234 protein-coding genes, 5 tRNA genes, 1 pseudogene and 1 CRISPR repeat array (1 of these 241 running past the window's edge) are annotated in these 220,204 nt (G+C 67.2%); of the genes and pseudogenes, 104 read left to right on the top strand and 136 right to left on the bottom strand.

The features are described 5' to 3' along the window. Positions 1-86 precede the first annotated feature (86 nt). From rpsB to NDI86_RS13435, 13 genes are all read right to left on the bottom strand, one after another. Entirely contained in the window at positions 87-878 is a 792-nt protein-coding gene (gene rpsB / locus NDI86_RS13495) for a 30S ribosomal protein S2 (protein WP_310900960.1), read from the bottom strand. Further along, positions 875-2,080, bottom strand: a complete 1,206-nt coding sequence (eno, locus tag NDI86_RS13490) for a phosphopyruvate hydratase (protein WP_310900959.1) — start codon at positions 2,078-2,080, stop codon at positions 875-877. The genes rpsB and eno overlap by 4 nt, the downstream gene beginning before the upstream one ends. After that, on the bottom strand, positions 2,077-2,256 hold the full coding sequence (locus tag NDI86_RS13485; RefSeq protein ID WP_135303168.1) for a DNA-directed RNA polymerase subunit K: 180 nt from the start codon (positions 2,254-2,256) through the stop codon (positions 2,077-2,079). The genes eno and NDI86_RS13485 overlap by 4 nt, the downstream gene beginning before the upstream one ends. Continuing rightward, positions 2,253-2,453, bottom strand: a complete 201-nt coding sequence (locus tag NDI86_RS13480) for a DNA-directed RNA polymerase subunit N (RefSeq protein ID WP_166970841.1) — start codon at positions 2,451-2,453, stop codon at positions 2,253-2,255. The genes NDI86_RS13485 and NDI86_RS13480 overlap by 4 nt, the downstream gene beginning before the upstream one ends. A gap of 12 nt (positions 2,454-2,465) precedes the next feature. Then, the gene (locus NDI86_RS13475; RefSeq protein ID WP_188995549.1) at positions 2,466-2,864 is read right to left on the bottom strand and encodes a 30S ribosomal protein S9; all 399 of its coding nucleotides are present in this window, start codon (positions 2,862-2,864) and stop codon (positions 2,466-2,468) included. Next, a complete protein-coding gene (locus NDI86_RS13470; protein WP_310900958.1) occupies positions 2,858-3,295 on the bottom strand; it encodes a 50S ribosomal protein L13 in 438 nt (145 codons plus the stop codon). Before NDI86_RS13470 ends, NDI86_RS13475 begins: the two co-directional genes overlap by 7 nt. Continuing rightward, positions 3,292-3,642, bottom strand: coding sequence for a 50S ribosomal protein L18e (locus NDI86_RS13465; protein WP_310900957.1), 351 nt, complete (start codon positions 3,640-3,642; stop codon positions 3,292-3,294). Before NDI86_RS13465 ends, NDI86_RS13470 begins: the two co-directional genes overlap by 4 nt. Positions 3,643-3,666: 24 nt before the next feature. Beyond that, a tRNA-Leu gene (locus tag NDI86_RS13460) sits at positions 3,667-3,751 on the bottom strand. A gap of 102 nt (positions 3,752-3,853) precedes the next feature. Next, positions 3,854-4,636, bottom strand: a complete 783-nt coding sequence (locus NDI86_RS13455) for a DNA-directed RNA polymerase subunit D (protein ID WP_310900956.1) — start codon at positions 4,634-4,636, stop codon at positions 3,854-3,856. Between the two features lie 3 nt (positions 4,637-4,639). Next, positions 4,640-5,029, bottom strand: a complete 390-nt coding sequence (locus NDI86_RS13450; protein WP_310900955.1) for a 30S ribosomal protein S11 — start codon at positions 5,027-5,029, stop codon at positions 4,640-4,642. Continuing rightward, positions 5,026-5,541 carry a 30S ribosomal protein S4 gene (locus NDI86_RS13445; RefSeq protein WP_310900954.1) on the bottom strand — a complete coding sequence of 172 codons (516 nt, stop codon included), beginning with the start codon at positions 5,539-5,541 and terminating at the stop codon, positions 5,026-5,028. Before NDI86_RS13445 ends, NDI86_RS13450 begins: the two co-directional genes overlap by 4 nt. Then, positions 5,541-6,065, bottom strand: coding sequence for a 30S ribosomal protein S13 (locus tag NDI86_RS13440; RefSeq protein WP_310900953.1), 525 nt, complete (start codon positions 6,063-6,065; stop codon positions 5,541-5,543). The genes NDI86_RS13445 and NDI86_RS13440 overlap by 1 nt, the downstream gene beginning before the upstream one ends. A gap of 19 nt (positions 6,066-6,084) precedes the next feature. Then, positions 6,085-6,169, bottom strand: a tRNA-Ser gene (locus NDI86_RS13435). A gap of 179 nt (positions 6,170-6,348) precedes the next feature. Between NDI86_RS13435 and NDI86_RS13430 the strand changes: the two genes are divergently transcribed. Next, complete coding sequence (locus tag NDI86_RS13430) at positions 6,349-6,660, top strand: hypothetical protein (RefSeq protein WP_310900952.1); 312 nt, start codon at positions 6,349-6,351, stop codon at positions 6,658-6,660. 21 nt (positions 6,661-6,681) lie between these two features. Here NDI86_RS13430 and moaA read toward each other — a convergent pair whose 3' ends face one another. Then, positions 6,682-7,683 carry a GTP 3',8-cyclase MoaA gene (moaA, locus tag NDI86_RS13425; RefSeq protein ID WP_310900951.1) on the bottom strand — a complete coding sequence of 334 codons (1,002 nt, stop codon included), beginning with the start codon at positions 7,681-7,683 and terminating at the stop codon, positions 6,682-6,684. 364 nt (positions 7,684-8,047) lie between these two features. Between moaA and NDI86_RS13420 the strand changes: the two genes are divergently transcribed. Next, complete coding sequence (locus NDI86_RS13420; RefSeq protein ID WP_310900950.1) at positions 8,048-9,151, top strand: Mrp/NBP35 family ATP-binding protein; 1,104 nt, start codon at positions 8,048-8,050, stop codon at positions 9,149-9,151. A 43-nt stretch (positions 9,152-9,194) separates the two neighbouring features. Here NDI86_RS13420 and NDI86_RS13415 read toward each other — a convergent pair whose 3' ends face one another. The 5 genes from NDI86_RS13415 to cofD form a co-directional block, all read right to left on the bottom strand. After that, positions 9,195-9,386, bottom strand: coding sequence for a 30S ribosomal protein S17e (locus NDI86_RS13415; RefSeq protein ID WP_310900949.1), 192 nt, complete (start codon positions 9,384-9,386; stop codon positions 9,195-9,197). A gap of 198 nt (positions 9,387-9,584) precedes the next feature. Next, positions 9,585-10,178 carry a DUF447 domain-containing protein gene (locus tag NDI86_RS13410; protein ID WP_310900948.1) on the bottom strand — a complete coding sequence of 198 codons (594 nt, stop codon included), beginning with the start codon at positions 10,176-10,178 and terminating at the stop codon, positions 9,585-9,587. Further along, a complete protein-coding gene (locus NDI86_RS13405; protein ID WP_310900947.1) occupies positions 10,175-11,014 on the bottom strand; it encodes a triphosphoribosyl-dephospho-CoA synthase in 840 nt (279 codons plus the stop codon). Before NDI86_RS13405 ends, NDI86_RS13410 begins: the two co-directional genes overlap by 4 nt. After that, the gene (locus NDI86_RS13400) at positions 11,011-11,757 is read right to left on the bottom strand and encodes a tRNA-dihydrouridine synthase (protein WP_310900946.1); all 747 of its coding nucleotides are present in this window, start codon (positions 11,755-11,757) and stop codon (positions 11,011-11,013) included. The genes NDI86_RS13405 and NDI86_RS13400 overlap by 4 nt, the downstream gene beginning before the upstream one ends. Then, positions 11,757-12,749: a 2-phospho-L-lactate transferase gene (gene cofD / locus NDI86_RS13395; RefSeq protein ID WP_310900945.1), complete on the bottom strand. Its 993-nt coding sequence runs from the start codon at positions 12,747-12,749 to the stop codon at positions 11,757-11,759. The genes NDI86_RS13400 and cofD overlap by 1 nt, the downstream gene beginning before the upstream one ends. 145 nt (positions 12,750-12,894) lie before the next feature. Here cofD and NDI86_RS13390 point away from each other — a divergent pair, with 145 nt between their 5' ends. The 4 genes from NDI86_RS13390 to NDI86_RS13375 are packed head-to-tail and all read left to right on the top strand — an operon-like array spanning position 12,895 to position 16,253. Further along, positions 12,895-13,425, top strand: a complete 531-nt coding sequence (locus tag NDI86_RS13390) for a protein-tyrosine phosphatase family protein (RefSeq protein ID WP_310900944.1) — start codon at positions 12,895-12,897, stop codon at positions 13,423-13,425. 45 nt (positions 13,426-13,470) lie between these two features. Continuing rightward, positions 13,471-14,694, top strand: a complete 1,224-nt coding sequence (locus NDI86_RS13385; protein WP_310900943.1) for an HD domain-containing protein — start codon at positions 13,471-13,473, stop codon at positions 14,692-14,694. Positions 14,695-14,696: 2 nt separating this feature from the next. Further along, positions 14,697-15,734, top strand: coding sequence for an amidohydrolase family protein (locus NDI86_RS13380; protein ID WP_310900942.1), 1,038 nt, complete (start codon positions 14,697-14,699; stop codon positions 15,732-15,734). 60 nt (positions 15,735-15,794) lie between these two features. Then, on the top strand, positions 15,795-16,253 hold the full coding sequence (locus tag NDI86_RS13375; protein ID WP_310900941.1) for a universal stress protein: 459 nt from the start codon (positions 15,795-15,797) through the stop codon (positions 16,251-16,253). On the opposite strand, the gene NDI86_RS13370 is transcribed toward NDI86_RS13375, so the two are convergent. From NDI86_RS13370 to NDI86_RS13350, 5 genes are all read right to left on the bottom strand, one after another. After that, complete coding sequence (locus NDI86_RS13370) at positions 16,248-17,189, bottom strand: biotin--[acetyl-CoA-carboxylase] ligase (RefSeq protein WP_310900940.1); 942 nt, start codon at positions 17,187-17,189, stop codon at positions 16,248-16,250. The two genes, NDI86_RS13375 and NDI86_RS13370, sit on opposite strands and share 6 nt — an antisense overlap. 65 nt (positions 17,190-17,254) lie before the next feature. Further along, on the bottom strand, positions 17,255-17,893 hold the full coding sequence (locus NDI86_RS13365; RefSeq protein ID WP_310900939.1) for a DUF6517 family protein: 639 nt from the start codon (positions 17,891-17,893) through the stop codon (positions 17,255-17,257). A 131-nt stretch (positions 17,894-18,024) separates the two neighbouring features. Further along, the gene (locus tag NDI86_RS13360) at positions 18,025-18,657 is read right to left on the bottom strand and encodes a DUF6517 family protein (RefSeq protein ID WP_310900938.1); all 633 of its coding nucleotides are present in this window, start codon (positions 18,655-18,657) and stop codon (positions 18,025-18,027) included. A gap of 57 nt (positions 18,658-18,714) precedes the next feature. After that, positions 18,715-20,571: an acetyl/propionyl/methylcrotonyl-CoA carboxylase subunit alpha gene (locus tag NDI86_RS13355; protein ID WP_310900937.1), complete on the bottom strand. Its 1,857-nt coding sequence runs from the start codon at positions 20,569-20,571 to the stop codon at positions 18,715-18,717. Positions 20,572-20,666: 95 nt separating this feature from the next. Continuing rightward, entirely contained in the window at positions 20,667-22,217 is a 1,551-nt protein-coding gene (locus NDI86_RS13350; protein ID WP_310900936.1) for an acyl-CoA carboxylase subunit beta, read from the bottom strand. Positions 22,218-22,422: 205 nt separating this feature from the next. Here NDI86_RS13350 and NDI86_RS13345 point away from each other — a divergent pair, with 205 nt between their 5' ends. Then, a complete protein-coding gene (locus NDI86_RS13345; protein ID WP_310900935.1) occupies positions 22,423-23,046 on the top strand; it encodes a uracil-DNA glycosylase family protein in 624 nt (207 codons plus the stop codon). 18 nt (positions 23,047-23,064) lie between these two features. Here the strand turns inward: NDI86_RS13345 and NDI86_RS13340 are convergent, their stop codons facing one another. Further along, on the bottom strand, positions 23,065-23,853 hold the full coding sequence (locus NDI86_RS13340) for a helix-turn-helix transcriptional regulator (protein WP_310900934.1): 789 nt from the start codon (positions 23,851-23,853) through the stop codon (positions 23,065-23,067). A 226-nt stretch (positions 23,854-24,079) separates the two neighbouring features. Here NDI86_RS13340 and NDI86_RS13335 point away from each other — a divergent pair, with 226 nt between their 5' ends. Both NDI86_RS13335 and NDI86_RS13330 read left to right on the top strand, forming a co-directional pair. Further along, positions 24,080-25,021, top strand: a complete 942-nt coding sequence (locus tag NDI86_RS13335) for a DMT family transporter (RefSeq protein WP_310900933.1) — start codon at positions 24,080-24,082, stop codon at positions 25,019-25,021. A gap of 45 nt (positions 25,022-25,066) precedes the next feature. Further along, on the top strand, positions 25,067-25,501 hold the full coding sequence (locus NDI86_RS13330; protein WP_310900932.1) for a DUF555 domain-containing protein: 435 nt from the start codon (positions 25,067-25,069) through the stop codon (positions 25,499-25,501). Positions 25,502-25,626: 125 nt separating this feature from the next. On the opposite strand, the gene NDI86_RS13325 is transcribed toward NDI86_RS13330, so the two are convergent. Further along, positions 25,627-25,863 carry a UPF0058 family protein gene (locus NDI86_RS13325; RefSeq protein WP_310900931.1) on the bottom strand — a complete coding sequence of 79 codons (237 nt, stop codon included), beginning with the start codon at positions 25,861-25,863 and terminating at the stop codon, positions 25,627-25,629. Between the two features lie 175 nt (positions 25,864-26,038). On the opposite strand from NDI86_RS13325, the gene NDI86_RS13320 reads away from it, so the two are divergent. Next, complete coding sequence (locus NDI86_RS13320) at positions 26,039-26,449, top strand: translation initiation factor IF-2 subunit beta (protein ID WP_310900930.1); 411 nt, start codon at positions 26,039-26,041, stop codon at positions 26,447-26,449. Here the strand turns inward: NDI86_RS13320 and NDI86_RS13315 are convergent, their stop codons facing one another. The 7 genes from NDI86_RS13315 to NDI86_RS13285 form a co-directional block, all read right to left on the bottom strand. Then, complete coding sequence (locus NDI86_RS13315) at positions 26,450-26,629, bottom strand: DUF7836 family putative zinc-binding protein (protein ID WP_310900929.1); 180 nt, start codon at positions 26,627-26,629, stop codon at positions 26,450-26,452. It abuts the gene before it with no gap. 76 nt (positions 26,630-26,705) lie between these two features. Next, the gene (locus NDI86_RS13310) at positions 26,706-27,677 is read right to left on the bottom strand and encodes a transcription initiation factor IIB (protein WP_310900928.1); all 972 of its coding nucleotides are present in this window, start codon (positions 27,675-27,677) and stop codon (positions 26,706-26,708) included. A 146-nt stretch (positions 27,678-27,823) separates the two neighbouring features. Beyond that, positions 27,824-29,851 (bottom strand): DUF7282 domain-containing protein, encoded by a 2,028-nt coding sequence (locus NDI86_RS13305; RefSeq protein ID WP_310900927.1) that lies wholly within the window; start codon positions 29,849-29,851, stop codon positions 27,824-27,826. A gap of 178 nt (positions 29,852-30,029) precedes the next feature. After that, positions 30,030-30,335, bottom strand: coding sequence for a DUF8036 family membrane protein (locus NDI86_RS13300; protein WP_310900926.1), 306 nt, complete (start codon positions 30,333-30,335; stop codon positions 30,030-30,032). Positions 30,336-30,389: 54 nt separating this feature from the next. After that, the gene (locus tag NDI86_RS13295) at positions 30,390-30,665 is read right to left on the bottom strand and encodes an ArsR/SmtB family transcription factor (protein WP_310900925.1); all 276 of its coding nucleotides are present in this window, start codon (positions 30,663-30,665) and stop codon (positions 30,390-30,392) included. Between the two features lie 81 nt (positions 30,666-30,746). Then, entirely contained in the window at positions 30,747-31,526 is a 780-nt protein-coding gene (locus tag NDI86_RS13290) for a DUF4397 domain-containing protein (RefSeq protein ID WP_310900924.1), read from the bottom strand. Between the two features lie 79 nt (positions 31,527-31,605). Then, positions 31,606-31,890: a DUF357 domain-containing protein gene (locus tag NDI86_RS13285; RefSeq protein WP_310900923.1), complete on the bottom strand. Its 285-nt coding sequence runs from the start codon at positions 31,888-31,890 to the stop codon at positions 31,606-31,608. Between the two features lie 140 nt (positions 31,891-32,030). Here NDI86_RS13285 and NDI86_RS13280 point away from each other — a divergent pair, with 140 nt between their 5' ends. Continuing rightward, complete coding sequence (locus NDI86_RS13280) at positions 32,031-33,077, top strand: NAD(P)/FAD-dependent oxidoreductase (RefSeq protein WP_310900922.1); 1,047 nt, start codon at positions 32,031-32,033, stop codon at positions 33,075-33,077. A gap of 88 nt (positions 33,078-33,165) precedes the next feature. Next, positions 33,166-33,636 carry an SRPBCC family protein gene (locus NDI86_RS13275; RefSeq protein WP_310900921.1) on the top strand — a complete coding sequence of 157 codons (471 nt, stop codon included), beginning with the start codon at positions 33,166-33,168 and terminating at the stop codon, positions 33,634-33,636. Positions 33,637-33,761: 125 nt separating this feature from the next. Here NDI86_RS13275 and NDI86_RS13270 read toward each other — a convergent pair whose 3' ends face one another. Then, positions 33,762-35,285 carry an aldehyde dehydrogenase family protein gene (locus NDI86_RS13270; protein WP_310900920.1) on the bottom strand — a complete coding sequence of 508 codons (1,524 nt, stop codon included), beginning with the start codon at positions 35,283-35,285 and terminating at the stop codon, positions 33,762-33,764. 171 nt (positions 35,286-35,456) lie between these two features. On the opposite strand from NDI86_RS13270, the gene NDI86_RS13265 reads away from it, so the two are divergent. After that, on the top strand, positions 35,457-36,179 hold the full coding sequence (locus tag NDI86_RS13265; RefSeq protein ID WP_310900919.1) for a helix-turn-helix domain-containing protein: 723 nt from the start codon (positions 35,457-35,459) through the stop codon (positions 36,177-36,179). On the opposite strand, the gene NDI86_RS13260 is transcribed toward NDI86_RS13265, so the two are convergent. After that, complete coding sequence (locus NDI86_RS13260) at positions 36,176-37,003, bottom strand: proline dehydrogenase family protein (RefSeq protein ID WP_310900918.1); 828 nt, start codon at positions 37,001-37,003, stop codon at positions 36,176-36,178. The two genes, NDI86_RS13265 and NDI86_RS13260, sit on opposite strands and share 4 nt — an antisense overlap. 173 nt (positions 37,004-37,176) lie before the next feature. On the opposite strand from NDI86_RS13260, the gene NDI86_RS13255 reads away from it, so the two are divergent. The 7 genes from NDI86_RS13255 to NDI86_RS13225 all read left to right on the top strand — a co-directional run bounded on the left by NDI86_RS13255 (position 37,177) and on the right by NDI86_RS13225 (position 43,400). Further along, positions 37,177-38,403: an ABC transporter substrate-binding protein gene (locus tag NDI86_RS13255; RefSeq protein WP_417936271.1), complete on the top strand. Its 1,227-nt coding sequence runs from the start codon at positions 37,177-37,179 to the stop codon at positions 38,401-38,403. Between the two features lie 9 nt (positions 38,404-38,412). After that, positions 38,413-39,354, top strand: coding sequence for a branched-chain amino acid ABC transporter permease (locus NDI86_RS13250; RefSeq protein WP_310900916.1), 942 nt, complete (start codon positions 38,413-38,415; stop codon positions 39,352-39,354). Further along, positions 39,355-40,506, top strand: coding sequence for a branched-chain amino acid ABC transporter permease (locus tag NDI86_RS13245; protein WP_310900915.1), 1,152 nt, complete (start codon positions 39,355-39,357; stop codon positions 40,504-40,506). Continuing rightward, entirely contained in the window at positions 40,503-41,303 is an 801-nt protein-coding gene (locus NDI86_RS13240; protein WP_310900914.1) for an ABC transporter ATP-binding protein, read from the top strand. The genes NDI86_RS13245 and NDI86_RS13240 overlap by 4 nt, the downstream gene beginning before the upstream one ends. Positions 41,304-41,305: 2 nt before the next feature. Next, the gene (locus NDI86_RS13235; RefSeq protein WP_310900913.1) at positions 41,306-42,049 is read left to right on the top strand and encodes an ABC transporter ATP-binding protein; all 744 of its coding nucleotides are present in this window, start codon (positions 41,306-41,308) and stop codon (positions 42,047-42,049) included. Between the two features lie 57 nt (positions 42,050-42,106). Then, a complete protein-coding gene (locus NDI86_RS13230) occupies positions 42,107-43,003 on the top strand; it encodes a DMT family transporter (protein ID WP_310900912.1) in 897 nt (298 codons plus the stop codon). A gap of 112 nt (positions 43,004-43,115) precedes the next feature. Then, complete coding sequence (locus tag NDI86_RS13225) at positions 43,116-43,400, top strand: DUF7545 family protein (protein ID WP_310900911.1); 285 nt, start codon at positions 43,116-43,118, stop codon at positions 43,398-43,400. A gap of 14 nt (positions 43,401-43,414) precedes the next feature. Here NDI86_RS13225 and NDI86_RS13220 read toward each other — a convergent pair whose 3' ends face one another. Beyond that, complete coding sequence (locus tag NDI86_RS13220) at positions 43,415-44,080, bottom strand: 2,5-diamino-6-(ribosylamino)-4(3H)-pyrimidinone 5'-phosphate reductase (RefSeq protein WP_310900910.1); 666 nt, start codon at positions 44,078-44,080, stop codon at positions 43,415-43,417. 215 nt (positions 44,081-44,295) lie between these two features. On the opposite strand from NDI86_RS13220, the gene NDI86_RS13215 reads away from it, so the two are divergent. Beyond that, positions 44,296-45,408, top strand: coding sequence for a glutamate-cysteine ligase family protein (locus NDI86_RS13215; RefSeq protein WP_310900909.1), 1,113 nt, complete (start codon positions 44,296-44,298; stop codon positions 45,406-45,408). A 67-nt stretch (positions 45,409-45,475) separates the two neighbouring features. Here the strand turns inward: NDI86_RS13215 and NDI86_RS13210 are convergent, their stop codons facing one another. The 5 genes from NDI86_RS13210 to ilvD form a co-directional block, all read right to left on the bottom strand. Next, the gene (locus tag NDI86_RS13210) at positions 45,476-45,919 is read right to left on the bottom strand and encodes a hypothetical protein (RefSeq protein WP_310900908.1); all 444 of its coding nucleotides are present in this window, start codon (positions 45,917-45,919) and stop codon (positions 45,476-45,478) included. Further along, positions 45,916-46,038, bottom strand: a complete 123-nt coding sequence (locus tag NDI86_RS13205) for a hypothetical protein (protein ID WP_310900907.1) — start codon at positions 46,036-46,038, stop codon at positions 45,916-45,918. The genes NDI86_RS13210 and NDI86_RS13205 overlap by 4 nt, the downstream gene beginning before the upstream one ends. A gap of 73 nt (positions 46,039-46,111) precedes the next feature. Then, entirely contained in the window at positions 46,112-46,354 is a 243-nt protein-coding gene (locus NDI86_RS13200; RefSeq protein WP_310900906.1) for a hypothetical protein, read from the bottom strand. A gap of 175 nt (positions 46,355-46,529) precedes the next feature. After that, positions 46,530-47,321 carry a 2-oxo acid dehydrogenase subunit E2 gene (locus NDI86_RS13195; RefSeq protein WP_310900905.1) on the bottom strand — a complete coding sequence of 264 codons (792 nt, stop codon included), beginning with the start codon at positions 47,319-47,321 and terminating at the stop codon, positions 46,530-46,532. Between the two features lie 119 nt (positions 47,322-47,440). Then, positions 47,441-49,189, bottom strand: a complete 1,749-nt coding sequence (ilvD, locus tag NDI86_RS13190) for a dihydroxy-acid dehydratase (RefSeq protein ID WP_310900904.1) — start codon at positions 49,187-49,189, stop codon at positions 47,441-47,443. Positions 49,190-49,310: 121 nt separating this feature from the next. Between ilvD and NDI86_RS13185 the strand changes: the two genes are divergently transcribed. The 6 genes from NDI86_RS13185 to NDI86_RS13160 all read left to right on the top strand — a co-directional run bounded on the left by NDI86_RS13185 (position 49,311) and on the right by NDI86_RS13160 (position 54,045). After that, on the top strand, positions 49,311-50,279 hold the full coding sequence (locus NDI86_RS13185; protein WP_310900903.1) for a beta-ribofuranosylaminobenzene 5'-phosphate synthase family protein: 969 nt from the start codon (positions 49,311-49,313) through the stop codon (positions 50,277-50,279). 86 nt (positions 50,280-50,365) lie between these two features. Continuing rightward, positions 50,366-51,202 (top strand): RAD55 family ATPase, encoded by an 837-nt coding sequence (locus NDI86_RS13180; protein ID WP_310900902.1) that lies wholly within the window; start codon positions 50,366-50,368, stop codon positions 51,200-51,202. A 70-nt stretch (positions 51,203-51,272) separates the two neighbouring features. Continuing rightward, positions 51,273-52,172: a hypothetical protein gene (locus NDI86_RS13175; RefSeq protein ID WP_310900901.1), complete on the top strand. Its 900-nt coding sequence runs from the start codon at positions 51,273-51,275 to the stop codon at positions 52,170-52,172. Further along, positions 52,165-52,818 (top strand): DUF8135 domain-containing protein, encoded by a 654-nt coding sequence (locus NDI86_RS13170; protein ID WP_310900900.1) that lies wholly within the window; start codon positions 52,165-52,167, stop codon positions 52,816-52,818. Before NDI86_RS13175 ends, NDI86_RS13170 begins: the two co-directional genes overlap by 8 nt. 32 nt (positions 52,819-52,850) lie before the next feature. Next, the gene (locus NDI86_RS13165; protein ID WP_310900899.1) at positions 52,851-53,174 is read left to right on the top strand and encodes a transcription factor S; all 324 of its coding nucleotides are present in this window, start codon (positions 52,851-52,853) and stop codon (positions 53,172-53,174) included. Positions 53,175-53,229: 55 nt separating this feature from the next. Beyond that, on the top strand, positions 53,230-54,045 hold the full coding sequence (locus NDI86_RS13160; RefSeq protein ID WP_310900898.1) for a hypothetical protein: 816 nt from the start codon (positions 53,230-53,232) through the stop codon (positions 54,043-54,045). A 9-nt stretch (positions 54,046-54,054) separates the two neighbouring features. Here NDI86_RS13160 and NDI86_RS13155 read toward each other — a convergent pair whose 3' ends face one another. Together NDI86_RS13155 and NDI86_RS13150 are read right to left on the bottom strand one after the other, a co-directional pair. After that, a complete protein-coding gene (locus NDI86_RS13155) occupies positions 54,055-54,927 on the bottom strand; it encodes a ZIP family metal transporter (protein ID WP_310900897.1) in 873 nt (290 codons plus the stop codon). Positions 54,928-54,968: 41 nt separating this feature from the next. Then, a complete protein-coding gene (locus tag NDI86_RS13150; RefSeq protein WP_310900896.1) occupies positions 54,969-55,661 on the bottom strand; it encodes an SDR family NAD(P)-dependent oxidoreductase in 693 nt (230 codons plus the stop codon). A 139-nt stretch (positions 55,662-55,800) separates the two neighbouring features. Between NDI86_RS13150 and crtD the strand changes: the two genes are divergently transcribed. From crtD to NDI86_RS13130, 4 genes are read left to right on the top strand one after another with little or no spacing between them, the layout of a single operon-like run. Then, positions 55,801-57,288 carry a carotenoid 3,4-desaturase gene (gene crtD / locus NDI86_RS13145; protein WP_310900895.1) on the top strand — a complete coding sequence of 496 codons (1,488 nt, stop codon included), beginning with the start codon at positions 55,801-55,803 and terminating at the stop codon, positions 57,286-57,288. Then, positions 57,285-58,166, top strand: coding sequence for a prenyltransferase (locus tag NDI86_RS13140; RefSeq protein ID WP_310900894.1), 882 nt, complete (start codon positions 57,285-57,287; stop codon positions 58,164-58,166). Before crtD ends, NDI86_RS13140 begins: the two co-directional genes overlap by 4 nt. Beyond that, entirely contained in the window at positions 58,159-59,028 is an 870-nt protein-coding gene (gene cruF / locus NDI86_RS13135; RefSeq protein ID WP_310900893.1) for a bisanhydrobacterioruberin hydratase, read from the top strand. The genes NDI86_RS13140 and cruF overlap by 8 nt, the downstream gene beginning before the upstream one ends. Before the next feature lie 52 nt (positions 59,029-59,080). Continuing rightward, entirely contained in the window at positions 59,081-60,181 is a 1,101-nt protein-coding gene (locus NDI86_RS13130; RefSeq protein ID WP_310900892.1) for an NADH:flavin oxidoreductase/NADH oxidase, read from the top strand. A gap of 71 nt (positions 60,182-60,252) precedes the next feature. On the opposite strand, the gene NDI86_RS13125 is transcribed toward NDI86_RS13130, so the two are convergent. From NDI86_RS13125 to NDI86_RS13110, 4 genes are all read right to left on the bottom strand, one after another. Next, entirely contained in the window at positions 60,253-60,579 is a 327-nt protein-coding gene (locus NDI86_RS13125) for a DUF7979 domain-containing protein (protein ID WP_310900891.1), read from the bottom strand. 55 nt (positions 60,580-60,634) lie between these two features. Beyond that, positions 60,635-61,630, bottom strand: a complete 996-nt coding sequence (locus NDI86_RS13120; protein WP_310900890.1) for a DUF368 domain-containing protein — start codon at positions 61,628-61,630, stop codon at positions 60,635-60,637. A gap of 86 nt (positions 61,631-61,716) precedes the next feature. Continuing rightward, the gene (locus NDI86_RS13115; RefSeq protein ID WP_310900889.1) at positions 61,717-61,962 is read right to left on the bottom strand and encodes an Hsp20/alpha crystallin family protein; all 246 of its coding nucleotides are present in this window, start codon (positions 61,960-61,962) and stop codon (positions 61,717-61,719) included. Positions 61,963-62,062: 100 nt separating this feature from the next. Next, entirely contained in the window at positions 62,063-62,611 is a 549-nt protein-coding gene (locus NDI86_RS13110; RefSeq protein WP_310900888.1) for a metal-dependent hydrolase, read from the bottom strand. 445 nt (positions 62,612-63,056) lie between these two features. Here NDI86_RS13110 and NDI86_RS13105 point away from each other — a divergent pair, with 445 nt between their 5' ends. Beyond that, the gene (locus NDI86_RS13105; protein ID WP_310900887.1) at positions 63,057-63,329 is read left to right on the top strand and encodes a DUF7553 family protein; all 273 of its coding nucleotides are present in this window, start codon (positions 63,057-63,059) and stop codon (positions 63,327-63,329) included. Positions 63,330-63,331: 2 nt separating this feature from the next. Here the strand turns inward: NDI86_RS13105 and NDI86_RS13100 are convergent, their stop codons facing one another. The 4 genes from NDI86_RS13100 to NDI86_RS13085 form a co-directional block, all read right to left on the bottom strand. Continuing rightward, positions 63,332-64,465, bottom strand: a complete 1,134-nt coding sequence (locus tag NDI86_RS13100) for a YihY/virulence factor BrkB family protein (protein ID WP_310900886.1) — start codon at positions 64,463-64,465, stop codon at positions 63,332-63,334. Positions 64,466-64,595: 130 nt separating this feature from the next. Then, positions 64,596-65,855, bottom strand: coding sequence for an ornithine cyclodeaminase, nickel-pincer nucleotide-dependent (locus NDI86_RS13095; RefSeq protein ID WP_310900885.1), 1,260 nt, complete (start codon positions 65,853-65,855; stop codon positions 64,596-64,598). Positions 65,856-66,413: 558 nt separating this feature from the next. Beyond that, positions 66,414-68,207, bottom strand: coding sequence for a cytochrome c oxidase subunit I (locus NDI86_RS13090; RefSeq protein WP_310900884.1), 1,794 nt, complete (start codon positions 68,205-68,207; stop codon positions 66,414-66,416). Positions 68,208-68,597: 390 nt separating this feature from the next. Then, the gene (locus tag NDI86_RS13085) at positions 68,598-69,047 is read right to left on the bottom strand and encodes a pyridoxamine 5'-phosphate oxidase family protein (protein ID WP_310900883.1); all 450 of its coding nucleotides are present in this window, start codon (positions 69,045-69,047) and stop codon (positions 68,598-68,600) included. Between the two features lie 213 nt (positions 69,048-69,260). On the opposite strand from NDI86_RS13085, the gene NDI86_RS13080 reads away from it, so the two are divergent. The 5 genes from NDI86_RS13080 to NDI86_RS13060 all read left to right on the top strand — a co-directional run bounded on the left by NDI86_RS13080 (position 69,261) and on the right by NDI86_RS13060 (position 74,641). After that, positions 69,261-70,178, top strand: coding sequence for an LLM class oxidoreductase (locus NDI86_RS13080; RefSeq protein WP_310900882.1), 918 nt, complete (start codon positions 69,261-69,263; stop codon positions 70,176-70,178). Positions 70,179-70,297: 119 nt separating this feature from the next. Then, positions 70,298-70,516 (top strand): hypothetical protein, encoded by a 219-nt coding sequence (locus NDI86_RS13075; RefSeq protein WP_310900881.1) that lies wholly within the window; start codon positions 70,298-70,300, stop codon positions 70,514-70,516. Further along, entirely contained in the window at positions 70,516-71,757 is a 1,242-nt protein-coding gene (locus NDI86_RS13070) for a CDP-glycerol glycerophosphotransferase family protein (protein ID WP_310900880.1), read from the top strand. The genes NDI86_RS13075 and NDI86_RS13070 overlap by 1 nt, the downstream gene beginning before the upstream one ends. A 205-nt stretch (positions 71,758-71,962) precedes the next feature. Further along, entirely contained in the window at positions 71,963-72,877 is a 915-nt protein-coding gene (locus NDI86_RS13065) for a glycerophosphodiester phosphodiesterase (protein WP_310900879.1), read from the top strand. Between the two features lie 264 nt (positions 72,878-73,141). After that, positions 73,142-74,641: an HAD-IIA family hydrolase gene (locus NDI86_RS13060; RefSeq protein WP_310900878.1), complete on the top strand. Its 1,500-nt coding sequence runs from the start codon at positions 73,142-73,144 to the stop codon at positions 74,639-74,641. Positions 74,642-74,702: 61 nt separating this feature from the next. Here the strand turns inward: NDI86_RS13060 and NDI86_RS13055 are convergent, their stop codons facing one another. Then, complete coding sequence (locus tag NDI86_RS13055; protein WP_310900877.1) at positions 74,703-75,092, bottom strand: hypothetical protein; 390 nt, start codon at positions 75,090-75,092, stop codon at positions 74,703-74,705. Between the two features lie 82 nt (positions 75,093-75,174). Here NDI86_RS13055 and NDI86_RS13050 point away from each other — a divergent pair, with 82 nt between their 5' ends. Next, the gene (locus NDI86_RS13050) at positions 75,175-75,876 is read left to right on the top strand and encodes an SOS response-associated peptidase (RefSeq protein WP_310900876.1); all 702 of its coding nucleotides are present in this window, start codon (positions 75,175-75,177) and stop codon (positions 75,874-75,876) included. A 12-nt stretch (positions 75,877-75,888) separates the two neighbouring features. On the opposite strand, the gene NDI86_RS13045 is transcribed toward NDI86_RS13050, so the two are convergent. Together NDI86_RS13045 and NDI86_RS13040 are read right to left on the bottom strand one after the other, a co-directional pair. Beyond that, the gene (locus tag NDI86_RS13045) at positions 75,889-76,296 is read right to left on the bottom strand and encodes a hypothetical protein (RefSeq protein ID WP_310900875.1); all 408 of its coding nucleotides are present in this window, start codon (positions 76,294-76,296) and stop codon (positions 75,889-75,891) included. Positions 76,297-76,374: 78 nt separating this feature from the next. After that, positions 76,375-76,986: a translation initiation factor IF-2 subunit beta gene (locus NDI86_RS13040; protein ID WP_310900874.1), complete on the bottom strand. Its 612-nt coding sequence runs from the start codon at positions 76,984-76,986 to the stop codon at positions 76,375-76,377. 189 nt (positions 76,987-77,175) lie between these two features. On the opposite strand from NDI86_RS13040, the gene NDI86_RS13035 reads away from it, so the two are divergent. Continuing rightward, a complete protein-coding gene (locus tag NDI86_RS13035) occupies positions 77,176-78,162 on the top strand; it encodes a hypothetical protein (RefSeq protein WP_310900873.1) in 987 nt (328 codons plus the stop codon). Positions 78,163-78,173: 11 nt separating this feature from the next. On the opposite strand, the gene NDI86_RS13030 is transcribed toward NDI86_RS13035, so the two are convergent. Both NDI86_RS13030 and NDI86_RS22115 read right to left on the bottom strand, forming a co-directional pair. Then, positions 78,174-79,970, bottom strand: coding sequence for an L-aspartate oxidase (locus tag NDI86_RS13030; protein WP_310900872.1), 1,797 nt, complete (start codon positions 79,968-79,970; stop codon positions 78,174-78,176). Positions 79,971-80,080: 110 nt separating this feature from the next. Next, positions 80,081-80,325 (bottom strand): annotated as a pseudogene (locus NDI86_RS22115) (hypothetical protein); the annotation flags it as partial. Positions 80,326-80,479: 154 nt separating this feature from the next. Here NDI86_RS22115 and NDI86_RS13025 point away from each other — a divergent pair. Further along, complete coding sequence (locus NDI86_RS13025; RefSeq protein ID WP_310900871.1) at positions 80,480-81,007, top strand: HTH domain-containing protein; 528 nt, start codon at positions 80,480-80,482, stop codon at positions 81,005-81,007. A 1-nt stretch (position 81,008) separates the two neighbouring features. Here NDI86_RS13025 and NDI86_RS13020 read toward each other — a convergent pair whose 3' ends face one another. The 6 genes from NDI86_RS13020 to NDI86_RS12995 form a co-directional block, all read right to left on the bottom strand. After that, positions 81,009-81,254 carry a DUF7861 family protein gene (locus NDI86_RS13020; RefSeq protein ID WP_310901162.1) on the bottom strand — a complete coding sequence of 82 codons (246 nt, stop codon included), beginning with the start codon at positions 81,252-81,254 and terminating at the stop codon, positions 81,009-81,011. Beyond that, a complete protein-coding gene (locus NDI86_RS13015) occupies positions 81,254-81,409 on the bottom strand; it encodes a hypothetical protein (RefSeq protein WP_310900870.1) in 156 nt (51 codons plus the stop codon). The genes NDI86_RS13020 and NDI86_RS13015 overlap by 1 nt, the downstream gene beginning before the upstream one ends. Before the next feature lie 39 nt (positions 81,410-81,448). Further along, on the bottom strand, positions 81,449-82,714 hold the full coding sequence (locus tag NDI86_RS13010; RefSeq protein ID WP_310900869.1) for a cytochrome P450: 1,266 nt from the start codon (positions 82,712-82,714) through the stop codon (positions 81,449-81,451). Positions 82,715-82,790: 76 nt separating this feature from the next. Then, complete coding sequence (locus tag NDI86_RS13005; protein WP_310900868.1) at positions 82,791-83,627, bottom strand: ion transporter; 837 nt, start codon at positions 83,625-83,627, stop codon at positions 82,791-82,793. 86 nt (positions 83,628-83,713) lie between these two features. Then, the gene (locus NDI86_RS13000) at positions 83,714-84,850 is read right to left on the bottom strand and encodes a chemotaxis protein CheW (protein WP_310900867.1); all 1,137 of its coding nucleotides are present in this window, start codon (positions 84,848-84,850) and stop codon (positions 83,714-83,716) included. Then, a complete protein-coding gene (locus NDI86_RS12995; protein ID WP_310900866.1) occupies positions 84,847-85,740 on the bottom strand; it encodes a ParA family protein in 894 nt (297 codons plus the stop codon). The genes NDI86_RS13000 and NDI86_RS12995 overlap by 4 nt, the downstream gene beginning before the upstream one ends. A 172-nt stretch (positions 85,741-85,912) precedes the next feature. On the opposite strand from NDI86_RS12995, the gene NDI86_RS12990 reads away from it, so the two are divergent. Then, positions 85,913-86,404 carry a FlaD/FlaE family flagellar protein gene (locus NDI86_RS12990; protein ID WP_310900865.1) on the top strand — a complete coding sequence of 164 codons (492 nt, stop codon included), beginning with the start codon at positions 85,913-85,915 and terminating at the stop codon, positions 86,402-86,404. A gap of 81 nt (positions 86,405-86,485) precedes the next feature. Further along, positions 86,486-87,592: a hypothetical protein gene (locus tag NDI86_RS12985; protein WP_310900864.1), complete on the top strand. Its 1,107-nt coding sequence runs from the start codon at positions 86,486-86,488 to the stop codon at positions 87,590-87,592. Between the two features lie 61 nt (positions 87,593-87,653). On the opposite strand, the gene NDI86_RS12980 is transcribed toward NDI86_RS12985, so the two are convergent. Continuing rightward, positions 87,654-87,827: a hypothetical protein gene (locus NDI86_RS12980; RefSeq protein WP_310900863.1), complete on the bottom strand. Its 174-nt coding sequence runs from the start codon at positions 87,825-87,827 to the stop codon at positions 87,654-87,656. Positions 87,828-88,039: 212 nt separating this feature from the next. Between NDI86_RS12980 and NDI86_RS12975 the strand changes: the two genes are divergently transcribed. The 3 genes from NDI86_RS12975 to NDI86_RS12965 all read left to right on the top strand — a co-directional run bounded on the left by NDI86_RS12975 (position 88,040) and on the right by NDI86_RS12965 (position 92,285). Continuing rightward, positions 88,040-89,866: a coiled-coil domain-containing protein gene (locus NDI86_RS12975; RefSeq protein ID WP_310900862.1), complete on the top strand. Its 1,827-nt coding sequence runs from the start codon at positions 88,040-88,042 to the stop codon at positions 89,864-89,866. A gap of 54 nt (positions 89,867-89,920) precedes the next feature. Next, positions 89,921-90,055 (top strand): hypothetical protein, encoded by a 135-nt coding sequence (locus NDI86_RS12970; RefSeq protein WP_310900861.1) that lies wholly within the window; start codon positions 89,921-89,923, stop codon positions 90,053-90,055. A gap of 112 nt (positions 90,056-90,167) precedes the next feature. Then, positions 90,168-92,285, top strand: a complete 2,118-nt coding sequence (locus NDI86_RS12965; protein ID WP_310900860.1) for a GH32 C-terminal domain-containing protein — start codon at positions 90,168-90,170, stop codon at positions 92,283-92,285. Between the two features lie 17 nt (positions 92,286-92,302). Here NDI86_RS12965 and NDI86_RS12960 read toward each other — a convergent pair whose 3' ends face one another. From NDI86_RS12960 to NDI86_RS12950, 3 genes are all read right to left on the bottom strand, one after another. Further along, a complete protein-coding gene (locus NDI86_RS12960) occupies positions 92,303-93,208 on the bottom strand; it encodes a hypothetical protein (protein WP_310900859.1) in 906 nt (301 codons plus the stop codon). A 108-nt stretch (positions 93,209-93,316) separates the two neighbouring features. Continuing rightward, positions 93,317-94,627 carry a glycoside hydrolase family 68 protein gene (locus NDI86_RS12955; protein WP_310900858.1) on the bottom strand — a complete coding sequence of 437 codons (1,311 nt, stop codon included), beginning with the start codon at positions 94,625-94,627 and terminating at the stop codon, positions 93,317-93,319. A gap of 91 nt (positions 94,628-94,718) precedes the next feature. Next, entirely contained in the window at positions 94,719-94,952 is a 234-nt protein-coding gene (locus NDI86_RS12950; RefSeq protein ID WP_310900857.1) for a DUF7996 family protein, read from the bottom strand. A 183-nt stretch (positions 94,953-95,135) separates the two neighbouring features. Here NDI86_RS12950 and NDI86_RS12945 point away from each other — a divergent pair, with 183 nt between their 5' ends. From NDI86_RS12945 to NDI86_RS12925, 5 genes are all read left to right on the top strand, one after another. Beyond that, the gene (locus NDI86_RS12945; RefSeq protein ID WP_310900856.1) at positions 95,136-96,182 is read left to right on the top strand and encodes a phytoene/squalene synthase family protein; all 1,047 of its coding nucleotides are present in this window, start codon (positions 95,136-95,138) and stop codon (positions 96,180-96,182) included. An 80-nt stretch (positions 96,183-96,262) separates the two neighbouring features. Beyond that, positions 96,263-96,637, top strand: coding sequence for a hypothetical protein (locus tag NDI86_RS12940; protein WP_310900855.1), 375 nt, complete (start codon positions 96,263-96,265; stop codon positions 96,635-96,637). Between the two features lie 49 nt (positions 96,638-96,686). Further along, positions 96,687-97,037 (top strand): TRAM domain-containing protein, encoded by a 351-nt coding sequence (locus tag NDI86_RS12935; RefSeq protein WP_310900854.1) that lies wholly within the window; start codon positions 96,687-96,689, stop codon positions 97,035-97,037. A 114-nt stretch (positions 97,038-97,151) separates the two neighbouring features. After that, complete coding sequence (locus NDI86_RS12930; RefSeq protein ID WP_310900853.1) at positions 97,152-98,828, top strand: histidine kinase N-terminal 7TM domain-containing protein; 1,677 nt, start codon at positions 97,152-97,154, stop codon at positions 98,826-98,828. Between the two features lie 234 nt (positions 98,829-99,062). Beyond that, positions 99,063-100,730, top strand: coding sequence for an MFS transporter (locus tag NDI86_RS12925; protein ID WP_310900852.1), 1,668 nt, complete (start codon positions 99,063-99,065; stop codon positions 100,728-100,730). A gap of 179 nt (positions 100,731-100,909) precedes the next feature. Here NDI86_RS12925 and NDI86_RS12920 read toward each other — a convergent pair. Both NDI86_RS12920 and NDI86_RS12915 read right to left on the bottom strand, forming a co-directional pair. After that, a tRNA-Val gene (locus NDI86_RS12920) sits at positions 100,910-100,984 on the bottom strand. A 46-nt stretch (positions 100,985-101,030) separates the two neighbouring features. Next, a complete protein-coding gene (locus tag NDI86_RS12915; RefSeq protein WP_310900851.1) occupies positions 101,031-101,300 on the bottom strand; it encodes a DUF7553 family protein in 270 nt (89 codons plus the stop codon). A gap of 289 nt (positions 101,301-101,589) precedes the next feature. Between NDI86_RS12915 and NDI86_RS12910 the strand changes: the two genes are divergently transcribed. Then, positions 101,590-102,543, top strand: coding sequence for an MBL fold metallo-hydrolase (locus NDI86_RS12910; protein WP_310900850.1), 954 nt, complete (start codon positions 101,590-101,592; stop codon positions 102,541-102,543). Here NDI86_RS12910 and NDI86_RS12905 read toward each other — a convergent pair. The 12 genes from NDI86_RS12905 to NDI86_RS12850 all read right to left on the bottom strand — a co-directional run bounded on the left by NDI86_RS12905 (position 102,535) and on the right by NDI86_RS12850 (position 114,113). After that, the gene (locus NDI86_RS12905) at positions 102,535-104,094 is read right to left on the bottom strand and encodes an NADH-quinone oxidoreductase subunit N (RefSeq protein ID WP_310900849.1); all 1,560 of its coding nucleotides are present in this window, start codon (positions 104,092-104,094) and stop codon (positions 102,535-102,537) included. The two genes, NDI86_RS12910 and NDI86_RS12905, sit on opposite strands and share 9 nt — an antisense overlap. Further along, positions 104,095-105,624, bottom strand: a complete 1,530-nt coding sequence (locus NDI86_RS12900) for a complex I subunit 4 family protein (protein WP_310900848.1) — start codon at positions 105,622-105,624, stop codon at positions 104,095-104,097. Then, positions 105,625-107,730 carry an NADH-quinone oxidoreductase subunit L gene (nuoL, locus tag NDI86_RS12895; protein ID WP_310900847.1) on the bottom strand — a complete coding sequence of 702 codons (2,106 nt, stop codon included), beginning with the start codon at positions 107,728-107,730 and terminating at the stop codon, positions 105,625-105,627. It abuts the gene before it with no gap. 3 nt (positions 107,731-107,733) lie between these two features. Then, positions 107,734-108,039 (bottom strand): NADH-quinone oxidoreductase subunit NuoK, encoded by a 306-nt coding sequence (nuoK, locus tag NDI86_RS12890; RefSeq protein WP_310900846.1) that lies wholly within the window; start codon positions 108,037-108,039, stop codon positions 107,734-107,736. Next, positions 108,039-108,437 (bottom strand): proton-conducting membrane transporter, encoded by a 399-nt coding sequence (locus NDI86_RS12885; RefSeq protein WP_310900845.1) that lies wholly within the window; start codon positions 108,435-108,437, stop codon positions 108,039-108,041. Before NDI86_RS12885 ends, nuoK begins: the two co-directional genes overlap by 1 nt. After that, the gene (locus NDI86_RS12880; protein ID WP_310900844.1) at positions 108,434-108,703 is read right to left on the bottom strand and encodes an NADH-quinone oxidoreductase subunit J; all 270 of its coding nucleotides are present in this window, start codon (positions 108,701-108,703) and stop codon (positions 108,434-108,436) included. Before NDI86_RS12880 ends, NDI86_RS12885 begins: the two co-directional genes overlap by 4 nt. A gap of 276 nt (positions 108,704-108,979) precedes the next feature. Beyond that, positions 108,980-109,441, bottom strand: coding sequence for a NuoI/complex I 23 kDa subunit family protein (locus NDI86_RS12875; RefSeq protein WP_220587819.1), 462 nt, complete (start codon positions 109,439-109,441; stop codon positions 108,980-108,982). A gap of 37 nt (positions 109,442-109,478) precedes the next feature. Then, positions 109,479-110,474: a complex I subunit 1/NuoH family protein gene (locus tag NDI86_RS12870; RefSeq protein ID WP_417936275.1), complete on the bottom strand. Its 996-nt coding sequence runs from the start codon at positions 110,472-110,474 to the stop codon at positions 109,479-109,481. A gap of 50 nt (positions 110,475-110,524) precedes the next feature. Then, positions 110,525-112,201 (bottom strand): NADH-quinone oxidoreductase subunit D, encoded by a 1,677-nt coding sequence (locus tag NDI86_RS12865; RefSeq protein WP_310900842.1) that lies wholly within the window; start codon positions 112,199-112,201, stop codon positions 110,525-110,527. Further along, positions 112,198-112,890: an NADH-quinone oxidoreductase subunit B gene (locus NDI86_RS12860; RefSeq protein WP_310900841.1), complete on the bottom strand. Its 693-nt coding sequence runs from the start codon at positions 112,888-112,890 to the stop codon at positions 112,198-112,200. Before NDI86_RS12860 ends, NDI86_RS12865 begins: the two co-directional genes overlap by 4 nt. Next, complete coding sequence (locus NDI86_RS12855) at positions 112,883-113,296, bottom strand: NADH-quinone oxidoreductase subunit A (protein ID WP_310900840.1); 414 nt, start codon at positions 113,294-113,296, stop codon at positions 112,883-112,885. Before NDI86_RS12855 ends, NDI86_RS12860 begins: the two co-directional genes overlap by 8 nt. A 169-nt stretch (positions 113,297-113,465) precedes the next feature. Then, the gene (locus NDI86_RS12850; protein ID WP_310900839.1) at positions 113,466-114,113 is read right to left on the bottom strand and encodes an AIR carboxylase family protein; all 648 of its coding nucleotides are present in this window, start codon (positions 114,111-114,113) and stop codon (positions 113,466-113,468) included. A 100-nt stretch (positions 114,114-114,213) separates the two neighbouring features. Here NDI86_RS12850 and NDI86_RS12845 point away from each other — a divergent pair, with 100 nt between their 5' ends. After that, positions 114,214-115,500 carry a HEAT repeat domain-containing protein gene (locus NDI86_RS12845; protein WP_310900838.1) on the top strand — a complete coding sequence of 429 codons (1,287 nt, stop codon included), beginning with the start codon at positions 114,214-114,216 and terminating at the stop codon, positions 115,498-115,500. A gap of 39 nt (positions 115,501-115,539) precedes the next feature. Beyond that, entirely contained in the window at positions 115,540-117,234 is a 1,695-nt protein-coding gene (locus NDI86_RS12840; RefSeq protein ID WP_310900837.1) for a phospholipase D-like domain-containing protein, read from the top strand. A 24-nt stretch (positions 117,235-117,258) separates the two neighbouring features. Here the strand turns inward: NDI86_RS12840 and NDI86_RS12835 are convergent, their stop codons facing one another. Continuing rightward, a complete protein-coding gene (locus NDI86_RS12835; protein ID WP_310900836.1) occupies positions 117,259-119,172 on the bottom strand; it encodes a Hef-associated nuclease in 1,914 nt (637 codons plus the stop codon). Between the two features lie 454 nt (positions 119,173-119,626). On the opposite strand from NDI86_RS12835, the gene NDI86_RS12830 reads away from it, so the two are divergent. Continuing rightward, positions 119,627-120,124, top strand: a complete 498-nt coding sequence (locus NDI86_RS12830) for a Mov34/MPN/PAD-1 family protein (protein ID WP_310900835.1) — start codon at positions 119,627-119,629, stop codon at positions 120,122-120,124. Next, the gene (locus NDI86_RS12825; RefSeq protein ID WP_310900834.1) at positions 120,121-120,552 is read left to right on the top strand and encodes an FAD synthase family protein; all 432 of its coding nucleotides are present in this window, start codon (positions 120,121-120,123) and stop codon (positions 120,550-120,552) included. The genes NDI86_RS12830 and NDI86_RS12825 overlap by 4 nt, the downstream gene beginning before the upstream one ends. Here the strand turns inward: NDI86_RS12825 and NDI86_RS12820 are convergent. Genes NDI86_RS12820 through ribH form a run of 3 tightly spaced genes read right to left on the bottom strand, consistent with a single transcriptional unit; the run spans position 120,549 to position 122,694 of the window. After that, positions 120,549-121,091, bottom strand: a complete 543-nt coding sequence (locus NDI86_RS12820) for a hypothetical protein (protein ID WP_310900833.1) — start codon at positions 121,089-121,091, stop codon at positions 120,549-120,551. The genes NDI86_RS12825 and NDI86_RS12820 overlap by 4 nt on opposite strands. 41 nt (positions 121,092-121,132) lie before the next feature. Beyond that, positions 121,133-122,293 (bottom strand): pyridoxal phosphate-dependent aminotransferase, encoded by a 1,161-nt coding sequence (locus NDI86_RS12815; RefSeq protein ID WP_310900832.1) that lies wholly within the window; start codon positions 122,291-122,293, stop codon positions 121,133-121,135. After that, positions 122,290-122,694 carry a 6,7-dimethyl-8-ribityllumazine synthase gene (ribH, locus tag NDI86_RS12810; RefSeq protein ID WP_310900831.1) on the bottom strand — a complete coding sequence of 135 codons (405 nt, stop codon included), beginning with the start codon at positions 122,692-122,694 and terminating at the stop codon, positions 122,290-122,292. Before ribH ends, NDI86_RS12815 begins: the two co-directional genes overlap by 4 nt. A 90-nt stretch (positions 122,695-122,784) precedes the next feature. On the opposite strand from ribH, the gene NDI86_RS12805 reads away from it, so the two are divergent. The 4 genes from NDI86_RS12805 to NDI86_RS12790 all read left to right on the top strand — a co-directional run bounded on the left by NDI86_RS12805 (position 122,785) and on the right by NDI86_RS12790 (position 130,761). After that, on the top strand, positions 122,785-124,797 hold the full coding sequence (locus NDI86_RS12805; RefSeq protein ID WP_310900830.1) for a flippase activity-associated protein Agl23: 2,013 nt from the start codon (positions 122,785-122,787) through the stop codon (positions 124,795-124,797). 46 nt (positions 124,798-124,843) lie between these two features. Then, positions 124,844-126,001, top strand: coding sequence for a 5-(carboxyamino)imidazole ribonucleotide synthase (locus tag NDI86_RS12800; protein WP_310900829.1), 1,158 nt, complete (start codon positions 124,844-124,846; stop codon positions 125,999-126,001). Positions 126,002-126,019: 18 nt separating this feature from the next. After that, positions 126,020-127,490: direct repeats of the CRISPR family, unit length 30 nt; unit sequence GCTTCAACCCCACAAGGGTCCGTCTGAAAC. Positions 127,491-127,638: 148 nt separating this feature from the next. Beyond that, a complete protein-coding gene (locus NDI86_RS12795) occupies positions 127,639-128,073 on the top strand; it encodes a plastocyanin/azurin family copper-binding protein (protein WP_310900828.1) in 435 nt (144 codons plus the stop codon). A 213-nt stretch (positions 128,074-128,286) separates the two neighbouring features. Beyond that, a complete protein-coding gene (locus NDI86_RS12790) occupies positions 128,287-130,761 on the top strand; it encodes a methyl-accepting chemotaxis protein (RefSeq protein ID WP_310900827.1) in 2,475 nt (824 codons plus the stop codon). Between the two features lie 97 nt (positions 130,762-130,858). Here the strand turns inward: NDI86_RS12790 and NDI86_RS12785 are convergent, their stop codons facing one another. Genes NDI86_RS12785 through NDI86_RS12770 form a run of 4 tightly spaced genes read right to left on the bottom strand, consistent with a single transcriptional unit; the run spans position 130,859 to position 133,314 of the window. Beyond that, positions 130,859-131,500: a 30S ribosomal protein S3ae gene (locus NDI86_RS12785; protein ID WP_310900826.1), complete on the bottom strand. Its 642-nt coding sequence runs from the start codon at positions 131,498-131,500 to the stop codon at positions 130,859-130,861. Then, a complete protein-coding gene (locus NDI86_RS12780; RefSeq protein WP_310900825.1) occupies positions 131,493-131,732 on the bottom strand; it encodes a KEOPS complex subunit Pcc1 in 240 nt (79 codons plus the stop codon). The genes NDI86_RS12785 and NDI86_RS12780 overlap by 8 nt, the downstream gene beginning before the upstream one ends. Next, on the bottom strand, positions 131,729-132,853 hold the full coding sequence (locus tag NDI86_RS12775; protein ID WP_310900824.1) for a hypothetical protein: 1,125 nt from the start codon (positions 132,851-132,853) through the stop codon (positions 131,729-131,731). Before NDI86_RS12775 ends, NDI86_RS12780 begins: the two co-directional genes overlap by 4 nt. Next, positions 132,853-133,314: a 30S ribosomal protein S15 gene (locus NDI86_RS12770; RefSeq protein ID WP_310900823.1), complete on the bottom strand. Its 462-nt coding sequence runs from the start codon at positions 133,312-133,314 to the stop codon at positions 132,853-132,855. The genes NDI86_RS12775 and NDI86_RS12770 overlap by 1 nt, the downstream gene beginning before the upstream one ends. A 276-nt stretch (positions 133,315-133,590) precedes the next feature. On the opposite strand from NDI86_RS12770, the gene NDI86_RS12765 reads away from it, so the two are divergent. Continuing rightward, positions 133,591-135,402: a DUF7289 family protein gene (locus NDI86_RS12765; RefSeq protein WP_310900822.1), complete on the top strand. Its 1,812-nt coding sequence runs from the start codon at positions 133,591-133,593 to the stop codon at positions 135,400-135,402. Between the two features lie 25 nt (positions 135,403-135,427). On the opposite strand, the gene NDI86_RS12760 is transcribed toward NDI86_RS12765, so the two are convergent. Genes NDI86_RS12760 through NDI86_RS12740 form a run of 5 tightly spaced genes read right to left on the bottom strand, consistent with a single transcriptional unit; the run spans position 135,428 to position 138,777 of the window. Beyond that, positions 135,428-136,180, bottom strand: a complete 753-nt coding sequence (locus NDI86_RS12760) for a DUF7289 family protein (RefSeq protein WP_310900821.1) — start codon at positions 136,178-136,180, stop codon at positions 135,428-135,430. After that, positions 136,173-136,622: a DUF7266 family protein gene (locus NDI86_RS12755; RefSeq protein ID WP_310900820.1), complete on the bottom strand. Its 450-nt coding sequence runs from the start codon at positions 136,620-136,622 to the stop codon at positions 136,173-136,175. Before NDI86_RS12755 ends, NDI86_RS12760 begins: the two co-directional genes overlap by 8 nt. Then, positions 136,615-137,622: a DUF7261 family protein gene (locus NDI86_RS12750; protein WP_310900819.1), complete on the bottom strand. Its 1,008-nt coding sequence runs from the start codon at positions 137,620-137,622 to the stop codon at positions 136,615-136,617. Before NDI86_RS12750 ends, NDI86_RS12755 begins: the two co-directional genes overlap by 8 nt. Continuing rightward, complete coding sequence (locus NDI86_RS12745) at positions 137,610-138,194, bottom strand: DUF7288 family protein (RefSeq protein ID WP_310900818.1); 585 nt, start codon at positions 138,192-138,194, stop codon at positions 137,610-137,612. Before NDI86_RS12745 ends, NDI86_RS12750 begins: the two co-directional genes overlap by 13 nt. Position 138,195: 1 nt before the next feature. Then, positions 138,196-138,777: a DUF7287 family protein gene (locus tag NDI86_RS12740; RefSeq protein WP_310900817.1), complete on the bottom strand. Its 582-nt coding sequence runs from the start codon at positions 138,775-138,777 to the stop codon at positions 138,196-138,198. Positions 138,778-138,928: 151 nt separating this feature from the next. Between NDI86_RS12740 and NDI86_RS12735 the strand changes: the two genes are divergently transcribed. Together NDI86_RS12735 and NDI86_RS12730 are read left to right on the top strand one after the other, a co-directional pair. Beyond that, a tRNA-Ala gene (locus NDI86_RS12735) sits at positions 138,929-139,000 on the top strand. A 335-nt stretch (positions 139,001-139,335) separates the two neighbouring features. After that, entirely contained in the window at positions 139,336-143,196 is a 3,861-nt protein-coding gene (locus NDI86_RS12730) for a DUF7289 family protein (protein ID WP_310900816.1), read from the top strand. 154 nt (positions 143,197-143,350) lie between these two features. On the opposite strand, the gene NDI86_RS12725 is transcribed toward NDI86_RS12730, so the two are convergent. The 9 genes from NDI86_RS12725 to NDI86_RS12685 form a co-directional block, all read right to left on the bottom strand. Continuing rightward, positions 143,351-144,115, bottom strand: a complete 765-nt coding sequence (locus NDI86_RS12725; protein ID WP_310900815.1) for a DUF7289 family protein — start codon at positions 144,113-144,115, stop codon at positions 143,351-143,353. Continuing rightward, the gene (locus NDI86_RS12720; protein ID WP_310900814.1) at positions 144,112-144,561 is read right to left on the bottom strand and encodes a DUF7266 family protein; all 450 of its coding nucleotides are present in this window, start codon (positions 144,559-144,561) and stop codon (positions 144,112-144,114) included. The genes NDI86_RS12725 and NDI86_RS12720 overlap by 4 nt, the downstream gene beginning before the upstream one ends. Further along, positions 144,558-145,451 carry a hypothetical protein gene (locus NDI86_RS12715; protein ID WP_310900813.1) on the bottom strand — a complete coding sequence of 298 codons (894 nt, stop codon included), beginning with the start codon at positions 145,449-145,451 and terminating at the stop codon, positions 144,558-144,560. The genes NDI86_RS12720 and NDI86_RS12715 overlap by 4 nt, the downstream gene beginning before the upstream one ends. Then, the gene (locus NDI86_RS12710) at positions 145,445-146,017 is read right to left on the bottom strand and encodes a DUF7288 family protein (protein WP_310900812.1); all 573 of its coding nucleotides are present in this window, start codon (positions 146,015-146,017) and stop codon (positions 145,445-145,447) included. Before NDI86_RS12710 ends, NDI86_RS12715 begins: the two co-directional genes overlap by 7 nt. Then, positions 146,011-146,538 (bottom strand): DUF7287 family protein, encoded by a 528-nt coding sequence (locus tag NDI86_RS12705; RefSeq protein ID WP_310900811.1) that lies wholly within the window; start codon positions 146,536-146,538, stop codon positions 146,011-146,013. The genes NDI86_RS12710 and NDI86_RS12705 overlap by 7 nt, the downstream gene beginning before the upstream one ends. A gap of 6 nt (positions 146,539-146,544) precedes the next feature. Then, entirely contained in the window at positions 146,545-148,593 is a 2,049-nt protein-coding gene (locus NDI86_RS12700) for a type II secretion system F family protein (RefSeq protein ID WP_310900810.1), read from the bottom strand. Continuing rightward, positions 148,590-151,124, bottom strand: a complete 2,535-nt coding sequence (locus NDI86_RS12695) for a type II/IV secretion system ATPase subunit (protein ID WP_310900809.1) — start codon at positions 151,122-151,124, stop codon at positions 148,590-148,592. Before NDI86_RS12695 ends, NDI86_RS12700 begins: the two co-directional genes overlap by 4 nt. 200 nt (positions 151,125-151,324) lie before the next feature. After that, complete coding sequence (locus NDI86_RS12690; protein ID WP_310900808.1) at positions 151,325-152,470, bottom strand: pyridoxal phosphate-dependent aminotransferase; 1,146 nt, start codon at positions 152,468-152,470, stop codon at positions 151,325-151,327. Continuing rightward, a complete protein-coding gene (locus NDI86_RS12685) occupies positions 152,467-152,961 on the bottom strand; it encodes an Lrp/AsnC family transcriptional regulator (protein ID WP_310900807.1) in 495 nt (164 codons plus the stop codon). Before NDI86_RS12685 ends, NDI86_RS12690 begins: the two co-directional genes overlap by 4 nt. A 114-nt stretch (positions 152,962-153,075) precedes the next feature. Between NDI86_RS12685 and NDI86_RS12680 the strand changes: the two genes are divergently transcribed. The 6 genes from NDI86_RS12680 (at position 153,076) to dhaM (ending at position 157,554) form a co-directional block, all read left to right on the top strand. Beyond that, a complete protein-coding gene (locus NDI86_RS12680; protein WP_310900806.1) occupies positions 153,076-153,396 on the top strand; it encodes a hypothetical protein in 321 nt (106 codons plus the stop codon). Positions 153,397-153,442: 46 nt separating this feature from the next. Continuing rightward, positions 153,443-154,711, top strand: a complete 1,269-nt coding sequence (locus tag NDI86_RS12675; RefSeq protein ID WP_310900805.1) for an MFS transporter — start codon at positions 153,443-153,445, stop codon at positions 154,709-154,711. A gap of 65 nt (positions 154,712-154,776) precedes the next feature. Continuing rightward, the gene (locus NDI86_RS12670) at positions 154,777-155,367 is read left to right on the top strand and encodes a thioredoxin family protein (RefSeq protein WP_310900804.1); all 591 of its coding nucleotides are present in this window, start codon (positions 154,777-154,779) and stop codon (positions 155,365-155,367) included. Between the two features lie 107 nt (positions 155,368-155,474). Continuing rightward, positions 155,475-156,473: a dihydroxyacetone kinase subunit DhaK gene (gene dhaK, locus NDI86_RS12665; protein WP_310900803.1), complete on the top strand. Its 999-nt coding sequence runs from the start codon at positions 155,475-155,477 to the stop codon at positions 156,471-156,473. Beyond that, the gene (dhaL, locus tag NDI86_RS12660; protein ID WP_310900802.1) at positions 156,470-157,174 is read left to right on the top strand and encodes a dihydroxyacetone kinase subunit DhaL; all 705 of its coding nucleotides are present in this window, start codon (positions 156,470-156,472) and stop codon (positions 157,172-157,174) included. The genes dhaK and dhaL overlap by 4 nt, the downstream gene beginning before the upstream one ends. Then, positions 157,174-157,554: a dihydroxyacetone kinase phosphoryl donor subunit DhaM gene (dhaM, locus tag NDI86_RS12655; RefSeq protein ID WP_310900801.1), complete on the top strand. Its 381-nt coding sequence runs from the start codon at positions 157,174-157,176 to the stop codon at positions 157,552-157,554. The genes dhaL and dhaM overlap by 1 nt, the downstream gene beginning before the upstream one ends. A gap of 28 nt (positions 157,555-157,582) precedes the next feature. On the opposite strand, the gene ptsH1 is transcribed toward dhaM, so the two are convergent. Next, positions 157,583-157,852: a phosphocarrier protein HPr gene (ptsH1, locus tag NDI86_RS12650; protein ID WP_310900800.1), complete on the bottom strand. Its 270-nt coding sequence runs from the start codon at positions 157,850-157,852 to the stop codon at positions 157,583-157,585. 79 nt (positions 157,853-157,931) lie between these two features. On the opposite strand from ptsH1, the gene NDI86_RS12645 reads away from it, so the two are divergent. From NDI86_RS12645 to NDI86_RS12625, 5 genes are all read left to right on the top strand, one after another. Further along, positions 157,932-158,882: a mechanosensitive ion channel family protein gene (locus NDI86_RS12645; RefSeq protein WP_310900799.1), complete on the top strand. Its 951-nt coding sequence runs from the start codon at positions 157,932-157,934 to the stop codon at positions 158,880-158,882. Positions 158,883-158,916: 34 nt separating this feature from the next. Then, complete coding sequence (locus NDI86_RS12640; protein ID WP_310900798.1) at positions 158,917-159,579, top strand: O-methyltransferase; 663 nt, start codon at positions 158,917-158,919, stop codon at positions 159,577-159,579. A gap of 72 nt (positions 159,580-159,651) precedes the next feature. Beyond that, positions 159,652-160,251 (top strand): chemotaxis protein CheC, encoded by a 600-nt coding sequence (locus NDI86_RS12635; RefSeq protein ID WP_276250276.1) that lies wholly within the window; start codon positions 159,652-159,654, stop codon positions 160,249-160,251. 71 nt (positions 160,252-160,322) lie between these two features. Next, positions 160,323-162,020, top strand: a complete 1,698-nt coding sequence (locus NDI86_RS12630) for a long-chain fatty acid--CoA ligase (RefSeq protein WP_310900797.1) — start codon at positions 160,323-160,325, stop codon at positions 162,018-162,020. Between the two features lie 128 nt (positions 162,021-162,148). Continuing rightward, a complete protein-coding gene (locus NDI86_RS12625; protein WP_310900796.1) occupies positions 162,149-163,306 on the top strand; it encodes an acyl-CoA dehydrogenase family protein in 1,158 nt (385 codons plus the stop codon). Here NDI86_RS12625 and NDI86_RS12620 read toward each other — a convergent pair. Together NDI86_RS12620 and NDI86_RS12615 are read right to left on the bottom strand one after the other, a co-directional pair. Then, entirely contained in the window at positions 163,303-164,328 is a 1,026-nt protein-coding gene (locus NDI86_RS12620) for a sensor histidine kinase (RefSeq protein WP_310900795.1), read from the bottom strand. The genes NDI86_RS12625 and NDI86_RS12620 overlap by 4 nt on opposite strands. 324 nt (positions 164,329-164,652) lie before the next feature. Continuing rightward, positions 164,653-164,913 (bottom strand): hypothetical protein, encoded by a 261-nt coding sequence (locus NDI86_RS12615; RefSeq protein ID WP_310900794.1) that lies wholly within the window; start codon positions 164,911-164,913, stop codon positions 164,653-164,655. A gap of 126 nt (positions 164,914-165,039) precedes the next feature. On the opposite strand from NDI86_RS12615, the gene NDI86_RS12610 reads away from it, so the two are divergent. Next, positions 165,040-165,825 (top strand): N-acyl homoserine lactonase family protein, encoded by a 786-nt coding sequence (locus tag NDI86_RS12610; protein WP_310900793.1) that lies wholly within the window; start codon positions 165,040-165,042, stop codon positions 165,823-165,825. Positions 165,826-165,841: 16 nt separating this feature from the next. Here NDI86_RS12610 and NDI86_RS12605 read toward each other — a convergent pair whose 3' ends face one another. Together NDI86_RS12605 and NDI86_RS12600 are read right to left on the bottom strand one after the other, a co-directional pair. Further along, the gene (locus tag NDI86_RS12605) at positions 165,842-166,015 is read right to left on the bottom strand and encodes a hypothetical protein (protein WP_310900792.1); all 174 of its coding nucleotides are present in this window, start codon (positions 166,013-166,015) and stop codon (positions 165,842-165,844) included. Then, positions 166,012-166,734, bottom strand: coding sequence for a DICT sensory domain-containing protein (locus tag NDI86_RS12600; RefSeq protein WP_310900791.1), 723 nt, complete (start codon positions 166,732-166,734; stop codon positions 166,012-166,014). Before NDI86_RS12600 ends, NDI86_RS12605 begins: the two co-directional genes overlap by 4 nt. Positions 166,735-167,062: 328 nt before the next feature. On the opposite strand from NDI86_RS12600, the gene NDI86_RS12595 reads away from it, so the two are divergent. The 7 genes from NDI86_RS12595 to NDI86_RS12565 all read left to right on the top strand — a co-directional run bounded on the left by NDI86_RS12595 (position 167,063) and on the right by NDI86_RS12565 (position 175,735). Next, entirely contained in the window at positions 167,063-168,961 is a 1,899-nt protein-coding gene (locus NDI86_RS12595; RefSeq protein WP_310900790.1) for a 2-oxoacid:acceptor oxidoreductase subunit alpha, read from the top strand. Between the two features lie 3 nt (positions 168,962-168,964). Further along, the gene (locus tag NDI86_RS12590) at positions 168,965-169,903 is read left to right on the top strand and encodes a thiamine pyrophosphate-dependent enzyme (protein WP_310900789.1); all 939 of its coding nucleotides are present in this window, start codon (positions 168,965-168,967) and stop codon (positions 169,901-169,903) included. Between the two features lie 103 nt (positions 169,904-170,006). Then, a complete protein-coding gene (gene lrpA1 / locus NDI86_RS12585) occupies positions 170,007-170,435 on the top strand; it encodes an HTH-type transcriptional regulator LrpA1 (protein WP_310900788.1) in 429 nt (142 codons plus the stop codon). Between the two features lie 34 nt (positions 170,436-170,469). Further along, positions 170,470-171,978, top strand: a complete 1,509-nt coding sequence (locus NDI86_RS12580) for a DHH family phosphoesterase (RefSeq protein WP_310900787.1) — start codon at positions 170,470-170,472, stop codon at positions 171,976-171,978. Between the two features lie 37 nt (positions 171,979-172,015). Then, on the top strand, positions 172,016-172,807 hold the full coding sequence (locus tag NDI86_RS12575; RefSeq protein WP_310900786.1) for a CBS domain-containing protein: 792 nt from the start codon (positions 172,016-172,018) through the stop codon (positions 172,805-172,807). A 315-nt stretch (positions 172,808-173,122) separates the two neighbouring features. Further along, positions 173,123-174,817, top strand: coding sequence for a methylmalonyl-CoA mutase family protein (locus tag NDI86_RS12570; protein ID WP_310900785.1), 1,695 nt, complete (start codon positions 173,123-173,125; stop codon positions 174,815-174,817). A 60-nt stretch (positions 174,818-174,877) separates the two neighbouring features. Then, on the top strand, positions 174,878-175,735 hold the full coding sequence (locus NDI86_RS12565; RefSeq protein ID WP_310900784.1) for a hypothetical protein: 858 nt from the start codon (positions 174,878-174,880) through the stop codon (positions 175,733-175,735). Here the strand turns inward: NDI86_RS12565 and NDI86_RS12560 are convergent, their stop codons facing one another. From NDI86_RS12560 to NDI86_RS12545, 4 genes are all read right to left on the bottom strand, one after another. Then, entirely contained in the window at positions 175,736-176,014 is a 279-nt protein-coding gene (locus tag NDI86_RS12560; protein WP_310900783.1) for a DUF7520 family protein, read from the bottom strand. 252 nt (positions 176,015-176,266) lie between these two features. Continuing rightward, a complete protein-coding gene (gene ctaD, locus NDI86_RS12555) occupies positions 176,267-178,072 on the bottom strand; it encodes a cytochrome c oxidase subunit I (RefSeq protein ID WP_310900782.1) in 1,806 nt (601 codons plus the stop codon). Positions 178,073-178,133: 61 nt separating this feature from the next. Then, positions 178,134-178,475: a DUF6684 family protein gene (locus tag NDI86_RS22110; RefSeq protein ID WP_417936270.1), complete on the bottom strand. Its 342-nt coding sequence runs from the start codon at positions 178,473-178,475 to the stop codon at positions 178,134-178,136. Positions 178,476-178,522: 47 nt separating this feature from the next. Further along, complete coding sequence (locus tag NDI86_RS12545) at positions 178,523-178,918, bottom strand: DUF7541 family protein (RefSeq protein ID WP_310900781.1); 396 nt, start codon at positions 178,916-178,918, stop codon at positions 178,523-178,525. Between the two features lie 109 nt (positions 178,919-179,027). On the opposite strand from NDI86_RS12545, the gene NDI86_RS12540 reads away from it, so the two are divergent. After that, positions 179,028-181,460 (top strand): DUF7527 domain-containing protein, encoded by a 2,433-nt coding sequence (locus tag NDI86_RS12540; protein ID WP_310900780.1) that lies wholly within the window; start codon positions 179,028-179,030, stop codon positions 181,458-181,460. Positions 181,461-181,470: 10 nt separating this feature from the next. Here NDI86_RS12540 and NDI86_RS12535 read toward each other — a convergent pair whose 3' ends face one another. Continuing rightward, positions 181,471-181,776: a hypothetical protein gene (locus NDI86_RS12535; RefSeq protein WP_220587891.1), complete on the bottom strand. Its 306-nt coding sequence runs from the start codon at positions 181,774-181,776 to the stop codon at positions 181,471-181,473. A 249-nt stretch (positions 181,777-182,025) separates the two neighbouring features. Between NDI86_RS12535 and NDI86_RS12530 the strand changes: the two genes are divergently transcribed. The 3 genes from NDI86_RS12530 (at position 182,026) to NDI86_RS12520 (ending at position 184,265) form a co-directional block, all read left to right on the top strand. After that, positions 182,026-183,402: an adenylosuccinate synthase gene (locus tag NDI86_RS12530; RefSeq protein WP_310900779.1), complete on the top strand. Its 1,377-nt coding sequence runs from the start codon at positions 182,026-182,028 to the stop codon at positions 183,400-183,402. 63 nt (positions 183,403-183,465) lie between these two features. Beyond that, the gene (locus tag NDI86_RS12525; RefSeq protein ID WP_310900778.1) at positions 183,466-183,660 is read left to right on the top strand and encodes a methytransferase partner Trm112; all 195 of its coding nucleotides are present in this window, start codon (positions 183,466-183,468) and stop codon (positions 183,658-183,660) included. A 41-nt stretch (positions 183,661-183,701) separates the two neighbouring features. After that, positions 183,702-184,265, top strand: coding sequence for a DUF7524 family protein (locus tag NDI86_RS12520; protein ID WP_310900777.1), 564 nt, complete (start codon positions 183,702-183,704; stop codon positions 184,263-184,265). On the opposite strand, the gene NDI86_RS12515 is transcribed toward NDI86_RS12520, so the two are convergent. The 3 genes from NDI86_RS12515 to NDI86_RS12505 all read right to left on the bottom strand — a co-directional run bounded on the left by NDI86_RS12515 (position 184,262) and on the right by NDI86_RS12505 (position 187,683). Further along, a complete protein-coding gene (locus NDI86_RS12515) occupies positions 184,262-185,341 on the bottom strand; it encodes a DR2241 family protein (protein ID WP_310900776.1) in 1,080 nt (359 codons plus the stop codon). The genes NDI86_RS12520 and NDI86_RS12515 overlap by 4 nt on opposite strands. A gap of 76 nt (positions 185,342-185,417) precedes the next feature. Beyond that, a complete protein-coding gene (locus NDI86_RS12510; RefSeq protein ID WP_310900775.1) occupies positions 185,418-186,293 on the bottom strand; it encodes a CbiX/SirB N-terminal domain-containing protein in 876 nt (291 codons plus the stop codon). A 64-nt stretch (positions 186,294-186,357) separates the two neighbouring features. Next, positions 186,358-187,683 carry a hypothetical protein gene (locus tag NDI86_RS12505; protein WP_310900774.1) on the bottom strand — a complete coding sequence of 442 codons (1,326 nt, stop codon included), beginning with the start codon at positions 187,681-187,683 and terminating at the stop codon, positions 186,358-186,360. A 198-nt stretch (positions 187,684-187,881) separates the two neighbouring features. Between NDI86_RS12505 and NDI86_RS12500 the strand changes: the two genes are divergently transcribed. The 3 genes from NDI86_RS12500 to NDI86_RS12490 all read left to right on the top strand — a co-directional run bounded on the left by NDI86_RS12500 (position 187,882) and on the right by NDI86_RS12490 (position 190,911). Further along, on the top strand, positions 187,882-188,355 hold the full coding sequence (locus NDI86_RS12500; protein WP_310900773.1) for a DUF7523 family protein: 474 nt from the start codon (positions 187,882-187,884) through the stop codon (positions 188,353-188,355). 287 nt (positions 188,356-188,642) lie between these two features. Beyond that, complete coding sequence (cysS, locus tag NDI86_RS12495) at positions 188,643-190,133, top strand: cysteine--tRNA ligase (RefSeq protein ID WP_310900772.1); 1,491 nt, start codon at positions 188,643-188,645, stop codon at positions 190,131-190,133. 88 nt (positions 190,134-190,221) lie between these two features. Further along, positions 190,222-190,911: a DUF6517 family protein gene (locus NDI86_RS12490; RefSeq protein WP_310900771.1), complete on the top strand. Its 690-nt coding sequence runs from the start codon at positions 190,222-190,224 to the stop codon at positions 190,909-190,911. Between the two features lie 18 nt (positions 190,912-190,929). Here NDI86_RS12490 and NDI86_RS12485 read toward each other — a convergent pair whose 3' ends face one another. Beyond that, positions 190,930-191,187, bottom strand: coding sequence for a DUF7410 domain-containing protein (locus tag NDI86_RS12485; RefSeq protein ID WP_310900770.1), 258 nt, complete (start codon positions 191,185-191,187; stop codon positions 190,930-190,932). Continuing rightward, complete coding sequence (locus NDI86_RS12480) at positions 191,184-192,563, bottom strand: hypothetical protein (RefSeq protein ID WP_310900769.1); 1,380 nt, start codon at positions 192,561-192,563, stop codon at positions 191,184-191,186. Before NDI86_RS12480 ends, NDI86_RS12485 begins: the two co-directional genes overlap by 4 nt. 332 nt (positions 192,564-192,895) lie before the next feature. Between NDI86_RS12480 and NDI86_RS12475 the strand changes: the two genes are divergently transcribed. Together NDI86_RS12475 and NDI86_RS12470 are read left to right on the top strand one after the other, a co-directional pair. Next, positions 192,896-193,753, top strand: a complete 858-nt coding sequence (locus NDI86_RS12475) for a cytochrome c oxidase subunit 3 (RefSeq protein WP_310900768.1) — start codon at positions 192,896-192,898, stop codon at positions 193,751-193,753. A 40-nt stretch (positions 193,754-193,793) separates the two neighbouring features. Then, positions 193,794-194,036 (top strand): DUF7385 family protein, encoded by a 243-nt coding sequence (locus tag NDI86_RS12470; protein ID WP_310900767.1) that lies wholly within the window; start codon positions 193,794-193,796, stop codon positions 194,034-194,036. A 6-nt stretch (positions 194,037-194,042) separates the two neighbouring features. Here the strand turns inward: NDI86_RS12470 and NDI86_RS12465 are convergent, their stop codons facing one another. Next, the gene (locus NDI86_RS12465; RefSeq protein ID WP_310900766.1) at positions 194,043-194,342 is read right to left on the bottom strand and encodes a DUF7562 family protein; all 300 of its coding nucleotides are present in this window, start codon (positions 194,340-194,342) and stop codon (positions 194,043-194,045) included. Between the two features lie 251 nt (positions 194,343-194,593). Here NDI86_RS12465 and NDI86_RS12460 point away from each other — a divergent pair, with 251 nt between their 5' ends. Together NDI86_RS12460 and NDI86_RS12455 are read left to right on the top strand one after the other, a co-directional pair. Continuing rightward, positions 194,594-195,634: an NAD(P)-dependent alcohol dehydrogenase gene (locus tag NDI86_RS12460; protein WP_310900765.1), complete on the top strand. Its 1,041-nt coding sequence runs from the start codon at positions 194,594-194,596 to the stop codon at positions 195,632-195,634. A gap of 72 nt (positions 195,635-195,706) precedes the next feature. Then, positions 195,707-196,231, top strand: coding sequence for a DUF8173 domain-containing protein (locus NDI86_RS12455; RefSeq protein WP_310900764.1), 525 nt, complete (start codon positions 195,707-195,709; stop codon positions 196,229-196,231). Positions 196,232-196,271: 40 nt separating this feature from the next. Here NDI86_RS12455 and NDI86_RS12450 read toward each other — a convergent pair whose 3' ends face one another. The 5 genes from NDI86_RS12450 to NDI86_RS12430 form a co-directional block, all read right to left on the bottom strand. Next, positions 196,272-196,895, bottom strand: a complete 624-nt coding sequence (locus NDI86_RS12450) for a DUF2238 domain-containing protein (RefSeq protein WP_310900763.1) — start codon at positions 196,893-196,895, stop codon at positions 196,272-196,274. Beyond that, a complete protein-coding gene (locus NDI86_RS12445; RefSeq protein ID WP_310900762.1) occupies positions 196,882-197,475 on the bottom strand; it encodes a hypothetical protein in 594 nt (197 codons plus the stop codon). The genes NDI86_RS12450 and NDI86_RS12445 overlap by 14 nt, the downstream gene beginning before the upstream one ends. A gap of 187 nt (positions 197,476-197,662) precedes the next feature. After that, positions 197,663-197,737, bottom strand: a tRNA-Thr gene (locus NDI86_RS12440). Positions 197,738-197,849: 112 nt separating this feature from the next. After that, a complete protein-coding gene (locus tag NDI86_RS12435) occupies positions 197,850-198,263 on the bottom strand; it encodes a universal stress protein (RefSeq protein WP_310900761.1) in 414 nt (137 codons plus the stop codon). Positions 198,264-198,340: 77 nt separating this feature from the next. Further along, entirely contained in the window at positions 198,341-199,321 is a 981-nt protein-coding gene (locus NDI86_RS12430; RefSeq protein ID WP_310900760.1) for a class I SAM-dependent methyltransferase, read from the bottom strand. A gap of 75 nt (positions 199,322-199,396) precedes the next feature. Here NDI86_RS12430 and dph5 point away from each other — a divergent pair, with 75 nt between their 5' ends. Beyond that, positions 199,397-200,167, top strand: a complete 771-nt coding sequence (gene dph5, locus NDI86_RS12425; protein ID WP_310900759.1) for a diphthine synthase — start codon at positions 199,397-199,399, stop codon at positions 200,165-200,167. Here dph5 and artA read toward each other — a convergent pair. The 5 genes from artA to NDI86_RS12400 form a co-directional block, all read right to left on the bottom strand. Beyond that, on the bottom strand, positions 200,164-201,165 hold the full coding sequence (artA, locus tag NDI86_RS12420; protein ID WP_310900758.1) for an archaeosortase A: 1,002 nt from the start codon (positions 201,163-201,165) through the stop codon (positions 200,164-200,166). The two genes, dph5 and artA, sit on opposite strands and share 4 nt — an antisense overlap. Before the next feature lie 118 nt (positions 201,166-201,283). After that, positions 201,284-203,707 (bottom strand): DUF7827 domain-containing protein, encoded by a 2,424-nt coding sequence (locus NDI86_RS12415; protein ID WP_310900757.1) that lies wholly within the window; start codon positions 203,705-203,707, stop codon positions 201,284-201,286. Between the two features lie 589 nt (positions 203,708-204,296). Next, complete coding sequence (locus NDI86_RS12410; protein ID WP_310900756.1) at positions 204,297-205,049, bottom strand: VOC family protein; 753 nt, start codon at positions 205,047-205,049, stop codon at positions 204,297-204,299. Positions 205,050-205,093: 44 nt separating this feature from the next. Continuing rightward, positions 205,094-205,543, bottom strand: coding sequence for a TIGR04206 family protein (locus tag NDI86_RS12405; protein WP_310900755.1), 450 nt, complete (start codon positions 205,541-205,543; stop codon positions 205,094-205,096). Positions 205,544-205,613: 70 nt separating this feature from the next. Continuing rightward, positions 205,614-206,723, bottom strand: coding sequence for an OBG GTPase family GTP-binding protein (locus NDI86_RS12400; protein WP_310900754.1), 1,110 nt, complete (start codon positions 206,721-206,723; stop codon positions 205,614-205,616). A 145-nt stretch (positions 206,724-206,868) separates the two neighbouring features. Between NDI86_RS12400 and NDI86_RS12395 the strand changes: the two genes are divergently transcribed. After that, positions 206,869-207,069 (top strand): VNG_1110C family protein, encoded by a 201-nt coding sequence (locus NDI86_RS12395; RefSeq protein ID WP_310900753.1) that lies wholly within the window; start codon positions 206,869-206,871, stop codon positions 207,067-207,069. 283 nt (positions 207,070-207,352) lie between these two features. Here the strand turns inward: NDI86_RS12395 and NDI86_RS12390 are convergent, their stop codons facing one another. Beyond that, positions 207,353-207,571: a hypothetical protein gene (locus NDI86_RS12390; RefSeq protein WP_310900752.1), complete on the bottom strand. Its 219-nt coding sequence runs from the start codon at positions 207,569-207,571 to the stop codon at positions 207,353-207,355. Positions 207,572-207,737: 166 nt separating this feature from the next. Here NDI86_RS12390 and NDI86_RS12385 point away from each other — a divergent pair, with 166 nt between their 5' ends. The 5 genes from NDI86_RS12385 to NDI86_RS12365 all read left to right on the top strand — a co-directional run bounded on the left by NDI86_RS12385 (position 207,738) and on the right by NDI86_RS12365 (position 211,814). Beyond that, positions 207,738-208,220 (top strand): 50S ribosomal protein L11, encoded by a 483-nt coding sequence (locus tag NDI86_RS12385; protein WP_310900751.1) that lies wholly within the window; start codon positions 207,738-207,740, stop codon positions 208,218-208,220. A gap of 199 nt (positions 208,221-208,419) precedes the next feature. Beyond that, positions 208,420-209,058, top strand: a complete 639-nt coding sequence (locus tag NDI86_RS12380; protein WP_310900750.1) for a 50S ribosomal protein L1 — start codon at positions 208,420-208,422, stop codon at positions 209,056-209,058. A gap of 1 nt (position 209,059) precedes the next feature. Beyond that, positions 209,060-210,109, top strand: coding sequence for a 50S ribosomal protein L10 (locus NDI86_RS12375; protein ID WP_310900749.1), 1,050 nt, complete (start codon positions 209,060-209,062; stop codon positions 210,107-210,109). Positions 210,110-210,127: 18 nt separating this feature from the next. Beyond that, positions 210,128-210,469 (top strand): 50S ribosomal protein P1, encoded by a 342-nt coding sequence (gene rpl12p / locus NDI86_RS12370; RefSeq protein ID WP_310900748.1) that lies wholly within the window; start codon positions 210,128-210,130, stop codon positions 210,467-210,469. Between the two features lie 118 nt (positions 210,470-210,587). After that, positions 210,588-211,814 carry a tripartite tricarboxylate transporter permease gene (locus NDI86_RS12365; protein ID WP_310900747.1) on the top strand — a complete coding sequence of 409 codons (1,227 nt, stop codon included), beginning with the start codon at positions 210,588-210,590 and terminating at the stop codon, positions 211,812-211,814. On the opposite strand, the gene corA is transcribed toward NDI86_RS12365, so the two are convergent. Further along, a complete protein-coding gene (gene corA, locus NDI86_RS12360) occupies positions 211,809-212,786 on the bottom strand; it encodes a magnesium/cobalt transporter CorA (protein ID WP_310900746.1) in 978 nt (325 codons plus the stop codon). The genes NDI86_RS12365 and corA overlap by 6 nt on opposite strands. Continuing rightward, positions 212,783-212,953 (bottom strand): hypothetical protein, encoded by a 171-nt coding sequence (locus NDI86_RS12355; RefSeq protein WP_310900745.1) that lies wholly within the window; start codon positions 212,951-212,953, stop codon positions 212,783-212,785. Before NDI86_RS12355 ends, corA begins: the two co-directional genes overlap by 4 nt. 123 nt (positions 212,954-213,076) lie before the next feature. Between NDI86_RS12355 and NDI86_RS12350 the strand changes: the two genes are divergently transcribed. Then, positions 213,077-213,361 carry a DNA-directed RNA polymerase subunit L gene (locus NDI86_RS12350; RefSeq protein ID WP_310900744.1) on the top strand — a complete coding sequence of 95 codons (285 nt, stop codon included), beginning with the start codon at positions 213,077-213,079 and terminating at the stop codon, positions 213,359-213,361. A 2-nt stretch (positions 213,362-213,363) separates the two neighbouring features. Here the strand turns inward: NDI86_RS12350 and NDI86_RS12345 are convergent, their stop codons facing one another. Next, the gene (locus NDI86_RS12345) at positions 213,364-214,200 is read right to left on the bottom strand and encodes a hypothetical protein (protein WP_310900743.1); all 837 of its coding nucleotides are present in this window, start codon (positions 214,198-214,200) and stop codon (positions 213,364-213,366) included. Between the two features lie 167 nt (positions 214,201-214,367). On the opposite strand from NDI86_RS12345, the gene NDI86_RS12340 reads away from it, so the two are divergent. Next, positions 214,368-214,601 (top strand): HalOD1 output domain-containing protein, encoded by a 234-nt coding sequence (locus NDI86_RS12340; RefSeq protein WP_310900742.1) that lies wholly within the window; start codon positions 214,368-214,370, stop codon positions 214,599-214,601. On the opposite strand, the gene hisF is transcribed toward NDI86_RS12340, so the two are convergent. Next, positions 214,602-215,417 carry an imidazole glycerol phosphate synthase subunit HisF gene (hisF, locus tag NDI86_RS12335; RefSeq protein WP_310900741.1) on the bottom strand — a complete coding sequence of 272 codons (816 nt, stop codon included), beginning with the start codon at positions 215,415-215,417 and terminating at the stop codon, positions 214,602-214,604. It lies immediately after the preceding gene. Between the two features lie 227 nt (positions 215,418-215,644). Between hisF and NDI86_RS12330 the strand changes: the two genes are divergently transcribed. Then, positions 215,645-215,836 (top strand): DUF7550 family protein, encoded by a 192-nt coding sequence (locus NDI86_RS12330; protein ID WP_310900740.1) that lies wholly within the window; start codon positions 215,645-215,647, stop codon positions 215,834-215,836. An 87-nt stretch (positions 215,837-215,923) separates the two neighbouring features. Next, a complete protein-coding gene (locus tag NDI86_RS12325) occupies positions 215,924-216,988 on the top strand; it encodes a sodium:phosphate symporter (RefSeq protein WP_310900739.1) in 1,065 nt (354 codons plus the stop codon). Between the two features lie 9 nt (positions 216,989-216,997). Here the strand turns inward: NDI86_RS12325 and NDI86_RS12320 are convergent, their stop codons facing one another. Together NDI86_RS12320 and NDI86_RS12315 are read right to left on the bottom strand one after the other, a co-directional pair. Next, the gene (locus NDI86_RS12320; RefSeq protein ID WP_310900738.1) at positions 216,998-218,098 is read right to left on the bottom strand and encodes a sodium:calcium antiporter; all 1,101 of its coding nucleotides are present in this window, start codon (positions 218,096-218,098) and stop codon (positions 216,998-217,000) included. 135 nt (positions 218,099-218,233) lie between these two features. After that, complete coding sequence (locus tag NDI86_RS12315) at positions 218,234-219,325, bottom strand: hypothetical protein (RefSeq protein ID WP_310900737.1); 1,092 nt, start codon at positions 219,323-219,325, stop codon at positions 218,234-218,236. 202 nt (positions 219,326-219,527) lie between these two features. On the opposite strand from NDI86_RS12315, the gene NDI86_RS12310 reads away from it, so the two are divergent. Further along, positions 219,528-219,992, top strand: a complete 465-nt coding sequence (locus NDI86_RS12310; RefSeq protein WP_310900736.1) for a pyridoxamine 5'-phosphate oxidase family protein — start codon at positions 219,528-219,530, stop codon at positions 219,990-219,992. On the opposite strand, the gene purL is transcribed toward NDI86_RS12310, so the two are convergent. Beyond that, positions 219,993-220,204, bottom strand: partial view of a phosphoribosylformylglycinamidine synthase subunit PurL gene (gene purL / locus NDI86_RS12305; protein ID WP_310900735.1) — the 3' portion only. Its footprint extends 1,951 nt past the window's final position; only the last 212 of its 2,163 coding nucleotides appear in the window; its start codon lies off the right edge, out of view; its stop codon occupies positions 219,993-219,995.

Raw genomic sequence — 220,204 nt, 5'->3', positions numbered from 1 at the left:
GGACGCGGCGTCGACGGGCCAGCGGCGACGCTGGAGCGACAGCGCGCCCGCTCTCCCGGCGAGAAAACAGCGAAAACTGGGCGCGTTCAGATCTCGGACTCGAAGTCGTCGAGCCCGTAGGCGGGCTCTGCGCCCCGGCGGTCGAGCGTCTCGTTGGCCAGCAGCCAGTAGACGACCGACAGCGCCTTGCGCCCCTTGTTGTTGGTGGGGACGACCAGGTCCACGTTCGACGTGGTGTTGTTGGAGTCACACATCGCGATGACCGGGATGCCGACCGTGATGGCCTCCTTGACGGCCTGGGCGTCGCCGATGGGGTCGGTGACGACCACGACGTCGGGCTCGATGTAGCCGTCGTAGTCCGGGTTCGTCAGCGTCCCCGGGATGAACCGGCCCGTGCGGGCGCGGGCGCCGACGGCGTCGGCGAACTTCTCGGCCGGGAACCGACCGTACTGGCGCGAGGAAGCCACGAGAATCTGCTCGGGCTCGTAATTGGCCAGGAAGTCCGCGGCGGTGCGGATGCGGGTGTCCGTCATCGAGACGTCCAGCACGTAGAGTCCGTCGGTCCTCACACGGTGGATGAACCGCTCCATGTCCTGGGTCTTCTGCTGGGTCCCGATGTGGACACCGGCGCCCAGGTAGTCCTCGACGGGGATGAGGAGGTCGGCCTCGCTCTGCTCGTCGGGCATGACGTCCTCGTCGAGCTGGGGAGCTTCTTCCTCGGCCTCGTCGTCGGCTGTTGCTGCCTCGGCCTCTTCGGCGTCGGCGGGCTGTTCGGCGTCTGCGGTCTCTGCGTCGGCGTCGTCGACGACCTCGTCCTCCTCGGACGGGTCGAAGTCGGACTCCTCTGCGTCGAGACCTTCTTTCTCGTTGCCGCTCATGCTGCGTTGTCCTCGATACGGATGAGTTCGTTCAGCTTGGCAGTGCGCTCGCCGCCGACCGCGCCCGTCTTGATGAACTGGGCGCCGGTCGCGACGGCGAGGTGTGCGATGGTGGTGTCCTCGGTCTCGCCGCTACGATGTGAGACGACGGAGGCGTAGCCGTTCTCGGTCGCCAGTTCGATGGCGTCGACGGCGTCGCTAAGGGTGCCGATCTGGTTGGGCTTGATGAGGATGGAGTTGCCCGCGTCCTGCTCGATGCCCTCCCCCAGTCGGGAGACGTTGGTGACGAACAGGTCGTCACCGCAGACCAGCGTCCGGTCGCCGACTCGCTCGGTCAGCTCCGCGTGGCCCTCGTAGTCGTTCTCGTCGAGGGGGTCTTCCACGTAGACGAGGTCGTACTCCTGGGCCTTCTCGGCGATGTAGTCTATCTGCTCGTCGGTGGACTTGACGCCGTCGTCGTAGACGTAGCCGCCCTCGCTCTCGTCGTAGAGCTCGGCGCCGGCGACGTCCAGGCCGAAGCGAATCTCGAAGCCGACGTCGTCCTCGACGGCCGAGACGGCCTCGTCCATCAGTTCGAAGGCCTCGTCGTCCGAGACCGACGGCGCCCAGGCGCCCTCGTCGCCCTTGCCGGCGGGGATACCGCGGTCGGCGAGCATATCGTGGACTTCCTGGTGGACCGCCGCGTTGGCGAAGACGGCCTCCTCGACGCTCGGGGCGCCGACGGGGGCCGACAGGAACTCCTGGATGTTGGTGGCGTCCGCGGCGTGTTCGCCGCCGCCGACGATGTTACCCAGCGGCGTCGGGAACTCGTTGCCCCGGAAGGTTCCGCCGAGGTGCTGGAAAAGCGGTGCGCCCAGCACGTCGGCACCGGCCTTGGCCGCGGCCATCGAGATGGCGACGGCGCTGTTGGCCCCGATACCGGAGAAGTCGTCCGTGCCGTCGGCGGCGTGCAGCGCCGCGTCGACGTCGCGCTGGTTCCCGGCGTGGACCTCGCCGATGAGCCGTGGGAAGGCGTCCTCGCGAGCGTTCGCGATGGCCTCCTGAGCCGGCAGTTCGATGGCCTCGTATTCGCCGGTACTTGCGCCGCTCGGTGCCTTGCCGCGGCCAAAGCCCCCACTCTCTGTGTGGACGTCGGCCTCGACGGTCGCGTTGCCACGCGAGTCGAGGACGCGGCGGAGTCGGATATCTGTGATTAGCGTCATTTGTGGTCACCTCGTTTGACGGTGAACGGAAGGACGCCAGCGTCGTACTCCTCGGCCGCGATGAGGATTGGCTGGGTGTGTTCCGTCTCGATGAGCACGGGTGCGCCGTGGGCCAGCTGGAGCGCTCGCGCGCCGAGTTTGCGGGCCTTCTCGTATCGGCTTTCCTGTGCGTTCATTGGTAGGGAGCGACGATGTCGACCAGGTCTTTGTGCGAGACGAGCATGCGGCGACAGCAGTGCCGTTCGACGCCGAGCTCGTCGAGGACCATCTCGGGGTCCTCGGGCTCTTCGGCCTCGCGGGTGCGGGCCTTGAACTCCTCCCAGTGCTCGCCGACGACGTTACCGCACGTGAAACACCGGACCGGTACCATCATACTTGAATCACCTCAGCGGTAGGATTTCTGGTACCGGGCCCGTGCGCCGGGGCCGCCCCACTTCTTGGGTTCGGACTGGCGGACGTCGTTGACCAGCAGCGAGCGGTCGAACTCCATGAACGCGTCGCGGAGTTCGGCGTCGTTGGTGAAGTCGACGAGGCCGCGGGCGATGGCGGTGCGGGCCGCGTCGGCCTGCCCCATCACGCCGCCGCCTTCCACGGAGACGTCGACGTCGACGTCGTCGCGGAGGTCGTCCTCGGCGATGCGGAACGGCTCCAGCATCTTCAGCTGGGCCAGCTCCGGGTCGACCAGTTCGACCGGCTGGGAGTCGATGCGCACGCGTCCCTCGCCCTCGCGGATGGTGGCGCGGGCGACGGCGGTCTTCTTTTTGCCAGACGTGTTCGTTACCATGTCTTGTTCGCTCCGAGTGTCTCGCTCACTTCCGCGAGCGTGACGAATTTGATGTTCGAGAGTCGGTCCAGCGACGTCCCTTCGAGCACCTCGGCGTCCTCGTCGTGGGGGTTGCCCACGTAGACGCGGACGTTCTCGAACGCCTCGCGGCCCCGTGTCTTCTTGTGGGGCAGCATGCCGCGAATCGACCGCTTGAGGATGCCGTCCGGTCGCTTGGGGTAGAAGTACGCGTTGTCGGCACCGATGTCGACGCGTTTCTTGTACTTCTCCTTGATCTGCTCTTCGCGGCCGGTGATGACGGCTCGCTCGGCGTTGACCACGGCGACGGTCTGGCCGTCGAGCGCTTTCTCGGCCACCTGCGAGGCGACCCGGCCCATGATACAGTCGCGGGCGTCGACGACGACGTCGGCGTCGAACTCGGCGACGCTCATCGAATCACCCGGACGTGGGAGCCTTCTGGGTTGTTCTCGATTGCCTGTTCTAGCGATACAGCCTCTCCGACCTTGTCGATCTTCGTCTCGGCGGTTCCGGAGAAGTCGACGGCGGCGACGGTGACGTCCTTCTGCAGGACGCCGGAGCCGAGCACCTTGCCCGGAACGACCACGGTCTCGTCTTCCTGTGCGTACCGCTCGATGCGGCCCAGGTTGACTTCGGCGTGTGTGCGCCGCGGCTTCTGTAGCCGGTCGGCGACGTCGCCCCAGACTGCGCCGCCCGAGTTGCGGGCGGCCGACTTCAGGTCGGCGATGAGACTACTGAGTCTCGGATTCGTCTTGCTCATAGGGTTCCTCCTTGGGAGTAAAAGTGCAGGGAGCAGGATTTGAACCTGCGGACCCCTACGGGACAGCGCCCTGAACGCTGCGCCGTTGGCCAAACTTGGCTATCCCTGCTCGCAGTTAGTGGTTCTTGATGCCCCGTAAAACCCCTTTCGGTCCTCGCGCTCGGGGAGCGGGCGGTCATCGGCGCCGGAAGGGATGTTCGGGACATTGGCGTTACAGTTGGACCGCGTCTTTCAGCTCTGTCGCCCGGTCGCGTAGCGTCTCGACCGCGCGAAGCAGGAGTTCGTCAGTCGTGAACGAGCCGTCCGTCTCGACGTGGAACACGAAGGCGTTCTCGATGTCGGTGACCTCGACCTCCTTGCCGGGATACCGCTGGCTGAGGTCGTTGTCGAAGTCGCTCGTCGGGACGAGGTCGCCGTCCGCGGCGTTCGGGTCGGCAGCGTCGGCTGCCGCGCCCTCTTCGATGACACCGCGCAGAATCTGTGGCTCGTCGTCCTCGAACTCGCCCTTGTCGCCGACGACCTCCACGCGCTGGAGGTGTCGGTAGCCGACGGCCACGCCGCCCTGGTGTTTGGCGTGTTCCTTCCCCGTATCGAGGACGGCGTCGGCCTCGAATTCGAGGCGCTGGCCGTCTTTCAGGTCGATGATAGGGATGTTGTCGTCGGCGGGTTCCACCAGCGCGTCGCTGGAGACGAGGTCGCTGGAGTAGGCCGTGCTCGGCCCGTCGACCGACAGCGACAGCGTCACTTCGTCACCGACTTCGAAGTCGTCGAGGTCGGTGGTCAGCGGGACCAGCCCCAGTCGGAGGCCGATCTGCTCGTTGAACATGACGCTGGTGTTCTCGATGACGCGGACGGTGTCGATGCTGAACGTGGGCACGTCGGCTATCATCGCCCGGCGGATGCCGTTGGCGAAGGCCGGCGTGATGCCCCGAACCAGCACGAGCGACTCCCGCTCGCCGCGTTCGACGAACTCAACCTCGTAGTCCTGTGTCATAGGTTAGAAGCCGGAGTTCTTGGGTGCGCGAGTGCCGTCGTGGGGCGTCGGCGTGACGTCCTCGATGCGGCCGATTTCGAGGCCGGCGCGCGCCAGCGCTCGGATGGTGGCCTGAGCGCCCGGGCCAGGGGAGGTCTGCTGGTTCCCACCGGGCCCACGGACGCGGACGTCGACGCCTTCGACGCCGCGGTCCAGCGCCTTCTCGGCGACGACCTCGGCCATCTGCATCGCGGCGTAGGGCGACGCTTCGTCGCGATTCTGCTTGACGACCGTCCCGCCGGAGCTCTTCGCGAGCGTCTCCGCGCCGGTCTGGTCGGTGATGGTGATGATGGTGTTGTTGAACGATGCGTGGACGTGGGCGATACCCCAGATGTCTTCGGTTTCCTCGCTCATTCTTGGGCCTCCGCGCGCTCAGGGTGCAGTTCGTCCGACAGCGAGCTGTTCTCGTCGAACCCGACCGAGCTCTCGACGGCCACGTCGACCTTCATCGAGGGCCGGGTCGCGCGGGCGCCGTCGAGTTCGATGTGGCCGTGGACGATGAACTGTCGCGCCTGCTCGGGCGTGTTCGCGTAGCCCTTGCGGTAGACGACCGTCTGGAGCCGGCGTTCCAGCACGTCGGTGACGTCGAGCGACAGGACGTCGTCGAGCTGGTCCTGTTCGTTGAGGATGCCGTAGCGTTTGAGGCGGGCGAGGAACTCCTCGCCCTCCGTGACGTGAGCGTCCTCGCTGCCCAGGAGCTTCCGGGCCTCGCGGCGGTAGCCACGCAGCTCGGACTGGGCTCGCCAGAGCTCCTCCTTGTTCTTCAGGCCGTAGCGGCCAAGCAGGTTGCTCTCGTCGGCGATTCGCTCGCCCTGGTAGGGGTGGTTCGGCGTCTCGTAGAACTTCGTGTTGCTACCGAGCGCCATTATTCGTCATCCTCCGCGGCTTCCTCGGCCTGCTCCTCTTTGATAGCCTCGACGTTGACGCCGATGGTCCCCTCGGTACGACCGGTGGACTTCGTGCGCTGGCCCCGTACTTTCTGGCCGCGCTTGTGGCGGACGCCGCGGTAGGAGTCGATCATCTTCATGCGGTTGATGTCCTGCCGACGGGTGAGCTGGAGGTCGTTACCCGTCTCGTGGGTGGTCTCACCGGTGAAGTAGTCCTTCTGGTGGTTGGTCATCCACTCGGGGACGTTGTCGGCGAAACTCTCGACCTGGGCGACGACCTCGTCGATGACGTCGTCGTCCAGCTTGCCAAAGACCGCGCGACGGTCCACGTCAGCGCGCTGGGCGATGATGCGGGCGGCGCGGTGGCCGATACCGTTCAGTTCTGTCAGTGCTCGCTCGACGGACTTGGTGCCGTCGAGGTCTGTCTGTCCGATGCGAACGAAGTAGCGGATGTCCTCCTCCTCATCCACGTCTTCGCCCGCGTCTGGGTCTTCTGCACTCATATGTTGGTGGTGGAGTGAGCGTCGTGGCTGGGATTCGAACCCAGGAGGCTGTACGCCACAGAGTTAGCAACCCTGCGCCTTGGGCCAGGCTTGGCTACCACGACACGCCTGCTTGATACTCGCGCCCGCGACACGCGGACTCGGGAGCCGGTCCCCCTACACGAGTCTGTCAGAACGTATTCCGGGGTTGTATTTAAACGCAACGAAGGGGCGCTGGCGCGTGAGGGCGGGCCATGCGGTCCCGTGACACAAGGGAGTAAGGGGCGGCGTTCCAAGGGCATCTATGGCCGACGAGCCTCCCACTGACGGTGCCGCGGCGGTCGACCCGATGGCCCGTGAAGACCTCCGTGGCCACCTCGAACAGTTCGCCGGCGCGGACCGCGTGACCGAGTCGGGTAACGGCACCCTCGCCGTCGAGTTCAGCGGGTCGACGTACTTCCTGGTCGACCCGGACGGCCGCGTCGAGGGCGGGATGCCCCTGCACGGCTTCGACGGGCCGGCCGACGAGCTACAATTCGACCACGAACACGGCGAGATACACGTCTCGGCCGGTGATGGCGCGGTCAGCTACACCTTCCGGCGGCCGTCGCGGTAGCTCGGTGCGGCCGAGGATGACTCAGTCGTCGTTCTTCGCCGCGACCGGCCCCCGTTCGACGTACTCCTCGTTGACCACCCACTCGCCGTCTTCCTTGACCATGTACTCGCCGTAGTAGGGGACCCGGTTGGCGACGGTCTCGCGGAACGTCTCTCGAATCTCGGCTTTCGTCATCTCGCCCATCGACCGCAAATCGTCGGTCCGGTTGAGACAGCCCTTTAGCTTCCCGTCGTGGGTCACGCGCACGCGGTGGCAGTTCTGACAGAAGTCAGTGTTCTCCACGGGGTCGACGATTTCGACCATCCCCTCGCCGGACCCGTCCTCGGCCGCTATCCAGTAGCGCTTGCGGTCGTGCATCTCGCGGGTCTCGATTCGGTCGGCCTGCTCGGCCAGCCAGTCGTGGACCCGCCCGATGTCGATGGCCCACTCCGGGCGGCCGACGAGTTCGGGCATGTACTCGATGAGTTGCAGGCGCAGGCCGTCGTTGCGCGCGACGTGGTCGACCATCTCCGGGACGTACCCCGCTGTCGGCTCGAAGACGACCATGTTCAGCTTCACCGGGTCGAGCCCGGCGTCGAGGGCCGCCTCGACGCCCTCGATGACCCGCTCGTAGGCGCCGCTCTTGGTTATCTCGGCGAAGGCCTCCCGGTCGATGGCGTCCTGGGAGACGTTCACGCGGTCCAGCCCCGCCTCGACGAGGTCGAGCGCGCGCCCGGGGAGGAAGGTCCCGTTCGTCGTCATCGACACCTCCATCCCGTCCGGAGTCCGGCGGATTATCTCCTCTAGGTCACCGCGCAGCATCGGCTCTCCGCCGGTGAACTTGACTGCCTCGACGTCGAACTCCCGGGCGACCTCCAGGAATCGGACCACGTCGTCGGCGTCCATCTCGTGGTCCCGGGCGTCCATCGGTCCGCGCGTGTCGCCCAGTCCCTCGTTGTGACAGTAGACACAGTCGAAGTTACACCGGTCTGTCAGGGAGACGCGGACCTGTGATACCTCCCGCCCGTGGTCGTCTGCTAGCACACTCGACCGTACGACATCCAGCGTCATAAAACGACAAGACGATACCAAATCTGCCCCGACTTGTCGGGGCGACCGCGTGTCGTCACATCACCGCGCTCGCTCGTTCGGAGCCGTCGAACGAAGTGAGACGGCTTCCTGCTCGCGTGTCGCTTCCTCGCGGTTTCGCCGGTCGGTGTCGAGGCCGCGACGAAGGAGCGGCCTCGCTCTTCCCGCTCGCTCGCTCGGAGACGCCTCGCTGCGCTCGATTGCACGCTGCTCGCGTGTCGCTTCGCTCCCGCTCGCTCGTTCGGAGACGCCTCGCTGCGCTCGGCGTCTCTCTCTCTACGTCACAATCCTTATCGCACCTCCACGGCCTACCCGACGTATGAACGAAGCCGATGTGCGCGACCGGCTCCGGGCCGTCGAGGACCCGGACCTGGGCGACGACATCGTGTCGCTGGGGCTGGTAAACAGCGTCGAGCTGTCAGACGACGAGATACGCATCGACCTCGCGCTCGGGGCGCCCTACTCCCCGACCGAGACGGGGATGGCCAACGCGGTCCGCGAGGCCCTGAGCGACCTCGACCGCGAGGTCGACCTCTCGGCGAGCGTCGACCGCGCCGTCAGCGAGGCGGACGACCCCCTGCCGAAGGTCAAGAACGTCATCGCCGTCGCCTCGGGCAAGGGCGGCGTCGGCAAGTCGACTATCGCCGTGAACCTCGCCGCGGGACTCGCCCGACTGGGCGCCCGCGTCGGCCTGTTCGACGCCGACGTCTACGGGCCCAACGTCCCGCGGATGCTCGACGCCGACGAGTCCCCCCAGGCCACCGAGGACGACGAAATCGTCCCCGTCGAGAAGTACGGCATGAAGCTGATGAGCATGGACTTCCTCGTGGGCAAGGACGACCCCGTCATCTTCCGCGGGCCGATGGTCGATAACGTCCTCACGCAACTGTGGAACGACGTGCTCTGGGGGACGCTCGATTACATGATAGTGGACCTGCCGCCGGGCACCGGGGACACCCAGTTGACGATGCTGCAGCGGGTGCCCGTCTCCGGGGCCGTCATCGTCACCACGCCACAGGAGGTGGCACTCGACGACGCCCGCAAGGGACTGCGGATGTTCGGCCGCCACGAGACCCCGGTCCTCGGCATCGTCGAGAACATGTCGACGTTCGTCTGCCCCGACTGCGGCGGCAGCCACGACATCTTCGGCAGCGGCGGCGGCCACGACTTCGCCGAGGAGACCGACATGCCGTTCCTCGGTGAAGTGCCCCTCGACCCCGGCGTCCGCGAGGGGGGCGACAGCGGCGAACCGCTCGTGTTGGACGACGAGAGCGCGACGGGCGACGCGTTCCGGGAGATAGCCGCCAACACGGCCAACATGCAGGGCATCATCCACCGCAAGCGCCAGTCCGACAGCCGGACGGCACCGAACCAGGCAGGGCAGCCGGCCCAGACTGAAGAAGAGAGCCAGCCCGAGCGGTAGCCGTCGCTCCGGGCCGTTCGAGCACGGCAGAATAGAGACGGGATTACGCTTCGACCGGGCGGTTGTACTTGCGGGTGACGTAGCCGGCGATGCGGTTACGGACGCCCTTGGACTCGATGTTCGTGACCTCGGTGACGACCTCCTTGTTGTGCTCGAAGTCGGCGCCGAAGGCGTCGGGATAGCGCTCCATCAGCAGTCGCCCTGTCTTCTTGACGTAGGCGGGTTTGATTGCCATACCTCCGTGTTCCGCTGTCGCGTTCAAAAAGGGTTCGACTTCCCGTCCCGACCGCGAAGGTTTATCATCCAGGACCGGACCAGCGGGCCTGTGACCTGACCAGCGCGGTGGCGTGACAGCGGTTGTGCGACATCGCACGCCACCGCAGGCCGGCGTCTCGTCCCGCCGTCGGCCACCGACGACGGTGTCGCCTGCTCGCTACCACTCCGCGTCGACCAGTTCGCAGAGTCGGTCGAAGGCGGCCCGCTCGCGCTCGCTCCCGGCCGTCTCGACCACCGACTCGAAGTACGCGAGCCGGTCCAGCATGGCCTCGCGGTCGTAGGCCGGCACGTCCAGCCGCGAGGCCGCGACGGTCGCCTCGACCACGGCGGCGTGGCCGCGGTTCGTCGTCGGGACCACGCGCCGTTCGATACGAGACGCCTCGGGAACGAGCGCCCACTCGACCCACTGGGTGTCGCCGTCCTCGCCCTCGTCCAGTCGCTCGACACTGACCCGGACCCACGCGTCGGCGCTGTCGAGCACCGGGGCGGACTCCTCGCGGACCGACAGCGCTGCCTCCGCGAAATCGACCGGGTCGCGGGTGAACTGGACGTACCCCTCGCCGCGCTCGCCGAAGTTCCGCCACGTCCGCGTTCGCCCCCACGTCGTCGCCGTCACGGGGCCGCCGGCCTCGGGCGCAGACAGGCCGAGTGCGGCGAGGTTCCACAATCCGTTCGGGCCGAAGGTCGTCACGACGGACTCCGTGACCCCGCGTAGCTCGACGGGCCAGGCCGCGTCGGCCTCCTCGGTCACACCACTAGCCCCCGTTCGAGCGCGACGAACAGCGCGCCCGCGACGATATCGGCGGTCGTTCCCGGGTTGATGTCCCGGTCGACGAGTTCCTCGGCCAACGCCGCGGCGCCCTCCTCGCCGTCCAGCACCGCCCGCGCTCGACGCTGAACCTCCGTCGCGGCCTCGGGACCGTTGCGCGTGAGGACGAAGCTGTCCATCTCCTCGGCCAGCAACTCGACGAATACCCGCGAGGCGCGGTCGGGGACCGGGCCGTCGTCAGCCAGCAGCGCGTCCGCCGCGTCGAACGTCCGCCGGAACCCTCCGGCCCACTCCGCCGCGACACCGTCGGCGTCGACGCTCTGTTCCATCACGTCGAACAGTGTGAGGCCGCGTTCCTCCAGGGTCGGAATCGCCTCGCTCCCGCGGCGCACGTCCAGCGGCTCCATGCCCGCGGGCGGGTCGGCGACGGCCACGTCGACGTGTTCGAAGGCCCGATAGAAGTCGGCGGCGTCCGCCACCGTGGTCCGACGGGCCACCTCGTCCGCACCAGCGGGCGTCAGGTCACCTTCGCTCGCCGCGGCCACCAGCGGCGCGAGCAGTAGCAACGCGCCGAACTGCGTGTTACCGGCCGACTGGTCGGCCATCCCGGCGACGGCCCGCTCGAGGGCGTGACCGACCGGTTCGCCCTCCGACGCGAGCGCCAGACCGGGTCGAGCGCCCACCGCACCGGCCATGAAGTGCTCGAAGCGGAGGTCCGCGAAGTCGCGTTCTCGGTCGACGTTGCCCGGTTTCGGCGTCCCAGTGACCTCCAGTAACAGCGCCAGTTCGGCGTTCTGAACCGGCGTCCGGTCGCTCATCCCGTGACCTCCCGTCTGAACCAGGCCTCGGCGGCTCCGCGGACCGCCGCCAGCACGTCGGGGTCGTCACTGGGACGGCCGACGCTCACGGCATCGGCGCCGTACGCGAAGTATTCGCGGGCCGTCTCGCGCCCGCGGACGCCGTTGTTCGCGACGACGAACAGGTCGGTCGCGTCGGCGACGTCGGCGACGACCGACTCCGAATCCATCGCGTCGACGTGGACGGCGTCCGCGCCGGCGACCTCGATACGCCGGGCCAGGGCGGGGAGGTCAACGCCGGGAACCTCGGCCCGGACTTTGACGGAGACGTCTGCGCCAACGTCGGCGGCCGTCCGGACCTGGGCGGCGAGTCTCTCGGGGTTCCACAGCAACGTCTCCCCGGCACCGGCGGCACACATCTCGTCCTGCCGGCAGTGCGCGTTGAGTTCGAGGACGGCGTCGTGGTCCCGACAGACCGCGGCGGCGTCTTCGATTGGTCCGAGCGTCGTGCTTCTGACGTTGAACGCCCCCCGGAGCGGCGCGTCGGCGAGGTCGGTAAGCTGGGCGTCGACGAACGCGACCGGGTCCGCGGGCAGGAACTCCGAGCGCTCCCGGTCGGTCATCGCTCGGGCGGCAGCACGGGTCGGCGCGTCGAGCGCGACGGCGCCGAGGAACGCACAGCCGACGTGGTCGGCGACGGCCCGCGCCCAGTCGGCGTCGGCCTCGCCGCTGAGACTGGCCAGGGCGACTCGGGGACCGAACATCAGGCCACCTCCGCGAGGGCGTCGGCGACTGCGCGGGCCACCCGCGCCGAGTCGGCCTCGTCGTCCATCGTCGTGTCCGTCCGCACGACCGGGCGGTCGAGGTCGGTGCCGTCGTCCGAATCGAGGACGAACGCGTCGGCGAAGGGGTACGCCTCGGCGACACCGGCGGTGCTCGGGTCGCGACCGACGCCGGCCATCAGGTCGGCGGCTGGCCCGGAGAACACCTCGCGCTCGACGAACGGGGAGACGGCGACGACGGGCGTCTCGCTCAGCGCCGCTTCGATGCCGTCGACGGCGAGCATCGGCCCCAGCGAGGTGACCGGGTTCGACGGACCGACGACGACGGGCTCTTCCAGGGCGTCGAGGACGGCGTCGGTCGCTCCGGCGTCGTCGCCCCCACGGAACTCGACGTCATCGACTATCGGGGCGCCGTTCCGGCCGACCCACCACTCCTGAAAGTGCATCGGCCCCTGGGGCGTGTGAACCAGCGTCGCGACGGGGTCGTCGCTCATCGGCAGGAGTTCTCTGTCCAGTCCGAACGCGTCGGCCAGCCGGCGGGTGACCTCGGTCAGTGAGTGACCGGCGTCGAGAAGCGACGTGCGCGTGACGTGGACCGCGCGGTCCCGGTCGCCGATGTGCATGAACTCCGCGACACCGGAGAAGCGCCGCCAGCGGGCGATGTCGCGCCCGGCGGTCTGTTCGCCCTCGGGGAGGTACTGCGGACCGGTCGGGAGGTCGGCCGCCGACGCCAGCCGGTGGAGTTCGTCGTGGGTGGCGGCGGAGTCCCCGGCGATACCCCACCACGTCTCCCGGTCGAGTTCGCCGCCGTCCAGAAACAGGACGGTGTCGAGGTCGGGACAGACGAGGTGGCCGCCAAGCTCCACGTCGTCGCCGGTGTTGCCGACGACAGTCGTCCGCTCGGGCGCGAACACGTCGCCGGCGCCGGCGAGGAGCTTCGGCGTGCCGGTCCCCCCGGCGAGGAACGTAACCATACGCCGACGTAGGGTGGACGGGCGGTATAAACGTGGCCCTGCGGCGCCGGGTTCGTATCACTCGGCTGAGAATCACTGCTGAGAACTGCGCGGGTAGACTCAAGAACGTCCGTCCTGAGGGTTACGCTGTTGGGGTCAATCTACCGTGAACGCACACCGATTCGCGCCGGCGGCCCCGGACGAGGCGTTCGTCTACGGGGCCTGCACGCCGGGCTGGCACTCGGCGGCCAGCCACGCCGCCGCCATCGACGACTGGGTCGAGTTTATGCGAGCCGAGGGCATCGAGCGGGTCTGCTGTCTGCTGACCGGCTGTCAACTGGACGACGGTGGCGCTGTCCTCGACCAGTACGCGGCGGCGTTCGGCGAGTCGAACGTTCTGCACGCGCCGGTCCGGGACCACCGTCTGGTGCCGGAGGACGTGCTCGTCGAGGAGATACTCCCGTTCCTGGCCGAGAGCCGGGCGTCTGAGGAGCCGGTCGTCGTCCACTGTCTGGCCGGTATCGGTCGGACCGGGCAGGTGCTGGCCGCCTGGCTCGTCTACAACCGGGATTACGGCCCGGAGCGAGCCGTCGAGACGGTTTCAGAGAACGGCCGAGACCCGCTGGACGCCGTTCGGATGGGCAACGCCACCGAGGACGACCTGCTGGCGCTGCTGGGTGCGGTCGCCCGACTGTAGTCGTCGTCCGTACTGTTTTGCCCGATGACGGCGAACGAGGACGTAATGACCACTATCAAGGACAGCGTCCACGACCACATCGCGGTCGAGGGCGTCGCTGCCGACCTGCTGGAGACCCCGCCCGTCCAGCGGCTCCGCCGGGTCAAGCAACTCGGGACGGTGACGATGGTCTACCCGTCGGCCAACCACACCCGCTTCGAGCACTCGCTGGGCGTCTACCACCTGGCCGACCGGGCGCTCTCTCATCTCGGTATCGAGGGTCAGCAGGCAGAGCGGGTGCGGGCCGCGGCCCTGCTGCACGACGTGGGCCACTCGCCCTACAGCCACAACATCGAGGAGATAGTGTACCGGAAGACCGGGAAGTACCACGACGACGTGGACGAACTGCTGGACCGCGGCGAGGTGGCCCGCGTGCTGGCGGCCCACGACCTCTCGCCGTCGAAGGTGGCGGGGCTGGTCGGCGGCGACGGCGAACTCGGCCAACTCGTGTCGGGCGAACTCGACGTCGACCGGATGGACTACCTCGTGCGGGACGCCCACCACACCGGGGTCCCCTACGGCACCATCGACCACGAGCGGCTGGTCCGGGAACTCCGGTTCGTCGACGGCGACCTGGTGCTCGACGAGGGGAACGTCCAGACGGCCGAGTCCCTGCTGCTCGCGCGGGCGCTGATGAACCCGACCGTCTACGCCCACCACGTCGCCCGCATCGCGAAGTCGATGCTGCGCCGCGGGACCGAGCGGCTGCTACGGGAGACCGACGTGACCGCCGAACGGCTCCGGCGGTGGGACGACTGTGACCTGCTGGTCGGGCTACGCCGGAGTGACGCCACCAGCGCGTACGCCCGGCGGTTGAGCGAGCGCGACCTGTTCAAGCGGGCGGTGTGGGCCGAGCGGCAAGCCGTGCCCGACGACCTGCTGGCGGCCGACCACGACGCCGTCCGCGAACTCGAAGCGGAGATAGCCGACGCCGCGAACGTCTCGGCGCCCGCCGTCATCCTGGACATCCCCGCGGCCCCGTCGATGACGGAGTCGTCCAGTCGCGTACTCGTAAACGGGGAGGTGCGCCGACTCGGCGAGCAGTCGACGCTGGTCAACGCCATCCGGGCCGCGGGGACCGACCAGTGGCGCCTCGGCGTCTACGCGCCGGCCGAGGACAGCGAACGGGTCGGCGAGGCGGCCGTTCGCGAACTCGGCCTGGACCTCGGCGGGACCCGCATCCGGGACGTGCGACGGGGCATCCACGCCACCCTCGACGAGTTCAACTGACGATGACCGGAGAGACCGACGAGATTATCGAAGGGACCGTCCTCCGCGGGCGCGAGTTCGAGCCTGTCGAGGGTCGCGTCGTCGTCGAGGACGGCGAGATAGTGGCCGTCGAGGAGGCCAGCGTCGAGGGTGACGCCATCGTCTTCCCGGCCTTCGTCAACGCGCACACCCACATCGGGGACTCCGTCGCCAAGGAGGCCGGCGAGGGGCTCACGCTCGACGAACTGGTCGCCCCGCCCGACGGGCTGAAACACCGCCTCCTCCGCGAGGCCGACCGCTCGTCGCTCGTGGCCGCGATGGCCCGGTCGCTGTCGTACATGGAGCGGTCCGGAACCGGCGCGTTCGTGGAGTTCCGCGAGGGCGGCGTCGACGGGGTGGCGGCCATCAGGGACGCCCTCTCGGGGTCGAACCTGGACGGTGTCGTCCTCGGTCGGGAGACCGTCGCAGCGATGGAACTGGCCGACGGTTTCGGTGCCAGCGGCGCCAGCGACGCCGAGTTCGGGGCCGAACGGCGGGCGACCCGGGAGGCCGGGAAGCTCTTTGGCATCCACGCCGGCGAAGTCGACAGCTCCGACATCAACCCCGCGCTGGACCTCGACCCGGACTTTCTGGTCCACATGGTCCACGCGGAGCGGCTCCACCTGGAACGGCTGGCCGACAGCGAGACACCCGTCGTCGTCTGCCCGCGGTCGAACCTCGTCACCGACGTGGGACTGCCGCCGGTCGAGGCGCTGGCCGAACGGACGACGGTCGCGCTGGGTACCGACAACGTCTTTCTCAACAGCCCGTCGATGTTCCGCGAGATGGCCTACACGTCCAAGCTGTTCGACCTGTCGGCCCGCGAGGTGCTGCGCATGGCGACGGTCAACGGCGCCGAAATCGCCGGGCTGGACTGCGGCGTCGTCGAACCGGGCCGACCGGCCCGCCTCTGCGTGCTGGACGGCGATTCGGACAACCTCAGCGGCGTCCGCGACCCGGTCCGGGCCGTCGTCCGGCGGGCCGGGACCGCCGACGTGGAGCGTGTCGTCCTGGCCGGGTAGGGCCGCTGGTGGTGTGATACCACACCAACAACTATGATGTCTGCTCGCCTACAGTAGCACATGTACGACCGGATACTGGTGCCGACGGACGGGTCCCCCAGCATGCGGGCAGTCGTCGACCACGCCGCGGCGCTCGCCGGGGTCCACGACGCCACGCTCCACGGGCTCTACGTCGTCGATACGGGCAACTTCGCCACGCTCCCGGTCGAGACGACGTGGGACGGCGTGACTGAGATGTTGCGTGAGGAGGGGGAGCTGGCGGTCTCGGAGTTCGCCGAGATGGCGGGCGAGGCGCCCGTCGAGACGGCAATCAGGGACGGCAATCCCAGCGACGAAATCGTCGGATACTCCCGGGAGAACGACTGTGACGCCGTCGTCATGGGCACGCACGGCCGCGCCGGCATCGACAGGTTACTGCTCGGGAGCGTCGCTGAGCGCGTCGTTCGTGCCGCCCCGGTGCCCGTCGTGGCGGTGCCGATACGCGACGAAGTGCCCGAGGCCGGACCGGCGGAGTCATAGCGGCCGGAGGTGGTCGCAGTCGCCGGCGGCGACAGTGACCCGCTCCTCGCCGGTGTCGACCACCAGCGACCCCGGATACTCGATATCGACGGCCTCGCCCGTGATGTCCCCGCCCGGCGTGTCGATGCGGACCCGACGGCCAAGCGTCGACGCGTACTCGCGCCACTCGTCCAGGACGGCCTCGGGGTCCGCGCCGACGGTGTCGAACGTTTCGAGCACGCGCTGGGTGAACCGCCGGCGGTCCACCGGCGCTCCCTTCACCGCCGACAGGCTTGTCGCGCCGGCGTCGCTGGGTAGCGCCGCGGGGTCGACGTTGGCGTTGATGCCGATGCCGACCACCACCCAGGAGACGCGGTCGGCCTCCCCCTCCATCTCGGTGAGGATGCCGACGAGTTTGCGCTCCTCGCCGTCGACTTCGACGAGCACGTCGTTGGGCCACTTGATGACCGCCTCGACACCGGCCTCCCGGGCCGCGCGCGCGACCGCGACGGCGGCCGCGAGCGTGAACACCGGCGTCGCCGCCATCGGCACGTCGGGGCGAAAGAGGACCGACAGCCAGATGCCGCCACTCGGGGAGTGCCAGGTCCGGTCCAGCCGGCCGCGGCCGCCGGTCTGTTCGTCCGCCAGCACGACGACGTCGCTCGCGCCCTCGTCGGCGAGTTCGCGGGCGCGAGCGTTCGTGCTCGGGACCGCGTCGTGGTACTCTATCTCGAAGGGGGCGTCGAGCCCGTACGCGACGGCCGAACCGCCAAATTCCGGAACGCCGTCGAGCGCGTAGCCCTCGTCGCCGCTCGTGATGGTAAAGCCCCGCTCGCGAAGCGCCTCGACGTGTTTCCAGACCGCCGCGCGGGAGACGCCGAGTTGGGCCGCCAGGTCCGGCCCGGAGACCGGCCCGTCGGCGATGGCGGAGAGAACCCGCTCGCGTGTCTCGTGCATAGGCCCCGCTTGTCCCGGTGGCGTAAAAAGGCGCGCGTCATCGGCGCCACGGGAGACCGCCCCACTCAGTGCTCGATTCTGCGGACGAGGGCCTCGCTGTCGTCGCCCGCCGCCGACGGGTCCGTGCCGCCGATACCGCGGAGTCCGATAGCGACGACGTAGTCCCCCTCGTGTTTGACGCGCGCGACGGTGACTATCACGTCGTGGCTGGTCTCGTTGTCGTGCTCGAGGGTCGCGTTGAAGACGCGCATGTTCGCCTCCTCGCCCAGCATCGTCACCTGCCGCGTCTCCCGCTCCTCGACGTCAGTGACGGTGCCGTACTGGTCGAACTGCCCCGCGAACTGGTCGAGGAGGTCCCGCTGGGACCACTCGGCGACCGGGCTCAACTCCTGGCCGGCGACCGTTATCCCGGGCGAACTGACGACGGTGAAGGCGGCCGCGGGCGAGCCGTCCGCGGACCGATTGACGAACAGTTCGGCCCGGTTCGAGACGGTCACCTCCCGTTCCTGCCCGGCGGCCGCCACCGAACGGGTGACGTTCTGCCACTCGGTCGTGTTATGGGTGTAGGACAGTTCGCCGGCCTCGCTGACGGTCGCCTCGCCCGCGACGAACTGCGTCTCCTCCTCCACGAGCACGCCGGAACAGCCGGCGACCGACAGGGCCAGCGCGACGGCGAGGACCACCCCGGTCCGTCTGCGTGTCATTCCTCGGAGTTCGAGTAGTGACCGTTATAGGGTTTTTGAGAAGCGCTCGGAATCACCGGACGGCAGCGTGAAATTAGCGACGGAGTCGGCGGAGTGTACCCCTGCGATCAAAGTGTGTCCCGCCGGCTCTCTCAGTGTTCGATGCGCTCGAACAGTTCGTCGATATCGGCCGCGTTGGCCTCGTCACCGGTGTCGTAGACCGCGAAGGCCATGACGTAGTCGCCGTCGTGTTCGACTTTCGCCGCGCGGATGAGTATCTGCTTGCTCACGTTCCCCTCTCGCTCGATGGTGGCATCGAAGGTGCTCACCGTCGTCTCGCTCCCGAGAACCGTCTTGTTCTCGCTGCTGCGCTCCGAGACGTTCGAAATCTCGCCGTAATCGTCGAGTTCGCCGCTGAACTCCGTGACGACTCGCTCGTTGTCCCAGTCACCGACCGGGTTCATCGCCTGTCCGGCGACGCTGACCGTCGGGGAGCTAACGGTGACGAACGCCCCCTCGGGGATGTCGTCGCCCTCGGTCCGGTTGAGATAGACGTTCGCTACGCTGGAGACGGTTATCTCTCGCTCCTGACCGCCGCCCTCCACGGTCCGGGTCTCGTTTATCCACTTCGTCTCGTTGTGTTCGTAGCCGACCCCCTCGGAGTCTTCGACGGTGGCTTCGCTCGCGACGAAGGTCGCTCCCCCGCCGAGTACGAGTCCGAGACAGCCGGACACGGAAACCACGAGCGTCAGCGCCAGAATCGCACCTGTCCGTTTAGTACGCATGACAACACAACGCGGTTACCGTGACATAATCTTTCCGGCACCCCGGAAAAACTAAGCTCAGTCCGAGCCGATCACAAAGAGCAGGTCGCCCATGTCGACGGAATCGCCCTCGCCGATGGCGACGTCGTTGACGACGCCGCCGCGCTCTGCGACGATGTCGTTTTCCATCTTCATCGCTTCGAGCACGCAGAGCACGTCTCCGGCCTCTATCTCGTCGCCCTCGTCGACGCTCACTTCGAGGATGGTCCCCTGCATCTCCGCGGTGACCTCCTGGCCCTCCGCGCTGGAACCCCCGCCGCCACCGCCGCCGGAGCCGCCGCCCGCCGCGTTCGGTCGCTGCGGGCCGTCCCCGCCGCTCGTGTCCACGTCGCCGACGCTGATGGGCGGGGCGCCGTGTTCCTCCAGGTCGACGTCGAAGCGTTTGCCGTTGACCTCGACGGTGAACTCCCGTTCGACGACCTCGCCGTCCTCCTCGCCCTCGGTTGGCTCCGTCTCGGAGCCCCACTTCTCCTGGGCGGCCTCGATGCGGTCCGGGTCGAGCGTCTCGTCCAGGTACTTCGTCGTGTGCGTGGAGTTGACGAACTCCTCGTCGGTGAGCATCAGGCGGTGGAACGGGATGACCGTGGGGAACCCCTCGACGTCGAACTCCGCCAGCGCCCGTTTCCCGCGGGCGATGGCCTCGTCGCGGTCGGCGCCGTAGACGATGAGCTTCGCTATCATCGAGTCGTAGTCGGTGACGAGGTCGTCGCCCTGGCGCAGGGCGTCGTCCATCCGGACGCCGATGCCGCCCGGCGGGTCGTACACCTCCAGTTCGCCGCTCTGTGCCGGCGCGAAGTCCTTCGCGGCGTTCTCGGCGTTGATGCGGAACTCCATCGCGTGGCCCTCTATCTCGACGTCGTCCTGTGCGAAGGCGAGGTTCTCGTCCTGGGCGACCCGAATCTGCCACTTCACGATGTCGATGCCCGTTATCTCCTCGGTGACGCAGTGTTCGACCTGGATACGGGTGTTCACTTCGAGGAAGTAGAAGTTCGCGTCCGGGCCCAGCACCTCTTCGGGACCGCGTTCGGGGTCTTCCTCGACGAGGAACTCGACGGTCCCGGCGTTGTAGTAATCGGCCGCGCGCACGCCCCGGCGGGCGGCCTCGCCGATCTTCTCCCGGAGTTCGTCCGAGAGGGCCGCGGAGGGGCCCTCCTCGATGACCTTCTGGTGACGGCGCTGGAGCGAGCAGTCGCGCTCGCCCAGGTGGCGGACGTTGCCGTCGTGGTCGGCGATAATCTGGACCTCGATGTGGCGGGGGTTCTCCAGGTAGCGTTCGAGATAGACCGAGTCGTTCGAGAAGTACGCCTCCCCCTCGCGTTTGGCCGATTCGAGTTGCTCCTCGGCCTCCTCGGGGCTGTGGACGATTTTCATCCCGCGGCCGCCGCCGCCGCCCTCCGCCTTGATGGCGACCGGGAAGCCGTTCTCCTCGCCGAACTCGACGACCTCCTCGGGCTCCTCGACGGGGTCGGTCGTCCCGGGAACGATGGGCACGTCGGCGTCCTGCATGATGTTGCGGGCCTTCGTCTTCTCGCCGAGTTTCTCCATGGCGTCGCCGGCGGGACCGATCCATTTGACGCCGTCGGCGTCTTCGACCTTGCGGGCGAAGTCCGCGTTCTCGGCGAGGAAGCCGTAGCCGGGGTGGATGGCGTCCGCGTCGGCCTGTTGGGCCGTCTCGATTATCTCCTCCTGGTCCAGATAGGAGTCGGCGGCGCGGGCCGGGCCGACGTTGTACGCCTCGTCGGCGTAGCGAACGTGGCCCGAGTGCTTGTCCGCCTCGGAGTAGACCGCGACTGTCCCGATGCCCAACTCGTCGCAGGCGCGCATGACTCGCACCGCGATTTCCCCGCGGTTGGCGACGAGCACCTTATCAAACATACACGCTCATACCGAGACTCGCCTCATAAAACTAGGCGGAAGCCCAGCTATCGGTCCGACCCACGAGGGTAGCGTCGGCCGGGACCGCCTCGTCGCTACAGCGGGATGTTCCCGTGTTTCCGGTCGGGGTTGTCCTTGCGTTTGCCCCGCAGGAGTTCCAGGTCCGAGATGAGCCGGGGTCGCGTGTCCGCGGGTTCGATGACGTCGTCGACGAAACCCCGCTGTGCGGCGGTGTAGGGGTTGGCGAAGGCGTCGCGGTACTCGTCGATGAGTTCCTGTCGCCGGGCCTCGACGTCCTCGGCGCTCTCCAGTTCGTCGCTGTAGAGGACGTTCACGGCGCCCTGTGGCCCCATCACCGCAATCTCGGCCATCGGCCAGGCGTAGTTCACGTCCGCGCCGATATGCTTCGAGGCCATCACGTCGTAGGCACCGCCGTAGGCCTTCCGGGTGATGACCGTCAGCAACGGGACGGTCGCCTCGCTGTAGGCGTAGAGCAGCTTCGCGCCGTGAGTGATGATGCCGTTGCGCTCCTGGTCCTTGCCGGGCATGAAGCCGGGCACGTCGACGAACGTGACGATGGGGATGTTGAACGCGTCACAGAAGCGGACGAACCGGGCGCCTTTCTTCGAGGCGTCGATGTCGAGCGTCCCGGCGTTGACGCGTGGCTGGTTGCCGACGACACCGACCGAGTGGCCGTCAAGTCGGGCGAAGCCGGTGACGATGTTGCGCGCGAAGCCTTCGCCCACCTCGAAAAAGGAGTCCTCGTCGAGGACGCTCCCGACGACCTCTGTCATGTCGTAGGGCTTCTGGGGAGCGTTTGGCACCGTGTCGACCAAGCTCTCGTCGCGGCGGTCCGGGTCGTCCCAGGGGTTCACCCGGGGCGGGTCGGCGACGTTGTTCGGCGGGAGGAAAGAGAGCAGGTAGCGGATGTCGTCCAGGGCCGCTTTCTCGTCTGTGGCGGTGAAGTCCGCGACGCCAGATTCGGTGGCGTGGGTCGTCGCCCCGCCGAGTTCGTCGAAGCCGACCTCCTCGCCGGTGACCGTCTCGATGACGTCCGGCCCGGTGATGAACATGTGGCTGGTCTCCTCGACCATGTAGACGAAGTCCGTAATCGCCGGCGAGTACACCGCGCCGCCCGCACAGGGACCCATGATGGCCGAAATCTGTGGGACCACGCCGCTGGCTTTCTGATTCCGATGGAAGATGTCGGCGTAGCCCGCCAGCGAGTCGATGCCCTCCTGGATGCGTGCGCCGGCGGAGTCGTTGAGCCCGACGATGGGCGACCCGTTCTCGATGGCCTTGTCCATCACCTTACAGACCTTCTGGGCGAACGCCTCCCCGAGCGAGCCGCCGAAGACGGTGAAGTCGTGCGCGAAGACGTACACCCGCTCGCCGTTTACCGTCCCGTAGCCGACGACGACGCCGTCGCCGGGGACCCCCTTCTCGTCCATGTCGAAGTTCGTCGAGCGGTGTTCGCGCAGCGCGTCGATCTCCACGAACGTGTCGTCGTCGAGGAAGTAGTCGATGCGCTCGCGCGCGGTGAGTTTCCCCTTTTCGTGCTGGGCCTCGATGCGCTCCTCGCCGCCGCCGCGCTCGGCGGCCGCCTTGCGCTCTCTGAGGTCGTCGGTGCGGTCCTCGTGGCTCACTGGTTATCACGGTGCTGGGACCAGGACATACCCGGTGCGTGGTCGGGGGGCGAGAAAAGCGTTGCCCGGCGGGCGGGTATCTGACCCCGACGACGGGTCGGTGTACGGACACACCGGCGAGACCATGCTGGTGGTAGCTGGCGACCAGTGGCGGACGATCGCGCAAACCGTCGGAGTTTTGGCCGCCTCGCTCCTCACACCGTCCGTGAAGAACATCACGGCAACGCTGCACAATCCCTTCGGCTTCGAGGCGCCGTGTGAGCCGTTCGTTCCGGGCTACGGCGACGCCAACGCCGACTTTCACGTCATCGGCGACAACCCGCGCGTCCACGGCGGGAGCGAGTCGGGCATCCCCTTTACGGGCACGGCCGCTGGCGAACGCCTCCAGCGGGCGCTCGTGGCGGGCGGCCTGCTCAGCGAGGCCGGCACGCCCCCGACCGTCGAGAAGACGTACCTCTCGTACCTGTTCATGTGCGGGGACCGCGACCCCACGGCGGAGGACTACGCGGACCACGAGCCGCTGCTGGACACGGAGATACGTGCTATCACCTCCCACGTCCTGTTCCCGGTCGGCGAGCGGGCCACGAGACACGTCTTCGCGAACATGACGCCCGAGCGCGCCGACGCGGTCGATATGGAGGCCCTCCACGCGACCGAAGTGCGGGGCAGCGGCTGGCTGGTCTATCCCATCAAGGAGCCCGCCGACTGGACCGACGGGGACGAGGACGCGCTGGTGGCCGCGCTGACGGCGCTGCTGGCGACCGACTACCGTCAGGAGGCCGAACTCGGACGATTCCTCCCGAACGACGACGTGTGGCGCGTCCGGTGAGGACTCACCGAAGGCGCTCTAGTCGGCGAGTTCGTCGGCTGTCAGCGGCACCGAGTTGACGCGGTAGTGTTCGTAGCGTCGCTCCGCCCACTCCCTGACCGCGGGGTGGGTCGTATCGACCGCCGCCTGGACCACCCCGCGGTCGTCGCGCACGAGGAAGTTGACCACGTCGTCGGCGATGGTGACGGCCACGGGGATGTCGCCGTCCGCGACCCGGACGCCGGCCGACGGCGCCGCGACGACCCGGCGGAGCCTGTCTCGGAGCGCGTCGTCCGCGGTCAAGGAGTCGACGGCGCTTCGGGTGAGCACCGCCTCGAACTCTTGGTCCCCGAGTCGGTCCGCGACGACCGCGAGGCTCTGGTCGTTGAGCGCGTGGGAGAAGGCGGTCACCGACTCCGCCTCGCGTATCCGTTCGAGCAGCCGCTGCAGCGGCGCGTTCGGTCGCGTCTCCGACGGCGTGACGATACTCGCGTCGGCCAGGTGACGGAGGTCGAAATCCATCGCCTCGGTCGGCAGGTACGCCACCACGTCGCGCAGCTCCCGCTCGGCCGCCATCACGTCGAGCAGGTCGCGAAACCCCTCGGCGACGAGCCGCCCGGTCGCCGTCGCGGCGTACTTGCCGCCGGACCTGACCACCCAGTCGCGGTCCTCGAAGTCGGACAGAATCCGACCGAGAGTGGCCTGTGAGGCCCCCGTCACGTCCGCCAGCTCCGAGCGGCCGTGGGGGCCCGCCGCGAGGGACTCGAGCACCTGCACCCGGTTGGGCGACAGGGCCAGGAACTCTATCTCCGCAAGCGTCTCCTCCATACCGGTCGGTAGGTCGGCCCACACAAACCGCTTTCGTGTCGTGCAATCTTTTCACACCGTGAAAACCGGCCGGGGGCCGTGGATTCCCGCTCGACGTGTAAGAATTTCTGAACGGACCTATACCGGTCGGCACCGTACGAGAGAATACAATGGAACAGTCGCCCTCACTCGGTTTCCTGGTGCAGTATCCCTGCCTTTCCCTCTCACACTCGGAGGTAGTATCGCATTGATATCACGAAAGACCGTCCTACTCGGCGCGCTCGTCAGCGTGCTCTTTGGCGGGACCTTCGTCGCGACCAAGGCCGGACTGGCACACTTCCCACCGCTGCTGTTCGTGGCGCTTCGCTACGACGTGGCCGCGGTCGTGCTGGGAGCGTACGTCCTGTACACGCGCTCGGGCGCCGCACTGGCGCCCCGGACGCGTGGCGATATCGCCGGTATCCTCGCGACCGGGCTGGTCGTGATGGGGCTGACCAACGCCCTGCTGTTCGCGGGGCAGGCGGACGCGACGAGCGCCGTCGGCGCCATCCTCTTCAGCCTCAACCCCATCCTGACGCCGGTCTTCGCCGCCGTCCTGCTGGTCGACGAGCGTCTCTCGCTGCGCGGCGGGGCCGGCCTCGCCGTCGGCCTCATAGGCGTCGCGCTCGTGGTGGACCCCGACCCGGCGATGTTCGCCGACGGCGGCGTCGGCAAACTGCTGCTCTTTGGCGGCGCCGTCACCGGCGCGCTGGGGAGCGTCCTCGTCCGGTGGAGCGACGGCGACCTCGACAGCACCGTCCGGACCGCCTGGGGGCTCCCGCTGGGGGCGGCGCTGTGTCACGCGCTGAGCCTCGGCGCCGGCGAGTCCGTCGGCGCGGTCCAGTGGGGCCTCCCGGCGCTGCTCGCGCTGGGCTACGTCGGCGTCTTCGCGGGCGCCCTCGCCTACGTGGCTTACTTCGGACTGCTGGACCGCGCCGGCGCGACCCACGCGAACCTCGTGTTCTACGTGGTTCCCGTGGTCTCGACGCTTGGCGGCTGGGCGCTGCTGGACGAGACTATCGCGCCGATGGCCGGCGTCGGCTTTCTGGTCGTCTTCGCCGGGTTCGCGATTCTGGGGAGCGAGTCGGTCTCCCTGCCGTTCTCGGGCGGTCCGCCCCAGCACGGCTCGGGCCACCCCGAGGCGGACTAGTCAGCCGGGCGAAGCTTCATTATATTGGCTAGCAAACATACCGGCATGGACTGTAGAGTTGTCGTCGAGGCCGCCGTCCCGGTCTACGACGTGGGGACGGCCGACGAGGCCGTTCGCATCGCCATCTCCAAGACTGGCGAGATGCTCAACCCGGACCTGAACTACGTCGAGATAAACATGGGTGAGCGCGTCTGTCCCCACTGCCACGAGGACCTAGAACCCGCCTTCATCGCAGCCGACGAGAGCCTCGTCGCGCTCGAACTGGAGATGACCGTGTTCAACGTCGAGCGCGACGAACACGCCTCCCGAATCGCGCGCAAGGAAATCGGACAACGCCTCACGAACATCCCCCTCGATATCGTCGAGATAGAACAGCTCCCGGACGAGGAGCCCGAGAGCGAGGAGACCGAAGAGGCGGAGTCGGAGACGGCGGACGAGGGCGATATCCTCCCCGAGTTCGAGGACCTCATCGACGAGTGAGACGGACCGTCGTCGCGAGCGGTCGGGAGCGCCCGACCCCGAGTAGACGCGAGCAGGAGCTATCGTGGAACAGTCGGTCCGACCCGTGACTATCGGGTGACTAACGGAAGCGAAGAAATCGAGTCTCAGTCCGCGGCGGCAGAAACCGGCTCTTTCTCCTCGGCGGTCATCTCCGAGGTGATACCGTTCGCGATTGCGAAGACGGCGGCCTTGTGGTCCGTCTTCGACTTGTGAATAGATGTCGGCTTGACGCCGAGTTCCTCGTATTCGTCGTGTTCCACTTCGGAACCCGATTCTGCTTCGTAGTGGTTCTGTACTTGTGCAAGCAGGCCGTGAAGGTGAATAAGCTCCTGCTTCTTCATGGTCACCCCAAGCTAGAAACCGAGGGGTTATAGTACTACTCTGAGGGGGGTTAACACACGACCCCGACATGATAGAACGTGAAGAACAGGCCCGGAGACAGCCGAAATCGCAGTCGGGCGACGAAACCTCTCGATGGCTGAAAGGTTTTTCAGGGCTGCCCGACGACCACCGTGTATGGACTACGACGACATGCTCGACAGAGCGGCGAGCGAGACGGCCGACGTCACCGGCACGGACGAACGCCTCTCCGTCCCCGACCCGGAGGTCCGCCAGGAGGGGTCTGTCACCGTCGTCGAGAACTTTCAGACGCTGTGTAACCGCCTCGACCGGGAGCCCGACCACCTCCTCCAGTACCTCCAGCGGGAGGTCGGGACCAGCGGACACATCGACGAGAGCGGCCGAGCCCGGATAACCGGAGCTTTCGACGCGGACCGCATCGGCGGGGCCGTCGAGGCCTACATCGAGGGGTTCGTCCGCTGCTCGGAGTGTGGACTCCCCGATACGCGGCTCGAGACGGAAGGTGACGTGACGGTGCTGCGGTGTGAGGCCTGCGGTGCGCGCTCGGCCACGCCGAGCGAGGACTAGTTACTGTAGCCCCTTCAGCGTCCGCAGGTCGTGGTCGGTTCGGGTGAACTCGGCGAGCCGTCGGCTCGCGTGGCAGTTCGGACAGTGATAGACAGCGTCGTGAGAGGGGAGCTGTGACGGGGTCGACTCCCAGTCCTTGGCACACTCCGGACAGAGCAACCGCACATAGGCTTCTTCCATGTGTAACAATGACACCCACGGGAACTCACAAAAAGATTCCGTCGCTCCCGCCGCCCGGCGTCGGTGTACCGCCGAATCAGGCCGGGACGTCTTCGGCTTCGAGCAGTTCCTTGTACCGGTTCCGGATGGTGACCTCGGAGATGTTGGCCACGTCGCTGACCTCGCTCTGGGTGACCTTGTCGTTGGTGAGCAGGGCGGCAGCGTAGACGGCGGCCGCGGCCAGCCCGACCGGCGACTTGCCCGACAGCAGACCGGCCCGGCGGGCACGCTCGATGAGTTCGCGGGCCCGGCGCTCGGTCTCGTCGGTCAGTTCCAGGTCCGAGACGAACCGGGGGAGGTACTGCTCGGGGTCGGCCGGCTGGACCTCCAGGTTCAGCTCCCGGACGATGTAGCGGTAGGTCCGGGTAAGCTCCATCTTATCGACCCGCGAGACGACGGCCATCTCGTCGAGCGACCGGGGGCTGCCCGCCATCCGCGCCGAGGCGTACAGCGCCGCCGTGGCGACGCCCTCGATGGAGCGGCCCGGCAGCAGGTCGTCGCCCAGCGCGCGGCGGTAGATGACGCTCGCGGTCTCGCGGACGTTCTGGGGCAGCCCCAGCGCCGAGGCCATGCGGTCTATCTCGCCCAGCGCCTGCTTGAGGTTGCGCTCTTTCGAATCGCGCGTTCGGAACCGCTCGTTCCACGTGCGCAGGCGCTGCATCTTCTGGCGCTGCTCGCTGGAGAGCGAACGCCCGTAGGCGTCTTTGTTCTGCCAGCCGATGTTGGTCGAGAGGCCCTTGTCGTGCATCATGTTCGTCGTCGGCGCGCCGACGCGGGACTTCCGGTCGCGCTCGGCCGAGTCGAACGCGCGCCACTCGGGGCCGCGGTCGATGCTGTCTTCCTCGATGACGAGCCCGCAGTCCTTACAGACCGTCTCGCCGTGTTCGGTGTCCGTCGCGACGTTCCCGCCGCATTCCGGACAGACGTCCTGTCGCTCCGACTGCTCCGCTTCGACCTCTTCGTTCTGTGTTCGTTCCCTCGTGTTGCTGCGTACTGGTGATTCGCTCATGATGGTGGGGACCGGTCTTGCCTTATCCGTAATGTTCAAACGTCGACTACCGACACTCTCTTACATTTAGTTAGTCCGAAAACTATATAAATGTGTCGTTATCCGTGGTACCGAGACGCACGCCGACGGACGGGCGTCTCGGAGGATTATCGCTGGCTGCGAACGGCCAGCAGCGCCGCGGCCACGACCGCCAGTAGCGCGACGATACCGGTGAAGCCAGGGCCGGAGCCGCCGGTTGTCCGAACCGCCGTGCCCTCGGTCATCCCGGTCATCTCCTCGGTCGCCGTTTCGGTCATCTGGTCGCCGTCCGTGTCACCGTCGTCCACCGTCTGGACGGTCACCGGAGCGGCGGCCACCACCGCGCCCGGCGGGAAGCTGGTCGCGTACGGGCCGTCCGCGCTCCCGCCGCTCTGTTCGAAGGTGTAGGCCTCGTCACCGTCGGTGTCGCGGTGGGCCATGGGGACGAGCGTCGTGTTCTCGGCGAGGGGGTCATCGAGTGTCACCGTGACGTTCTCGTGGGTGCCCGGGCCGAGGTACGTCGACGTGCCGCGGATGCTGTCGAAGGTCGCCCCCGCCAGCAGCGTCGCGTCGTGAATCGTCACGAAGCCGCCGTCCTGCAGCGTGGCCGACTCGACGGTGACGGTCTCGCCGTCGCTGGACTGGGGCTCGAAGCCGACGCTGGCCTCGATGGTGACCTCGGCCGAGTCGGTGACAGGCCCACCGCCGGCGACGTAGGGACCGTCGGCGTCGCCGCCGCTCTCGACGAAGGTGTAGTTCTCGTCGCCGTCACTGTCGTAGTGGGGCATCGCGACGAGCGTCTGGCCGCTGGTGAGTCGCTCGTCGAGCGTCACCACGACGTCCTCGTGGACGCCCGCCGGGAGATAGTCGGAGGCTCCGACGACGGCGCCGGTCGGTCCGTGGATGGCGACGAAACCGCCCTCGCTCAGGTCGACGCGGTCGATGACCACGGCGTTACCGCCGCTCTGCTGGTCGGCCATCGAGACGGTCGCCGAGACCGTGACGTTGGCCGCGTCGGTCACGATACCGTCGGCGTCGGTGTAGGGGCCGTCGGCCCCGCCGTCGCTCTCGACGAACGTGTAGTTCCCGTCACCGTCGCTGTCCGTGTGAGGCATCGCGACGAGCGTCGTGTCGTTCGACACCGCGCTGTCGAGCGTGACGGTCACGTCGGTGTGGTAGCCGGGTTCGAGGTACATCGAGGTGCCGCGGACGCTGTCGAAGGTCGCGCCCTCCAGCAGCGTCGCGTCGTGAATCGTCACGAAGCCGCCCTCGGGGACGAACACCGAGTCGACCGTCACGGCGCTGCCGCCGGTGACCTGGTCGCTCATGTTCGCCATCGAGGTGCCGGAGACGGTCACGGCCGCCGTGTCCACGACGGGGCCGTCGTCGCCGACGTAGGGGCCGTCAGCACCGCCATCGCTGGTGTCGAAGGTGTAGCTCTCGTCACCGTCGGTGTCCATGTGCGCCATCGGGACGAGCGTGGTGTTCCCGGTGACGGGCTCGTCCAGTTCGACGCGGACGTCCTCGTGGACGCCAGCGTCCAGGTACGTGGAGGTGCCGCGGATGCTGTCGAGGACCGCTCCCTCGGTGACCGTCGCGTCGTGAACCGTCACGAAGCCGCCCGCCGAGAGGACCACGCGGTCGACGACGACGCTGTCGCCGGTGGTCGGCTGGTCGGCCATCGAGACGGTCGCCGAGGGAGTCACCGTCGCGCTGTCAACGACGACGTTCCCGTCGGCGGTGTAGGGCCCGTCGACGCTGCCGTTCGAGGCGACGAACTCGTAGGTCCGGTCACCGTCGCTCTCCTGGTGGGCCATCGCCGTGTAGCTCCCCTCGCTCACCGGGTCGGTGAGCGTCACGGTGACGTTCTCGTGCGTGCCCGGTTCGAGGTACGCCGAGGTGCCCGCGACGCTACCGAGCGTGTCGCCGTCGGCGAGCGACGGGCCGTGGATGGTGACGTACCCGCCGTTCGGGAGCGTCACGGAGTCGACGACCACGGTGTCGCCGCCGGTAGTCTGGTTCGCGAACGTGACACTGGCGCCGGTTGCCTGCTGTGCCTGTTCGGTCGCGGTTCCGGTCTCGGCCGCCGTCACGCCGGCGAAGCCGGCGGTGACGACGGTGAGGGCAATCAGTACCGTCTGGATGCGTTTCCGCATACAACTGCATTCCGAGGAGTCGTAAAAAGGGATTTACCTAACTAGGACCGGACTATCACCCAAATTGCGCCATATTTCGGCCCACGTGTGGTGGTTAGGCTTCGGAAGAGACGCGGCGGAACAGGCTCCGATTACCGTATCGAGGTATAAAACCAGCGCCGGGACGGGAGCCGCGAACTCAGTCCCAGGTAATCCAGGCCAACACGGCCAGGGCCACGACCTCGAAGACGTGCAGGGAGACCATCGCCTGCCAGGCGGGGTCGGGCACCTTCGTACTGAACCACGCCGACAGCAGCGGGTTCAGCGAGTAGAAGTAGAGCGCGAAGACGTTCTCGCCCAGCAACAGCACCGCGAACAGTAGCAGGCCGAGCGTGTGTTTCGACCGAATCTGGAGGTAGTTCCGGCCCCACACGTAGATGAGCGCCGCCAGAAGGAGGACGTTGAGACCGACGGCGGCCCGTGCGAGGTCAATCCAGCCGACCATTACCTGACCTTTTCCCGCTTTCGGGGATATACTCTTTCCCAAATTCAGCCATAGTCACTCTGCGCTCTCCATTATCTGCTCGACGGTGTCCCAGTAGTTGTGCACACGGTCTGTCGGGAGGTACACCGCGCCGTAGTCGTCGCCGCTGTCGGTGAGGATGTCGTTCTCCTCCAGAACGTCGAGGTGGTGACGCACCGTCTTGTAGTCGAGGTCCAGTTCCTCGGCCAGTTTGTTCGCGTTTCGCGGCCGTTCGTCCAGCGCCCTCAGGATGCGGATGCGGTTGGTCCCGCCCCGCGTGCTCGTCAGGACGTACCAGAGGACGGCCTCCATCGTCGTTGGCAACTCAGGGCGGCTACGTAAGCCCACCGACCCGCCACCTCGGTGAAGAAATCGGTTGCCGAGGCTCGACCCTCAGTCGTCGCAGTCGTCGTCTCGCTCGGCGTCTTCGTACGCCGTGACCAGTTCGAACTCGGGTTCGGCGTCCTCGGTGACAAAGCCCATTGCAAACACCGTCAGTACCTCCCCGTCGCGCACCTCGGCGTCCACGGGGCCGAAGACGGCCTCGTCGAGGTCCTCGTCGGCGCCGGCCGGGAACACCGCGACGGAGTAGGTCCCCGCCGCCGCCTCGACGTTCTCGCTGGCCTCGCCGAACTCGATGCCGTCGGCGAGCGTCAGCACCGTCGACCCGTCGTCGACCACCCGCACGTCGACGGCGGGGGCGTCGGGCGACGCGTGGACGACCCGGACCCGACCGGTGTCCTCGTCGAGTCTGTCGAGGGAATCCTCGTAGACGGCCACGCGGAACGCCTCGTCGCTCACGTCCGGGTCGAGTTCGCCGATGGCCGCGACGGTGTAGGCCTCGTCCTCGAAGGTGACGTCCTCCTGGTAGACCACCGTATCGGCCTCGTCCGCCTCTTCGGCGTCGCTTGCGGCCGCGACGGTCACCTGGTAGGTTCCCGCTGGCAGTTCGAGGTAGCCGCTCACGGCGGTGTAGGGCACGTCGGCGAGGACCTTCGCGTCGTCTACGAACACGTCCACGTTCGGGGCGTCCGGTGACGCGTGGGCGACCCGCACCCTCGCGTCGCCGTCCCCGTCGTCGTGGTCCTCGGCCGCCGCGACCCCGGAACCGAGTGTGAGTACGGCCGTTCCCGCACCGATACTCCGCAAGACGCGCCTTCTTGTTGGCATCATGATAAGACTCCGCACGGGAGATAGGACTACCGGGACATAAATCATTCCTAGATTCTAACTAGAATTCGGTTGCGCCCGCTCACTGCGTGAACAGATGCCCCTCGGTCGGCACGTCGAACAGCCCGATTCGCGCACCGGCGTCCAGCCACGCGTGGCCGTACGAGAACGAGGCGAGCGCGTTGACGAGGTCGTCCGCCTCCCGGAAGTGGCGGCCGTCGTCGAGATACGCCGCCGCCATCTCCTCGCAGTCGAGCGCGGCGTCGTGCATCGGCGTCCCCTCCGGCGGCGCCACCTCGGCGGCGTCGAGCGCCTCCGCGAGCAGTCCCTCGTAGCGGTCGGTCTTCTCCTCGATGTCGGCGGCCATGTCCGGAGAACGCTCCGGGGCGGCCTAAGGTCTGTCGCCCGCGGCCGGGAGCGGTGGGCAAGGGCCCGCTCGAATCGGTCTCGTCCCGTCTGTCACACGACAGCGCAAGCTACAAAGCCCGGTATCCAGTAGTCGTGGCCATGACCGAGGACGCCATCGAACACCGCCGACTCATCGTGGCCGGGACCGGCATCGCGGGGCTCACCGCCGCCATCTACGCGGCCCGCTCCAACAACGACCCGCTCGTCCTGGAGGGCGACGAGCCGGGCGGTCAGCTCACGCTGACCAGCGAGGTCGAGAACTACCCCGGCTTCCCGGAGGGCCTGTCGGGACCGGAGCTCATCAACAAGATGAAAGCGCAGGCCGAGCAGTTCGGCTCCGAACTCCAGCACGGCATCGTCACCGACGTGGCGGACGACGAGCGGCCGTTCCGCGTCGAACTCCGCGACGGCACCGTCTACACCTGCGACGCCTTCGTCGCCGCCTCGGGCGCCAGCGCCCGGACGCTGGGCGTCCCCGGCGAGGACGAACTGATGGGCTACGGCGTCTCGACGTGTGCCACCTGCGACGGCGCCTTCTTCCGCGGCGAGGACATGCTCGTCGTCGGCGGCGGCGACGCGGCCATGGAGGAAGCGCACTTCCTCACGAAGTTCGCCGACACGGTGTACATCGCCCACCGCCGCGAGGAGTTCCGCGCCGAGGACTACTGGATAGAGAAGGTCGGGAAGAAGGTCGAGGCCGGCGAAATCGAGATTATGCGCAACACCGAGTTGCTGGAGATGCACGGGTCGGCCGAGGAGGGTGTCGACCACGTGACGCTGGCGCAAAACGAGTCGGGCCACCCCAGCGAGAAGCTCGACGACGCGGAGACGGAGACGTTCGACTTCGACGTCGGCGCGGTGTTCATCGCCATCGGTCACACGCCGAACACGGACTACCTGGAGGAGACCGGCGTGGAACTGGACGACACCGGCTACATCGTCGCGAAGGGCGGCAAGGGTGGGGGCCAGACCGCCACCGACGTAGAGGGTATCTTCGGCGCCGGCGACGTGGTCGACTACCACTACCAGCAGGCCGTGACCGCGGCGGGGATGGGCTGTAAGGCCGCCATCGACGCCGACGAGTACCTCGAGGACCTGCCGGACGTCGAGGCGGAGTCCGAGGCGGCCGCGGAAGCCGACGACTGATTCTGTCGCCGCACCGGCGTTTGAAGCGCCTCAGAGCGCCTCTCGTGGCAGTATGACTGTAAGCTCGTGGCCGACCACATATGTACGCATGTCAACTATCTATACGTCCATCGACATCGCCGCGACGCCGAAGCGTATCTGGGAGACGCTGATTGATTTTGGCGCCTACACCGAGTGGAATCCGTTCATCCTCACGGCGTCGGGGGCCGCGGCGGAGGGCGAACGCCTGCACTTCAACATTCGACCCCCGAACGGCCGGGAGCTGTCGTTCAGACCCCGCGTGACCGCCGTCGTGCCCGGGCAGCGACTGGAGTGGGTCGGCCGACTGGGCGTCCGGGGGGTGTTCGACGGCCGTCACGAGTTCCGCATCGAACCGCTGGAGGACGGTCTGACACGGCTCCACCACAGCGAGACGTTCCCGGGCGTCCTCGTGGGCGTGCTGTTACACGAGGGCAGCATCCGCAGCGGCTTCAGGGCGATGAACACCGCGCTCAAGGAGCGCGTCGAACGGAAGCCGGCCGCCCCGAACAGTGTAAACGGCAGTACAGCCGGGGCCTGAGCGGCGCTTCTCAGTCGGCGCCCCGCCGGGGCACCCAACCACACGACGGGCACACTGCGACACCGCCCCGAGAGCGGACCCGCCCCGCACACTTCGAACAGGCGACCGCGCCGTGGGTCGTTCGCTCAGTCATCGTCCTCGGTGATGATGTCCGCCGAGAGCCCCTGAGCCATCCGAATCTCTTTGGAGTTGTTCAGCGTCCACGCCGTGCGGTCGGTGACGGCCTCGATTATCTCGCGGGCCGACGGGTAGCCGTTGCCGGACTTCTTGACGCCGCCGAAGGGCAACTGGACCTCCGCGCCGATACACGGGAGGTTGCCGTAGGCCAGCCCGAGTTCGGCGTGGTCGCGGTAGTAGTTTATCTGACGGTAGTCCTCCGAGACGATGGCCCCGGCCAGCCCGTAGTCGGTGTCGTTCTGTATCTCGACGGCGCGCTCGATGTCGCCGTCGTACTCCAGTAAGGCGACGTGGGGACCGAACACCTCCTCGTGGGTACAGCGCAGGTCGGCGTCGGGGTCGGCCTCGTAGACGAACGGGCCCACCCAGACGCCGTCCTCGTGGCCCTCGGGAATCTCGTCGGCGTCGAGTTCTGTGCGGTCCACGAGGACGTTCACGCCCTCCTCGCGGGCGAGGTCGTTGTACTCGGTCACCTTCTCCCTGTGTTCGGGCTCGATGAGCGGACCCATGAACGTGTCCTCCTGCAGCGGGTCACCCACGGCGACCTTGCTGGCCACCTCGACGAACCGTTCCTTGAACTCCTCGTAGACATCCGTGTGGACGATGAGTCGCTCGGCGGAGACACAGCGCTGGCCGGTCGTCTTGAACGCCGACATCACCGCGGAGTGGACCGCGATATCCATGTCCGCCTGGTCGGTGATGACGACGGCGTTCTTCCCGCCCATCTCGCAGGCCGCGCGTTTGCCCGACTCCCCGCCCACGGCGTCGGCTATCTCGTGGCCCACCTCGGCGCTCCCGGTAAAGAGCACCGTCGGGACCCGGTCGTCGTCGACGATGGCGGCGCCGGCGTCGCCGTAGCCCTGCACCATGTTGAACACGCCTTCGGGGATACCCGCGTCCTCGAACATCTCCGCGACAATCTGGGCACACCAGGGGGTCTGTTCGGCGGGCTTCCAGACGACGGTGTTGCCCTCGACGAGCGCGACGGCCATGTGCCAGTACGGGATGGCGATGGGGAAGTTCCAGGGCGTGATACAGCCGGTGACGCCGCGGGGCTTGCGGCGCATGTAGGCGTCCTTGGCCGCGATTTCGGAGGGGACGATGTCACCGCTCGGGTGGCGGGCGTCGCCGGCGGCCCACTCGACCATGTGTGCGGCCTCGACCACGTCGGCCCGCCCCTCGCTTATCTCCTTGCCACACTCCTTCGTGACGATTTCCCCGAGTTCGTCCGTCCGGGCGCGGAGTTCGCGGTAGACGTCCCAGAGGTACTCGGCGCGGTCGATGCGGGAGAGCTCGCGCCACTCCTCGTATGCCGCGTCCGCGGCCGCAACGGCCTCGTCGACGTCGGCCGGGGTGCCCCGGTGGAACGCCGCCAGTTGCTCGCCCGTGGCCGGGTTCTCGCTGTCGAACGTCTCGGAGCCGTGCCCGTCGGTCCACTCGCCGTCGATGTAGTGCTGGTACGTCTCTGCCATTGGTCGGTGTACCGCCGACACGCTCCAAAGTACCCATCCGACCATGGACGGGGCCGCCAGAAACTGCCTCTCGGAGTTTGTACCGTGCATTTTCGGGGCCGTCCCGACCATGGTCGGCAGGGGTTTGGCAAACCGACACACGGATAACTCTACCGAGTCCATATCGTAACAATGGCAGTTGTCAATCAGAGCGAAACGACGTGGCTGACACTCGACCTCTGGCATCCGAACTGCTGGGCCATCAAGGCAACAGGAGAGACAAGCGGCGGGGTACTGGCACACTCGATTTACACCTCACCGACGACCGACGGGAACCACCGGGGCAAAGTCAAGGGGCTGTTCACGGCCTTTGCCGACGACGAACCGGCCGTGAACGACCTGCTCGAGGCCATTCGCGACTCCGAGCACTCCGGCGAACTCTCGGAACTCCAGGAGCGGTTCGGCCGCGAGCGCAACGCGCCGGGCAACGTCGTCCGGGAGTTCTTCCTCGAATACGACCCCGAAGACATGGTATGTCCGACACTGCTTGAACACGGGTTCGTCCACAACGCCCCGGTCCGCATCGAGAACGGCCGCGAGGAGTGGCAGGTCTGTTTCGTGGACGACCGTTCCGGGATAGAGGACGCCCTGGACCGGGTCCGCGAGGACGCCGGCGCGGAGGTCAGTATCGACTCCATCACGACGAGCGAGGCCGCGGCCACGACGGTCCGGGACCACCGACTCGACACGCTCACCGCGAAACAGCGTGACGTGTTCGAGCACGCGCGCGAAGCGGGCTACTACGAGTGGCCCCGGGAGTGTGACACACGCGAACTGGCGGCCGACCTCGACGTCTCGAAGACCACCCTGCTGGAACACCTCAGAAAGGCCGAGGCGAAGCTGCTGGACCCCTAGGCACCGACGACGGCACGCAGCGCGAACAGCGCGTTCTCCTTGCGCTCGCGGACGCGGCGATAGAAGTACGAGAACCACTTGCTCCCGTAGGGAATGTACTGGTACACCTCGTACTCCTCGGCCAGTTCGAACTGGGCGTCCTCGCGGACGCCCGTGAGCATCTGAATCTCGAACGGCGTCCCGTGTTCGTCGTGCAGGTCCCGTGCGAACTCTATCATCGCCGGGTCGTGGCTACCGACGGCGATGCCGTCCTCGAAGTGTTCGAACATGTAGGTCAGGTACTCCCGATACATCTCGTCGACCTTCGACTTCTCCTTGTAGGCGATACTGGCCGGCGGGTCGTAGGCCCCCTTCACCAGGCGGACCTTCCCCGGGCAGTCGGCCAGCCGTTCGAGCGTCTCGCCGGTCCGCTTGAGGTTGGCCTGCACACAGACGCCGACGTTCCCGTCCGTCTCGCGGGCGTGGCGCTCGAAGGCGTCGAGGGTCACGTCCACCGTGTCGTGGTCCTCCATGTCTATCCAGACGAAGCAGTCGGCGGCGTCGACGATGCGAGCGAGGTTCTCCTCGAAGGCGCGGTCGCCGACCTCCAGACCTATCTGACTCGGTTTGACCGAGAGACACGCGTCGACGTCTCGCCGGGCGATACGCTCGGCCAGGTCGATGTACGCATCGGCGTCCGCGTCCGCGTCCGCGCGGTCGTCGTAGTGTTCGCCGAGCAGGTTGCAGATGCCTTTCACTCCCCGGGCGTTCAGGTCCGCCACGTGGTCCAGCGCCTCCGACGGGGTCTCACCGGCCACGAAGTTGCTCGCAATTGGGGGTATCATACAACGTCACAGGCACCAGATTCCCCTATAGCAGGACCCTACCAAATATTTCTGACACGAGCGGAGGGAAAGCAACGCACAGGGACGCCCGCAGTCGTGAAAACGGACCATCGCCCGACCATGGTAGGGGCACAATTCAGGCACATCTATGAAAAAAGACCGTTGAAGAACCCATGCGAGAATTTACCACAAATTCGGTCGACCGACGGACGATGCTGAAACTCACCGGCGGTGTCGGTATCGCCGGCCTGGCCGGCTGTAGCTCGCCGGGTGGCTCGTCCGGGAGTGAGGCCTACAACATCGGGATGGTCGACGCACAGACGGGGTCGCTATCGGCCTTCGGGGAGCGAAACCAGCGCGGGAAGGACCTCGCCCTGTCGGCGGTCAACGAGGTCGGTATCGGCGACAGCGAGTTGCAGATCACCGTCGAGGACTCGGGCAGCGAGAACCAGGGCGGGATTTCGGCCGCCCAGAAGCTCGTCAACCAGGACGGCGTCCCGTTCCTCATCGGGGCCGTCGGCTCCGGCGTCTCGCTGGCCATCTACGAGAGCGTTGTCCAGGGGACCGACGTCGTCCAACTGAGTCAGAACTCGACGGGGCTGGGACTGACTGACTTCCCCGGGCTCCTCCGGATGTCGCCGCCCGGGAGCACGCAGGCGACCGCGCTCGCGGACATCATCGCCGAGGACGGCTACGACGAGGTCGCGCTCACCTACGTCAACAACAACTACGGGCAGAGCCTGGCCGAGGCCTTCACGAACGCCTGGGACGGGTCGGTCGCCTACAACAACTCCCACGACCAGGAACAGCAGTCCTACGCCTCGCTCATCTCGGAGATGAACAGCTCGGGCGCCGACGCCTGGCTGTTCGTCACCTATCAGGCCGAGTTCTCGACGATGGTCAACGAGATATACTCCAGTGGCTACGAGGCGATGCTCTACGGCGCTGACTCGGTGTCGGGCGAGAACGTCCTCACTAACACCCCCGAGGGGAGCATGGAGGACATGAAGATAGTCGTCCCCTCCGCGCCCGTAGAGGAGCAAAACTACAAGGACTTCGCCTCGGCGTTCGAGAGCGAGTACGGGCAAGCCCCGACCTCGTGGGCGGCCTACGCCTACGACTGTGTCATCAACGCGGCGCTCGCTATCCAGGCCGCGGACTCCTTTACCGGCGCGGCGCTGGGCGAGGTCGTCCGGGAGGTCAGCCGACCGGAGGGTGAGCAGGTCACCTCCTTCGAGGCCGCGAGCGAGATTCTCTCGGACGGCAGCCCCAGTGACGTGGACTACCAGGGCGTCAGCGGTCCCATCGACTTCGACGAGAACGGTGACCCGGTCGGGTTCCTGCAGGTGCTCCAGGTGCAGGACCACAGCTACGAAGGCATCGACTTCATCAGTTCCTGATCACGAGCGATGGTACTCGACCAACTCGCCAGCGGGCTGGTGTACAGCAGCATCATCGTGCTCGGCAGTATCGGCCTGTCGCTGGTGTACTCCATCGCGAACTTCGCGAACTTCGCCCACGGCGACACGATGACCATCGGCGCCTACACGTCGCTGGTCACCTTCGGCGCCATCGGCGGCCTCGGCGCGACGGTGCTCGGGTTGCCCCTGGGCTTTTTCGTCGCGCTGGTCGCCGGGATAGCGATGGCCGCGTTCGTCGCTGTCGCCACGGAGAAACTCGTCTACGACGGGATGGACTTAGACTCCATCGGGCTGCTCATCGTCTCTATCGGGCTGGCCTTTATCTACCGAGCGGTCATCCAACTCGGCTTCGGGGCCCAGCCCACGCGGTACGGTATCCAGTCGCTCCGGCCCATCGATGCACTGGTGCCCTACGGGGTGCGGGTCACCCAGCACGACGTGGCGATAGTCGTCTCGGCTGTCGTGCTGGTCACCGGCCTGCACGTCCTCTTGCAGTACAGCGACCTCGGCCGGAAGATGCGCGCGATGGCCGACAACCCGGACCTGGCCCGCGTCAGCGGTATCCGGACCGACCGCATCAAACTGTGGACCTGGGTCATCGGCGCCGGACTCGCCGGCGCCGGCGGCGCGTTCCTGGGTCTCTACAGCCAGTTCGTCCCGCGGATGGGCTTTAACCTCCTCCTGCTCATCTTCGCCGCCGTCATCCTCGGCGGCATCGGCTCCGTCTACGGCGCGATGCTCGGGGGCTTCCTCATCGGGATGATAAACCAGCTGACGCCGCTGCTGTCGGAACTGGGCGCACTGTTGCCGCTGGTCCCCGACGCCTGGGGCATCCCCATCGGCATCGAGTACGCCGACGCGATAGCCTTCGTCATCATGGTCGTCGTGTTGCTGTTCCGACCGAACGGTATCGCCGGGGAGGCGAGCTAGATGTCGCTCGTCGACGACCCGAAAGGGAACTGGAACGGCCTCACGTTCGCCGAGAAGGGTGTCAGCGTCTTCGTCGTGCTCGCCGCGCTCGCGCTCCTGCTCAGCCTGCTCACCGGCCGGCTCGGACCGACGTACTTCCTCTATCTCGTCGGTCTGGCGGGGATGTACGCCTTGCTCTCGCTGGGACTCAACTCCCAGTGGGGTTTCACCGGGCTCATCAACTTCAGCGTCGCCGCCTTCTTCGGCATCGGCGCCTACGGCACGGCACTGGCGAGCGCGAGCAGTTCGCCGATAGCGGGCGGCTACGTCCCGCTGGTCGGGCTCCTGGCCGCGCTGGCGCTCGCGGCGGTCCTGGCGCTTTTCATCGGCATCCCGACGCTCCGGCTCCGGGCCGACTACCTGGCTATCGCCTCTATCGGGCTGGCGGAGGTCGTCCGCCTCATCGTCAAGAACCAGGACTCCTGGACGAACGGCAGCGCCGGGGTCCGGGGCATCCCGAGTTTCTTCGAGGGGTGGCCAGTTCTGGGGACCCTTCCCGAGACGATGCCCACGCTCGTCTTTGGCTCCGGCCCCGGCGCCATGGTGCTCAACACGCCGTTCTGGCAGGCGCTGCTGAACGTCGGGCTGGTGCTCGCGTTCGTCGTCGTGAGCTACCTGGTCCTGCGACGCGCCCACCGGTCGCCGTGGGGACGGGTCCTGCGGACGATTCGCTCCGACGAGGACCTCGCCCGCGCGCTCGGGAAGAACACCTACAGCTTCAAGATGCAGTCGTTCGTCCTCGGGAGCCTCATCATGGCGCTCGCGGGCGTCTTCTACGCCCACCTGAACCTCTATGTCGGCCCGGGCGACCTGAACCCCATCACGACGTTCTACGTCTGGGTCGCGGTCATCCTGGGCGGCAGCGGCTCCAACCGCGGCGCCCTCTTTGGCGGCGTCGTCATCGTCGCTATCCGCGAGGGGACGCGGGGCCTCCCGTTCGAGGCCGCCCCGCTGCGACTGCTGTTCATCGGGCTCATCATCGTCCTGCTGATGCGCTTTCGGCCACAGGGCGTGTTACCCCCACAGCGAGAGCTCATCTGGCCTGGTACCGTCGACGAAGCGCCCGAACAGCCCGACTCCGGCGTCCGAGAGACCAAAGCAGGTGAACAATGAGCGAACAGACACAGCAGACGGCGGCGACGATGTCGAAAGACGACGTGGTGTTGCGCGTCGACGGCCTCGTGAAGGCCTTCGGCGCGCTGGTCGCGACCGACCACGCTTCCTTCGAGGTCGAACGCGGAACTATCACCGGGCTCATCGGGCCCAACGGGGCCGGGAAGTCGACCCTGTTCAACCTCATCTCGGGCTTTTACGAGGCCGACGAGGGTAGCGTCTCGGTCAACGGCACCGAGGTCACCGGGCTGGAACCGTACGAAATCGCCGACCAGGGCCTGATTCGGACCTTCCAGACCCCCCGAAAACTGGAGGGGATGACCGTCAGAGAGGCGATGCTCGTCGGCCCGCGCGAACAGCCCGGCGAGTCGTTCCTGAATCTGTTCACCTCGCCTGGCTCGGTCGGCGAGGCGGAATCGAAGAACATGGCGGACGTCAACCGAATCCTCGAGGACTTCGAGATAGACCACCTCGCGACCCAGCCCGCGACGAAGATATCGGGCGGCCAGATGAAACTGGTCGAACTGGCACGGGCGATGCTGTCCGAGCCCGACATCCTGCTGCTCGACGAACCGGCAGCCGGGGTGAACCCGACGCTGCGCAAGAAACTGGCCGAGCAGATTCGCCGGCTCAACGAGCAGGGAACGACGTTCCTGCTCATCGAACACGACATGGAGTTCGTGATGAGTCTGGCCGACCCGGTCATCGTCCTCGACCAGGGGAGCGTGCTCATGGAGGGGCGACCCGACGAAGTCCAGAGCGACGACCGTGTCATCGACGCGTACCTCGGAGGCTAACAGTGAGTACAGACACCACTACGACGGAGCACGGCGCGGCCGACCACATCGTCGAACTCTCACACGTCGACAGCGGCTACGGCGAGGTGCAGGTGCTGGACGACTGCTCCTTGCATCTCGACGAGGAGGAGATCGTCTGCCTCATCGGCCCGAACGGGGCCGGGAAGTCGACCGTCCTCAAGACCGTCTTTGGCATGCTCACGCCGTGGGAAGGGACAGTCACCTACCACGGCGAGGACATCGGCGGAATGGCGCCCGAAGAGATCGTCCGCGAGGGCATCGGGTACGTCCCACAGACCGACAACGTCTTTGGCTCGCTCAGCATCGACGAGAACCTGCGCATGGGCGGGGTCGCCCGCGACGGCGGCCTCGAAGCGGTCATGGACGACCTCTACGACCGCTTCCCGCTGCTCGACCAGAAGCGCACGGCGAAAGCGAAGACCCTCTCGGGCGGCCAGCGCCAGGTGCTCGCGTTCGCCCGCGCGCTCGTGATGGAGCCCGACGTGCTGCTCATCGACGAACCGTCGGCGGGGCTGGCCCCAAACACCGCACAGGACGTCTTCGGCCACGTCGAAGCGGTCAACGACCTCGACACGGCCATCCTGATGGTCGAACAGAACGCCACGGAGGGGCTGGGCATCTCCGACCGGGGCTACGTCCTCGACCAGGGGACCGTCCGCTTTGGCGGCGAGGCCGACTCGCTGCTGGACAACGACGAAGTGTCGAAGCTGTACCTGGGCGGCTAATCCAACCGTTTTCGTGTTCCGGTCGACCAGCGACGCCACGGCGAAGTCACGTTTCACATGAGAGGTGTGCTCACAGACACCGAGGAGGCAATCCACCCCGGCGTCGGCCTCGCCGTCGCCGTCCTCGCCGTCAGCACCGGCGCGATTCTCGTCCGCCTGAGCGACGCGCCGGCGACAGTCGCCGCGTTCTATCGGGTCCTGTTCACGACGCTCCCGCTCGTCCCGGTCGCACTCTGGCGCTACCGGTCCGACTTCGACCGCATCGGCCGCCGCGACCTGCTGTTCGCGACGCTGTCGGGCGTCGCGCTCGCGGTTCACTTCGCCGCGTGGTTCGAGAGCCTGACCTGGACCAGCGTGGCCGCCAGCGTCACCATCGTCCAGTCACAGCCGCTGTTCGTCGCGCTGGGCGCGTGGCTCCTGCTCGAGGAGCGCCTGAGCGTGCGCATCGTCGCCGGTATCCTCCTCGCCGTCGCCGGCATGTTCGCGATGGCGCTTGGCGACCTGCTCACCGGCGTGCTCGTCGGACCGAACCCGCTGTACGGCAACGCCCTCGCGCTGCTTGGCGCGGTGATGGCCGCCGGCTACGTCCTCGCCGGCCGGTCGCTGCGCCAGCGCGTCTCGCTCGTCCCGTACGTGGTCGTCGTCTACAGCGTCTGCTGTGTCGTGTTGCTGGCTATCGCGCTCGCGCAGGGAGCGCCACTGACGGGCTACCCAGCCCGCGAGTGGGTGCTGTTTGCCGGCCTCGCGCTCGGGCCCGGTCTCTTCGGCCACACGGTCATCAACTGGGCCCTCGCGCATCTCCGGTCGAGCGTCGTCTCCGTCTCCCTGCTCGGCGAGCCCGTCGGCTCGACGCTACTCGCCTTCCTCTTGCTGTCGGAGGCACCGACGCTGTTTACCGTCGGTGGCGGGGCCGTCGTTCTCGCGGGCATCGCGGTGACCGCGGCGGACCAGTGAGCGGCCGCTGCCGGGCGGTCCTACCGCCCGAGAGAGCGGGCCGAGAGCCACCCTGGCAGCGGCCGGGCACGAACCCGACAGACCCTTCTGTGCGGTCGGCGAATCGGGGACCATGGCAAACGAGACTGTCACGCTGACTATCGAAGGCGAGGACTCCGAGGACGAACTGACCGTACCGAGCGAACTGCTCGACCTGCTGCGCGAGAACGACGAGACGGACCCCGCCGTCGTCGGCGACATCGCGATGTTCGGGCTCGCTCAGCGTATCCACGGTGCCGTCCACCACGGCCAGGGCGAGGCCGACCAGGGGATTCAGGACCTCGAAGAACTCACCCTCGACCTCTTCGAGGAGCGTTTCGGTGCCTCCTTCGCCGAACTGACCGGCCACGACCACTAGCTGTTCTCGCGGCGCTACTGTTCGACGGTCCAGGTCAGCAGGACGCCGTCGTCGACCTGTTCGACCGACTCAAGTGCGAGTTCCGGGAACGACTCGACGAAACCATCGCCGTCGGCCAGCGTCGGCGCGTCCCGGCCGCCCAGCACCTTCGAACCGACGTACACGCGTAGCTCGTCGACCAGCCCCGCCTCGAAGAGGCCGAAGATGAGTTCGCCGCCGCCCTCGACCATCAGCCGTTCGATGCCCTCGCCCTCCAGTTTGGCGAGCGCCGTCGTGAGGTCGACGCGGTCCTCGCCGGCCGCCAGCACGTACGCGCCGGCCTCTTCCATCTGCTCGATGAAGTCCGTGGGCGCGGCCTCGCTGGTGAGGAGGTACGTCTCCGCGGCGTCGTCGAGCACGGTGGCCTCGGGCGGCGTCCGGATGCGCGAGTCCGCGACGACGCGGGCCGGATTCCGCGACTCGCCGCGGTCCAACCGGTCGGCGTGGCGCGACTCGTCTTTGACCGTCAGCGACGGGTCGTCGGCCAGCACGGTCCCGACCCCGACCATGACGGCGTCGCTGTCGGCCCGGAGCTGGTCGACGCGGTCGAAGTCGTCGCGCCCGGAGATGGCGAGCTGTTCGCGCCGGCGCGAGGCGAGTTTCCCGTCCGCGCTCATCGCGGCGTTGACGACGACGTGCATACTGCGGTCACAGGCCCCTGAACGGAAAACGGGTTTCGGTTCCGCGCGCCACGGTCGCCGACGGATACTAGCAATATAGTCCCTCCAAGGAGATACAGATATGGTAACACACAGCACTTTTGCTCCCCCACTGGCGACTCGAAGCCGAACAGCTCCCGGTCGGACGGCCACACGGAACGGGCGACGCCGCAGAGACTACGGAGACCGAGCGCACTGTGTCCGCAAACCAATCCCAACCGATACGACGGAGCATCGAGGTCGAATACTGGGTCGTCGACGAGGAGGGACGGCTCGTCGAGCCCGACCCGCTCGTAGCGGCCTCCGCGGGCGTCGAGCGCGAGTTCGTCGAGCCCCTGCTTGAGATAAAGACGACACCATGCGAGACCACGGCGGCCCTGCGGGCGGAACTGCTCGGCAGAATCGAGCGCGTGCTCGACGTGGCCGACGACCACGGTATGGGGCTGGTCCCGCTCGCGACGCCGCTGCACGCCGACGAGATAGCCGACGTACCCAGCGAGCGGACGCGGATACAGCGAGAAGTCATCGGCGAGGAGTTCGAGTGCGTCCGCCGCTGCGCCGGCACGCACGTCCACGTCGAGCAGATTCCGGGCCGCGAGTGCGAGCAGGTGAACACGCTGGTCGCGCTGGACCCCGCACTCGCGCTGGTCAACTCCAGCCGCCGGTACCGCGGCCGGGTGCTCTCGGCCGGTGCGCGCTCGAAACTCTACCGCTGGATGGCCTACGACGACCTCCCACACCAGGGCCGGCTCTGGCGCTACATCGACTCCACCGAGGAGTGGCGACGGCGGCTGGAACGCCGCTACGAGGAGTTCGAGACGGCGGCGCTCTCCGCGGGCGTCGACAGACGGGCCGTCGTCTCGTCGTTCGACCCCGAGAGCGCCGTCTGGACGCCGGTCCAGATACGGGAGCGGTTCGGGACCGTCGAGTGGCGGTCCCCCGACACTGCACTGCCGAGCGAGGTCCTCCGACTCGCCGACACCGTCGCCGGCACCGTCGAACACATCCGCGACGCCGAAGTCCGCATCGAGGGCGATACCGGACGCGTCACGCAGGACCAGGTCGTCCTCCCCGAGTTCGACGCGGTCATCCAGTACGTCAACGCCGCGATACGTGACGGCCTGAAGTCGGACGCACTCCGAGGGTATCTCGAACGGATGGGCTTCGACGTGGCCGCCTTCGACCCCATCTCCGGACGTCACGAGGGGCGGGCGAGCCTATCAGTCACCGAAGCGCAGAACCGCCGGCTCGCGGCCGCGGCGGAACTGGCACGGGACGTGCGACAGACCCGGTCGGTCAGCACGCGCTGAGTTCCGTCGGACGACAGAACCGGCTGTGGCGCGCTGTCGAGGCCGGTCACAGCGGCCCCTGTCCCTTCTACTCCCGGCGCGACAGCTTCCGCGTGTCGACTGACTTCGTCTCGCCGCCGGCCGTCCGGAACTTGAGCGTCGCGCCGTCGACGACGAGTTCGTCCACGTCCAGCGTCGTCTCGGTGGACCAGCCCCGCAACCGGAGCAGCCCCGCCTCGTCTATTTCGACGAACGTCCGCGGTTTCTCGACGGTGCCCATGCTCCAGGACTCCCCGCCCAGCGAGACCTCCGCACCGCCCCGTTCCGTCCGCGCGAACACGCAGACGTGCTGGTGTCGCGACTCGTCGGCCCGCTCGTGGTCGACCCGCTCCCACTCCTCGTAGTCGGCGCCGAAGTGGGCCGCCCACAGCTCCAGATACTCGAAGTCGAACCGCTTCGTGCCGCTGTCGTCCCGTCCACTCCGCCAGATTACGTGTGCCTCAGAGGGCTTCGACCCGAAGATACTGCTCACGGTTTCGTCTCCTCTCCCCCGCCGCCGTCGTTCCGACAGCCGCCGACGGGCCGGGCGGACGGCCGTGACCCGACCAGCGTCTCCGCACCGGTCGCCCAGCGTGACGGCGTGGGGCGCATACACACACCAACCGCGCTATCCAACTTAAGAATGTAGGCCACCTCCGTCTCGGTTGACACCACGGCGGTCGCGCTACTTCCGCGTGAGCTGTATCAGCCCCTCGCTGAGCGCCAGCTTGAACCGCTCGTCAAGCGGCATCGCCTCCCAGTCCTCGGGCAACTCCTCCCGCGGCAGGCTCCCCAAGGACTCGACCAGCGACCGATGGAGGAACCGACCGTTCTCGCCGCACTCGCCGCAGGTCCGGATGAGCGAGCGGATTTCGAACGGGCGCGTGACGGTGGCCTCGCAGTGCGAACAGACGTACGTCTCGGTCACTGTCAGCCTATTGCGTCCCGGCCCACTCCTATCTTGCCATCGCACCGTGTTCGGCGACCCCTTCCTCGCGCACTCGAAGAGCGCCCTGTGGGAGCGGTCATCGAGGACGTGTGTGTAAATGGCGCGAATCGCGCCTTCGGTGCGGTTATCGCACCGCAAAGTGCCGGACCACGATTCACTCGGCGGACACGCCGTCCAGACCGGCCCCGGCCTCCAGGCGCTCGCCGAGGCGCTCGACGAACCGCGCGGCTTCGGCCCCGTCGACGACGTCGTGGTCGAACGTGACGGTGAGGCTCAGGAACTCCCGGGACCGGAGTTCGCCGTCTATCAGGCGGGGCCTGGTCCCGATGCCGCCGACCGTTAGCTGGAGTGTGTAGTTCGTGGGACTGATGGCCCACCCGTTCCGGGTGCCGAACATCCCGACGGAGGTGACGGCGACGGTGCCGGCCAGTCGCTTCCACCTCGTCGGGAACAACTGGGGCAGGCGCCACATCTGTCGCCGGACCACCCCCGGAAGGCGACGGGTGAGCCCGGCGAATCGGGCCGCGTCGGGCGGCGACGTGTCCGACTGGACGCGCCGGATTTCGTGGTGAATCGACCGCACGCTCCGCCGGTCCGCCGCCCGGACGACGTGGGGGACACCGACGCGCTCGCCGTTGCCCGCCCGCTCGACGAGGACGTTCACGTCCACGTCCTCGAACTGATGGACCCGCCCTCGCCAGTCGTGATAGCGGTTCACACGTGGCCGTTCAGCCACGGCGGCCGCCAGACAGGAGACGACGAAGGCGGTAAACGAGAGGGCCGTTCCGGTCTCCGCCTCGATGGTCCGAATCCGCTCCCTGGCGTCGGTGACGTCGACCTCGACGAGTCCGTGGACGTTGCTCCGCCCGCCCGCCATCCGCATGTACTCCGCGGTCAACTGCCGCTGGAGCGGGACGCGGTCGGGTTCGGGACCGGGGCTGTCCATAGACGAACATGGACGGCGAGGGATAAAACAGGAACTCGCTCACTACAGGACGGTTCGGGGGCACCGTGGCGTGTCGACGGTCGGACGCCGCACGACGTTCCCAGCGCCTTCGGCGGTGCTCAGTCCCACTTCGCGCCGGGGTTCGTCACCGCGCCGTTGGCCGCCGAGCCGAAGTCGCGGTTGTACTTCGCGAGCACGCCGTCGGTGTAGGGCGGTTCGGGGTCGTCGCGCTCGTCGAGGCGTCGCTCGAGTTCGTCGTCGGAGAGGTCCACGTCGAGGCGCCGGTCGGGGATGTCCACCGTGACGGTATCGCCGTCCTCGATGGCGCCGATTGGGCCGCCGACGTAGGCCTCGGGGGCGACGTGGCCTATCATCGGGCCACGCGTCGCACCGGAGAAGCGGCCGTCGGTCAGGAGGGCCACGTCGTCCTCGTGGCCGGCGCCGACGACGGCAGCGGTCACGCCGAGCATCTCGCGCATCCCGGGGCCGCCCCGTGGCCCCTCGTTGCGGATGACGATGACATCTCCGGACTCGATTTCGCCGGTCTGGACGTACTCCATGGCGTCCTCCTCGTTCTCGAAGACCCGCGCGGGGCCCTCGTGGTGGAAGGCGTCGTCGCCGGTGACTTTCAACACTGAGCCGTCCGGCGAGAGGTTCCCCGTCAGGATTTTGATGGCGCCCTCCTCGGAGTAGGGCTCGTCGACGCTGTAGAGGTAGTCCGCCTCTATCTCGTCGTCGTCGGGAATCTCGCCCTGCTCTTCGAGGTGGGCCAGTTCCTCGGCGATAGTGCGGCCGGTGACGGTCATCGCGTCGCCGTGGATGAGGTCGGCCTCCAGCAGGCGGCGCAGCACGACCGGGATGCCGCCGATTTCGAAGAGGTCGTTCATCACCTTGGTGCCGCCGGGCTGTAAGTTCGCGATTTTCGGCGTCCGTCGGGATATCTCGTCGAACTCCTCGATAGCGAGGTCGACGTCGGCCTCGGCGGCCAGCGCCAGCAGGTGGAGGACGGCGTTGGTCGAGCCGCCGGTGGCGACCTGGAGTGCGATGGCGTTCTCGAAGGACTCCTTCGAGAGGATGTCGGAGGGGCGGCGGTCGTTCTCGATGCAGTCGACGACGAGGTCGCCGGCGCGCTCGGCGATGTCGTAGCGGTCCTCGTGTTCGGCGGGCGCCGCCGCCGACCCCAGCGGCGCGAGCCCCAGCGCCTCGGAGATGGAGGCCATCGTGTTCGCGGTGAACATCCCGCCACAGGAGCCCGCACCGGGGCAGGCGTGCCGTTCCATCTCGTCGAGTTCGTCCTCGCTCATCTCGCCCTGGGCGACGGCGCCGACGCCCTCGAAGACGTTCTGGATTGTTATCTCGCGGCCGTCGTGTTCGCCCGGCATGATAGAGCCGCCGTAGACGAAGACGCTCGGGAGGTCGGTGCGGATAGAGGCCATCATCATCCCCGGCATGTTCTTGTCACAGCCGCCGATGGTGACCAGCCCGTCCATTCGCTCGCCGAAGGAGACGAGTTCGACGGAGTCGGCTATCATCTCGCGGGAGATGAGCGAGGCCTTCATCCCCTCGGTCCCCATCGAGACGGCGTCGGAGATGGTGATGGTGCCGAACTCGATGGGCATCCCGCCGGAGTCGTCGACGCCGTCGTAGGCAGACTGGGCCACGTCGTCCAGGTGAACGTTACACGGTGTGATGTCCGCCGCCGGGTTTGCGACGCCGACCATCGGACTCCGGAGGTCCTCGTCGTCGTACCCCATCGCCCGGAACATCGCCCGGGATGGGGCCTGGTCGGTCCCTTCGGTGACTTCGCTGCTGCGCAGGTTCGGGTCCTTGCCCGACTCCTCGCGCTCTGGCGCTTCCTGCTTGCTCATACACCGTCGATAGCCGCGGGGGACCTTAAACAACTTGTACTCGTGGTATCGTCTCACGCGGGGCTGGCGAAAGCCTCCGGTGACGGTAGGTTCATTTCCGCGCCAGCGCGAACCGTTGGTAATGGCGACGGTCACGACGGCGGCGAGACTGCACTTTGGCTTCCAGAACCTCTCGCTGGCCCACGAGCGGCTCTACGGCGGCGTCGGGCTCGCGCTGCAGGGGCCGCGGCTGGTGGTCGAAGCCGAACCGGCCGACGTGCTCGATTGCGACGACGCGGCCGAACCGTACGCCCGGCGCGTCCTGGACGTGCTGGACGTGCCCGGCGCGACCGTTCGGGTCCGCGAGCGGTTCCCGCGCCACGTCGGCCTGGGCAGCGGGACCCAGCTGGCGCTTGCGACGCTCGTCGCCGTCGCGCGTGCACACGACACGACCGCGGACGCGCGGACGGTCGCCCCGCGACTGGGCCGGGGCGGGCGCAGCGGCATCGGCGTCGCGACGTTCGAGAGCGGCGGGTTCGTCGTCGACGGCGGCCACCCCACCGAGCGGTTCACCCACGAGCCCCCCGCGGAGGGCGACTGGGAGGTCCCGCCGGTCGTGGCGCGTCACGACGTCCCCGCGGACTGGCGCTTCGTGCTGGTGGTGCCCGACACCGACCCCGGTCGGAGCGGTAGCGCCGAGGAGCGGAGTATGCGCACGGCCATCGAGCGGGCCGACCCCGGTATCGCCGACCAGGTATCGGCGCTGCTGACCCGCCGACTCTTGCCCGCTATCGCGACCCGGAGCCGCCGGGACTTCGGCGGTGCGGCGGCCCGTCTGGGTCGGCTCAACGGCGCGTGGTACGCCGACGAGCAGGGCGGCGTCTACCGCCCGCCCGCGGGGAGTATCGTCGAACACCTCTCAGACGCCCCGGCCGTCACCGGCGCCGGCCAGTCCTCGTGGGGGCCGACGGTGTGGGGCCTGACCGACGCCGGCGGCACACGCGAGGCGAAGGAAGCGGGCTACCGGGCGCTGGAGGCGGCGGGCGTCGGCGGCGAGGTCCACGTGACAGCCCCGCGAAACACCGGGGCGTCGCTCGCCGAGGACGAGTGAGGACGACGGCCCTGCGGTGTGACCTCGAGTATCGCCGGCCGAAATCCGGGCCAAGCGTTTAAGCGGTCGCAGTAAGGATGGCGTGTATGGACCGCCTCCCTTTCGGTGTCAAGCAGCTCGATTCCATCATCAACGGGGGCGCGCCGACGGGGAGCGTCGTGTTGCTGTCGGGGCAGGCCGGTGCGGGCTCCCGGGAGTTCATGCACACCAGCGCGGTCATCAACGCGATGGCCGAGGAGGACCCGGGGCTGTTCGACCTCTACTACGGCGACCCCGCCGAGAAGGCGATACTCCCCGAGTCGGTCCACTACCTCTCCTTTACCGCGAGCGAGAGCCAACTCGCCGACGAGATGCGCCTGGCGATGGACGACGAGGTGCTGGACGCCGGCCTGGCGGGCGTCCAGTTCCACGACATGTCCGAACGGTACTTCCACATGAGCCCGGTGCCCCGGGAGTGGTACGCCGACGAGACGCCCAACATCAAAGACCTCAGGGCCCGGCACGAGCGCGAGGACCTCCTGAGCGCGCTGGGGACGACACTCAGCAACATCGCCCCGAACAACCTCGTCGTCATCGACTCCCTGTCGGACCTGGTGGCGGCGATGGGCGAAGACATCGAGTGGGCCGACATCACGTTTCTCGTCTCGGGCATCCAGAGGGCGGCCCACCAGTGGGGCGGGCTCATCCTCATGCACCTCAACCACGAGACGCTGTCCGCGACGCGGACGGGCCAGCTCTCCGAGGCCGCCCACGGCACCATGGAGTTCTCCTGGGAGTCCGGCGGCTCGACGCGGGCCCGGACGCTCGTCGTCAAGCAGTTCCGCGGGGTCCTCTCCCAGATAGAGGAGGAGAACATCGTCCAGTTCGAGACGGAACTGGGCGAGGCCGGCTTCGACATCAGCGACGTCAGGAAGATACGCTGAGCGACCGGCAGTCTCGTCTGCTGAAATTGGCGGCAAACGCTTAACTATCTCGTCCGTAGAAGCCAACGTAATGGCCAGTGAGTCGACCGACGAGGGGGTGGTCGCCGTCGAGCTGCCGCCGGAGCTCGACGAGTGGCTGGACGAACGCGCGCGGGAGCTGGGCGAACCGCGCGAGGAGCTCGTGACGCAGTTGCTGGCGGCGTACCGCACGACGAGCGAGCGCGGCGACGGCGACCTGTCGACCGCTGTCGACGTCGAGAGCCGCGTCGAGGACGCGATGCAGGACGAACTCGACGCGGCCGTCACGGCGGCCGTAGACGACGTACTCGACGAACGGGTCGACTCGACGGTCCGTGACCGGTTACCCGACATCACCGACGCCGTCGAGTCCCGGGTCGAGGGGCGACTGGACGACATCGAGGACGACTTCGCCGGGAAGATTACCGACGTCCGCGAGCGCGTCGTCCAGCTCAAACGGGAGCTCGACGGCAAGGCGCCCGCGGACCACGAGGCCTTCGAGACGGTCGCGGAGCTCGACGAGAGCGTCACGGAGCTAAACCGCGAACTCGTCGAGGTCAGAGACGAGTTCGAGACCGACGTCGCCGCCCAGACCGAGCGAGTCGACGACCTCGAGACGCGTTTCGACGAGTTCGAGCGGCGGCTCGAGGACACGGAGGACAAGCTCAAACGGGTCGCCTGGGTCGTCAGTGACCTCCGGGACAACCAGGGCGGGCGCGACGCCCACCAGAAGGCCGTCGACCGCATCAAGCGCGCCGCGGCCCAGGAGGGCATCACGGCGGCGTCGTGCCAGAACTGCGGCGAGACGGTCCACGTCGGGCTACTCACCGACCCGCAGTGTCCCCACTGCAACTCGACGGTGTCGGACGTCCAGCCCGAGGGCGGCATCATCCGCAAGAAGGCGTCGCTCGTCACCGCCGCACAGCTAGAGGCGGGCCCGACCGATGAGTGACGAGGAGCGCGACGACCCCTTCGAGGCGCTGGACGTGCCGGACGACCGCGAGGGCGACCCGTTCGAGCGCCTCGACGACGCGGGGCCGGACGGGACCGACGCGGACGAGGGCGACGACGGTCCTACCGGCGACAGCGCCGCGGCACCGCCCGGCTCGGCGGACGGTGCCGACCCCGCCGGGACCGACGCGGAGCCGGCCTTCGAGGAGGAGTTCCTCGAGGAGGGCGACCTGTTTCCGGCTGACACAGGGACGGGCTCGGACGGGTCATCCGCTGGGGAGGGTAGCGGCGGCAGCGAGGACCTCTTCGGTGGGGACGACCCGTTCGGGGGAATGGACGGCCGCGAGGGCGACCCCTTCGGCGAGGGCGAGAGCGTCTTCGAGTCGGTCGACGTCGAGGAACTCGACGCGGACCAGGTCTGGGAGTCACTGGACGAGGAGCCAGCGGCGGCGTCGGTCGACGACAGCCGGTACGTCGAGGTGTCGAAACACCGCTTTTGCGAGCAGTGCGAGCACTTCTCCCGGCCGCCAAACGCCCGCTGTACGAACGACGAAGCCGAGATAATCGAGTTCCTCGACATGGCGACGGTCCGCCTGCTGAACTGTCCGGTCGTCGCCGAGCAGCGCCAACTCGAAGACGAGGAGTAAGACACATCCGAGCGGCCCGTCGAGTGCCGTGTATGCAGTTCTGTGACGACTGCGGCTCGATGATGCACACCGACGGCGACGAGATGGTCTGTCAGTCCTGTGGCGCCAGCGTCGAGAAGGACGCCGACCGCGCGGCCGAGTTCGTCAGCACCGCCCAGCAGGCAGACGACGACGTCATCGAGACGGAGGAAGGCGCCGACTTCGAGGGCAAGCCCACCGCGAACGATGTCGTCTGTGAGGCGTGTGGCCACACGAAAGCGTGGTACACCATCAAACAGACCGGCGCGGCCGACGAGCCGCCGACGCGATTCTTCAAGTGCCAGGAGTGTGGCTACCGGTGGCGGGAGTATAACTGAAACGCCAGTCGGAGTCACCTGAAAGCATTTACAGGAATCACCGGTAGCGCCGCCCATGCGCCGCCGCCATCTCCTCGCGCTCGTCGGCTCGCTGGTCGCCGGTAGCGGCTGTACCGGCACCAGTGGTGAGCCCACGGCCGACGGCACAGTGACGCCCGCACCGGTGCCGTCGCCGAGTGACGCACCGACCACCCCGGACTCGACCGGCGACGTCGAGATAACGGCCGCCGCGGTCCAACCCGGAATCGTCCAGCCCAGAATCGACTCCATCGGCGTCACAGACGACGCCGGCCAGTATCTCGTCGTCGACGTGGCCGGGAACGCCCCCGACCGGTCGGACATAGAGCTTCGGTTCAGTGGCGCCAGCTACCTCCCGGAAGAGCTCAGACGCCCGCTCTACCGCGGCGATTTCTCCGGCGAGACCTACGGTGAAGACGGCGGTCCGCTCGTGTTCGGGCTGCCCGAAACCGGCGACGCGACCGACGCCGAACTCTACTGGGGCGAGGGGCGGTGGGCGCCATCGGCCGAAACCGTCGAACGGCTCGAAGACCCTCTGCCCCCGTTCTCGGTGACACTCGACGGCCCCGAGACGGCGGGCGCCGGGTCGAACCCACAGGTCACTATCACGGTGACCAACGAGGGCGAGGGCGCCGGTCGGTACGTCCTCGCGCTCAATCGACAGGGACCGAGAGTCGCGTACACCCCGGTGGGCCGCCTCGCCGGTGAACTGGACCCGGGCGCGAGCAAGCGCCACACCGTCGACGCCGTCCCGCCCGACGGCGACAGGTCGACGCAGTACACGCTCGACGTGCCCGGTCGGCAGGACCGGTTGAGACACGTCATCTCGTCGGCTGACGGCGACGATGCCTGAACAGTCGCTTCAGGCCGAAACCGCGACCCACGCCGCCACGACGAGGGCGGCGCCGACGACCGTCGAGCCGACGGCGTGGGTCCGCAGTTCGTCCAGCAGGCCGTGGGAGTGTTCCTGCAGCGAGCAGACCTCGTCTATCTCGCTGCCGGCGTCGCAGTTGGGCAGGAAGTCCATCGCGACGTGGAGGAAGATACCGGCGGCGAAGCCAAAGACGACGGCGTTGGCGGTTGGGCTCGCCGGCATCGGCAGCAGTGCGGACGGGATAGCCGTCAGGCCGACCCCGGCCGCCGGGAGCAAGAGGGCCGTCGCGGACTTGTCGTCACGGACCAGTCGCCGGGCCGCGGCGTACCCCGCTGGCCCCTTGTGCGAGACGATAGCCAGTCCGAGCAGGAGTCCGAGCGTCGGCATCGAGGCGTAGACCAGACCGATGATGAGCCCCGCAGAGAGCGCGTGGGCCGCGATGGCCGCCGCCGTCGTGTCGAAACTCGCATCGAGGTGGGTCAGCCGGTGGCCGATAGTGTGAGTGCCGTAGCCCGCGACGATGCCCGCGGCGATACCGATACCGCCGATGCGGGGCGTGCCGGCGGCGGTGCCAAGCCCCATCGCCTGCGGGACGAGGAACATCGCCGCCGACGTGACCATCGCGCCGCTCGCGAGCCCGTAGCCCCAGACGAGCCGATGGGGACTGGTCGCCGTCGCGCGGGCGCCCAGCCAGGCGCCCAGGCCCATCGCGGCGAAGGCGACCCAGGAGATGACCAGGACCTTCAGCGCGCCGCCGGTGACGGCGAGCCCCGACAGGAGGACCAGCGCGACCACGCTCCCCAGCCCGAGCAGCGAGTACTCCCCGAGGTTATTAAAAACAGACTCGTTGTTAATAGCCATTAGTCGATACAACTGTGTTGTTAGTAATAAGTCCGTCGGTGCTACCGGGTGGCCCGTCGGTAGTCGCCCCAGTCCAGCACCGCGCCGTCGAGGTCCGCGGCGGGCGCGTCGCCGAGCGCCCACAGCACCATCCCGGCCGCGTCGGCGGGGTCGCGGCCGCCCTCGCCTGAGAGGTCGGTAGCGACGTTGCCGGGGTCGACCGCGCCGACGGCGGCGTCGAGGTCGGCCGCGAACCCCCGGACCACCGCCTCGGCGGCGGCCTTCGAGACGGCGTAGGAGCCGTAGCCGGGCTCCCCGTCCCGGGCGACCGCGCCCGTGGGAACGACCACGCGGGCGCCCTCGGCGAAGTGGGGGACCGCCTCGCGGACGGTGGCGAACACGCCCCGCGCGTTGGTCCGCAGGTGGTCGTCGAACGCGGCGTAAGACTCCTCCTGAAGCGGGGTCTGGCCGGGCGTCCCGTGGTAGACGCCGGCGCTTGCGACGACGGCGTCGATGGCCCCGCCGACTCTGGTCGCCCGCTCCATCAGGTGCTCGACGTCCAGTTCGTCGCGCACGTCGGCCCGGACCGCCGTGACCGCGCCGCCCTCGGCCGCGATATCGTCGGCCACCCCGTCGAGTGCGTCCGCGTCGCGGGCACAGACGACCGCGTGACCGCCGGCGTCCGCGACCGCCCGCGCGACCTGTTTGCCGATGCCTCGACTCGCACCCGTCACGACCACTGTCGCGTCGTCCATACCGGCGCGTACGGGTTCGACTCACATCGCCGTTGTCACTGCAGGGCGTCACATCTCGGGCACGACTCCCTGCGTCGGTTTCACACACCAACCCTGTTTGGCGCGGCTTTATTGTCGCTCCGGGCCCGAGAGAGCAACAATGAGTGACCTGTCCGGAGACGAGGTTGTCGTGGTGGGCGGTGGGTTCGGTGGCCTCTCGGCGGCCTGCTATCTGGCCGACGCCGGCGCGGACGTCCGCGTCCTGGAGAAAAACGAACAGGTCGGGGGGCGCGCCTCCCGGCTGGAAGCGGACGGCTTCACGTTCGACATGGGCCCCTCCTGGTATCTGATGCCCGACGTGTTCGAGCGGTTCTTCGCGTACTTCGGGCACGAACCAGAGGACTTCTACCACCTCGAACGACTGGACCCCCACTACCGCATCTTCTTCAAGGACGGCGACCGGCTCGACGTGACCGGGAACAACGACGAGATGCGCGAGCTGTTCGAATCGTACGAGCCCGGCGCGGGCGAGGCCTTCGAGGAGTACCTCGACACCAGCGAGACCCACTACGAGACGGCGATGGAGAAGTTCGTCTACGAGGACCGCTCGCGGCTCCGGGACTGGGTCGACCTGGACGTGATGACCGCCGCCCCCATCGGCCTGCAACTGCTGGGCACGATGCAAGGCCACGTCTCCGACTACTTCCAGCACCCAAAACTCCAGCAGATAATGCAGTACACGCTCGTGTTCCTGGGTGGCTCGCCGAAGAACACGCCCGCGCTCTACAACATGATGAGCCACGTCGACTTCAACCTCGGCGTCTACTACCCCGATGGGGGCATCGCCGCCGTCGTCGACGCGCTGGTCGAACTCGGCGAGGGGATGGGTGTGACCTACGAGACCGACAGCGAGGTGACCGAGATATCCCGGCGGAAGGAGGGCTTTCTCGTCGAGACGGTCCACGGCGACACGTACCACCCCGACGAGGTCGTCGTCAACGCGGACTACGGCCACGCCGAGCGGGAACTGCTCCCCGACCACGAGCGCCAGTACGACGACGAGTACTGGGAGAAGAAGACGTACGCGCCCTCCGCTTTCCTCATGTACATGGGCGTCGAGGGCGACGTGGACCCACTTGCCCACCACACCCTCGTGCTCCCGACCGACTGGGACCCCCACTTCGACGATATCTTCGAGGAACCCGAGTGGCCCGACGAGCCGGCCTACTACCTCTGTGTCCCCAGCGAGACCGACCCCTCCGTCGCACCGGAAGGCCACTCCAACCTGTTCGTGCTGGTCCCCATCGCGCCCGGGTTACACGACGAAGACACCATCCGCGAGGAGTACCGCGAGAAGATACTCGCAGACATCGCCGAACACACCGGCGTCGACCTCCGTGACCGCATCGTCTACGAGAAGCAGTTCGCCGTCTCCGACTTCGGCGAGCGGTACAACGCCACCGAGGGCACGGCGCTCGGGCTGGCCCATACCCTGCGCCAGACCGCCTTGCTGCGTCCGAACAACCGTTCGTCGGCCGTCGACGGGCTCTACTTCACGGGCTCTTTCACGACGCCCGGCGTCGGGGTCCCGATGTGTCTCATCAGCGGCGAACACACGGCCAAGCGACTCATCGACGAGCACGAATGAGCACCGTGACGGACCGTCTGACCAGCGTGCTACCGAGCGAGGAGAGCCGGCCGGGCTACCTGTTCTGGCTCTCCCGGCCCCGGTTCTGGCTCTATCAGGGCGGCCCCGTCGTGGTGGCGGTGACGTACGCGGCCGACGGACCGGCTGAGCTGTTCTCGCCGCTTTCCGTGGCGCTCTTCCTGTACTTCACGATTCCGGCCAACGTCTTCCTCTACGGCGTCAACGACGTCTTCGACCGGGACATCGACCAGGACAACCCGAAGAAAGACGAGGGTCGCGAGGTCAGCTACCGCGGGGACCGCGTCGTCGTCGCGGCAATCGTCGCGTCTGGCTTGCTGGCCGCCGGCTTCCTCCCGTGGCTCCCGCCGCTTGGCGTCGCCGCGCTGCTGGGGTGGGCCGCCCTCTCCGTCGAGTACTCCGCCCCGCCGCTGCGGTTCAAGACGACGCCGTTTCTGGACTCGCTGTCGAACGGGCTCTACATCCTGCCGGGCGTCGTCGCCTACGCCGCCGTCGAGGGGGTGGCCCCGCCCGCGAGCGCCGTCGCCGGCGCGTGGCTCTGGACGATGGGGATGCACACCTTCTCCGCGATTCCGGACATCGAACCGGACCGCGAGGCCGGCATCGAGACGACGGCGACGTTCCTGGGCGAGTCCAACACCTACTACTACTGCGTGATGTGCTGGCTCTCGGCCGCGTTCGTCTTCACCTACACCCACTGGGTGTTCGGGCTGCTGTTGCTCGTCTACCCGGGACTCGTCTTTGGCATCCTCGCCGCCGGCGTCGACATCGACGAGGCCTACTGGTGGTATCCGGCCATCAACACGCTCGTCGGCATGACGTTCACCCTCGTGGGGCTGTGGGTGATGCTGTATGGCTGACGGGGTCGCGGGCTGGACGGTGCCCGAGGACCGCCACGAGGTGGCCGCCCGACTCGACGCGCTGGTCCGCGAGAACCGCTTTACCATCGCCGTCGTCTTCCCCCTCGTCGGCGCGGTGACGCTGCTCGCGAGCGCCGAGGGACTGCTGCCGCCACCACTCGCGTTCAACCCCTTCTTCGTCCTGTTCGGGACGCTGGTCATGCGCCTGCCGCTGGTCGCCGGCGTCGCACCGCTGTTAGACCGCAGGGCGACGGCCGCGCTCGCGGCGCTGACGCTGTACGCCTACGCCATCGAACTCGTCGGCGTGCGCACCGGCTGGCCCTACGGCGAGTTCGCCTACGGCGTCGACCTGGGGCCGATGCTGTTCGGCGAGGTGCCCCTTGGCCTGCCCGTCTTCTTCTTCCCGCTCGTCCTCAACGCCTATCTGCTTGTCCTGTTGCTGTTTGGCGAGCGGGCCAACTCGGCGCCGCTGCGACTCCCGGCGACGCTCGCGACGGTCATCCTGGTCGACCTGGTGCTGGACCCCGGCGCCGTCGCCATCGGCTTCTGGATATACGAGTCCGGGGGGTTCTACGGCGTCCCGTGGTCGAACTACCTCGGGTGGCTGCTGTCGGGCGCGGTGGCCGTCCTCTGTTTCGACCTCGGCTTCGACCGCGCCGGCCTGCGCCGCCGGCTGGACGACTGCGAGTTCATGCTCGACGACTTGGTGAGTTTCGTCCTGCTGTGGGGCGGTATCAACCTCTTCTACGCGAACTGGCTTCCCGTCGCGCTGGCCGCGCTGCTTGGGGCTGGGCTGCTCAAGACCGAGCGCTTCGACTTCGACCTCTCGGAGACGCGGCTGGGCGGCGCCGTCTGGCGGTGACGGCGTTTCCGATACCCCGGCGGTTATCAGACGCGCGGGCGAACTGTCGCCGATGGCCGCCCTGTTTACCCCCGTGACTCTCCGCGAGACGACGATACCCAACCGCGTGATGGTCTCCCCGATGTGTCAGTACTCCTGTGAGGCCCGCGACGGCGTCGCGACCGACTGGCACCGGACCCACCTCACCTCCCGCGCCGTCGGCGGCGCCGGGGTCGTGATGACGGAGGCCACGGCCGTCGAGGCCCGCGGCCGCATCTCCCCCGAGGACCTGGGCATCTGGACCGACGAGCAGGCCGCGGCGCTCGAACCCATCGCCGAGTTCGTCCGCGAGCGGGGGAGCGTCCCCGGCATCCAGTTGGCCCACGCCGGTCGGAAGGCGTCGACGAGTCGGCCGTGGGCGGGTCACGAACCGCTCCAGCCCGGCGACGGTGGCTGGGACGTCGTCGGCCCGAGCGGCGAGCCCTGGCCCTACGAGGACGAGCCACCGGCGACCCACCGGCTCGACGTGGACGACATCGACGCCGTCGTCCAGTCGTTCCGCGACGCGGCCGAGCGCGCCCGCGACGCCGGGTTCGAAGTCGCCGAGGTCCACGCCGCACACGGCTACCTGCTGCACGAGTTCCTCTCGCCGGTGACCAACCACAGGGAAGACGACTACGGCGGCGACTTCGAGGGCCGGACGCGACTCGCGCGCGAGGTCACCGCCGCGGTGCGTGAGGTCTGGCCGGACGGGAAGCCGGTCTTCGTGCGCATCTCCGCGACCGACTGGCTCCCCGACCGGGCGTCCTGGACCGTCGCCGACTCGGTTCGACTGGCCGGCGACCTGGCCGAGGTGGGCGCGGACCTAATCGACGTGAGCGGCGGCGGCATCCACCCGAACTCCCGCCCCGAGCGGACCGGGCCGAACTACCAGCTCCCCTACGCCGAGCGCATCCGGGAGGAGGCGTCGGCAGATATCGCCGTCGGCGCTGTCGGCGGTATCACAACGCCCGAACAGGCCGAGGCCGTCGTCGCCAACGACCGGGCTGACCTGGCCATCGTCGGGCGCGAACACCTCCGTGACCCCTACTTCGCCCTCCACGCGGCCCGGGCGCTGGACGCCACCGACGAAATCGAGGGGCCGCCCCAGTACCGCCGGGCGTTCGGGTTCTGAACGGTTTCTCGTAGCGAGTTACCCGGTACGCGCCGACCCCTGGTCGGTGTATCCGGAGATAACCCGTCTGATTAGTTCCCGACGGCGACGGCCACCTGGTAGGTCCGGTTCCGGTACCGGACGTAGTGGTTGTCGACGAAGACCACGTAGTCTGTGTCGGGCGGGATGTCGACCATCTCCGTACTGTTTCGCGCCCGCTCGAAAACCTCCTGCTGGGCCGGCGAGAGGTCATCGAACGCGACGGTCTCGTTCCCGGAGACGTTCCCGTCGGCCGTGTCGACATCGAGGTACGCGGCGCTACTGTGGGTGTTCTGACCGGCGAAGATGGCGTACGCGCCGAAACCGCCGACCGCGAGGGTCAGCGCACACCCGGCGAGGAGCCAGTAGCCACGGTCCATACCGAGCGGTCGGCAAGCGGTCCTAAGTGCTTTGTGCGAGGATGAGGCCGCCGAGCTACACCGAGTCCAGGTCGAGGTCGACGGCGTACCAGTCAAGCACCAGCAGGAAGACGCTCCCGACCAGCGCCGCGGCGGCGAACGCGAGAATCACGTCGGTTGAGAACCCGACCTCGCTCCCGACCTCCTGGACGGGCGCGCGCAGGGCGCCGACGACGAGCGCGACGAGGAACGCCATCGTCGCCCGTCGGTTGCGGTCGAGCGCGCGGCGGACGACCCGTGAGACGGTGAACAGGCCGACGAGTCCGCCGGCGATGAACGTCGCGACGACGAGGGCGTCGTCGACGAGCGACCCGCTCGGCGCCCCGGTCACGGCCGACAGCAGGCCGTCGACGAACCGACTGAGCGTGTCCGACATGAACGTGTACTGGCCGAGGATGACCAGCAAGAGCGACCCCGAGATACCGGGGAGTATCATCGCGCTGACAGCGACCGCGCCGGCGACGAAGACGACGACGAGCGCGTGACTCGCGAGGAAGGGAGTGGGCCCCGACAGCAGGAAGGCGATGGTGAAACCGACCACGCCCGCCGCCACCGGGAACGCGGAGTCGACGGTGAGCTCCCGGAGCAGGACGACCGCCGAGGCGGCGATGAGGCCGAAGAAGAAGCCAAACAGGAGCGTCGGGTACGCCTGGTTCAGGAAGTGAACCGCCCGGGTGACCAGCACGACGGCGGTCCCGACCCCCGCGGCCAGCGCCAGCCCGAACCAGCCGTCTATCTCGTCGAAGATAGACAGCGCGCCCCGGAAGTCGAATCCGCCGTCGAGCGGCGTCAGCGACCGCAGGAAGGTCGCGATTCGGTCGGGCGTGATGGCGTTTATCATCGCGATGAGCCGCCCGTAGATGCCGGCGATGAGCGCGATGGTCCCGCCCGAGACGCCCGGGACGGCGTCGGCGCTCCCCATGCAGATGCCGATAGCGAACGTCCGCGCCCACTCCCGTACCGGCGGCACGGAACCACTGAGCGTCGGTAGCTTCTCCGGCGGCGTTGTCATTGGAGAGAGCTACCGCCAAGCGAGTGAAATCTCTTGTGGAGTTGGGGCGGTGCAGGCAGTCGGTCACCGGAAGCCGGAAAGTCGCCCTACGCGGAGCCTTCGACGACGAGCACGCCGTTCCGTAGCGACGCGGTTCCCCCGTCGTCGGGCAAGTCGATGTCGATTTCGGTCCGCAGCATCGGCGTGTCGACGGCGACGACGGCCGTGTCGTCGATGAGTTCGACGGTCACCTCGTCGTCGGCGAGCGGGCGGAGGTCGGCGGCTACCGTCCACCCGTCGTCGTATTCCATGCGAGAGATTTCGAGGTCGTGCTGTCGTTCGGTCGCGTCCATCTGACCGTCGGTAGGGCCGCGACCGGCATAGGGGGTCGGTTGGCAGGCGCCGAACCCCGCCCCGGGTCGCCGTCTCCCACGCGCTCGTCCCGCCCGCGAACTACCGTCGGCTGGAGAGGGCGCGCCCGGCGGCCGACTCGTCCGCAGTAGTGTCGTCGACCGTCGGTCCGCTGGCCGAGACGCTGTATGTACACAGGAGCGCCGCGGTACCGCCGACGACCAGCAGCATGTTCGCCGTCGGCGAGCTGGCACGTACCACGTCGAGGGAGTAGACGGTCCGCGACCCGGGGAACAGGAGCCGGATACCCATCGGCGTGATGATGTCGCCAACGAGGTGACTGACGACACCGGCCACGCCGACGAGATAACAGACGACGGTTGACTCCCCTCCGAGGCCGGGCGAGTGCGGTCTGGCGAGTCGGAATCCCACCGCTACGAGGGCTCCGGCGACCACGGCCGCAAGTAACGTGTGCGTGATGCCGCGGTGGACCAGCCCGGGGAGCAGTTTATCCGCGTCGGGCAGGAGGGAGAGCGCGACCCCCACCTGCAGACACTCTCTCGCGGCCTCCCGGCGACCGCGAAGCCGGAACCAGCACACGACCGGCGCGAACAGCAGCGCGGTAAGCCCAACGTGACCCGGCGGATACATCGTCCTACTGGTCCGGAAATAGCGGGTTAACAGTTTGCACCAGGTACTATCCGGGTGGCTACGGAAAGTGCGGTAGTCGTTACGAGACGGGCTTGTTTACTCCAGAGATGCTCGCTCTCGCGGCCGTCTGAACACCAGGCCCCATCCCGTCGCTCGGGGTATGCGTCGCTTACCGGCGGAGACCCGCAGACGGCGATTCGAGAGTCGGCTATCCGGCCGTGAGTCGGACCCGCCACAAGTGTGACGGGGCCATATATAGGAAATCATTGCCGTCATCATTGACTGTGGCACCGGGAAGCCTCGGCCCCGGATGTGGGGCGTGTCGTCGGGTGAGGGCCGTCGCAAGCGCCAGAGCCACCGAGACGGACCGCCGCCGACATCACAGATAGGTGCAGGAACCCCCACCAGAGGAACTGATTTACATCGCTTCCAAGAACACCACGCTATGACGCGCGAAGAACTCGCGACAGCCAGCGACCTGCTCGAATCGGCCGCCGCGGACACCGGAGACGCCGACGCCAGCGACCGCCTCGCGGACCTCGCCGGTCAGCTAGAGCGCCTGTCGACCGCCGACCGTGGCCCCGACCACGGACGGCTCGCCCGCATCCAGTCGGCGCTGAACGACCTCGGGAGCGGCGACGGGGCCGACGTGGCCGACGCTATCGACGAGGCCGACGCGGCCATCAACGAGTACCGCTCGGACCTCGAAGGGGTCTGACCTCAGTCGCCGGACTGGGACTCGCTCGCGACCGGGTCGGTGTCGGCAGTCGCGTCCGCTTCCGGTTCCTTGCGGGTCGCCAGATAGTCGACCAGTTCGTCGTCCGAGAACTGCCAGCGGAGCGTCACCATCCACTCGTTTTCCTCGCCTTCTGTCGTCGACTCCTCGACGAGTTCGATGTCACCCGTCGGTTTCGGGCGCGGCCCGACCATGTCCGTGCGCCGGTGGGTGCCCCGCTCGGTCAGCAACTCGGTTCGGAGGTCCGCGAGGAAGGCCGCGAGTGCGGCGTCGTCGAACGACTCCGACCGCTCGGTAGTGAAGTGCGAACTCGCTCGGCCGACCCCGCCGGGACCACCCAGCGAGTGGTGGCCGACGGCCGCGTTGACCACGGCCCCGAGCAGGAGGACGAGCGCCGAGAAGTAGAGGTACGTAATCACGACGATGACGCCCCCGAAGAAGCTCCCCGCGCTCGGGTCGGAGACGGAGAGGTAGACCTGGAAGAGCCCCTGTAGCGCCCCCCAGCCGACGGCGGCGAGGACGACGCCGGGGAGGACGTCGCGGACGCCGAGGTCGGCGTCGGGAAACACGTAGTAAATCGGGTAGAACGCGACGACGAGGCCGGCGAGCAGCGCCACCGGCGTCAGCCACTGGCTGTAGGGAATCTGGTCGGTGAGCGCCCCGAGGACGACGCTCGACCCGACCATCGCCACGAGCGCGAGCGAGAGCGCGACGAGGACGACGAGTCCGTCGCGGAACTTATCGACGAGCGACGAGGTCCCGGTGGTCTCGTAGATCTCGGAGAACGCCGTATCGAGCCCGCGGAATATCTTGAGCGACCCCCATATCAGCACGAGCAGCCCGATGACCGACGCGCTCACGCCGTTGCCCCCGCCCCGTAACACCTGGGTCACGATTTCGGCTATCGGGCCCGGCAGCCAGGCGATGGCGCTCTGGACCAGCTGGCTCTCCAGCTCGACGCCGACGGTGGTAAAGAGGAGAAACAGGAGCAGTAGCAGGGGCGCCAGCGAGATGAAGGCGTTGTAGGCGAGGGCCGCCGCCATGAACGACACGTTCTTCTCCGAGAAGTCCGAGGCGATTCGCTTGCCGAAGTCGAGGGCGTCGGACCGTGTGACCATGGCCCCACTAGTCACTCGATTGAAAAGAGTGCGTGATACGAGTTTCCCGTCCGATGGTTCCGGTGTCGTCACCGGCTACGTACCAGCGAGTCTACCCTGTCCGCGAGCGGGCGGTCGCGGCGGGCCGAGTCTAGGCGTCTTCCGCGAGCGTCTCTGCCAGCAGCGGGACGAACGTACCGACGTCGGTGACCATCCCGACGGCCTGTGCGCTCCCGCGGTCGAGCAGTTGCGTGACCGTCGCGGGGTTGATGTCGACGCAGACGACGGGCGTCGTCGATGGGAGGCAGTTGCCGACGGCGACGGAGTGAAGCAGGGTCGACAGCATCAGGACCATGTCGGCCTCGTGGGCCTGTTCGCGGATGGCGTTCTGTGCCTCGACGGCGTCCGTGATGGTGTCGGGCAGCGGCCCGTCGTCCCGGATAGAGCCCGCCAGCACGTAGGGCCGGTCGTTGACCACGCACTCGTACATCACGCCGGATTCGATGGTGCCCGACTCGACGGCCGCCTCGATGCCGCCCTCGCGGATGACCTCGCTGATGGCGTAGATGTGGTGCTTGTGACCGTGGCGGGCGTGGTCGAGCGTCTCCGTGTCGACCCCCAGCGAGGTGCCATAGAGGTCGCGCTCGATGTCGTGGACGGCGAAGCCGTTGCCGGCCGAGAGCATGTCGACGTGGCCCTCGCGAACGAGGCGGGCGAGGTCCTCACGTGCCCCGGAGTGGATGAGCGCCGGCCCACAGACGGCGAGGACGGAGCCCCCCGCCTCGTTCGTCTCACGCATCGCGGTGGCTATCTTCCGGATGGTCGACTCGGAGGGCCGTTCCGCGGAGACGCCGCCCTGCATGAAGCCGAAGGTCCCGCCCGCGTCGCGGGGCCGCTCCGGCGGTTCGACCCTGATGCCGCTGTCGCCCGTGACGATGCGGTCGCCCGCCTCCACGGCGTTCAGGACCTTCGTGTACGCCCGCGGGCCGGTGTCCGAGCCGTCCGCCAGTCGGTCGTCGTCGGCCGGTTCGACCACGATAGCACAGTCCATCTCCATGTTCTCGACCGGGAGCCACTCGTCGTCGTGGCGGACGAACGTCGGGTGGTTCGTGGTGGAGTAGAAGCCGTGTGGGACGACCCGGTCCGCCGGCGCCGGTTCAAGCGTCGCGTCTGTCGGGTCGGCCGGGTTCGCGCCGTGCTGGTGGAGTTCGTGGACGATGGACTGCAGCGTCTCCGGGTCGTCGGCCTCGACGAGCAGGCGAGCGTAGGACGGTTCCTCCTTTCGTCGGCCGATGTCGAACGCCTCGACGGTGAAGGAGCCGCCCATGTCCATGACGATGCTGAAAGCGGCCCCCATCGTCCCGGAGTCGATGATGTGACCCTCCAGTTCCACCTCACGAGTGACCGTCATACTGGCTCTTGGTAACGTGCTCCAAAGACGGTTTGGGTGGGACCGCCCCGCTCAAATCCCCGTTCTGTGACGGGTTTCAGAGCCCTTCCGTACACAGCGGGTGTATTCAGCGTCGTCACTTCTCCCGTTTCCGGGATATCGAAGCCAAAGCTCTCTGCACCGTCTCCGGCGGTGATGTAGTGAACGTGTCGCCGTCAGTCGGGCGTGAGTGCTCCTCTGAGGCCTGGTGACGGTTTGGCACTGCTCGATATCTGTCGGTACCGGCGGACCGATACACCGGATGAAACCTGTCCGACTGGTGTCTTCAGTTCGGCCGCTGAGCCGGCCGTTCACTGAACCTGGTCGCCCCCACGCCAGTCGGGACGGTCGATAGCACCATCGCAAAACGCGTTTGACACCGCAGGCTGCAGTCGTTCAGATACTGTACTGAAACCGAAACCTCGAACAGTACCGCCGGCAGCGTCAGTCGACGGTCGGTTCGCCGCCGGGCCGGACCCTCGCCTCAATCGTCCGATTTCGGCTCACCACCGTCAGAGCCGCGCTCTGACGACCCTCGCCTCAATCGTCCGATTTCGGCTCACCACCGTCGGTCAGCGTCGATTGCTCCGCGTCCTCGCCGCCGTCGGTGACGGCCGTCTCCAGTTTGCGGTCGAACCAGGTCCACTCCTTGTCGAGCATCCCGTCGCGTTCGAGGTTCCACGGGTCGCCGTCCTCGACTTTCGGCCCCTCGAGCCACGACTGCAGCAGGTTCCAGACGAAGATGAGCTGCCCGACCAGCAGGATAAAGGCCCCCGCAGTGGCCAGCAGGTGGAACGTACTGACCTGTGCCAGCGGCGCGATGGCGCCGTCGAACTGGTAGGTCGCGTACCGGCGCGGCATCCCGAGATAGCCAAGCGCCAGCATCGCGAAGAAGGTCAGGTTAGTCCCGAGTATCGAGAGCCAGAAGTGGGCCTTCCCGAGCGTGCGCTGGTACATCCGGCCGGTGAACACCGGGAACCAGTAGTAGACGCCCGCGAAGAACCCGAAACCGAGAGCGCCCATGACGATGTAGTGGAAGTGCCCGACGACGTAGTAGGTGTCGTGCAACACCAGGTCGACGGGGATGGCGGCGAGGAAGACGCCGGTGACGCCGCCGATGATGAAGTTCGAGACGAAGCCGATACAGAACAGCATCGGCGTGGCCAGTCGAAGGCGGCCGTTCCACATCGTCGTAATCCAGTTGAACGTCTTGACCGCGCTCGGTATCGAGATAGCTATCGAGACGGCCATGAAGGAGGCTCGCAGGCGTGGGTCCATCCCCGTCGAGAACATGTGGTGGGCCCACACGCCAAAGGAGAGGACGCCGATAGCCAGCGTCGAGTAGACGACGAACTTGAACCCGAACAGCTTGCGGCCCGAGAACTTCGGCAGGATGAGGCTGACCAGCCCCATCGGCGGCAACACGAGGATGTACACCTCGGGGTGGCCGAAGAACCAGAAGAGGTGTTGCCACAGCAGCGGACCGCCGCCCTCCACCGCGAAGAACGTCGTTCCGAGGTTCCGGTCCAGCAACAGCATGACGAGGGCAGAGCCAAGCAGCGGGAACGAAAAGAGAATGAGCCCCGACTGGGCGGCGATAGTCCACGAGAAGATGTCGAGGTTCGCCCAGGTGACGTCCTCGCCGCGTTCGGTGAAGACGGTCACGATGAAGTTGATGGCGCCCATCGTCGCGGCGACCCCCGAGAGGTGTAGCCCCAGCAACATCAGGTCGACGCCGGGGTTGGCCTGCTCGACCGACAGCGGCGTGTACATCGTCCAGGCGGTCTGTGCCGGTTCAATCATGTTCTGGGTGACCGGCGCGAGGAAGAAGCCGGCCCAGATGAGCAGTGCCGCCGGCGGGAGCAGCCAGAACGCGATGGCGTTGATGCGCGGGAACGCCATGTCGTCGGCGCCGATGAGCAGCGGGATGAAGTAGTTCGCGAAGGCGGCGATGATAGGGGTCCCAAAGAGGAACAGCATCGTGATGCCGTGGCTCGTCAGGATGGAGTTGTAGGCGTTCGCCCCCAGAATCGCCCCGCCCGGCGTGATGAGCTGGACGCGGATGAGCACCGCCATGATACCCCCGACGGCGAAGGCGATGATACCGTACAGCCCGTACAGCAGTCCGATGTCCTTGTGGTCGACGGTCGTCAGCCAGCGGATGAGCCCCGCGGGTTTCTCCCGGTTGAGGACGACGGCGTCCTCGCCCGTCGCTGTCCCACCTCCGGCCAGCGGCGTGTACGACCGCCAGTTCTCGATGCGCGTGAGTAACGCGATGACGCCGACGAGGAGGACGGCCATCAACCCCGTCAGCACTAGATCTCCTGCAGCCATATGCAGGAACCAAACACCTGTCACCGGATTGTTCTGTACCTTATATGTATAACGTATTTTTATCGGATGGGAAACTCTCGTGAGCTCCTACCCCCTTCAGCGTGTCACTGGTCTAATATTTCCCTCACATATCCAGTTGGGTGTGTCTCAGTCCTCCTCCAAAGGGGCGCTATGCTCGCCAGTGGAAGTGTCGGTCTGGTCGGTCGGCCCGTATTCGAGTTGAACCAACTGGACACAGGGAACTCCCTCCGTTGGAGGCGTCAGAGTTCGACAGCGACCTCGTGTGAGATACGGGGAGTAGCTACAGCGAATCCACGAGCCAGGGCGTTCTGTACAGCGTTGCCAGGGGTGCCTGCCGGCCGTCAACGGTCTTCGACGGACAGCGGACGCTCACTCCTCTGACCGAATCTGTTTGCGGCCGGTGAGTTGGTCGGGAACCAGACGGAACTTTCGGAAGGCGACGTCCTCCGGAGGTTCCTCGAAGATATCGACGACCGGGACATCGACCCCCCATCGTTCCTGGATGGCACTCGACTCGTAGGGTTCGTCAGTCAGGTCCTCGAGCGACCCGGTCGCGACGACACTCCGCCACCCTTCGTCCGCCTGGTCGTGCGTGACGAAAGAAACCGGCCGAGCGACGAGCGCTTCCTTCTCACTCCCGGGCGGGAGTGCCAGCCGGAAGTGGAAGTGTTTGACGTCACTGTTGAACCCGTACGACACCGGTATGGAGTACGGGGAGTCGTCGCTACTCGTCGAAAACGAGATGACGCCCGTTCCGCCGTCCCCGAGAAACGCGGTCAGTTCGTCTTCGGTCATTCGTGGCCAGCGAAGGTTCTCCATACGAGATAATGATCCCACACTGACAAAAGGGTGAGGACGAACTCGCTCTCCCGACGAGGGCCCCGTTCCCCCTTCGAGAGGACACCGCCGAGTTCAGTGGAAGACGCTGACCGACGCGCGCACTGTACTCGGCACGCAGTCCCTGTCGATGGAACCGGACGAGGAAACAGTGAGACCCAAGCACCGATACGTCTCCGACCGCTATCGCCGCCGATGACCCGACGCGGCTACGAGAACGCCGGCTACCGGCGGCTGTTCGACGGCGACGGGCTCTCCGTCGGCCTGGGGCTCCCGTTGACCGGCGTCCGCGAATCGACCCCGCCTGTCGACGAGGAGGTCCGCTTGGCGAGCCACGCCGAGTCACTTGGCTTCGATGGCCTCTGGGCTCGCGATGTCCCCACCTACTGGCCCCGCTTTGGCGACGCTGGCGGCGCCTTCGATACCTGGCCGCTGCTCTCCCATCTGGCCGCCCACACCGACGACATCGCGCTGGGGACGTCGAGCATCGTCCTACCGCTTCGCCACCCCGTTCACGTCGCGAAGTCGGCCGCCACCGTCGACCGGCTCTCGGACGGTCGCCTCGTCCTCGGGGTCGCTTCCGGGGACCGTGACCCGGAGTATCCGGCCTTCGGCGTCGACCCCGACGAACGGGGCGAACTGGTCCGGGAGCGGATGGCGGCGTTGCGAGCAATCTGGCGCGAGGGGTTCCCCGAAATCGAGGGGTCCTGGGGCCGCCTCGACGGCGAACTCGACGTGCTGCCGAAGCCGACGACCGAGACGCTCGCGCTGTTGCCGACGGGGAACGCCCGCCAGTCTGACGAGTGGATAGCCCAGCACGGCGACGGCTGGCTGTTCTACCATCTGCCGGAGACGACGCTCACCTCGTATATCGACCGCTGGCGCGAGCGGACGACCGACAAGCCCTTCGCCATCGCCGTCCGGGTGGCCCTGGCCGACGACCCGACGGCCGACCCCGAACCGCTGCATCTCGGCTATCGCGCCGGCAGCGAGTGGTTCCGGGAGTACTTCGGTCGGCTCGAATCGCACGGGCTGGACCACGCCATCGTCGGACTGGAAGCCGACGACCCGGCAGCGGCGATGGAGACGTTCGCCGACGAAGTCCTCGACTAGACGCCCCGCAACTATCGGGGAACGATGTGACACAGCGGTTCGCTCGCCCGACTTGCCCGACAGCGACCGAAGACGAATCACACCGAGGGGTTTTCGTCCGCCGACCTGTAGTCGGCAGAGTGACACGTAACCGTCAGGTCGGCTTCGTGAGCCAGGCACACACCGGCGATATCAGCTGGCGAGAGAGTATCGGACAGGCTGTTGAATTCGGGTTCGACTTCGTCGAACTCTACATGGACGGGGCGGCTGAGCGGACGAACCTCGACGCCGCCTATCAGGGACTCTCGAAACGGAAGCTCGGCGGATGGTGGGCGGCCGTTCGTCCGCCGGAGTCGTGATGGCTCCACTCCGGCTATCCGGACTCCGTTCGAGCGCGCTCCCCTGTCTCGCATCCGCCCGGTCCTGGGCTTCGAGTGTATCTCTGACCGTCCGAGCGGCCACCCACCTGCTCGTCGAGCGGGCACTGCCCGCCGGTCGGCGTGACTCGACGCGATGGGTCTTCGGGACCCGCGGCGGCGAGGGGTTCGTCGACAACGCGAAGTACCTCTTTCTCCACGTCGCGAACGAACGACCGGAGATTCGGGCCGTGTGGCTCTCGAAGGACAAAGCGACGGTGGCGACGCTTCGCGCCAGGGGGTACGAGGCGTTCCTACCTACGAGTCCGACCGGGATGTACAACAGTTTACGGGCCGGCGTGGTGGTCGTGAGCCACGGAGTGGCGGACGTCAACCTCGCCTGTTCCGGGGGAGCGGATATCGTCCAGCTCTGGCACGGCATCCCCCTCAAGTCGATCGCCTGGGACGCGGAGCTGTCGGACCGACCGGCCCCGGAACGGCTCGCTCGCGCCTCGCTCCTGGACCGCACAGACGTGGTGTCGATTACCGCATCGACACTGGTCGAGCCGTTCAGTTCGGGGTTTCGCATCGATTCCGACCGCCTCGTGGTGTCCGGGTATCCTCGCCTCGACGCCCTGCTGGACCCGGTGGACGACGAGGACATCGGCGTGGACGCGGCAGCGGCGCTCGAAGCTAGACGTACCGGGGCCGACCGCCCCGTAATCGGCTTTCTCCCGACGTTCCGTGATTCGGCCGCCGACCGCGCGTCGACTGTCTACGATTTCGAGGCGCTCGCGGCGTTCCTGGCCGAGCGCGACGCCTTGGCCCTCGTCAAGTTCCACCCCAACGAGTCCGTCGAACTCGACCGGGAACACCCGCGACTCGTGCAGGTCGACCCCGAGACGGACCCGTATCCGCTACTCCGGTATGTGGATGTCCTCGTCACGGACTACTCGTCGGTAGCCTTCGATTTCCTCCTGCTGGACCGGCCCATCGTGTACTTCCCGTACGACCTCTCGACATATCGCGAGGAACGGGGGTTCTACTTCGACTACGAGTCGGTCACGCCGGGCCTGCGGGCGACCGATTTCGAGGGGCTCCTCGACGCGGTGGGGACAGCCCTCGACGACGACGCGTACACCGCCCGTCGACGGGCGGTCAGAGAGCGGTTCTTCGACCGCGTCGACTCCGGGCACGCCGAGCGGGCTTACCGGGCGATAGTGGCGCACCTCGACGGACAGTAACGCCCTCGACGGCCCGAGACCGTCGTTCCTGAGCGGTCGAACGAGCCCGACAGCCCGAGTCGGACGTTTTGGAACAGTTTTATGCTTAGCGGGGTCTTACCGGCGCTGACGACGTGCTGGGATATCCGCCCCACCCATCTAACGAACGAGTTCGGTCGATTCAAACGACGCCGCTTACCGACCTCCTGCCCGCCGCGGTGGTCACGTGATACAGCAACGTGCCGAATCGGAGTCCCCCGAAGAGCGCGGCAGTGAGCAGCGAGTATCGCTCATCGCCCACCGCGGCTACGCCGGTGTCTTCCCCGAGAACACGGTCGCTGCGTTCCGCAGGTCGCTGGACGCCGACGGCCCCCGCCGCCCGGACTGCATCGAGTTCGACGTCATGCCCACCGGCGACGGCGAGGTCGTGGTCCATCACGACCAGACGCTGGCGCGCGTGACCGACGCGCCGCCCGATATCGGTGACCGGCACATCTGGGAGCTACCGTACGACACCATCCGGGAGTTCGACGTGCTCGGTAGCGGGAGCGCCGTTCCGACGCTCGAGTCGGTCCTCGAAGCGATTCCCGCGGACGTGCGGCTGAACGTGGAGCTGAAAAACCCCGGCTCGACGGATCTCCGAACCGTCGAGAACCTCGACGGAGACGCCTCGCGTCGCCAGCGTGAGCGCTGGGACGGCTTCGTGGAACGGACGTTCGACGTTCTGGACGGGTACTCTCACGACCTCCTCGTCTCCTCGTTTTTCGAAGGAGCGCTCGCCGCGTCGCGGGCGGTCGACCCGTCGATTCCCATCGCGGTCATCTTCAACGACTCCGTTCAGGACGGCCTCGCCGTCGCTCGCCGATACGACGCGGACGCCGTCCACCTGCCGCTGAACATGGTTCCCGGGACCGCATTTTCCGGCACGGAGTACCGAGGGGTCGGCCCGTTCGAGGGAATCGACGACCGCGACCTGCTCTCGGTCGCCCGCGAGGAGGGCCGAGAGGTCAACGCGTGGACGGCGACCACCTGGTACGAGGCCGCGGAGGTGCGCGAGGCGGGTGTCGACGGGATAATCACGGATTACCCCGGGCTGTTTCACTTCGAGGGGGCGACGGACCGCGAGACGGGGCAGGCCTGACGGCAGGAGCCACCCCTCAATCGTGGACGCGCGTCGCGGGCCGGCCCCGCCGTGGCCGCTCGGTCCAGTACCCGGTAAGTGACTCCCGCTATCCGGACGGTGAACTCGAGAGAGTGGTGACAAAACTGGGGCTACGCCGGAAACATACTCCTCCGTCCGCCTACCCAGAAACGGCTCGGTCTCAATACGTAAGACGGCCGTACGACCGATAGGAGTCGCCATCTCCGGAAGGCCTTACTGCGCGCGGTTGTTCCGACCGTACCTATGTACGGCGTTATTCTTGCCGCGGGAATCGGTTCGCGCCTCCGACCCCTGACACTCGGGCGACCCAAGAGCTGTGTCTCGGTGGCGGGCACACCGATACTCGAACAGCAACTCGAAGCGTACGACGCGGCGGGGGTCGAGGACGTGTTCGTCGTCGCGGGATACCTCGCAGACGACGTCGTCGAGCGCTGCCGGGCGGTCGCCGAAACCAGCGACGTCGACGTCACTGTCGTGACGAACGACCTCTACGCCAACACCGACAACCTCTACTCGCTCTCCTTGCTGGAGGACGCGCTCGCCGGAGTGCCGTTCATCCTCACGAACGGCGACGTCGTCTTCGACGAGGCCGTCCTCCGTGCCCTCCATCTGGAGGCGGACGGTTCCGCTATCGCCTGTGACACGTCCGCGTTCTCCGACGAGGCGATGAAGATAACGGTGGATGCCGACGGAACCGTCGACCACATCGCGAAAGACATCGGACCGGAGGCGGCCTACGCCTCGTCCATCGACGCCTATCGGTTCTCCGCCTCGTTCTCCGCGACGCTGTTCGAGGAGGCGACGAGGCTGCTCGACGCCCGCGAGGAGTACTCGGCGTGGACCGAACTGGCCGTCGATACCGTCCTGGCTGGCGGCGACCACGCCGTCGAACCGGTGGACATCGCCGGCGCCTCGTGGGTCGAGATAGACGACGAGGCGGACCTCCTGCGGGCCGACCGGGCGTTCAGCCGCTTCGACGTGACCGACAAGGAGGTCGTGTTCATCGACCTCGACGGCACGCTGTACCTCGACGACGAGGCCATCGACGGCGCCGCCGACCTGGTCGCCGGGCTCCGCGACCGGGGCGTCGACGTGTTCTTCCTCTCGAACAACTCTTCGCGCTGGAAGACGGACTACGTCGAGACGCTGGAGCGGGCCGGGATACCGGCACGTCCGGAGGACATCGTGCTCTCCACCGACGGGGTGATAGACGACCTCGAGAACAGGGGCGTCGAGGCGGCGTTCGTCGTCGGGACGGAGGCGTTCCGCGACGCCGTGCGCCGGCGAGGTATCGACCCCACGGCCGACGAGCCCGAGGTCGTGGTGGTCGGATTCGACACGGAACTCACCTACGAGAAGGTCCGCAGGGCGACGCTGGCTATCCGCGACGGCGCGCCGTTCCTGCTCGCTCACCCCGACCTCGTCTGTCCGACCGCAGACGGGTTCGTCCCGGACTGTGGCTCGATCGGTGCCCTGGTCGAGTCGGCCACCGGTCGCGGTCCCGACGCGGTTTTCGGGAAACCGAACGCAGCGATGGTCCAACCGATTCTCGCAGAGCGTAGTATCGACCCCTCGCAGGTCGCGGTCGTCGGCGACCGTCTGGAGACGGAGGGTCGGATGGCCGAGGCAGTCGGCTGTGACTCGGTCATCGTACTGACGGGTGACGCCGACCGACGGTCGGTCGAGGAGAGCGACCTCGACCCGGCGCTCGTCGTCCGGAGCGTGGCCGATATCGCCTGTTGAGTCGCTTCAGCGGCCAGGGGGAGGCTGTGCGTGCTTTGCGTCCGAGAGACGCCCCAGCGCGTTAGGCCCCGCCGTCGACCCGGCGGTCGACGCGCCACGACAGGGACGGGTCCGCGCCACGGAGGCGGTCGTAGAAGCGCCGAAGCCCGGCGGACTCGGTTTCGGGCAGGACGTGCAACCGGACGGTCCCGTCCCGTACCGCCACGCGAAACACGTCGGCGGTGTCCTCGTCGCGGACGAGCCACAGCGGCATCGGGAGGTCGTGGAAGTCGCCGTAGCGGTACGGGCCGTCGGCGAGGATATCGGTGACGACGGGCGCCAGCTCCGCTTCGGTGTGCTGGCGGTCCGGTGTCAGTTCGAACTCCGTGCCGCCCTCGTACTCGACGCCGCTGCCGTGAGGGAACCGGCGGGTCGGCCGGGCCGGAATCGAGAACGAGGGCTCGTCCGTCATCTGGGTAGCCCTACGCCGGGATACCGTTTAAAATCGCGGGCGGAACGCCGGGGCTTTTGCTCGCCGCCCCGTACTGGCGGGTATGTGTGGCCGCTACAGCCTGTTCGCGCCGCCCGCCGACATCGAAGCCCGTTTCGACGCCGCGTTCGCCTTCGACTTCGAGCCCCGCTACAACGCCGCGCCGAGCCAGTCGCTCCCGGTTATCACCGGCGACGAACCCGACACCATCCAGCGCATGGAGTGGGGACTGGTTCCGTCGTTCGCCGACGAGAAGAAGAACCACGGCTACATCAACGCCCGCGCGGAGACGCTGTCCGAGAAGCGGTCGTTCGCCGACGCCTACGAGTCCCGCAGATGTCTGGTGCCCGCGGACGGGATGTACGAGTGGGTGGAACGCGAGAGCGGGAAACAGCCCTACCGGGTCGCCCTCCCCGACGACGACCTGTTCGCGATGGCGGGCCTGTACGAACGGTGGACACCGCCACAGCGCCAGACTGGGCTGGGGGAGTTCACTACGGACAGTGAATCCGACGGCCAGGACGAAATCGTCGAGACGTTCACCGTCGTCACCACGGCGCCCAACGACACCGTGGCCGACCTCCACCACCGGATGGCGGTCGTCCTGGCCCCCGACGAGGAGTCGACGTGGCTCACCGGCGACACCGACACCGCGGCCGGCCTCCTCGACCCCTACGACGGCCCGATGCGGACCTACCCGATATCGACGGCCGTCAACAGTCCCAGCAACGACTCGCCGGCCATCATCGAGGAAGTCGACGTCTGAGTCGGCCGGGGCTCAGCGGACGAACTCGTGGGGGTTCGTCTCCTCCGTGAGTTCGCGCTCCGGCCGGTCGCCGAAGGCGTCCTCGTGGAGCAACAGGTACACCATCAGGACCAGCGCGGCGAGGACGCTGCCCACCGAGAGGGCCGTCCCGTCGCCGGCCAGCAGCGGGCCGAAGTGGACCACCACGACGCCCGAGAGCCCGACGATAGCGAGCGCCAGCCCGCGCTTTCTGCGCTTCGCGACGTATCGGGCCGCCGGAAGCAAGGCGAGTCCGACGGCGACGGTCCCCACCGCGAGCGCCGTCGCCGCCACCGTCGCGGGCCGGGCCAGCAGGTCGAGTCCGCCGGCGGCGAGTTGCACCGCACCGAGCGCGAAAAGGAGCAGCCCGACCGCGTACGCGCGGGCCTCGCCCATCGCCATGCGTTCGCAATCGTCGTGTGTGGTAATATCTCTATGGGAGGGTGTCGATGGGCCGAAAAGTCCCCGCCGGAAGGCCGCTTACTGGACCCGACCGAACGCCAGCGTGCCGCTGATGGACTCGATGTAGGCGTTGACGACCTGGCCCTCGCGGGCGCCCGAGACGAAGATAGTGTACTTGCCCCTCTCGGCGACACCGTCGCCCTCGCGGCCGGTGCCGGTAATCTTGACCTCGTAGGTCTCGCCCTCTTCGAGCGTGGGCGTGTTCTGCTGGGTCGTGTTGCTCGAGCCCTTCGAGACAGGGCGGAAGGCACCACAGGCCTGACAGCGGAGCATGTCGACGCCGTCCTCGGTCTTGAGGACCGTGTCGGGCAGGCCACACTCCGAGCAGGTGACGTACTCGGCGACGTAGGCGTCGACGGCCGCCTGGAAGTCGGCGATGTCGAACGAACCGTTGTAGCGGGCCTCGCCGCCGTCGAACTGCCCGTTGGTCCCGAACTCGCGCTGGATGGCGCTGTGGAGGTGCTGGGCGTCCCGGGAGAGGGCGTCGGCGATGGATTCGAGGTTCGTCAGGCGCGTGAACGCGCCGTCTGTCTGGCCCTCGGGGTCCGGGATAGAGAGGCGCTCGCCGGCCTCGCGGGGCTGGTCGGGAAGCACGTCGTAGGCTCTGTCGAGTGCGGATTCGTAGTTCATACCGGAGAAAGTGGGTTCTGCGGTATAGTCGTTCCGTGATAGTCGCTCGCACCGGGGGGTATTAGCAGTAAGACGCTACTGAGATGGCTACGGGCGTAAGCCAGTGCGACCGAACGTAAGTTCCCGATAACAAATCGCTTCGTCCCAGTTTCCAGCGGTATGTCCGCTCCTTGGACACGAAGACGGTTCATGACTGCGACGGCCGCCGCTCTCGGCGGTCTGGGACTCGTATCGACCAGCGGCGCCGACGACCACACGGCCTCGTTCGTCCTCGAACAGGACGGCGAGTGTTACCCGGTGGTGCCGCTGTCGGGCGAGGAGCCGGTCGAGGAACTCTATCGCTGGGGCAGGGATATCCTCTCGTGGAGTTCGGAGGGGACGCGGGACCTCCAGCAGTCCGAAACCAGCATTCTGTTTCTCTATCGCGGGCCGTTCGGTCTCAGTCTCGTCGTGGTCCACGACAGAGCCGACGACGGGACGCCCGGCGGTATCGCCTCGTTCACGGTCAGCGGCGTCCCCGAGGGCGCCGAGTGGGTCGTCAAGGACGACCTCTACCAGAAGAAGACCAACGTCGACCAGTGGGAGATAAACGGGACGGTGCTCGAAGCCAACGAGAGCACGGTTACCGACGACATCCCGGAGGTCGACGGCAACGTGACCGTCGACAACGTCACGGTCGACAACGTCTCCGCGGGCAACGGGACCGTCGACAACGTCACGGCCGACAACGTGACTGTCGGCAACACGACGGTAGCCAACGCGACCGCGGCCAACGGAACCGACTACGACGCGCGGACGGACGAAATCGACTGGTGGTGGACCGAGGGACGAACCGACGGGGGCGCGCTCCGGGGGCTGGCGGTCGACGGCCTCCAACTCAGAATCGACCCCGCGTTCAACGACGACGCCGCGCTGGCCGAGAAGACCAACGAGGGGGAGATAACGTCGTGGCAACTGCTGTCCGGCGACAGGGACGACCCGGACCGGACCGAACTGGACCTCGGCAAACCGGTCACGCTCCGAGCAGGGGGTTGTGACGGCGCCGCGTCGACCCAGACCGCAGCGTCGGCGAACACGACCAACGCGTCGGCGAACACGACCAACGCGACCGACGCGTCGAACGTAACGATGAACGCGACGGCCAACACGACCAACGCGACGAACGAGAGTTCGTAGACGGCGGACGATTACTCCAGATGGTGGTAGTCCAGTTCGTAGCCCCGCTCGACGGCGTCCTGGACCTCGGGGCTGGGGTCGGCCACGCCGCGGGCCCGTAGCTCCAGCCCCGTCGGGCCCTCGCTTACGAGGATATTTCGCCGCCAGTCGCCGTCGGTCTCGGGGTAGTCCGTCCGGTAGTGTGCGCCCCGGGACTCGGTCCGTTCGAGCGCGCCCCGGAGGATGGTCTCTGCGATTGGCAGGCTAAAGGACAGGTCGACGGCGAATTCGAAGTCCCGTGTCGTGCGGTCCCCAGCGACGCGGAGGTCCGTCGTCCGCGCCCGGAGGGCGTCGAGTTTCGCAAGGCCCTCGCGCAGCGAGGCCTCGTCACGGAGGATTCCGGCGTGTTCCCAGAGGATGTCGCCGAGGTCGGCCAGCAGGTCGCGGGCCGTCACCTCGCCGTCGCTCGCCTCCAGTTCGGCCAGGGCGCGGAACTCACGCTCGGCCAGCGCTCGCTGGCCACTCGTCACCGTCGGCGCGCCGTCGTCGACCCGGTCGGCGACGTGCTCCCCGACCAACTTGCCGATGGCGACCGTCTCGGCCAGCGAGTTCCCGCCGAGGCGATTGGCGCCGTGGACCCCCGCGACGGTCTCGCCGACGGCGTACAGCCCGGGGACGCCGGTCTCGCCGGTCGCGAAGTCGATGTCGACCCCGCCCATGGAGTAGTGGGCCGTCGGCGCGACCTCCATTGGCGCCTCCGTGATGTCGACGCCCAGCGACTGGAACCGCTCGTACATCGACGGCAACCGCTCGCGGATGTACTCGCCGTCGCGGTGCGAGATGTCGAGGTAGACGCCGCCGTCGTCGGTGCCCCGCCCCTCGCGAATCTCCCGGGCGATGGCGCGGGCGACCACGTCGCGGGCGTCGAGTTCCATCTGGTCGGGCGAGTACCGCTCCATGAACCGCTCGCCAGCGGCGTTGAACAGCCGGCCGCCCTCGCCGCGGACCGCCTCGGTGACGAGTCGGCCGTCCCACTCCTCGCCGTATCGGTCACCGACCATCCCGGTGGGGTGGAACTGGACGAACTCGACGTCCGCGAGGCGCGCCCCGGCACCGAGCGCCAGCGCGAGCCCGTCGCCGTTGTTCTCGTCCTCGCGCGAGGAGTGACGGTGGTACAGCGCCGAGGCGCCGCCGGCCGCGAGGACCACGTGGTCGCTGCGCAAGAGCACGAACTCCCCGGTCGCCATGTCGAAACCCATCGCGCCCGCGACCCGCTCGCCGTCGGTCAGCAGGCGCGTCACCATCACGTTGTCCCGGTAGGGTACCTCCAACTCCCGAGCTTTGGCGACGAGCGTGTCGAGCATCGCCTCGCCGGTTCGGTCCCCGACGAAGCAGGTCCGGCGGAACGACTGGGCGCCGAAGTAGCGCTGATTGATTGTCCCGTCCTCGGTCCGATCGAATGGCATCCCCCAGTCGGCGAGTTCCCGGATACGGTCGGGCATGTGTTTCGCCGTTAGCTCCACCGCCTCGGGGTCGTTGATGTAGTGGCCCTCGTCGAGCGTGTCGGCGGCGTGGACCGTCCAGTCGTCCTCGGGGTCGAGTGACCCGAGGGCGGCGTTGATACCGCCGGCGGCCCACGTCGTGTGGGCGTCGCCGTGGTCCCGTTTCCCGACGACCAGCGGCTCGACGCCGGCCTCGGCCAGCGCTATCGCGACCCGGGCGCCCGCCGCGCCCGCGCCGACGACGAGCACCGGTGTCGACACCGTCTGGTAGTCGACGGGCTCGTCGTTCTCAGCCACCGCATCGGCCGTCTGTAGGCGGTCTCGCATGAGCGAACGTAGGCGCCGTAGACTGATAAGGGGCTCGCGCGCACGCGCGCGAGAGCGGCCGGAAACCGGACGACCCGACGGGTCTCCCCGAACCGCAACAGCGCGTTCGAGACTGGGAACAGAGCCAGAGAGACGCCAGCGGTGCGGTCGTCGAGCAGCGCCCAACCGGTGACCAGCCAGACCATCGCCCCGAACTTCACCAGCCAGAGCCCGGCGAGACCGAACTCCGCGAGCATCGTCGCAGAACGAGGGTCCCCTCACGCAGGCCCGCCGACAGTCCCGCCATCGTCAGGCGGATGTCGGCCCCGGTGGTCGCGAGGATGAGCGTCCAGAGGGCGGCGTGGGTCCACGTCAGCGTTCCCGGCGCAGTGTCAACTGCGCGTCGTCGGTTTCGGCGGCAGAGAGGACCGGCAGCGCGCGGTACTCAGGGGTCGCGGGGACAAGACGGGCTCGGATGCAAACACAGACACTATCCACACACATATGGGTGCGCTCGCGTTACCTCGGATATGGTCACTATCGACCTGACCACGAGTCAGGAACAGACCCTGACTGCGCTGGTCAACCAGCACCGCCCGGGGGAGGGGCCGGTCAAGGCACAGGCCATCGCCGACGCGGTCGACCGCAGTCTCGGCACCATTCAGAACCAGATGCAGCGGCTCGCACAGCTCGGCGTCGTGGAGGGCGTCTCCGGGCCGGCCGGCGGGTACGAGCCGACCGAGCTGGCGTTCGAGGCGCTGGGTCGGGAGCCGCTGGACGAGACGGCGGCCGTCACCGTCGCCCACGACTACGAGCGCCTGGACGTGACCGTCGACCAGATACGCTTTACGAGCGTCCACCACCCCGAGAGCTGCCGCGCGGAACTGCATCTCCAGCAGTCGGTCGGCGACTTCAGCGTCGGACAGGCCGTCGCCGCCGGACCCACGCCCCTGTCGGGGCTGGTCGTCGCGGGCACCGTCGAGGCGATCGACGACACCTCGAACACGCTGATTCTTGATATCGCACAGGTGAAAGCGCCGGTCGAGGAGCCCGAGTAAGTCAGCCGCCGTGTTCTCGATACCACACCCGCTCGCCGACCGGTGAGTCGTCTCCGTCGAGGTCGAGTCGGGCGACAAAGAGGTCGCGGACGGCCAGCGTCACGACCAGTTCCACCGTCTCGCCGTCAGGCGTCTCGACGTCGACGACGCAGTGGCCGTCGCGCTCGCCGACGGACTCGATTGTCCCGACCGACCAGCGGTCGACGTGGTGGCTCGGTCGGCGGGCGTGGATGCGGTCGTGGACCACTACCGCCCCCACTCGTAGAACCACCAGGCGCTGCCCAGCAGCAAGAGCCCGGCGCCGAGGGCTGAAGTGGCCGGTTCGGGGAACACGAACAGGACGAAACCGACGAGCATCATCGTCCCTGGGCCGACCTCGTCGAGATGGTCGCTGAGTGCCATATCGAACGGTTATCCGGCGTCGTGAAAAACGGTTCGGCGTCAGTGCGCGGGCGACTCGACGTCGTGCTGGGGGCGGAACTCGATGGGGAACTCCTCGACGCCGTAGATGAAGGCGCTCCGCACCGGTTGCAGTTGCTCGCCGACCCGCCGGATGTCCGCCGCACGGTCGAACAGCGCCCGAAGCCCGATGCGGGCCTCCATGCGGGCCAGTGGCGCGCCGAGACAGTAGTGGGTCCCGCGGCCGAAGCCAAAGTGCGGGTTCGGGGCCCGGTCGACGCGGAACTGCTCGGGCGACTCGAACACCGACGGGTCCCGGTTCGCAGCGCCGAGCCACGGGACGACCGTGTCGCCCTCCTCGATGTCCATGCCACGGAGTTCCACGTCCCGCGTGGCGACGCGGGCCAGCGCCTGCACGGGCGAGCGGTAGCGAAGCACCTCTTCGATAGTGCTCTCCATCGCTACGTCGCCCGTCCGCACGCGCTCCATCGCCTCGGGGTGGGCGGTCAGACAGCGCATCGCGTTACCGACGAGGTTCGTGGTGGTGATGTTGCCCGCGACGAGCAACAGCATACAGAAGCCAAGCGCCTCCTCGCCCGTGAGTCGGTCCGCCCCCGCGGCCTCGGCGATGACGGAGATGAGGTCGTCCCGTGGCTCGCGGGCCCGGGCGTCCAGTTTCGCCTCGAAGTAGTCGGCCAGTTCCTCGCTGGCCTGCTGCTGGCGCCGCTGAAACGCCTCCATCGCGTCATCGCTGGTGTCGGTCGGCGTCTCGACGAGCGTCTCCGACCACCGGCGGAACTGCGGGCGGTCCTCGCTTGGCACGCCGAGTAGTTCGGCGATGACGATGACCGGGAACGGGTACGCGAAGTCGTCGACCAGGTCCATCCGCCCCCCGTCGATGGCGTCGTCCAGCAGGTCGGCGGCGATGGCCTCGAAGCGCCCGGCGCGCTCCGCGATAGCCCGCGGGCGGAACCAGTCCTCGACGACCCCGCGCAGCCGGTCGTGCCTGTCGCCGTCGGTCGTCAGCATCGTCTCCAGGATGGGGCTCTGTTCCTCCTCGGGGGGCAGGTCGATGGCGCTGGCGAGTCGCGGGTCCGACGAGAACGTCTCGGGGTCGTCCAGAATCCGGTCCACGTCGTCGTAGCGGAAGACGTCCCAGCACCGGCGGTCGTCGTCGTACCGGACCGGACGGTCCTCGCGCATCTCGGCGTACCAGTCGAACGGGTCCAGCCACGCTTCGCGGGTCGACAGCGCCCGCGGGACGCGTTCGAGTGACTGGCCGTCGCCCTCGTCGGTGGGTGCGCTCATACACCAGTTATAATTCCAACAATTATGAAGCCCCGGTCGCGGGAGGGCAAGGCGTTCGTAGCTGGTGCCGTGTTGGCTACTCTCGGGAGTCGTACTCCTGATAGATGACGTGCCCGCAGGCCTTGCAGTGGGAGGCGTCGGGGTCGTGGTGGGAGAGCCCGCAGTTCGGGCAAGTGACGTTGACCTTCTCTTTCGAGCGCCACTCCCTGACTATCTTCCCCGCCTGCCACGGGATGACGATGATACCGGCCAGAATCGCGGCGACGGTGACCCAGCGACCGGCCGCCGTCGTCGGGATGATATCACCGAACCCCACCGTCGAGATGGTGACGACGACGTAGTAGAAGGCGTCGCCGAAGTTGCCGACGGCGGGGTTCGCGCCGGCTTCGACGCTGTAGAAGAGGCCCGCCGAGACGAAAAAGAGGACGAGGACCGTCAGCAGGAGCTTCAGCGCGCGCAGGGTGTTGTCGTCTATCGTCCCGAAGAAGAACTCGGCGTCGTCGGTAAAGCGGTAGAACCGCAGGACGCGGACGACGCGGAGGACCCGCAGGAAGCCGACGTTGAACGGGACCGCCGAGACGGGCAGCGCGACCAGGGCGAACGTCGGGAGGACGGCGACGAGGTCGACCACGGTGTAGCCGTTGAGGAACTCCGCGAGTCGGTCGGCGGCGCCGTAGATTCGGAGGACGTACTCCACCGCGAAGACGACGCCGATGGCGACCTCCAGACGCCACAGCAGCGTCTCGCTCGCCCGGGACAGCGGATACGTCTGTGCGACGTACACCGCGACGAAGACGAGGTTCAACGCGAGCAGCGCGATGTCGATGGCCTTCCCCAGATAGGTCTCGTGGTCCAGCAGGTAAAAGCGGACCCGCCGGCGGAAGCTAGCTGCCTGGGTCGTCGAGCCAGCCATCCTACACGCCCTACAGGTGGGGAGCCACGTAGGCGCTCGGGTTCGCGGCGCGCCAGCGACCGCTCACTGTCGGAGAATGGGACCGATTACTCGTCGTCTGTGGCGGTCGCCTGTGCCAGCGCGTCCTCCGGTTCGACCCAGATGACGAACTGCTCGTACTCGTCGCGGTCGACGACACCGTTGATGTAGTCGGCGTCCACCGGCGGGTGGTTGACCTCCGACTCGGGTATCGGGACGACCTGGCGGACCTCGTCGACGACCCAGCCGATGGCGCCCTGGTCCTCGAACTGCTCGGGGTCGAAGACGATGATGAGGTTCTGCTCGCCCTCGCTCTCTATGTCCATCATCTCCTTCGGTTCGAGGATGGTGGTAATCTGGCCGCGCAGGTCGACGACGCCGTCGACGAACGCCGGCGTGTTGGGCACGCGCGTGACCGTGTCGCGTTTGACTATCTCCTCGACGTACTCGATGTCGAGACAGTAGTACTCCTCGCCCAGCGAGAACTCGAGAACGCGGACGGTCTCCTCGGACTGGGTGGACTCCCCCTCCATCGCCGCCCGCGCGCCGCCCTCGGTGGTCTCGACGGAGGACGTGGCCATCGCCTCTTCGAGCAGTTGCTGGTCCGGGAGTTCGACGCCGCTGATGTCGCCGGGGACCGTGCTCGCGCCGGTGGCGCCCGCCGGGACCGTCGGCGTCTCGTCGGCGGCCGCTGACTGGGCCTGTCCGGTAGTCTCCGTCCCGGTCGCAGCCGTCTCCTGCCCGGCGTCCTCGGTGCCCATCACCGCCGCCGCGGACTCGGCGGCGCGCTGGGCCGCGGCCTGTGCGTCGCTCGCCGCGTCGCCGCCCGAGGCGGCGGGTGTCTCCTCGGACTCGACTGCTGCCGCGGCCGCCTCGGCGGCCCGCGCCGCCGCCGACGTGTCGGCCGTCTCGTCGGCCCGGTCGGCGGACCGCTCGGCCGTCGAAGCCCCATCCTCGGCGTCGGTCGTCAGCGAGGAGAATCCCGTCTCGTCGGGCTCGCTGGTCGCGGAGTCGGCGGGCCCCGCGTCGTCGGGCTCGCTGGCCGCGGAGTCGTCCGTCGACGGGTCGGTGTCACCGGTCGACGCCGACTGGTCGTCCCCGTCGGCCGCGTCCGCCGCGGTGTCGGCTGTCCGGTCGTCGGTACCCCTGTTGCCTTCGCGCATATTTCGGATGCGCTCTGCTCGGTCCATGCGGTCGTCGCTCATGCTGTCACCTTTCTGTAACCGAACCGCTCGTCGAACTGCGCCGCGATGTCGTCGAACACGTCGGCCATGTCACACTGTTCCTCGGTCCCGAAAATCGAGTTCCCCTCGGTGTAGGCGCGCTGGAGCGCCACCCGCTTTCGGACCTGCCACACCGGGCTGTCGGGAAAGGCGGCCTGGAACCACTTCAGCATCGTCTCGGCCTCCGACGTCGTCTCGATGCGGTTGGCGACGACGCCCAGCATCTCAACCTGGATGTCGGCTTGCTGTTCCAGCGCGACCATCTGGTCCATCAGCAGTTCGATGGCCCGTTCGGAGGTCGCCTCCGCCAGCGCCGGCACGAGGACGTTCTGGGCGGCGTAGACGCCGGTGTCGGTCAGGTTACCGTAAAAGGGCGGGGAGTCGATGATGATGTAGTCGTAGCCCTCGACCGTCTCCAGTGCTCGGTCGAGCGTGTCCAGCGCGTGGGTCCCACTGACCGTCTCCGGGGAGACGTTGATGGCGAACTGCGAGAGGACCGCCGGGTCGACGTCGTACCCCCGCGCGTCGATGCGGGCGATGAGGTCGGCGATTGTCAACTCGTGTTCCGCCTGCAACATGTCGATGTTGGCGGGGACCACGTCCATCTCCTCGTGTTCGACCACGATGTCGGAGAGCACTCCGGGGTTCCCCGTGAGCGCGTCGAACAGCGACGGCGGTTGGGCGTCGTAGGCGTCGACGAGCCCCAGCCCCTCCGTCGCGTTGCCCTGCGGGTCGAGGTCCACGAAGAGGACGTCCCGGCCCCGGTCGCTCAACGCCCCGGCCACGTTGATAGCTACAGTCGTCTTGCCGGTCCCACCCTTCGCGTTGGTCACGCAGACACGGGCAGGGTCGGTCGTTGTACCCCGGTTCATCGTCGAACTGTTCAAAACTCCGAGGTCGGTCGGTATAAAAATACGCCCCCGATTATCAAACGCGTAACTGACCGCACGCTGGCGATTCACCGCCTAGCGGCCGCGAGGCGTCGTCAGACGGCCGTCAGACCGACTGCAAGGTTTAACTTCGCGTAGTTGAAATAGGGAAAGCATGACTATCAACCCGCGCGACTACGACTTAGACGAGTTGCGGAAGATGGCTCGCCAGCGCGGCGACAAAAACGGCGGGCTGGCCGACGACATCCCCGACCCGGCGAACCTCGAGATGGGGCTGGAAGACGCCGACGAGGAGGTACTGGCCGGCAGTTCTTTTCGCTCGGGGCTCTATCGCGAACTGCTCCCCTTCCTCTCGGGTGACAGCCACGAGAAACCGTACCTGGCCGCGCTCCCGGAGACGTACGCGGCCGAGTTCGTCGTCTTCGAGTGGCTCGAGTTTCTGCTGATGCACTCTGGGTACCAGGGCGCCGACGAGGCGCTGGCGTACTACGAGTCCATCGACTGGATTACCGAGCGAGTCCGGTCGGACCTGTCGGACTACCTGCTGGGAATCGACGAGACGGCGACCAACGACGGGAACGACCTCAGCGTGGACGACCACATGCTGAGTCTCGTCTACGTCGCCAAGCTCACTTCCATGACATAACAGGTCCGCTCGCGGGTCATTATCGGTGCTGATTCTTGACGTGAGGTTATATACCGGGGCAGCGACAACTGGCGAGCGTATATGAGTGACGACGACGCGGCGGAAGCCGCCGAGGGGGAGGCGTCGACGGACGACTCCTCGGAAGACAGCAGTACGAGCGGGGGGACGGTTCCGGTCGGTGTGAAACTCGGCAGCACCCGGACTGTCATCGCCCTCCCGGACAGCCACGGCACCGAGAACCGCATCGTCCGGACGCTGACATGTATGGCGACCTACGAGGACGCGCTGACCGGCGAGGAGAAGGTGCTCTACGGCGAGGAGGCCGCCCGCGAGTACCCCGACCGCGTCGAGTACATGCTCCGCTCGGGGCTCCCCGAGGACGAGGACCGCGCCGAGATGACGAAAAAGTTCTTCGAGGCGCTCATCGAGGAGAACGACATCCCCGCCGACAGCGGCGTCGTCTACGCGATTCCGACCATCGACAACCCGGCGGGACTGGAGAATCTGAAGTCGGTCATCGAGGACTCGGGCATCGGTATCAGCCTCATGGAGAGCTATCCGGAGTCGCTGTGTGGCTCCATCCCCGCCTTCGGCGACGACCTGGAGGCCATCGACGAGATATTCATCTCCGTGAACATGGGCTCGACGAACCTCGAGGCCTCCGCGTACCGACGCGGCGAGCAACTCGCACCGTTTACGACCGGCGCGGTCACCGGCAACGAGGTCGACCGCATGATAGCCAATTACGTCGAGGAGGAGACCCAGGGCCGGGTCAACATCGACACTCAGACCGCCCGCGAGTACAAGGAGGAACACGCCGATTTCGTCGACTTCGAACCGTTCACCGACATCATCCAGCAGCCTGGCGGCGGCACCCACGAGTTCACTATCGAGCGGTCGGTGATGGACGCCGTCGACGAGTATCTGGACGACACGGTCGACGAACTCGCGAACACGTTCCTGCCCGAACTCGCCAACGACTACATGAAGGTGTACCAGCTCGCGCTCGACCGACCCGTCGTTATCACCGGCGGGATGGCCTGTATCCCGGGCATCGTCGAGGAGTTCGAGCGGCGACTCAGCGAGGAGCTGAACCGCGACATCGAGGCCACGGCGGCCGACCAGCCCGACGTCGCGCCCACGGTCGGCGCCCAGCGCATCGCCGCCAGACTCGTCGAGAACAGCTGACCGCGGCGTCGGAACTCGGGCTCTGCGCGTCCCTGGCCCCACAACCTCCGCGCTCGTTCGACTACGAGCGCCAGCAGTCGAACCAGGCGACGATGCTGGGCGCGCCGTCGCGCTGCTCGCCGACCGTCTCCGTGAGCGTCGCGAACACGTCCGTGTCGATTCGGAGGGCCGGCGGCGTCTCGACGGCCCCCGACCGGTCCTCCTCTATCGTGGCACCCTGTCCTACGCTTGCCATACGCCACCGTTAGAGGGCATGATACCTAAAGCCAAGTCAGACGTGCGTCAGCCAGCCGGGGAGACGGCTCGGCGCGTACGTAGGAAATACGACTACCGCGACCCGATTACGCGCATCTTACTCGATATTAACTCCCTCATCCGTACAATTAACGACTGGTTCTCAGAACGGATAGGTGAGAACCTTAGTATCTGGTGGTGTAACCGCAACCAATGGGTCGGATTATCAATTTAAATAGCTGGGATGGCGAGGAGCTGCCGGGCGTGCTCAGCCGGACCGGAGGGGGTGGGTTCCTCTCCACGGGCTATCTCGCGGACGACCCTGCGATAGCGCTGGTCGAGGACGACGAGACGATGCAGTACGTGCTCACGAACCGGAAACGCGGGGTCACGGTCGAATCGGCGGACGAGACATCACAGGTCAGACCGGACAGCAACCACCGGACCGTGGTGGTCGTCACCGACCGCCGACTGCTCGTGCTCGTGGGTCGGGACGACGGCGACGAGCAGCACAGTATCGACCTGTCGGAAGTCACCGGCGCGGCGTCGACCGCCGGTCGCCGGAACGGCCAACTCAGCGTCGACCGGGACGACGGTACGACGTGGGAGATTCCGACCGGCACCGACGGACTGGACGCCGTCGTCGCGTACCTCCGCGAGGCGGCGGCGGCCTGGCGCGAGGTCGAAGCGTCGCTGGCGACGGTGGAGCGGCGCCTCTCCGACGCGACCCGGCGGGAAGACGACGGCGAGTACGACCGGGCGCTCTCGGCGGCGCGGGAGACCCACGAGGACATCGAGGCCGCCAGGTCGAGAGCGGTGGGGTTCAGCAGGGACCACCCCGGAAACGCCTTGCACGAGCGCACTCAGGCCGTGGTGGCGCGTCGGGTCGCGACGCTCGGGGCCATCCGCGTCGCGCGGGCCCGGGAGGCGACGGCCACGGGGGACCGGCTGTTCCGGGCCGGCAACTACGAGGGCGCGCGCGAAGCGTTCGAGCGGGCCCGCGAGGAGTACGACGCGGCGCTGACCGAGAGCGAACGCCGGCTCGACGACCCCGGGGCGATACGGGCGGAGCACGACCGCGTGGACCGACTGGTCGCGGACATCGACGAGTCGCCGCTTCCGGCCGCCATCACGGCCGACAGGGCCGCCGTGGCGACGGACGACCCCGCGGAGGCGGCCGCCCACTGGGAGTCGGCGCTGTCGGGGTATCGACTCGCGCTCGAGGCGGCGGAGGGGGACGGCGACAGCCTCTACCGCGGCGACCCCGGCCAGCTCGGGGACCGTATCACCACCGTCGCCGAGAGTCTCGCTGCGGCCCAGCGGACCGTCGGCGAGGAGGCCAGGCGCGCGGGGGACTGGTACGCCGACGCACAGCAGTACGAGGCGGCCCTAGAGGAGTTCGCGACGGCCGCCGAAGCCTTCGACGCGGCGCTGGCGACGGCCAGAGAGAGCTACCCGGACGCGGTCCCACATCTGGAGGCCGACGTCGACGCCCTCCAGCGGCGCATCGACCGTGCGCGCGCGTCTCGCGACGGCGAGGACCCCGGCGCGGACCGCATCGAGTCCGACGACGAACCGACATACGAGGTCTCGGCGACGCTCGGCGAGGTCGAGGGACCGACGGCGATAGCCGACGCCATCGAGCCGCGGACGGACGACAGCGGGCCGGAATCGACCGTCGAGCGCCTCGAACGACTCGACGCGGCGGGGGTGGCCGATGTCGTCGCCGACGCGCTGACCGCGACCGGGTGGGAGACACAGGCCGCCAGCCCCCGGACACCCTTCGAGTTGCTCGCCACGCGCGGGGACGACCGCATGGGCGTCGTCGTCAGGAACGGGGACGCGGCCGACGCGGTGACGGAGTGTGCAGCGGTGACCGGTGCCGCCGGCACCGACACCGTGTTGCTCGCGACCAACGCGGCGGCCACGGCGGACCTGGAACGGCGGGCGTCCGAGCGGGACGTCCGGCTCATCGACAGCGCGTCGCTGGCCGCCGTGGTGGAGTCACAGCGGCTGACGCTGCCGGCGCCGGTGCGCTGAGCTAGCACCTCTCGGCGAAGCTTTATTTCCATCGAAGGAGTATAATTATCTATAATGAACTGTTCCGTCTGCGGCACTCGAATGACGTACAACGACGAGACCACGAAACTCACCGAGTTCGTCTGCCCGCGCTGTCACGAGACGGTCATCGACTGGAAGGCCGAAGCCCGGGCCGTCCGCCTGGCCTGACCGCCGAGCGAACAATCACGGTCGATTCGGCCGGGACTGCGAACACAATCGAACAGAAACGAGCCCGAACAGTTGGCGAGCGTTTTTATATTTGCAGGGTCGAGTGTGGGCAATGGGAGCCCCGCTCCATGTCGGCTGTCTCGTCGACGACGGCGCCGACCCCGAGCAGTCGAGAGCCTACGACTGGTGTGAGTCGCGGTACGACGCGGTCAGTCGCTGTCGGCCGGAGGATTTCGACCCGGCCGAGTTCGACGTACTCTGGTGGCACCGCGTCGACCCGGTCGACCCCGCGACGCTGACCGACGGGAGCCCGCTCGCCGCGTTCGTCCGGGACGGCGGCTCGCTCCTGCTGACACTTAGCGCGGTGACGGCTGTCGAACCGCTCGGCTTCGACGGCGTCGCGCCGGACGCCGTCGGCTGGGAGGAAGTCGCCGAACCGACCGGGCCGCTGTGGAAGCCGCTGTACGCCGACCACCCGATGGCGGCCGGGTTCGACACCCTGCGCGTCCACACGCGCGGGGCCGGGGTGACGGCGCCGTACGCGCGCTACGAGACGGTCGCCCCGACGGACGGCGACGTGCTGGCGAGTACGGCCCGCGGCGACCACGACGCCGTGGCCGAGCGGTCGACGGTGTGCTGGCAACCCGGCGAGGGCCGCGTCGTCGGCATCGGCGCCGCGCTCTCCTTCCGGCAACCAACCCACGACGTCTGTCGGGGTAACCGGGCAACCCTCGTCGCGAACGCGCTCTCGTATCTCGTGGCCGACGAGCCGTCCCCGCTGACCGGCCGCCCGAAAGACGCCGAGACGCTGTCGGCCATGCGCGACCGCCTCGCCGGGGACCCACACCGGCCGGGCTACCACGTCTCGCCGCCCGCGAACTGGCTCAACGACCCCAACGGGCTCGTCCACTGGAACGGCCGATACCACGTCTTCTACCAGTACAACCCCACCGGCCCGTTCCACGGGACGATTCACTGGGGCCACGCGGTGAGCGACGACCTGGTCCACTGGGAGGACCGCCCCGTCGCCCTCGCGCCGTCGCCGGACGGCCCGGACCGCGACGGCTGCTGGTCGGGCTGTACGGTCGACGACGACGGCGTCGCGACCATCCTCTACACCGGCGGGAGCGGCACCGAACAGCTCCCCTGCCTCGCGACGGCGGCCGACGAGTCGCTCACATCGTGGGAGAAAGACCCCGGCAACCCCGTCATCGAGGAACTGCCCTCGGAGCCCGAAGTACTGAAGACCGAGGACTGGGACGGGGAGTTCCGGGACCACTGCGTCTGGCGCGAGGACGGCGTCTGGCACCAGCTAATCGGCGCCGGGATGGAAGACGGCGGCGGCGCCGCGCTGCTGTACGTCTCGACGGACCTCCGCGAGTGGGAGTACCGGGGGCCGGTCCTCACCGGCGACCGCGACACGGCGGGAACCGTCTGGGAGTGTCCCGAACTACTCGATTTCGGCGAGAAGCAGCTCCTGCACGTCTCGAACTACGAGGACGTGGTCTACTTCCTGGGCGAGTACGCCGACGGCGAGTTCAGCATCGAGCGACGCGACAAGCTCGACCACGGCGACTTCTACGCGCCCCAGTCCATGTGGACCGACGACGGCCGGACCCTGACCTGGGGGTGGACCCTCGAAGCGCGGGACGTGAGCGCCCAGTGGGACGCCGGCTGGTCCGGGTCGCTGTCGGTGCCACGCGAGCTATCGCTGGCCGAGGACGGCGGGCTCCGACAGCGCCCGGCGAGGGAACTCGCCGAACTCCGGGGCGACGGCTACCACCGCGACGAACTCGAACTGGGCGCCGGCGACAGCCACGAACTCGACCGCCGGAGCCGACAGTTCGAACTCCGGGCGACGATACGGCTGGAGGACGCCGACGCCGTCGAACTCGGCGTGCTGGAGGCGCCCGACGGGACGGAGCGGACGCCGATACGGTACACGGCGACCAACGACGTGGTGGTCGACCGGACGACGGCGAGTACGGCGCCGCTCGCGACGACCGACAGCCAGCGGATGACGGTGCGGCCCTACGACGCCCCGCTGTCGTTGCACGTCTTCGTCGACGGGAGCGTTATCGAGGTGTTCGCGAACGAGCGCCAGTGTCTCACCAGCCGCGTCTACCCCGAGAACCCGGACGCGACCGGTATCTCGCTGTCGGCCGTCGGCGGACGAGCGACGGTGACCGACCTCGACTGCTGGGAGCTAGGGGACGCCTGGCGCTCGTAGCGCCGTACGCACGGGTCTCACAGCGTCGTACTCGTCCCGCTGTAACCACAGTCGTCGCAGGCGGCCGTCTCGCGCTCGCCCAGCCGATAGACGGCGACGTGGCCGCCACAGCGGGGGCAGTTCTCACCCGCCGAGGGCTGGCGCGCCTCGCTCAGGACGCGGTCGAACGCCGGCGTGGTGTCGCTGCTGGCGACGACCTGCGCGTGGACCGCCGAGACCGACTCGTCGACCGCGGCGCCCCAGATGAGCACCGCGTCGTCCGGAATCGCGGCCTGAATCCCGTCGACGGCCTCGACGGCGGCAGAAAGCGTGAGGTCGTCGTCCCCGACCAGGTTGACCAGAATCGAGCCGAGGTCGTCGACGTCCGTGTAGGGCGCGTCCAGCGCCGCCTCGACCGCCGCGACCGCGTCGACCGCCACGTCGCCGGTGTCCCGCGCGGTGCCGGTGGTGATGGCCGCCGCCGCGCCGCTGTCCAGCACCGTCCGCACGTCCGCCGGGTCCAGATTGATGACGCCCGGCCGGGCGACCAGTTCGTGGAGCGTGGTGACGACCGACCGGATACCCTCGCGGTGATAGCCCGGCGGGATGACCACGGTGGCGTCGACGGCCGAGCGACAGCGCGCGATCTCCCGCGCCGTCGTGGGGTCCAGTTCGTCCGCTGTCGCTGGCGCCGCCACGACCGCGATACTCACGCTCTCCCGGTCGGCCAGTCTGTCGAGCCACTCGGCCGGCGGGACGGTCCCGTTCGCGAAGTCGGTGGCGAAGACGGTGATAGAGGAGCGGTCCTCCGACGGGCTCGGCGGCTCCGACAGGGCCGTGATACCGGGCACCATCCCGAGCGTCTCCCCGACCGAGGCGACGCCGGCGTGGCCGATGACCACCGACTGGTGGTGCTCCAGAACGGGGACGGGTTCTCCTCGCATAGACAGGCTGTACGGGCCGTATGACCCATGCCAACTAAAGTTGAACGGGCGGCTGACGGGCGGTTGTCAGGTCGGCGGCGAGGGAGCGAATCCGAGTCCGCCCTCGGCTCAGCGGCCGTAGCCGCCGCGTTCGCCGTCGGCCTGGGCCCGAGCGAGCAGTTCGCGCTCGGTCGGCGGGAGTGACTCGCCCGCCATGGGAATCTCCCAGTGGCCGAGTTTGCCGATGATTTCGGTCCCGGCACCCGAGACGGTCAGCCGGAGCGTCGGAGCGAGCGTCCCGCCGAAGCGTCGCATCTGCTCGCTCTCGGGGAGGTGCGCGATTTCGTCGAGCGTGTCGCCGGCGAAATCGAAGTAGTTGAAGAAGTTCTGTACCAGCACCTCCCCGTCGTGGGGGAACGCCATCCACGAGTAGGCCTGGAACGGCGCGTTGGCGGGGTTGGTCGCGACCAGTCCGGAGCCGTTGAGCGGGACGTAGTCGCCCCGCAGCTCCTCGGCGACGAAGCCGTACAGCGCGTCGTAGCCGGACAGTCCCGGGCCGAAGGTGTGGAGGTGGCTGGAGACGAACAGGTAGTACAGGCCGTCCTGAGAGACGATGTGTGGCCGTTCCAGTTCCTGATTGACGCCGACCGCGTCGAGTAGCGGCTCTTCGAGCTGCCAGTCGAGCGGGTCGCCGGTCGGCGAGCGGGCGATGCCGACGCTGCCGTTGAACTCCTGCTGGCTCGCGTCCCCGCCACAGGCGTCGCTCCCCTCTGGAACCGGCGAGTTCGCCTCGAACAGCAGCCACGTCTCGCCCGTCTCGGGGTCCTCGAAGAACCACGGGTCGCGGAACGTGTAAATCATCGCCCGCGACTGGGCCTCCCGTTCGTAGCGCTCGCCGTCGGGCGAGAGCAGTTCGTGGTGAGTCCAGGGCCCGCGGAGGTCGAAGCCGTCGTCGGTGTCGACGGTCCCGCCGCTGGCGCCGACGATTCGCTGCGTATAGGTCAACTCCTCGGCGCCGTCCGTCCCCGCCGCCGTGTAGAACAGATAGACGTCGCCGTCGTCGTACAGCGCCGATCCGGCCCACTGGCGCTGTCCCAGCGCGTCGGCAAAGACCGCGCCGCCGTCGTGCCACTCGCGCCCGTCCGCCGAGTAGAACACGCGGATAGCGGCCACGTCGTGGCGCTTCCCCGGCAGGAGGTCCGACGGCGCGGTCAGCGAGAAGCAGACCCGGTAGCCGTCTACCTCGGCGAGCGTGCCGTCCCGCTCGCGGAGGAACCACGTGTCCCAGATGTGGAGATGGGGCATCTGGTCCGTCTCGGGCTGGTAGAACACCGGTGCGGTCGTCGCCGCCGTCCGTTCGATGCCGGCGGCCTGCTCGCGCGTCCAGCCGGCGCGAGCGCGGAAACCGGGGGCGCCGTCGCCGGGCGACTGGTCGTTCATAGCCCTGTGGATGGGGACGACCGGCTTAAAAGTTCGCAGAAGGTACAACGGGTGTTGTATTCTAATCGACCGCTTCGCCGGCGACGGCTCGCTACTCCTCGGCCGACTCGTCCTCCTCGTAGCCGACGCCCTCCGGTCCCGTGATGTCGAGCGGGCGAATCCACTCGTACCAGATGAAGACGACGCCGAGCCCGTAGCCCATCGCCCAGACGGCGCTGCCGACCCACGGATACCCCATCTGACTCAGGAAGCCGTTGGCGAGGCCGGGGACGATGACCACCGCGGCGATGGTCACCCCCAGAACGACGATGTCGTTGCGGTTCATCGACCGTCCCCCGCCTCGTGCCCGGTGCGCATAGGCGAGTGTAGGGGACTGCGGGATTTAGGGGTGGCGTTTCGGCCACACGGTGGGCCCGGGGACGGGCGCCCCGCCATCGCCACAGCGGCTCACGGTGACTCCGTAGCCAACCCATTTTTATCACAGTATGCCTTACCCCGGATGACGGGAATGTCTCAGAACCACACTGGCCGGTCGTCACAAGAAGACATTGCGTGGTGCTACGACGCCGTCCACAGGGTGTCGCGGACGTTTAGCTTGACAATTGCGGAACTCGAAGAGCCGATGGCGCGCGATATCTGTGTCGGCTATCTCCTCTGCCGCGTCGCCGACACGATCGAGGACGCCGGACACATCCCGCCAGCGGCCCAATCTGAGTTGCTACGGCTGTACAGCCGGACGCTCGACCCCGAGGCCGAGGCGTCCGTCAGGACGTTCGACGACGCCGTCGCCGAGTGGTTGCCGGCGACGCTGACCGACGATTGGGAGGTCGTCGACAACGCGGCCCGCGCCGTGGGGGTCTTCCGCTCGCTCGACAGCCACGCCCTGGAGAGCATCCGCGGCCCGGTCCGGGAACTCGTCGACGGGATGGCGATGTTCGTGGACCGCTACGCCGACGAAGGCGGCCTGCGCATCAAGACACTGGACGAACTGGAGGAGTACTGCTGGTACGCCGCCGGCACCGTCGGGGCCCTCGTGACGGCGCTTGTCTCCCACGAAGCGACGCCGGAACAGACCGAACAAATGGAGGAGAACGCCCGCGCGTTCGCCCTCCTCCTGCAACTGGTCAACGTCGCCAAGGACGCCGCCACCGACATGGAGGAGGAGAACAACGTCTATCTCCCCCTAGAGTTGCTGGACGAGCAGGGGCTGGACCACAGCGACGTCGGCGACCCGGACAACGTCGACTCGCTGGTCCCGGTCATCGAGCGCGTCACCGCCCGCGCCGAGGGCTACCTCGACGGCGCCCAGACCTGGCTCGAAGCGATGCCCGAGACGCGCGGCAACACGCTCTCGGCGTGGGCCATCCCGTTCCTGCTCGCCGTCGGCACCATCCGCGAACTCCGCGAGCGGCCCGCCGACGTCATCGAACAGGGCAACGTCAAGATAACCCGCGACGAGGTCCACGCGGTCTGCCAGCAGTTCGTCGGCGATAGCTCGCCGCCCATCGGCGACCTGCGGACCCGGATTCGACAGCAACCGCTGCACGAGTACTGACCGCCGCGCCACTCTCCGTCCTCCCGACATTCCCCTTCGCCCACCCAACGCTGAAGCCACGGCTGGCCGAAGCCTTCGGTATGGCCGACACGCTCGAACTCCCGAACGGTGACGCGGTGACGCCCGAGGACGTGTTCCTCTACAACGACTACCCGTACCGCCTGGTCTGGCTCGACGGTGGGGACCACGAGTTCGAACTCTCCCCGCTGTACTGGGGCGACAGCGGGATGGACATCCCGTTTCGCGACCGCGAGGCCCTGGTCGACCAATGGGAGCCCGAGTCGAGGGGGCTGCTCTCGGAAGACGAGTGGGCCGCGTGGCTAGAGGAGGCGAGCGCCGACCCACGATACGACCACACAGAGCTCATCGAACTGGCCGACGAACTGCCGACCGACTGGGAACCAGCCGCGCGCGACGACTCCGGCGGCGGCCTGCTCGATCGACTCGGGTTCTGACCGGGCCGACGATGCAACTTATTAGGGCCTCGCCGTCGCAGTCGGTCGTATGCAACTGCCCCTGCTCGCCGCCGGTGCCGGCCTCGTCGTCGTGGTACTGGTGGTTCTCGTCGGCGTTCGGCGGCGTGGCTCGACGGCCAGCGCGTCGAAACGCGCCCACGACGCCGCACAGGAACGCGAGCCACCCGTCGACATCGGCGGCACCTACGAGTTCGGCATCACGGAGTTCACCGACCACCACTCGGGGGACCGCGTCGCCGTCGGCAAGGTCGAGGGGTTCGTCATCTTCACCGACGGCGTCCCGAAGTCGTGCTCGGTCGGCGACCCCATCCGCGCGACGGTCACCTCGTTCAACCGCGGCCACACGTCCGCCGACGCGACGTACGAGGGGCGGGCCTGAGCGGGGACAGGGCGACCGAGCCGGCGTATCGAGACCCGCGGCCCGATTCACATCGCTGATACTGCCACCGCCAGTGGTTAGTAGGGGTATCGCGGAGATACGGTCGACCGAGCCATGGGCTGGCAGTCATCCCCGTATCTCCTGGCGCTGTTCTTCGCGGCCGTCCTCGCAGTCACCTGTGGTGTCTACACCGGCCACACGACGAGACAGCGCCGAAAGGACTACCACACGGCTTTCATCGTCCTCTGTGCCGGCGCAGCCGTCTGGTCTGGGGCCTACGCCGTCCAGGTTGCGAGTACCGACCTCGCGACGAAGCGGCTGACCTACACCGTCCTCCACGTCGGCGTCGCGATGGTGCCGACCGGCTGGCTGACCTTTGCGCTGTGTTATACCGGGCGTTCGCGGTGGGTCACGCCCCGGGCGGTCGCCACGCTGGCCGCGGTTCCCGTCGCACTGGTGCTCGCGCTGCCGACGAACCCCGGCGGCGTTGCGCTGGCCGGCGTCGAACTCGAAGTGCGGGACGGCCTCGTGCTCCTCGCGACCGAGAGCGGCCCGCTGTATCAGTTGTATCTGGCCTACACGTTCGTCGTCGTCCCGCTCGGTGCGGCGCTGCTTGTCGTCGACGCGCTGGGCTCGACGCGAAACGTCAGGTTGCAGTCGGCGCTGGTGACCGTCGGCGCGCTCGTCCCGCTCGCGGTCAACGTCCTGCATCTGCTCGAAATCCCGCCCGTCGGGACGGCCCCGGTGAATCTGACGCCGGTCTCGGTGGCCGTCGCGGGCGTGTTCGTCACCGTGGCGATATTCAGACACCAGTTGCTGGAGATAGACCCGGTCGCCAGAAACGCCGTCTTCAACCACGTCAGGGAGGGCGTCGTCGTCCTCGACGACCGGGACCGAATCGTCGACGGCAACCCCGCTGCCAAACGCCTGTTTGGTACCGACCTGTCCCTCGGCACGCCCGTCCGGACGGTGCTGCCGGCCTACGACCACCTGGCCGGCGGGGCGGGGTCGGTCAGGACCGTGCTCGGCCCGAGCGGCGACCGGGTCGTGGAACTCAGTCGCTCGTCGCTCGACCCCGGCCGGGACAGCGGTGGCTGGATTCTGCTGCTGTACGACGTCACCGAGCGACAGCGACAGCGCGAGCGGCTCGAACGCCAGAACGAGCGCCTCGACAGCTTCACGAAGATTGTCTCGCACGACCTCCGGAACCCGCTGTCGGTCATCGCCGGGAACGCGGCGCTGGCTCACGAGACCGGCGCAGAGAGCCACTTCGAGACCATCGACCGCACGGTCGACCGGATGGACAGCTTCCTCGACGAGTTGCTGACACTCTCACGGGCCGGCGAGACGGTCGGTGACGCCGAGCCGGTCTCGGTCGGGGCGGTCGTCGAGGACGTCCGACTGGACTCGGCGCTGCCGGGGCTGTCGGTCGTCGTCGACGGCGACTGCGTCGTCACCGCCGACCGCCGACGGCTCACACAGCTTTTCGACAACCTGTTTCGCAACGCCGTCAGACACGGTCTGGACGGGACGGAAGGAGCGGTTACCGTCACCGTCGGCCGGCTCCCCGACGGGTTCTACGTCGCAGACGACGGCGTCGGAATTCCGGCCGAGACGCGCGAGACCCTCTTCGAGTACGGAACGACGACACACCGCGACGGGTCTGGCTTCGGACTCGGCATCGTCCACGACATCGTCACGGCCCACGGCTGGTCGATTTCGGTGACGGAGGGCGAGGGCGGCGGTGCCCGATTCGAGATCACCGGTGTCGAGGTGGCGTCTGCGTCGTAATCGGTGACCGACCCGCACAATCGCCGTTCTCCCCGGTGACGGAGCGCCGTACTGTCCCTACCGGCCCCCGCGTGGCGATAGGGTGACAATTACTTCAGGCGAGCGCGCCGTTCCAGCGGCCGGTCGCCGCCGACGGACTGACGGTGTCCCGACCCGACCCCCAGCGGGGTATCTTCGACTTTCGACACCCAACTATCTCGGTGCTATTTGAGCGACAGCACTGTTAGTCGAGTGATGACCTCGGGCGGGTCTGCCTCCGACGGGGACACGCGTCTCGCGACGGATTCGGCGTCGGTGGTCCGGTACTGGGCCCCGGCAATCGCCGTGAGTCTGACGACGTTCATCGTGGTCGTCAACGCGTCGCTGATGAACGTGGCGATACCGACGATAGTCCAGGACTTCGACACCACCGTCACCGCGATTCAGGGGGCGGTCGCGCTCTACTCGCTGGTGATAGCCGCGCTGATTCTCCCGGCCGGGACGCTGCCGTCCCGGCGCAGTAACCGACGCGTGATGGCGGCTGCACTGCTCGTCTACGCCGCCGGGACGGTGGTGGCGGCGGTCAGCTGGAACACAGCCGTGCTCTATCTCGGCTGGGGAGTCATCGAGGGCGCCGCGGCCGCCGTGATATTCCCCCTGACCTACACCGAGTTGACTGTCAGCTACGAGGGGGACGACCGCGCGAAGGCTTTCGGGCTGCTGGCCGGTGTGAACGGTGTCGGGTCGACGCTCGGCCCGATTATCGGCGGCGCCCTGACCACGTACGCGAGCTGGCGGTGGGGGTTTGTCATCCAGCTCGCCGGTGTCGCGGTCATCCTCTACCTCGTCCGGTACGTGAGTCCGGACCCGCTGTCGGAGACGGCCAGTTCGCTGGATATCGGCGGGACCGTGCTGTCCGTCGTCGGCGCGACCTCGCTCGTCGTCGGCTTCCTGCTGACCGGGAAGTACGGATGGCTGGTCGAGCGGCGGCCGTTCGTCGTCGGCGGACTGCAGTTCAACCCGTTCGGGACCTCGCCCGCTATCTGGTTTCTCGGGGGCGGGTTCCTCGCGTTCGCGATGTTCGTCCAGTACGAACGGCGCCTGGAGCGGGCCGGGAAATCGCCGCTCGTCTCCATCGGTGTCCTGACGAACCGCCCGTTCGTTTCGGGCGTCGTCACCTACTTCGTCCGTACGACGGTCACGGCCGGGTTCATGTTCGTCGTCCCCATCTACCTGCAGGCAGTGCTCGGATACACCGCTTTCCAGACCGGGGTCGCGCTGGTCCCGTACGCTATCGCCTCGGTCCTCCTGGCGACGATATCCCCAAGCTGGCGAAAGTACCTCTCGCCGAAGTCCCTGATTCAGATAGGCATCGTCTGTATCGGCCTCGGAATGGCGCTGCTGTACGAGCAGACGGGCCCCGGGCAGACGATTGGCAGTATGACTATCCCGATGGCGATTATCGGCGCCGGCCTCGGGCTGTTCATGGGACAGATAACTAATATGACGATGTCGGCCGTCCCCACTTCGAACTCCCCCGAGGCGTCCGGCCTCCTGAACGTCTGTATCTCTATCGGATACTCCATGGGCACCGCTATCGTCGGCTCGTTCTTCCTCGGCCAGTTCTACGGGAGCGTCGTCGACGGCGTCCTCCGTGCGGAGAACGTCCGGGTCTCGGCCGCCCAGCGAAACGACCTCGTGCTCGGCCTCGAAGACGCCGCAGAGACGGCGACCGAAGCCACGCAACGACAGTTCCTGGCCCAGCTCGGCCCGGCACAGCGACGGCTCCTGGAAGATATCTTCGAGGCTGCGATGTTCGACGCACAGCGGGCGGCGCTGCTTCTCCTCCTGCTGTTCGTCTTGCTCATGCTCGTCGCATCGACGTTCCTCCCGCGGGAGATACCAGAGGGTGACTCGGACTGACAGCAGACTCGCTTCGCTCGTCCTCTGGGCCCGAACCGCCTGCCCCATCCGCTCCTCACGTTCGTTCGTCGCAGGATGGGTTGGGGCGGATTCTCACTGGAGCGAGACTCACTGCGTTCGTCTCGCAGAGTTCGAATCCGACGACCACATTTGCCACTCACGGTTTGTTCGTGGCAAAATGGGTTGGGGCGGATTCGAACCGCCGACTTCCTCCGTGTGAAGGAGGTATCATAACCGGACTAGATCACCAACCCGGCACCCGTAGCTAAACGAGGTGCTACTTTAAGAATTGCGTTCCCGCTACGCTTCGGCCGGCGGTTTCCCACGGTAGGCGTCGATTCGCTCGCGGGCCTGTCCGATGGCGGTGGCCGCCTCGCCCTCTGCTCGCCCCTGCAGTGCCTTCAGGTCGGCTTTCACCGCGTCCAGTCGGCTCGGCTCCGGCTCCGTCTCGGCGCCGGTGAGTTCCCGGAATCGCGCTTCGACCGGCTCGAGTTCCTCTCGGAGGCCCTTGCTCGCGGTTTCGCCGGCGCGCTTGAGGTAGTACCGGGCGTCTTCGAAGTGTTTGTTCATATCTGACCTTTCGCAGAGAACAGATATAGCCTTTGTGGCGTGAACTGGTATCACGTGTCAGCCGGACGGACCGGTGGTACCACGAGACACGTAGAGACAGGTCCGGGATGGCCCAGAGAGCGTCAGGCGCTCTATGGAGTCATACGGTAGCGCACCCCGGATCACCGACGTCTGTACCGCCCGAGAGGGGCACGCGACCGCCGGCGAACTCGGCGGCTCGGTTTAAACCGGACGCGCTAGCGTCACCGGTGTACGAACTGTTTTCACCGGGACGGCGTTAGGTCGGCGTATGTTCACACGGGTGTCGATTCCGACGCCGTTTCAGGTGGGTGCGGTCAACGCCTACGTCTCGGGCCGAACCGTCGTCGACCCGGGGCCGGACAGTGAAGAGGCGTGGTCCCGGCTGCTGGAAGCGCTGGACGCCCGCGAACTGGCGCCGGGGGACATCTCGCAGGTGCTCGTCACGCACCCACACCCGGACCACTTCGGACTGGCCCATCGGTTCCGGGACGCCGGCGCGCGGGTGCTGGCCAGTTCGGACGGGGCCGAAATCATGCGTGACTTCGGCGCTCGCCTCCGTTACGAGCAGTCGTACTTCACGGACTTCTTCGAGCGGTGTGGCATCTCCAGAGAGACCGCGAACGCTGTCACACAGCTCCCAGAGGCGTTTCTCCCCTACGCGCAAAGCGTCGAGACGGACCGGGAGCTAGCCCCCGGTGACACCCTCACCGTCGACGACGAGCCACTCACCGTCGACTGCGTCGCCGGTCACGCCGTCGGCGAGTGCATCTTCTCGTACGACCACGCGGGCCGACGCGAGGCCCTCGTGGGCGACACCGTTCTGGGCGACATCACGCCCAACCCCTTCCTCCAGCCACCGCCCGAAGACGGCAGCGGGGGACGGCCACGCGTCCTGCCGAGGTTCAACGAATCGCTGCGGTGGCTCCGAGAACAGGGCCACGACCGCTTCCTGACGGGCCATCGCGAGCCGGTCACGTCGCCCGCGGCTCGCATCGACGCCATCCTCGAAGAGCACGACCAGCGCAGCGACGAGGTGGCAGACATCGTCGGCGAGGGCGCGACGACGCCCGTTGACGTGATGACGGCCCTCTTTGGCGACCTCCCCGCGACGGAGTACTTCGCGGGGATGAGCGAGGCCGTCGGCCATCTGGACGTGCTGGAGGAGCGAGGTCGCGTGGAAAAACGAGCGAGCGGTGGCGTGTTCGTCTACGAGCTACAGTAGCTCGACGGCGCGGAAGGCGACCTCGGAGACGTAGCCGAAGCCGGGAATCAGGAGGACGGTGATGACCGCCGCGGCGACGATGGCGGTGTACAGTCCCGTCGGGTACGACTCGATGGTCCGGTCGCCGGTCGGCTCCTCTATCCACATCGCCTTGACGACGCGGGAGTAGTAGAACAGCGACAGGGCGCTGTTGATGACCAGCGCGGCCGCGAGCGACCACGCGCTGACGTTCAGCGTCGCCTGGAACAGGTAGAACTTCGAGAAGAACCCGCCGCCGATGGGCAGGCCGGCCAGGCTAAAGAGGAAGACGGTCATCGCCGCACAGGCGACGGGCGCCTGCTTGCCCAGGCCGTTGTAGTCCTCGAAGGTCCGTCCGACGCCCCAGTACTCCGCCAGCGCGATAAAGAGGAACGCGCCGGTGTTCATGAAGCCATACACCAAGAGGTGGGCCATCCCGGCACTCATCGAGAGGGCCATCCCGTCGCCGGAGGCGGTCAGCGCCGCCAGCCCGATGAGGACGTAGCCGGCGTGCCCGATGGAGGAGTAGGCCAGCATCCGCTTGACCTTCTCCTGGGTCGCCGCGGCGAAGTTCCCGATGAACATCGTCGCGATGGCCAGCACCTGGAAGACGACGAACCAGTCGACGGCGCCGCCGGTCTCGACCAGCGCGCCGATGGGAAAGGCCACGGCGAACGCGCGGAAGGCGATGACGAAGCCCGCCGCCTTCGAGGCCGAGGAGAGGAACGCCGAGATGGGCGCGGGCGCGCCCTCGTAGGCCTCCGGCGCCCAGAACTGGAACGGGACGGCGGCCATCTTGAACGCGAGGCCGCCGATTATCATCACGATACCGACGCCCAGAATGGACATCGGCACCGAGGCGCCACTCGATTGGGCCTGGACGCTCCCGTCGACGACGGTCTGGACGGTACCCGACTGGATGGCCGTCGCGACGGCGTCGAAGCGGAGGACGCCCGTCGCGGCGTACACCAGCGAGATACCGTAGGCAAACACCGCCGAGGAGACGGCGCCGACCAGGAAGTATTTCAGCCCGGCCTCGACGCTCCCGCGGTTCTTCTTGAGGAAGGCCACGAGGGCGTACGATGGCAGGGAGATGAGTTCGAAGGCGACGAAGGCCGTCGCCAGGCTGTTCGCAGCAGAGAGCAGGCTCATACCGGTCGCAGACAGCAGGACCAGCGCGAAGAACTCGGCCTGGTAGGCGTGTTCGCGCACGTAGTCCATGCTCGCGAGCGTCACGAGCGCGGTGACGCTCGCGACGATGGTCATGAAGAACAGCGCCATCTGGTCGACGACCAGCTGGCCGCTGAAGAGGACGGCCGCCCCGGCACCGCCCTGTCCCGTCGGGACGCCGGTGCCGTCGTAGAGCAGATACACCGCCGCCGCTAACGAGGCGAGCGAGCCGGTGATGGCGATACCGCCCAGCACGGTCGTGTTCGTCGTGTCCGGGTCGACGCTGTCGAACAGCAACAGGAGTATCGCCGCCGCGCCGAAGATGAGCGCGGGCGCGGCCGCCAGCCACGTCGGGTCGACCATCTATGCACCACCTCCGGTGAGCGGGGCAATAGCGTGTTGAATCATGTCGAGCGAGAGGTCGGGTGCGACACCCAGCGCGATGACGAGCAACAGGAGGACCGCAAGCGGCGCGACGTCGTGGAAGGCGGCCGGCGTGACCTCGTAGTCGGTCTCCAGGTTGAAGCTACCGAACAGCGTGCGCTGCATCGCCCACAGCAGGTAGCCGGCGACGACGACGATGCCGAACATCGCCAGCGACGTCAGCACCGGCGCGCTCGCGCCCAGCGTCGCCGCGTTGAACGCGCCCTGGAAGACGAAGAACTCGGCGGCGAAGCCGGCCATCAGCGGCAGGCCCATGTAGCCGAAGGCGGCGGCGACGAAGATGCCGACCGTCCACGGCATCCGGTCTGCGAGCCCGGACATGTCGCCCACCATGCGCGTGTGGGTCGTGTTGTAGATGACGCCGACGGTCATGAACATCAGCCCGGAGATGAGGCCGTGGGCGACCATCTGGAAGGTCGCACCGCCCATCCCGAGCGGGGTGAAGGCGACGAGCCCGAGGATGACGTAGCCCATCGAGGAGATGGACGAATAGGCGACGATGCGCTTGAGGTCACGCTGTGCCAGGGCGAGCAAGGCGCCGTAGATGACCGAGACGACGCCGACGATGGCCAGCGGGACCGCGAGCGCGCGGGCCGTCTCCTCTAACATCGTGAAGTTGAACCGCAGCAGGGCGTAGGTCCCCATCTTCAGGAGGACGCCGGCCAGCATCACCGACACCGGCGTCGGGGCCTCGACGTGGGCGTCGGGGAGCCACGTGTGCAGCGGGAAGACGGGCACCTTCACCGCGAAGCCGACGAACATCAGGACGAAGGAGATGGTCGCCAGGCTGTAGCCGGCGACGGTCGGCAGTCCGGTCGCGGTCCGGAACGCTTCGGCCATCGCGGGCAGTGACAGCGTGGTCACGTCCGTCGCGAACACGAGGGCAAAGAGGCCCGCGAACATCACCAGCGAGGCGACGTTCGTGTAGACGAAGAACTTGATGGCGGCGTACTTCCGCCGGGGACCGCCCCAGACGCCGATGAGGAAGTACATCGGGATGAGCACGCCCTCCCAGAAGACGAACCAGAGGAAGAAATCGAGCGCGGTGAACACGCCGATGAGGCTGACCTCCATCAGGAGCATCAGGCCGTAGAACTGGCTCTGGCGCTCGTCGATGGGCGTCCACGCCGAGACGATGGCGAGGGTCGTCAGGATGGTCGTCAGCGCCAGCAGCGGCATGCTGACGCCGTCGAGCCCGACGTAGTACTGGACGGTGTACCCGCCCAGGTCGAGCCACGGGACCTGCGTCCCGAAGGCGACGCCCTCGGGCGAGAGCAAGGCGTTCCCGGCGCCGCCGTAGTCGGTCAGGAACACGTAGTACATGTAGGTCGTCAGCGCGACCGGGATGACGCTGATACCGGCCGCGAGCTTCCCGGCGAGGCGGTCCGGCGCGAGCATGACGACAGCCGCACCGAGCAGCGTCACCAGCAGGAGCGTCTCGACCAGCATTCAGAACCACCCTCCCATGACGCCGAAGGCGACAAGTAGGAGCACGAGCCCGAGCGTCAGCAGCGTCGCGTAGTTGCTGACGACGCCGGACTGAATGCGGCGAATCCGGCGACCGCCAAGCAGGCTCACGCTGGAGACGCCGTTGACGACACCGTCGACGACGCCCTGGTCGAACTTGTCCATCGCGCGAGCGAGCGGGTACGTCAGCCCGGTCGCGAGCCACACCTGATACTCGTCCTGGTAGTAGTTGTGCATGAGTAGGGTCTTCGCACCGCCCAGCTTGTCCGTGTGTTCGACCGGCTCCGCGCCGCCGTACAGCGAGCGGGCGACGAGCAGGCCGGCCAGCGCCAGCGCGAGCGAGAGCGCCGCCGAGGCAAGCAGCGTGCCGATGGCGCCCAGCGGTTCGCCCGCCGAGACACCGCCCACGTCGTGGAGCAGTTCCTCGTAGTGGTGGAGCCCGGTGTTGAGCGCGGCCGGCCAGCCGCCCTCTTCGGGCCCGAGGAGCCACTTGTGCAGGAAGTCGATGTGGGCGCCGGTGAGCTTCGCGACCGGCGCCATGTTGATGAATCCGACCGTGGCGGCCAGCACGCCAAGCACCGACAGGGGCCCTTTGACGTTCCAGCCGACGGGAACCGGGTCGCGAGCCGTGTCGGAGCGGGGCTCGCCGTGGAAGGTCAGATACACCATGCGGAAGGTGTAGAAGCCGGTCATGAAGACCGCCAGCAGCCCGAACGTGTACGCGAGCAGGTAGACCGGGCCGAGGCCGCCCTCGCTGCCCAGCCCGTGGATGAGCGCCTCGTACAGCACCTCGTCCTTGGACCAGAAGCCCGCGAAGGGCACGATACCGGCAAGCGCCAGCGACCCCGAGAGGAACGTCCAGTAGGTCACCGGCATCCGGTCTTTCAGGCCGCCCATGTCCCACATGTTCTCGTTGTGGTGCATGGCGATGATGACCGACCCCGCGCCCAGGAACAGCAGCGCCTTGAACACGGCGTGGGTCGTCAGGTGGAAGACCGCAGCCACGTACCCGCCCGACCCCAGCGCGAGCATCATGTAGCCGTACTGGGAGATGGTGGAGTACGCGAGCACCTGTTTGAGCTCCTGTTTGACGACGCCCATCGTCGCCGCGAACAGGGCCGTGAAGCCGCCCACGAGCGCTATGACCGCCAGCGCCGTCGGGGAGATTGCGTAGAAGCCGTACATACGCGCGACCAGATAGACGCCGGCCGCGACCATCGTCGCCGCGTGGATGAGCGCCGAGACAGGCGTCGGACCTTCCATCGCGTCGGGGAGCCACGTGTGCAGCGGGAACTGCGCGGACTTCCCGATGACGCCACCCAGAACCAGGAGACCCAGCACCGTGAACCACGCCTGGGGCGCCATCCCGACGGTGTCGAGCATGGCGATGTTCTCCGTCGCGCCCTCGACGATGGCCTCCTCGGCCAGTCCGGGGAAGCTGTGGGCGACGACCTCTCCGCCCTCGCGGATGGGGGCAAAGAGGCCGGTGCCGAAGGTAGCGAGGATGCCCACGACGCCGATGAGGAAGAAGTAGTCACCGAAGCGGGTGACCAGGAACGCCTTCTTCGCGGCGCTTGGCGGCCCCTCCTCGCGGAACCAGAAGCCGATGAGGAGGTACGAACACAGCCCCACCAGCTCGAAGAAGATGAAGGCCATCAGGATGTTGTTGGCCACGACGAAGCCGAGCATACTCGCCGTGAACAGGCCCAGACCGGCGTAGTAGCGCGGCAGGCCCGTCTCGCCCTCGTCGTTCATGTAACCCAGCGAGAAGATGTGGACCAGGAATGAGATGAGCGTTACTATCAGGAGCATCAGCGCCGACAGCGGGTCGAGCAGGATACCGAAGCGCAGGGCGATGGAGTCGACGCCCGCGACCCACGTGTAGATGAACTCGTTGTAGGCCGTCGTCGACCCGACGAACCCTGCCACGTCGAGCGCGACCCAGATGGAGAGGACGAGCGAGCCACCGGTGGCCGCGATACCGGCGAGCGCGCCGCCTTTCGGCATCCGGTCGCCCAGGAACAGGGCGACGAGGAACGATACGAACGGGAGCAGGACGATTGCCGGAGCGTATGTGAATGCAGCCATCGATTACCACCTCATCGTCGTCGCTTTGGTTACGTCCACGTCAGTGAAGTTGCGGTACAGGACGAGGATGATGCCGATACCGACGGCCACCTCGGCGGCCGCGATGGCCATCCCGAACAGGGCAAAGACCTGTCCGGTGAGGTTGCCGTGCTGGAGCGAGAACGCGACGAAGTTGATGTTGGCCGCGTTGAGCATCAGCTCGACCGACATCAGGAAGATGAGCGCGTTGCGACGGGTCAGCACGCCGAAGAGGCCGATACAGAATATCGCGGCCGACAGCAGCAGGTAGTACTGGGCCGGAACGGCCATCAGTCGTCACCCCCGTCGACTTCGCCACCGTCGGCGGCGACGGCATCGTCGGGTTCGCCGGTTCCGGAACCCAGGCCGACGATTTCACCCGCTTCCTCGCGGCGGGCCAGCATCACCGCGCCGACCAGGGCCGCGACCAGCAGGACGTCGATAATCTCGAAGGCGACCAGGAAGCCCTCGCCGGGGACGGCCGCCTCGCCTTCGCCCATCAGTTGGCCCGGCGCGATGTCGAACATCGCCGCGCCCAGGCTCTTCGTTATCACCGCCCCGTCGGGGAAGCCGGCCGGCGCGGGGAAGGCGGCGGTCAGGAACACGACCGCGAGGACGACGAACAGCGCCACGGCGGCGAGGCCGGCCACGTAGTTCCCCTCGGTGTTGAGGCTTGGTCTGTTCGTCATGGCGTCACCTCGATGGCGGATTCGTCCTCGCGCGTCAGCATCACGGCGAACGTGATGAGGATGAGGACACCGCCCACGTAGACGAGGATTTGCATCGTTGCGACGAACGCCGCCATGTTCAACACGTAGAACACGGCGACGCTGACCAACGAGACGCCCAGTAACAGCGCCGAATGCCAGACGTCACGGACTAACACGACGCCGGCCGCACTGCCCACCGTCACCAGAGCGAACAGCGCGAACGCGATTGACTCGTACAGTGCCATCTTAGTTGACTCTCTTGGCGGCGGCCCTTTGAAGATTCCTCTTTCGCCTCACGCGGGCGAGCGCGTGACACCCCAGATTTTTGCCGGCTTCGTCGGTTCAGGCCCCAGTCGTGGGTCCGTGCTGTCAGGTACCGACCCAGCGGCTCGGACGCCCACCGACCGGCCGCCAGTTCCGTCGCCGAACCGCGGGGGTACCCACGGGTATCGGCTCGCGCGTCGGCGTGTGTGATACCGGGGGTCCCGACGGACCGTCGGTCGGAGAAAATCCGCAGTCGCTTACTGGTAGTCGACTTCGCCGTCGCCTTCGCCTATCCACGCACCGCGGTCCGGCTCTCGGGACTCCAGCGGGTCGATGTCCTTGTACCACGGGACGTTCTTGAGTTGCTCCTTGTCGTAGGCGAACTCGTCTTTCGTGTCCGCGGTGAACTCGAAGTTCTGGGTCAGCAGGATGGCGTCGACGGGACAGACCTCCTCACACAGCCGGCAGTAGATACACTGCCCGATGTGGAGGTTGTACTGCTCGCCGTTGCGCTGGTCGTCCTGCACGATCTGGATGGTGTTGTTCGGACAGACGTTCTCACACTGCCGACACCAGATACAGCGCTCCTGGCTGAACTTGTGGACGCCGCGAAAGCGGGGGCTCACCTCGGGGGCGACGTCGGGATACTCCACCGTGAACGTCTCCCCGTCGAGGGCGTGTTTCATCGTCGTCGCCATGGATTTCATGATGCCAATCATTGGTAGGTGCCTCCAGTGGTCGCGAGGGCGGCGGTCATCAGGCTATCACCCCGACGATAGCCGCCGTCAGCAGCAGGTTCGCCAGCGAGAGCACGAGCATCCCCTTCCAGCCGATTTCGATGAGCTGGTCGATGCGCACACGCGGGATGGCCGAGCGGGCCCACTGGGTAAAGAGGAAGACGCCCCATATCTTGATGAGGAACCAGACGATGCCCGGCAGTACCGGCCCGGCCGGGCCGCCCAGGAAGATGGTGGCGATGATGGCGCCACCGAGGAAGATGTGGATGAACTCGCCCAGGTAGACGAGGACGAAGTACACCGAGGAGTACTCGGTCTGGTAGCCGGCGACGATTTCGGTGGGCGCCTCCGGGATGTCGAAGGGATTGCGGCCCACTTCGGCGAGGTTCGCGATCATGAACAGGACGAACGCGAAGGGGTTGACGAAGGCGTACCACGACGGAATCGGGCCGACGAGCGTCTGGCTCTGGGCCGCGACGATTTCGCTCATCTGCAGCGAGCCGGCGAAGATGACCACCGAGGCCCCGGTCAGGATGAGCGGAATCTCGTAGGCCACGTTCTGTGCGACCGCGCGCAGACCGCCCAGGAACGAGTACTTGTTGTTCGACGCGTAGCCGGCCATCACCAGACCGACCGAGGCGATAGAGGCCGTCGCGAAGACGTACGCGAGACCGACCTCGGGGTCGGCCAGGTGGATGCCGTTGCCCATCGGGATGACCGCGAAGCCAAGCAGCGCGGAACTCGCGATGATGAGCGGTGCGAGGTCCCACGCCGGGCGGTCGACGCCCTCGGGGACGATGAGTTCTTTCGAGAGGAGGCGCACCGCGTCCGCGACGATGATGAGCAGCCCGAAGGGGCCGATGCGGTCGACCGCGATGCGGTCGGTGAACGCGGCGGTAATCTTTCGCTTTGCCCACGGACCCGCCAGCGCGGTGTTGGTCATCATCAGCGTGCCGATGAGCGCCGCCCCGATGAGGCTCATCAGAATCATCACCGGGACGCTGTTGGGGTCCATGCCCGCGAGTTCCGCCAGCGTCTCGGGGAGCGGTGCCGACTCGGGCGCCATCAGCGGTCCACCTCCCCGAGGACGATGTCCAGGCTACCCAGCGAGGCTATCATGTCGGGGATGTACTCGCCCTGGGACATCTCCGGTAGCGTCTGCAGGTTCGAGAAGCACGGGCTTCGAATCTTGAACCGTGCCGGCTTGTCCGTGCCGTCCGAGCGGATGTAGATGCCGAGTTCGCCCTTCGCGGCCTCGACCGCGCGGTAGATTTCGCGGTCCGGGTCCGGGCGCAGCGTCCGGGGGACGTTGGCCTGAATCTCGCGGTCCTCCTCGGGCCACTGTTCGAGCAGGTCGACACACTGCTCGATGATGCGGGCAGACTCCTCGACCTCGCGCATCCGCACGAGCACACGCGAGAAGTTGTCACAGCCCGTCTCCGTGACCACGTTCCAGTCGAGTTCGTCGTAGTAGCCGTAGGGGTCGTCACGTCGCAGGTCGTAGTCGACGCCCGACCCGCGGGCGACGGGGCCGGTCGCGCCGTAGGACTTGACCATCTCTGGGCTGAGGACGCCCGTGTCCACACAGCGCATCTGGAAGATTTCGTTGCCCGTGATGAGGTCGTGGTACTCCTCCAGCTTGTAGGGCAACTCGTCGAGGAAGTCGCGGGTCTTCTCGAAGAACTCCTCGCGGGGCTCGGGCAGGTCCCAGGCCACGCCGCCCAGACGGAGGTAGTTGAACATCAGCCGCTGGCCGGTGAGGTCTTCGAGGATGTTCTGGACGACTTCTCGGTCGCGGAAGGCGTACTGGAAGATGGCGGTGAAGTCGCCGAAGACGTCCAGCGCGAAGGTACCCAGCGCGAGCATGTGCGCGGCGATGCGACACAGCTCTGCGGACATCGTCCGGATGACCTGTGCGTACTCGGGGACCTCGATGTCGGCGAGGTCCTCGGCCGCACGCGCGTAGGCCCACTCGTTGAGGATGCCCGCGGAGACGTAGTCCCAGCGGTCGGGGTACGGCATAATCTGGTGCCGGTAGGTCCCCGACTGACACATCTGCTCCTCACAGCGGTGCAAGTAGCCGATGTCCGGTTCGATGTCGGCTATCTGCTCGCCGTCCAGCACCGTCTTCACGTGGAGGACGCCGTGCGTGGCCGGGTGGTGTGGCCCGATGTTGACGAACATCGTATCGGGGTCGTCCTCGCTGCGCTGGTCGCCCTGCAGCGGGTTCGCGTTCTCCCGCAGCGTGACTATCTGGGGCTGGCTCTGGTTGTAGTCCTGGCTGAGCGGGTGGCCCTGCCAGGTCTCGGGCAGCAGGATGCGGCGGAGGTCCGGGTGGTCGTCGTACTCGATGCCGACAAGGTCGTAGGCCTCGCGCTCGTGCCAGTCGGCGGTGTCGTAGACGCGGGCGCCCGACTGGTTGTGCGGGTCGTCCTTGGGCGAGGGCACGACGATGGACAGTTCCTGTGTCGGGTCGTCGAACTTCCGCAGGTGGTAGATAGACTCGTAGCGGTCGTCGTACTCCTGGGCCGTCACACAGGCGCAGTGGTCGAAGCCAGCCTCGGTCTTCAGCGTCGAGAGGACGTCCTGGACCTCGTCGGGACGGACGACGAAGCCCTCGGCGTTGACGTGTGTCTCGCGGTCTATCACGTGGCCGCCCAGCAGGTCCGCGAGCGCGTCGTAGTCCAGTCCGTCCTCGGTGACGCCGATTTCGGTCGGTTGGGAGGGTTTCTCTAGGCTCATGGCGAATCGTCCCAGTTGTACCGCATCACCAGGTCGTCCTCGTCTATCTGGTCGGCCAGATGCTGGACGAGTTCGTCCTGTTCTAAGTCGCCGAACTGTTCGAGTTCGTAGGGCTTGACCGTCACCGGCGAGGACTCGCCGTTGGCGATGCGCTCCTGTAGTTTGGCGACGCCGTAGACGAGCGCCTCGGGGCGTGGCGGGCAGCCGGGGACGTGGATGTCGACCGGGATGACCTCCTCGGCGCCCTTGATGACGTTGTACCCCTCCTGGAACGGGCCGCCGGAGATGGTACACGAGCCCATCGAGACGACGAACTTGGGCTCGGGCATCTGGTCGTACACCCGCTTCATGCGCGGGGCGAACTTCGAGACGATGGTCCCCGGGACGATGATGACGTCGGCCTGTCGTGGCGACGCCCGCGGGATACCCGCACCGAAGCGGTCCAGGTCGTGTTTGATGGCGTAGGTGGCGATCATCTCGATGCTACAGCAGGCGATACCGAACTGCAGCATGAACATCGAGGAGCCACGCACCCAGTTCATGAACTGGTCGAACTTCGTGAGGATGAACGGCGTCGAACCGAACGCCTCCCGGAGCGTCGAGTTGAACCGGTCGTCGGCCCCCTCGCCCATCCGGGCCTCCTGGGTCGATACGTCCTTCACTGCCGGTGGTGTCTGGTCACTACTCATAGGTGTCTGCCCCCTTCGTGGCGCGCGGACTGCGCACCCATCTGACCGCGCCGTTTCGCCATGCCCAGCCGAGTCCGACGACCAGTACGCCGATGAACACGACCATCGGCACCAGCGCCTTCGTCATGCCGACCGCGCTGACGGCGTCGCGGTAGATGACCGTCCACGGGAAGATGAGGACGGTCTCGATGTCGAAGACGACGAACAGCAGCGCGACCATGTAGTACTGGATATTGAACTTGATCTTCTGGCTGCTGCCGGTCGGCACCTCGCCGGACTCGTAGGTGGCGGTTTTGCCTTGCTCGGGGACGCTCGGTCGCAGCAGGCTCGAGACGACCATCATCGTGACGGGTATCGCGAGGGCTACGACGGCGAGCGCACCGATGGCAATCCATGGATTACTCATTCCGGAATCTCCTAACGTGGGTCGATTAGGAGTACTCGCATATAAGGGTTGATAACCGCCACGGCGGCGGAATTCGGGCGGTTCGGGCCCATTTATCGCCGCTCGTCGGACTGGTCACTTCGAGCCTCAGCGCTGAGGCCTGACGCTTATCCCAGTCGGCGGGGCGCGCTCACTCCCAGTACTGGTCTTTGAACCCCGGCGTCCCGAGTTCGTGGAGGTCCCTGGAGACGCCGCCGACGCCCTCCTGGAGGCCACGGTGGTACGCGACGAGTCGGTCGCGCAGTTCGTCGTGTTCGCGCGCGAGCATCTGGACTGCGGTCAGCGCGGCGTTGAACGACTTGCCCGCGTCGACGGCGGTGATGGGCGCGCCCTGTGGCATCCCGATAACGGAGTCGACGGACTTCTCCTGGACGGGGACGCCGATGACAGGCAGCGGATACGCGATGCTCGCGGTCATGTTCGGCAGGTCGGCCGATTTCCCGCCCGCGCCGGCGATGATGACGTCTACCCCGCGGGCCTCCGCAGTCTCCGCGTAGGCGTACATCAGGTCCGGCGTCCGGTGGGCCGAGCAGACGAACGTCTCGAAGGTAAAGCGCGCCTCGGGCGCGTCGGTGTAGTCGGTCTGTTCCGCGAAGTCGAGTTCGTCCGCGAGGGCGGCGTACGCGCCCGGCCGTTTCCCCTTGCCGCCGGCCATCGTCGGCAGGTCCGAATCCGAACCCATGACGATGCCGATATCGGGTGTCTCGTCGTTCGGACGGTCCATCTCGGCCTCCTCGTGAAGCTGGTCGATTATCGACTGGACGCTGTCGGCGGTCATGGTCGGACTGCGCGCGGTCGCACCTAAGGATATGCGGTTTCGGGCGAGCGACGGTCCGGAAAGGAAAACGCTCTTAGCCCGCCTACACACACCTCCGTACATGAGCAACGGGGACGACGAGACGGCCGAGTCGGCCGACGCCGACGCGGAGACGAGCGACGTGCCGGACACGACGGTCACCGCCGAGGACCTCCAGGAGCGCCTCGACGAGGCCGAGTCGGAACTCGAAGCGGCCGAGACCGAGGCCGCGCTCGACAGCGTCGAAGAGCGCCTCGACAGCATCGAGAGCGACGTCGAGGAACTGCCAGAACCGGACGAAGACGACGAGGACGACGAGGCCGAGGACCCGGCCGAGGAGATAGAGTCGCGGCTCTCGGACCTGCGGGACGAACTCGAGGACCAGCGCGGGCCCTACGCCGAGGACGTCGTCGGGATTCTCGAGGACGCACAGGCCACGCTGACCGACAGCGAGTGGACCGAGAAAGGCGAGAACCAGGCCCACGCCGCCGTCGAGTCGTTCCTCGACGAGGTAGCCGACTTCCTCGACCGGGACGCGGACGCGGGCGAGGACCTCGAGGCCGCCGCCGAGGCCGTCGGCTCGGTCGCCGACGCGGTCGCGGACGCGGACCTGGACCCAGACGCGGACACCGACACTATCGCGGACCTGCTGGCGGCCGCCGAAGGGCTAGAGGAGGACCTGGAAGACGCCGAAGTCTGGGACGACCTCACCGTCCAGGAACAGCTCGACGCCAAGGGCTTCTACGACATCCTGACCAACGAGAACCGGAAGGACTTCCCGCCCGAGTGGAACGCCGCGAAGCTCCACGCCAGGGAGGGGAACCTCGACATCGTCCTCTACGCGTTCGACAAGCTGGGCTCGGACTTCATGGAGGAGTACTTCATCGACATCTTCTATCACCTCGGCAGCGACGCCGAGCCCGCCTTCGAGAAGATGCACCAGCTCGCCCAGAAGCGCAACCAGGGCCCTATCAAGGTACTCGGGAAAATCGGCAACGACGATGCCTGTGAGACGCTCCACGACTTTATCGACGGCGACGGCGACCCCAAGCTACAGAAGGTGACGATGCGGGCGCTGGGCGCCATCGGCAGCCCGGAGTCGGTCCAGCCGGTCGCGAACCGACTCGACGCGGAGAACGCCGAGGTCCGCTCGGTCGCCGCGCGCTCGCTCGGACTGCTGGGTGACACCCGCGCGGTGGCGCCGCTGTCCGACGTCCTCGAAGGGGACGACAGCGACGAAGTGCGCGCCTCCGCCGCGTGGGCGCTGCGCCAGATAGGCACCGAGAGCGCGCTCGAGGAGGCCGCCCAGTACACCGACGACCGCGCGTACCTCGTCCAGGCCGAGGCCGAGAAGGCCGCCGGCGCGTAGGCCGAACCCTTTTCACCGAAGGCGGGGCCAGCCCCGTCGATGCGACTTCGCCGCGTCCTCCTCGCCGTGCTCGTCTGCTGTGGTGCCGTCACCGCCGGGTTCGTCGGCCCGCTCCCGGCCGCCGCTGGCACCACTGGGTCGGTAGACCGACCGACGACCGCGTCGGCCGGTGAACTCGGGTCGCAAGCAGCCGGGCGGACGGCCGGAGAACCGCGTTCCAGACCCACCATCCACGCCATCTATCCCGACCCCGTCCGGAGCGGCGACCGCGGGGAGTTCGTCGTGCTCGCGGTGCCGAACGGGACCGACCTCGGCCGCTACACCGTCAGCGACGGCGACACGTCGGCTCCGCTGGCGAACCGTACGGTGAGCGGCCGCGTCGCGGTGACCGACGCGCCCGAGAGCGTCCGCAATCTGACCGACTATCCGGTCGTCGGGCTGGACAGCGCCCCGTCGCTGGCAAACGGCGGCGACAGCGTCGCGCTCAGGCGGAACGGCACCACCGTCGCGAGCGTTCGGTACAGCGACACCGAGGAGGGGGAACTGGGAATCGTCGCGGGGTCGACGCTCCGCTGGCGGCCGGTCGGCGCGACCGACCGCCCCGTCGTCACCGGCGGCGCCGGCGCGGTCCGGGCGTTCACGCTCCCCGACGCCCCGCAGGCCCCGCTCGCGCCGATACGGAACGCCAGCGAGCGCGTGTATCTGGCCGGCTACACGCTCTCCTCGGCGCGTGTCGCCGACGCCCTGGTAGCCGCACAGCGCCGCGGTGCCACGGTTCGCGTGCTGCTCGAAGGGGAGCCGGTCGGCGGACGCACGCGGGCCGAAGCCCGCACGCTCGACCGCCTGCAGGGCGCCGGCGTCGCCGTCCGCGTCGTCGCCGGGCCGCGGGCGCGCTACCGCTACCACCACGCGAAGTACGCCGTGGCCGACGAGCGGGCCGTCGTCCTGACGGAGAACTGGAAGCCGGCGGGGACGGGCGGGCGGAGCAGCCGCGGCTGGGGCGTGGGGACGGCGCAGTCGCGGGTCGTCGACGGGCTCGCAGCGACGTTTCGCGCCGACGCCGGCTGGCGCGACGCGGTCGCCTGGGACGACTACCGCGAGGGGCGGTCGTTCCAGCGCGGCGAGTCGGCCAACGGCAGTTACCCGTCGAAGTTCGACGCGACGACGGTGCCCGTCGAGCGGACCGAACTGCTGGTGACGCCCGACAACGCCCAGGGAGCGCTCGTCGCGGAACTCGACGCCGCCGAGGAGTCAATCGACGTGGTACAGCCGACCGTCGGCGGGTGGGACGAGCCGCTCATGCGGGCGCTCCGACGGGCCGCCAAGCGCGGTGTCGAGGTCCGCCTGCTGCTGAGTTCCGCGTGGTACGTCAGCGAGGAGAACCAGCGGACCGTCGAGCGGTTCGAGTCGTGGGCGGAACGGACGGGCGCGCCGCTGTCGGCGAAGCTTGCCGACCCCGGCGACCGCTACGCGAAGATACACGCCAAGGGCGCCGTCGTCGACGGCGACCGCGTGATACTCGGCAGCCTGAACTGGAACGAGCAGGCCGCCACCAGTAACCGCGAGGTGGTACTCGTGTTGTACGGTTCCGCGGTCGCCGACTACTTCGGGCGCGTGTTCGAGCGCGACTGGGCGGGCGGGAAGCCGTCGGTCCCGCTCGGCGTCGCGGCCGCCGTCGGTGGCGCCTTGGTCGTCGCCGGCCTCGCGGCCCGGCGCGTCCGCTTTGCGACCTGAGAACACAGGAGACGTACCGCCGCCTCAGACGTCGTCGGGCAGCGCCGTCGAACTGGCCAGTTCCTCGTCTATCTCCGCGTCGGCCATCTTCTCGACCAGGGCGTCGATGACTTCCTCTCGCATCCCCTTGACGAACTTGATGGAGCCGACGACGAGGTGGCCGCCACCGCTCACGCCGCCGCCGTCGACCTCCTCGGTCAGTTCGGAGACGTACTGGGGGATGTCCAGCCGGACGCCGTCGCTCCGGAGGACGGCGAAGTCGGGGCCGTAGCCGATGGTGATGACTGGGTCGCCGGTCTCTGCGACCTTCGCGTCGTGAATCTCGCCGGTCGTCTTCCCCGGCGCGGGGTAGGTGAAGCGGTAGGCGTGGTTCTCGACGTCGATCTGGTAGAGGTGCGCGCCGTTGTCCAGGCGCTCGTGCTCGACGTGGTCCATGGCGGCGTCGAGTTGCTGGTCGACGTCGCGCTTGGCCTTCTCGGCCAGCTGGTCGACGAGCTCCTCGTGGCGCCGTCGGTCGTCGCAGTCGACGTTCAGCACGTCGGTGATGAGCCGCTCGCCGGCGCTGTAGCGCAGCCAGTGGGTCGCGTAGTCCAGCGCCTCGCCGATGTCACGCAGGTCGCGCTCGTCGTACCCCTGCTCGTCGGCGAGTTCGAGGTACTCGGGCATCGCCTCACCCTCGGAGCGGTCCGAGAGACCGGCGACGGCGGGGACGTGCTGGAGGTCCTCGGTGAGGGCCGGCGCTATCATCCGGGCCAGTTCGACGCACATCATCCCCGTCGTGATGCGGTAGTCCTCGTCGTGGAGGTACGGGTTGACGTGCTCGGTGATGAGCGGTTCGACGGCCTCCGGGTCGGGGTGGTGGTGGTCGACGACGACCACGGGGATGTCGTAGTGACGGAGGTTCCGGTAGGCCGGGGTGTCCTCCTCGGTCGAGCCGTTGTCGAGCATCAGGAGCAGCGGGAGCTTCTGCCCGTGGCGGGTCCGGTCCTCCAGCGCGAAGTTGAGGTCCCGCGTGACGTCCTCCATCTCGTAGTAGGGCGCCTTGCTCGGCAGGCGCTTCAGGAGGTGCTGTGGCGCGTCGTCGTCCTCGTAGTGGTCGGCGATGAACCGTTCGAGCGCGACTTGCAGGGGGACGCTCGCACACAGGCCGTCACCGTCGGCGTGGTGGCGCATCCGGATGGGGCGGCCCTCCAGGACGGTCCTGCGGAGCTCCGTAGCGACCTCTCGGAGGTCGTCCCACAGCTTCTCGAAGGCGGGCCACTCGACCAGCGGGTCGATATCGGCCGGTTCGGCCGCCGCGTCGAGGGCCGCGTCGAGGGTCGCCTCCACCTCGGCCGCCTCGTTGCCGTCGAGGCGCGCAAGCGCGTCCACTTCGACCTGGACGCCGCCGTTTCGCTCCTCGGCCCGACCGGAGACGCGGACGACGTCGTCGATGTCGACCTCGGGATGGGCCCGGACTCCGGCCTCCTCGAAGGCCGCACAGGGGACGGCCCCGGTGCCGTCCCGCACCTGGAAGATGGTCGGTCCGCCGGTCTGTTTTATCTGGACGACCTGGCCCTCGACGACGACGGTGTCGCCGGTCGCGTCGGCGAGAGCGTCGACGTCGGCGGCGGTGCCGTGGGGAACGTGTTCGGTCTCGTACTCCGTGACCTGGACTTCCTCGAAGCTCATGTCGCCGTCCGAGCGGACCTCGCCCAGTTCGACGACGAGCTGGTCGCCCTCCTCGTAGGTGCCCACGAGATTGGAGTCGTGGACGAGCCCGGAGACGGCATCGGAGAGGTCGACGAAGACCCCGTAGTCGACGACGCCGTTGACCGTCGCGCGGTAGCGAGAGCCGACCTCGACGTCGTCAGCGGTACATCCAGACGCTAGATCGTAGACGAGGGCTCCCCCCTCGGGAGCCTCGGCACCGTCGTCGGTGCCAGTTGGCGAAGACATTTGCCGTCATTTCGACACTCGCCGGTTTGTACTCTTCGGAATCGCTGGCTAGGAAACGCCGGTGTCCAGACCGACGGAATGTACGGCATCAGTTCCAACCGCCAGAAAGCCCCGGCGGGCTGAACTCGGGGGACTCGCTGCGCGCTTCCATCGTTACACTCAGTCCAGTGCTTGCGTCGTCCGCCTTCGTTCAGCCCGCCGCCCCTTTCAGTCCCATCCGTAGCCGGTTGGTCAACCCGTCCGGGCGGGACTGAAAGGGGCGAACCGCTCGGCGACGGCGGGTGACGTAGGCACCGCAGCCGACCGGCGGGAGGCGAGGCGCGCAGCGAGCCCCCCGAGCCGAACGGTTCGGGGCTTTCTGGCAGTCCAGCGTGCGTCGACGGTTCGACTCAGTAAAACCCCGCACTAATCCTAGAGCGGAACCCTTAGAACCGGCCCGAACCACCCATCGAGCATGGGGCTGTTTCGCTCGGGCGAGATTCTCGGCATCGCCGAGTCCGCACTGGACTTCGCGCGGGCCGCGTCCGAGGACACGCATCCGAACGAGTACATGGGACTGCTGCGAGGCGACAAGGCCCGCAAGGTAGGTCTGGACCGGGACGGCACCGTCCTGACGGACGTGCTGGTCATCCCGGGGACCGAATCCAACCCCGTGAGCGCGACGGTCAAGACGAGCATGGTGCCAAACGACATGCGAGCGGCGGGGTCGATTCACTCCCATCCCAACGGCGTCTTGCGGCCGAGCGACGCCGACCTGGCCACGTTCGGCCGCGGCGACGTCCACATCATCCTCGGATACCCGTACGGGCCCGAGGACTGGCAGGCCTTCGACAACGACGGCGAGCCGGTCGAGTTGCCGGTACTGGATATCGACCCGCCCGAGGAGACGTTCTTCGACTTCGACCAGCACGACATCGACCGGGAGTTGCGAGAGGAGGAGTTCGACTCGTGAGACGCGTCGTCGCACAGGGCACCTTCGACCTGCTGCATCCCGGCCACGTCCACTACCTCTCCGACGCCGCCGCGATGGGCGAGGAACTCCACGTCATCATCGCCCGGTCGGGGAACGTCACGCACAAGGAACCGCCGGTGGTTCCGGACGAGCAGCGCCGCGAGATGGTGGCGGCGCTGAAGCCCGTCGACGAGGCCCACCTGGGTCACCCGGAAGATATCTTCGTTCCCATCGAGCGCATCGACCCCGACATCATCGCGCTGGGGTACGACCAGCACCACGACGAGCAGCGCCTGCAGGCGGCGCTGGGGGAGCGGGGCATCGACTGCGAGATTCGCCGGGCGAGCGCGCTGGACAGGAACGACCCCGACAGGCTGCTCTCGACGGGGCGCATCATCGACCGGATTCTGGCCGAGCGGAGCGACTAGCCGTTGCCGGGCGCGGGGCTGCTCGTCGAGTTCTGAGACTGTGGGCCGCCGGGCGATTGCGCCGGCGAGCCACGACTCGTCTCGCGCTGTGGCGGCGTCTCGGTCGGCCCCTCGACGGTGATGACCGCCGTCGAGACGGTCGTCTGGTCGGAGTCGCCGGCGCGGGCTTCGACCGGCAGCGAGTAGTCGCCGGGCGAGGCTTGCTGTGGAATCTCGACGATGAACGAACCCGTGACCGTGCCGATAGGGGGCTCCCACAGCAGTTCCGGCGGGTACATCTCCCGGACCGAGGTCGGTCCCGGGTCGAAGTCGCCCTGTGTCACCTGCCAGACCGGCGGTAAGGCGTCGACGCGGTACGTGACGACGCCGACGCCGCGGGCCGTCAACTCGATACCGACCGCCTGTCCGGGGACGCCCTCTGCCCCGGTCGTCGTCAGGCCGAACTTGCGCTCGGTTCCCTCGGCGGGGCCGCCACAGCCGGCGAGCGCAGCGGTTACGCCCCCGGCCACGAGCGACAGCACTGCACGTCTGCGTGGCATACCAGCCACTCCGCAGCCCGTCGCAAAAACAGTTAGCTTTTTTATATGAGGTCGTGTTCGGCCAGTCGGTCGACCGCTTCCTGCAGTCGCTCCTTGCTGTTGGCGTAGGAGATACGGGCGTAGCCGGGCGTCCCGAAGGCGGTTCCGGGTACCGTCGCGACCTGGGCCTCGGAGATGGCCTCGTCACACCACTCGGTGTCGTCGCCCCCGGGAACCACTTCGGGCATCATGTAGAACGCGCCCTGCGGTTCGGGGACGTGGACGCCGTGGTCCTCGAACAGGCCCATGAGGAACTCCCGGCGCTCGGCGAAGGCCTGTCGCATCTCCTCGACGGCCTCGTCGGTGTTCGTGATGGCCTCGACGCCGGCGTGCTGGACGAAGTTGACCGCACAGGAGACGGAGTGGGAGTGGACCTTGCCCGCCTGGGAGACCAGTTCCTCGGGCCCGGCGAAGTAGCCCAGCCGCCACCCGGTCATCGAGTAGGCCTTCGAGAAGCCGTTGAGCGTGACCGTGCGGTCCGCCATGCCTTCCAGGGTCCCGAGCGAGACGGCCTCGACGCCGTCGTAGGTAATCTCCTTGTAAATCTCGTCGGAGATGACCGTGATGTCGTGTTCGACGGCGAGGTCGCGGACGCCCTCCAGCGCTTCCGCCGAGTAGACGGCGCCGTGGGGGTTCCCCGGCGAGTTGACGACGAGCAGTTCGGTGTCGTCCGAGACAGCGTCGGCCAGGTCGTCGAGCGCGCCCGAAAGCTGGAAGTCGTGGGGCGCGGTGTCGACGCGGGTCAGGGAGCCCCCGGCGAGTTTCACCATCGCCTCGTAGGAGACCCACGCCGGGTCCAGCAGGGCGACTTCGTCGCCGTCGTCGATGACAGTCTGGAATATCTCGTAGAGGGCCTGTTTGCCGCCGGGCGTGACGATGACGTTGTCGGCGTCGTACTGGGTGAGCCCGTCGTCGTGGAGTTTCTCGGCGATAGCCTCCTTCAGTTCCGGGATCCCGTTCGAGGAGGTGTAGCCTGTGTGGCCCGCGTCGAGGGCGTCTTTCGCGGCCTGCTTGATGTTCTCCGGCGTGTCGAAATCCGGTTCGCCGACGCTCAGGTCGACGACATCCTTGCCCTCGGCCTCCAGTTCGGCGGCCTTGTTGCTGATTGCGAGTGTCGCACTCGGCTCTACACGTCCGACCCGTGAAGCGAAGTCCATAGTCATAGTTTTGCGAGTTCGATGGCGCTCGTGACGGCCGAGCCGCCCTTGTGGGTCCGGGCCTCGGCTTCGTCCTTGCTCATGCCCGGCCCGATGATGCCCAGCGTGACGGGGGTGTCCCGCTCCAGGGACACGTCTGTCAGTCCGCCCGCGGCGGCGTCGGTGATGACCTTGTCGTGGTCCGTGTCCCCCTCGATGACGACGCCGAGCACGGCGACGGCCTCGATGTCGTCACGCCGCGCCAGCCGGTCGGCCGCCAGCGGCGTGTCGTAGGCGCCCGGGACCGTGAGCGTCTCGGCGATATCCGCGCCGGCATCGGCTGCGGCCGCGCGGGCCGACTCCTGCATCGCGTCGATGACGTCGCCGTGTTTGTCGTACTGAGCGACGACCAGTCCGAGCTGCACCATACCCGCTGTGGGGACACTCGGGCGTAAAGAACTACCGTTCCGTGTCGGGAAACCAGAAAGATTCTAACCCCCGCTCGTCTTGAGGCGGACATGGAACGGTCCAGCAGTCCGCTCCAGTCCCTCCAGCAGGTCCGTCGCCGCGGCGCGTCGTGGCTCGACACCGACGACCACGCGACGGTGAAACTGGTCGTCGCCATCACGCTGGTCGCGCTCGCGGCCCGGGTCGTCTTCCTGGGCTCCCGCGTGGCCCACTTCGACGAGGGCCGGGTGGCCTACTGGGCCTGGCACTTCGGCGAGACGGGCAACTTCGCCTACCGCTACATCATCCACGGGCCGTTCATACAACACGTCGACCGCTGGCTGTTCGCGCTCGTCGGGCCCGGCGACTTCGCGATGCGACTGCCGGTGGCCGTCGTCGGTGGGCTGCTCCCCCTGACGGCGCTGCTCCTGCGTGAGCATCTGGACCGGAGCGAAACCGTCGCGCTCGCCCTGCTCTTTACGCTTGACCCCGTGCTCGTCTACTACTCGCGGTTCATGCGCAGCGACGTGCTCGTCGCGGCGTTCATGTTCACCGCCTTCGCCCTGCTCGTCCGGCTCTACGACACGCGCAGGGCCCGCTACATGTACGCCGCCGCCGTCTTTCTCGCGCTCGGGTTCGCGTCGAAGGAGAACGCGCTGGTCTACGTCGTGACCTGGCTCGGCGCCACCGGCCTCCTGCTGGCGAAGATTCTGCTGCTCCCGAACGGCTTTCGCGACGCCATCGGGTTCCTGCTCCCCCGGCAGGCAAACGATGTCGCCACCGCTGTCGTGCCCGAGCGGTTCGGTCCCGTCCGCTTCGCCAGGGGGCCGCCTTCCGTCGGGGCGGTCCGTGACCGGGTCGTCGGCCGCGTGAAAGGCGACGTGGGCCGGGTCGTCGGCATCGTCCAGGGGTTCCGACGACGCCACGACGCCGCCTGGCAGGTCGCCGGGGCCTACGTCGGCCACCTCGTCCTCGCCGTCCTCCTGTTCGGGCTGGTCTCGCTGTTCTTCTACGCGCCCCGCGGCGCCGGCATCGACGGTATCGAGAGCCACCCGGCCATCGCGGCGACCACGCCCGGCTACGTCGGCTTCTGGGAGGGCGTCACGAACCCGTCGCTGTTCGGCCCGATGCTCGACGCCACGATAGACCGCGTCGTCGACCAGTGGGGCAACTGGGTAGAGCCGGGGACGGAGAAAGCCCAGGACACGTACGCGAAGCACTTCTGGACCTCGACCGGGGCGCTGATGCTGGGGTCGCGGGTGGTGGCCGTGCTGGCCGGCGTGGGCTATCTCCTGGACCGACTGGGCGTCACGACGCCCCGACACCTGATTCCGTTCTGCTTCTACGCGGGCTTCGTCTCCATCTTCGGCTACCCGCTGGGGACCGACATCGGCGCGCCGTGGCTCGCCGTCCACATGGTCGTCCCGCTCGCGGTGCCGGCGGCGGTCGCGCTGGGCGGTGTCTTCCGCTGGGGCTCGCAGTCGCTGTCGACGGGTGACGCCCCAAGTTTCGCCAGCGCGGCGCTCGTGCTGTTCGCGCTGTCCGTGCTGGTCGCCCAGGCGGGCGTCGCCCAGGTGTACACGAACACGACCGAGGACTCGAACCCACTGGTCCAGTACGCCCAGCCCAACGCCGAACTCAAGGGCGAACTCCTGGAGATGGAACGGCTCGCGGCGGCCAACGACGGCTCGACGGACGTGGTTGTCTACTACGGGGAGTCGGGCGAGCAGTTCGACCGCTACAACGCCTACGTCAGCCCGGACCGGGACAAGTGGGACGAGTCCGCACGGAACAACAAGCCCACCTGCCTGATGTGGTACAACTCGCTGCCGCTGCCGTGGTACTTCGCCGCGGGCGAGATGGACGTCGACTGCGAGAACGAGGAGCGGAACCTCGCCTCCCTGGCGCGCCAGCAGCCGCCGCCGGTCATCATCACCCAGAACTTCGACCCGACGGTGCCCGAAGACCGACTCCGGGCGGCCGGCTACGAGGGCGACACCTACCGGATGCGCACCACCGGCGACCGGAACCTGTTCACGGTCTGGACGAACGAGGCCGTAGTCGATAACAGCACTGCTGGCTGAGCCCGGAACTCAAAGGCTTAAGCGGTCACCGGCGAAACCGCCGCCTATGACGCGAACCTCACCCGGTCCGACCGTCGGCGTCGTCGGCGGCGGACAGCTCGGACGGATGCTCGGTGAAGCCGCGGCGCCGCTTGGCGTCGAACTCGTCGTCGCGGACCCGACGCCGGACTGCCCGGCCGCGCCGGTGGTCCGTGACCAGCTCGTCGGCGGCTTCGAGGACGAGTCGACCTTCCGTGAGCTGGCCGAACGGGCCGACGTGCTCACGTTCGAAATCGAACTCGCCGACCCCGACGTGCTGGAGCGGGTCGCAGAGGAGACGGACACGCCGGTCCACCCCGCGCCCGGGACGCTGCGGACCATCCAGGACAAGCTGGTCCAGAAACGCCGGCTCGCCGAGGCGGGCGTCCCGGTCCCCGAGTTCCGCGGGGTCGACACCGCCGCGGAGCTGCGCGAGGCCTGTGCGGAACTTGGCTACCCCGCGATGTTGAAAGCCCGCACCGGCGGCTACGACGGCCGCGGCAACGTCCCGGTCGACGGCCCCGAGGACGTCGAGGCCGCGATGGCCGACATCGCCGGCCCCGCGATGGTCGAGGAGATGGTCGACTTCGAGCGCGAACTCGCGGTGATGGGCTGTCTCGGTGACGGCGAGCGCGACACCTTCCCCGTGACCGAGACGGTCCATCGCGAGGAGATTCTGCGCGAGAGCGTCGCGCCCGCCCGAGCGAGCGCGGCGGTCCGCGAGCGAGCCCGCGAGGTGGCCCTGGACGTACTGGACGTGATGGACGGTCGGGGCGTCTTCGGCATCGAGCTGTTCCAGACCAGCGACGACGAGATTCTGCTGAACGAAATCGCGCCCCGCCCGCACAACTCCGGCCACTGGACCATCGAGGGGTGTCACACCTCCCAGTTCGAACAGCACGTCCGGGCCGTGCTGGGCGAGCCACTGGGCACGACCGAGCTTCGGGACCCGAGCGTCTCCGCGAACATCCTCGGCGACGTTACCCAGCGCCAGGACGCCGTGATGCACGGCGAGCAAGCGGTGCTGTCGACCGAGCGCGCCCACCTCCACTGGTACGGCAAACGCGAGGTGTACGACCTCCGGAAGATGGGCCACGTCACGATGACCGGTGACGACCGCGACGCGCTGCTGTCCGACGTGCGGGACCTGCGCGACGGGCTGACGTTCGACGACGATTCCCGGTAACTCGGCGTCGAACCCAGCGCTTCAATCCCACAAGGGTCCGTCTGAAACACTGCAGCCGACCAATACGATTACTCAATTAACTCAGCTTCAACCCCACAAGGGTCCGTCTGAAACAATGCCCTCAGAACGGCGATAAAGGACCGCTACCCCGGCTTCAACCCCACAAGGGTCCGTCTGAAACCGGCGACGTCGCCCTGGGCGCGGGCGTACAGTCCTTCGCTTCAACCCCACAAGGGTCCGTCTGAAACTCAACTTCTCGGCCGACAGTAACGCGACGGCCGTCGCTTCAACCCCACAAGGGTCCGTCTGAAACCTGCCACTCGCGCGTCTGGTCGTCTCGCTCGGTCAGGCTTCAACCCCACAAGGGTCCGTCTGAAACCGGCAAAGTCTGAGAGCCAGTCCGACCCATCCCACTCGCTTCAACCCCACAAGGGTCCGTCTGAAACAGCCCGGTGATGGTCACGTCGTCGGGTTGCGTGCGCTTCAACCCCACAAGGGTCCGTCTGAAACTGGTAATATTGAATGGTCTGTTAACGGCACAACGGTAGCTTCAACCCCACAAGGGTCCGTCTGAAACCGAAATTGTCCGCGCCCGTGAGTTGGCCGATAAAGCTTCAACCCCACAAGGGTCCGTCTGAAACGCTTGCTGACCGGCCACTGAAAGAGCGTCCCGGCGTGCTTCAACCCCACAAGGGTCCGTCTGAAACGCTTGCTGACCGGCCACTGAAAGAGCGTCCCGGCGTGCTTCAACCCCACAAGGGTCCGTCTGAAACGCGCCATAGGTTTGTCCTCTTTCGCGGCCTGGACGCGCTTCAACCCCACAAGGGTCCGTCTGAAACCCGCGCGGTTGGCGTAGGACAGGTTGGTGTCGTTGCTTCAACCCCACAAGGGTCCGTCTGAAACCATTTTGAGCGCCGAGCATGAGAACAGTCTCGTTGCTTCAACCCCACAAGGGTCCGTCTGAAACACGGTGGACGACCCTTCCCACGCCTCTGTGGGTGTGCTTCAACCCCACAAGGGTCCGTCTGAAACAGTTCATCCCTATCTGGCTCGGAGGAAATCCGCATGCTTCAACCCCACAAGGGTCCGTCTGAAACATGCGGTGTTTTGCTTCTACGATTAGAGTGTAGTGCTTCAACCCCACAAGGGTCCGTCTGAAACGGGTTCGTGCCTGGAGGGCCGTCGAGTACCGGCTCGCGCTTCAACCCCACAAGGGTCCGTCTGAAACACAGCGGTAGGTCGCTACCCAAGGGGAATCCCGGGGCTTCAACCCCACAAGGGTCCGTCTGAAACCAGTTGCGATTCTGTATGTGGCTTCGAGCAGCACCAGCTTCAACCCCACAAGGGTCCGTCTGAAACAATTGTCTGGTAGATACTGTGGGTTCTGCTGGTAGCTTCAACCCCACAAGGGTCCGTCTGAAACAGCGTTCCACGGGCTCAGCGGCGCCATCGAGAGGTAGCTTCAACCCCACAAGGGTCCGTCTGAAACCATGACCGATTCGCCGGCCATGGGCCCGCTACAGCCTGAACGCACATCAAGATTATCGTCGACCCCCAATACCCCCTGAACCCCCAGGGGGTCGATGGTGAGCGCGGCGAACCGAGCGGCATTTGTCGCTCCGGTCCCGATTTCTGCTATGGAGCGACGGGCCTTCCTCCGGGCAGCGGCACCGACGGTGGCAGTCGGGCTCGCGGGCTGTATCGGAGGCAGCACGCCGACCGACTACGACGTGGGAATGGGGGCAAAGGAGTTCCGGCCGGAGCGCCTCGAAGTCTCGGTCGGGACCACGGTCACCTGGTTGAACACGAACAAACAGGGCCACTCGGTGACGGCCTACGAGAGCGGCCTCCCCGACGGCGCCGACTACTTCGCCTCCGGCGGCTTCGACAGCGAGCAGGAAGCCCGCGACGCCTGGGGCAACAGCTCCGGCGGGACGCTGTTCGAGGGCCAGCAGTTCGAACACACCTTCGAGGTGCCCGGTGAGTACCCCTACTTCTGTATCCCACACGAGACGGGCGGGATGGTCGGGACCGTCGTCGTCACCGGAGAGGCGGCGACGCCGACCGAGTGAGCCGCTCCCGGGAGCCTAAAGACACTGCGCGGGAGCGGCTGGTTTCTTCTGATACTGAAATTTTCGTTCCGTTTTCGTCCCACAGGTATCAATATTAAAAACTTGCTTACTAGTTAGGTAAGTTCGTTAATGTGCCATTGTCCTACGCCCTGGTATGTCAACGTTAGTGGACAGCGTGGTTGCGCTGGTCTTCGAGGTGGCGTAGGATACAGTATGGCAGGTTCGCTCCCAACTTCGCTACGCGAACTGGTTCCCGAAGGGATTCGCAGACGGTATCTCGCGAAGTTCGCGACCGTCGTGGTCGTCGCCCTGCTGGTGACGACAGTGGCCGGTATCTACTTCCAGGGGGAGGTGAGTGCGGAACTGACCCACGAGCGACACAGCGAGATGCAAACGACCGCCGAACTGGAGGCCGACTCCATGCACCAGTGGGTCGAGGAGTACGAACAGACCGCTCGGATGCTGAGTCAGTACGAGTCGATGCAAACCGGCGAGACCGCCGCCGAACGGCTGGACAACGAACTCGACGCTCTGCCGGCGTCGGTCGTCGCGCTACACTACGTCGACCTCGACAGCGGCGACGTCGAGGTGAGTACCACCGACAGCATGGCGGGCACGGACATCGACGCGCTCTCGCTGAAGTGGGCCCACAACTCGCTCGACTTCTCGGACGCCTCCCAGGTGGCCGTCTCCGAGGGGTACGAGAACGAGGGTCAGGAACGCATCGCGTTCGTCAGTCCCGTCGAGGGCACCAGCAACGCCGTGATGGTCGTCACCGACGCCGGCGAGCGGGCGACCCACTTCCGTGACCCCATCGAGGGCGGCTACACGCAGGTCGTCAACGCGGCGGGAATCATCGAGTTCACCGCGGACGAGGACGAGGCCCTGACCGAGTACCAGGGCGGCGCCGACAGCGAGGTCCTCCAGGCCGGGCTCGAAGCGCCGGGCGCCGTCGAGCGAGACGAGACCGGCGAGGTCGTCGCGTACGCTCCCGTCGAGGACACCGACTGGGTCGTCATCGCCCACGCACCACAGGATAACGCGTACGTCCTCCGGGGGGCCGTCCAGCGGGACTTCGCTATCATCATCGGGCTCGCGTTGCTCGGCTTTCTCGTCATCGGCCTCACTATCGGCCGCAACACCGTCAGCGCCCTGAACGGTCTCGCCGACCGCGCAGAGGCGCTGTCACGGGGCGACCTCTCCGTGACGATGGACGACACGGACCGCATCGACGAGGTCGGTCGCGCGCAGGCGGCCTTCAGCGACACGAAAGCGTACCTCCAGACCATCGGCGACCAGGCCGACGCGATGGCGCGCCAAGACTTCGGTGACCCGGCACTGGAAGCGGAGATACCGGGGCGCATCGGTGACTCCCTCTCGAAGATGCACGCCGACATCGAGGAGTTCATCGTCGAACTCGAACAGTCCCAGGCCAACGCCGAGGAGGCACAGGCCCACGCCGAGGAGCTGGCCGATTCACTGGAGACCGAGGCCCAGGCGTTCTCGGCCGTGATGGAGGACGCCGCCGCCGGGGACCTCCGCAAGCGCCTCGACGGGTCGAGCGACCACCGCGCGATGCGCAACATCGCCGACGCGTTCAACGACATGCTCTCCCAGCTCGAGATGACGGTCGTCGGCATCCAGTCGTTCGCCGACGACGTGGCCGCCTCGGCCGAACAGGTCGCCGCGGGCAGCCAGGAAGTCCAGGCGGCCTCCCAGGAGGTCGCCACGTCAGTCGAGGAGATCTCCGGCAACGCGGAGGAGCAGAACGCGAACCTCCGCGAGGTCGCCGGCGAGATGACGGAGCTGTCGGCGACCATCGAGGAGATAGCCTCCTCGGCCGACGAAGTGGCCGAGCAGTCCGGCTTCGCCGCCGCCCGCGGCGAGGAGGGGGCCGAGGTCGCCGAGGCCACCGTCGAGCAGATGGGGCGGATACGGTCGAAGACCACCGAGACGGTGCGCCAGATAGAGGACCTCGACGACGAGATGACCCGCGTCGGGGACGTCGTCGACCTCATCGACGACATCGCCGAGCAGGTGAACATGCTCGCGCTGAACGCCTCCATCGAGGCCGCCCGCGCGGGCGAGGCCGGCGAGGGCTTCGGCGTCGTCGCCAGCGAGATAAAGAGCCTCGCCGAGGAGACGGCCCAGGCTACGACCGAGATAGAGTCACTCATCGACGGTATCCAGGGGTCCACCGGCGAGGCGGCCGAGGAGATGCGGGAGATGCGTGACCTCGTCGCCGACGGCGCCGAGACCATCGACGAGAGTATCACGGCGCTCGACGACATCGTCGAGGCCGTCGAGGACGCAAACACCGGCGTCCAGTCCATCAACGACGCGACCGACGAGCAGGCGGCCTCCAGTCAGGAGGTCGTGGCGATGGTCGACGACGTCAGCGAGCGCTCCAACGAGGTCGCCGCCGAGTCACAGAGCGTCTCGGCCGCCGCCGAGGAACAGGCGGCCTCCATCGCCCAGATTTCCGACAGCGCACAGCGACTCACCGACCAGTCGAGCGACCTGCACGGGATGCTCGAACAGTTCGACGCCGAAGCCGACGACGTAGCCGACATCGACGACATCGGTACCGCCGTCGACGACCGACAGCAGTCAACTGGAGCCTCGACCGAGGTGTACCAGTCGGACTCGGTCGCGGCCGACGGCGGCCCCGACGAGGCCGACGACTGAACTCAGGGAGAGCAGTACCGCGGCGTGGCGATGCGTGTCCCGCGTTCGACGCCGTCGCTATCGGGCGAGCAGGTCGAAAATGGTGTCGACGCGACGGTCAGGCTTCGACGTCGACGTCTTCCTCGTCCACGTCGACGGCCGTCTCCTCTTCGGCGGCGACTTCTTCGGGACGCGCTTCGAGCGTCGTCTTCTGAATCTCGACGCGTCGGAGCGGGTAGATGTCCTTTGCCTCGCCGTAGATGGCCGAGGAGAGGCGGCCCTCGACGACGCTGTCGACGACCTCTTCGAAGGTCCGCTCCCGGGCCGTCTCCTCGACGAGGTCTATCATCGTCCGTCGGATGGCCTTCTCCTGTGAGGCGTCGGCCTTCTTGGTCGTGACGGCGACCGGCTGAATCTGGACGCGGTAGTCGTCCGTCGTCAGCACGGTGACGAATGCCTCGACCTTCGAGGAGCCCCGGCGGACGAGCGAGCGCAGGTAGTCCCGCGTCAGTTCGTGTTTGATGAACTCGGTGTAGGCCGTATCGGAGGCGACCTCGTTAATCTTGAACGTGAGCTTGGTGTTGTTCTCGCTGGCGTCGTTGTTCAGTTCGCCCAGCGTGGTCTCGATGGTGCGGCCGAGCACCTTCTCCGGTTCGTCTGCTGTGGTCTTGCCGAGGGCCTCCCGGTCGAACTGCTCGGGAGCCTGCACGGTGTACCACCGTTTCTGCTGTTTGCGCTTGGAGACGCTTCGTTCACTCATGGTTAGGTTGTGTCGTGTCGGTCGTAAGCTGTGCTGCGACGCGGAGGTTGACGACGTAGTCGTCGACGGTCGACTGGAGGCCGCTCGTGTTGTCGCGCTCGATAGTCGTGACCACCGTCGCGTCCTCGACGCGGGTGGTCATCTCGGCGGTGTTGTCCGGGCGGACCGCCGCGGCGATGGCCGCTGCGCGGTCCGGCGAGCCGTGCGATGTTTCGATCTCAGCCCGTCTCATGCTGCCTCCCGGAACGCTTCGATGAGTTCCGACGTGGGGACGTCGAACCGTGCGCGAGCCCGGTCGCCCGACCCCGCGGTCTGGCCACCGACCGCATCGGTCGCGGCCCGCATGGTCGCGGCCACGTCCCGGCCGTCGGTGGCGCGGGCGGCCGCCTCGCCGTCGGTGACGACCAGCGTCACCGGCTCCGGCGCGTGGAAGTCGGCCACGAGGCGGGCGACGGTGTCGACGGGCATCGCGTCACCGCGGGCGACGAACAGGCCGTCGTAGCGGCCGGTCGTCGCGTCGGCGACGGCGCCGTGGGCGCGGGTCGCGTGGGTCCGCCAGGCCGACAGCGCCGACTCTCGCACGCCCCCGTGGCCCAGCGCGAGCGCGATGCCCGTGCCGGGCGCCTCGCGGGCGACGGCGTCTAGCACGTCGGCGTAGCCGCCGACCGTCTCGAAGGGGCCGCCGGCGTAGGGGTGGAGCCCAGCGGCGACGGCCTCGGTCGCCCGTTCGGGGGCGTCCTCGGTGACTGCCAGTGCGGCCAGCGACGCGACGCGCCGGTGGTCGTCGTCTGTCAGGTCCGTCGCCGTGTCGGCCGGCAGGCCCAGGTCTGCGACGGCGGCCTGCACCGCCTCGATATCGCCGGAGAACGGGCCCGACAGGAGCGTCGAGTGGGCCAGCCCGTCGGCGACGTCCGCGACCGGGACGGCGAGTCCCGGGCGGCGTTCGGCGCCCGCACGTTCTACGGCGTCGGCCACCGTCCCGTCCACATCGCCGCCGGCGACGGTGCCGGCCAGCGCGAGGACGGGGTCGGGACTGGCGCCGAGTTCGCGGGCGACGGCGAAGGCCGTCGCGGCCGGGGTAGTCGGGAGCGTGTGGTCGGCACCGGTGTGGCCGGCGCCGAGCGCGACTGTCACGTCGGCCTCGGTGGTCCGGTCGGGGTCGGCGAAGGGCGCGACGACGCTCGCCTGGAACGGCGTGTCGTCGTCGTTCAGTGCCCGCGCCAGCACGCCCGTGCCGGCCAGCGCGTCGCCGGTCGCGTCGCTGACGAGCCGCACGAAGGCGGCTGCCTCGAGCGCGCTAGCGAGGGCGCTGGGCGAGGGGGCTGGCGCCTGGTCCCGACCGGTAGCCGACATTACAGGAGCTGGACAGCCTTGTCGTAGCTGTAGGTGAAGTCCTCGTCGAGTTCGTCACCGCGGTAGTAGTCGACGAGCCGGCGAATCTTCGACTGCGTGTTCTGTAAGGCCCGCTTGTTCTGGTGGTCGCCGGGGTTCTCGTCCATGTGGTCGCGCAGTCGCACCGCGCGTTCCATCAGGTTTCGGAGGTCCTCGGGGAGCTCCGGGTCGGCGTCGTTGTCCTCGAGAATCTCGGAGACCTTCTTGCCGGTCGCGAGCTTGACGTTCGGGACGGGGGTGCCCTGGACGCCCTCGTCGCGCAGTTTGAGGCCGATAACGCTCGGCGAGTGACCCTGCTCTGCGAGTTCGACGACGCGCTCTTCGATGGCGTCCTCGTCGACGTCGCTCCACTCCGGGGGTTCGTCTGCCGCCGGCTTGTCCGAGTCGGACGAGCCGCGGCGGCGTGTGTGCATTCGTGCCATAGGTATGGTTGGAACCGCACGGACCGCTCGTCGCTGCCGGTAGCGAGGCGTATCGGCTGTGAGGCCGAACACGGCCGCAATCCCGAGCCGCGGAAGTCCACGGCGTGTCAGATTTGCGGTCGTGCTGTTCCCGTCGGCAACTCGTCGGCCCCCGGACAAAACCGTTTCCATCTGTGGTCCGCAACACCGGGGTGCCCGCCCCGTGGCGGCGGGAGACGGTTTCACCGGCGAAAATCGGCCAGCGCGCTTATCACGGATGATAGCAACCGTGTGAGTATGCATCCGCTCTCGGGTCAGGCGGACCAGCGACGCGGCCAGTCCGGGCCGCTCGGGTTCTTGCTCGTGTTCGCGCTGGTCATCGCGGCGACGACGCTCATCGTGGCGCTCGGAGCCGGGACTATCGGCGGTACACAGGAGACGCTAGACGAGGAACGGGCCGAGAAGGCGATGACGCAACTGGACTCCCAGGCGGCGCTGGTCGCGCTGGGCAACTCCGACGTCCAGCGCGTCGACCTCTCGACGGGGCGTGAACACAGCTACCGGGTCGAGGACGACGCCGGCCGGATGACCCTGTCGTACACCAACCAGACGACGGGGGCGGAGACGAAGATTTTCTCCGAACAGCTGGGTCGCATCGTCTACGAGAGCGACGACGGCGCGAACATCGCCTACCAGGGCGGGGGCGTCTGGCGCTCCGACGGCGAGGGGAACGCCATCATGATATCCCCGCCCGAGTTCCACTACCGCGACGCCACGCTGACCCTGCCCCTCGTCACCGTGGGCTCCTCGGGGACCATCGGCGACCGGGCCGTCATCTCGAACGCGGAGACGACGCGATACTTCCCGAACGCGACGAAGAACAGCGCCTACAGCAACCCGCTGGAGAACGCCCGCGTCGAGGTGGCGGTCACGAGCGAGTACTACCGCGCGTGGGGGGAGTACTTCGAGACGCGGACCGACGGGACCGTCGAGTACGACCACCCGAACGAGACGGTGACCCTGGCGCTGGTCACGCCCCTGGAGAACACGAAGGTCACGTCGGCGACGGCGAGCCTCTCGGCCAGTGGCACCTTCATCATCAACGGTAACGCCGGCACCGTCTGTGACCCGGAGAAGGTGTACCTGGACAGCTACAACTCCAGCGGGACTGACGACGGCTACTGCGACCAGACGCCCGGCAACGAGGGCGACGTCATCTACGGGGGCGACATGGACCTCTCGGGGGGCGCCGGGAGTTCGGACATCTACGGCGACGTCGTCTCCGGCGGCACCGTCGACGTCGGGAACGGGAAAGGCGGCGGCTCCCCGGACATCAACGGCAACATCAGCTACAGCGACAGGTGCGAGAACTCCGAGGACGCCTGCGAGCGGAAGGCGACCGGGAGCGTCGACCAGATTAGCGGTATCGACCAGGCGCCCGCTATCAACGGCATCGTCCGGACGCAGGTCAACGAGACGAGGACGAACAACGACAACGGCGACAGCGGCGTCCCAATCACCGGGACCACGCTGGACCCCGGGTCGGTCGAACTCACCGCCGGCAGTTACTATCTGGAGGAGCTAGACGTCGCCGGGAGCGAGACGCTGACGCTCAACACCACCGACGGCGACATCTACATCGCCGTCGACGAGAACGTCGTCCTCGGCCCCGGCGCCAACGTGAACGTCACCGGCGACGGGACGGTGAGCGTCTACGTGCTCGGGTCGGCGGGGAGCGCGAACCAGCTCTACATGGGCGAACACAGCAACGTCACCAACGCCGGCGACGACGCCCCGCAGTTCCGGCTGTTCGGGCAGAGCAACTTCACCGCGACCATCGGCGGCGGCTCCGGCGGGAACCTGGCACAGTACGTCGGCGTCATCTACGCGCCGCCGGGCACCGCCGGCACCGGCTCGGTCACCCTCGACAGCGGTGTCGTCTACGGCGGGATTCTGACGGGGACGACGACGATAGCGAACGGCAACGGGGGCTCCATCCACTACGACGAGGCGCTGCGCACCCAGCGGGTCCTCGAACAGAGCGAGTCCATCGTCCGGGTGACGTACATCCACGCCTCGACGAACGAGATTCGGGTCGAAGACGGCTGAGAGCTGTAGCGCCGACCCAGGCCCGTCAGGACTCGATGTCGACGGCGATGTCGTGGTAGACGACGTACGTCTGGCTGATGGGCGAACCGGGGTCGAAGGTGCACTGGATGTCGTTGCCGGAGACCGAACAGCCGTCGAAGCCGACGCTCAGCAGGTACTCCTGCCACAGTTCCGTCCGCGGCGTGTCCCGGATACCGACGGTGACGCTGTCGACGTCGTCGGCCGTGCTGTTGTAGGCCAGCGACGTCGACTGGCGCCGGGCGCGAATCAGCACCGTAGAGCCGCTGAGGGCCTGCCGGTCCGGCCGGTTGAGACCGACCACCGAGAGGAGCACTCTGTCCTGGGTGACGACGAATGGCGGGTTCTGGACGCGGATGCCGCCGCCGTTGGACGTGCGGTAGACCGCACCCGCCTCGTACACCAGTTTTCGGCCCTCGTCACCGCTGTAGACGAGGGGGCGTATCGACCACTGTTCGCTCTGCCAGGTGTCGCCGCCGGTGTCCGTCACGCTGATACGCATCGTGACGTTCGCGGCCGTCTCCAGTCGGGCCTCGCCGAGGCTTATCTCGGTGGCGCGACTCGGCGCGTCGCGCCGGTGGACGTCCGCGAGGTTGTCCGCCAGCACGCTGAAGGCCCGCTCCGCGTTCGCCATCTGCTCGTCGTTACGGGTGTCCTGGAGCGTGCCCAGCCCGCTCACGGAGACGATACCAACCGCGGAGACGACCAGCCCGAACACCAGCACGTAGCTGACGACCTCGCTGACGGCCCGTTCAGACATCGCGCACCTCCAGGTGGTCGTCGGTCCCGTCGTACCGTATCTGGACGGGCCCGCCGCGGGCGCTGCTCGCGCCGAGTGCCGTCTCGTTGGTGATGGGGACCCGGACAGTCACGTCGGGACTGGTGGTGTTCAACACCAGCGTCCCGTCGCCCGGTACCAGCGTGAGTCGGTAGTGCGCGCCGGTCACCGTGTTCGAGAACGTCCGGTTCACCCGGACCGTGACGGCGCTGTCGGTGTCGGCGGCCCTGACGAGCCTGTCGGCCCGCTCGACGTCGGCGGCGAGTTGCTGGCCGACGACGGTGAGTTCGTCCCTGATGACCTGCTCGCGCTGGGTGTCGACGTAGCTCCCGCCCGCGATGATGAGCCCGGTGATGAGCAGCGTCGCGATGGCGAGCGCGAGGACGTACCCCAGCGTCGTCGAGACCGCACGGGCGTCAGACATCGGGCTCACCCGGTGCGACCCGGACATCGGTCTCGTAGCGCAGGTCCGCGGTGTAGTGGGTGTACCGGACCGTCACGTCGTAGAGGGCGGGACTTGACTCCAGCGAGGGACCCAGCGACGGGAGCGAGAGGAGCCCGTCGTCGTGGACGACCAGCGAGAAATCCCCCGAAATCTTGTCGGCGTTGGCAAAGGAGAGGTCGTAGCTCCCGGTGGTCCCGACCCCAGTGCCGGCGCTGAAGTGGAAGCTCTCGCCGTCCGGCGCGGTGGCCAGCGCATCGCATCCTTCACCGTCGATAGTCCCGCCGGTGACGTCGATAGTGACGGCCGGGCCGGGACTGTCCTTCGTCACCTCACAGTCTTCGACGACGGTACTGCCGCCGTCGTTCTTGAGCGTCCGTACGTGGACCGTATCGCTCCCGGTGACGTTCCAGACGCGAGCGCGCCAGCTGTTCTCGTTCCCGCTGGTGAGCCCGCTCTCCTGGGCCCGGATTTCGAACGCCGTACTGTTGTCGGTCGCGGAGATGGTGTCGGCCTCGATTTCGAACGCCCGCGTGCCGTTCGCGCCGTCGACACGCGAGACCCCGGCGGCGACCACGTAGGCGGCCGTCCCCGTCTCGTTCGAGAACGCCGTCCCGTCCGACTGGTAGATCCGCTCCCCCGAGCGCGAGGACTGGTAGGCGACGTCGACGACCCGTCCCGAGCGGGCCGACTGTCGCCCGGTCTGGAGCGAGATGTCGCCGACACTCGTCCGGACGGCGTCGGTCAGCGCGCTGTCCGAACTGTGGTTGTTCCGGTTGGCCGCCTCGACCCCGGCACCGACGCCCGCCGCCACGTCCGCCCGCATCGACAGCGCCCCCTCGCTGCCCGCCGTCTCGCCGCGACTCGCCAGGTTCTCGGTGAAGATGGCGGAGTTGACGATGAGCGCCATCGCGACGAAGATGACCGCCAGCGCGAACGCGGCGACGAGGATAATCTGTCCGCGGTCGTCTAGATGCGCCACGCGACCACCTCCACCCGCACCGTGTTGTAGAGGTTCGCCCCGGTGTCGGGCATCGGATAGGTCATGTTCGCCGTCTCGAGGCGCGTCGACCCGGGCGTCCCGTCGGCGTCGTACAGCGGGTCGTCGTCCCACAGCGTCACCGTCTGGGTCGCCGTGACGGCGTTGTCGGTCGGGACGCCGCTGTAGACGTACCGGCGCGTGATGGGTTCGCCGGCGCGGTTCTGGAACCGGAAGTAGACGTTGTAGGCGATGCCGTTCCCGTTGAACGCCCGTTCCAGCATCGCGCCGAAGCGATTGTCCGGCGGCCCCGCCGTGTAGAACCGCTGGACGCCAACGTCGTGGTGGCGCGCCGTGCTGTTGTTCCAGTACAGTACCGCCGGTTTCAGGGCGCCCGCCTCCGCCGCCGCTGCGAGGACGCCCTGCCCGGTGGCGCCCTGCTGGTTCTCGATGTGCTGGCTGGACGTGCTCGCCGACAGCGGCGTCACGGCGGTCATCTGTAACGCGAAGATGAGACTCGACAGCATGAGCAGTCCAGCGACCGTCGCCTCCAGTGTGTGTGCTTGCCCTCGCATGTTACCACATCTCCACGAACAGCGTCACGTCCTGACCGTCGAGCGAGACCACCCGGACCGACGTCACCGACGGCCGCGAGGTCGGCACCGGGTCGCCCCGCTCCAGGACCGTATCGCACGCCGAGTCCGACGGCGCCACGAGGCCCCTGTCCGGGCCGGTGCCGTCCCAGCAGACGACCTCCCCGCCGCCCCCACTGCTGAGGTTGCCACGGAGGCTCACGTTGACCCGCTGGTAGCCCGTGTCGAGTCCAACCTGGGTTTCCAGTGGCCCCTCGGGGAACCGGCAGTCCGCCGTGTTGTTCTGGAAAAATGACACCGTGCAGTAGCGGTCCAGCACGTACGGCTGCTCCGGCGACGCCAGCGTCCCCGCCGCCAGCTGGTCGGCCACCCGGTTCGACGTGACCGTCTCGTCCTGGGCGCTCGCAGTAAAGGGCGACAGGATGCCGGGAACGAACAGGAAGATGAACAGCAACACCGCTAGGAAGACGCTCACACCGATGGCGAAATCGAGCGTGGTCTGCCCGCGGTCCCCCTGCCGACCCGCTGGGCGGTTCCGCGGCTCGTCGCTGCGCTTAGTACCCATATGCCTTGACCCGTTGTGACCCGACGGCGATTTCGTAAGTGGTTAGCCCGGACGATATTAGCCGTTGTGGCCGACCCACGCTACCGCCTCCCGTCCCCGACTCGCTTCGATGGGTTTAATAAACGCCGTCGGATACCCAGTAGTGCGCAGCGGGCTCGTAGATCAGGGGTAGATCACTCCCTTGGCATGGGAGAGGCCCCGGGTTCAAATCCCGGCGAGTCCATCGGAGCGACCGAGCCTTTTCGAGGGAGTCGAGGCGAGATTCGAACGCTCTGTCCCTCAGAGCCCCCACAGCGGAGCGAGCAGGGACGTTTGACTGAGGGACAAAGCCGTCGCGTACACGATTCTCGCGCAGCGAGCGAATCCGCGCACGGCCCAAACCGAAGCCGACGGCCGGATGTGAATACGCGGCCGTCGCACTAGTGCGACGGCCCGGCTGTGGCGAGCCGAATATCAAATATAGTTTACGTGATTATTAACCCGTACATTTTTGTCCGATGGCAGCGATATGAATGTAAAATGGCAAGGGGGTTTGAGCCGTCTTCTGGAGACCGTGGTGTGTCGACAACGCTGACGGTGGTGTTACTCATCGGCATTACGCTCGTCGGTATCGTCGCCGTCATCGCAATCGGGTGGGTCAACATAGACGACGCTAACGAGCAGGCGAGAATGGAGATTGCGGAGGAATCGATGCTCAAGATAGACAGCACCTTCCAGCAGTCGAGCGGGTCGAACACCTCCGTCACGATACCCGACGAGTTGCAGGGTCAGGTGTCGGTGTCGAACGACGCGAGGTACACGTTGCTGCTCAACGAAAACCGCAACTGCTCGACGGGGTCACAGGAGATGAGCGGTGTCGTGTACGAGTCGAGCGACGAGACCATCGCGTACGAAGGTGGCGGGGTCTGGCACCAGACCGAGAGCGGGGCGACGATGACGTCGCCGCCGGATATCAACTACGACGATGGGTCACTGTCGGTGTCGTTCATCCAGATAGAGGGACAGATAAGCGCCGGGGAGACGCTACAGACGTCCGCTGACGCCGACGCCCGGGCTCGCTCGGAGGGGAACCTCACGAGGTTGCTGTACACGAACGCGACCTACCAGGACATCAAAGACGGGAATCGCGGGTTCGGGCCGTCCTGTAGTCCGTCGAACGTCCAGAACGCGACGTTACTCGTAGAGAACAGCCAGTACGCGCGGGCGTGGGCGGACTGGGCCCGGAGCAACTACGACAGTCGACGGGTGACGACGAACGCGAGCGGGACGGTCGAGGCGGGCGACACCGTTCGAATCCACTTCCTGCTGGGCGACGTCTCCGACCCGTACTTCAACGTCTCCGACGTGCGATACAACCGCAGCGACAGAGACACGCCGGTCGAGGTGACGGCGACCGTCACCAACACCGGCGGTCTGGCGGCGAACCAGTCGGTAGCGATGTCCTACGCCGGGTTTCGAAATTCGACATACGTAGAGCTCGGTGAGGACGAACAGAAGCGCGTGACGCTCGAAATGCCGGGGTCGAATCTGGAGAACGGCGACCGTCGTGTTACAGTTCGAGCGAACAACAGCGTAGACCGGTGGCTCAACGTCTCCACGTCGACACCCGAGGACGCGCTACCGGTTATCGAACTCTCGGCCGACGAACCCTTCTCCAGCACCGTCTCGCCCGACGAGGAGATGGCTGGGGCGGTCCTCGTGGAGAACACCGGAAACATGACCACCAGGGAGACTGTCACGCTCTGGATCGACGGTTCCGTTCAGGACACGTGGGACGTGACGCTCGACGGCGGCGAACAGCGGACCGTCTACGTCAACGAATCGATTCCGACCAGCGCGGAGAACCCGGTGTACGACCGGACACTCAACGTCAGCGGCGACGTCGCGGAGAACGGCCAGACCATCAACAGGACGTACGATATCGCCGCCGGTAGTACGTTCGAGATACAGAGTTTCACGGACCCCGCGGATGTCAGCGAGGGCGACGACGTGTCGGTAACGGCCACGGTAGCGAACACCGGGGACCGGCAATCGACGGAGCAGGTGAGTGTCGTTATCGAGGAGGTGGGCGGACCCGAGGTCGCGGACACGACCACCGATATCACCCTGAGTCCGGATTCGTCGACGACCGTCACCGCGAACGTGTACGACATCGACAAGGGAGAGTACGAGTACACTATCGAGACGCCGAACGAGAGTCGGTCGGCCAGCTTCTACGTCGACGTCGTTCCGCAGGAGAACTTCCGGATACGGTCGACGAGTGTCCCCGACCGGACCCTCGTCAACACCACCGAGTCGTTCAACGTCGTCGTCGAGAACTCCGGGAAGTCACAAGGGACCCAGGAAGTCACCGTGGTCCACGACGACTCCGGGCAGGTGCTCGCCTCCGACGTGATAACGATAGATTCCGGCGACGTCGGATTCCCGGAGCTGGACGTCAAAGTGGAGTCACCGCCGTTCGATATCGACGAGACGAACGACTACACCATCCGTACGGCGAACGACACCGAAACCGGCGACATCCAGGTGTACAACGGCAGTATCGTCCAGTGTACCAACGGGAGCTGTACGAACGAGGTTGGAATCCGGGCGGAAATCGTCCTCGAAGGCGTCGAGGAGGAAGGCTTCACCTGGGAGGGGGTCCCGGCGGCCACCGCGGATAAGATTCTGCCCTACAGCTGTGACAGTTCCGAATGTTACGTTCCGACGACGCTGCACACGCCCGTCCGCATGAAGCTGGTACTCGAGAACGAATCCGGCGTGACCGAACAGAAGTTGTGGGAGGACGAACCAGGAAACGGTAATCTCAATCACCCGGACGCGGAGGCGGCGCTCATCGACGAGCGGACAGTGTTCAACAGAAGCGTGATAATCCCGGCGAACACGACGCTGTCGTTCAACGCGACTAGATACGACTGCAGTAGCTGGGACTGGGACGACGTGACCGTCCATCAGAACATCGAGCCGTGGAACTACTACGAGGGAGTGGCCGACATCCCGTGTACGTCACAGGGAGACGCGGTAGTCAGCACGAGGTCCGACGACGACTCGCTGAACGTCGCCACGTTCACCGACGGTGACGAGGTAATCGGGTATCGGGCGGCCGGAGAGTACCAGATACCGCTCACGCAACTCGTCGACGGCCAGATTACGACCGACGGCGACGGCGAAGAGATATACGACTTGCGAACCGGTGAGAAGCTCTACACGCTCGAACTGACGGAAAGAGTCGAACGCACCGACGATATTACGAGCCCGCTGGAGGCGAACCAAGCGAACAGCGCGTACGACTACAACGACGCGGTCGTGCGGTACCGGACCATCAGTATCATCGAGAACTACTCGTCGCCACCGCTGTTCGAAGTCGGCTTCGTCGAGGGGCCAAACCGGGTCGACAAGGGCAACGTCGCCGAGTACAACGTCACGATTCGGAACGTCGGTGGCCGGACGGGGACGACGCCCGTAACCGGGGCGTTCCCCGGGACGGTCTCGGGCAACGACACGGTGACCCTCGCGCCGGGAGCGTCGACGAACCTCACCTTCCGGCTCGATACGAGCGGACTCTCCGACGGGAGCTACGCGTACACCTTCGACGCGACCGCGAACACGACCGACCTGTCCGACGAGTCGAGCACCCTGTTCGTCGGCCAACTGAACACGGGGTCGGCAGAGCTCCGGCCGACCGTACAGACCGTTGACGGCGTGGAGGCCACCGACGAGGACGAGGGCGCTCAGGCGGTCGTCGAAGTCAACAACATCGGCAGCACGAGCCTGAGCAGCGGCGAGACGGTGACCCTGTTCGTCGAGGACGAGAACGGCCACACGACGACCGTATCCCGGACCGTGCCCGCCGGACTGTCGCTGTCGGACCCACCGGAGACGTTCACTATCGACCTCCCGTCGTCGGAGGGCGACTACGAGTACTACGCCGAAGTGGACGGTCACCTGTCGGGTACGAAGGACCTGTTCGTCGGCGACTCCCACGTCGAGCTCAGAGATAACGAGCCCATCAGAATCCACGGCGAGCCCTACAACGCCTCCTCGCGTATCGATGCCGACGGCAGTGTCTCGTCGATGGAGGTCAACCTCGAGAACACCGGCAGTATCGGTGATTACCGCCGCGTCAACCTGACCATCAGGAACTCCTCCGGCGGAGGGGTGTTCACCGGCGAGGAGCGACTCGACTTCGGGGACGGGCGGGACCTGCGGACGAATCCGAACCCGGAGAACGGGACCGATTTCAGTCCGCTACTCGACCCGGGATACTACACGTACAACATCACCGTGTTCGAGGGCAGCGAGATAGACACCACGTACACCGGGGGTATATACCTTCGAAACACTACGCAGGGAGAACCGACCTCCGATGACGCACCGGTCGAAGTGAGCCCTCCGACGAGAGTGACGGCCTCGGACTGACCCCGAGCGGACAGCGGGCAGCCGACCGGCCCTGCCATTCCGACACCGCTGTGGTACCGCGGCCGCGTCGGGCCGCTCGTGCCGTCGTCGAACTCAGCTCCCGTGGTCTCGGCGCGAGCTATGTCCGGGAACGGAGCGTCCCGAGGCGAGTAGCTCAGTTCACCACGGTGACGTCTATCTGGGACTCGTGGACGACGACGCGGCCGGTCGGGTCGGCGCTGCCGAGCGAGCACTCGTACTCGTAGGGGTGGCCACTCGCAGTGCGGTCGTTCCAGCCGGCCGAGTCGTCGAGGTACGTCTGCCACGCCTCCGGACGTGCCGTGTCGCTCACGTTGATACTGACACTGCTCGCCGTGGTAGACTGGCTGGTGGTCGCGGGGTAGCGGAGTCGCTGGTCGGTCAGTTCGCTACGGACCGTCACCCGGCCGTCGGCAGAGAGGTTCGCGTCGCTGCGCACGCTGGTGAGTGGCAGGTGGGCGCTGGTGGTGCCACAGCGAATCGGCGGCTGGCGGACGACGATAACGCCACCGCTCTCCCCGATACGGAACACGCCGCCGCTCGCGTACACCAGACGGGTGCCGGTGTTGGTCTCTCGGACGAACGCGCCGGTGTCGATACGCAAGTGGCTGGTAGACCCCCCCGACGTGACGGTGACGTTCACTGTCGAGTCGGCGTGTCTGAAGCTGTGGCCCTGCAACTTGATGGTCGTCGACCGAGTCGGTGCGCCGTCGGTCCGGTGGTCAGACAGGGTCGTCGCGAAGCTCAGCATCGTCTCCTCCGCGACGTTCGACTCGGTACCGACCCGCACGTCGTTGAGCGTGGTGATACCCGTGACGGTGAGCGCGCCGATGAGGAAGACGATGGTGCTGAACACGAGGGTAAACGAGACCAGGTCCGAGACTGCACGCCGACGGTTCATCCCTTGCGCACCTCCAGACACCGCTCGGTGCCGTTGTAAGCGACGACGATAGTTCCGCCGCGGACGCGACGCTCACAGACGGCCGTCGTGTTCCGGAACCGGACCGCCGTGGTGAAGCTACTGGCCGTGGTGTTGACGTAAATCGTCGTCTCTGTGGGCCCCGGTGTGAGGTGAACCCGGTAGCCGTCACCCCCGACTCGGTCCGGGTAGGTCGAGGTGAACGAGATGTTCCGGGTGCCACTCGCGGCATCGAACTGGTCGAGTCGCACGAGGTCACTGGAGACGCCCGCCCCGATGTCGATGAGTCCCTGCCGGGCGATGTCCTCCTGTTCGGTCTTCAGGAACGCGCCGCCGCTCAGGAGCAAGCCGGTCACCAGTATCGTCGTGATGCCGATGGTCAGCGCCTGCGTGACCGCCGGCGAGACGGCGCGTGTGTCTCCCCTCATGGCGCCTCGTCCACCTCGATTGTCCGCGTGTAACTCGTATCCGGGCCGTTGTAGACGATGTCGACGTATGGGACGCCTATCGACTTGTCGAGATTATCGTTGAAATCGCCAGTCGCGGTGAGGTTCCAGTAGCTATCGTACACCCGGTGCCCGTTCTCGTACCGGATGTCGTACGGTGCCGTCAGCGTGTCGGTGTAGGACTGGAAGGTTCCAATCGTCGCCCCGCCCTTCGTGCAGGTTCCAGATTGCACGTCGATGGTGTAGTCTTGCCCGCTGCAGACGCCGTTGGTCCACGTGCCACCGGGCGGCATGACGTCGACAGCGATGTCGTTTGGCGGCGACCCGACTTTGACCAGCCGGAGTCGCCATCTATCACCGGAGGCGTTCGAAACGTTCACTCTGAAATGTGAGGTCGCGCTGGGGCTAGAGCGTGGACCGAACTGACCGGGTCCGGAATCTTCCACCGTGATGTTGAACTCCGAAATCTGTTCGGCGCCGTTGGTCAACGACCAGTCGTTGTCATCGCTCACCGGCTCGGTGAAACTGGAATTGCTGGCTCCCTTCCCCGAGGCAGTGACGTTCACCGACGCGTTCACGTAGACGCCACTTTGCTGGCCGCTGACGTGCGTGCGGTACAGCGAGTAGTTCCGCAGCGTCGCGTTGAACGCGTCCGTGTTGTTGACCGCGTCCGTTCGGTTGGCGAGGGTCCTGATGGCGCGTTCGATGGTGGCCTGCCGGTCGGCGGTGCGCTCTATCTCTCTGACCGTCTCCGAGGACGCCGCGCTCTCCGAGACGACCAGGCTGTTCGAGAGCGGGATGACCGCGAGGAAGACGATAGCCATCGCGAGTCCCCCCAGCAACAACAGTTGGCCGCGGTCACGGGCTACCATACGATCAGTCGCACCTCCACGATGTTGTACAGTTCCGACGGGGAGACGTCCGGCGCGTAGAAATTCCGGTCGCCGTCGATTTCGACGGGAATCGCGTTACAGCCGCCATCTATCCGCCGGTGCATCCCGTCGGTCAGCGTGACCGTCGTACTCGCGGTGGCCGCGCTCGGCGGCGGCCGGTTCACGCCTTCGTCGGTCTGCTCCGAGACGAGTATCGTCTCCGTCTCGTCGTTCCGGTTTCGGAAACTGAACTCGATGTTGTACTGGTCGCCCTGGCTGTCGAAGGTCGTGTTCAACATCCACTCGAAGTCCGAGCGGGGCTGTGCGCGGTTCCCGTTCAGCGGTCGTCCGTCGCGGTAGCAAAGCGTGGCGTTCCGCAACGCGTCGCTCTCGCTGGCGACGGTCAGCATATCACTCGCGCGATAGCCCAGCGCGTCCGTCTGTCGCTGCGTGCTGTCCTGCCAGGCGCGGGTGTCGATGGCCTGCAGGCCGTACACCGTCGCCGTGACGATGAGTATCGCCGCGAGGACGCCCTCAAGCGTGTAGGCCTGTCCGCGAGTCACCATACGCGAACCACCAGCCAACAGACCGACTCACAGTCGTAGCCGTCCAACTGGACGACGCGTGTCGAGGTGGCGGCGTCCCCCTGTCGGTACTCGCCCCAGTGGAGCGCGTCACCGTCGGTGGCCGCGGCCCGTCGACCGTCCCGTAACGTCGGCCCGTCGACGATACTGACGTTGACGATGGGGTTCGTCCGCCGGTCGGAGCTGACGTCGACGCCCGCGTTGCGCATAAGCGCCGACAGCTCCGTGTCCCCGCTGGCCTCGTCGTCGGCCAGCCGGTCGTCGATACCGGAATCGTCGGGCTCGTCGTAGCGCAGGATATTCCGGCCCTCCTCGCTGGTGTAGTTCTCGACCAGATAGGTAGCGATACGGTCGGCCTGGGGCTGTTTGACCCCCGGAGCGGTCCCCTCGTACACCGCGAGGCCGCCGGTCTGGAGGAAGAAGAACACGCCGACGATGGTGACGAGCATCACGCTCGTCCCGATGGCGAAATCCTGTGTCGTCTGCCCCCGCTCCCCCATCATACTATCTCACCCGACGGCCATCCAGACGACCAGCGCGATAGTCGAGAGGATGACGGCGAATTTCACACCCGCCAATAGCTTTACTTCACGTATATATCCCGCGATAAATGACGAGAGCAGTGCCTGCAGCGTCACTGCGTGGAAGAACAGCATCGAGAGGGCGTTGGTGTCGATGTTCCCCCCGAACTGGCCGCCGCCGGTGGCGCCCGAACCGCCGGCGCCACTCGCCTGCTGGGTCAGCCCCGACATCACGTCGAGGAACTGGGTCTTCAGCAGCGCCATCACGCCCAGTAGCGTGAGGTAGGTCATGATGATGATGACCGTCTGCATCCGGGTGCGGGACTTCCGGGAGCGGTCGATGTCGTCCTGGTTCTCGGCGGCCTGTGCCGCCGTCGACAGCACGTCCTGAATCTGGCTGGAGGCCTCCTGAGCCTCAGCGATGAGTTTGACCGTCCGGGCCATCCGCGGGACGTGGTACTTGTTGTTGAACTCACGCAGGGCGTCTTTGAGGCTGGTCCCGTAGTTGACCTTCGCGTGCATCGTCTCGAACTCGTCGGAGAGCTTGCCCGCGGAGGTCTCGGAGACGACCTTGATGGATTCCAGCAGCGTCATCCCGGTGTCGTTCGCGGAGGCGAGTTTCCGGAGGTTCTCCGAGAGGTTCCCGATGATGGCCTTCCGCGAGCGCTGGTTCCACTCGTAGAATATCGCGAGCGGGACGAAGTTGATGTACATCGGGACGTACACCCAGAAGAAGGTCGCCGAGACGGGGTTGCGCTCCATGCCGCCGATGGTGAGGGGGGCCTCGCCGAGAACGATAGCCACCACCACGGCCAGCACCGAGAGGGGAAGCGTCAGCCCCAGCACCAGCATCGGGTGGTCGCGAAAGAAGATGTGTGGCCGTTTGAGTATCTGGACCAGTTCGTAGGTCCCCTCGCGGCCCTTGATTCGGTCGAAGACGCTGTAGGTGCCGGTGTAGGACTCGATGAGGCCCAGGTTGAACACGGCGATACCCTCGTCGACGACGACGTCTTCCTCGTCGGAGTTCGGACGGAGGTAGCCGTCGCCGACGGCGTCCTGCGTGACCGTCGAGACCAGCACGAGAAAGGCGATGCCGGTCAGCGGGATGAGCCCGTAGACGGTGCCGTAGATGAGCATCTGCTGGGCGTTGCCCATCATCGTCATGATGACCAGGATGATGATGAGCAACAGTGGGAACAGCGAGAGGGTCATGTACATCTCGCCGAACAGCTCCAGGGTCTCCAGCATCTTCTCCTGTTCCTGCTTGGTCGTCCGCATGTGCTTCTCTTTCTGGTCTTCGAGGAAGGAGGTCATGTCCCCGCCGGAGTTGATGATAGAGAGCATGTCGGTGAGGAACTGGGAGAGCTCGTCCGAGGGGGTCTGAATGGCCTGGTTGCGCACCGCAGTCCGGTAGTCGGTATCGAAATACTCGGTCTCCAGGACGATGGATTTGAACTCCTGGGCGCACTCGCCGTACGTGTCGTCGGCCTCGCCCATCGCGTGGAGGATTTCGAGCTGGTTCAGGCCCCCGACGGAGAGGGCGTACATGAAAGAGATAGCGTCCGACAGGAGGATGTTGATTTCGCGCTCGCGGGCACTGGCACGGAAATAGGGGATGGAGACCAGCGACCCGAAGCCGACGCCGAACCCGATGACGCCAAAGACCACGCCGGTCACGAGGATGATGAACGGCAGCTTCAGCGTGTCGATGAGTGCCAGCACCTGCTCGTTCTGTATCGATACGCCGATAAAGGTCGGCGCCTCGGCGCCGGCGAAGAAGATGTTCACCGCGAGAAAGCCAAGCAGGCTCCCGACGAGCCACAGCGCCGCGCCGGCGATGATACCGACCGCGAGCGCGCGGGCGAGGAACATCTCGACGTTGTCGGCCATCCGGGCCTGTGCGAGTTTGTCCTCGACGCTGTCGACGAACTCGCCGTCCTCGTCGAAGAGGCGCTGGTAGGCCGGGTAGAAGGCGTCGCCGAGCGCGCCGCCGCTGGCCAGTTCCTTCTGGCGTTTCCCCCGCGTGTCCAGACTCATCCGCTATCGGCCTCCTTGCCCGCCTTCGGGACGAACTGGCCGAACGCCGTCACGTCGTCGTCCTCGGTGTCGCTCTCTTCGAGCGCGTCGCCGTCCATCAGCGCGGAGACGATATCGGGGGTGTCGCCGCTCTTGTACTTCGTGAACAGCGGGCCGGCGTTGTCCAGCACCTGCTTTGTCTCCTCGACCATCTCCGGCGGCGCGTCCGGCCGCGGCACCATCTCCTCTTTCTCCTGGTCGATATCTATCTTGACCGACTCCATCTCCCGGAGGTCCTCCAGCGAGCGTTCGAGCTGGTCGTTGGCGATGAGCGTCAGGATGGTCTCCGGGTCGTTGATGAAGGCCTGGATGGACGCCGCAACCTCCGTGTAGGAGTTGATGCCCTGCTCGATGAGATAGGCGAGGACGACCTTCCGCTTGAACAGCTCCTCGTCGAGTTTCTCCTGGGTCCACCCGCGGTCGAACTTTATCTCCTCTAGGGTGTTCGAGTTACCCATCTGGATGTACTCGTCGGTCTCTGCGCGCCACTCGTAGACGTCCCGGACGTTTATCTCGTCGTTCTCGGCGGAGTACTCGTTGATCTCCGTGAGCGATTTGTTTCGGCGGACCTTGCTCCCGTCGACTCGCGTCTGGGTCTGGATGGAGACCAGGTCGAGCGCGGTAAAGAGCGTCTTCGAGACGTTGATGGGTTCGGTCGTAAACCGCTTGATGACCTCGCCGACGGAGTCGGCGTGGAAGGTGGTGTAGGTGGTGTGGCCGGTCGACATGACCTGGAAGAGGGTGCGACCTTCCTCACCACGTATCTCACCCATGACGATGTAGTCGGGGCGCTGGCGGAGCGCGGCCTCCAGCAGGTCGAACTCGTCGACGTCGCCCTTGTCGTCCTCGCCGAAGGAGGGGCGAGTGACGCTTGCTACCCAGTTGCGCTGGGGCAGTTCGACCTCGCGGGTGTCCTCGATGGAGACGATTTTGGAGTTCGACGGGATAAACAGGGAGACGGCGTTCAGGCTGGTCGTCTTGCCCGAGGCCGTCCCGCCGGCGAAGATGAGGCTCTTGTTGTTCTCGATACAGAGCCACATGAACGCCATCTCGTCGAGCGAGAAGGTGTTCCAGTTGATGAGGTCGATGGGGGTGAAGGGGACGTCCTTGAACTGACGGATTGTGTAGTTGGTCCCGTGGTCCGAGACTTCCCGCCCCAGGGTCAACTGGGCACGGGAGCCGTCCGGCAGCGTGGCGTCTATCTGTGGCTGTCGCTTGGAGATACCCTTGCCCGACCGCTGGGCGAGTTTGACGACGAAGTCGTCGAGGTCGGTCTCCCCGTGTTCGACGTTCGAGATTATCTGCTCGTAGTCGGTGTGGTAGACGAACACCCGGGAGTTGTAACCGTCACAGGAGATGTCCTCGACGTTGATGTCGTGTTTGACGGGGTCGATGAGCCCGTAGCCGATGAAGTCCCGTTTGAGCATGTAGAGTAGCTTCTCGACCTGGTACTCGGTGAGCGTCGACGGGTCGTCTTCGAGGATGGCGGGCTCGGGCCGGACCGAGAGGCCCTCCAACTGACCCGACGCCTCCGCCGGGGTCACCTCCTCGTCGTTGAACAGCTCCTTGAGCTGGTCCAGAAAGCCGCCTCCCGAGGAGCCGGCGCTCGAACTGACGGCGCTGTCGTAGAGGTCGTACCGCGAGAGGAGCTGTTCGGCCTCGCGCTGGATGACCTGCGCCCGGTCGGCGTTCGAGCCCTTGACGATGACCTCGTCCTCCGAGTACTTGATGGCCGTCTTGAGCTTGCCGGAGAGAAATCCCTGCAGGTCCTCCTCGATGGGGTTGAGGTGGGGCTCGACGACGTAGTACTTCTTCTCGTTTTCCTTCCGCGACTGGAAGATGACGACGCAGGCGTAGGGTTTGTTGACCCAGTACCGTTCGAGTTCCTTGAAGTGGGTCTTCTTCGCGAACGGGACCGCTCTCTCCAGGTCGTACCGGTTGACGACCGTGGTGTGTCCCTCCCGGGTAGAGAAGAACTCGTCCTCGTCCAGTTCCGGGTTCACGTCGACGGTACGTTCGTCGACCAGTTCCTCCAGTTCCGTTGCGAAGTCCTCGGCCAGCGAGAGCTGGTTCTCCGTCTCGTCCGGGTCGAAGCCGAGATACTCCCCGGCGTCGAACGGGACGACCTCGCCCTGTTTGTCCCGGGGCTGGTCGCCGTTGTGCCACGGCTTGGCGCCGGCCTCGTAGTAGTACTCCTGTTTGAAGTGCTCCCAGGTGTACTCGCCCTTGACGACGGGCGTCGTGTCCGGGTCGATATACTCGGCGAACGGCTCGTTGACCCCCTTCGCAACGCCGGCGGCGTCCTCCAGCCTCTCCGCGATGGTCTCGGGGTCGAACCCGAGGTAGTCTGCCCGATTGAACGCACCGCCGTCGTGGAGTTCGCGGCGGAGGTCCTCCCACGTGTATCCCCCTACGGTAGCGGTTCGGTCGGGCGATGTGACCCCGCCATCGACCCCGTCCGACCCTGCCTCGTTAGTGTCCTCTATTGCCATTGATATTCACTTTACTCCCTGTGTAAAAAATCTACTCGCCAGTTCGGTGTCGTCGGTCACACCGAGCAGTACGGAGTAGTAAGACACAGTATGCCCGAGTATCAACAGCAATCTTACTTAAACTTTCGCCACATATACAGCAGCTGATAGCTGTCTGGTTGCGGGTCGATTGCCGCGGTGGCTGCGAGGTTGTTACCAGTCTACGAGACGAACGACTCGATGCGGTTCATCGCGGTCTTGAGTTCGTCCAGTCCAGTGGCGTACGAGATACGGAGGTGGCCCTCGCCGCCGGCGCCGAAGGCCGTGCCGGGGACGACCGCCACCCGCTCTTCCTGCAGCAGCGCCTCGGCGAACTCGCTGGCGTCCTCCCAGGGGCACTCGGGGAAGGCGTAGAACGCGCCGGCGGCCGGGAAGCAGTCCAGTCCCATGTCCTCGAACCGAGAGAGCACGTAGTTGCGCCGTCGGTCGTACTGGGCGGTCATCTCCGTGACCTCGTCGAGACAGCTATCGAGCGCCTCGATGGCGGCGTGCTGTGCGGTCGTCGGCGCCGACAGCATCGTGTACTGGTGGACCCGGTTCATGGCCGTGATGGCCGGTTCCGGCCCCATCGCGTAGCCCAGGCGGAAACCGGTCATCGCGAAGGCCTTCGAGAAGCCGTTGAAGACGACGGTCCGCTCGCGCATCCCCGGCAGCGTCGCGATGGAGGTGTGGTCGTGCTCGTAGGTGAGGTCGGCGTAAATCTCGTCGGCGAAGACCGCGAGGTCGTGCTCCCGGCAGAACGCCGCGACATCGGCGAGTTCGTCGCCGGTCATCGTCGCGCCGGTCGGGTTGTTCGGGTAGCAGTACACCAGCGCGTCGGCCTCGGCCGCCCCCGCCGCTTCGAGCACCTCGCGGGTGAGTTTGAACTCGTCGGCGGCCCGCGTGGGGACGTCCACCACGTCGACGCCGGCGAAGGTGGCGCCGGGGACGTAGGAGACGTAACAGGGCTGGGCGACGGCCAGCGTGTCGCCGGGGTTCAACAGCGCGCGAAAGGCCAGGTCCAGCCCCTCGCTGGCGCCCGCGGTGACGACCATCTCCTCGTCGGGGTCGTACGCCAGGTCGTGCTGGAGTTGTTCGTACCGGGCGATGCGCTCGCGGAGTTCGCGCTTGCCCTTGTTTGCCGTGTAGGAGGTCTGACCGCGCTCCAGTGACGTGATGGCGGCCTCACGGGCGGCCCACGGCGCCGAGAAGTCCGGCTCCCCGACGCCCAGCGAGATGATGTCGTCCATCTCCTCGGCGAGTTCGAAAAAGCGCCGGATACCCGAGGGCGGGACGGCGTCGACCCGGTCCGCTGGCTCCAGTGTCATGGCGAGACCGACAGCCTGTCGTCGTCGTCGTGGTCGTCGAACTCCATGCCCTGTTCCTTGTAGGACTCCATGATGTAGTGGGTCACCGTCTGCGTGATTTCGGGGATGGGTGCCACCTTGTCGCTGATGAAATGCGACACTTCCCGCATCGAGTCGCCCTCCACGGTGAGGTCGAAGTCGTAGTCGCCGCTGACCAGTCGCAGCGACGTGACCTCGGGGAACTTCGCGATGCGGTCGGCGATGTCGCCGTAGTTGGTCTCCCTGTCGAGGGCCACGTTGAGTTCGACGGTCGCGCGGACCCGTTCCTCGTCGGTCCCCAGGGCGTCCCAGTTGACGACGGCCTGATAGCCCGTGATGACACCGGCCTCTTCGAACTCCGCGACGATGTCCTCGACCTCGCTCTCCGTGAAGTCGGTCATGTGAGCGAGGTCCTCGGTGGTGTAGCGGGCGTTCTCCCCCAGCAGGTCCAGAATCTCGCGTCGACTGCTCATACAGAGTGGCCGGCACTCACTCTCAAAAGCCTTGCTCAACAGTGGGCAACGGTACCACTGTGAACGACCGATACGGACGCGACATTTAATTGGGAGTAGTCCAACGAGTGGACAATGTTCGAGGACGCGAACGACGACCCGGAGACGGGGTGGGGCCACGTCGCTTCCCACGACGACGCGCCGGCCGTCATCGACACCCTGCTGCGCCTGGACCCGGAGACGACCTACACCAAGACCGAGCTCTCAGACGAGGCCGGCGTCGCGCTGAAGTCGCTGTATCTGGACGGGACGCTCGACCACCTTGTCGAGATGGGGTTCCTGGAGAAACACGCCGACGAGGGCGAGGAACTGCTGTTCAGCGTCGATTCCGACACCGCCGTCTTCGAGGCCGCCGTCGCCTTCGACGACGCTATCGCGACGCGGCTTGACGGGTAGTGGATTCAAGACGTTCTTTAGCCCGGCCACCGAACTCCCGGTAACAGTGGCCTCACGCGAACAGTCACGGCTGGTCGTCGCCCTCGTCGGCGGCTCCCACCTGGTGAACCACGCCTACTTCATGCTGTTGCCGCCCATCTTCGGGCCGCTCCGGGCCGACCTGGGCCTGACGGACGCCCAGCTCGGCGTCGCGCTCGGGACCGTCGGCGTGGTCGTGACGGCGCTACAGCTCCCTTTTGGCTCACTCTCCGATGCCCGCGGCCGGACGCCGGTGCTTGCCATCTCGCTGACCTTTGGCGCCGTCGGCGCGCTCCTGACGGCGACCGCACAGAGCTACGCCTGGCTGCTGGCGGCCAGCGTCGTCACCGGGGTCGGAATCGCGGGCCATCACCCGGCACACTACCCGCTCATCGGCGCGGCGACGACGCCCGATACCAGGGGACGGGCCTACAGCGTCCACGGCTTCACGGGGGCGCTTGGCTTCGCCGCGCCGCCGGCCATCGTGGCCGCGGCGGCGACGGCCGGGCTGGACTGGCGGCTGGCTGTCGGCGCCATCGCCGCCGTCGGCGCCGTCTACGGGGCGGCCTGCTTGCTCGCCTTCGACCGCTACGTCGACCGTGAGGTCACCCATCCCACGGGCGACGAGGCCGCCGACGCGACCGGGACGCAGCCAACCAGCGACGCCTCACTCGGCGTCCGCGTCCGCCGGGAGCTCCGAAGCCTGCTGTCCTCGCCACCCATCGTCGCGCTCACCGTCCTGTGGTTCCTCACGTCGGCGGCCGGGTGGGGAATCAAACAGTACACGGCGACGCTGCTCTCGTCGGGGTACGCGATGCCGGACGCCAGGGCGAACTTCTTCGTCTCCGCGATGCTCGCCGTCGGCGCGCTGGTCATCTTCGGCGGCGGCTACCTGACGGACCGCTACGCGTCGGGGCCGGTGCTGGTCGGCGGCTACGCCGCGCTGGTGGCCGTCGCCGGTCTGCTCGCCGCCGGGGCGCTTCCGACTCTCGGTGCGCTCGCGCTCGTACTCTTCCTCTCGGCGACGGTCGACGGCAGCCGCCCCGCGAGGGCCGCCCTCGCAGACACCCTCTCTCCCGACGACGCGGCGGGCAAGAACTTCGGCCTGCTGACCGTCGGCATCTCCGGGGGCGCGGCCGTCGCCCCGCCCGTCCTCTCGGTGGTCGTCGCGCGCTACGGGGTCGCTGCGGCGTTCTGGACCATCGCCGGACTCGGCGTCGTCGCCGTCGCTCTGACCGCCGCCGTGCTGTCGGTCAGCGGGACGGTCCTGACCGGGCGCGCACAACCCGGCGACTGACGCCGGCCGCGCCCCTTGCGGACAGCCCCGAGTTTTTACTGTCCCACCGCATAGCTCCGGCCACCATGGTTTCACTCGACTCCGAATCCGACGTGCTCCAGCGCGGCGACAGCGCCCCGTCGTTCGAACTGGCCGGCGCCGACGGCGAGATGTACCGGCTCGACGACTTCGGCGACTACGAGGCGCTGCTGGTCGTGTTCACCTGTAATCACTGCCCGTACGCGAAAGCCAAGATACCGGAGCTGAACCGGCTCGCCGCGGAGTACGACGACCTCGCCGTCGTGGGAATCAACGCCAACGACCCCAGGGAGTACCCCGACGATTCCTTCGAGCGGATGCAGGAGGTCGTCGCCGACGGCACCGTCGACTACGACGCCTACCTCCACGACGCCGACCAGTCGGTCGCGGCGGCCTACGGCGCCCGCTGCACGCCGGACCCGTTCCTCTTCGCCAGCGACGGCGAGGAGTTCCGGCTCGCCTACCACGGCCGACTCGACGACGCGCCCAACCCCGACGACGAACCCAGCGAGCGGGAGATGGCCGACCACGTCGAGACGCTGCTGGCGGGCGAGGAGATAACCGCCGCGGAGAAACCGTCCCGTGGCTGCTCCATCAAGTGGATGGACGGGAACGAACCGGACTACTGGGAGCTCTGAGGGCGCGGTCGCGTTCCCGGCCGCGAAGTGTCATATATCCGTACACAACGGTAGTTGTACCCACCGTGCAGCTTTATGTATCAGCGCACCGTCTTTAACGATGGACTATGAAGAAACTCATCAACGACCCGGACGACGTGGTCGACGAGATGCTGGACGGAATGGTAGCTGCGTACCCGGACCAGGTACGTCGGCTTCCTGACACGAAAGTGCTGGTTCGTGAGGACGCTCCCGTAGACGGGAAAGTCGGCATCGTCAGCGGTGGGGGGAGCGGTCACGAACCGACCCACGCCGGCTACCTCGGCGAGGGGATGCTAGACGGGGCCGCGGCCGGTGAGGTGTTCACCTCGCCGACAGCCGACGAACTCGAAGAACTGGTCGCCGCGGCCGATAGCGGCGAGGGCGTCCTCATGGTCATCAAGAACTACGAGGGCGACGTGATGAACTTCGAGACGGCAGGCGAGATGGTCGAGATGGAGGGGACCGACGTGGCACAGGTCGTCGTCGACGACGACGTGGCCGTCGAGGACTCGCTGTACACATCCGGCCGTCGGGGCGTCTGTGGCACCATCCTCGTCCACAAGGCCGCCGGCGCGAAGGCCGCCGAGGGCGCCGACCTGGAGGAGGTCCAGCGCGTCGCCCAGAAGGTCATCGACAACGTGGGCACGATGGGGATGGCGCTCACGTCCTGTATCACGCCCGAGAAGGGCGAGGCGACGTTCGACCTGCCCGAGGACGAAATCGAACTGGGCATCGGTATCCACGGCGAGCCCGGCGTCGAGCGCACCGACGTGATGTCGGCCGACGAGATAACCGAGGAGCTGACCGAGGGCGTCCTGGAGGACCTCGACTTAGACGAGGGCCAGGAAGTGATGACCATCGTCAACGGGATGGGCGGCACCCCGCTGATGGAGCTGTTCGTCGTCAACCGCAAGCTCCAGGAGATGCTGGGCGAACACGGGCTCGAGACGTGGGACGCCTGGGTGGGCGACTACATGACCTCGCTGGACATGGAGGGCTGTTCCATCACCGTCTGTGCCGTCGACGATGAGTTGAAGGAACTGCTCGCCGCGCCGGCGGAGACCCCGGCGCTGACGGTGAAATGAGCGACGAGGGTGAGGCGGTCGTCGCCGCGGTGGCGGCGGTCGCGGACCGGATAGAGGCCGAGCGAAGCCACCTCACGGACCTCGACTCCGCCATCGGCGACGCGGACCACGGCGGGAACATGGCCCGCGGGTGGGCCGCCGCCGCGGAGGCCGTCGAAGGGATGGACGACCCCGAGCCGACCGACGTGGTCAAGATGGCCGGGAAGACGCTGCTCTCGGAAGTCGGCGGCGCGTCGGGCCCCCTCTATGGCGGGTCGCTCGTCTTCGCCAGCCCCGAACTCGAAGGCGGCATCACCGAGGAGACGGCCGTCGCGTTCGCCGAGACCTACCTGGAGAAGGTCCAGGACCGCGGTGACGCCCGCGTCGGCGACAAGACGATGGTCGACGCGCTGGTCCCGGCCGTCCACACCTTCAAGAAGTCCATCGAGGTCGACGACATGGCGCCGGTCGCGGCCCTGTCGAAGGCCGTCGCCGCCGCCCAGCGCGGCGTGGACTTCACCGTTCCAATCCGGGCCTCGAAGGGCCGGGCCTCCTATCTCGGCTGGCGCTCCGTCGGCCACCAGGACCCCGGCGCCACGAGCACGCTCTACATCATGGAGGAACTGCTCGACGTGGCGACCGAGTACGCCGAGGCCCCCGAGGAGCTGCCCGACCACGCCGAATCGCCCACGATTCCCGACGGCGAGGTGGACGAGGACTGATGGTCGGACTCGTCGTCGTCTCACACAGCTCGACGGCCGCCGACGGCATCGCCGAAGTGGCCGGGGAGATGGGTGGGGAGACACGCATCGAAGCGGTCGGCGGTGACGGACAGGGCGGCTTCGGCACCGTCGCCGACGATATCGAGACCGCCATCGAGGACGCCGACGGCGGGGACGGCGTCGTCGTCCTCGTCGACCTCGGCAGCGCCGTCATGAACGCGGAGGTCGCCATCGAGATGAGCGACGCCGAGGCGGTCATCGCCGACGCGCCCGTACTCGAAGGCGCGGTCAACGCCGCCGTCGCGGCCACCAGCGGAAAATCGACCGTCGAGTCGGTCCGCGAGCAGGCCGAGGCGGCCCGCGGCGTCGAGAAGCTGTAGTCGCCGTCGGCCGCTGTGGGTCTGTTACTTACTCTCCGTCTTCCGGCGTCGAGAGCACCGCCTCCAGCGCGTCGAGCGCCGCCTCGGCGTCCTCGCCCTCCGCGACGAGACGGACCACATCGCCGTGTTTCGCGCCCAGCCCCGTCACCGAGAGCATGCTGTTTGCGGGCACGAGTTTCTCGCCGTCCGCCGGTCCGACTTCCACCGTCGCGTCGTACTCGTTGACCGTCTGGACGAACTTCGACGCGGGTCGCGCGTGCAGGCCGGCCTCCGGGACGATTTCGACATCTCGCTCCATACCGGTGCCAGGGAGCGGACCACCATTACTATTCTGGGTTCTCCAAACCGTTTTGATGACAGGTCGTCTCTGACAGGCCGTGAGTCGGCCACTGGGATATCTGTCGGTCGTATTGTCGCTTTGCTGTGCGCTCGGCGTGGGGCTCGTCGGCCGCCTCGGCATCGAGGAGACCGTCGTGGGTTTCGACGTCGCCTCCCTGCTGGGCGAGGCGCTCTCGGTCATGGCCGTGGTCCTCGCCGCCTACGGCTGTTACCGTATCGTGCTCGTCGCCTTCGACCGCAGGACCCCCGACAAGCGCCGTCGCCACGACGCGCGCAACGTCTTCCGACTCGCCTTCGGCGCGGCGGGCACCGCCGCCGTCCTCGGCGTGGTCACCCAGCAGTGGGTCGGCGTGTTGTTCTCCCTGGGCGTGGTCGGGTTCGCCGTGACGTTCGCGCTCCAGCAGCCCCTCTTTTCCCTCATCGGCTGGCTCTACATCATGGTCAAGCGGCCCTACCAGGTCGGCGACCGTGTCGCCATCGAGGACTCGAAGGGCGACGTGGTCGAGGTCTCCTTCCTCGTGACGACGCTCTGGGAGATAAACGGCGGCCTCGTCTCCTCGAACCAGCCCTCTGGTCGCATCATCACGCTGCCCAACAGCGTCGTCCTCTCCTCGCACGTGATGAACTACACCCGCGAGGACTTCCCGTTCGTCTGGAACGAACTGTCGGTCCAGGTGGCCTACGAGACCGACATCGACTACGCGACCGAGACGATGCGGGCCATCGCCGACGACTACCTGGGCGACGAGATGGCCGCCCGCATCGGCCGCTATCGCGAGCGCCTCTCGGAGACGCCGGTCGAACTGGAGGTCCAGGACCGGCCCACGGTCAACGTCGTCCAGCAGGAGTCCTGGGTGGAGTTCCGACTGCGCTATCTCGTCCACCCCCGACGGGGCCAGCGGGTCAAGAACGAGCTATACAGGCGGATTCTCGACGCGTTCAACGACGAGCCAGAGCGGGTGCAGTTCCCCGTGAGCCGGAACCGGTGAGAGCCTTTACGGCCGGGGCGGACGGACCACGGGCATGGACGAGACGCCGCTGCCGGACGTGACCGAGCAGTTCGCCAGGAGCCTCGCGCCCGACCCGGACGACATCGTCGCGGAGATGGACGAACGCGCCGACCGCGAGGGGTTCCCGACCGTCGGCCCGGCCGTCGGCGCGTGGCTCCGCCTGCTGGCGCGACTGACCGACGCCGAGCGCGTCTTCGAGTTTGGCTCCGGCTTTGGCTACTCGGCGTACTGGATGGCCCCCGCCGTGGGCGGGGAACTCGTCCTCACGGAGATAGACGAGGCGGAACTCGACTCGGCCAGGGAGTACTTCGAGCGGGGCGGCTACGCCGACCGGGCGGCGTTCGAACACGGCGACGCCATCGACATCGTCGACGAGTACGAGGGCCCCTTCGACGTGGTGCTGGTCGACAACGAGAAGGACCGGTACACCGAGGCGTTCGACGCCGTCCGCGAGAAGGTCCCCGTCGGCGGCGTCGTCGCGGCGGACAACGCCGTCGAGGCCGGCCCGCTGGATTTCGACGACATCCGTGCGCTGCTGGCCGGCGAGTCGGTCGACGCGAGCGACGCGAGCCGCGGCATCGCAGACTATCTCGCGACCGTCCGCTCCGACCCCGACTTCGAGACTGGCCTGCTCCCGCTGGGCGAGGGCGTCGCGGTCAGCGTCCGCGTGGCGTAAGCCAATTCTCGGCAGCGAAAATGGGGGTGTATAGCTTATGTGGCAGGCCTCGAAACTGCAGGCAAACCGACCATGAGTCTGATGATAGATATCAGGAAGCTGGGCCTCTTCAACAAGATGGCCAAGGAGGGGGGCAACACCGTCGCCAACCACCTCAGCCAGATGACGGGGATGGAGACGGAGATGGAGATCACCAAGATAAACTTCATCGACATCCCCGACATCAAGACCCACATCGGCGACGAGAAACAGATCGGCATCAGCATCGAGATGGTCGAGAAACCCCACGGCTACATCCTCTTCCTGTTCAACGCCCGAAGCGCGAAGGACCTCGCCCACGGCATGATAGGCGACATGGGCGAGACCAGCGACGCGGGCGGCTTTACCGACATGGAGCGGTCGGCCATCCAGGAAATCGGGAACATCATGACCAGCGGCTTCATCGACGGCTGGGCGAACGTCCTCGATACGACCATCGACATCTCGACGCCCAACTTCACGTTCGGGCCCGGCTCCGGCATGGTCGACCAGCTCGTCGGCGACCGCGACAACGATATGGCGCTGATGTTCGACTCGCGGGTCCACGCGCTGGACTCGGACATCAACGTGAAGGTGTACACGTTCCCCGAACTGGAGGAACTGGTCGGGCTGATGCAGGAGATAGAGGTCTGAGACGGAAACAACGGAGAGTCCGTCACTATTAATTTGCGGACTTTCTTGTGGGGTGGGCACGATTCACACGTATGCCTGGTGGTTCACCCCAGACACTTCGGCCGTTCCTGTGGCGCGCACGCCAACTGTACCCCGAGACTGAAGTCGTCTCCCGGACCCACGAGGGTATCGTCCGGTACGACTACGATGCCTACGGCGACCGCGTCGCGCAGTTGGCGAACGCGCTCGCGTCCGCGGGCTACGGAGAGGGCATCGAGGCCGCCGACCGGGCGGGACGGGAGTCGGAGTCCCCCGGCGGCGCGCGCCTGGCCACGTTCTGCTGGAACCACCACCGCCACTTCGAGACGTACTTCGGCGTCCCGGGGACGGGCGCGCAACTCCACACCATCAACCCGCTGTTACCCGATAAACACGTCCAGTACATCGTCGAGAACGCGGCCGACCGGACCGTCTTCGTCGACCCGTCGCTCCTCCCGAAACTCGAAGGGGCCGTCGCCGACGGGCCCGACGCCTTCGAGACGGTCGAGCGGTACGTGGTGATGGGCGAGTCGGTCCCCGATACCGACCTCGACGCCGTCGCCTACGAGTCGTTCATCGACGGACAGCCGACCAGTTTCGACTGGCCCGACCTCTCGGAGGACCGCCCCGCCGGGCTCTGTTACACCTCGGGGACGACCGGGCGGCCGAAAGGCGTCGAGTACACCCAGCAGATGCTCTGGTCACACACGATGGGTATCCAGTCGCCACAGGGCATCCCGCTCGCCGACGACGACGTCGTCATGCCCGTGGTCCCGATGTTCCACGTCAACGCGTGGGGGCTCCCGTTCTCGGCGACCGCCGGCGGCGCGAAACACGTCTACCCCGGCCCGAAACCGGAGCCGGCGGACCTCGCCGGTCTCATCGAGGACGAGGGCGTCACCGTCACCGCCGGCGTCCCGACCGTCTGGCTCGGGCTGATGGAACACGTCAAGGAAAACGACGTCGACCTCTCCTCGCTCGACCGACTGGTGGTCGGGGGCAGCGCCGCGCCCGAGGCGATGATACGCTTTTTCGACGACCACGGGGTCGAACTGGTCCACGCCTGGGGGATGACGGAGACGGCCCCCGTCGGGACCGTCTCGGAGGTCAAACACGGGCTGGCCGAGGCCGACTACGAGACGCGACTGGCGAAGCGTGGCAAACAGGGGCTCGTGGTACCGGGTCTCGAGTTCCGGGTCGTCGACGACGAGGGCGAGGAGGTACCCCACGACGGGGAGGCCTTCGGCGAACTCCACGTTCGCGGGCCGTGGGTCACGACGGAGTACTTCGCGCGGCCGGAGGCCACGGAAGCGGAGTTCGCCGACGGGTACCTCAAGACCGGCGACGTGGTGACGGTCGATCCGGACGGCTACGTCGACATCGTCGACCGCGCCAAGGACGTCATCAAGAGCGGCGGCGAGTGGATATCGTCCCAGGAACTGGAAAACGAGCTGATGGCCCACGAAGACGTCGCCGAGGCCGCCGTCATCGGCGTGCCCCACGAGCGCTGGCAGGAGCGCCCGCTCGCGCTGGTCGTGCCAAGCGGGGACGACGCCGACTCGCTCTCGGACTCGCTGCGGGACCATATACGCCAGCAGTACCCCGACTGGTGGGTCCCGGACAACGTCGTCACCATCGACGAGATACCCAAGACCGCGACGGGGAAGTTCAACAAGAAAGCGCTGCGCGACGAGTACAGCGACGGGTCGCTGGTCGAGGGACGGGTGCCGGACGACGCCGCGCCGGAGTAGAGCCCTCGCTGCCGTCGAATCACGGTGTCGCCCGCCCCATATCACCGGCACTCGCCCACGGAAACAACCGGAGAGGTGTTTTCTCCAGTTTCACGAGGTATATGGTGTCACCACACATGGGTAGGAGCATGGAGTTACTTTCGGAGTATCCGGTACCAGAACACGCCCGGCCGGTCAAGGCCAGGGCCCGCGAGTTCGCCCAGGAACACATCGCACCAGTGGCCGCCGACTACTACGAGGCCGGCGAGTATCCCTGGGAGGTCCTCGAAGCGGGACAGGAAGCCGGCCTGGTCGCGGGCGACCTCGGCGAAGACCTCGGCGGCCAGGGGTACGACCTGGAGCAGGTGCTGGCCATCGCCGAGGAGTTCTACCGGGCCGACGCCGGCATCGCGCTCACCCTGCAACTGGCGAGCTTCGGCGCCGAAATCGTCGAGGACCACGGCAGCGAGGCACAGAAAGAGGAGTACCTCCGGCCGGTCGCCGAACACGACCAGATAACCGGGCTCGCGGTCTCGGAACCCGAGACCGGCAGCGACCTCGCGGGGATGACGACAAGCGCCGAGAAGGACGGCGACGAGTGGGTCATCAACGGCGAGAAGTACTGGATCGGCAACGGCGTCGAGGCCGACTGGGTCACGCTGTACGCCAAGACCGGCGACGACCCCAACAACCGGTACGGCAACTACTCGATGTTCATCGTCCCGACCGACTCGCCGGGGTACGACGCCGAACACATCCCGGAGAAGATGGGCTTTCGGGCGTCGAAACAGGCCCACATCGTGCTGGACGACTGTCGCATCCCCGAGGAGAACCTGGTCGGTGTGGAGGGCGCCGGCTTCTACATGCTCGCGGAGTTCTTCAACCACGGGCGGGTCATCGTCGCTGGCCACGGTATCGGGCTCGCCGCCGCGGCCATCGAGGAGGCGTGGGACTTCGTCCACGACCGCGAGGCGTTCGGCCGGACCGTCGACGAGTTCCAGGCCGTCCAGCACAAGCTCGCGGACATGCAACTGCAGTTCCAGTCGGCCCGCTCGCTCTCCTGGGACGCCGCCCACCACGTCGCCAACCAGGAGAACGCCGGCTACTGGGCCGCACTCGCCAAGACCGCCGGAACCGAGGCGGCGACCGAGTGTTCCCAGCAGAGCATGCAACTGCACGGCGGCCGCTCGGTGCTGCTGGAGAACCGCATCTCGCGGGTGTTCCGCGACGCGCGCATCCCGGTCATCTACGAGGGCGCCAACGACATCCAGCGCAACCTCATCTACCGGCAGACGCCCACGAACTAGGCGACGGGCAACTGCAGTCGGACTTCGCCCCCGTCGCCGTCGTCGCCGAACGCGACGCGTCCGCCGAGGTCTTCGACGGCCGCTTTCACGACCCACAGGCCGAGGCCGCTGGCGTGTTCGACCTGCGTTCGGTCGCGCTCGCCGGTCAGTATCTCCGTTTCCATCTCCGGGATGCCGGGCCCGTCGTCGGCCACCACGAGCGTGACCGTCTCCCCGACGGCCGAGGCGGAGACCTCGACGGTCTGCTCGTCGGTGTGGACGATAGCGTTCTCCAGCAGGTGGCCCAGCGCCGTTTCGAGGCGCTCGCCGGCCCGAACCGACTCGTCTGGCAGGTCGACTGTAATCGTCGCCGCCGGGTACTGCTCGCGACAGTCCGCGACGACGCGCTCGACGAGGTCGGGGAGCGAGCAGGTCCGGGGCGTGGTCTCGTCGTCGACGATGGCCTGCATCTCCCTGAGCCGACCGCTCATCGACGCGAGGTCGTCCCCGACCGCGGCGACGCGTTCGGAGGCCTCGTCACGGACCTCGGGGTCGGTGTCCGCGTCCACGAGGTCGGCGACGCCGTGGAGCACCTGCGCGTCGTTCCGGAGGTTGTGTCTCGCGACTCGGTTGAGGACGGCCAGCTTCTCCCGCTCGCGCGCGAGTTCCGCCGTCCGGATACGTCGCACGTCGTTGACGCCGATGAGGACGTGGGCGACGGCGCTCACGCCCAGAATCCCGGCGGCGACGAACGCCGGCAGCGACGCGCTCCCGGTCAGTGTCACCAGCGCGAGCACGAGGCCCAGGACGACGACGCCGAGGCCGTTCCAGCCGGCGATTCGCACGACGTGTGCCGTCGAGATGCCGCTGTCGACCAGCAGGACCGCCCCGGCGGCGAGAGCCAGCCCGATGAGGAGGCCCAGCGCGGCGAGGGCCGTCCCCGGACCGTCGAGCGGGCCGCTCAGCGCCAGGGCGTTCGGGACGGCGACGAGGCCGCCGGTCGTGCCGACGGTCACCGCGGCGCCGCCTCGCTTCGCTCTCACCACGCCCGCCACCCCACCCGTGTCGACCGCGTCACCGACGTCGATGACTGCTGTTCCACCCTGATATGTGAAACATCGACGGTATTAGTGGTTGTGACTACCGCGCTCTCTCGCCGAGAGGGACACGACTCCGCGGCGGCCGCTCGGTCCTACTCGAAAACCGCATCTCGCGAGGTTTGTGACGCGTGGGCACCCGTGGTCTACGAAGGGACCGACGGCATCCAGCGGTTCAGCTACCACCGGTCGCCGAAACGGTCTCCGGGACCGCAGCTACCGGCAACCGCCGACGCCGTCCAGCACACCTGCGTGTCGGTCGACCGCCCGTCAGGATTCGATCTTCTCGACGATCTCCTCGGCTTGCTCGGCCGCTTTGTCCTCGCCGACCTCTTTCTGTATGAGGACGGTCTCGACCTTCCAGTCGTCGCTGTCCGCCGCTTTGCCCATCCGGACCTCGCTCCCGTCGGAGACGGAGCGGGCCGGCTTTTCGGCCCAGTCGGGCGTTCGAATCGTCTCGAACTGGTCGGGGTCGCGAAACCGGACGTGGACGTACTCGTCTTCGGTCTCGACTTTCGTAGGCGAGGCCATACCTGCGGTTCGGACTGAACCGCTATGAGCCGCTGGCCTGCGAGCGCAGCCACGCGTCGGTTCCGTCGCGTGCCACCACAACTAGTTCGGACCACCGTTTTTCCTTGCAGCGCCCCTTCGGCCGGTATGGAGACCCCCGAAGTCACCTTCCTGGACCGCGGGCGCGTGATGGCCGACCGGAGCTTCGTCGTCGACGGCGCGAGCGTCGCGACGGCCTCGAACCGCGACCCCGACCACGAGTACGAGGAGTTCGTCGTCTGGAACCTCGTCGTCGAGACGGCCGAGCGGACTATCCTGTGGGACACCGGTTCACACCCCGAGGCGGGCGACGGCTACTGGCCCGGGCCGCTGTACGACGCCTTCGCCCACGTCGACGCGGCCGAGCATACCCTAGAGGGCGACCTGGCCGACGCCGGCTACGCCATCGCCGACATCGACGCCGTGGTGATGAGCCACCTCCATCTCGACCACGCCGGGGGCCTCCACAACTTCGCCGGGACTGACGTCCCGATTTACGTCCACCGCGAGGAACTGCCCTACGCCTACTACAGCGCCAAGACGGGCGAGGGCTCTATCGCCTATCTGGCGAGTGACTTCGACCGCGACCTGAACTGGGAGATCGTCCACGGCGACAGCTACCACCTGGCCGACGGCGTCGAACTGCTGCACCTGCCCGGCCACACGCCGGGCCTCGTGGGAGCGCACATCGAGCGTGACGGCAACCCCCTGCTCGTGGTGGGCGACGAGGCCTACGTCGAGGCCAACTACGCCGGGCAGGCCATGGCGACGAGCCTGCTGTGGAGCACGGCCGCCTGGCGCGAGAGCCTCGCGCGCTGCCGGGACATCCAGCGCGAGACGGGCGCGGAGATACTGCTGGGTCACGACCTGTCGGTGTTCGAGTCGGTCAGTTGAGACAGCGGCCGCGGGGTCAGTCCGAGAGCGGACGCAGCGTCAACTGCTCGCCGTCGGCGGTCCGGACTACCCAGCGGTCCCCATCGCGCTCGGTCACCGTCCAGAGCCCGAACTGGAAGTGGAGTTCCAGTTCGACCGCGTTGACCCGCTGGCCGGTCTCGGCGATGCGGTAGGCCGTCGCCCCGCTCACTGCTCCAGCATCCCGTAGCGCGTCTCCAGGTGGTCGACGATGTAGTCGACCGTCGAGGGGTCGTACGTCCAGAAGCCGTAGAACTCGCGGGGCTCGCGTTCCTCGGCCAGGAGCGCACACTTCTGGGTCGTCGCCTCCTCGTCGACCCCGTCGTCGAAGACCACGAACCACGAGTTCGCCAGTTCCGCGCTGCGGTCGAGGTGGAGCTGGAACGTCGTGTGGGCCGGCGGGTCGATGTCGGGGACCGCGTAGGCGTGGACGTCGACGGGTGAGTCGCCCAGCCCCTCGTAGAGGTCGAGTTCGCCCTCAAGCGTCGAGAGCGTCTGGAAGCCGGCGTGCAGGGCCCCCTCACCGACCCGCCACGCGCGGTCCTCTATCTCGCGAGAGGCCGCCACCATGCGGCCGATGGACCAGGACGTAAAGAGCGTCTCGTCGAGGTGGTCGAGCACGCTGTGGGCGGCGTCTTCCCCAAGGACGCGCTCGCGGTCCTCGAGCGAGTCGTAGAACGACTCGACGTCGGTCGCCGCGTAGACGCCGTCGTCGTCCGACAGCGTGAGGAACTCGCCGGGGCGGCCGCTCCCGGTCGTCTCCCGGACGACGCGGACGTTCCGGTCCGCGAACCGGTCCCGGAGGTCGTCGGTGACCGACGCGCCGGCGTTGAACACCGTCAGGGTCTGCTCGTGGGCTTCAACGCCGGCGATGAGTTCGCTGAGCGACATTCACACGGAGAGGACGACTGGTACGGCATTAGGCCTTCCGGCGACGTGGAAACCGACGCCACCCAGGTGGGCAGCGGCCTTGCGGGAACGACGATGCCGACCGCGCAGTCGCGGGCGAGCATCGGATTTATCCGATTGCAGACCTGTTTCTCAAGCGGACTATCGTGCCGTGCCAGAGACCTTGCAAATTAATCATCAGCGTTTCCCCAAAATTGGCTGCCTTCGGCCGAATAATAACGATTAATGGGTCTTGATATAGTGGAAAATCTTTAGTCGTGGCCCCCCAACCTTCCCGTACGGCACCAAAGCTGGGGCCGAGGATTTCACAATGACAGACAACGAACTAATCTGGCGAATCGCTGGCGGTTCCGGAGACGGAATCGACTCGACCAGTCAGAACTTCGCGAAGGCCCTGATGCGTTCGGGACTTCACGTTTTCACACACCGACATTACCCGTCGCGTATCCGTGGTGGCCACACGTACGTCGAAGTACGCGCGAAGGACGAGGATGTACAGTCACGCGGTGACGGCTACAACTTCCTGCTCGCGCTGGGTGACTCCTTCGCTCGGAACCCCCAGGACGAGGCCTACTACGGCAAGGAAGAGCTGAAGCCGCTGTACGAGAACTTCGACGACCTCCGCGAGGGCGGTGTCCTGCTGTACGACGAGGGACTGCTCGACGAGGACGACGTCGAGGAGATCGGCCTCGAAGAGGCCGCCGAGGAGAACGGCTGGCACGTCGTCCCGATGGACCTGCGCGGCATCGCCAAGGAACACGGCCGCGAGATCATGCGCAACACGGCCGGTATCGGCGCGACCGCCGCCATCCTCGACATCGGCACCGAGGAGTTCGAGACGCTCATCGAGCAGAACATGGCCGGCGACATGCAGGAGGCCAACCTCGCGGTGCTCGAGGACGCCTACGAGGCCGCCTCGGAACTCGATATCGACCACGACATCGAGGTTCCCGAGGGCTCTCACGACGAGGAACAGGTCATCCTCTCTGGCTCTAACGCTATCTCCTATGGCGCCCTCGACGAGGGCTGCCGGTTCATCTCGGGCTATCCGATGACCCCGTGGACCGACGTCTTCACCATCATGTCCCAGCACCTGCCCGAGTTCGGCGGTATCTCCGAGCAGGTCGAGGACGAAATCGCCGCCGCGGCGCTCGCTCTGGGCGCCTCGCACATGGGCGTGAAATCGATGTCCGGCTCGTCGGGCGGTGGGTTCGCCCTGATGTCCGAGCCGCTGGGTCTGGCCGAGATGACCGAGACGCCGGTCGTCCTGGTCGAAGCGATGCGTGCCGGTCCCTCGACCGGGATGCCGACCAAGCCCGAACAGGCCGACCTCGAACACGTCCTGTACACGTCACAGGGCGACTCCGCCCGCGTCGTGTTCGCGCCCGCGAACATCCGCGAGTGTTACACCCAGACCCGCTCGGCGTTCCGCATCGCCTACGAGTACCAGATTCCGGCCATCGTCATCTACGACCAGAAGATTCAGGGCGAACTCCGGAACCTGCCGGCGAGTCACTTCGACGAGGAGCCAAACGCCGACCCCGGTTCGGTCCTCACGGAGGCCGAAATCGAGGAGGCTGCCCACCACGCCTCCGGGAAGTTCAAGCGGTTCCTGCACGACCCCGAGGACGGCTCGAACGTCAGCCCGCGCTCGGTCCCCGGCCAGAAGGACGGTCGCTACCTCGCGACGGGCAACGAGCACAACGAGGAGGGCCACATCAGCGAGGACCCCGACAACCGCATCGCGCAGATGGAGCGTCGGCTGAACAAGCTCGACGACATCCGCGCCGACCTCGACGCGAACGCCGGTCACCAGACCTACTACGGGCCCGAGGACGCCGAACACGGTATCCTCGTGTGGGGCAGCCAGCAGGACACGGCCTTCGAGGCCGTCGACCGGCTCAACGAGAACGGTCACAGCGTGAAGGCGCTTGGCGTCTCCGACATGGCTCCGTATCCGGTCGAGGAGGTCTCCGAGTGGCTCGACTCCGTCGACCAGGCGCTGGTCGTCGAGATGAACGCCACGGCCCAGTTCCGCGGGTTGACCCAGAAGGAGATCGGCAAGTACGGCGACAAGATGTCCAGCTTGCTGAAGTACAACGGCAACCCCTTCGAGCCCGCCGAGATCGTCGACGGGTTCGAGTCGAGCATCAACGGCGAGGACCTCGCCGCGACCAACATGAAGTACCTGCCGGCGGCAGGTGACTAACCAATGAGTGCATTCAGCGCAATCGGAGACGACCGCGAGATAGACCGAGACGAGTTCACGCCAGGCATCGAGCCACAGGCCACGTGGTGTCCGGGCTGTGGGGACTTCGGTGTCCTCAAGGCGCTGAAACAGGCCATGCCCGAGGTGGGCAAAAACCCCGACGAGGTCGCCCTCTTTACGGGTATCGGCTGTTCCGGAAAGCTCAACAGCTACTTCAACAGCTACGGCTTCCACACCATCCACGGCCGCTCGCTGCCCGTCGCCCGGGCCGCGAAGCTCGCAAACCCCGACATCGAAGTCATCGCCGCCGGCGGCGACGGCGACGGCTACGGTATCGGCGGCAACCACACCATCCACACGGCCCGTGAGAACCACGATATGACCTACATCGTGTTCAACAACGAGATTTTCGGGCTCACGAAGGGCCAGACCTCGCCGACTTCGCCGAAGGGCCACAAGTCGAAGACCCAGCCCCACGGCTCGGCGAAGTCGCCGATTCGACCGCTCAGCCAGCAGCTAAACGCCGGCGCGACATACATCGCCCGCACGGCCGCGGTCAACCCGAACCAGGCCAAGGAGATCATCGCCGAGGCCATCGAACACGACGGCTTCGCGCACATCGACTTCCTGACCCAGTGTCCGACCTGGAACAAGGACGCGAAACACTACGTCCCGTACACGGACGTCCAGCAGTCCGACGAGTACGACTTCGACCTCTCGGACCGCGCGGAGGCCGCCGAGATGATGCGCAAGACCGAGGAGAAACTGTACGAGGGCGAGGTCCTCACCGGTCGCATGTACGTCGACGACTCCCGTCCGTCCTACGGGCAGGAGAAGCGGTCCATCGGCGAGATGCCCGAGGAACCGCTCGCAGAGCGGTACTTCGACGAGGACGCCGAGTGGGAGCGGACCTACGACAACCTGCTCCAGCACCACAAGTAAGCCGCTCGGCGCGTTCGACCCCACCGGCCCCGAAGGACCGACGACCCCGAAGCGGGGTTACTGATTCGGAACATATTTTTTCACCCACGGCAAATATTGGTCCATGAGTGTCGAGTCTACGGAGCGTCGAATCCTGTCGGTCCTCGAAGAGGACGCACAGGCATCATACGCCGAGATAGCCGACCGTGCCGAGGTCTCGAAGCCCACGGTCCGAAAGTACATCAAGAAGCTCGAAGACGAGGGCGTCATCGTCGGTTACTCGGCCGATATCGACCCGAAGAAGCTGTCGGGCCAGTCCATCGCCATGGTCGGCATCGACGTGGCCAGCGAGCGCTACGTCGAGGCGACCCGACAGCTGTCGGACATCGACGCCGTCGAGTCGCTGTACACCTCCAGTGGCGACCACATGCTGATGGCGGAGGTGCGCGCGACGGACGGGAACTCGCTGGCCGCCGTCATCGAGGACGAGATACTCGAACTCGACGGCGTGACGGCCGCCCACCCCTCCTTTCTGCAGGAACGGCTGAAGTGACGGGTTTTTAGACGCTCCGGACCCGAGGAACTCTATGCCGTCTCGGTTGGTTGTTGGCGCCGGCTCGACCGCGAGTGCGATACTCGACGCTATCAGCGGCGACCGCGACTCGCTCCACGTGGTGACCGACGACGAGCACCGCGCCGAGACGCTCCGCGCGAGCGGTACCGCCGTCACCGTGGCCGAGGAGTTCGACCGCGCGGCGTTGGACGGGCTGGACATCGCCCCGGAGACGGTGGTCGTCGCCACAGAGGACCCGGCCGTCACCGTCGATACCGCCGAAGCCGCCGCCGCGCAGTTCCCCGGCGCCTTCCTCCTCTGTTACACCGGTCACGGGGCGACCGAGGCCCAGCGTGGTCGCCTCGACGCCGTCGCCGACCGCGTCGTCGACCCCGTGACCGCCCTCACCGACCGAGTGCAACAGAGCACGGGCGAGGCGGGGGCCCGCGCTCGCAACCTCCAGAGCGTCCTGCGGGATATCGACGGTCACCTCGCGGTCGTCACGCACGACAACCCCGACCCGGACGCCATCGCGAGCGCCGTGGCGCTGGGCGAACTCGCGGCTCGGGCCGGCTGTGAGGTGACGCTGTGTTACTACGGGGACATCTCTCACCAGGAGAACCGCGCGTTCGTGAACTTACTGGAGTACGACCTCGTGAACTTGGACGCCGACGACGACGAGGCGCTCGACGCGTACGACGGCTTCGCGCTGGTCGACCACTCCCGCCCCGGCGTCAACGACCAGTTGCCCGAAGACCTGCCAATCGACGTCGTCATCGACCACCACCCGCCCCGGCTCCCGGTCGAGGCCCGCTACGTCGACCTCCGCAGCGGCGTCGGGGCGACGAGTACGCTGCTGGTCGATTACTTCCAGCGACTCGACGTCGAGCTGTCCGAACCCATCGCGACCGGCCTGCTCTTCGGTATCCGCGTCGACACCAGGGACTTCCGCCGGGAGGTGTCGGCCCAGGACTTCGAAGCGGCCGCCGAACTCGTCCAGCGGGCGGACATGGGCGCGCTCCAGCGCATCGAGGACCCCAGCGTCAGCGGCGAGACCCTCGCCGTCATCGGTCGCGCCATCGACAACCGCGAGGAGGAAGGGTCCGTCCTGCTCTCCTGTGTCGGCCAGCTCTCCGACCGCGACGCGCTGGCACAGGCCGCCGACCGGCTGCTCGACCTGGAGGGCGTCCAGGCGACGATGGTGTACGGCGTCCTCGACGGGACCATCTACATCTCCGCGCGGGCCCGCGGCGCCGACATCGACCTCGGTGAGGCCCTGCGGGACGCGTTCGGCCAGATAGGGTCGGCCGGCGGCCACGCCGACATGGCCGGTGCCCAGATTACGCTGGGCGTGCTCGACAGCGTGGACGACCACGAGGAGTCGCTGCACAGCATCGTCCGCTCGGTCGTCAACGACCGCTTTCTCGACGTGGTCCAATCCCGTTCGCACCGCCTGCTGGGACGGGTGAACGGCCGGACGGAGTTCGCCTCCGAGTACGCCGGGCTGACCCGGCCACCGGCCGACGAACAGGACACGCCGTAGGCGAGTCTTTTTGCCGCTCGCTGGGCAAGGGTCGGTGATGGCAGACTCGGGTCGACCGACGGTCGGGGAGTATATGACGCGGGACGTGGCGACCGTCGACCTCGACGACACCGTGGCGGAAGTGGCGAAACGCATCGCCGAGAGCGACGACTTCAGCGGCTTCCCCGTCACCGACGGGCGACGCGTCGAGGGCTTCGTCAGCGCCCGCGACCTGCTGCTGGCGGCGGACCACGAGCCGATGTTCCGGGTGATGAGCGAGGACATCATCGTCGCCGCCCCGGAGATGGCCGTCCAGGACGCCGCCCGCGTCATCCTCCGGTCGGGCATCCAGAAGCTCCCGGTCGTCGACGACGCCGGGAACCTCGTGGGCATCATCTCCAACGCGGACGTCGTCCGCTCCCAGATAGAGCGCGCGACCCCCGACAAGGTCGAGAAGCTCAGTCGGACACTCGCGAACATCCACGACATCACCACCGAGGACGAGCGCCGGATGGTCGACCTCGCCGCGCTCACGCCAACCCAGCCGACGGTGTACGCCGACGAACTGGAGGGGCGAGTGTACGAACTCGAACGCGGCCTGGCCGAACCGCTCGTCGTCATCGACAACGACGGCCACCTCTACTTGGCCGACGGCCACCACCGCGTGAAGGCCGCCGACCGACTCGACATCAGAGCGATGGACGCAAACGTCATCGTCCTGGGTGAGACCGTCGAACTCGGGATGGCCAAGACGGCCGCCGAGGCCGGGCTAGAGCGCATCGACGACATCGAGGTCGTCGACTACGCCCGCCACCCGCTGGTGCAGACGACCGAGCGGTTGCAAGAGTAGCGAGGTCGCGAACGGAGTGAGCGACCTCGAATAGCGAGCGGGGAACGCAGTGACCCGCGAGCAGTAGGGAGACGTCGAACGCAGTGAGACGTCTCCGAGACCGACGCGGTGAGCGTAGCGAGCCGCGGAGGTGCGGTGCTGTCTTGAACGCAGTGAGACGTCTCCGAGACCGACGCGGTGAGCGTAGCGAGCCGCGGAGGTGCGGTGCTGTCTTGAACGCAGTGAGACGTCTCCGAGACCGACGCGGGGAGAGCGAAGCGCCTCGAACAGCGAACCGGCGGAATATTCTTGCGAACAGCTACCGTACCACATACCATGTACGACGACGAGGAACTCCGGGCGATACGCGAGGCCAGAGCGGACTGGGAGGACGACACCCTCGACCCGGCCATGGACGCTTACGGGGAGCGCCGGGACCGGTTCGCGACGGTCTCGAACCTCGACGTCGACCGACTGTACACGCCACTCGATGTGGCCGATATCGACTACGAGTCGGACCTCGGATTCCCGGGCGAGGCGCCGTACACGCGGGGCGTCTACCCGACGATGTACCGGGGTCGGCAGTGGACGATGCGGCAGTTCGCGGGCTTTGGCACCGCCGACGAGACCAACGAGCGGTTTCACTACCTCGTCGACGAGGGCCAGACCGGCCTCTCGACGGCCTTCGACATGCCGACGCTCATGGGACTCGACTCCGACGCGGCGCTTGCCGACGGCGAGGTCGGCAAGGAGGGCGTCGCCGTCGACACGCTCGACGATATGGACCGCCTCTTCGACGGTATCGACCTCGCCGAGGTCTCGACCTCTTTCACCATCAACCCGAGCGCGCCGGTGGTCTACGCGATGTATCTGGCGCTGGCAGACCGCCGCGGCGTCCCGCGCGAGCAGTTGCGCGGGACCCTCCAGAACGACATGTTCAAGGAGTTCATCGCACAGAAGGAGTGGGTCGTCGGCCCGGAGCCCTCGCTGAAACTGGTCACCGACGTCATCGAGTTCGCCAGCGAGGAGACGCCGAAGTTCAACCCGGTCTCGGTCTCGGGCTACCATATCCGGGAGGCCGGTGCGACCGCCGTCGAGGAACTGGCCTTTACCCTCGCGGACGGCTTCGCCTACGTCGAGGACTGCCTCGACCGGGGGCTCGAGGTTGACGACTTCGCCCCGCAACTCTCCTTTTTCTTCAACGCCCACAACGCCATCTTCGAGGAGGTCGCGAAGTACCGGGCAGCCCGACGCATCTACGCCCGCGTGATGGCCGACTGGTACGGCGCCGAGACCGAGGCGAGCAAGCGACTGAAGTTCCACACGCAGACCGCCGGCCAGTCCCTGACCGCCCAGCAGCCCCTGAACAACGTCGTCCGCGTGACCATCCAGGCGCTGGCGGGGGTGCTGGGCGGGACCCAGAGTCTCCACACCAACAGCTTCGACGAGGCGCTGGCCTTGCCCTCCGAGGAAGCCGTCAGAGTCGCCCTGCGAACCCAGCAGATTATCGCCGAGGAGTCCGGCGCGGCCGACATCGTCGACCCGCTGGGCGGGAGTTTCGCCGTCGAGGCGCTCACCGACGAAATCGAGTCGCAAGCCATGGCCTACATCGACCACATCCGCGAGGAACTGGGCGACGGGTCGATGCGCGACGGCGTGCTCGCGGGCATCGAGCGGGGCTACTTCCAGCGGGCGATACAGGATTCCGCCTACGAGTACCAGCAACGCGTCGAGCGCGAGGAGGAGGTGGTCGTCGGCGTCAACGCCTACACGGTCACGGAGGACCCCGAACCGGACGTGCTGACGGTCGACGAGGACGTTCAGGAACGCCAGCGCGAGCGGCTCGCAGCGGTGCGAGCCGAGCGTGACGAGGGAGCCGTCGGGGCGGCCCTGGACGAACTGCGGGCGAGCGTCGACGCCGACGGGAACGTCATGCCGGCCATCGTGGCCGCGGTGAAAGCCGAGGCGACGATGGGCGAGATAATGGACGTGTTCCGCGAGGCCTACGGCGAGTACCGGGAGACGAGATGACCGCCCGAGTCGCGTCCCCGGCGGCGAACGTTTTTATGCGGTACCGAGGGACCCGCCCCTATGCTGGAGACGGAGCAGACCAGTCCCACGCTCGCTGCCCAGTGCAGACTCCTCGGAGACACACTACGGCGGAGCCTGACGCATCCGACCACGCTGCTGTACCCCGCGTTCAAGTCGCTACTGGCGACCGGTCTCGTCCTGCTGCTCGGGGTCAGCTTTCTCGTCCCGGTCAGTGGCATCGGCCCCGACGTCCCCATCGGCCCGCTGACGATGGTGGTCGTCGTCGGTTTCAGCGTGTCGCTCCTCTACGTCCTCGGGCCGATTCTCGCCGTCGGACTCGACGTGGCCTACTGTTACGAACTCGGCGTACTGGCGGACGGCAGCCGACCGCTCCCTGGGTCGGGGCTCGTCTTCGCCGCTCGACGGCTGCCACGAATCACGCTGGGTGCGCTGGCCGTCTCTGGAACCTTCCTCGCGGGCTACGTGACCGACACCGACAGTCTCCGAGTCGGGTCCGGCGTGCTCGACGTGCTGCTGGCACCCGCGCTCGCGACCGAGGACGGACCGGTCCGTGACCTGGTCGCCCACATCGAGTCCGCCGCCACGGACCAGTGGGGCAGCGCGGCCCTCGCCGTGTACGGCGTCGGAACGGTGGCGAAGGCGCTGGGGACACTCTGTACCGCGGGCGCAGTCGCCGTCGTCGTCGGCTACTGGCTCGGCGTGGTGCCGTTCGTCGCGACCATAGGGCAGGCGCTGGCGCTCGCAGTCGCGCTCTTACTCGGCGGACTGGCCCTCGCGACGTTCTGCAAGTCGCTGGTCGACGGCCCCGTCGCGATGGCGCTGTACCAGCAGGCGAGGACGGACGGTGAACCGACACACGGGTCGAAAACGCTCGAAGCGGTCCGGGAAATCCAGTGACTACTCCGGGCTCCGACGCCCGGCGGCGCCGGTCCGGCGCGAGACGTAGATAACGAGCCCCAGCAAGACGCCCAGGCCGAGCCCGACCGTCACCATGCCGTACAGCGCCACGCCGAACGGCGTCGGTGGCAGGGCGATGACGCCAAACAGCGCCGGCTGGAGGTCGGCCGGTCGAATCGTCCCCAGGACGAACCCCATCACTCCCGCCAGCGCGACGATGATGACGTAAATCTGGACGACGACCCTCTGCCCGGCGGTCTCTGCCATCTGGTCGCTCATACGCCCCGTTAGGAAGCGAGACGATTAGCCTTTTTCACTTCCGGTCCCAAGACCCCGTATGTCACAGAAGGAACTCCTGTTTATCGTGCTCTCGGGCATCGCACTGATGATGTTCATCACCGCTATCGTGCTGGTCTCGGGCGCGAGCTAACCGCCGCCGGTGTATATACGAGCCATCTCTTTCCGAGCGACGACGGGGACGGTAGCCGCCCCGCTCAAGCACTCGAAGAATAGCGAACGAAGGCCGCGTCGTCAGTTATCGTCGTCGTGCTGGTCGTCGACCTGCCCGCCGTCGGTCAGCGCCGATTGCTCCGCGTCCTCGCCGCCGTCGGTGACGGCCGTCTCCAGTTTGCGGTCGAACCAGGTCCACTCCTTGTCGAGCATCCCGTCGCGTTCGAGGTTCCACGGGTCGCCGTCCTCGACTTTCGGCCCCTCGAGCCACGACTGCAGCAGGTTCCAGACGAAGATGAGCTGCCCGACCAGCAGGATAAAGGCCCCCGCAGTGGCCAGCAGGTGGAACGTACTGACCTGTGCCAGCGGCGCGATGGCGCCGTCGAACTGGTAGGTCGCGTACCGGCGGGGCATCCCGAGGTAGCCAAGCGCCAGCATCGCGAAGAAGGTCAGGTTGGTGCCTATCATCGAGAGCCAGAAGTGGGCCTTCCCGAGCGTGCGCTGGTACATCCGGCCGGTGAACACCGGGAACCAGTAGTAGATGCCCGCGAACACCGCGAAGCCGATGGCGCCCATGACGATGTAGTGGAAGTGACCCACGACGTAGTAGGTGTCGTGCAACACCAGGTCGACGGGGATGGCGGCGAGGAAGACGCCGGTGACGCCGCCGATGATGAAGTTCGAGACGAAGCCGATACAGAACAGCATCGGGCTCGTCAGGCGCAGGCGGCCGTTCCACATGGTCGTAATCCAGTTGAACGTCTTGACGGCGCTCGGTATCGCGATGGCGAGCGAGACGGCCATGAAGGAGGCCCGCAGGCGCGGGTCCATCCCCGTCGAGAACATGTGGTGGGCCCACACGCCGAACGAGAGGACGCCGATAGCCAGCGTCGAGTAGACGACGAACTTGAAGCCGAACAGCTTCCGGCCGGCGAACTTCGGCAGGATGAGGCTGACCAGTCCCATCGGCGGCAACACGAGGATGTACACCTCGGGGTGGCCGAAGAACCAGAACAGGTGCTGCCACAGCAGCGGGCCGCCGCCCTCCACGGCGAAGAACGTCGTCCCGAGGTTCCGGTCGAGCAACAGCATGACGATTGCGCTGCCAAGCAGCGGGAAGGCAAAGAGGATGAGCGCCGACTGGGTGAGGATGGTCCACGAGAAGATGTCGAGGTTCGCCCAGTTGACGTCCTCGCCGCGCTCGGTGAACACCGTCGCGATGAAGTTGATGGCACCCATCGTCGCGGCGACCCCCGAGAGGTGCAGCCCCAGCAGCATCAGGTCGACGCCGGGGTTAGCCTGTTCGGCCGACAGCGGCGCGTACATCGTCCAGGACGTCTGGGCGGGCTCTATCATGTTCTCCGTGACCGGCGCGAGGAAGAACCCGGCCCAGATGAGTAACGCCGCCGGCGGCAACAGCCAGAACGCGATGGCGTTGATGCGCGGGAACGCCATGTCGTCGGCGCCGATGAGCAGCGGGATGAAGTAGTTCGCGAAGGCGGCGATGATGGGCGTCCCGAAGAGGAACAGCATCGTGATGCCGTGACTCGTCAGGATGGAGTTGTACGCGTTCGTCCCCAGAATCGCCCCGCCCGGCGTGATGAGCTGGATGCGGATGAGCATCGCCATAATACCGCCGACGGCGAAGGCGATGATGCCGTACAGCCCGTACAGCAGTCCGATGTCTTTGTGGTCGACGGTCGTCAGCCAGCGGATGAGTCCGGTGGGTTTCTCCCGGTTGAGGACGACGGCGTCCTCGCCCGTCGCTGTCCCACCTCCGGCCAGCGGCGTGTACGACCGCCAGTTCTCGATGCGCGTGAGTAACGCGATGACGCCGACGAGGAGGACGGCCATCAGCCCCGTCAGCACTAGATCTCCTACAGCCATAAACGAACGTCAGGACTGAGTGATAATGAAAGGGCCGGTTCCTTGGCCCGTCTTCCGGTACTTACGCCTCGGGCAGTTCGTCGTCGTCCGAGGTCAGTTCGGCCTCCTCTTCGACCGTGTCGTCTTCGTCCAGCGTGCCGCTCGTGGCGTTTGGCTCCTCAATCGCGGCGTGGTCGACCGCCTCTTCGGCCCCTTCGATGGCCCTGCCGGCGTAGTAGGTCAGCACCGCCAGCAGGAGGAACATCGAGACCATCAGCGAGAACTGTAACCCGCTGAAGACCGGGTCGAGGCCGAACGGATTCACGACCGCGAAGGCCGCGATGAAAAAGAGGATGATACCAAGCGGGATGACGTTGACTGTGAGGTCAAGTAGGGTGTCCTTTTCGAACCCGAACAGTGCCATATAGGCAGCGTTTGGAAGCGGGGCGGTAAATAGACTGTTGGTTTGTCTCAGACTTTCGTCTGCTCGACGACGGAGGCGACGCCGCCCATCGCGACCATCACGACGCCGGCGCACGCGACGGCGACGAGGCGCGTGAACAGCGGGCCGTCGCCGACGTTGGCGACGGTGATATCGGCCATCGGGAGGTAGGCGACGGCCAACCCCGCGGCGGCGGCGGCCAGGACGGCGCCGACGCCGACCAGCGTCGGCCACGGGCGGGTGACGTACCCCGATTCCGTGAGGATGCCGGCGATGGACCCGCCAAAGAGGATGAGACCGAAGACGGCCACCGGAAAGAGACCGATGAAGACGCCGATTTCCGAGAGGACGAGGCCAAGCGCGACGAACACCGGCCACGGGCTCGCCGTCCGGTACTGGTCGCTCAGTCCGGGTTGCTCTTCCATACCCGCGGTTGGGTGCCCGGCGTGATATGCCCATCGGAGTTCGCTCGTGTCCGCGCGGTGTCAGACGCCGGCACAAACTATTTGGTTGCCATACGGCTTGGTGAAGGTAATGAGTATGCGTACGGTAGAGCTAGTATCCGAGTGGGACACGGTGCCCTTCGACGGCGGCTACGACGGGCTCCGCTCCCTCTCCGACCAGGGTTTCTCCGGTGCCGTCACCGCCGGCCCCACACAGCTGTTCATGCTGAACGGCACCGTGGTGGGCGTCCTCGACGGGGACATCGAGGCGTTCGACGGCGCCGACGGCACCGCGCGGGCCGCGCCACACGACGCCTTGCCCCTGCTCGTCGTGATGCAGGACCGGGCAGACGGTCCGCGCGCACAGTACTACACGGAGGACACGCCGGTTTCGGACGTCGACCGGACGCTGAAGGACGGCAACTTCACCGGCTTCGTCGAGCTGTCCGAGAACGTCCTCTCCGGGGACTACTATCTCGTCTACCACCAGGGCCGCTCGATGAGCGTCGCGTGGGTCGGGACCGCACAGCGGCTCGTCACCGACGAGGAGGCCTTCGAACAGGCCGACGGCGAGGTGGGTATCTACCAGGTCATGCCGGCCGACATCGAGCCCGTCGAGATTCCCGAGCCGCCGGAACCGGGCCCGTCGGCGGAGGAGGGCGCGGGGGCGGCTGTACCCGACGACGGCTCGGACGGGCGAGCACGAGACGAGGACGACGCCGGGTCGCCCGAGGGCGTGACAGCCGACGAGGGGCGGGAGTCGGAGACAGAGGCCGAGTCCGCGCCGACGGACGGGAGCGCAGTCGCCGCGAGCGACCGGGCGGAGTCTGACGACGCCTCGGAGACCGGGACGGCGACGGCCGCGACGGCGGACGTGTCAGAGCGGGGGACCGGTCCGGCCGGCCCGCCCGGGTCGAAAGCGGCCGGCGCGAGTCAGGGCACGGCCGTCGACAGGCACCGGCAGGGACAGTCCGAGCCCGGTGCGACCGACAGCGGGGCTGCGGACGAGACCACCGCCGCCGAGGCGGAGACGGCGGCGACGGAGCCAGCGGACCCGGCACTGGGCGAGACGAAGCCCGACGCGTCGACGGCGAGCGACGCCGAGCCCGAACTGTCTCGGTCGGACGAACCCGAGGCGGCGGCCGCCGCCGAACCCGCGTCCGCGCCCACGGAGGCGTCCGAGCGCGAGACCGCACGGGAGACGAAGACGGCCGAGACACCGACAGAGCGAACCGAGGAGCCGGCGACGACCGAGAACGCCGGAGAGAGCCGGACCGCGGCCGACAGCGACGCCGTGGGCGACCTCGAAACCCGGTCGATACCGTCGCTTGACCCCGACCGGTCGAGTTCCACGGCGGAGCCGACGGCAACCTCGACGGCGTCACAACAGTCGGCTCAGAAGAAGTCGTCACAACAGTCGGCTCAGAAGAAGTCGTCACAACAGTCGACCCAGAAGAAGCCGTCTCAACAGTCGGCATCGGCGAAGTCGTCACAGCAGCAGACCCGGTCGGCCGACAGTTCCGCGGCCCGGCGCGCGCCCGCCACCGAGTCCGACCGGTCGGAGGAGTCAGCGACGGCCGCCGAGCCCGAGCCGTCCCCGGAGCTCCGGGCCGAACTGGCGGACCGCGAGGCCGAAATCGCGGAGCTGGAGAGCGAGATACGTGACCTCTCGGCGGAGAACGACGAACTGACCGCCGAGCGCGACCGGTTGCTCGGCGACTTGGAGGAGGCCCGTGCCGAGATACAGCGACTGGAGGAGGAACTCGCGGCCGCCGGCGGGCCAGCCCCGAGCGGGCGGTCGCTCTCGGCGGCGGAGGCCATCGACGGGACCAACCTCTTCGTTCGCTACCACTCCAAGGGCGAGGCCACACTGGAGAAGGCAAAGAACGGGAGCGCCGACCGGTCGTCGGTCGAGGATAACCTCCGGCTCGAACACCACACGCAGTTCGACGGTGCGAACGCCGCCGTCGACGGCGAGCCCTTCGAGGAGTTCCTGCACGACAGCATCCAGTACCGCTTCGTCGACTGGCTCGTCAGGAACCTGCTGTACGAGATACGGGACACCGGCCACGAGAGTGCGATGGGCGTGCTCTACGACGCCCTGCCGGCGGTCGACCGCGCCGAACTCAACGGGAAGGTGTCGGTCACCTACACCGAGGACGGCCAGGAACACCGCTCACAGGAGACCTTCGACGTGGTCGTGCGCGACCGGATGGGCAACCCGCTCGTGGTCGCCAACATCAACGACTCCCGCCAGCCCGCGACCGACGGGCAGATGACCGACATCGTGCGCAACGCCGAACGGGTCGGCAACGCCTCGGACTCGCTGGCGGGCGCGTTCCTGGTCACCAGCAGCTTCTTCGAACCGGAGGCACTGGAGACGGCCGAGGAGGCGACCTCCAGCGGGCTGTTCTCCCGCGACAAGCGCAAGAGCTTCGTCAACCTCTCGCGGAAGGGCGGCTACCACCTGTGTCTGCTCGAAGCGCGAAACAGGGAGTTCCACCTCGCCGTGCCGGAACTCTAGAAGAGACCGCTTAGCTCTCTATCTCTGCGGCGTCGTCGATTTTCATCCCTTCGAGCTTGTCGATTATCTCGTCGATCTTCTCGTCCAGGTCGTCGACGAACTCGCCGGTCTGTTCCGTGGTAATCGCGCCCTGGCTGGAGGGCTCGATGAGGTTCTCCTCTTCGAGAACGCGAAGGGAGTAACGAACCTTGTGGTGTGGATAGCCCGTCTCGTTGGACATCTTCACGATACCGATAGGCTCGTTCTCAATTACCATGCGAAGCACCTGCAGATGGCGCTCCAGCATGTCGACTTCCTTCTCAAGCCTGTCTATCATGGCAATTGTTAACTTGTGTTGGGTGGGTTTAAAAGTTACCCTCACTCACCCGACCTTGCCGGTTTCACGGTACAGCGGCGAGGTTCTTAAATGCGTCGTAACAGTTCACATGGGGCGTGTTGTCGTGCGTGAGCGGACGCCGGGAGCGTCGACGCCCCACTCGGGGCCGGCGACCGCCCACCTGCGGTCGCGAGACCGCCGACTGTGAGACCGTAATCGGTTTATCACGGTGGGCGGAAGGTCCGTGCGATGACCGTAACCATCGTCGGCTCGCAGCTCGGCGACGAGGGCAAGGGCGGCATCGTCGACCTGTACGGCGACGACGTGGACGTCGTCGCGCGGTACCAGGGCGGCGACAACGCCGGCCACACCGTCGTCCACGAGGGCGAGACCTACAAGCTCTCCCTCGTCCCGAGCGGGGCCATCCGCGGCAAGGTCGGCGTGCTCGGCAACGGCTGCGTCGTCAACCCGCGAACACTGTTCGACGAGCTAGACACACTGCAGGAGCGCGGGCTGGACCCGGACGTCCGTATCGCCAAGCGCGCGCATATCATCTTTCCGTTCCACCGCGTGCTCGACGGCATCGAGGAGAAAGTCAAGAGCGAATCCGACAGCGAGGTCGGCACCACGGGCCGGGGTATCGGCCCGACCTACGAGGACAAGGCCGGTCGGCGCGGTATCCGGGCCGGCGACCTGCTGAGCCCCGAGGTGCTCCGGGAGCGACTCGAATACGTCGTCCCCCAGAAGCGCGCCGTCGTCGAGGACGTCTACGGCATGTCGGTCGACGACCTGGAGGACCCCGACGCGCTGGACGTGGACGCCCTCTACGAGGAGTTCCGCGAGTACGGCGAGCGCTTCGCAGAAGAAGGCATGACCGTCAACGCCAGCGTCTTCCTGACCGACGCCATGGCCGAGGGCCAGAACGTCATGCTCGAGGGCGCACAGGGGACCACCATCGACATCGACCACGGGAACTACCCCTACGTCACGTCCTCGAACCCGACCGCCGGCGGCGCCACGACCGGCACCGGTCTCAGCCCCGGCGTCGTCGGCGGCGGCGAAGTCGTCGGCATCGTCAAGGCCTACCTCACCCGCGTCGGCAGCGGCCCCCTGCCAACCGAACTGGGCGGCGTCGTCGGGGACACGCCGGGCTACGAGGAGCAGGGCGAAGGGGAGAACGAGGCACTCGCGACCCAGATTCGCGAGGAGGGCGGCGAGTACGGCACCGTCACCGGCCGCCCGCGGCGGGTCGCCTGGCTCGACATGCCGATGCTGCGCCACGCCGCGCGGGTGTCGGGCTTTACCGGCCTCGCCATCAACCACCTCGACGTGCTGGCCGGGCTAGACGAGGTCGAAGTGGGCCACACGTACACGCTCGACGGCGAGGAACTCGACACGCTCCCGGCTACCACCGAGGAGTGGGGCCGCTGTGAGGCGACCTACCGCAGCTTCGACGGCTGGCCCGAGGTCGACTGGGCCGAGGCCGCGAGCGAGGGGTACGAGGCGCTGCCCGAGAACGCCCGCGACTACGTCGAGTACATCGAGGACGAACTGGACACGCCGGCCTACGCCATCGGCGTCGGCCCCGGCCGCGGCGAGACTATCGTCCGCGAACGACCCTTCTGAGCCCGCACGCTGGGCGTGGCGCCAGACAGTATCCTTTTATTCCCACCGGCCCCAGCCTCGGGTATGAAAGAGGACCTGATGGACATCATCTGCTGTCCGCTGGACAAACACGACCTCGACCTCGACGTCTCCGAGCGCGACGACGAGGAGATTCTGGCGGGCACGCTCACGTGTACGGAGTGTGGCGAGTCCTTCCCCATCGAGGACGGCATCCCGAACCTCCTCCCGCCGGACATGCGCGAGGAAGCGCCCTCCTGAGGCCCTGAAGCTTTTTCTTTCACCGTCTCGCACGCTCTAGCGTGTCCGACGCCATGACCGTCCACGTCAACCGCGAGGGACGCCACAGTCTCTCGGTGCCCGACAGCTTCACCGCGAGCGGCAGCTTCGACGTGGTGCTGGTCAACCACGGCGACTCGACGCACGTCCACCTCCATCTCGACGACGCGCTCTCCGAACAGGCCGCCGTCGACGCCCCGAACCACCACGTCGAGGGCGACGGCGAGCGGCGGGTCCGGGTGACCCGCACCGGCGACGGGACCGCCAGCGGGCGCCTGAAACTCGTCACCGGCTACGGTGCGACGACCCGTCACGTCGACGTGGGGTTGACCGAGCCACGACCCGCGGACGAATCGGTGCCAGTGGGCGAGGAGTTGACGAGACCACAGCCGCGGGCCGAGAGCGAGGCGGCCGCCGGCCTTGGCTCGGTCCCCATCGGAACCGTGCTCGCGGCCGGCGGGCTGGCGGTCGGGCTCGCGGTCGGCGCCGGTGCCGCCCTCGGGAGCGCCGCGGCGGTGGTCGGCGCGGTCGCGGTCGCGCTGCTCGTGGTCGGTGTCGTCGTCGCGGTGCTCGCGAGCAGGACCTAGTCGTCGGTCTCGACGCCGGCGAGGTTCCCCTCGTCGTCGAACAGCTTCGCCCGGAGGAACCGGGTCCGGTAGCGGTTCGCCCCGTCGTAGACGTCGGCCTCGCGGATGTCGTCGGCCCGCCCGTCGGCGACGGCGTCGACGATGGCCTCGACCTGCTCTTTCTCGCTTGGCGTGAGTTCGAACTCGTAGGTCCGTGTCTCCTCGCCCTCGAGTTTGGTCCACTGGCGGGCCGCGGCGATGACCAGCGAGCAGGGCTCCCGGCAGGGGAACTCGCCGTCGCCACCGCCTACGTCGAGGTCGGTCTCGTCGTCGTACTCCCACTCGCGGCGTTTCAGACACTGGGAGTCGTCACAGCAGGCCTCGGCGACCCAGTTGACGTGTTCGTACCCCTCGCCGCGGTCCCAGGTGCGGACGACGCCGTAGATGCCCGTCTGGCGGGAAACGGTCTCGTGCCAGTGGTCGATATCGAGGTCGCCCTCGCGCTCGCGGTGCCAGTTCTGGACCGTCGCAGGGTAGAAGGCGTGGACCGCCTCGACGACGTCGGCGGACCCCATGCCGGGGAACCGCCAGCCGGTCTGCAGCGACGGCGCGGTCTTGAGCGGCCGGTAATCCCCGTCGTCGTCCAGTTTGGCCAGTTCGCGTGCGTCCAGCGGGTCGTTATGTGCGTCCAGTTCTTCGGTGGGCGTCCCGGCGTCGTCGACGTGTCGCAGGTCGTAGCTGCGGCCGGCTGACCCGTCGAGCGAGACGGAGACCTGCAGTTGGCCCCACTCCGTGGCGAGCCCGTCGGCGAGGGCGTCGTAGCGCGCCGGAACGCCGTGCTCGTCGGCCCCTTCGAGCCAGCGGAGGAAGGCCCAGCGGGCGTCCGTCTGTGGCGCGACCGCGTGCCAGAAGTACCAGTTCCCCACGTGAGGGTCCTCGGCCGCGAGCTCGCGGAGCCCGGCCTCGTCGAGTCCGCCGGCCGCGGTGTCGGGCGTCTCGAAGACGTAGCCCTCCGGGTCGTCCTCGACGCGGAGACCGTCGAAAGCGATACCGTCCGGCGCGGTAGCCACCAGCGCGTCCACCGGGTCCTCGTCCATACCGGACCACGGGACTCGGACGAAAAAAACGAGTCGGTTCCCACGGGGGTTGCCGCGACGCGCGGCCCGTAACGCGTCAGTCGCCCGACGCGCTCGCGCCGCTCTCCCCGCGGACCTGCTCGATGGCGGCGCGAACGTCCGCGCCGGCGTCGGCCGCCCGCTCCAGCACTACGTCGGCCATGAGCGGTTCGGTCCCGACAGCACCGGTGTACCAGATGTCGTGCCCGTCGACCGTCTCCGGCACGTCCCAGCCGTCGCGGTAGTCCTCACACAGCCCCATGTCCTCGGGGATGTCCTCCTGGGTGTGGTAGCCGTCGGCGATAAAGAGCGGGACGACGACGATATCGTCGCTCTCGAAGAAGTCGGTCACGTCGTCGACCTCGGGGTCCTCGTCCATGAACAGCGCCTGCACCTCGTCGAAGCGGTCCATCGCCGCGATGCGGTCGGCGTGGTACTCGATGGCCTTCGCGGAGTTCTCGTTGCGCTCGGTGCCGTGGCCGACCACCGCGAGTCCGAACCCCTCGCCTACGTCGGGGTCGCCGGTGGCCGACTTCGCGCGCTGGACGATGACGTCGCTCATCGAGTCGTGGGTGCCGACGGGACCGCAGTAGTGGACCGTCTGGCCCGTGTCGCCGGCGGTGAGCGTGGCGGAGTCCGCGCTGGTCCCGTCGGAGCCCCACAGTTCGGGGTCCCACTCGTCCAGGCGGAACTCCCGCGGGATGACCTGCTCGGTGAAGTAGCCCTCCGAGATGAACAGCGGGACCAGATACACCTCGTCGGCGTCGACGGTCCGCAGGGCCTCCCGGAAGTGGGGTTCCTCCTTCCAGAACGACTCTCTGACTTCGTCGAACGCGCCGGTCGCCCGGATGGTGTCGGCGTGGGAGAACGTCGGCGTGCTCGACTCGGCGTTCAGGTGCGAGCCGTGGGCGGCGATGACGAGCGCTTGGGACATAGGTGGTCGTTGGACCGAACCGGCCTTAGGGGCTTCGCACCGCGGCCAGAGACGGGGACAGGAACTAATCGCGGTCTATCTCCGTGACGTGGCGCTGTGCGAGCGACTCCGATTCGACGAGGCGGACCCCGAGGTCGTCGGCCAGTCGCTCGTCGGCCTCCCGCACCGTGCCCGTCGTCGCCAGCATCACCGTGTCGGTGCCGGCGGCTCCGGTGACGGCGTCGCACTTTTCGATACTGTCCCCGACAGTACCGTCCTCGGGGCTGTGGACGACGACGCCCAGCAGTTCGTCCCCGGAGTCCGCGAGCAAGTCGAACGGACCGCTCGCCTCGGGACGGACAGACCAGCCGGCCTTCGCCAGCACCTTGTGGACCATCTCCGTCAGCGCCTCTATCGTCGGCGGGTCCACGGTGTCGGACAGCGTCGCCACGTTGCGCAGCCGAACCCCGAGGTCCGCGGCCAGTCGCGCGTCGGCGCTGCGGATGTCGGCCGTCGTCGCCAGCATCACCGTGTCGGTGCCCGCCGCGCCCGTAATCGCGTCACATCGCTCGATGGTACTCCGGTCGATACGGCCATCCTCGGGACAGTGGACGACGACGCCGACCAGTTCGTCCTCGCGCTCGGCCAGCAGGTCGAAGGGGCTCTCGGGCTTTGCCCCCCGGGCGCGCCAGTCGGTCTTTGCCAGCGCCTGCAGGATGTCGTCTATCGCCGTCTCGGTGTCGGGTTTGTCCGGTCGCGCCGCCGTCGCGGACGTCCGGCTCTCGGGCGACGCGGCGGCCGTGCCGTCCTCGTCACTCTCACCCGAGGCGGCGCCCTTCGCCGTGGGTATCATCCCGGCAATCCGGTCGCGCTCCAGCGACTTCGCGGAACCCACCGTGGCTTCGAACAGCCCCCGTATCGACTCGGTGGCGGCGCGCACTCGCCCGCCAGTCTCGCACCCGTCGCTCGCGTCCCGGAGATACGCTGCCACCTCCGACAGCCCGCTGGCCGCGGTGTGAACCCCCCACGTCGTCCCGTCGGCACGTTCGATGGTCAACAGCCCGGTCTCACCTTTCGTCGCCGTCCCCACGTCCGTTATCTCCGAGATGTCGAGCGCGAACTGTCGGTCGCCGCCCACTTTGCCGACCAGCGCGAGCACCCGTCGGTCCGTGACGACCACGACGGTCTCGTACCGGCGGTCCGGTAGCACGTGTCGGGTCGTCCCGCCTCGTATCCTGAGACCCTGCTTTCGGTTGGTCACGACGAACTGGACCGTCTCGTCGTCCTCGACGGCGTCTATCGCCGGTCGGTCTGCGAGATACTCGCCGGTGCGAAAGCCGCTCTTTACCGTCGCGGTGAGCGCTTCGGGCAGTCGGTCCTCCCCAGCGGTTACGTTGATAATCTGCCCCACAGAGTTCACCCCACTTGACAGACGAGTCCCTGTCCAGTCGTTACACGCTTCCTTTAGATATCATTGGAGAAAAAACTTCGCTAATCACGAAGGAAGTCAGCCGACGTCCCGAAGCGGACCGCGCCACGGCGAACTCCCCGCGGGCGCCCGCACTCGCTGCCGGCCACACTTTTGGCCCCTCCCCACCGAGGAAGGCGCATGTCACTCGCCGCCGCCACCCGCGACGCCGTCCGCGAGCGCCCCTTCCTCTACGACGGGCTCCGCGCCGGCGTCGTCAACTACACCGCCGCCGCCAGACTGCTCGACGTCGAGGGCGACACCGACGCCGTCGCCACCGCCCTGCGGCGCTTCGCCCAGGAACTACCCGACGAGACGGCCGGCGAGAGCGAAGCCCGCGTCTCGATGCAGAGTGGCCTGGGCCGCGGCGGCGACGGCGACACCCTCCTCACAGTGGGCGACACCCGCCTGTGCGACGGCGGTGGCTCGCTGACGGGCATCGTCGCCAGCGGGGACGTCTCCCCGGCGGCGCTCGGGGACGTGCTCGGCCGACTGCGCGCGGCCGACATCGCCGTCGATGCCGCCGGCGTCGGGGACGAGACGCTCGTCGTGGTGGTCGAACGGCGCGACGGTCCCGACGCCCTGCGCGTGGTCGAGGGTGCCGTGGGGCGTTAAATGCGGTCAGCCGGACTACGTGACTAAACCGGCTACTCGGACGACATGGTCGGAGCCGTCCGGTACAACCACGCCGAGTGGACTGAAAGTGGCGGGGCGTTCGCGAAGGCGGGCGACGTAAGGACCACAGGGAGCGTAGCGACCGAGGACCGCAGCGAGCCCCCGAGTCGAACGGGCCGGGGCTTTCTGGCTGTTCACTGCAGTTGTGTCCTCGTGTAGGCCAGTGATAGCAAAGTAAAAGACTCGTTCCGACGCCTTCAAGCGGCCCGATAGAGTGGACACAGGTAATGACGCTGCGCGTGACGAACACGCTGACCGGCGAGACGGAGCCGTTCGAGCCACGCGACCCCGACTCCGTGTTGCTGTACTACTGCGGCCTGACCACGTCTGACCCACCCCATCTGGGCCACGCCCGCGGCTGGGTCCACGTCGACGTGATGTGTCGCTGGCTGGAGTGGCTGGGCTACGACGTCCGCCACGTCGAGAACTTCACCGACGTCAACGAGAAAATCGTCGCCCGCGTCGGCGAGGACGGCGAGAGCGAGGCCGACGTCGCGCGCCACTACGTCCGGCAAGTCATCGAGGATATGCGGTCGCTGAACCTGTCTCGTGCCGAGGTGTACCCGCGGGTCTCCGAACACGTCCCCGAGATAATCGGACTCGTCGAGCGCCTCGTCGAGAGCGGCCACGCCTACGAGGTGAACGGCTCGGTCTACTTCGACGTGACCAGCTTCGACGACTACGGCGCGCTCTCGGGCCAGTCGGTCGAGGACCTCGAATCCCAGGGCGAGGCGACCGGCGAGAAGCGCCACCCCGCGGACTTCGCGCTCTGGAAGGCCGGCGGTGTCGCCCCCGAGGACATCGCCGACCACCAGCATCCCGAGGCCGCACCCGCCGACGAGGCCTGTGAGACGGCCCAGACGTGGGAGTCGCCGTGGGGCGAGGGCCGACCCGGCTGGCACATCGAGTGCTCCGCGATGTCGATGACCCACTTAGACGAGACCATCGACATCCACGTCGGCGGGCAGGACCTCGTCTTCCCTCACCACGAGAACGAGGTGGCCCAGAGCGAGGCCGCGACGGGCCAGCGCTTCGCCGACTACTGGCTCCACGTCCGACTGCTGGAGACGAAAGGCGAGAAGATGTCCTCCTCGCTGGGGAACTTCTTCACCGTCTCGGAGGCCGTCGAGGAGTTCGGTCCCGACGTACTCAGAACCTTCCTCCTGTCGACGGCCTACACCTCCCGGGCGACCTACAGCGAGGCGACCATCGCCGAAGCGCGGGAGCGCTGGGACCGCCTGAACCGGGGCTACGAGCGCGCGGTCGCGGCCTGTGACGACGTCGACGCCTACGCCACCGTGACCCACGACGGCCTCCGGGAGGCCGTCGCCGAGGCCCGCGAGGCGTTCGAAGCGGCGATGAACGACGACTTCAACACCCGCGAGGCGACGACCGCACTACTCGACCTCACCGGCGAGCTGAACGCCTACGTCGACGACCGGGAAGAGTACGACTACGTCGCGCTCCGGCGGGCCGTCGAGACGTTCGAGGAGTTCGGCGGCGGCGTGCTCGGTCTCTCCTTCGGGGACGGCGGCGACGGCGGCGACGTCGCGCTCGCCGGCGACCTGGTTGAACTCGTCCTCCAGGCCCGCGAGGACGAGCGGGCCGCGGGCAACTACGAGCGGGCCGACGAACTGCGCGACGAACTCGAAGCGCTGGGCGTCGAGGTGCAGGACACCGACGACGGCCCCACCTACCGACTCGGCGACAGCGGCTGATAGAAGCGCCGGGGCTCGGGGCCAACGGGGACTTTCACCCACGGAGACAGCCACGAAACTTATACACGAAGAACCGGGTTGTGTTGGTATGCGTCGTGTCATTCTGACAGCCGTTGTCGCGCTACTGGTCGTCTCGTCGGGCTGTGTCGGTCTCCTGACCGGCGAGACCGTCGAGTTCGAGGCCAGCGAGGGGACCGTGAGCGACGGCACGCTCGACTCGACCGGCTACGAATCGAACAACACGTCCGAGCGGACGATTACGCGGGACGTGAGCTTCTTCGGCCAGGAGCGGACCATCCGTATCGTGAACCAGGTGACGCGCTACTCGAAAAGGGGGAACCTGGCGAACGCGACCGGGAACGAGACGCTGGCCCGGGCCATCGAGCGCGGCGAGGTCGACTCGACGACCGTCCCCGGTCTCTCGCGGTTCGTCGTCCTCACGTCACCGGGCGCGACGGTCGCCGGGCAGTCGCTCAACCCCGCGGCGAGTTGGTCCAACGAGCGCATCTTCGAGGAGGTCGCAGGCCAGACCGGACAGCTGAACGACCTCGAGAAGGACGGCAGTCGGACGACGGAGTCGCTGGGCGAATCGCGCACCGTCACCGAGTTCACCGCGACGACCGAGGTAGAGGGTCGTGAGGTCGACGTGCGGGCTCACGTGGTCAGCTTCGAACACGAGGGCGACGTCGTCGTCGCGGTCGGCGTCCATCCGGAGAACGTCGACGAGGCGGAGAACGTCGACGAGCTACTGGGCGGGCTGGAACACAGCGGCGACTAGAACTCCTCTCTACCACTCTCAGACGAGCGCGTAAATCATCAGCAGACAGAAGTAGATGGCGACGAGCGCGCCGAGCGCGCGGAGTCGGAAGACGCCCAGCTCCGACTCCTCGGCGTCGTGTGCCGCCCGGAACGCCGCGACCTCCTCGTCGTCAAGCTGTGCCGGGTGGTCGAGCCCGCGATGCAAGGCGAGCCACTCCTCGCGGGCGAACGGGCGCCCGCAGTAGCGACACTCGTAGGACTCCGCGTTCTCGGGGACGTCGTAGTCGTCGGTCATAGGTAGGGGAGTGGCACCTCCGGTCGGGAGACGACCCACAGGCTCGTCATCGTGTAGAACACCATCACCGCGATGAAGGGGTACTGCGAGCGGACGGCCTGGAGCCGCGACGGGAAGGCGTCGTAGGCGGCGGCGTGGGCCACCCAGATGGCGAGCAGGTGCCCGACGACGACGGCGGCGATGCCGACGCCGCCGAACCAGCCGGGCGGGTCGTAGATGGGGACGGCGCCGGGGTCAGACAGCGGCGACAGCAGCGCCACCCACAGCGCCGGCGCGAGCACGAGGAAGTAGCCCAGGTAGTGCGCGAGGTGATAGCCCGCGGCGATGGCCAGAAGCGGCGGGGCGAACCGCACGGCGAGGGTGTCGGCGTCGAGATACGTGTCGGCGGCCCGACGGCTCAAGCGGACGGCGAGCCAGTAGGCACCGAGGAAGAGGCCGAAGCCGGCCGCGAGCGCGAGCGGGTAGAGCGCCTGGGCCGGCAGGCCCGCCCCGACCAGCGGCGCCGTCAGGTCGCGCCAGGCCGGCGTCGTCACGAGGCCGTCGAAGGTGGTCCCCCACAGGAGGGCGACGACGAAGGCCACCTCGTCGCGGCCGTCGACCAGCCGCGGCGTCGAGAGGTCCATCCCCGGCAAGCGCAGCCGCAGGCCCCGCTCGTCGTAACCGATGGGCGCGACGCGGCCGTAGTAGCGAAAGACCCGTTCGACCGGGTCCGCCTCGGCGAACCACGTCTCGCGGCCGAAGACGACGGCCCCGGCGAGGGTCACGAGGCTGTAGCCGACGATGGCGCTCGCCAGCAAGCGCGGGTCGTCGGCCAGCGGGCTGACGACTTCGAGCCAGATGAGCGCGAGCAATCCGACGACGCTCGGCCAGGCACCGACGCGTTCGGGGTACGCCCGGTCCAGCGACGGCAGCGCCAGCGCGATGGTGTCCAGCGGGTTGAGCGCCCGCCAGGTGTTGCCGACGAGATACGTCGTCATCGCCAGCCCGGCCCACCAGCCGACCCACACCAGCAGGATGGCGAGGTTCGTCTGGGGGGTCGTCGGCCCGACGAAGCCGACGGCGAGCACGGTCACGTAGCCCGCGAGCCCGACGGCGCGGGCCGTGAGTTCGGGGGCCCGGGAGTCGCTCACGGTCAGCGGCGTCCCCCAGTCGTGGATACGCTCGATGAACGCGCGGTCGGTGACGAAGGAAGCCAGCAGGAACGAGGCGCCGACGGCGGCACCGCCCGTCGAGAGGAACAGCCAGGTCGGCACCGTGATGGACTCGCGGCCGCCCCCGGCGAGGCTCCCCCCGTGGGCCGAGACGGTGCCGGCAGCGAGCAACAGACAGCACGTTCCGGCCAGCCAACCGACGACGCGGCCTCGGCGCGGTGTCATCAGCGGTGCTAGGGTCTTGGGGCCCCTTTACTTTCCGACATCGGAGCGCCGCGACAGTGCTGACCGACGGCGTAGCGACACTTCGGTCCCGCTCTGGTCGGCCCCGCTTTGCCTCGAGGTATCTCACTTCGGTCGGTATCCGCCCGCTCCGCGGGTCGCTTCGCTCACGCCTCCCGATAGTCGCCGTTCGCAATCGCGGCCTCCCCTCGGTCGGCACCTCGCTCGCTCCACGGCTCCCTGGGGTCGCCGTTCCGCCTCGAAGTATCTCCCTGCGGTCGATACCTCGCTTCCAATGGGATGGGCTTTTGATACTCCGTCCGTAAGAGGGCGATATGAGTACATCCGACGAACACGAGGGGGGGCACGAACACCACCTCCCGGCGACGGAAGACTGGCCACACGGCTTCGGCGAGGCGAGCTGGTGGCCCTTCATCACGGCTATCGGCGGCTCGGGCATATACGTCGGGGCGGCGCTGTTCGTCCTCTCGATGGGCGAGAACGCGCTCGTGAGTTCGACCATCGGCGCCGGCGTCGCCGTCGGCAGCATCGGCCTGTTCCTGGTCGGCATCTACGGCTGGCTCTACCACGCCTTCGTCGTCGACTTCTGGGAGCGGGGTACCGACCAGCACTCCGGACGCACGCTGAAGTTCGCGATGTTGCTGTTCCTCGGGACCGAAATCGCCACGTTCGGGGCCGGCTTCGTCTACTACTTCTTCGTCCGTGGGAGCGACGTCTGGCTCGCGGCCGACATCCCCCACGTCTGGGGGTCGCTGGTCGTCGTCAACACCCTCATCCTCGTCGCCAGTTCCGTCACGCTGCACTACAGCCACGTGGCGCTGCGCAACGACAACCGGTCGCGCTTCCTGAAGCTGCTCGGCGTGACGCTCCTGCTCGGCGTCGTCTTCATCGGCGGACAGGTCTACGAGTACTACGAGTTCATCGTCCACGAGGGGTTCACCATCGGTGAGGGTATCTACGGCTCGGCGTTCTACGGCCTGACCGGCCTCCACGGGCTCCACGTCACGATGGGTGCGGTCCTGCTCGGTATCGTCTTCGTCCGCGGCTGGTACGGACAGTACTCCCCCCAGCGCCACACCTCCGTCTCGACGGCCTCGATGTACTGGCACTTCGTCGACGCCGTCTGGGTGTTCCTGGTCGTCGTCCTCTACATCGGCGCGAACCTGGTCTGAGGGCTCCAACGCTTAAGCCCCGGCACCGTCTCGAACCCGTATGGAGCAGTTAGACGTCAGCGGCGGGTTCGACGTCCACGACTACCGCCACGGACTGAAACTGTTGAAACAGGACAGCGGGACGATGACGCTGGCGAATCGCGACGGCTTCGCCTGCCCGGCCTGTGGCGAGCCCTTCGAGCGCCTGTTCGTCAGCGAGCGACGGACCAACAGCTTCGGCGACCCGGGCACCGCGTTCTGTCTCGCTCGCGCCGACGACTCGCTGCTCGTGTTGACCCACTGAGTCCCATCACTCCTCGCTGGCACTGACACCGTCCCCCGCAGCGAGCGCGAGGTAGCGAGCGACGAACGCCTCCGCGCTCCCCGCACCGTTTGCCGCCTCGACGAGACGGTCCTCCAGCCCGTCGCGCGGGCTGTGACACCGCTCCCGGTCACAGGGCGTACAGAGGAACTCGAAGGACTTCTCGTCGCGGTCCCAGCGGTCGCCGTGCTTGTCGTACTCGCGGGCGTCCGAGCGCGACACCGAGTCGCCACAAGCGATGCAGGTGACGGTCGAGGGTTCGCGGTGCCAGGCGTCTCGGAACGTCATCGCCGGAGTGCCCCCCGCGGACCGGCGTGACTGGGGTCGTGTCGTGACATATATCACCCTTCAGGTGCCGTCACGGTCGCCCTTCTGCCCCACTGGGGAGGTCGGTTTATACGACAGACCGCTACTGGCGACCGTGACAGGCCGGTCCAGCGGCGATACAGCGCGGCGAGTGGCCGTCTCGGGGCTTGCGTGCTCGAAGTGGAGAAAATAACAGCCGAATTTTATAACGAACTATAACTATTATTCAGGGGATGCGCGCCGCCAGACTGCACGAGTACACGGACGACATGGAAGCGGGGCTGTCCATCGACGAGGTGGACGAACCGGAGGTAACGAACAGCGACGACGTCATCGTCGAGGTAGAGGGGGCCGGCTGGTGTCAGACGGACAATCACATCATCGAGGGAATGTGGGAGCAGTACGTCCCCCAGCCCCTGCCGATGACACTGGGCCACGAGAACGCCGGTACCGTCGTGGCCGTCGGCGACGAGGTCCAGTTGGTCGAGCCGGGCGACCAGGTCATCTGTCACCCGGTCCAGACCTGTGGCACCTGTCGTCCCTGCCGGCAGGGCGAGACGATGTACTGCGAGAACGACGCGTTCAACGGGCTGACGACCGACGGCGGCTTCGCCGACCTGTTGCACACGAGCGAGCGGTCGGTCATCCCGCTGCCCGACGGGGTCGACCCGGCCGACATCGCGCCGCATGCCGACGCGGGCATCACGGCCTACCACGCCGCGAAGAAGGCCGTGGGCGGTCTCAACCCCGGTGACGCGGCGGTCGTCATCGGCGTCGGCGGCCTGGGCCACATCGGCCTGCAGTGTATCGACGCGATGAGCGCCGCCGACATCGTCGCCGTCGACATCAAAGAGTCCGCCCGCGACCTCGCCAGCGACCTGGGCGCCCACTACACCGTCGACCCGACCAGCGAGGACGTGGCCGCGGAAATCGAAGGGATAACCGACGGCGTCGGCGCGGCGCAGGTGCTCGATTTCGTCGGGGCGGACGAGACCACCGCCCTCGCGCCCGACATCTGTGCCGCCGGCGGCGACCACCACATCATCGGCTACGGCGGCCACATCCACGAACCGTCCCAGGCGCTCGTCAACGGCGAGTTCGCCTATCAGGGCAACATCGTCGGCCGCTACGCCGAACTGCAGGAACTCGTCGCGCTGGTCGAACGCGACGCCGTCTCCTTGCACACCACCCAGTACGACCTCGAAGACGTCAACGACGTCGCGGTGAAATTAGAGGAACGGGAGATAGACGGCCGCGCGGTCATCATTCCCTGAGCCGGCACGGAGCGGCGACGACTGGACCCGGCACACACCACGCTTTTTTCCGGCGCACCACTCTGGACAGTCATGCCCGCTCCGTTGTCGGCCGTCACGGCGGCGTTACAGATGGGGCCAGGTCCTGGCCCGCAAGTAGAGCCCGTCGCGAACCCGCTTCTCAACCTCGCCGGCAGCGCCGTCGGGGCCTTCCTGACGACGCTCGTCGTCGGCGCAATCCTGGTCGCCGTCGCGCCCGACTACACCGAGCGGAAGATGGCCGCGCTACTCGAGGCACCCGTCGGCTCGTTCCTCTATGGCTTTGCCGCCGCGGTGTTTCTCCTGCTCGTAATCGTCGTCCTCGTGTTCACTATCATCGGTATCCTCGTCGCTATCCCGCTCGCGCTCGTGCTGTATGTCATCTGGGCCGTCGGCGCGGCCATCGCCTTCCTCGCGGTCGGCGAGCGACTGGTCGGCCGGGACGACGGCTGGGCGAAACCGCTCGTCGTCGGGGCCGCTATCAACGGCGCGCTGACGCTGACCGGTATCGGTGGTCTCCTCACGTTTGCCATCGGCGCCGCCGGCTTCGGCGCCGTGCTGCGGGACTACCTCGGCTGAGTTCCCCGCTGTGCCCGGCCGTCGCTGTCGACGCTCCCGCCTAGAGCCAGCGCCGAACGAACGGCACGAGCGAGTCGAAGTGCTCCGTCCCCCAGAGGACAGTGACCACCGCCCCGACCGTGTTGAACAACATGTCCGTGACGATGTCGTCGATACCGTAGACGACGAGTGGCGACCCGACGCCGACACCGCGGGCGACCGACGCGACGGCGAACTCAAGCAGTTCCCAGACGACGCCGGCGGCGAGCACGAACACGACGACGAACACGCCCCGGAACGCCGCCGGAATCTCGACCGCCGATGAGTGGCGCTCGAACGCGCTGAGGACGGCGTAGCCGACCCCGGCTATCAGTACCGACGAGACGGTGTGGGTCACCTCGTCGTACCAGCTGAGCCACCGGTACGGGCCGAGCGCGCCGACGACGTGGAGGAAGACGGCCACCGTGATGAGCACGACCAGCCCGGCGTCCATCGTGTAGCCGTACTCGCGTCGCAACATCGCCGGCAAGGCGGTCACGGCGAGGGCGGCGCCGGCGTTCGCGGCCACCCCGAACCGGAACGTCGCCAGCCCGTATATCACCAGCCCACAGAGCAGGAGCTGCAGGCCCCACACCAGCCGGCGCTCCCCGGCCTCGGAGAGCCCCACCGCGTCAGCCGGCGTCATCGCCCCGCACCTGTGGTCGCCTGTGGGACCCGACGTGGCCGGTCCGGGCGAAGTACCACTGGAAGGCGGCCGCCACGGCGACGCTAACGCCGGTGACGAGGACGATATCCCACTGTAGCTCCCGCTGTGACCGGAGGAAAGCGGTCCCCAGCCACCGGTCCGAGTAGTACTGCCCCACTATCCAACAGCCCTGCGCGGCGAGCGTCGTCAGCGCGGCAAACCCCACCGCGAAGGCCCGGCTCATCCGGACGGGCGTGAACGCGTCGAGTTCGACCACCGCCAGCAAGGCGAACGTCGCGACGGCGAGATAGCCCGCCAGCTCCGGACTGCGACCGACGGCTCGCAGCAGCGCGGCGACGGCGGCCAGCCCCACCACCGGCCACGGGACCATGACCCGCCACCTGCCGGTCGCCGCCGGCGGGACCAGGGCCACCGCGAGGACGACGACCGTCAGCGCCGCCCAGAGCACCGCACCGCGAAGCAGGCTCTCGACGGCCGCGAGCGCCACCGAGCCCGACAGCACCCACCCCAGCAGTGCGTTCACTCGTTCGTCGCGTGTGAGTGCGGTGAACTGGACCACGGTGTGGGATACGTCAACTGGGCAACTAAACTGTTGGGGCGACAGACCCAGCCGGTGGAGGGGGCTTGGAACCGGTGGAGGGAGTTTGAACCACGGGAAGACGGTCGCTCGCTTCGCTCGCGCTGTGACTTCCCTCGTTCAAATCCCACGTCGTGGCTTTCGCTGCTCACGTTCGTTCCCAGCAGAAAGCCGGTGGAGGGATTTGAACCCTCGGCCTAATCCTTACGAAGGATTCGCTCTAGCCAGTCTGAGCTACACCGGCGCGTTGGCACACTCGACCAAGCACGCGTCGCGACAGCACGTCTGCAGTGTGCCACTCGGCAATATGGGATAGTGCCGATAACCGCAATAAGGATTGCGAATCGCCGTCGCCGTCACGCGGGTTTCGTGCCGACGATGGTGACCGGCACGGGCGACTCCAGCAGCACCTGCTGGGAGACGCTGCCGAAGATGACTTTGCCGGTGGGGGAGCGCTTTCGCGACCCCATGACGATGTGGTCGACGTCGTGGTCCTCGGCCAGGTCGAGGATGCCGTCGGCCGGCGGGAGCCGACCCGCGGCGAGTGTCACGTCGTAGTCGCGCTCTTCGAGGTAGTCACGGGCCAGGACGACGGTCTCGACGTCCTCCAGACTGGAGGGGTCGTCGGGGTCCTTGACGTCGTCCGGCGGCAGCGCGTGTGTGACGATGACCTCGATGTTCTCCGCGTCGGTCGGCAGGTCCTCGACGAAGGCGGCCTGCCCGCGGGCTCGGTCCGGGTCCGTGTCGACGGGGACGAGTATCCGGTACATGGGAATTCGAGGGACCGTAGGGCCCCGTTACCGGACGTTCACCGGGGGCCCCCGTAACTTTTGTCACTCCGGCCGAGTCAGCGCCGGAGTCGGGCGTCGATGACGACGTTGTGCTCGCCCGGCGCGTACGACCGAACGGTCCGGCGGGTTTCGACGGACATCTCGTAGGTCGGCTCGGCGGCCGCGCGTATCGCCCGCTCGCCCGGCCCGAACGGGTCCGTGTCGGGCTGGATGTCGTAGTAGTGGACCGTACAGTCGTCGCCGGCCAGCGCGACCGCCGTCTCCAGGAACTCGTCGGCGCTGTGGGGCAGGTTCATCACGATGCGGTCGGCCCACCCCTCGTAGTCGCCCGCCACCTCGCGGACGTCGCCGGCGATGGCGGTGACGCGGTCTTCGACGCCGTTGCGCGCGGCGTTCCGGCGGAGATACTCGATGGCCTGCTCGTTGATGTCCGTCCCGACGCAGGTCGCGCCCCGCGTCGCGAAGGGGACGACGAAGGGGCCGACGCCGGCGAACATATCGAACGCCTGCTCGCCCTCGCGGACCTGTTCGACCACGCGGTGGCGCTCGGTCGCCAGCCGCGGGGAGAAGTACACCTCCGCGAGGTCGAGTTCGAACGCACAGCCGTACTCCCGGTGGAGTACCTCGGTGGTGTCGCCGGCCAGGACCTCCCAGTCCCGTACCCGCTCGGTGCCCTTGATTTTCGAGGCGCGGTTCAACACGCCCTCGACGGGCAGGTCCGAGGCGACGATGGCGTCCGCAATCCGCTGTGCCCGCTCGGGGTCGTCCTCGTCGACGATGACCAGGTCGCCGAGCCGCTCGTAGCTCGGCGCAAAGTCGAGTTCGTCGGCCGGCATCGTCTGGCCCTCCCTCACCGGCGCATCGAACTCGACGACCTCGAAGCTGTCCGGCACCGTCGACGGCTCCGCTACGGGGACGTACAGCGTGCCGTCCTCGACGGTGATGTCGTAGCCGTCGTCGACCAACTCTGCCTCGGCCAGCCGCTGGCGAGTCGCCTCGCCCTCGGTGACGGGCACGCGCACGCAGGGGACGCCCATATCCCCTCTCCCCCGTCGGCAGCGGTAAGCCTGACGCTTCGCGTCCTTTATGCCCGGCGCCGACGGACTCCGGGCATGCTCACTTTCGTCGGTCTCGGCCTCTACGACGAGCGGTCGGTCACTATCGAGGGACGCGACGCTATCGCCGATGCGGACCGCGTCTTCGCGGAGTTCTACACCAGCCGCCTCGTCGGGACGGACCTCGACGCGCTCGAAGCGTTCCACGACACCGACATCGAGGTCCGCGACCGCGCCGGTGTCGAGCGGGACCCCGAGCCTATCCTCGCGGCCGCCGAGACGGCCGACGTGGTCTTTCTCACGGCGGGCGACACGATGGTCTCGACGACTCACACGGACCTCCGCATTAGAGCCGAGGCACGCGGTGTCGACACCCGAATCGTCCACGGCACCACCGCACAGACGGCGGCCGGCTCGCTCACCGGCCTCCAGAACTACCGCTTCGGGAAGGCCACCACGCTCCCCTTCGAGAAGGCCCACGGCGGCGACGGCGTCCCCGACAGCGTCGTCGCCACCATCGAGGACAACCGGGCGCGTGACCTCCACACCCTCGTCTACCTCGACATCAAGGTCGACGACCCCCACTGGGCGGAGAGCGACGACACGTACATGACCGCCGACCGGGCCGCCGAACTGCTCAGCGTCGAGTTTCCCGACCGGCTCGCTGTCGTCGTCGCTCGGGCCGGCAGTCCCGACCCGCTCGTCGTCGCCGACACCTTGACGAATCTCGCGAGCCGCGACTTCGGCGACCCTCTGCATCTGCTCGTCATACCCGCCGAGTTACATCCAATCGAGGACGAGGCGCTCGCGGCTATCGCCGACAGCTAGTCGTCACCAGGGGTCGCGACGTCCTCCGACTCGGTGCCCGCGTCGAACGCTGCCGCCAGGTCGTACTCCGTACCAGTCACAAGATAGAGGAGGTCCTCGACGAGCACCGTTATCTCCGGCAGTTCACGGACCAGGAAGTAGGTGATGCCGACCAGCACGACGACAGACCCCGTCTGTGCGAGGATGCGGTCGGCGACGTAGTACGACACCATCTGTGGGTCCTCGATACCGAACACCGTCATGATCAGGCCGGGGAGAATCTGCATCCGCTGGTAGCCAAAGGAGACGGCGATGAACACGTTCCGGAACAGGTTCAGCACGTAGATGACCGACACCGTCAGCGCCAGCGCACGGAGCCGCCGCCGCCAGGGCGCGTCCACGGCCAGAATAGCGCCCGCGAAGATGGAGATGCTGCCCATCCCCGTACAGGCCAGCAAGATGTTGTACGTAATCGGTCGCGAGTTCCCCTCGAACCAGAACGTGCTCTCGTACGGGTAGGGCTTCTCGGTTATCTCGATGCCCTGATACGAGAACCCATCGACGACGAGCGGGTCGAACCCGAACAGCGACAGCAGGAACGCCGTCTGGTCCGTGACCGACTCGACGAGGGCCTGGCGCAGCGGGCCGATAGTGAGGAAGGGCACGTACACCAGCCCCATCAGCCCCACCGCCCGCGTGAGCACGAACAGCGAGTCCCGACCCTGATAGAGCTGGTAGCCGGCCCAGACCGACAGCGGCACCGCCGCGAGACTGCCGACCCCCTCGATGAGGCTCTTCTGTGTCAGCGTGAAATGCGGGATGAGGACCAGCCAGAACGCTCCGAAGGCGACCCAGCCCGCGACGGCGACCAGTCGTGCCCGCTCCCTGTCGTATCGGCTCACGACGGCACTGCCCAGAAACGCCGCGAGCACCACCCACATCAGCGGTTCCGACCACACCAGCGGGTCGAACGACACCCCACCGAAGGAGATGGTCGACTGGAGCACGGGGACACTCATTGTCCTACCTTTGCCAATCCGGCCTAAATGCTTTGTCGTTAACCGAGCGCGTACACAGCGGCGCCGCTACCGGACGAGCACGCAAAAAAGGTCGAAATTCAAGGACGGGGCGGTCCCGTTAGTTGTCGCGTCGGACTGCGAGCAGCGCAGCGGCGACGAGAGCGATGAGAGCGAGCGCGGCCGTGAAGCCAGGCCCGCTACCACCGGTCGCGGTCTCCTCTGCGCCCGTGCCGGCCTCGGTCGACGTCTCCGTCGCCGTTGCCGTGTCCGTGTCCGTGTCCATCGGCGTCGCCGTGTCCGTGTCCATCGGCGTTGCCGTGTCGGTGCCGGGTGCCGCAGTGCCCGTGTCCGTACCGGGCTCCGGCGTGTCCGTCACCGGCGTGCCGGTGGACTCGACGAGACGACCGTCGTACTCGTCGCTGTCAGTGCCGCCAACGCTCGCCTGAGCGGTGAACTCGGAGCCAGCGTTGTTGTCGCTGAAGTCAGCGACGGCCGAGAAGGTACCGTCAGCCTGGACGGTGCCTTCGGGGCTCTTCAGGAAGGGGTCACCGCTGGTGTCACTGTCGAGGGAGACCTCGACCTCGGTACCGGGTGCGAGGTTCGTGTCACCGGTGACTTCCTGACCAGCCGCGGCTTCGAGGACGATCTCCTCGTCAGCGTTGGTGTCGAGGTTGATCTCGGGGTCCTCGATGTCGAAGTTGCTCGTGAGGGAGACGTCGTCGTCGACGAGATCAGTGCCGCTCTCGTTGACCGTGAAGTTCGCCGTGTACTCGTCCCCGTCGCTGTGCTCGGGGAACTGGTCGACCAGCGCCGTGCTGTCGATGACGACGAAGTGCTGGTCGTTGGCACCGTCGTACAGGACGCTGTAGTTGTCAGTCGAGAGGTTGGCGACGTTGGTGCTCGCCTCGCCCTGGTTCGGGATGTCTTCACCCTCGAACGTCAGGTCGAAGAGGTTGCCCAGCGCGGACGTGCTGTTGTACAGCTCGGTGGTGTCGCCATTCTCGAGGGCGCCCTCGAGACCGGAGGCTTCGACCTGCACGACGACTGCGTCGCCTTCCGCGACGACGCCGGTCTGGGTCAGGTTACCTGCCTGCGCGTATGCGGGGATGTCTTCGGCATCCGCATCTCGCAGGTCGCTCAGGCTGTCCTCGGGTGAGGTCCAGAGCTGCAGGTTGTCGATGGACGCTTCGCTCAGCGAGAGCGTCGCGCGGGCGTCGGCGTTGTCGCTGTCGACGCCGTTCTCGGTACCCGAAACGACGTACATGTCGTAGTCGGTATCGTCGAGGATGTCGGAGCCAGTCGGGCGGTTGTCATCGAAGCTGTTCGCTTCGTAGGAGACGTCGTCGATGTTCGTGTCGTCGTCACCGGCGGAGATAGTCGTCGCAGACTGGTTGCCGGCGGTGAAGCTGTTGAACTCGACGTACGCGACGCCGTCCTCGTCGTCGTCGGTGATCTGAGCGATGATACCGTAACCGCTGCTGTCGACGTCACCGATCTGGAGCGTCGCCTCGTCAGTGTTGGACATCTCGACGGAGATGTTGACCAGGTCACCGCGCTGGTTGCTGTAGACGTTGCTACCGAAGTCGGCCGACTCGTCACCGGCGTCGACGACTTCGAACTCGTCGCTGGTCGCGGTGACACCGGTCGCGGTGTCCTCGACTTCCAGTGTGTAGTTGTCGACGTCCTGCTCGCCGAAGTCTGCCGTCAGCATACCGGAGCTGTTCGTAGACTCGTTCACGTAGGCGAGGGTGTCGTCGCTCGAGTCGAGGAGCCTGACGCTGACGTCACGGTTGATGTCAGACATGTCGACGGTGGCCGTGACGTTCTCGTCGTCGTCGAACGAGGTCTCGTCAGGCTCGACCGTGAGGCCGAGGTCCTGAATCGTGACGTTGACCGTGTTGCCGCCGTTCGTGATCTCGTAGTCACCGAGCTCTCGGTCGTCGGTGTCCCAGACGTAGACTGCGCTGTTGTTGCCCGAACCTTTGGTCTCGTCGTAGGAGATATCGTCTCCTTCGATTTCGAACACTTGTTCGAGGTTGTTCTCGTTGTAGATGGCGAGGTTCGAGCCGCGGTAGACCTCGTATTCGTTCCCGTCAGTGTTGGCCGACACGTTCGCGGACGAAGGCGCAAACTTGACGTTACGAGTGACTGTCGCAGCGTTGCCGTTCTGGTCATCGATGTTCTCGATGGTGACCGTATCGACATCACTAACGACCGAGCCCGTGTCATACAGAAGCTGGCCGTCTTGGAGGTCGCCAGCGGTGACGGTTGCTCCATCCACGACCGCGTTACCGCTTTCGTCCGTGATCGTGATATTGGTTCCAACCGTACCATTGATCGCCACTGTTTCGTCGAACGTTACCTCAAGCACTGGGCCGGAGTTGCCGACATAGTGCGTCGCTTTCTGTGCGGTAGGAGCACCCGAGGTGTTCCCACCGACCGCAGCGGCACTTCCGGTCAGCGCGACGGTCCCGGCGAACACCGAGAAGACCATCAGCGCAGCCAGAATCAGGCTACGGAGCTTGTCTGAGTTGCTTGTCATAGTTGTTGGTTGCTATCGGGCGGCCCCAGCTGTTTTCCACGTGGTTGGTACGCGACCGTCGCGGCCACGCATAGACCGAACCGGTGTACTCACTTCTGGCGCCATGGGTAGGGGTACGGGTGTAACCTACGCCGGACATTATAAATGCTTTGTGGTCAAGGGTATGGGATGACAGTTCCTCTCACACCCTAAATCCGGACATACAGCGCTTCCTGTGTCAGTATAAGGGCTTTGTGCCTCCTGTGACAAAAGTGTCATTCGTGCGTCTGACATCGTGGGTTCAAGTACCAAGGGGCGGGCAGATATCCACGATTGCGAACGCTCTGGCCCAAAATGGCTGACAGAGTTGTCGTTGAACTACCCGCACGAACCAGCTAGTACACTCCCTGGCGCGCACAATCTGGATGCAATGTACTTACGAATCCGTCAGAGCGGGAGGGTGCGACGGGAGTTAAAAGGCCGACCGCTACAGCCCGCGAGTCACTTCACTCCCGCTGCCGAAAGCCTCCTTTCGGATGGCTCCTCGCTACGCCACGGGTGGCTTCACTCTCCTTCCAACGAAGAACGCTCCCGGTGGCCGCGTTCCTCGCTACTCCCTGACGATTTCGACTTCGTGACCGCCGGGCGTCTTGGTGAACGCGTAGCGGTCGTCACAGCTCTCGGGGTCGCGGTAGTCCTCGGCGTTGCGCTGCATCAGCGTCTCCCAGGTGTCGTGGAGGTCGTCGGTGCTGACGGCGATGTGGCCCCAGGCGTCGCCCATCTCGTAGCTTCGGCCGTCGTAGTTGTAGGTGAGTTCGACCGACATCGCCTCGTCGGCGGCGTCGCGGGGCTTGAGGAAGTACAGCGCAAAGGAGGAGTGTTCGGAGCGTCGGAACATCTCGTAGTCCAGTTTGCGCGTGTACCAGCCGATGGCCGCGTCGGCGTCCTCGACCCGGAGCATGGTGTGGTCGAGGCTCCACTTCGCGCCGTGGTCGCGTTCGACTATCTCGACCTCGTGGCCGTCGGGGTCCTTGACGAATGCGTAGGAACCGCCACAGGAGTCGGGGTCGCGGTAGTCCTCGACGCCGGCGTCCATCAGTTCCTCGTAGGCGTCGTAGACGTCCTCGACCCGAACGGCGATGTGTCCCCAGGCGTCCCCGTGCGTGTACGTGCGCCCGTCGTGGTTGTACGTCAGTTCGAGCAGGGCGCCCTCCTCGTGGACGTCCTCGGGACCGAGGAAGACGTTGGTGAAGGTGTCGGCCTCCCAGCGGCCCTTCTCCTCGTAGTCGAGGTAGTCCTGATACCACTCCAGGGACGCTTCCAGGTCTTCGACACGCATCATCGTATGGTCGAGTGTCAGCATGCTTGAAGCGTCGGCCCGGACGGCGAAAAGCGTACCGCACTCCGCTATGGCTCGCCGTCCGCCGTCTCGCCAGCGGTGACCAGCGGCCAGTAGTACCACCAGACCACCGCCAGGATGACGACCGTTCCGACGGGGACTGCGACGTAGCCCAGCCGCCGATTGAACCCGAGGAAGACGCCGACCTGTGAGAGCGCGGCGCCGACGAGCGAAAGCGCCGTGATACGCGGGTCCTCGCGCCAGACGGCGCCCGAAAGCGCACTCGCGAGGGCGACGAGATACAACAGGACGCCGGTACGCCAGGCCCGGATGAACGCCGGCAGGTCGGCGGTGAATCGGACGAAGAAGTCCCATATCGAGACGAACTGGAGCGGGTTCGTGTTCACCAGCCCGGCCGGGAACACGAGCGTCAGTTCGCTGCCGATGACAAGCACCGTCCACGGCAGCAGCCCCAGCAGAGCGACGACGGCGAGGCGACGCCGCGAGTCAGCGACCATACCCGAGAGGAGAACTGTAGACACAAGAGGGAACTGAGATAGTCGTGCGTGCGTACGCGAGAGTGAGGCCCTACCGCCTCGCGACGATACGCAACACGTCCTCGTCGGCCAGTTCGTGGTCGCGGCCCACCTGCTGTTCGTCGTGTTTCGCGCTCGGGCCGGTGACGCGGGCGAAGCGGAACCGCTCGTCGAAGCTCCCGCCCAGTTTCTCGCAGGCGTCGTCGACGGTGTCGCCCTCGCGGAGGATGAGCGGCTCCTCGCGGTCGACGCCGCGACCGGGCTTGTCCATGTAGATACGGACGAGCCCCAGGGCGTCCCAGATTTCCTCGGTCAGGCCGTCCAGCCCCTTCTCCTTCTCGGCGCTGATGAAGATGGCCTCCTCGGGGTCGATACCTCGGTCTTCGAGTTCGGACTCGACGGTCGGGAGGTAGTCGGGTTCGATGAGGTCGGCCTTGTTGACCGCCACGAGCGAGGGGACGTACTCGCGGTTGTCCATCACGCCGTCGATGAGCCTGTCGAGGTCCACCTGCTCGCCGATGGTCACGTCGGCGTTGACGTAGCCGTGTTCGCGCAGGACGCTCTTTACCGTCTCCTCGTCTAGGTCGAGGTCGACGGAGCTGTTGACCGCCAGGCCGTCCTTGGCCTTCTTCCGAATCGTCACGCGAGGGGGCTCGGTGTCGAGGCGAATCTTGTTCTTGTACAGCTCTTCGCGCAGGCGGTCGTACTGGTCTATCTCGAAGACGGAGACCATGAAGACGATGAGGTCGGCGGTCCGGACGACCGACAGCACCTCCTGCCCGCCGCCGCGACCCCCTGCCGCACCCTCGATGAGCCCCGGCACGTCGAGAATCTGGATGTTCGCCCCCTTGTGTTTCAGCATCCCGGGGTAGACGTCCAGCGTCGTGAACTCGTAGGCGCCCGTCTCCGACTCGGCGTTTGTCAGCGCGTTCAACAGCGTGGACTTCCCGACGCTCGGGAAGCCGACGAGCGCGACCGTGGCGTCGCCGTGCTTCTCGACGCCGTAGCCGCCGCCCCCGCCAGAGCCGGACTGCTGTTCTAACTTCTCCTTTTTCTCCGCGAGCTTCGACTTCAGCCGACCGATATGTGCCTCTGTAGACTTGTTGTAGGGCGTACTGGCGATTTCGTCTTCGAGTTCCTGAATCTCCTCTTCGAGCCCCATTGTGTGTACGTCCGCCCCGGACACCGAATAAGGCTTTCTTCCCTCGCCGACCGCGGCAGCCCCGACCCTTACCAGCACAGGTTTTCACGATTTACACTCAAAGATTTCGACACACCTATAGGACGCCCGCTATCAGCACACAGTAATGGTGAACGCGGACCGATTCCGTGACAGCACGCAGATTCTGTTACCTGTCGATGCGCTCAACGGGATCCGTGACGAGCTGGAACGACGGTTTACCGTCACCGTCCGCACAGAGGACGAGCAGGTTCGCATCATCGGCTCTCCCGTCGAAATCAAGGACGCCGGTGACTTCCTCGCGATGAACGGTGTAGCCTTCGCCTGAACCTTTTTCATCGTCGGATTTCCTCGCGAGCCGGAGGCTCGCTGCGGGAACCCTCCTCGAAAAACGTCCTCAGAAATCGAAGATTTCTGATGGGTGGTTCGAGAGACGCCGTCGGCGTCTCTCGTCATCCCGAAAGGCGCTATGCGCCTTTCGGGCGACTGCGGTAGAGCTTCGCTCTACCGAACGTTCATGAAAAAGGCCGGACTCGCGCCGCCGGCGCGAGTCCGGGGCAACCGCTCGCCACTGGCGAGCGGTATGCTATTCGGGACCGCAAGAGAGTGTCTCAGGCTGGTGCAGTTCCGCGCCGCTTGCCGAACAGATAGACCAGATAAAGCAGTATCAGCGGCATGAAGTACAGCCCACCCATGACGCCGCCGCCGACGACTGCCCCCAGCAGCGACCCACCGGTGAGGACTCCGGCGGCGACGCCCAGGACTACGAAGGCCCCAAACAGGAGACGGAGCGTTCGGAGTTCGGTTTGTTTCAGCGGGAGGAGGGACATACGTCAGTGTTGGATGTGTGAGAACATAGCTGTCACCTGTTCGTCCGAGTGATGTCCCGAATCGAGATATCACTTGCCCTGTGTCGGCCAGCAACACCGTGTGTCGCCCTCACGCGGCGCCCCCCGAAACGCAATCCTTTAAACCGCCCAGAGGGATGCATCCTGTATGGCTGGAACTATCGAAGTGCTCGTCCCCGGCGGGCAGGCCAACCCTGGCCCGCCCCTCGGTCCCGAGCTGGGCCCGACGCCCGTGGACGTGCAGGCGGTCGTACAGCAGATCAACGACGAGACCGGCGCCTTCGACGGGACCGAAGTCCCCGTCACCGTCGAGTACGACGACGACGGGAGCTTCACCATCGAGGTCGGTGTCCCGCCGACGGCCGAACTCGTCAAAGACGAGGCCGGCTTCGACACCGGCAGCGGCGAGCCCCACGAGGAGTTCGTCGCCGACCTCACCGTCGACCAGGTCATGCAGATAGCCGAGCAAAAGCAGTCCGACCTGCTCGCCTACGACCTGAAAAACGCTGCCAAGGAAGTCGTCGGCACCTGCACCTCGCTCGGTGTCACCATCGAGGGCAACGACCCCCGCGAGTTCAAGGAGCGCATCGACGAGGGCGAGTACGACGACGAGTTCGTGGCTGCCGCGTAAGCCGACCGAACACGCCGCTGTCTGCGGTCTTTTCGGGTTTCCCCTACCCGGCCAGCTACGGCGCCGTCGCCCTCGATAGTCACCCCGGACCGCCGGTTCGACGGCTTTAAGTTCCCGATAGGCTTCTTGTCCGACGAGACAGGCATCCGCCTGTTTCACTGACCCGTAGAAGCCGTTTGGCGTACTACGGAGGTGAACAATGGCAGACCAGGAAATTGAGAACGCAGTCTCTCGCGCACTCGAAGAGGCACCTGAGCGGAACTTCCGCGAGACGGTCGACCTCGCCGTGAACCTGCGCGACCTAGACCTTAACGACCCGTCGAACCGCGTCGACGAGTCCGTCGTACTTCCGTCCGGCACCGGACAGGAGACCACCATTGTGGTCTTCGCCGAGGGCGAGACAGCCCTCCGGGCCGAGGAAGTGGCAGACGACGTACTCGACGAGGACGAACTCGCAGAGCTTGGCGACGACGACGACGCCGCCAAGGACCTCGCCGATGACACTGACTTCTTCATCGCGGAGAAGAACATGATGCAGGACATCGGCCGCTATCTGGGGACCGTCCTCGGTCCGCGCGGGAAGATGCCGGAACCGCTCGACCCCGACGACGACGTCGTCGAGGTCATCACGCGCTTGAAAAACACCGTGCAGCTTCGCAGCGGTGAGCGTCGGACGTTCCACACCCGCGTGGGCGCCGAGGACATGTCCGCCGAGGACATCTCGGACAACATCGACGTCATCATCCGCCGCCTGCACGCCGACCTAGAGAAGGGGCCGCTCAACGTCGACACCATCTACGTGAAGACGACGATGGGCCCCGCCGTGGAGGTGGCCTGATATGAGCGCCGAAGGCGAACGCAAGACAGAGACCATCCCGCAGTGGAAGCAAGAGGAGGTCGACGCCATCGTCGAGATGATCGAGTCGTACGACTCGGTCGGCGTCGTCAACATCGCCGGGATTCCGTCCCGACAGCTCCAGGACATGCGCCGTGACCTCCACGGCACCGCGGAGCTTCGCGTCTCCCGGAACACGCTGCTGGTCCGTGCCCTCAAGGAAGTCAACGACGGCCTCGAGGACCTGACCGAGCACATCGCGGGACAGGTCGGGCTCATCGGCACCGACAGCAACCCGTTCTCGCTGTACCAGGAGCTTGAGGCCTCGAAGACGCCCGCGCCCATCGGTGCCGGCGAGGTCGCCCCGAACGACATCGTCGTTCCCGAGGGCGACACCGGTGTCGACCCCGGCCCGTTCGTCGGCGAACTCCAGTCCATCGGTGCGGACGCTCGCATCCAGGAGGGGTCCATTCAGGTCCTCTCGGACTCGACCGTGCTGGACGCGGGCGAGGAGGTCACACAGGACCTCGCGAACGTCCTCAACGAACTCGGTATCGAGCCCAAGGAGGTCGGTCTCGACCTCCGCGGGGTCTTCTCCGACGGCGTGCTCTTTGCCCCCGAGGAGCTGGAACTCGATATCGAGGAGTACGAGAGCGACATCGCCGCGGCCGTCAGCGGCGCCGTCAACCTCTCGGTCAACGCCGAGTACCCGACCGCGACCACGCTCCCGACGATGCTCCAGACCGCGACGGGCGACGCCAAGAGCCTCGCGCTCTCGGCCGCCGTCGAGGACCCCGAGGTCATGCCCGACCTCATCAGCAAGGCCGACGCGCAGGTCCGCGCGCTCGCGGCCAGCATCGAGGACCCGGAAGCGCTGCCCGAGGAGCTCCAGGACGTGGAGGCCGCGCCGGCAGCAGCAGAACAGACTGACGACCAGACCGAGGACACCGACTCCGAGGACGACGCCGACGACGCCGAGGCCGACGCAGACGAGGCCGAGGACGACGACGACGATGACGAGGACGCCGGCGACGCGCTCGGAGCGATGTTCTAACCACACCAACACAGAACAATGGAATACGTTTACGCTGCACTCATCCTGAACGAATCGGGCGAAGAGATCAACGAAGACAACCTCACCGACGTGCTGGACGCCGCCGGCGTCGACGTCGAGGAATCCCGCGTCAAGGCCCTCGTGGCCGCGCTGGAGGACGTCGACATCGAGGAGGCCGTCGAGCAGGCCGCCGCCGCGCCCGTCGCGGCCGGTGGGGCCGCCCCGGCCAGCGAGGGTGGCGACGACGAGGCCGACCACGACGAGCCGTCCGAGGAAGAGGTCGCGGAAGCCGAAGAAGCGGACGACGACGACGAAGACGACGACGCCGGCGGCGAGGGCCTCGGCGAGCTCTTCGGCTAAACAGGCCGACTCCAACCAGCTATTCTTTCGACCGCACCGGGAAGCGGCAGCGCTGTCTCCCCCGGCGAGTGTACCGGCGTGCGGAGGTTCAAGTACCCGAAGGCGACCAGCCCCGGCCATGCCTCCCGTCACCGTCGCCGCGGACCCCGTCGGCGTCCTCGCCCTGCTCGCGGCCATCGCCGCCGGTATCGGCCTGGGGACGGTCAGCGGGCTGGTTCCCGGACTCCACGCCAACACGCTCGCGCTCTTGCTGGCGGCGACGGCGGGGTCGGTGCCCGGCCCGCGGGTCTACGTCGGTGCGGCGATGCTTTCCGCGGGGGTGACCCACACATTTCTCGACGTGGTGCCGGCGCTGGCACTGGGCGTGCCCGACCCGGCGATGGCCGCCGGCGCGCTGCCCAGCCACCGGTTGGTCATCGAGGGCCGGGGGAGGGAGGCGCTGCGGCTCTCGGCGCTGGGCAGCGGCGGCGCGGTGATACTGGCGGTCCCGCTGGCCGTCCCCGTGACGTGGCTGATGGTCCGGCTCTATCCGCTCGTCAGTGCACAGTTGCCGCTCGTGCTGGGCGCTATCGCGGCGCTGCTCGTCCTCTCGGAGCCGGGATGGGACCGCCGCGTGGGTGCCCTGGTCTCGCTGGCCGGGAGCGGCGGGCTGGGGCTCGCGGTGCTCGACGCGCCGGTCGCGGGGGCACTGCCCGTCGCGGACGTGCTCGTCCCGGTGTTCTCGGGGCTGTTCGGCGCGCCGGTGTTGCTCGCCGCCATCGAGGGCGAGGGGGTCCCGCCCCAGGCCGACGCGGCGGTGACGACGCCGCCTCGGGCCGTCGCTTCCCTGGCGACCGTGGGGACGCTGTGTGGGGCCGTCGTGGGGTATCTCCCCGGCGTCTCCAGCGCCGTCGCCGCGACGCTGGCGCTGGGATTGACCGCCCAGCGCGGGCCGCGGGCCTTCGTCGTCACGACCAGCGGCGTCAACACGGCGACGGCGGTGTTCGCGCTGTTCGCGCTGGTCGTCCTCGGCGACCCGCACACCGGCGTGCTGGTTGCGCTCGACCGCGCGAACGTCCCGCTCGCGCTCCCGTCGCTGCTGGCCGCGGTCGCAATCTCGGCGGTCGTGGCGGCCGTCCTGGTACCACACCTCGGGGACCGCTACCTCCGGACGGTCGGGAGCGTCGACCCCGCGAGGCTCTCGGTCGGCGCGCTCGTCGGACTGCTCGCGCTCTCGGCCGTCTTCGCCGGGCCGCTCGGGGTCGGCGTCTTCGGCGCCGCGACGCTCGTGGGGCATCTGCCGCCAGCGACGGGCTGTCGGCGGGCGACGCTCATGGGGGTGTTGCTGGTCCCGCTGGCGCTATAGGTAGTCGCGCCGCCGGAACTGCAACAGCATGACGGCCGCCATCAGCGCCATCCCCAGCATCGCCGCCGGGTAGCCGAACGTCCAGCCGAGTTCGGGCATGTTGTACGGCCCCCCGGCGAAGTTCATCCCGTAGATACCGGCGACGAACGTCAGCGGGATGAAGATGGTCGCGACGACGGTGAGCACTTTCATCACCTCGTTGGTCGACTGGGAGACGGTGTTGAGGTAGATGTCCCGGGCGCCCGAAACGAGGTCCCGGTAGGTCTCGGTCAGGTCGGCAATCTGGACGAGGTGGTCGTAGATGTCCCGGAAGTACTTCTCGGTCTGGGGCTGGACCTGCTTCGGGTCGCCGCGGGCCAACAGCCCGACGGCCTCCCTGGCCGGCCACACCTGCTTGCGGAAGGAGAGTAGGTCCCGCCGGACGTCGTTTATGTTCTCGATGATGTCGCTGTCGGTCGACACCGTCACCGCCTCCTCTATCTCCTCGATGTCGGTCTCTATCTCGTCGAGCAGGTCGAAGTACGCGTCGACGATGACGTCGATGGCCCGGCAGGCGGTGAAGTCCGGGCCCCGCTGGAGCAGTCGCTCGTCGCCGCGCTCGGCCGCGGCCATCACGCGCTGTATCGGCCCCGGCGGGCCGGTGCCCAGCGTGACCACCCAGTCCCGGCCGATGAAGATACCGACCGGCCTGGCCGTCACCTCCTTCTCGAAGGTCGTCTCTCCGGGCGTGAGGCTGATGGCCTTCAACAGGACGAACGTGTACTCGTGGAACTCCTCGGTCTTGGCCCGCACGTCGCCACGCAGGTCCTCGATGGCGAGCGGGTGGAGGTCGAAGGCCGACTGGACCGCCGCGACCTCCTCGTCGGTCGCCTCCGCGACGTGGACCCAGGTCGTGCCGGCGGCCCGTCGCGCCGCGGCGAGGTCGTCGTAGGCGACCGCCGCCTCGTCGGCGTAGACCAGCGCCGAAATCACGCCGGGCCCTCCACGACCGAGGAGCGCCCGACCGCGAGCAGCGTCAGACCGACCATCACCGCCGTCACGGAGAACGCGCGGCCGGGGTAGGCGACGGCTATCCCCGCGAGGTAGGCGACCACCCCGCCGACGGTGAGCAAGAGTCCGAGGGCCCAGACGGTGTTCATGCGCCCCAAATCACCGTGGCGAGACAAAAGCGTACTCCCGGTCCGGGGTGGCGCTCACGCCGGGTGAGCCGAGCCTACGGAGAAGCGACACGTTGATGGGCACAAGCGCCGGTAGCTTTCGGTATGGACCTGCGCGTCATCGACAAGTCGGATACGGAGCTCTCTATCGAGATTGCGGGCGAGGACCACACGTTCATGAACGTCATCAAGGGGGCGCTGCTGGAGACCGAGGGCGTCACCGCGGCGACCTACGACGTCAACCCCGAGCAGTCCGGCGGCCAGACCGACCCGGTGCTGACCATCAAGACCGACCCCGGCGTCGACGCGCTCGACGCCCTCGAAGCGGGCACGGACCGGGTCATCGAGAAGGCGGACGACCTGACCGCGGCCTTCGAGGCGGCGGCGTAGTTCTAACAGACCACGTACGTGACGAAGACGGTGTCGTCCGGCGCGACGTGGACGTCGACGCCGACGGTGTCACCGGCGCGGAAGGCGTTGCCCCGCTCGACGTAGCTATCGACCAGCGCCGCCGCCAGCGCGCTCTCGTTCTCGAACTCGCTCACCGACCCGCCGGTCCGCTCGGGCGCCACGCGGTAGCTGACGACGGCGGGCTGCTCACAGGCGAGCGCGAAGCGGGAGAACGCCTCCCTGTCCGGGCCCGCCCCGTCGCCGGCGACGGCGGCCACGGTCGCCTTGTTGTAGTAGGCGGCGGCCTCGTCGCCGGTGGTGTTGCGTGCCAGGGCACCGGCGCCCTCGGCCGTCCGTCGCTCGTTGAGTTCGGCGACGTAGGCGTCCTCGACCCCGGCCAGCGAGAGGTCACCGACGCTGTCGGCGCTCCCCGGCGCGTCGGGCACCGGCGGCGGACCGGTCGGGCCACCGAACGTCGGCAGCGAGATGACGCCCACCGCCGAGAGCAGGAGGACGGCCAGCAACACCGCGACGGCGGCGTAGCCGGCGACGTACTTCGGTTCGAGCACGTCCAGCCAGCGGGTCCCGATCTCGTCGAGCGGGTCCGTCTCGGGCGGCCCCTCGCGGAGTTCGAGGTTCGCTCCGCCACAGCGCTTGCAGGGGGGCGAGTTGCGCTGGTGGGACCGACCGCAGTCCTGACAGACCCAGACGGTCCCGCCGGGGACGACCTCGTGGTTGACTTGCTGGACCGCCTTCTCGAAGGTGCCGTGCCCGCAGTTGTCACAGGGCGGGTCGTTTTCCTCGTGTGGCTTCTCGCACCACTCACACCGCCATTCCATCACCGGGGCTAGGTGACCGAGCTACAAAGGAGTCGCGGCGCGGGCAGCCACCGCCGGGGTCGCCCCTCGGTCGCGTCAGACGTTTGTTGCGACGAACTCGTGCAGAGATGTTCCCGTGGGCTTATCGCGTCACCTGCCCTGAATTACTGTGGATGAGAGCCACGTCTATGAGAGAGTCCCACTCAGCCAGCGAGGCCGTGATAGAAGCAGTGTCGAGACGGGCCGGCGTCGACCCGCTGGAGTTGGAGACACCGCTGTACGACGCCGTCGACCCGGACGAGCTGGACGGGCTGTTCGACGGCGCGAACCGGCCCGGCCGCTCGCCGGTCGAAGTAACGTTTCGCTATCACGGCTACACCGTCACGGTCGACGGCGACCGAACGGTCACGCTCACAGAGTAGTTACAGCCGGACCGGAATCCCCTGCTCGTCGAGGTACTGCTTGGTCTCCGCGATGGAGTACTCGCCGAAGTGAAAGATAGAGGCCGCCAGCCCCGCGTCCGCGCCGGCGTCCTCGAACACCTCCGCCATGTCCTCGGGGCCGCCACAGCCCGAGGAGGCGATGACCGGCGTCGAGACGGCGTCACAGACAGTTTTCATCAGCGGGATGTCGTAGCCGTCCTTCGTGCCGTCGGCGTCGATGGAGTTGACGAATATCTCGCCCGCCCCCCGGCGTTCGGCCTCCTTGGCCCACTCGACGGCGTCGAGGCCGGTCCCCTCCCGGCCGCCCTTGACGGTACACTCGAACCAGCAGGACTCGCCGTCGACCTGGACGTACTGCTCGCCCTCGCCGTCGAAGCGCCGCTGTGCGTCCAGCGAGATGACGATACACTGGCTGCCGAAGGCGGCGGCGCCCTCCCCGATGAGGTCCGGCCTGGCGATGGCGCCCGAGTTTATCGACACCTTGTCCGCGCCCGCGCGGAGCGTCTCCTTGATGTCCTCTCGGGTGCGGATGCCGCCGCCGACGGTCAGCGGGATGAACACCTCGTCGGCCACCGCCGAGACCGTATCGAGCATCGTCTCGCGACCCTCGGCGGAGGCGGTGATATCCAGAAAGACGAACTCGTCGGCCCCCGACTCGTTGTAGGCCTTGGCCATCTCCACCGGGTCACCGGTGTACTCCAGATCCTCGAAGTTCACGCCCGTGTAGACGGCCGCGTCCCCGTTCTCGTCGACGTCCACGTCGATACATGGAATAATTCGCTTGGTGAGAGTCATCAGATACCCGTGGATTCGCTACAGGCCCGTTTCATGGTTTCGACTGATACGGAATATTGTAGTCTCGGCCCGGTAGCGCCGGTCACGGGGCCAGCGACCACCGGTACACAGCGACAGTATTCCGTCTGGCGCAACGACTCCACCGCGTTCGTGACGGCCGTGACCCTCTGTATCCCCGGGCGTCCGAATCCGACAGCTACAGGTGGTCGCTCACAGAAACCACGACCATGGCAGACGACCACCACGACGAGGACCGCCCCGACTACGACCCCGAACACGTCGAACTGCCCGCGAAGGCGCCGCCGCTGCGCTCGACGGCGCCCCAGAGCGACTTCACGATGGGGCAGGTCGGGCAGGGCGCCGCCGTCGCGCTCGTCGGACTCCTGTTGACCTTCGGCGTCGCGCTGGCGCTGGTCTGAGTCCGCGGGACGGCGGGGTCCGGGCACAATATTTTATCCTATTGACATCTTAGGACGAGTAGGTGAAGAAGCATTAGCCGGGAGACCGTGCGGGAGCGACTGTCCGGTGGCACCTCGTTACGACCCCTCCTGCAGGTCCTGCTCACCGTCGCGCTGTTCCTGTTCGCGATACGGCTGCTGGGGTCGGCGACCGACGCGCTGACGCCGTTCCTGCGCCGGACGCTAGAGCGGGTCGTCGTCGGCGACTGGTCGGCGCTCGGGCTCAGTTGGCTGGCCACCTACGCGCTCGCGAACGGGTCGCTCGTCGCGGCGCTGTCGCTCTCGCTGTTCAGCGCAGACCTCGTCGCGCCGTCGCAGCTGTTCCTGATGGTCGTCGGCTCGCGCCTGGGCGCGGCGGCCGTCGTCGTCTTCATCGGCGCCGTCGACTACGTCAACGCGGAACTCGACACGCTGCGGGAGTCGACGCGACTGGGGCTGTTGACCTTTCTGCTCACCCACTCGGTGTACGTCCCGGCGCTGGTCGTCGGCTACCTCGCGCTGCCCATCGTCCGGTCGGTCTCGGGAGCCGAGACGTCAGTTCCGGACGCCGCCGTCGGCACCCCGGACCTCCTCTCGGACCTCACCGATTCGGTGGTCGAACTCTTCGGCCCCGGCCTCGCCTTCCTCCTGGCGTTCGGTTGCATCCTGCTCAGCCTGAAGCTGTTCGACCGCCTCCTCGCCTCGGTCGACCAGGAGCGGCTCCGCCGGCGATATATCAGGGATTTGAACGACAGGTGGGTGTCGTTCGGCATCGGGCTGTTGCTCACCGCGGCTACGACGAGCGTCGCGTTCTCGCTGGGCGTCGTCGTGCCGCTGTACAACCGCGGGCACATCAAACGGGCGGAGATAATGCCGTTCGTCCTCGGTGCGAACGTCGGCACGCTCGTCGACACGCTCGTCGTCGCCGTCGCGCTCGAGACGCCGACGGGCATCGCCATCGTGACCACCCTGTTGGCCCTCGGGCTCGTCATCTCCGTCCTGCTGTTGCTCGCGTATCCGACCTACAGCCGCGTCGTCGGCGCGGTCCAGAACGAAATCCTGGCCGACCGGCGCTACTTCGTCGGCTTCCTCCTCTCGCTGGTGCTGATTCCGCTGGGGCTCGTGCTGCTGTGACATCTCGGCTCAGACGAACACCGCGGCCGCGCCGCCCGGGAAGTCCTCCCCGAAACGCGTGAGACGGACGTACAGATACAGGAAGTAGAGCGCTATCAGCAACGCCGCGCCCACCCGGCCCAGGCGGCGCTCCTCGACCGCCAGGAACCGCGTCCGGACGCTGTCCAGTCGGAGCCGTCCGGACAGCTCCGCGACGCACCTGCCGACGTCGTCTTTCGTCAGCAGGTAGGTCAACAGGAGCGCCGCCGTCGCCGTCTCGACCGGCAGGTCCCAGTAGACGAGCGGCGCGGGGACGTGGTACGTCGAGAGCAGCGAGCCGAGGCCGATACCCAGCAACGGGTTCGTGATGTTGCTCCCGATGAGCGTGCCCAGGGACAGCCCCTCCGCGCCCTCGCGAAGCCCGACCAGGGCAGTCGTCAGTTCGGGCGAGGCGGCGCCGACGCCCAGCACCACGACGCCGACCATCGAGCCCGCCAGACCGGTCCGGCCGACCACCACGTCGACGGCCTGGAACAGGACGTGTGCGCTGAGGACCACGACGGCGAGGGCGACGAGCGCGACCAGTAGGTCCCGGCGCGGGCGCTCGGAGGGGCGGCCGGGACCTTGCGCCTGGAGTATCTCGCTGCGCGTCGTGAAGAGATAGTACGTGTACGCCGCGAAGACGGAGAGCAACACCACGCCGTCGAGGCGCGACAGCAGGCCGTCCCAGGCCAGCAGCAGCGTCAGCAACGTCGTACCTATCATCGGCGCGTACCCCCGCCGGAGGAACGCCGGCGAGAACTGGAACCCGCCGACGGCGATGACCACGATGCCGAGCACGAGCGTCTGCTGGACCACGTCCGACCCGATGTTGGCGCCAAGCACCGTCGCCGAGAGGACGCGCGGGTCGCCGACGCCGAGCAGTATCTGCCCGGACGCGACGACGTGAGAGGCAATCTCCGGGAGGCTCGTCCCCAGCGAGACGACGGTCAGTCCCAGGACGGCCTCCGAGAGGCCGTAGAACTTCGCGAGACGCACCGCCTTCCGGACGACGAGCTGTGCGGCCAGCAGGAGACAGGCCGCCGAGCCGAGCCCGATGGCGCTCTGTGCCACCACGGGCGATAGTGACATCTACCCACCCGGAGTTGGCGGCGAGCGGTAATAAACTCGGCCGAGCCGACGGACACGCCGGCGCGCACTCGCGCCGAGACCGGTCCGGTTCCTCCGTCGAGCGTGGACGCCGCGCTCGAACCGAGGCACGGCCGCTCACAGACTGTTGGGCAGATAGAGTTCGAGCACCAGGAATCCGAGCGGGAGGAGTACCGACCCGATGAGCCGTGTCAGAATCGCCGTCTGCATCGGGTAGAGCTGCACCGTCGCGTAGTCGTCGTACCGGTTACGGAGCCGCTGGAGGTCCAGCCGGTGGCCGAGTCGCTCCCGGTCGTCGTCGGCCGTCTCCAGTTCCCGCTCCAGTTCGACGTAGGCGTCCCGCAGCTCCGCGAGGATGCGCTCCTGGGACTCCTTGGCCTGCCGGTTTATCTTGAGCGTCGGATAGACGAACGAGAACAGTATCGTCCCGATGTACGTCGCGGTCACCAGGAGAATCGCCTCGTCGAACAGCGACGCCGACGCCATCTGAAAGGCGAGCGGGGAGAGCAACGATGCGGTCGACCAGAGGACCGTCGTCCGAATGGCGAAGTAGCCGATTGCGCCGAGCCCGCCGAGCCCGTCGGGGTGTAACGGTTTGATATCTATCTCGACCGTCGATATCTCGCGGATACAGAGCACCGTCGTGACGACGGCGGAGAAGCCGGCTTCGCCAAGCACCGCGCCCACGTACGCGCCGAAGGCGAGCGTCGTCCAGAGGAACACGCGACCGTCACCCACCATCCCTTGGGTCTCGAACAGCGGAATCGCGAAGACGCCCGCCACCAGGAACCCCAGGCCCCAGAAGAGCGCGAACAGCGGCCGGACGGTGGCGAACCGCCGGTTGTACGTCTCCGCGATACGCTCCAGTTCGTCCGCGTCGACGACTAGCTGGTAGGCGATTGCGAAAAAGCGCGGGAGCACGGACTTGTCGTAGTACCAGATGAGGGCGGGTGCGACGTTGACCCACGCCAGAAACAGGGCGCCGGCGACCAGAAACGACGTGCTGGCAGCGCGCCACTGCGTGAGGACGTACGCCGCCGCCAGGAGGTCCCACACCAGGGCGAACTTGACCACTCCCGTGAGGAACTCGCCGCCGACCCCGAAGGGGAGCCCCGCTTCGAGCTGTCGGCTTATCCAGTGGGTCGACCGGTCGTACTGCGCCGGCGTGCGCCCGTCGTCCGATGCGATTCCCTGGTCGAGAGTGGCCATACTACTTGCAGTACGTTCCGTGTCACTTTTCATAGTAGCACCGGTGTCGGCTATCCGCACAGTCGAGCGACGCCCACCCGGCCTGTCAAGCGGTGTTTCCGACTACGTGCCCAATCGGCCGGCGCGTGACACCGTTCGGACGATTCCCAGCGACTGGGAGCCGGCGTGTGATTTGAACCCGTGGGACACGAACTGGACAGCTATGACCGAAGACCCCTACGCCCAGTGGACGGGCGAACCGATGGCCGAGGCCGACGTCGAAGCCCTGCTCGGCGTCGCCGACCACGGCGTGCTCGGACTGGCGGACGGCGACGAACCCTACACGATTCCGGTGTCCTTTGGCTACGACGACGGCGACGTCTTCTTCGCGTTCGTCCGGGCGGGACCGGACAGCGAGAAAGGCGAGTTCATCGCGGACGGGAAGACCGCGCGGCTCCTCGTGACGGATATCAGGGCCCGTTTCGACTGGCAGTCCGTGGCGGTCACCGGTCCGGTCGAGTCCGTGAACCTGACCGACGCGAACTGGTCGCGGCTCGTGGACGCGCTGACGGAGAACCCCTGGTTCTCGACGGCGTTCGATGACGACGAGCGCGTCGAGGGCGTCCAGGGCTGGCGACTGGTCCCCGAGACGGTGACTGGCCTCGAAGTCCGGCCGGAGACGGCCTGATCAGGCCAGTTCGTCCTCGATGGTGTCGCGCAGTTCGGCGATGTCGGCGGCGTCGTAGTGGAGACGGTCGCCGTCGACCGTGATTTCGAGGTGGTTCGAGCCGTCTGCCTCGCCCAGTTCCGTCACCGGCGCGACGCCGTCGAAGGCCTCCCGCACCGCGGCGGGGTCGGTCGTCTCGAAGACGACGCGGCCGGGCTGTTCGTGGAACAGCA

Origin of the sequence: Haloarcula onubensis, from assembly GCF_031624605.1 — an archaeon.
Lineage (GTDB): Archaea > Halobacteriota > Halobacteria > Halobacteriales > Haloarculaceae > Haloarcula > Haloarcula onubensis.
Note: the sequence above shows the minus strand (reverse complement) of the source record. Positions and strands in the feature narration are given on the sequence as shown.

Coding starts and splice junctions, on each gene's coding strand:
- ilvD (WP_310900904.1), bottom strand. CDS start 49,189: ATGAGCAAGCAGGAAGCGCCAGAGCGCGAGGAGTCGGGCAAGGACCCG.
- NDI86_RS13455 (WP_310900956.1), bottom strand. CDS start 4,636: ATGACACAGGACTACGAGGTTGAGTTCGTCGAACGCGGCGAGCGGGAG.
- NDI86_RS12860 (WP_310900841.1), bottom strand. CDS start 112,890: ATGAGTAGTGACCAGACACCACCGGCAGTGAAGGACGTATCGACCCAG.
- NDI86_RS12410 (WP_310900756.1), bottom strand. CDS start 205,049: ATGCTGACACTCGACCATACGATGATGCGTGTCGAAGACCTGGAAGCG.
- NDI86_RS13045 (WP_310900875.1), bottom strand. CDS start 76,296: ATGGCGATGGGCGAGGCCCGCGCGTACGCGGTCGGGCTGCTCCTTTTC.
- NDI86_RS12850 (WP_310900839.1), bottom strand. CDS start 114,113: ATGACCGCCGACAGCGTCCAGTCGATAATCGACCAGCTTCACGAGGAG.
- NDI86_RS13105 (WP_310900887.1), top strand. CDS start 63,057: ATGACGCGCGAAGAACTCGCGACAGCCAGCGACCTGCTCGAATCGGCC.
- NDI86_RS12600 (WP_310900791.1), bottom strand. CDS start 166,734: ATGTCGCTCAGCGAACTCATCGCCGGCGTTGAAGCCCACGAGCAGACC.
- NDI86_RS12745 (WP_310900818.1), bottom strand. CDS start 138,194: ATGCGAGGGCAAGCACACACACTGGAGGCGACGGTCGCTGGACTGCTC.
- NDI86_RS12905 (WP_310900849.1), bottom strand. CDS start 104,094: ATGGTCGACCCGACGTGGCTGGCGGCCGCGCCCGCGCTCATCTTCGGC.
- NDI86_RS13245 (WP_310900915.1), top strand. CDS start 39,355: ATGTCGCTCGTCGACGACCCGAAAGGGAACTGGAACGGCCTCACGTTC.
- NDI86_RS12350 (WP_310900744.1), top strand. CDS start 213,077: ATGGACCTGCGCGTCATCGACAAGTCGGATACGGAGCTCTCTATCGAG.
- NDI86_RS12315 (WP_310900737.1), bottom strand. CDS start 219,325: ATGGCCACTCTCGACCAGGGAATCGCATCGGACGACGGGCGCACGCCG.
- NDI86_RS13385 (WP_310900943.1), top strand. CDS start 13,471: ATGACCACTATCAAGGACAGCGTCCACGACCACATCGCGGTCGAGGGC.
- NDI86_RS13255 (WP_417936271.1), top strand. CDS start 37,177: ATGCGAGAATTTACCACAAATTCGGTCGACCGACGGACGATGCTGAAA.
- NDI86_RS13000 (WP_310900867.1), bottom strand. CDS start 84,850: ATGAGCGACGACCGCATGGACCGAGCAGAGCGCATCCGAAATATGCGC.
- NDI86_RS12695 (WP_310900809.1), bottom strand. CDS start 151,124: ATGGCAATAGAGGACACTAACGAGGCAGGGTCGGACGGGGTCGATGGC.
- ctaD (WP_310900782.1), bottom strand. CDS start 178,072: ATGGCTGTAGGAGATCTAGTGCTGACGGGGCTGATGGCCGTCCTCCTC.
- NDI86_RS12995 (WP_310900866.1), bottom strand. CDS start 85,740: ATGAACCGGGGTACAACGACCGACCCTGCCCGTGTCTGCGTGACCAAC.
- NDI86_RS12345 (WP_310900743.1), bottom strand. CDS start 214,200: ATGGAATGGCGGTGTGAGTGGTGCGAGAAGCCACACGAGGAAAACGAC.
- NDI86_RS13270 (WP_310900920.1), bottom strand. CDS start 35,285: ATGGCAGAGACGTACCAGCACTACATCGACGGCGAGTGGACCGACGGG.
- NDI86_RS12395 (WP_310900753.1), top strand. CDS start 206,869: ATGGTGAACGCGGACCGATTCCGTGACAGCACGCAGATTCTGTTACCT.
- NDI86_RS13360 (WP_310900938.1), bottom strand. CDS start 18,657: ATGCGTACTAAACGGACAGGTGCGATTCTGGCGCTGACGCTCGTGGTT.
- NDI86_RS13380 (WP_310900942.1), top strand. CDS start 14,697: ATGACCGGAGAGACCGACGAGATTATCGAAGGGACCGTCCTCCGCGGG.
- NDI86_RS12475 (WP_310900768.1), top strand. CDS start 192,896: ATGAGTACATCCGACGAACACGAGGGGGGGCACGAACACCACCTCCCG.
- hisF (WP_310900741.1), bottom strand. CDS start 215,417: ATGACTCTCACCAAGCGAATTATTCCATGTATCGACGTGGACGTCGAC.
- NDI86_RS13330 (WP_310900932.1), top strand. CDS start 25,067: ATGGACTGTAGAGTTGTCGTCGAGGCCGCCGTCCCGGTCTACGACGTG.
- NDI86_RS13340 (WP_310900934.1), bottom strand. CDS start 23,853: ATGGAGGAGACGCTTGCGGAGATAGAGTTCCTGGCCCTGTCGCCCAAC.
- NDI86_RS13465 (WP_310900957.1), bottom strand. CDS start 3,642: ATGAGCAAGACGAATCCGAGACTCAGTAGTCTCATCGCCGACCTGAAG.
- NDI86_RS13445 (WP_310900954.1), bottom strand. CDS start 5,541: ATGGCGCTCGGTAGCAACACGAAGTTCTACGAGACGCCGAACCACCCC.
- NDI86_RS12875 (WP_220587819.1), bottom strand. CDS start 109,441: ATGATTGGCATCATGAAATCCATGGCGACGACGATGAAACACGCCCTC.
- NDI86_RS12780 (WP_310900825.1), bottom strand. CDS start 131,732: ATGAGACGGGCTGAGATCGAAACATCGCACGGCTCGCCGGACCGCGCA.
- NDI86_RS13160 (WP_310900898.1), top strand. CDS start 53,230: ATGCGCCGCCGCCATCTCCTCGCGCTCGTCGGCTCGCTGGTCGCCGGT.
- NDI86_RS13100 (WP_310900886.1), bottom strand. CDS start 64,465: ATGGTCACACGGTCCGACGCCCTCGACTTCGGCAAGCGAATCGCCTCG.
- NDI86_RS13195 (WP_310900905.1), bottom strand. CDS start 47,321: ATGGACAGCCCCGGTCCCGAACCCGACCGCGTCCCGCTCCAGCGGCAG.
- NDI86_RS13010 (WP_310900869.1), bottom strand. CDS start 82,714: ATGAGCGCACCCACCGACGAGGGCGACGGCCAGTCACTCGAACGCGTC.
- nuoL (WP_310900847.1), bottom strand. CDS start 107,730: ATGGCTGCATTCACATACGCTCCGGCAATCGTCCTGCTCCCGTTCGTA.
- NDI86_RS13180 (WP_310900902.1), top strand. CDS start 50,366: ATGGACCGCCTCCCTTTCGGTGTCAAGCAGCTCGATTCCATCATCAAC.
- NDI86_RS12570 (WP_310900785.1), top strand. CDS start 173,123: ATGTACGACGACGAGGAACTCCGGGCGATACGCGAGGCCAGAGCGGAC.
- NDI86_RS13070 (WP_310900880.1), top strand. CDS start 70,516: ATGGCTCCACTCCGGCTATCCGGACTCCGTTCGAGCGCGCTCCCCTGT.
- nuoK (WP_310900846.1), bottom strand. CDS start 108,039: ATGGCCGTTCCGGCCCAGTACTACCTGCTGCTGTCGGCCGCGATATTC.
- NDI86_RS13275 (WP_310900921.1), top strand. CDS start 33,166: ATGTCAACTATCTATACGTCCATCGACATCGCCGCGACGCCGAAGCGT.
- NDI86_RS13415 (WP_310900949.1), bottom strand. CDS start 9,386: ATGGCAATCAAACCCGCCTACGTCAAGAAGACAGGGCGACTGCTGATG.
- NDI86_RS13090 (WP_310900884.1), bottom strand. CDS start 68,207: ATGGCTGCAGGAGATCTAGTGCTGACGGGGTTGATGGCCGTCCTCCTC.
- NDI86_RS13300 (WP_310900926.1), bottom strand. CDS start 30,335: ATGGTCGGCTGGATTGACCTCGCACGGGCCGCCGTCGGTCTCAACGTC.
- NDI86_RS13050 (WP_310900876.1), top strand. CDS start 75,175: ATGTGTGGCCGCTACAGCCTGTTCGCGCCGCCCGCCGACATCGAAGCC.
- NDI86_RS13420 (WP_310900950.1), top strand. CDS start 8,048: ATGAACGAAGCCGATGTGCGCGACCGGCTCCGGGCCGTCGAGGACCCG.
- NDI86_RS13095 (WP_310900885.1), bottom strand. CDS start 65,855: ATGACGGTCACTCGTGAGGTGGAACTGGAGGGTCACATCATCGACTCC.
- NDI86_RS12740 (WP_310900817.1), bottom strand. CDS start 138,777: ATGGGTACTAAGCGCAGCGACGAGCCGCGGAACCGCCCAGCGGGTCGG.
- NDI86_RS13150 (WP_310900896.1), bottom strand. CDS start 55,661: ATGGACGACGCGACAGTGGTCGTGACGGGTGCGAGTCGAGGCATCGGC.
- NDI86_RS13175 (WP_310900901.1), top strand. CDS start 51,273: ATGGCCAGTGAGTCGACCGACGAGGGGGTGGTCGCCGTCGAGCTGCCG.
- NDI86_RS13155 (WP_310900897.1), bottom strand. CDS start 54,927: ATGGCTATTAACAACGAGTCTGTTTTTAATAACCTCGGGGAGTACTCG.
- cysS (WP_310900772.1), top strand. CDS start 188,643: ATGACGCTGCGCGTGACGAACACGCTGACCGGCGAGACGGAGCCGTTC.
- NDI86_RS12515 (WP_310900776.1), bottom strand. CDS start 185,341: ATGGACGAGGACCCGGTGGACGCGCTGGTGGCTACCGCGCCGGACGGT.
- NDI86_RS12465 (WP_310900766.1), bottom strand. CDS start 194,342: ATGACGTTCCGAGACGCCTGGCACCGCGAACCCTCGACCGTCACCTGC.
- NDI86_RS13430 (WP_310900952.1), top strand. CDS start 6,349: ATGGCCGACGAGCCTCCCACTGACGGTGCCGCGGCGGTCGACCCGATG.
- NDI86_RS12885 (WP_310900845.1), bottom strand. CDS start 108,437: ATGACGAACAGACCAAGCCTCAACACCGAGGGGAACTACGTGGCCGGC.
- NDI86_RS12830 (WP_310900835.1), top strand. CDS start 119,627: ATGGGGCTGTTTCGCTCGGGCGAGATTCTCGGCATCGCCGAGTCCGCA.
- NDI86_RS12525 (WP_310900778.1), top strand. CDS start 183,466: ATGAAAGAGGACCTGATGGACATCATCTGCTGTCCGCTGGACAAACAC.
- NDI86_RS12870 (WP_417936275.1), bottom strand. CDS start 110,474: ATGGACCCCAACAGCGTCCCGGTGATGATTCTGATGAGCCTCATCGGG.
- NDI86_RS12330 (WP_310900740.1), top strand. CDS start 215,645: ATGGCAGACGACCACCACGACGAGGACCGCCCCGACTACGACCCCGAA.
- NDI86_RS22110 (WP_417936270.1), bottom strand. CDS start 178,475: ATGGCACTGTTCGGGTTCGAAAAGGACACCCTACTTGACCTCACAGTC.
- NDI86_RS12480 (WP_310900769.1), bottom strand. CDS start 192,563: ATGACACCGCGCCGAGGCCGCGTCGTCGGTTGGCTGGCCGGAACGTGC.
- NDI86_RS12385 (WP_310900751.1), top strand. CDS start 207,738: ATGGCTGGAACTATCGAAGTGCTCGTCCCCGGCGGGCAGGCCAACCCT.
- NDI86_RS13310 (WP_310900928.1), bottom strand. CDS start 27,677: ATGAGCGAATCACCAGTACGCAGCAACACGAGGGAACGAACACAGAAC.
- NDI86_RS12630 (WP_310900797.1), top strand. CDS start 160,323: ATGCCTGGTGGTTCACCCCAGACACTTCGGCCGTTCCTGTGGCGCGCA.
- NDI86_RS13370 (WP_310900940.1), bottom strand. CDS start 17,189: ATGCACGAGACACGCGAGCGGGTTCTCTCCGCCATCGCCGACGGGCCG.
- cruF (WP_310900893.1), top strand. CDS start 58,159: ATGGCTGACGGGGTCGCGGGCTGGACGGTGCCCGAGGACCGCCACGAG.
- NDI86_RS13400 (WP_310900946.1), bottom strand. CDS start 11,757: ATGTTCGGTCCCCGAGTCGCCCTGGCCAGTCTCAGCGGCGAGGCCGAC.
- NDI86_RS13265 (WP_310900919.1), top strand. CDS start 35,457: ATGGCAGTTGTCAATCAGAGCGAAACGACGTGGCTGACACTCGACCTC.
- NDI86_RS12775 (WP_310900824.1), bottom strand. CDS start 132,853: ATGTCGGCTACCGGTCGGGACCAGGCGCCAGCCCCCTCGCCCAGCGCC.
- NDI86_RS12415 (WP_310900757.1), bottom strand. CDS start 203,707: ATGACAAGCAACTCAGACAAGCTCCGTAGCCTGATTCTGGCTGCGCTG.
- NDI86_RS12965 (WP_310900860.1), top strand. CDS start 90,168: ATGGGAGCCCCGCTCCATGTCGGCTGTCTCGTCGACGACGGCGCCGAC.
- NDI86_RS13225 (WP_310900911.1), top strand. CDS start 43,116: ATGGCAAACGAGACTGTCACGCTGACTATCGAAGGCGAGGACTCCGAG.
- NDI86_RS13055 (WP_310900877.1), bottom strand. CDS start 75,092: ATGACGGACGAGCCCTCGTTCTCGATTCCGGCCCGGCCGACCCGCCGG.
- NDI86_RS12790 (WP_310900827.1), top strand. CDS start 128,287: ATGGCAGGTTCGCTCCCAACTTCGCTACGCGAACTGGTTCCCGAAGGG.
- NDI86_RS12540 (WP_310900780.1), top strand. CDS start 179,028: ATGAGTATGCGTACGGTAGAGCTAGTATCCGAGTGGGACACGGTGCCC.
- NDI86_RS13005 (WP_310900868.1), bottom strand. CDS start 83,627: ATGGCTGGCTCGACGACCCAGGCAGCTAGCTTCCGCCGGCGGGTCCGC.
- NDI86_RS13280 (WP_310900922.1), top strand. CDS start 32,031: ATGACCGAGGACGCCATCGAACACCGCCGACTCATCGTGGCCGGGACC.
- NDI86_RS12980 (WP_310900863.1), bottom strand. CDS start 87,827: ATGGCAAGCGTAGGACAGGGTGCCACGATAGAGGAGGACCGGTCGGGG.
- NDI86_RS13475 (WP_188995549.1), bottom strand. CDS start 2,864: ATGGTAACGAACACGTCTGGCAAAAAGAAGACCGCCGTCGCCCGCGCC.
- NDI86_RS13305 (WP_310900927.1), bottom strand. CDS start 29,851: ATGCGGAAACGCATCCAGACGGTACTGATTGCCCTCACCGTCGTCACC.
- NDI86_RS13205 (WP_310900907.1), bottom strand. CDS start 46,038: ATGCGCCCCACGCCGTCACGCTGGGCGACCGGTGCGGAGACGCTGGTC.
- NDI86_RS12915 (WP_310900851.1), bottom strand. CDS start 101,300: ATGAACAAACACTTCGAAGACGCCCGGTACTACCTCAAGCGCGCCGGC.
- NDI86_RS12625 (WP_310900796.1), top strand. CDS start 162,149: ATGGAGTTACTTTCGGAGTATCCGGTACCAGAACACGCCCGGCCGGTC.
- NDI86_RS12575 (WP_310900786.1), top strand. CDS start 172,016: ATGGCAGACTCGGGTCGACCGACGGTCGGGGAGTATATGACGCGGGAC.
- NDI86_RS12985 (WP_310900864.1), top strand. CDS start 86,486: ATGAGTGACGACGACGCGGCGGAAGCCGCCGAGGGGGAGGCGTCGACG.
- NDI86_RS13485 (WP_135303168.1), bottom strand. CDS start 2,256: ATGAACGCACAGGAAAGCCGATACGAGAAGGCCCGCAAACTCGGCGCG.
- NDI86_RS13060 (WP_310900878.1), top strand. CDS start 73,142: ATGTACGGCGTTATTCTTGCCGCGGGAATCGGTTCGCGCCTCCGACCC.
- NDI86_RS12310 (WP_310900736.1), top strand. CDS start 219,528: ATGACCGAAGACCCCTACGCCCAGTGGACGGGCGAACCGATGGCCGAG.
- NDI86_RS13440 (WP_310900953.1), bottom strand. CDS start 6,065: ATGAGTGCAGAAGACCCAGACGCGGGCGAAGACGTGGATGAGGAGGAG.
- NDI86_RS12565 (WP_310900784.1), top strand. CDS start 174,878: ATGCTGGAGACGGAGCAGACCAGTCCCACGCTCGCTGCCCAGTGCAGA.
- NDI86_RS12375 (WP_310900749.1), top strand. CDS start 209,060: ATGAGCGCCGAAGGCGAACGCAAGACAGAGACCATCCCGCAGTGGAAG.
- NDI86_RS12805 (WP_310900830.1), top strand. CDS start 122,785: ATGGAACGGTCCAGCAGTCCGCTCCAGTCCCTCCAGCAGGTCCGTCGC.
- NDI86_RS13110 (WP_310900888.1), bottom strand. CDS start 62,611: ATGTATCCGCCGGGTCACGTTGGGCTTACCGCGCTGCTGTTCGCGCCG.
- NDI86_RS13040 (WP_310900874.1), bottom strand. CDS start 76,986: ATGAACTACGAATCCGCACTCGACAGAGCCTACGACGTGCTTCCCGAC.
- NDI86_RS13230 (WP_310900912.1), top strand. CDS start 42,107: ATGAGAGGTGTGCTCACAGACACCGAGGAGGCAATCCACCCCGGCGTC.
- NDI86_RS12500 (WP_310900773.1), top strand. CDS start 187,882: ATGTCACTCGCCGCCGCCACCCGCGACGCCGTCCGCGAGCGCCCCTTC.
- NDI86_RS12940 (WP_310900855.1), top strand. CDS start 96,263: ATGGCCGACACGCTCGAACTCCCGAACGGTGACGCGGTGACGCCCGAG.
- NDI86_RS13375 (WP_310900941.1), top strand. CDS start 15,795: ATGTACGACCGGATACTGGTGCCGACGGACGGGTCCCCCAGCATGCGG.
- dhaM (WP_310900801.1), top strand. CDS start 157,174: ATGGTCGGACTCGTCGTCGTCTCACACAGCTCGACGGCCGCCGACGGC.
- NDI86_RS12845 (WP_310900838.1), top strand. CDS start 114,214: ATGAGCAACGGGGACGACGAGACGGCCGAGTCGGCCGACGCCGACGCG.
- NDI86_RS13085 (WP_310900883.1), bottom strand. CDS start 69,047: ATGGAGAACCTTCGCTGGCCACGAATGACCGAAGACGAACTGACCGCG.
- NDI86_RS13290 (WP_310900924.1), bottom strand. CDS start 31,526: ATGATGCCAACAAGAAGGCGCGTCTTGCGGAGTATCGGTGCGGGAACG.
- dph5 (WP_310900759.1), top strand. CDS start 199,397: ATGCTCACTTTCGTCGGTCTCGGCCTCTACGACGAGCGGTCGGTCACT.
- NDI86_RS12865 (WP_310900842.1), bottom strand. CDS start 112,201: ATGAGCCTAGAGAAACCCTCCCAACCGACCGAAATCGGCGTCACCGAG.
- cofD (WP_310900945.1), bottom strand. CDS start 12,749: ATGGTTACGTTCCTCGCCGGGGGGACCGGCACGCCGAAGCTCCTCGCC.
- NDI86_RS13325 (WP_310900931.1), bottom strand. CDS start 25,863: ATGAAGAAGCAGGAGCTTATTCACCTTCACGGCCTGCTTGCACAAGTA.
- eno (WP_310900959.1), bottom strand. CDS start 2,080: ATGACGCTAATCACAGATATCCGACTCCGCCGCGTCCTCGACTCGCGT.
- NDI86_RS12530 (WP_310900779.1), top strand. CDS start 182,026: ATGACCGTAACCATCGTCGGCTCGCAGCTCGGCGACGAGGGCAAGGGC.
- NDI86_RS12355 (WP_310900745.1), bottom strand. CDS start 212,953: ATGAACACCGTCTGGGCCCTCGGACTCTTGCTCACCGTCGGCGGGGTG.
- NDI86_RS13130 (WP_310900892.1), top strand. CDS start 59,081: ATGGCCGCCCTGTTTACCCCCGTGACTCTCCGCGAGACGACGATACCC.
- NDI86_RS12710 (WP_310900812.1), bottom strand. CDS start 146,017: ATGGTGACTCGCGGACAGGCCTACACGCTTGAGGGCGTCCTCGCGGCG.
- NDI86_RS12950 (WP_310900857.1), bottom strand. CDS start 94,952: ATGAACCGCAACGACATCGTCGTTCTGGGGGTGACCATCGCCGCGGTG.
- NDI86_RS12535 (WP_220587891.1), bottom strand. CDS start 181,776: ATGATAGACAGGCTTGAGAAGGAAGTCGACATGCTGGAGCGCCATCTG.
- NDI86_RS12795 (WP_310900828.1), top strand. CDS start 127,639: ATGGAGCGACGGGCCTTCCTCCGGGCAGCGGCACCGACGGTGGCAGTC.
- NDI86_RS12380 (WP_310900750.1), top strand. CDS start 208,420: ATGGCAGACCAGGAAATTGAGAACGCAGTCTCTCGCGCACTCGAAGAG.
- NDI86_RS12955 (WP_310900858.1), bottom strand. CDS start 94,627: ATGAACGACCAGTCGCCCGGCGACGGCGCCCCCGGTTTCCGCGCTCGC.
- NDI86_RS12545 (WP_310900781.1), bottom strand. CDS start 178,918: ATGGAAGAGCAACCCGGACTGAGCGACCAGTACCGGACGGCGAGCCCG.
- NDI86_RS12590 (WP_310900789.1), top strand. CDS start 168,965: ATGAGTGCATTCAGCGCAATCGGAGACGACCGCGAGATAGACCGAGAC.
- NDI86_RS12490 (WP_310900771.1), top strand. CDS start 190,222: ATGCGTCGTGTCATTCTGACAGCCGTTGTCGCGCTACTGGTCGTCTCG.
- NDI86_RS12700 (WP_310900810.1), bottom strand. CDS start 148,593: ATGAGTCTGGACACGCGGGGGAAACGCCAGAAGGAACTGGCCAGCGGC.
- NDI86_RS12990 (WP_310900865.1), top strand. CDS start 85,913: ATGACTATCAACCCGCGCGACTACGACTTAGACGAGTTGCGGAAGATG.
- NDI86_RS13240 (WP_310900914.1), top strand. CDS start 40,503: ATGAGCGAACAGACACAGCAGACGGCGGCGACGATGTCGAAAGACGAC.
- rpsB (WP_310900960.1), bottom strand. CDS start 878: ATGAGCGGCAACGAGAAAGAAGGTCTCGACGCAGAGGAGTCCGACTTC.
- NDI86_RS12840 (WP_310900837.1), top strand. CDS start 115,540: ATGCGACTTCGCCGCGTCCTCCTCGCCGTGCTCGTCTGCTGTGGTGCC.
- NDI86_RS12970 (WP_310900861.1), top strand. CDS start 89,921: ATGAACTGTTCCGTCTGCGGCACTCGAATGACGTACAACGACGAGACC.
- NDI86_RS13015 (WP_310900870.1), bottom strand. CDS start 81,409: ATGGCACTCAGCGACCATCTCGACGAGGTCGGCCCAGGGACGATGATG.
- NDI86_RS13125 (WP_310900891.1), bottom strand. CDS start 60,579: ATGGACCGTGGCTACTGGCTCCTCGCCGGGTGTGCGCTGACCCTCGCG.
- NDI86_RS12580 (WP_310900787.1), top strand. CDS start 170,470: ATGCCGTCTCGGTTGGTTGTTGGCGCCGGCTCGACCGCGAGTGCGATA.
- NDI86_RS12485 (WP_310900770.1), bottom strand. CDS start 191,187: ATGACCGACGACTACGACGTCCCCGAGAACGCGGAGTCCTACGAGTGT.
- NDI86_RS13220 (WP_310900910.1), bottom strand. CDS start 44,080: ATGCACGTCGTCGTCAACGCCGCGATGAGCGCGGACGGGAAACTCGCC.
- NDI86_RS13025 (WP_310900871.1), top strand. CDS start 80,480: ATGGTCACTATCGACCTGACCACGAGTCAGGAACAGACCCTGACTGCG.
- NDI86_RS12820 (WP_310900833.1), bottom strand. CDS start 121,091: ATGCCACGCAGACGTGCAGTGCTGTCGCTCGTGGCCGGGGGCGTAACC.
- NDI86_RS12560 (WP_310900783.1), bottom strand. CDS start 176,014: ATGAGCGACCAGATGGCAGAGACCGCCGGGCAGAGGGTCGTCGTCCAG.
- NDI86_RS12435 (WP_310900761.1), bottom strand. CDS start 198,263: ATGTACCGGATACTCGTCCCCGTCGACACGGACCCGGACCGAGCCCGC.
- NDI86_RS13450 (WP_310900955.1), bottom strand. CDS start 5,029: ATGAGCGAGGAAACCGAAGACATCTGGGGTATCGCCCACGTCCACGCA.
- artA (WP_310900758.1), bottom strand. CDS start 201,165: ATGAGTGTCCCCGTGCTCCAGTCGACCATCTCCTTCGGTGGGGTGTCG.
- NDI86_RS12400 (WP_310900754.1), bottom strand. CDS start 206,723: ATGGGGCTCGAAGAGGAGATTCAGGAACTCGAAGACGAAATCGCCAGT.
- NDI86_RS12765 (WP_310900822.1), top strand. CDS start 133,591: ATGCATCCGCTCTCGGGTCAGGCGGACCAGCGACGCGGCCAGTCCGGG.
- NDI86_RS13405 (WP_310900947.1), bottom strand. CDS start 11,014: ATGAGCGACCGGACGCCGGTTCAGAACGCCGAACTGGCGCTGTTACTG.
- NDI86_RS12595 (WP_310900790.1), top strand. CDS start 167,063: ATGACAGACAACGAACTAATCTGGCGAATCGCTGGCGGTTCCGGAGAC.
- NDI86_RS12455 (WP_310900764.1), top strand. CDS start 195,707: ATGCCCGCTCCGTTGTCGGCCGTCACGGCGGCGTTACAGATGGGGCCA.
- NDI86_RS13140 (WP_310900894.1), top strand. CDS start 57,285: ATGAGCACCGTGACGGACCGTCTGACCAGCGTGCTACCGAGCGAGGAG.
- NDI86_RS12975 (WP_310900862.1), top strand. CDS start 88,040: ATGGGTCGGATTATCAATTTAAATAGCTGGGATGGCGAGGAGCTGCCG.
- NDI86_RS12835 (WP_310900836.1), bottom strand. CDS start 119,172: ATGTCTTCGCCAACTGGCACCGACGACGGTGCCGAGGCTCCCGAGGGG.
- NDI86_RS13480 (WP_166970841.1), bottom strand. CDS start 2,453: ATGATGGTACCGGTCCGGTGTTTCACGTGCGGTAACGTCGTCGGCGAG.
- NDI86_RS13315 (WP_310900929.1), bottom strand. CDS start 26,629: ATGGAAGAAGCCTATGTGCGGTTGCTCTGTCCGGAGTGTGCCAAGGAC.
- NDI86_RS12930 (WP_310900853.1), top strand. CDS start 97,152: ATGGGCTGGCAGTCATCCCCGTATCTCCTGGCGCTGTTCTTCGCGGCC.
- dhaL (WP_310900802.1), top strand. CDS start 156,470: ATGAGCGACGAGGGTGAGGCGGTCGTCGCCGCGGTGGCGGCGGTCGCG.
- dhaK (WP_310900803.1), top strand. CDS start 155,475: ATGAAGAAACTCATCAACGACCCGGACGACGTGGTCGACGAGATGCTG.
- ribH (WP_310900831.1), bottom strand. CDS start 122,694: ATGGTGCAGCTCGGACTGGTCGTCGCTCAGTACGACAAACACGGCGAC.
- NDI86_RS12900 (WP_310900848.1), bottom strand. CDS start 105,624: ATGCTGGTCGAGACGCTCCTGCTGGTGACGCTGCTCGGTGCGGCTGTC.
- NDI86_RS12450 (WP_310900763.1), bottom strand. CDS start 196,895: ATGACGCCGGCTGACGCGGTGGGGCTCTCCGAGGCCGGGGAGCGCCGG.
- NDI86_RS12960 (WP_310900859.1), bottom strand. CDS start 93,208: ATGCGAGGAGAACCCGTCCCCGTTCTGGAGCACCACCAGTCGGTGGTC.
- NDI86_RS12365 (WP_310900747.1), top strand. CDS start 210,588: ATGCCTCCCGTCACCGTCGCCGCGGACCCCGTCGGCGTCCTCGCCCTG.
- NDI86_RS12390 (WP_310900752.1), bottom strand. CDS start 207,571: ATGTCCCTCCTCCCGCTGAAACAAACCGAACTCCGAACGCTCCGTCTC.
- NDI86_RS12725 (WP_310900815.1), bottom strand. CDS start 144,115: ATGAACCGTCGGCGTGCAGTCTCGGACCTGGTCTCGTTTACCCTCGTG.
- NDI86_RS12770 (WP_310900823.1), bottom strand. CDS start 133,314: ATGGCACGAATGCACACACGCCGCCGCGGCTCGTCCGACTCGGACAAG.
- NDI86_RS12785 (WP_310900826.1), bottom strand. CDS start 131,500: ATGAGTGAACGAAGCGTCTCCAAGCGCAAACAGCAGAAACGGTGGTAC.
- NDI86_RS12945 (WP_310900856.1), top strand. CDS start 95,136: ATGTCTCAGAACCACACTGGCCGGTCGTCACAAGAAGACATTGCGTGG.
- NDI86_RS12615 (WP_310900794.1), bottom strand. CDS start 164,913: ATGGCCTCGCCTACGAAAGTCGAGACCGAAGACGAGTACGTCCACGTC.
- NDI86_RS12935 (WP_310900854.1), top strand. CDS start 96,687: ATGCAACTGCCCCTGCTCGCCGCCGGTGCCGGCCTCGTCGTCGTGGTA.
- NDI86_RS12800 (WP_310900829.1), top strand. CDS start 124,844: ATGACGCGAACCTCACCCGGTCCGACCGTCGGCGTCGTCGGCGGCGGA.
- NDI86_RS12460 (WP_310900765.1), top strand. CDS start 194,594: ATGCGCGCCGCCAGACTGCACGAGTACACGGACGACATGGAAGCGGGG.
- NDI86_RS12685 (WP_310900807.1), bottom strand. CDS start 152,961: ATGAGCAGTCGACGCGAGATTCTGGACCTGCTGGGGGAGAACGCCCGC.
- NDI86_RS13120 (WP_310900890.1), bottom strand. CDS start 61,630: ATGACAACGCCGCCGGAGAAGCTACCGACGCTCAGTGGTTCCGTGCCG.
- NDI86_RS13320 (WP_310900930.1), top strand. CDS start 26,039: ATGGACTACGACGACATGCTCGACAGAGCGGCGAGCGAGACGGCCGAC.
- lrpA1 (WP_310900788.1), top strand. CDS start 170,007: ATGAGTGTCGAGTCTACGGAGCGTCGAATCCTGTCGGTCCTCGAAGAG.
- NDI86_RS12925 (WP_310900852.1), top strand. CDS start 99,063: ATGACCTCGGGCGGGTCTGCCTCCGACGGGGACACGCGTCTCGCGACG.
- NDI86_RS12720 (WP_310900814.1), bottom strand. CDS start 144,561: ATGAGGGGAGACACACGCGCCGTCTCGCCGGCGGTCACGCAGGCGCTG.
- NDI86_RS12680 (WP_310900806.1), top strand. CDS start 153,076: ATGTTCGAGGACGCGAACGACGACCCGGAGACGGGGTGGGGCCACGTC.
- NDI86_RS13295 (WP_310900925.1), bottom strand. CDS start 30,665: ATGGAGGCCGTCCTCTGGTACGTCCTGACGAGCACGCGGGGCGGGACC.
- NDI86_RS13285 (WP_310900923.1), bottom strand. CDS start 31,890: ATGGCCGCCGACATCGAGGAGAAGACCGACCGCTACGAGGGACTGCTC.
- NDI86_RS12690 (WP_310900808.1), bottom strand. CDS start 152,470: ATGACACTGGAGCCAGCGGACCGGGTCGACGCCGTCCCGCCCTCGGGT.
- NDI86_RS12320 (WP_310900738.1), bottom strand. CDS start 218,098: ATGTCACTATCGCCCGTGGTGGCACAGAGCGCCATCGGGCTCGGCTCG.
- NDI86_RS13080 (WP_310900882.1), top strand. CDS start 69,261: ATGACCCGACGCGGCTACGAGAACGCCGGCTACCGGCGGCTGTTCGAC.
- NDI86_RS12610 (WP_310900793.1), top strand. CDS start 165,040: ATGGAGACCCCCGAAGTCACCTTCCTGGACCGCGGGCGCGTGATGGCC.
- NDI86_RS12910 (WP_310900850.1), top strand. CDS start 101,590: ATGTTCACACGGGTGTCGATTCCGACGCCGTTTCAGGTGGGTGCGGTC.
- NDI86_RS12670 (WP_310900804.1), top strand. CDS start 154,777: ATGGTTTCACTCGACTCCGAATCCGACGTGCTCCAGCGCGGCGACAGC.
- NDI86_RS12510 (WP_310900775.1), bottom strand. CDS start 186,293: ATGTCCCAAGCGCTCGTCATCGCCGCCCACGGCTCGCACCTGAACGCC.
- NDI86_RS12760 (WP_310900821.1), bottom strand. CDS start 136,180: ATGTCTGAACGGGCCGTCAGCGAGGTCGTCAGCTACGTGCTGGTGTTC.
- NDI86_RS13355 (WP_310900937.1), bottom strand. CDS start 20,571: ATGTTTGATAAGGTGCTCGTCGCCAACCGCGGGGAAATCGCGGTGCGA.
- NDI86_RS13185 (WP_310900903.1), top strand. CDS start 49,311: ATGGCGACGGTCACGACGGCGGCGAGACTGCACTTTGGCTTCCAGAAC.
- NDI86_RS13170 (WP_310900900.1), top strand. CDS start 52,165: ATGAGTGACGAGGAGCGCGACGACCCCTTCGAGGCGCTGGACGTGCCG.
- NDI86_RS12340 (WP_310900742.1), top strand. CDS start 214,368: ATGAGAGAGTCCCACTCAGCCAGCGAGGCCGTGATAGAAGCAGTGTCG.
- NDI86_RS12855 (WP_310900840.1), bottom strand. CDS start 113,296: ATGAGTAATCCATGGATTGCCATCGGTGCGCTCGCCGTCGTAGCCCTC.
- NDI86_RS12815 (WP_310900832.1), bottom strand. CDS start 122,293: ATGACTATGGACTTCGCTTCACGGGTCGGACGTGTAGAGCCGAGTGCG.
- NDI86_RS12880 (WP_310900844.1), bottom strand. CDS start 108,703: ATGGCACTGTACGAGTCAATCGCGTTCGCGCTGTTCGCTCTGGTGACG.
- NDI86_RS12705 (WP_310900811.1), bottom strand. CDS start 146,538: ATGATGGGGGAGCGGGGGCAGACGACACAGGATTTCGCCATCGGGACG.
- NDI86_RS12640 (WP_310900798.1), top strand. CDS start 158,917: ATGGACGAGACGCCGCTGCCGGACGTGACCGAGCAGTTCGCCAGGAGC.
- NDI86_RS13030 (WP_310900872.1), bottom strand. CDS start 79,970: ATGCGAGACCGCCTACAGACGGCCGATGCGGTGGCTGAGAACGACGAG.
- NDI86_RS12755 (WP_310900820.1), bottom strand. CDS start 136,622: ATGTCTGACGCCCGTGCGGTCTCGACGACGCTGGGGTACGTCCTCGCG.
- NDI86_RS12470 (WP_310900767.1), top strand. CDS start 193,794: ATGGAGCAGTTAGACGTCAGCGGCGGGTTCGACGTCCACGACTACCGC.
- NDI86_RS13115 (WP_310900889.1), bottom strand. CDS start 61,962: ATGGACGCGACCGAACGACAGCACGACCTCGAAATCTCTCGCATGGAA.
- NDI86_RS13250 (WP_310900916.1), top strand. CDS start 38,413: ATGGTACTCGACCAACTCGCCAGCGGGCTGGTGTACAGCAGCATCATC.
- NDI86_RS13365 (WP_310900939.1), bottom strand. CDS start 17,893: ATGACACGCAGACGGACCGGGGTGGTCCTCGCCGTCGCGCTGGCCCTG.
- NDI86_RS13470 (WP_310900958.1), bottom strand. CDS start 3,295: ATGAGCGTCGCCGAGTTCGACGCCGACGTCGTCGTCGACGCCCGCGAC.
- rpl12p (WP_310900748.1), top strand. CDS start 210,128: ATGGAATACGTTTACGCTGCACTCATCCTGAACGAATCGGGCGAAGAG.
- ptsH1 (WP_310900800.1), bottom strand. CDS start 157,852: ATGGAGCGAGATGTCGAAATCGTCCCGGAGGCCGGCCTGCACGCGCGA.
- NDI86_RS13035 (WP_310900873.1), top strand. CDS start 77,176: ATGACTGCGACGGCCGCCGCTCTCGGCGGTCTGGGACTCGTATCGACC.
- NDI86_RS13260 (WP_310900918.1), bottom strand. CDS start 37,003: ATGATACCCCCAATTGCGAGCAACTTCGTGGCCGGTGAGACCCCGTCG.
- NDI86_RS12715 (WP_310900813.1), bottom strand. CDS start 145,451: ATGGTAGCCCGTGACCGCGGCCAACTGTTGTTGCTGGGGGGACTCGCG.
- NDI86_RS12405 (WP_310900755.1), bottom strand. CDS start 205,543: ATGGTCGCTGACTCGCGGCGTCGCCTCGCCGTCGTCGCTCTGCTGGGG.
- NDI86_RS13165 (WP_310900899.1), top strand. CDS start 52,851: ATGCAGTTCTGTGACGACTGCGGCTCGATGATGCACACCGACGGCGAC.
- NDI86_RS12430 (WP_310900760.1), bottom strand. CDS start 199,321: ATGGGCGTCCCCTGCGTGCGCGTGCCCGTCACCGAGGGCGAGGCGACT.
- crtD (WP_310900895.1), top strand. CDS start 55,801: ATGAGTGACCTGTCCGGAGACGAGGTTGTCGTGGTGGGCGGTGGGTTC.
- NDI86_RS12635 (WP_276250276.1), top strand. CDS start 159,652: ATGAGTCTGATGATAGATATCAGGAAGCTGGGCCTCTTCAACAAGATG.